Origin of the sequence: Nibribacter koreensis (genome assembly GCF_039541795.1) — a bacterium.
GTDB lineage: Bacteria > Bacteroidota > Bacteroidia > Cytophagales > Hymenobacteraceae > Nibribacter > Nibribacter koreensis.
The window spans coordinates 574,594-805,279 of the sequence record NZ_BAABGX010000001.1; the positions used below are offsets into that span (position 1 = coordinate 574,594).

198 protein-coding genes and 2 tRNA genes (2 of these 200 running past the window's edge) are annotated in these 230,686 nt (G+C 48.0%); 117 read left to right on the forward strand and 83 right to left on the reverse strand.

The genetic code is table 11. The features are described from left to right. The 3 genes from ABD880_RS02435 to dinB all read left to right on the forward strand — a co-directional run. Nucleotides 1-1,287, forward strand: partial view of a L,D-transpeptidase family protein gene (locus tag ABD880_RS02435; protein WP_345161967.1) — the 3' portion only. The gene continues 342 nt to the left of window position 1, outside the view; only the last 1,287 of its 1,629 coding nucleotides appear in the window; its start codon lies off the left edge, out of view; the stop codon is at nucleotides 1,285-1,287. 672 nt (nucleotides 1,288-1,959) lie between these two features. After that, nucleotides 1,960-2,403 (forward strand): helix-turn-helix domain-containing protein, encoded by a 444-nt coding sequence (locus ABD880_RS02440; RefSeq protein WP_345161969.1) that lies wholly within the window; start codon nucleotides 1,960-1,962, stop codon nucleotides 2,401-2,403. A 558-nt stretch (nucleotides 2,404-2,961) separates the two neighbouring features. After that, nucleotides 2,962-4,113, forward strand: coding sequence for a DNA polymerase IV (gene dinB, locus ABD880_RS02445; RefSeq protein ID WP_345161971.1), 1,152 nt, complete (start codon nucleotides 2,962-2,964; stop codon nucleotides 4,111-4,113). 251 nt (nucleotides 4,114-4,364) lie between these two features. Here dinB and ABD880_RS02450 read toward each other — a convergent pair whose 3' ends face one another. Next, a complete protein-coding gene (locus ABD880_RS02450) occupies nucleotides 4,365-4,535 on the reverse strand; it encodes a hypothetical protein (protein ID WP_345161973.1) in 171 nt (56 codons plus the stop codon). A gap of 112 nt (nucleotides 4,536-4,647) precedes the next feature. On the opposite strand from ABD880_RS02450, the gene ABD880_RS02455 reads away from it, so the two are divergent. Then, a complete protein-coding gene (locus ABD880_RS02455) occupies nucleotides 4,648-7,596 on the forward strand; it encodes a DNA polymerase III subunit alpha (protein WP_345161975.1) in 2,949 nt (982 codons plus the stop codon). Between the two features lie 342 nt (nucleotides 7,597-7,938). Here ABD880_RS02455 and ABD880_RS02460 read toward each other — a convergent pair whose 3' ends face one another. Beyond that, nucleotides 7,939-9,630: a potassium channel family protein gene (locus tag ABD880_RS02460; protein ID WP_345161977.1), complete on the reverse strand. Its 1,692-nt coding sequence runs from the start codon at nucleotides 9,628-9,630 to the stop codon at nucleotides 7,939-7,941. 125 nt (nucleotides 9,631-9,755) lie between these two features. Further along, the gene (locus ABD880_RS02465; protein WP_345161979.1) at nucleotides 9,756-11,180 is read right to left on the reverse strand and encodes an MATE family efflux transporter; all 1,425 of its coding nucleotides are present in this window, start codon (nucleotides 11,178-11,180) and stop codon (nucleotides 9,756-9,758) included. A 479-nt stretch (nucleotides 11,181-11,659) separates the two neighbouring features. On the opposite strand from ABD880_RS02465, the gene ABD880_RS02470 reads away from it, so the two are divergent. The 4 genes from ABD880_RS02470 to ABD880_RS02485 all read left to right on the forward strand — a co-directional run bounded on the left by ABD880_RS02470 (nucleotide 11,660) and on the right by ABD880_RS02485 (nucleotide 15,881). Beyond that, nucleotides 11,660-12,358 (forward strand): pseudouridine synthase, encoded by a 699-nt coding sequence (locus ABD880_RS02470; protein WP_345161980.1) that lies wholly within the window; start codon nucleotides 11,660-11,662, stop codon nucleotides 12,356-12,358. A 213-nt stretch (nucleotides 12,359-12,571) separates the two neighbouring features. Next, nucleotides 12,572-14,017 carry an alanine/glycine:cation symporter family protein gene (locus ABD880_RS02475; protein ID WP_345161982.1) on the forward strand — a complete coding sequence of 482 codons (1,446 nt, stop codon included), beginning with the start codon at nucleotides 12,572-12,574 and terminating at the stop codon, nucleotides 14,015-14,017. Nucleotides 14,018-14,481: 464 nt separating this feature from the next. Then, nucleotides 14,482-15,480, forward strand: a complete 999-nt coding sequence (locus ABD880_RS02480) for a synaptic vesicle VAT-1 family membrane protein (protein ID WP_345161984.1) — start codon at nucleotides 14,482-14,484, stop codon at nucleotides 15,478-15,480. A 209-nt stretch (nucleotides 15,481-15,689) separates the two neighbouring features. Continuing rightward, nucleotides 15,690-15,881, forward strand: a complete 192-nt coding sequence (locus ABD880_RS02485) for a hypothetical protein (RefSeq protein WP_345161986.1) — start codon at nucleotides 15,690-15,692, stop codon at nucleotides 15,879-15,881. Nucleotides 15,882-16,161: 280 nt separating this feature from the next. Here the strand turns inward: ABD880_RS02485 and ABD880_RS02490 are convergent, their stop codons facing one another. The 10 genes from ABD880_RS02490 to ABD880_RS02535 form a co-directional block, all read right to left on the reverse strand. After that, nucleotides 16,162-16,782, reverse strand: coding sequence for a porin family protein (locus ABD880_RS02490; protein ID WP_345161988.1), 621 nt, complete (start codon nucleotides 16,780-16,782; stop codon nucleotides 16,162-16,164). Between the two features lie 664 nt (nucleotides 16,783-17,446). Further along, a complete protein-coding gene (gene mnmE / locus ABD880_RS02495; RefSeq protein WP_345161990.1) occupies nucleotides 17,447-18,826 on the reverse strand; it encodes a tRNA uridine-5-carboxymethylaminomethyl(34) synthesis GTPase MnmE in 1,380 nt (459 codons plus the stop codon). 152 nt (nucleotides 18,827-18,978) lie between these two features. After that, a complete protein-coding gene (locus ABD880_RS02500; protein WP_345161992.1) occupies nucleotides 18,979-19,371 on the reverse strand; it encodes a thioredoxin family protein in 393 nt (130 codons plus the stop codon). A gap of 301 nt (nucleotides 19,372-19,672) precedes the next feature. Next, complete coding sequence (locus ABD880_RS02505; protein WP_345161994.1) at nucleotides 19,673-20,560, reverse strand: metal ABC transporter permease; 888 nt, start codon at nucleotides 20,558-20,560, stop codon at nucleotides 19,673-19,675. Beyond that, entirely contained in the window at nucleotides 20,557-21,849 is a 1,293-nt protein-coding gene (locus ABD880_RS02510; RefSeq protein WP_345161996.1) for a metal ABC transporter permease, read from the reverse strand. The genes ABD880_RS02505 and ABD880_RS02510 overlap by 4 nt, the downstream gene beginning before the upstream one ends. Further along, the gene (locus ABD880_RS02515; RefSeq protein WP_345161998.1) at nucleotides 21,846-22,649 is read right to left on the reverse strand and encodes a metal ABC transporter ATP-binding protein; all 804 of its coding nucleotides are present in this window, start codon (nucleotides 22,647-22,649) and stop codon (nucleotides 21,846-21,848) included. The genes ABD880_RS02510 and ABD880_RS02515 overlap by 4 nt, the downstream gene beginning before the upstream one ends. A gap of 172 nt (nucleotides 22,650-22,821) precedes the next feature. Further along, nucleotides 22,822-23,766 carry a metal ABC transporter solute-binding protein, Zn/Mn family gene (locus ABD880_RS02520; protein WP_345162000.1) on the reverse strand — a complete coding sequence of 315 codons (945 nt, stop codon included), beginning with the start codon at nucleotides 23,764-23,766 and terminating at the stop codon, nucleotides 22,822-22,824. A 22-nt stretch (nucleotides 23,767-23,788) separates the two neighbouring features. Further along, a complete protein-coding gene (locus ABD880_RS02525) occupies nucleotides 23,789-24,448 on the reverse strand; it encodes a metal-dependent transcriptional regulator (protein WP_345162001.1) in 660 nt (219 codons plus the stop codon). A 5-nt stretch (nucleotides 24,449-24,453) separates the two neighbouring features. Continuing rightward, nucleotides 24,454-25,464, reverse strand: a complete 1,011-nt coding sequence (locus ABD880_RS02530; RefSeq protein WP_345162003.1) for a 3-oxoacyl-ACP synthase III family protein — start codon at nucleotides 25,462-25,464, stop codon at nucleotides 24,454-24,456. A 67-nt stretch (nucleotides 25,465-25,531) separates the two neighbouring features. Continuing rightward, entirely contained in the window at nucleotides 25,532-26,668 is a 1,137-nt protein-coding gene (locus ABD880_RS02535) for a glycosyltransferase family protein (RefSeq protein WP_345162005.1), read from the reverse strand. Nucleotides 26,669-26,715: 47 nt separating this feature from the next. Between ABD880_RS02535 and ABD880_RS02540 the strand changes: the two genes are divergently transcribed. Then, on the forward strand, nucleotides 26,716-27,531 hold the full coding sequence (locus ABD880_RS02540; protein ID WP_345162007.1) for a 2,3,4,5-tetrahydropyridine-2,6-dicarboxylate N-succinyltransferase: 816 nt from the start codon (nucleotides 26,716-26,718) through the stop codon (nucleotides 27,529-27,531). A gap of 843 nt (nucleotides 27,532-28,374) precedes the next feature. Here ABD880_RS02540 and ABD880_RS02545 read toward each other — a convergent pair. Continuing rightward, nucleotides 28,375-29,262 carry a 3-hydroxyacyl-CoA dehydrogenase family protein gene (locus ABD880_RS02545; protein ID WP_345162009.1) on the reverse strand — a complete coding sequence of 296 codons (888 nt, stop codon included), beginning with the start codon at nucleotides 29,260-29,262 and terminating at the stop codon, nucleotides 28,375-28,377. A gap of 244 nt (nucleotides 29,263-29,506) precedes the next feature. Between ABD880_RS02545 and ABD880_RS02550 the strand changes: the two genes are divergently transcribed. After that, nucleotides 29,507-29,659, forward strand: coding sequence for a lmo0937 family membrane protein (locus ABD880_RS02550; RefSeq protein ID WP_231862235.1), 153 nt, complete (start codon nucleotides 29,507-29,509; stop codon nucleotides 29,657-29,659). A gap of 56 nt (nucleotides 29,660-29,715) precedes the next feature. Continuing rightward, nucleotides 29,716-29,865 (forward strand): lmo0937 family membrane protein, encoded by a 150-nt coding sequence (locus tag ABD880_RS02555; protein ID WP_345162011.1) that lies wholly within the window; start codon nucleotides 29,716-29,718, stop codon nucleotides 29,863-29,865. A gap of 95 nt (nucleotides 29,866-29,960) precedes the next feature. Here ABD880_RS02555 and ABD880_RS02560 read toward each other — a convergent pair whose 3' ends face one another. Next, nucleotides 29,961-31,589 carry an ABC-F family ATP-binding cassette domain-containing protein gene (locus ABD880_RS02560; RefSeq protein WP_345162013.1) on the reverse strand — a complete coding sequence of 543 codons (1,629 nt, stop codon included), beginning with the start codon at nucleotides 31,587-31,589 and terminating at the stop codon, nucleotides 29,961-29,963. A 308-nt stretch (nucleotides 31,590-31,897) separates the two neighbouring features. On the opposite strand from ABD880_RS02560, the gene ABD880_RS02565 reads away from it, so the two are divergent. Continuing rightward, the gene (locus tag ABD880_RS02565; protein ID WP_345162015.1) at nucleotides 31,898-32,365 is read left to right on the forward strand and encodes a DUF4199 domain-containing protein; all 468 of its coding nucleotides are present in this window, start codon (nucleotides 31,898-31,900) and stop codon (nucleotides 32,363-32,365) included. A gap of 413 nt (nucleotides 32,366-32,778) precedes the next feature. Further along, nucleotides 32,779-33,606, forward strand: a complete 828-nt coding sequence (locus ABD880_RS02570) for a hypothetical protein (RefSeq protein ID WP_345162017.1) — start codon at nucleotides 32,779-32,781, stop codon at nucleotides 33,604-33,606. 59 nt (nucleotides 33,607-33,665) lie between these two features. Here ABD880_RS02570 and bamE read toward each other — a convergent pair whose 3' ends face one another. Continuing rightward, on the reverse strand, nucleotides 33,666-33,920 hold the full coding sequence (bamE, locus tag ABD880_RS02575; protein ID WP_345162019.1) for an outer membrane protein assembly factor BamE domain-containing protein: 255 nt from the start codon (nucleotides 33,918-33,920) through the stop codon (nucleotides 33,666-33,668). 293 nt (nucleotides 33,921-34,213) lie between these two features. Here bamE and ABD880_RS02580 point away from each other — a divergent pair, with 293 nt between their 5' ends. After that, nucleotides 34,214-35,026: a murein L,D-transpeptidase catalytic domain family protein gene (locus tag ABD880_RS02580; RefSeq protein ID WP_345162021.1), complete on the forward strand. Its 813-nt coding sequence runs from the start codon at nucleotides 34,214-34,216 to the stop codon at nucleotides 35,024-35,026. 82 nt (nucleotides 35,027-35,108) lie between these two features. Here ABD880_RS02580 and ABD880_RS02585 read toward each other — a convergent pair whose 3' ends face one another. After that, the gene (locus tag ABD880_RS02585) at nucleotides 35,109-35,315 is read right to left on the reverse strand and encodes a hypothetical protein (protein ID WP_345162023.1); all 207 of its coding nucleotides are present in this window, start codon (nucleotides 35,313-35,315) and stop codon (nucleotides 35,109-35,111) included. A gap of 230 nt (nucleotides 35,316-35,545) precedes the next feature. Between ABD880_RS02585 and ABD880_RS02590 the strand changes: the two genes are divergently transcribed. Next, nucleotides 35,546-36,355, forward strand: coding sequence for a M48 family metalloprotease (locus ABD880_RS02590; protein WP_345162025.1), 810 nt, complete (start codon nucleotides 35,546-35,548; stop codon nucleotides 36,353-36,355). Between the two features lie 78 nt (nucleotides 36,356-36,433). Next, on the forward strand, nucleotides 36,434-37,333 hold the full coding sequence (locus ABD880_RS02595; RefSeq protein WP_345162027.1) for a diacylglycerol/lipid kinase family protein: 900 nt from the start codon (nucleotides 36,434-36,436) through the stop codon (nucleotides 37,331-37,333). Here the strand turns inward: ABD880_RS02595 and ABD880_RS02600 are convergent. Both ABD880_RS02600 and ABD880_RS02605 read right to left on the reverse strand, forming a co-directional pair. Continuing rightward, nucleotides 37,305-38,525, reverse strand: a complete 1,221-nt coding sequence (locus ABD880_RS02600; RefSeq protein WP_345162029.1) for a metallophosphoesterase — start codon at nucleotides 38,523-38,525, stop codon at nucleotides 37,305-37,307. The genes ABD880_RS02595 and ABD880_RS02600 overlap by 29 nt on opposite strands. A 46-nt stretch (nucleotides 38,526-38,571) precedes the next feature. Continuing rightward, complete coding sequence (locus tag ABD880_RS02605; RefSeq protein WP_345162031.1) at nucleotides 38,572-39,207, reverse strand: LON peptidase substrate-binding domain-containing protein; 636 nt, start codon at nucleotides 39,205-39,207, stop codon at nucleotides 38,572-38,574. 120 nt (nucleotides 39,208-39,327) lie between these two features. On the opposite strand from ABD880_RS02605, the gene mtgA reads away from it, so the two are divergent. Beyond that, complete coding sequence (gene mtgA / locus ABD880_RS02610) at nucleotides 39,328-40,068, forward strand: monofunctional biosynthetic peptidoglycan transglycosylase (RefSeq protein WP_345162034.1); 741 nt, start codon at nucleotides 39,328-39,330, stop codon at nucleotides 40,066-40,068. A gap of 71 nt (nucleotides 40,069-40,139) precedes the next feature. Beyond that, on the forward strand, nucleotides 40,140-40,517 hold the full coding sequence (locus ABD880_RS02615) for a YybH family protein (protein WP_345162036.1): 378 nt from the start codon (nucleotides 40,140-40,142) through the stop codon (nucleotides 40,515-40,517). 420 nt (nucleotides 40,518-40,937) lie between these two features. Here the strand turns inward: ABD880_RS02615 and ABD880_RS02620 are convergent, their stop codons facing one another. Further along, nucleotides 40,938-42,134, reverse strand: coding sequence for an App1 family protein phosphatidate phosphatase (locus tag ABD880_RS02620; protein ID WP_345162038.1), 1,197 nt, complete (start codon nucleotides 42,132-42,134; stop codon nucleotides 40,938-40,940). A 137-nt stretch (nucleotides 42,135-42,271) separates the two neighbouring features. Then, nucleotides 42,272-43,117, reverse strand: a complete 846-nt coding sequence (locus tag ABD880_RS02625; protein WP_345162040.1) for a M48 family metalloprotease — start codon at nucleotides 43,115-43,117, stop codon at nucleotides 42,272-42,274. Between the two features lie 177 nt (nucleotides 43,118-43,294). Here ABD880_RS02625 and ABD880_RS02630 point away from each other — a divergent pair, with 177 nt between their 5' ends. Both ABD880_RS02630 and ABD880_RS02635 read left to right on the forward strand, forming a co-directional pair. Then, nucleotides 43,295-44,383, forward strand: a complete 1,089-nt coding sequence (locus ABD880_RS02630; protein ID WP_345162042.1) for a DNA topoisomerase IB — start codon at nucleotides 43,295-43,297, stop codon at nucleotides 44,381-44,383. Nucleotides 44,384-44,487: 104 nt separating this feature from the next. Next, nucleotides 44,488-45,003 carry a GNAT family N-acetyltransferase gene (locus ABD880_RS02635; RefSeq protein ID WP_345162044.1) on the forward strand — a complete coding sequence of 172 codons (516 nt, stop codon included), beginning with the start codon at nucleotides 44,488-44,490 and terminating at the stop codon, nucleotides 45,001-45,003. 537 nt (nucleotides 45,004-45,540) lie between these two features. Here the strand turns inward: ABD880_RS02635 and ABD880_RS02640 are convergent. Beyond that, the gene (locus ABD880_RS02640; RefSeq protein WP_345162046.1) at nucleotides 45,541-47,133 is read right to left on the reverse strand and encodes a hypothetical protein; all 1,593 of its coding nucleotides are present in this window, start codon (nucleotides 47,131-47,133) and stop codon (nucleotides 45,541-45,543) included. Nucleotides 47,134-47,281: 148 nt separating this feature from the next. Here ABD880_RS02640 and ABD880_RS02645 point away from each other — a divergent pair, with 148 nt between their 5' ends. Then, nucleotides 47,282-48,871 carry a hypothetical protein gene (locus ABD880_RS02645; protein WP_345162048.1) on the forward strand — a complete coding sequence of 530 codons (1,590 nt, stop codon included), beginning with the start codon at nucleotides 47,282-47,284 and terminating at the stop codon, nucleotides 48,869-48,871. Nucleotides 48,872-48,922: 51 nt separating this feature from the next. On the opposite strand, the gene ABD880_RS02650 is transcribed toward ABD880_RS02645, so the two are convergent. The 3 genes from ABD880_RS02650 to ABD880_RS02660 form a co-directional block, all read right to left on the reverse strand. Further along, the gene (locus ABD880_RS02650) at nucleotides 48,923-50,320 is read right to left on the reverse strand and encodes an exonuclease domain-containing protein (protein WP_345162050.1); all 1,398 of its coding nucleotides are present in this window, start codon (nucleotides 50,318-50,320) and stop codon (nucleotides 48,923-48,925) included. A 167-nt stretch (nucleotides 50,321-50,487) separates the two neighbouring features. Beyond that, on the reverse strand, nucleotides 50,488-50,958 hold the full coding sequence (locus ABD880_RS02655) for a ferritin-like domain-containing protein (protein ID WP_345162052.1): 471 nt from the start codon (nucleotides 50,956-50,958) through the stop codon (nucleotides 50,488-50,490). 155 nt (nucleotides 50,959-51,113) lie between these two features. Further along, nucleotides 51,114-52,211, reverse strand: a complete 1,098-nt coding sequence (locus tag ABD880_RS02660; protein WP_345162053.1) for an AI-2E family transporter — start codon at nucleotides 52,209-52,211, stop codon at nucleotides 51,114-51,116. A gap of 332 nt (nucleotides 52,212-52,543) precedes the next feature. Here ABD880_RS02660 and ABD880_RS02665 point away from each other — a divergent pair, with 332 nt between their 5' ends. The 11 genes from ABD880_RS02665 (at nucleotide 52,544) to ABD880_RS02715 (ending at nucleotide 67,477) form a co-directional block, all read left to right on the forward strand. Continuing rightward, on the forward strand, nucleotides 52,544-54,415 hold the full coding sequence (locus ABD880_RS02665; RefSeq protein WP_345162055.1) for a DNA topoisomerase IV subunit B: 1,872 nt from the start codon (nucleotides 52,544-52,546) through the stop codon (nucleotides 54,413-54,415). Then, on the forward strand, nucleotides 54,408-57,155 hold the full coding sequence (locus ABD880_RS02670; RefSeq protein WP_345162058.1) for a DNA gyrase/topoisomerase IV subunit A: 2,748 nt from the start codon (nucleotides 54,408-54,410) through the stop codon (nucleotides 57,153-57,155). The genes ABD880_RS02665 and ABD880_RS02670 overlap by 8 nt, the downstream gene beginning before the upstream one ends. Nucleotides 57,156-57,216: 61 nt before the next feature. Further along, nucleotides 57,217-58,002, forward strand: coding sequence for a tetratricopeptide repeat protein (locus tag ABD880_RS02675; RefSeq protein WP_345162060.1), 786 nt, complete (start codon nucleotides 57,217-57,219; stop codon nucleotides 58,000-58,002). A 240-nt stretch (nucleotides 58,003-58,242) separates the two neighbouring features. Then, a complete protein-coding gene (locus ABD880_RS02680) occupies nucleotides 58,243-60,714 on the forward strand; it encodes a DUF5686 family protein (RefSeq protein ID WP_345162064.1) in 2,472 nt (823 codons plus the stop codon). A 100-nt stretch (nucleotides 60,715-60,814) separates the two neighbouring features. Next, nucleotides 60,815-61,885, forward strand: coding sequence for a tetratricopeptide repeat protein (locus tag ABD880_RS02685; RefSeq protein WP_345162066.1), 1,071 nt, complete (start codon nucleotides 60,815-60,817; stop codon nucleotides 61,883-61,885). A gap of 52 nt (nucleotides 61,886-61,937) precedes the next feature. Next, nucleotides 61,938-63,872 carry a threonine--tRNA ligase gene (gene thrS, locus ABD880_RS02690; RefSeq protein ID WP_345162068.1) on the forward strand — a complete coding sequence of 645 codons (1,935 nt, stop codon included), beginning with the start codon at nucleotides 61,938-61,940 and terminating at the stop codon, nucleotides 63,870-63,872. 107 nt (nucleotides 63,873-63,979) lie between these two features. After that, nucleotides 63,980-64,510 carry a translation initiation factor IF-3 gene (infC, locus tag ABD880_RS02695; protein WP_345162070.1) on the forward strand — a complete coding sequence of 177 codons (531 nt, stop codon included), beginning with the start codon at nucleotides 63,980-63,982 and terminating at the stop codon, nucleotides 64,508-64,510. Between the two features lie 20 nt (nucleotides 64,511-64,530). Then, entirely contained in the window at nucleotides 64,531-64,725 is a 195-nt protein-coding gene (gene rpmI, locus ABD880_RS02700; protein WP_048920338.1) for a 50S ribosomal protein L35, read from the forward strand. Between the two features lie 78 nt (nucleotides 64,726-64,803). After that, nucleotides 64,804-65,148, forward strand: coding sequence for a 50S ribosomal protein L20 (rplT, locus tag ABD880_RS02705; protein WP_160688594.1), 345 nt, complete (start codon nucleotides 64,804-64,806; stop codon nucleotides 65,146-65,148). A gap of 234 nt (nucleotides 65,149-65,382) precedes the next feature. After that, entirely contained in the window at nucleotides 65,383-66,876 is a 1,494-nt protein-coding gene (locus tag ABD880_RS02710) for a peptide MFS transporter (protein WP_345162083.1), read from the forward strand. Nucleotides 66,877-66,958: 82 nt separating this feature from the next. Then, the gene (locus ABD880_RS02715) at nucleotides 66,959-67,477 is read left to right on the forward strand and encodes a GreA/GreB family elongation factor (protein WP_345162085.1); all 519 of its coding nucleotides are present in this window, start codon (nucleotides 66,959-66,961) and stop codon (nucleotides 67,475-67,477) included. A 226-nt stretch (nucleotides 67,478-67,703) separates the two neighbouring features. Here the strand turns inward: ABD880_RS02715 and ABD880_RS02720 are convergent. Further along, nucleotides 67,704-67,777 (reverse strand) — tRNA-Met (locus ABD880_RS02720). A 127-nt stretch (nucleotides 67,778-67,904) separates the two neighbouring features. On the opposite strand from ABD880_RS02720, the gene ABD880_RS02725 reads away from it, so the two are divergent. The 8 genes from ABD880_RS02725 to bshB1 all read left to right on the forward strand — a co-directional run bounded on the left by ABD880_RS02725 (nucleotide 67,905) and on the right by bshB1 (nucleotide 76,632). Beyond that, on the forward strand, nucleotides 67,905-68,300 hold the full coding sequence (locus ABD880_RS02725) for an START-like domain-containing protein (protein ID WP_345162087.1): 396 nt from the start codon (nucleotides 67,905-67,907) through the stop codon (nucleotides 68,298-68,300). A gap of 100 nt (nucleotides 68,301-68,400) precedes the next feature. After that, entirely contained in the window at nucleotides 68,401-69,810 is a 1,410-nt protein-coding gene (locus ABD880_RS02730; RefSeq protein ID WP_345162089.1) for an LptF/LptG family permease, read from the forward strand. A gap of 108 nt (nucleotides 69,811-69,918) precedes the next feature. Beyond that, nucleotides 69,919-70,194 carry a 30S ribosomal protein S15 gene (gene rpsO / locus ABD880_RS02735; RefSeq protein ID WP_345162092.1) on the forward strand — a complete coding sequence of 92 codons (276 nt, stop codon included), beginning with the start codon at nucleotides 69,919-69,921 and terminating at the stop codon, nucleotides 70,192-70,194. 141 nt (nucleotides 70,195-70,335) lie between these two features. After that, complete coding sequence (gene pnp / locus ABD880_RS02740; protein WP_345162094.1) at nucleotides 70,336-72,486, forward strand: polyribonucleotide nucleotidyltransferase; 2,151 nt, start codon at nucleotides 70,336-70,338, stop codon at nucleotides 72,484-72,486. 199 nt (nucleotides 72,487-72,685) lie between these two features. Further along, on the forward strand, nucleotides 72,686-73,549 hold the full coding sequence (locus ABD880_RS02745; RefSeq protein ID WP_048920485.1) for a sigma-70 family RNA polymerase sigma factor: 864 nt from the start codon (nucleotides 72,686-72,688) through the stop codon (nucleotides 73,547-73,549). A gap of 237 nt (nucleotides 73,550-73,786) precedes the next feature. Continuing rightward, complete coding sequence (trxB, locus tag ABD880_RS02750) at nucleotides 73,787-74,731, forward strand: thioredoxin-disulfide reductase (RefSeq protein WP_345162103.1); 945 nt, start codon at nucleotides 73,787-73,789, stop codon at nucleotides 74,729-74,731. A gap of 132 nt (nucleotides 74,732-74,863) precedes the next feature. Continuing rightward, entirely contained in the window at nucleotides 74,864-75,889 is a 1,026-nt protein-coding gene (locus ABD880_RS02755) for a peptidoglycan DD-metalloendopeptidase family protein (protein ID WP_345162105.1), read from the forward strand. A gap of 14 nt (nucleotides 75,890-75,903) precedes the next feature. Beyond that, nucleotides 75,904-76,632, forward strand: a complete 729-nt coding sequence (gene bshB1, locus ABD880_RS02760; RefSeq protein ID WP_345162107.1) for a bacillithiol biosynthesis deacetylase BshB1 — start codon at nucleotides 75,904-75,906, stop codon at nucleotides 76,630-76,632. A gap of 93 nt (nucleotides 76,633-76,725) precedes the next feature. On the opposite strand, the gene accC is transcribed toward bshB1, so the two are convergent. Further along, nucleotides 76,726-78,240 (reverse strand): acetyl-CoA carboxylase biotin carboxylase subunit, encoded by a 1,515-nt coding sequence (gene accC, locus ABD880_RS02765; protein WP_345162109.1) that lies wholly within the window; start codon nucleotides 78,238-78,240, stop codon nucleotides 76,726-76,728. A gap of 209 nt (nucleotides 78,241-78,449) precedes the next feature. Here accC and ABD880_RS02770 point away from each other — a divergent pair, with 209 nt between their 5' ends. Both ABD880_RS02770 and ABD880_RS02775 read left to right on the forward strand, forming a co-directional pair. Next, the gene (locus ABD880_RS02770) at nucleotides 78,450-79,688 is read left to right on the forward strand and encodes an aminotransferase class I/II-fold pyridoxal phosphate-dependent enzyme (RefSeq protein ID WP_345162111.1); all 1,239 of its coding nucleotides are present in this window, start codon (nucleotides 78,450-78,452) and stop codon (nucleotides 79,686-79,688) included. A 111-nt stretch (nucleotides 79,689-79,799) separates the two neighbouring features. Continuing rightward, the gene (locus ABD880_RS02775) at nucleotides 79,800-79,991 is read left to right on the forward strand and encodes a histone H1 (RefSeq protein WP_345162113.1); all 192 of its coding nucleotides are present in this window, start codon (nucleotides 79,800-79,802) and stop codon (nucleotides 79,989-79,991) included. 81 nt (nucleotides 79,992-80,072) lie between these two features. Here the strand turns inward: ABD880_RS02775 and tyrS are convergent, their stop codons facing one another. Together tyrS and ABD880_RS02785 are read right to left on the reverse strand one after the other, a co-directional pair. Further along, nucleotides 80,073-81,377, reverse strand: coding sequence for a tyrosine--tRNA ligase (tyrS, locus tag ABD880_RS02780; RefSeq protein ID WP_345164108.1), 1,305 nt, complete (start codon nucleotides 81,375-81,377; stop codon nucleotides 80,073-80,075). Between the two features lie 142 nt (nucleotides 81,378-81,519). After that, entirely contained in the window at nucleotides 81,520-82,830 is a 1,311-nt protein-coding gene (locus ABD880_RS02785) for a MutS-related protein (protein WP_345162115.1), read from the reverse strand. Nucleotides 82,831-83,046: 216 nt separating this feature from the next. Between ABD880_RS02785 and holA the strand changes: the two genes are divergently transcribed. The 9 genes from holA to trmB all read left to right on the forward strand — a co-directional run bounded on the left by holA (nucleotide 83,047) and on the right by trmB (nucleotide 94,159). Further along, on the forward strand, nucleotides 83,047-84,099 hold the full coding sequence (gene holA, locus ABD880_RS02790) for a DNA polymerase III subunit delta (protein ID WP_345162117.1): 1,053 nt from the start codon (nucleotides 83,047-83,049) through the stop codon (nucleotides 84,097-84,099). 216 nt (nucleotides 84,100-84,315) lie between these two features. After that, the gene (locus ABD880_RS02795; RefSeq protein WP_345162119.1) at nucleotides 84,316-87,348 is read left to right on the forward strand and encodes a tetratricopeptide repeat protein; all 3,033 of its coding nucleotides are present in this window, start codon (nucleotides 84,316-84,318) and stop codon (nucleotides 87,346-87,348) included. Next, on the forward strand, nucleotides 87,345-89,018 hold the full coding sequence (locus ABD880_RS02800; protein WP_345162121.1) for a TonB-dependent receptor: 1,674 nt from the start codon (nucleotides 87,345-87,347) through the stop codon (nucleotides 89,016-89,018). The genes ABD880_RS02795 and ABD880_RS02800 overlap by 4 nt, the downstream gene beginning before the upstream one ends. A gap of 6 nt (nucleotides 89,019-89,024) precedes the next feature. Then, the gene (locus tag ABD880_RS02805) at nucleotides 89,025-90,227 is read left to right on the forward strand and encodes an HU domain-containing protein (RefSeq protein WP_345162123.1); all 1,203 of its coding nucleotides are present in this window, start codon (nucleotides 89,025-89,027) and stop codon (nucleotides 90,225-90,227) included. A 1-nt stretch (nucleotide 90,228) separates the two neighbouring features. Continuing rightward, nucleotides 90,229-90,939 carry a MotA/TolQ/ExbB proton channel family protein gene (locus tag ABD880_RS02810; RefSeq protein WP_345162125.1) on the forward strand — a complete coding sequence of 237 codons (711 nt, stop codon included), beginning with the start codon at nucleotides 90,229-90,231 and terminating at the stop codon, nucleotides 90,937-90,939. Further along, nucleotides 90,939-91,340, forward strand: a complete 402-nt coding sequence (locus ABD880_RS02815) for an ExbD/TolR family protein (protein ID WP_345162127.1) — start codon at nucleotides 90,939-90,941, stop codon at nucleotides 91,338-91,340. The genes ABD880_RS02810 and ABD880_RS02815 overlap by 1 nt, the downstream gene beginning before the upstream one ends. 6 nt (nucleotides 91,341-91,346) lie before the next feature. Further along, the gene (locus ABD880_RS02820; RefSeq protein ID WP_345162129.1) at nucleotides 91,347-92,189 is read left to right on the forward strand and encodes a hypothetical protein; all 843 of its coding nucleotides are present in this window, start codon (nucleotides 91,347-91,349) and stop codon (nucleotides 92,187-92,189) included. A 20-nt stretch (nucleotides 92,190-92,209) separates the two neighbouring features. Beyond that, nucleotides 92,210-93,499 carry a bifunctional folylpolyglutamate synthase/dihydrofolate synthase gene (locus ABD880_RS02825; protein WP_345162131.1) on the forward strand — a complete coding sequence of 430 codons (1,290 nt, stop codon included), beginning with the start codon at nucleotides 92,210-92,212 and terminating at the stop codon, nucleotides 93,497-93,499. A gap of 3 nt (nucleotides 93,500-93,502) precedes the next feature. Further along, nucleotides 93,503-94,159 carry a tRNA (guanosine(46)-N7)-methyltransferase TrmB gene (gene trmB, locus ABD880_RS02830; RefSeq protein WP_345162133.1) on the forward strand — a complete coding sequence of 219 codons (657 nt, stop codon included), beginning with the start codon at nucleotides 93,503-93,505 and terminating at the stop codon, nucleotides 94,157-94,159. 255 nt (nucleotides 94,160-94,414) lie between these two features. On the opposite strand, the gene ABD880_RS02835 is transcribed toward trmB, so the two are convergent. Then, on the reverse strand, nucleotides 94,415-95,035 hold the full coding sequence (locus ABD880_RS02835) for a phosphoribosylanthranilate isomerase (RefSeq protein ID WP_345162135.1): 621 nt from the start codon (nucleotides 95,033-95,035) through the stop codon (nucleotides 94,415-94,417). A 272-nt stretch (nucleotides 95,036-95,307) separates the two neighbouring features. Here ABD880_RS02835 and mnmA point away from each other — a divergent pair, with 272 nt between their 5' ends. The 4 genes from mnmA (at nucleotide 95,308) to ABD880_RS02855 (ending at nucleotide 100,412) form a co-directional block, all read left to right on the forward strand. Beyond that, the gene (mnmA, locus tag ABD880_RS02840; protein WP_345162137.1) at nucleotides 95,308-96,414 is read left to right on the forward strand and encodes a tRNA 2-thiouridine(34) synthase MnmA; all 1,107 of its coding nucleotides are present in this window, start codon (nucleotides 95,308-95,310) and stop codon (nucleotides 96,412-96,414) included. Between the two features lie 13 nt (nucleotides 96,415-96,427). Continuing rightward, nucleotides 96,428-97,180, forward strand: coding sequence for a hypothetical protein (locus ABD880_RS02845; RefSeq protein WP_345162139.1), 753 nt, complete (start codon nucleotides 96,428-96,430; stop codon nucleotides 97,178-97,180). Nucleotides 97,181-97,297: 117 nt separating this feature from the next. Then, nucleotides 97,298-97,954 (forward strand): ribulose-phosphate 3-epimerase, encoded by a 657-nt coding sequence (gene rpe / locus ABD880_RS02850; protein WP_345162141.1) that lies wholly within the window; start codon nucleotides 97,298-97,300, stop codon nucleotides 97,952-97,954. A 4-nt stretch (nucleotides 97,955-97,958) separates the two neighbouring features. Beyond that, nucleotides 97,959-100,412 (forward strand): TonB-dependent receptor, encoded by a 2,454-nt coding sequence (locus ABD880_RS02855; protein ID WP_345162143.1) that lies wholly within the window; start codon nucleotides 97,959-97,961, stop codon nucleotides 100,410-100,412. A 99-nt stretch (nucleotides 100,413-100,511) separates the two neighbouring features. Here ABD880_RS02855 and ABD880_RS02860 read toward each other — a convergent pair whose 3' ends face one another. Further along, nucleotides 100,512-101,381, reverse strand: a complete 870-nt coding sequence (locus tag ABD880_RS02860) for a DUF2911 domain-containing protein (protein ID WP_345162145.1) — start codon at nucleotides 101,379-101,381, stop codon at nucleotides 100,512-100,514. Between the two features lie 441 nt (nucleotides 101,382-101,822). On the opposite strand from ABD880_RS02860, the gene hisG reads away from it, so the two are divergent. The 8 genes from hisG (at nucleotide 101,823) to hisIE (ending at nucleotide 109,198) form a co-directional block, all read left to right on the forward strand. Next, on the forward strand, nucleotides 101,823-102,674 hold the full coding sequence (gene hisG / locus ABD880_RS02865) for an ATP phosphoribosyltransferase (protein WP_345162147.1): 852 nt from the start codon (nucleotides 101,823-101,825) through the stop codon (nucleotides 102,672-102,674). A 1-nt stretch (nucleotide 102,675) separates the two neighbouring features. Then, entirely contained in the window at nucleotides 102,676-103,956 is a 1,281-nt protein-coding gene (gene hisD / locus ABD880_RS02870) for a histidinol dehydrogenase (RefSeq protein ID WP_345162149.1), read from the forward strand. Nucleotides 103,957-104,006: 50 nt separating this feature from the next. Then, nucleotides 104,007-105,074: a histidinol-phosphate transaminase gene (gene hisC, locus ABD880_RS02875; protein WP_345162151.1), complete on the forward strand. Its 1,068-nt coding sequence runs from the start codon at nucleotides 104,007-104,009 to the stop codon at nucleotides 105,072-105,074. A 135-nt stretch (nucleotides 105,075-105,209) separates the two neighbouring features. After that, nucleotides 105,210-106,304: a bifunctional histidinol-phosphatase/imidazoleglycerol-phosphate dehydratase HisB gene (gene hisB, locus ABD880_RS02880; RefSeq protein WP_345162153.1), complete on the forward strand. Its 1,095-nt coding sequence runs from the start codon at nucleotides 105,210-105,212 to the stop codon at nucleotides 106,302-106,304. Continuing rightward, nucleotides 106,304-106,885 carry an imidazole glycerol phosphate synthase subunit HisH gene (gene hisH / locus ABD880_RS02885; protein ID WP_345162155.1) on the forward strand — a complete coding sequence of 194 codons (582 nt, stop codon included), beginning with the start codon at nucleotides 106,304-106,306 and terminating at the stop codon, nucleotides 106,883-106,885. Before hisB ends, hisH begins: the two co-directional genes overlap by 1 nt. Nucleotides 106,886-106,888: 3 nt before the next feature. Then, nucleotides 106,889-107,608: a 1-(5-phosphoribosyl)-5-[(5-phosphoribosylamino)methylideneamino]imidazole-4-carboxamide isomerase gene (gene hisA / locus ABD880_RS02890; RefSeq protein ID WP_345162157.1), complete on the forward strand. Its 720-nt coding sequence runs from the start codon at nucleotides 106,889-106,891 to the stop codon at nucleotides 107,606-107,608. A 103-nt stretch (nucleotides 107,609-107,711) separates the two neighbouring features. Beyond that, nucleotides 107,712-108,464, forward strand: a complete 753-nt coding sequence (gene hisF, locus ABD880_RS02895; protein ID WP_345162159.1) for an imidazole glycerol phosphate synthase subunit HisF — start codon at nucleotides 107,712-107,714, stop codon at nucleotides 108,462-108,464. 83 nt (nucleotides 108,465-108,547) lie between these two features. Continuing rightward, complete coding sequence (gene hisIE / locus ABD880_RS02900; RefSeq protein WP_345162161.1) at nucleotides 108,548-109,198, forward strand: bifunctional phosphoribosyl-AMP cyclohydrolase/phosphoribosyl-ATP diphosphatase HisIE; 651 nt, start codon at nucleotides 108,548-108,550, stop codon at nucleotides 109,196-109,198. Nucleotides 109,199-109,268: 70 nt separating this feature from the next. On the opposite strand, the gene ABD880_RS02905 is transcribed toward hisIE, so the two are convergent. Both ABD880_RS02905 and ABD880_RS02910 read right to left on the reverse strand, forming a co-directional pair. Further along, nucleotides 109,269-109,841: a TetR/AcrR family transcriptional regulator gene (locus ABD880_RS02905; RefSeq protein WP_345162162.1), complete on the reverse strand. Its 573-nt coding sequence runs from the start codon at nucleotides 109,839-109,841 to the stop codon at nucleotides 109,269-109,271. Nucleotides 109,842-109,962: 121 nt separating this feature from the next. Continuing rightward, nucleotides 109,963-110,673 (reverse strand): LytR/AlgR family response regulator transcription factor, encoded by a 711-nt coding sequence (locus ABD880_RS02910; RefSeq protein ID WP_345162164.1) that lies wholly within the window; start codon nucleotides 110,671-110,673, stop codon nucleotides 109,963-109,965. Between the two features lie 265 nt (nucleotides 110,674-110,938). Here ABD880_RS02910 and ABD880_RS02915 point away from each other — a divergent pair, with 265 nt between their 5' ends. The 5 genes from ABD880_RS02915 (at nucleotide 110,939) to ABD880_RS02935 (ending at nucleotide 115,595) form a co-directional block, all read left to right on the forward strand. Beyond that, on the forward strand, nucleotides 110,939-111,685 hold the full coding sequence (locus ABD880_RS02915) for a peptidase-C39 like family protein (RefSeq protein ID WP_345162166.1): 747 nt from the start codon (nucleotides 110,939-110,941) through the stop codon (nucleotides 111,683-111,685). A gap of 10 nt (nucleotides 111,686-111,695) precedes the next feature. Continuing rightward, on the forward strand, nucleotides 111,696-113,180 hold the full coding sequence (locus ABD880_RS02920) for a RimK family protein (protein ID WP_345162167.1): 1,485 nt from the start codon (nucleotides 111,696-111,698) through the stop codon (nucleotides 113,178-113,180). After that, the gene (locus ABD880_RS02925; protein WP_345162169.1) at nucleotides 113,167-114,408 is read left to right on the forward strand and encodes a carboxylate-amine ligase; all 1,242 of its coding nucleotides are present in this window, start codon (nucleotides 113,167-113,169) and stop codon (nucleotides 114,406-114,408) included. The genes ABD880_RS02920 and ABD880_RS02925 overlap by 14 nt, the downstream gene beginning before the upstream one ends. After that, on the forward strand, nucleotides 114,405-115,112 hold the full coding sequence (locus tag ABD880_RS02930) for an N-formylglutamate amidohydrolase (protein WP_345162171.1): 708 nt from the start codon (nucleotides 114,405-114,407) through the stop codon (nucleotides 115,110-115,112). The genes ABD880_RS02925 and ABD880_RS02930 overlap by 4 nt, the downstream gene beginning before the upstream one ends. A gap of 81 nt (nucleotides 115,113-115,193) precedes the next feature. After that, nucleotides 115,194-115,595, forward strand: coding sequence for a phage holin family protein (locus tag ABD880_RS02935; protein ID WP_345162172.1), 402 nt, complete (start codon nucleotides 115,194-115,196; stop codon nucleotides 115,593-115,595). Nucleotides 115,596-115,726: 131 nt separating this feature from the next. On the opposite strand, the gene ABD880_RS02940 is transcribed toward ABD880_RS02935, so the two are convergent. Further along, nucleotides 115,727-116,776 (reverse strand): nucleoid-associated protein, encoded by a 1,050-nt coding sequence (locus ABD880_RS02940; protein ID WP_345162174.1) that lies wholly within the window; start codon nucleotides 116,774-116,776, stop codon nucleotides 115,727-115,729. A gap of 340 nt (nucleotides 116,777-117,116) precedes the next feature. Between ABD880_RS02940 and ABD880_RS02945 the strand changes: the two genes are divergently transcribed. Next, nucleotides 117,117-117,791: a TIGR02117 family protein gene (locus tag ABD880_RS02945; RefSeq protein WP_345162176.1), complete on the forward strand. Its 675-nt coding sequence runs from the start codon at nucleotides 117,117-117,119 to the stop codon at nucleotides 117,789-117,791. Between the two features lie 826 nt (nucleotides 117,792-118,617). Here the strand turns inward: ABD880_RS02945 and ABD880_RS02950 are convergent. The 4 genes from ABD880_RS02950 to ABD880_RS02965 all read right to left on the reverse strand — a co-directional run bounded on the left by ABD880_RS02950 (nucleotide 118,618) and on the right by ABD880_RS02965 (nucleotide 123,322). Beyond that, the gene (locus tag ABD880_RS02950) at nucleotides 118,618-119,160 is read right to left on the reverse strand and encodes a DUF4136 domain-containing protein (protein WP_345162177.1); all 543 of its coding nucleotides are present in this window, start codon (nucleotides 119,158-119,160) and stop codon (nucleotides 118,618-118,620) included. Nucleotides 119,161-119,340: 180 nt separating this feature from the next. Further along, nucleotides 119,341-120,492: a tetratricopeptide repeat protein gene (locus ABD880_RS02955; protein WP_345162179.1), complete on the reverse strand. Its 1,152-nt coding sequence runs from the start codon at nucleotides 120,490-120,492 to the stop codon at nucleotides 119,341-119,343. Between the two features lie 69 nt (nucleotides 120,493-120,561). Beyond that, entirely contained in the window at nucleotides 120,562-123,102 is a 2,541-nt protein-coding gene (gene gyrA / locus ABD880_RS02960; RefSeq protein ID WP_345162181.1) for a DNA gyrase subunit A, read from the reverse strand. Nucleotides 123,103-123,172: 70 nt separating this feature from the next. Continuing rightward, nucleotides 123,173-123,322: a hypothetical protein gene (locus tag ABD880_RS02965; RefSeq protein ID WP_345162183.1), complete on the reverse strand. Its 150-nt coding sequence runs from the start codon at nucleotides 123,320-123,322 to the stop codon at nucleotides 123,173-123,175. Nucleotides 123,323-123,561: 239 nt separating this feature from the next. Here ABD880_RS02965 and ABD880_RS02970 point away from each other — a divergent pair, with 239 nt between their 5' ends. Next, nucleotides 123,562-124,308: a hypothetical protein gene (locus ABD880_RS02970; protein ID WP_345162185.1), complete on the forward strand. Its 747-nt coding sequence runs from the start codon at nucleotides 123,562-123,564 to the stop codon at nucleotides 124,306-124,308. A gap of 74 nt (nucleotides 124,309-124,382) precedes the next feature. On the opposite strand, the gene ABD880_RS02975 is transcribed toward ABD880_RS02970, so the two are convergent. Genes ABD880_RS02975 through ABD880_RS02985 form a run of 3 tightly spaced genes read right to left on the reverse strand, consistent with a single transcriptional unit; the run spans nucleotide 124,383 to nucleotide 128,442 of the window. Further along, complete coding sequence (locus ABD880_RS02975; protein ID WP_345162187.1) at nucleotides 124,383-126,050, reverse strand: M14 family metallopeptidase; 1,668 nt, start codon at nucleotides 126,048-126,050, stop codon at nucleotides 124,383-124,385. A gap of 4 nt (nucleotides 126,051-126,054) precedes the next feature. Beyond that, nucleotides 126,055-127,704 carry a M14 family metallopeptidase gene (locus ABD880_RS02980; RefSeq protein ID WP_345162189.1) on the reverse strand — a complete coding sequence of 550 codons (1,650 nt, stop codon included), beginning with the start codon at nucleotides 127,702-127,704 and terminating at the stop codon, nucleotides 126,055-126,057. A 57-nt stretch (nucleotides 127,705-127,761) separates the two neighbouring features. Further along, the gene (locus tag ABD880_RS02985) at nucleotides 127,762-128,442 is read right to left on the reverse strand and encodes an HD domain-containing protein (RefSeq protein ID WP_345162191.1); all 681 of its coding nucleotides are present in this window, start codon (nucleotides 128,440-128,442) and stop codon (nucleotides 127,762-127,764) included. Between the two features lie 238 nt (nucleotides 128,443-128,680). Between ABD880_RS02985 and ABD880_RS02990 the strand changes: the two genes are divergently transcribed. Beyond that, nucleotides 128,681-129,847 carry a BamA/TamA family outer membrane protein gene (locus ABD880_RS02990; protein WP_345162193.1) on the forward strand — a complete coding sequence of 389 codons (1,167 nt, stop codon included), beginning with the start codon at nucleotides 128,681-128,683 and terminating at the stop codon, nucleotides 129,845-129,847. Nucleotides 129,848-129,923: 76 nt separating this feature from the next. On the opposite strand, the gene ABD880_RS02995 is transcribed toward ABD880_RS02990, so the two are convergent. The 5 genes from ABD880_RS02995 to ABD880_RS03015 form a co-directional block, all read right to left on the reverse strand. Then, a complete protein-coding gene (locus ABD880_RS02995) occupies nucleotides 129,924-130,703 on the reverse strand; it encodes a S1/P1 nuclease (protein WP_345162195.1) in 780 nt (259 codons plus the stop codon). A gap of 85 nt (nucleotides 130,704-130,788) precedes the next feature. After that, nucleotides 130,789-131,094: a hypothetical protein gene (locus ABD880_RS03000; protein WP_345162197.1), complete on the reverse strand. Its 306-nt coding sequence runs from the start codon at nucleotides 131,092-131,094 to the stop codon at nucleotides 130,789-130,791. A gap of 73 nt (nucleotides 131,095-131,167) precedes the next feature. After that, nucleotides 131,168-131,240, reverse strand: a tRNA-Thr gene (locus ABD880_RS03005). Nucleotides 131,241-131,367: 127 nt separating this feature from the next. After that, complete coding sequence (locus ABD880_RS03010) at nucleotides 131,368-133,548, reverse strand: DUF349 domain-containing protein (RefSeq protein ID WP_345162199.1); 2,181 nt, start codon at nucleotides 133,546-133,548, stop codon at nucleotides 131,368-131,370. A gap of 22 nt (nucleotides 133,549-133,570) precedes the next feature. Continuing rightward, nucleotides 133,571-134,125 carry a YqgE/AlgH family protein gene (locus ABD880_RS03015; protein WP_345162201.1) on the reverse strand — a complete coding sequence of 185 codons (555 nt, stop codon included), beginning with the start codon at nucleotides 134,123-134,125 and terminating at the stop codon, nucleotides 133,571-133,573. Between the two features lie 189 nt (nucleotides 134,126-134,314). Here ABD880_RS03015 and pdxH point away from each other — a divergent pair, with 189 nt between their 5' ends. The 3 genes from pdxH to ABD880_RS03030 are packed head-to-tail and all read left to right on the forward strand — an operon-like array spanning nucleotide 134,315 to nucleotide 136,848. Then, nucleotides 134,315-134,968: a pyridoxamine 5'-phosphate oxidase gene (gene pdxH / locus ABD880_RS03020; RefSeq protein WP_345162203.1), complete on the forward strand. Its 654-nt coding sequence runs from the start codon at nucleotides 134,315-134,317 to the stop codon at nucleotides 134,966-134,968. 46 nt (nucleotides 134,969-135,014) lie between these two features. Continuing rightward, nucleotides 135,015-136,292 carry a DUF1015 domain-containing protein gene (locus ABD880_RS03025; RefSeq protein WP_345162205.1) on the forward strand — a complete coding sequence of 426 codons (1,278 nt, stop codon included), beginning with the start codon at nucleotides 135,015-135,017 and terminating at the stop codon, nucleotides 136,290-136,292. Beyond that, on the forward strand, nucleotides 136,279-136,848 hold the full coding sequence (locus ABD880_RS03030; protein WP_345162206.1) for a Maf family nucleotide pyrophosphatase: 570 nt from the start codon (nucleotides 136,279-136,281) through the stop codon (nucleotides 136,846-136,848). Before ABD880_RS03025 ends, ABD880_RS03030 begins: the two co-directional genes overlap by 14 nt. A gap of 182 nt (nucleotides 136,849-137,030) precedes the next feature. Here ABD880_RS03030 and ABD880_RS03035 read toward each other — a convergent pair whose 3' ends face one another. Genes ABD880_RS03035 through sdaAB form a run of 4 tightly spaced genes read right to left on the reverse strand, consistent with a single transcriptional unit; the run spans nucleotide 137,031 to nucleotide 141,580 of the window. Next, nucleotides 137,031-138,020 carry an NAD(P)H-dependent glycerol-3-phosphate dehydrogenase gene (locus ABD880_RS03035; protein ID WP_345162208.1) on the reverse strand — a complete coding sequence of 330 codons (990 nt, stop codon included), beginning with the start codon at nucleotides 138,018-138,020 and terminating at the stop codon, nucleotides 137,031-137,033. Between the two features lie 15 nt (nucleotides 138,021-138,035). Beyond that, the gene (locus ABD880_RS03040) at nucleotides 138,036-139,430 is read right to left on the reverse strand and encodes an efflux RND transporter periplasmic adaptor subunit (protein ID WP_345162210.1); all 1,395 of its coding nucleotides are present in this window, start codon (nucleotides 139,428-139,430) and stop codon (nucleotides 138,036-138,038) included. 7 nt (nucleotides 139,431-139,437) lie between these two features. Continuing rightward, nucleotides 139,438-140,898 (reverse strand): TolC family protein, encoded by a 1,461-nt coding sequence (locus tag ABD880_RS03045; RefSeq protein WP_345162212.1) that lies wholly within the window; start codon nucleotides 140,896-140,898, stop codon nucleotides 139,438-139,440. A gap of 1 nt (nucleotide 140,899) precedes the next feature. Further along, entirely contained in the window at nucleotides 140,900-141,580 is a 681-nt protein-coding gene (gene sdaAB, locus ABD880_RS03050) for an L-serine ammonia-lyase, iron-sulfur-dependent subunit beta (protein WP_345162214.1), read from the reverse strand. A gap of 215 nt (nucleotides 141,581-141,795) precedes the next feature. On the opposite strand from sdaAB, the gene ABD880_RS03055 reads away from it, so the two are divergent. From ABD880_RS03055 to ABD880_RS03070, 4 genes are all read left to right on the forward strand, one after another. Then, nucleotides 141,796-142,764 (forward strand): tryptophan 2,3-dioxygenase family protein, encoded by a 969-nt coding sequence (locus ABD880_RS03055; RefSeq protein ID WP_345162216.1) that lies wholly within the window; start codon nucleotides 141,796-141,798, stop codon nucleotides 142,762-142,764. Between the two features lie 442 nt (nucleotides 142,765-143,206). Then, complete coding sequence (locus ABD880_RS03060; protein ID WP_345162218.1) at nucleotides 143,207-144,790, forward strand: NAD(P)/FAD-dependent oxidoreductase; 1,584 nt, start codon at nucleotides 143,207-143,209, stop codon at nucleotides 144,788-144,790. 73 nt (nucleotides 144,791-144,863) lie between these two features. After that, on the forward strand, nucleotides 144,864-145,223 hold the full coding sequence (locus tag ABD880_RS03065; RefSeq protein ID WP_345162220.1) for a CoA-binding protein: 360 nt from the start codon (nucleotides 144,864-144,866) through the stop codon (nucleotides 145,221-145,223). Between the two features lie 189 nt (nucleotides 145,224-145,412). Then, nucleotides 145,413-146,849 (forward strand): hypothetical protein, encoded by a 1,437-nt coding sequence (locus ABD880_RS03070; RefSeq protein ID WP_345162222.1) that lies wholly within the window; start codon nucleotides 145,413-145,415, stop codon nucleotides 146,847-146,849. Between the two features lie 97 nt (nucleotides 146,850-146,946). Here ABD880_RS03070 and ABD880_RS03075 read toward each other — a convergent pair whose 3' ends face one another. Then, on the reverse strand, nucleotides 146,947-147,333 hold the full coding sequence (locus tag ABD880_RS03075; protein WP_345162224.1) for a rhodanese-like domain-containing protein: 387 nt from the start codon (nucleotides 147,331-147,333) through the stop codon (nucleotides 146,947-146,949). Between the two features lie 310 nt (nucleotides 147,334-147,643). On the opposite strand from ABD880_RS03075, the gene ABD880_RS03080 reads away from it, so the two are divergent. From ABD880_RS03080 to ABD880_RS03090, 3 genes are read left to right on the forward strand one after another with little or no spacing between them, the layout of a single operon-like run. After that, nucleotides 147,644-148,183: an RNA polymerase sigma factor gene (locus ABD880_RS03080; protein ID WP_345162226.1), complete on the forward strand. Its 540-nt coding sequence runs from the start codon at nucleotides 147,644-147,646 to the stop codon at nucleotides 148,181-148,183. 11 nt (nucleotides 148,184-148,194) lie between these two features. Then, nucleotides 148,195-149,043, forward strand: coding sequence for a hypothetical protein (locus ABD880_RS03085; RefSeq protein WP_345162228.1), 849 nt, complete (start codon nucleotides 148,195-148,197; stop codon nucleotides 149,041-149,043). Between the two features lie 12 nt (nucleotides 149,044-149,055). Continuing rightward, the gene (locus ABD880_RS03090) at nucleotides 149,056-150,174 is read left to right on the forward strand and encodes an outer membrane beta-barrel protein (protein WP_345162230.1); all 1,119 of its coding nucleotides are present in this window, start codon (nucleotides 149,056-149,058) and stop codon (nucleotides 150,172-150,174) included. Between the two features lie 158 nt (nucleotides 150,175-150,332). Here ABD880_RS03090 and ABD880_RS03095 read toward each other — a convergent pair whose 3' ends face one another. After that, a complete protein-coding gene (locus ABD880_RS03095; protein WP_345162232.1) occupies nucleotides 150,333-151,079 on the reverse strand; it encodes a TrmH family RNA methyltransferase in 747 nt (248 codons plus the stop codon). 52 nt (nucleotides 151,080-151,131) lie between these two features. On the opposite strand from ABD880_RS03095, the gene tamL reads away from it, so the two are divergent. Next, on the forward strand, nucleotides 151,132-153,564 hold the full coding sequence (tamL, locus tag ABD880_RS03100; RefSeq protein ID WP_345162234.1) for a translocation and assembly module lipoprotein TamL: 2,433 nt from the start codon (nucleotides 151,132-151,134) through the stop codon (nucleotides 153,562-153,564). Nucleotides 153,565-153,718: 154 nt separating this feature from the next. Here tamL and ABD880_RS03105 read toward each other — a convergent pair whose 3' ends face one another. Continuing rightward, the gene (locus tag ABD880_RS03105) at nucleotides 153,719-155,800 is read right to left on the reverse strand and encodes an alpha-ketoacid dehydrogenase subunit alpha/beta (protein ID WP_345162236.1); all 2,082 of its coding nucleotides are present in this window, start codon (nucleotides 155,798-155,800) and stop codon (nucleotides 153,719-153,721) included. A gap of 134 nt (nucleotides 155,801-155,934) precedes the next feature. Between ABD880_RS03105 and hemF the strand changes: the two genes are divergently transcribed. Beyond that, complete coding sequence (gene hemF, locus ABD880_RS03110) at nucleotides 155,935-156,840, forward strand: oxygen-dependent coproporphyrinogen oxidase (protein ID WP_345162238.1); 906 nt, start codon at nucleotides 155,935-155,937, stop codon at nucleotides 156,838-156,840. Then, a complete protein-coding gene (locus tag ABD880_RS03115; protein ID WP_345162240.1) occupies nucleotides 156,833-157,405 on the forward strand; it encodes a phosphatase PAP2 family protein in 573 nt (190 codons plus the stop codon). Before hemF ends, ABD880_RS03115 begins: the two co-directional genes overlap by 8 nt. 68 nt (nucleotides 157,406-157,473) lie before the next feature. Here the strand turns inward: ABD880_RS03115 and ABD880_RS03120 are convergent, their stop codons facing one another. Together ABD880_RS03120 and ABD880_RS03125 are read right to left on the reverse strand one after the other, a co-directional pair. Beyond that, nucleotides 157,474-158,061 carry a riboflavin synthase gene (locus tag ABD880_RS03120; protein WP_345162242.1) on the reverse strand — a complete coding sequence of 196 codons (588 nt, stop codon included), beginning with the start codon at nucleotides 158,059-158,061 and terminating at the stop codon, nucleotides 157,474-157,476. A gap of 92 nt (nucleotides 158,062-158,153) precedes the next feature. Then, on the reverse strand, nucleotides 158,154-159,560 hold the full coding sequence (locus tag ABD880_RS03125; RefSeq protein ID WP_345162244.1) for a sugar transferase: 1,407 nt from the start codon (nucleotides 159,558-159,560) through the stop codon (nucleotides 158,154-158,156). Nucleotides 159,561-159,730: 170 nt separating this feature from the next. Here ABD880_RS03125 and ABD880_RS03130 point away from each other — a divergent pair, with 170 nt between their 5' ends. The 3 genes from ABD880_RS03130 to ABD880_RS03140 all read left to right on the forward strand — a co-directional run bounded on the left by ABD880_RS03130 (nucleotide 159,731) and on the right by ABD880_RS03140 (nucleotide 161,627). Further along, nucleotides 159,731-160,381 (forward strand): protein-L-isoaspartate(D-aspartate) O-methyltransferase, encoded by a 651-nt coding sequence (locus ABD880_RS03130; RefSeq protein WP_345162246.1) that lies wholly within the window; start codon nucleotides 159,731-159,733, stop codon nucleotides 160,379-160,381. 80 nt (nucleotides 160,382-160,461) lie between these two features. After that, nucleotides 160,462-160,977, forward strand: coding sequence for an acyl-CoA thioesterase (locus tag ABD880_RS03135; protein ID WP_345162248.1), 516 nt, complete (start codon nucleotides 160,462-160,464; stop codon nucleotides 160,975-160,977). A 41-nt stretch (nucleotides 160,978-161,018) separates the two neighbouring features. Then, complete coding sequence (locus ABD880_RS03140) at nucleotides 161,019-161,627, forward strand: hypothetical protein (protein ID WP_345162250.1); 609 nt, start codon at nucleotides 161,019-161,021, stop codon at nucleotides 161,625-161,627. A 143-nt stretch (nucleotides 161,628-161,770) separates the two neighbouring features. On the opposite strand, the gene ABD880_RS03145 is transcribed toward ABD880_RS03140, so the two are convergent. The 3 genes from ABD880_RS03145 to alaS form a co-directional block, all read right to left on the reverse strand. Next, entirely contained in the window at nucleotides 161,771-162,895 is a 1,125-nt protein-coding gene (locus ABD880_RS03145) for a redoxin domain-containing protein (RefSeq protein ID WP_345162251.1), read from the reverse strand. Nucleotides 162,896-162,913: 18 nt separating this feature from the next. Next, complete coding sequence (gatB, locus tag ABD880_RS03150; protein ID WP_345162253.1) at nucleotides 162,914-164,371, reverse strand: Asp-tRNA(Asn)/Glu-tRNA(Gln) amidotransferase subunit GatB; 1,458 nt, start codon at nucleotides 164,369-164,371, stop codon at nucleotides 162,914-162,916. Between the two features lie 187 nt (nucleotides 164,372-164,558). Next, a complete protein-coding gene (alaS, locus tag ABD880_RS03155) occupies nucleotides 164,559-167,180 on the reverse strand; it encodes an alanine--tRNA ligase (protein WP_345162255.1) in 2,622 nt (873 codons plus the stop codon). Between the two features lie 218 nt (nucleotides 167,181-167,398). Between alaS and ABD880_RS03160 the strand changes: the two genes are divergently transcribed. The 3 genes from ABD880_RS03160 to ABD880_RS03170 all read left to right on the forward strand — a co-directional run bounded on the left by ABD880_RS03160 (nucleotide 167,399) and on the right by ABD880_RS03170 (nucleotide 169,927). Continuing rightward, the gene (locus ABD880_RS03160; protein WP_345162257.1) at nucleotides 167,399-167,737 is read left to right on the forward strand and encodes a MerR family transcriptional regulator; all 339 of its coding nucleotides are present in this window, start codon (nucleotides 167,399-167,401) and stop codon (nucleotides 167,735-167,737) included. A gap of 218 nt (nucleotides 167,738-167,955) precedes the next feature. Continuing rightward, nucleotides 167,956-169,101 (forward strand): DNA-processing protein DprA, encoded by a 1,146-nt coding sequence (gene dprA / locus ABD880_RS03165; protein WP_345162259.1) that lies wholly within the window; start codon nucleotides 167,956-167,958, stop codon nucleotides 169,099-169,101. Further along, nucleotides 169,088-169,927 (forward strand): aminotransferase class IV, encoded by an 840-nt coding sequence (locus ABD880_RS03170; RefSeq protein WP_345162261.1) that lies wholly within the window; start codon nucleotides 169,088-169,090, stop codon nucleotides 169,925-169,927. Before dprA ends, ABD880_RS03170 begins: the two co-directional genes overlap by 14 nt. 56 nt (nucleotides 169,928-169,983) lie before the next feature. Here the strand turns inward: ABD880_RS03170 and ABD880_RS03175 are convergent, their stop codons facing one another. From ABD880_RS03175 to ABD880_RS03195, 5 genes are all read right to left on the reverse strand, one after another. Next, a complete protein-coding gene (locus tag ABD880_RS03175) occupies nucleotides 169,984-171,183 on the reverse strand; it encodes a dipeptidase (protein WP_345162263.1) in 1,200 nt (399 codons plus the stop codon). Nucleotides 171,184-171,391: 208 nt separating this feature from the next. Then, complete coding sequence (locus tag ABD880_RS03180; protein WP_345162264.1) at nucleotides 171,392-172,594, reverse strand: threonine synthase; 1,203 nt, start codon at nucleotides 172,592-172,594, stop codon at nucleotides 171,392-171,394. Nucleotides 172,595-172,663: 69 nt separating this feature from the next. Next, a complete protein-coding gene (locus ABD880_RS03185) occupies nucleotides 172,664-173,569 on the reverse strand; it encodes a LysR substrate-binding domain-containing protein (protein WP_345162266.1) in 906 nt (301 codons plus the stop codon). A gap of 31 nt (nucleotides 173,570-173,600) precedes the next feature. After that, nucleotides 173,601-173,972 (reverse strand): cupin domain-containing protein, encoded by a 372-nt coding sequence (locus ABD880_RS03190; RefSeq protein WP_345162268.1) that lies wholly within the window; start codon nucleotides 173,970-173,972, stop codon nucleotides 173,601-173,603. 161 nt (nucleotides 173,973-174,133) lie between these two features. After that, the gene (locus ABD880_RS03195; RefSeq protein ID WP_345162270.1) at nucleotides 174,134-174,451 is read right to left on the reverse strand and encodes a hypothetical protein; all 318 of its coding nucleotides are present in this window, start codon (nucleotides 174,449-174,451) and stop codon (nucleotides 174,134-174,136) included. A gap of 327 nt (nucleotides 174,452-174,778) precedes the next feature. On the opposite strand from ABD880_RS03195, the gene ABD880_RS03200 reads away from it, so the two are divergent. Continuing rightward, complete coding sequence (locus tag ABD880_RS03200) at nucleotides 174,779-176,248, forward strand: nicotinate phosphoribosyltransferase (RefSeq protein ID WP_345162272.1); 1,470 nt, start codon at nucleotides 174,779-174,781, stop codon at nucleotides 176,246-176,248. Here ABD880_RS03200 and pncA read toward each other — a convergent pair. From pncA to ABD880_RS03230, 6 genes are all read right to left on the reverse strand, one after another. Then, nucleotides 176,245-176,856 (reverse strand): bifunctional nicotinamidase/pyrazinamidase, encoded by a 612-nt coding sequence (gene pncA / locus ABD880_RS03205; RefSeq protein WP_345162274.1) that lies wholly within the window; start codon nucleotides 176,854-176,856, stop codon nucleotides 176,245-176,247. The two genes, ABD880_RS03200 and pncA, sit on opposite strands and share 4 nt — an antisense overlap. Before the next feature lie 60 nt (nucleotides 176,857-176,916). Further along, on the reverse strand, nucleotides 176,917-177,414 hold the full coding sequence (locus tag ABD880_RS03210) for a GNAT family N-acetyltransferase (RefSeq protein WP_345162276.1): 498 nt from the start codon (nucleotides 177,412-177,414) through the stop codon (nucleotides 176,917-176,919). 46 nt (nucleotides 177,415-177,460) lie between these two features. Then, nucleotides 177,461-178,750, reverse strand: a complete 1,290-nt coding sequence (locus ABD880_RS03215; protein WP_345162278.1) for a cation:proton antiporter — start codon at nucleotides 178,748-178,750, stop codon at nucleotides 177,461-177,463. 333 nt (nucleotides 178,751-179,083) lie between these two features. Then, nucleotides 179,084-180,268 carry an MFS transporter gene (locus tag ABD880_RS03220; protein ID WP_345162280.1) on the reverse strand — a complete coding sequence of 395 codons (1,185 nt, stop codon included), beginning with the start codon at nucleotides 180,266-180,268 and terminating at the stop codon, nucleotides 179,084-179,086. 42 nt (nucleotides 180,269-180,310) lie between these two features. Further along, on the reverse strand, nucleotides 180,311-181,750 hold the full coding sequence (locus ABD880_RS03225) for a P-loop ATPase, Sll1717 family (RefSeq protein ID WP_345162282.1): 1,440 nt from the start codon (nucleotides 181,748-181,750) through the stop codon (nucleotides 180,311-180,313). Between the two features lie 56 nt (nucleotides 181,751-181,806). Next, complete coding sequence (locus ABD880_RS03230) at nucleotides 181,807-182,601, reverse strand: thymidylate synthase (protein WP_345162284.1); 795 nt, start codon at nucleotides 182,599-182,601, stop codon at nucleotides 181,807-181,809. A gap of 187 nt (nucleotides 182,602-182,788) precedes the next feature. Between ABD880_RS03230 and ABD880_RS03235 the strand changes: the two genes are divergently transcribed. The 5 genes from ABD880_RS03235 to ABD880_RS03255 all read left to right on the forward strand — a co-directional run bounded on the left by ABD880_RS03235 (nucleotide 182,789) and on the right by ABD880_RS03255 (nucleotide 189,421). Continuing rightward, nucleotides 182,789-184,588, forward strand: a complete 1,800-nt coding sequence (locus ABD880_RS03235) for a DUF885 domain-containing protein (protein ID WP_345162286.1) — start codon at nucleotides 182,789-182,791, stop codon at nucleotides 184,586-184,588. A gap of 957 nt (nucleotides 184,589-185,545) precedes the next feature. Then, nucleotides 185,546-186,421, forward strand: coding sequence for a hypothetical protein (locus ABD880_RS03240; RefSeq protein ID WP_345162288.1), 876 nt, complete (start codon nucleotides 185,546-185,548; stop codon nucleotides 186,419-186,421). Next, a complete protein-coding gene (locus tag ABD880_RS03245; protein ID WP_345162290.1) occupies nucleotides 186,418-186,783 on the forward strand; it encodes a hypothetical protein in 366 nt (121 codons plus the stop codon). Before ABD880_RS03240 ends, ABD880_RS03245 begins: the two co-directional genes overlap by 4 nt. Before the next feature lie 81 nt (nucleotides 186,784-186,864). Beyond that, entirely contained in the window at nucleotides 186,865-188,832 is a 1,968-nt protein-coding gene (locus ABD880_RS03250) for an AAA domain-containing protein (protein WP_345162291.1), read from the forward strand. A gap of 76 nt (nucleotides 188,833-188,908) precedes the next feature. After that, nucleotides 188,909-189,421: an FKBP-type peptidyl-prolyl cis-trans isomerase gene (locus tag ABD880_RS03255; RefSeq protein ID WP_345162293.1), complete on the forward strand. Its 513-nt coding sequence runs from the start codon at nucleotides 188,909-188,911 to the stop codon at nucleotides 189,419-189,421. A 153-nt stretch (nucleotides 189,422-189,574) separates the two neighbouring features. Here the strand turns inward: ABD880_RS03255 and ABD880_RS03260 are convergent, their stop codons facing one another. Beyond that, nucleotides 189,575-190,180 (reverse strand): acyl carrier protein phosphodiesterase, encoded by a 606-nt coding sequence (locus tag ABD880_RS03260; RefSeq protein WP_345162295.1) that lies wholly within the window; start codon nucleotides 190,178-190,180, stop codon nucleotides 189,575-189,577. 283 nt (nucleotides 190,181-190,463) lie between these two features. Between ABD880_RS03260 and ABD880_RS03265 the strand changes: the two genes are divergently transcribed. From ABD880_RS03265 to leuS, 3 genes are all read left to right on the forward strand, one after another. Next, complete coding sequence (locus ABD880_RS03265) at nucleotides 190,464-190,967, forward strand: pyridoxamine 5'-phosphate oxidase family protein (RefSeq protein ID WP_345162297.1); 504 nt, start codon at nucleotides 190,464-190,466, stop codon at nucleotides 190,965-190,967. Nucleotides 190,968-191,079: 112 nt separating this feature from the next. Beyond that, nucleotides 191,080-191,805 carry a spheroidene monooxygenase gene (locus tag ABD880_RS03270; RefSeq protein ID WP_345162299.1) on the forward strand — a complete coding sequence of 242 codons (726 nt, stop codon included), beginning with the start codon at nucleotides 191,080-191,082 and terminating at the stop codon, nucleotides 191,803-191,805. A gap of 432 nt (nucleotides 191,806-192,237) precedes the next feature. After that, nucleotides 192,238-195,012, forward strand: a complete 2,775-nt coding sequence (gene leuS, locus ABD880_RS03275; RefSeq protein WP_345162301.1) for a leucine--tRNA ligase — start codon at nucleotides 192,238-192,240, stop codon at nucleotides 195,010-195,012. 93 nt (nucleotides 195,013-195,105) lie between these two features. Here the strand turns inward: leuS and ABD880_RS03280 are convergent, their stop codons facing one another. Continuing rightward, nucleotides 195,106-195,783, reverse strand: a complete 678-nt coding sequence (locus tag ABD880_RS03280; RefSeq protein WP_345162303.1) for an energy transducer TonB — start codon at nucleotides 195,781-195,783, stop codon at nucleotides 195,106-195,108. Nucleotides 195,784-195,980: 197 nt separating this feature from the next. Between ABD880_RS03280 and ABD880_RS03285 the strand changes: the two genes are divergently transcribed. Continuing rightward, nucleotides 195,981-196,241 carry a hypothetical protein gene (locus ABD880_RS03285; protein ID WP_345162304.1) on the forward strand — a complete coding sequence of 87 codons (261 nt, stop codon included), beginning with the start codon at nucleotides 195,981-195,983 and terminating at the stop codon, nucleotides 196,239-196,241. Between the two features lie 49 nt (nucleotides 196,242-196,290). Here the strand turns inward: ABD880_RS03285 and ABD880_RS03290 are convergent, their stop codons facing one another. From ABD880_RS03290 to ABD880_RS03310, 5 genes are all read right to left on the reverse strand, one after another. After that, nucleotides 196,291-196,644, reverse strand: coding sequence for an MmcQ/YjbR family DNA-binding protein (locus ABD880_RS03290; protein ID WP_345162306.1), 354 nt, complete (start codon nucleotides 196,642-196,644; stop codon nucleotides 196,291-196,293). Between the two features lie 302 nt (nucleotides 196,645-196,946). Continuing rightward, nucleotides 196,947-197,117 (reverse strand): DUF6728 family protein, encoded by a 171-nt coding sequence (locus ABD880_RS03295; protein ID WP_197088651.1) that lies wholly within the window; start codon nucleotides 197,115-197,117, stop codon nucleotides 196,947-196,949. A 16-nt stretch (nucleotides 197,118-197,133) separates the two neighbouring features. Then, on the reverse strand, nucleotides 197,134-198,201 hold the full coding sequence (locus tag ABD880_RS03300; protein ID WP_345162313.1) for an acyltransferase: 1,068 nt from the start codon (nucleotides 198,199-198,201) through the stop codon (nucleotides 197,134-197,136). 12 nt (nucleotides 198,202-198,213) lie between these two features. Continuing rightward, on the reverse strand, nucleotides 198,214-200,196 hold the full coding sequence (gene ispG, locus ABD880_RS03305) for a (E)-4-hydroxy-3-methylbut-2-enyl-diphosphate synthase (RefSeq protein WP_345162315.1): 1,983 nt from the start codon (nucleotides 200,194-200,196) through the stop codon (nucleotides 198,214-198,216). A 99-nt stretch (nucleotides 200,197-200,295) separates the two neighbouring features. Further along, nucleotides 200,296-200,655, reverse strand: a complete 360-nt coding sequence (locus ABD880_RS03310) for a hypothetical protein (RefSeq protein WP_345162317.1) — start codon at nucleotides 200,653-200,655, stop codon at nucleotides 200,296-200,298. A gap of 124 nt (nucleotides 200,656-200,779) precedes the next feature. Here ABD880_RS03310 and ABD880_RS03315 point away from each other — a divergent pair, with 124 nt between their 5' ends. Continuing rightward, nucleotides 200,780-201,262, forward strand: coding sequence for a hypothetical protein (locus ABD880_RS03315; protein WP_345162319.1), 483 nt, complete (start codon nucleotides 200,780-200,782; stop codon nucleotides 201,260-201,262). 129 nt (nucleotides 201,263-201,391) lie between these two features. Here ABD880_RS03315 and ABD880_RS03320 read toward each other — a convergent pair whose 3' ends face one another. Further along, on the reverse strand, nucleotides 201,392-203,584 hold the full coding sequence (locus ABD880_RS03320) for a glutamine synthetase III family protein (RefSeq protein ID WP_345162321.1): 2,193 nt from the start codon (nucleotides 203,582-203,584) through the stop codon (nucleotides 201,392-201,394). 268 nt (nucleotides 203,585-203,852) lie between these two features. Between ABD880_RS03320 and ABD880_RS03325 the strand changes: the two genes are divergently transcribed. The 4 genes from ABD880_RS03325 to ABD880_RS03340 all read left to right on the forward strand — a co-directional run bounded on the left by ABD880_RS03325 (nucleotide 203,853) and on the right by ABD880_RS03340 (nucleotide 207,908). Then, complete coding sequence (locus ABD880_RS03325) at nucleotides 203,853-205,664, forward strand: LTA synthase family protein (protein WP_345162323.1); 1,812 nt, start codon at nucleotides 203,853-203,855, stop codon at nucleotides 205,662-205,664. A 102-nt stretch (nucleotides 205,665-205,766) separates the two neighbouring features. Then, the gene (gene mtaB / locus ABD880_RS03330) at nucleotides 205,767-207,086 is read left to right on the forward strand and encodes a tRNA (N(6)-L-threonylcarbamoyladenosine(37)-C(2))-methylthiotransferase MtaB (protein WP_345162325.1); all 1,320 of its coding nucleotides are present in this window, start codon (nucleotides 205,767-205,769) and stop codon (nucleotides 207,084-207,086) included. 140 nt (nucleotides 207,087-207,226) lie between these two features. Continuing rightward, on the forward strand, nucleotides 207,227-207,718 hold the full coding sequence (locus ABD880_RS03335) for a hypothetical protein (protein WP_345162327.1): 492 nt from the start codon (nucleotides 207,227-207,229) through the stop codon (nucleotides 207,716-207,718). Then, the gene (locus ABD880_RS03340) at nucleotides 207,708-207,908 is read left to right on the forward strand and encodes a helix-turn-helix transcriptional regulator (protein WP_345162329.1); all 201 of its coding nucleotides are present in this window, start codon (nucleotides 207,708-207,710) and stop codon (nucleotides 207,906-207,908) included. Before ABD880_RS03335 ends, ABD880_RS03340 begins: the two co-directional genes overlap by 11 nt. 105 nt (nucleotides 207,909-208,013) lie before the next feature. Here the strand turns inward: ABD880_RS03340 and ABD880_RS03345 are convergent, their stop codons facing one another. Beyond that, the gene (locus ABD880_RS03345; protein ID WP_345162331.1) at nucleotides 208,014-209,051 is read right to left on the reverse strand and encodes a bile acid:sodium symporter family protein; all 1,038 of its coding nucleotides are present in this window, start codon (nucleotides 209,049-209,051) and stop codon (nucleotides 208,014-208,016) included. A gap of 489 nt (nucleotides 209,052-209,540) precedes the next feature. Between ABD880_RS03345 and ABD880_RS03350 the strand changes: the two genes are divergently transcribed. The 4 genes from ABD880_RS03350 (at nucleotide 209,541) to ABD880_RS03365 (ending at nucleotide 215,721) form a co-directional block, all read left to right on the forward strand. After that, the gene (locus ABD880_RS03350) at nucleotides 209,541-211,976 is read left to right on the forward strand and encodes a TonB-dependent receptor domain-containing protein (protein ID WP_345162332.1); all 2,436 of its coding nucleotides are present in this window, start codon (nucleotides 209,541-209,543) and stop codon (nucleotides 211,974-211,976) included. Between the two features lie 296 nt (nucleotides 211,977-212,272). Then, entirely contained in the window at nucleotides 212,273-212,428 is a 156-nt protein-coding gene (locus ABD880_RS03355; RefSeq protein ID WP_345162334.1) for a hypothetical protein, read from the forward strand. A 71-nt stretch (nucleotides 212,429-212,499) separates the two neighbouring features. Next, nucleotides 212,500-214,926 (forward strand): outer membrane beta-barrel protein, encoded by a 2,427-nt coding sequence (locus ABD880_RS03360; RefSeq protein ID WP_345162336.1) that lies wholly within the window; start codon nucleotides 212,500-212,502, stop codon nucleotides 214,924-214,926. Between the two features lie 162 nt (nucleotides 214,927-215,088). Then, nucleotides 215,089-215,721 (forward strand): OmpH/Skp family outer membrane protein, encoded by a 633-nt coding sequence (locus ABD880_RS03365; protein ID WP_345162338.1) that lies wholly within the window; start codon nucleotides 215,089-215,091, stop codon nucleotides 215,719-215,721. Between the two features lie 180 nt (nucleotides 215,722-215,901). Here ABD880_RS03365 and ABD880_RS03370 read toward each other — a convergent pair whose 3' ends face one another. Continuing rightward, nucleotides 215,902-216,132 carry a PLDc N-terminal domain-containing protein gene (locus ABD880_RS03370; RefSeq protein ID WP_345162340.1) on the reverse strand — a complete coding sequence of 77 codons (231 nt, stop codon included), beginning with the start codon at nucleotides 216,130-216,132 and terminating at the stop codon, nucleotides 215,902-215,904. Between the two features lie 63 nt (nucleotides 216,133-216,195). Beyond that, entirely contained in the window at nucleotides 216,196-217,428 is a 1,233-nt protein-coding gene (locus ABD880_RS03375) for an ABC transporter permease (protein WP_345162342.1), read from the reverse strand. A 131-nt stretch (nucleotides 217,429-217,559) separates the two neighbouring features. Here ABD880_RS03375 and ABD880_RS03380 point away from each other — a divergent pair, with 131 nt between their 5' ends. After that, the gene (locus ABD880_RS03380; protein WP_345162344.1) at nucleotides 217,560-218,825 is read left to right on the forward strand and encodes an asparagine synthetase B; all 1,266 of its coding nucleotides are present in this window, start codon (nucleotides 217,560-217,562) and stop codon (nucleotides 218,823-218,825) included. A gap of 151 nt (nucleotides 218,826-218,976) precedes the next feature. Here ABD880_RS03380 and ABD880_RS03385 read toward each other — a convergent pair whose 3' ends face one another. The 3 genes from ABD880_RS03385 to lpxK all read right to left on the reverse strand — a co-directional run bounded on the left by ABD880_RS03385 (nucleotide 218,977) and on the right by lpxK (nucleotide 222,731). Beyond that, on the reverse strand, nucleotides 218,977-219,570 hold the full coding sequence (locus ABD880_RS03385) for a MiaE family protein (protein ID WP_345162346.1): 594 nt from the start codon (nucleotides 219,568-219,570) through the stop codon (nucleotides 218,977-218,979). Between the two features lie 171 nt (nucleotides 219,571-219,741). Continuing rightward, nucleotides 219,742-221,658: a putative porin gene (locus tag ABD880_RS03390; RefSeq protein WP_345162348.1), complete on the reverse strand. Its 1,917-nt coding sequence runs from the start codon at nucleotides 221,656-221,658 to the stop codon at nucleotides 219,742-219,744. An 8-nt stretch (nucleotides 221,659-221,666) separates the two neighbouring features. Beyond that, nucleotides 221,667-222,731 carry a tetraacyldisaccharide 4'-kinase gene (gene lpxK, locus ABD880_RS03395; RefSeq protein ID WP_345162350.1) on the reverse strand — a complete coding sequence of 355 codons (1,065 nt, stop codon included), beginning with the start codon at nucleotides 222,729-222,731 and terminating at the stop codon, nucleotides 221,667-221,669. A gap of 69 nt (nucleotides 222,732-222,800) precedes the next feature. On the opposite strand from lpxK, the gene ABD880_RS03400 reads away from it, so the two are divergent. The 7 genes from ABD880_RS03400 to ABD880_RS03430 all read left to right on the forward strand — a co-directional run. Next, the gene (locus tag ABD880_RS03400; RefSeq protein ID WP_345162352.1) at nucleotides 222,801-223,898 is read left to right on the forward strand and encodes a Nif3-like dinuclear metal center hexameric protein; all 1,098 of its coding nucleotides are present in this window, start codon (nucleotides 222,801-222,803) and stop codon (nucleotides 223,896-223,898) included. Between the two features lie 8 nt (nucleotides 223,899-223,906). After that, entirely contained in the window at nucleotides 223,907-224,644 is a 738-nt protein-coding gene (locus ABD880_RS03405; protein WP_345162354.1) for a zinc ribbon domain-containing protein, read from the forward strand. An 80-nt stretch (nucleotides 224,645-224,724) separates the two neighbouring features. Further along, a complete protein-coding gene (locus ABD880_RS03410; protein ID WP_345162356.1) occupies nucleotides 224,725-226,029 on the forward strand; it encodes an anthranilate synthase component I family protein in 1,305 nt (434 codons plus the stop codon). A gap of 89 nt (nucleotides 226,030-226,118) precedes the next feature. Continuing rightward, nucleotides 226,119-227,558: a tRNA (N6-isopentenyl adenosine(37)-C2)-methylthiotransferase MiaB gene (miaB, locus tag ABD880_RS03415; RefSeq protein WP_345162358.1), complete on the forward strand. Its 1,440-nt coding sequence runs from the start codon at nucleotides 226,119-226,121 to the stop codon at nucleotides 227,556-227,558. A gap of 101 nt (nucleotides 227,559-227,659) precedes the next feature. Continuing rightward, nucleotides 227,660-228,946, forward strand: coding sequence for a sigma-54 interaction domain-containing protein (locus ABD880_RS03420; RefSeq protein ID WP_345162360.1), 1,287 nt, complete (start codon nucleotides 227,660-227,662; stop codon nucleotides 228,944-228,946). Further along, entirely contained in the window at nucleotides 228,927-229,469 is a 543-nt protein-coding gene (locus ABD880_RS03425) for an LptE family protein (protein ID WP_345162362.1), read from the forward strand. The genes ABD880_RS03420 and ABD880_RS03425 overlap by 20 nt, the downstream gene beginning before the upstream one ends. Nucleotides 229,470-229,497: 28 nt before the next feature. Beyond that, on the forward strand, nucleotides 229,498-230,686 hold the 5' portion of the coding sequence (locus ABD880_RS03430; protein WP_345162364.1) for a hypothetical protein. Its footprint extends 953 nt past the window's final position; 1,189 of the gene's 2,142 nt are visible here — the first part of the coding sequence; its start codon is at nucleotides 229,498-229,500; its stop codon lies off the right edge, out of view.

Sequence of the window (230,686 nt, forward strand, 5' to 3'; positions counted from 1 at the left end):
GACTCTGCCAAGCATAAGATTCAGCAGGAGATAGACGTGGCTTTAACCGCTACCTATTTCAACTATGCCTCAGACTTTTACCGAGGCACCGTAAATCCCAAGGAAATGGACAACATTGAGTGGGAGGTAAAGAAGAACAAGATCAAGTTGCATAAGGCCCTGCAGACTATTTTGAAGGAGCGTGACAGCCGGTACCCGTATTATGAGTTTGAGGCTCTGCATACCGGGTATATACGTCTGCGTGATGCCCTTAAGAATTACCGTGCCATTAAGCAGCAAGGAGGATGGCCCAAGATTGAACTGACCACCAAGTCCATTAAACCCGGCGACTCTACCCAGGCGGTGCTAGCTTTGCGTCAACGCTTGCTAGGAAAAAGTGCGGCAGCGGTCGCCAACGCTACCACCTATGATCAGAACCTGGCCACTGCCGTGAAGAAGTTTCAGGTAAACCACGGCCTTAAGCCAGACGGCGTAGTGGGCGGCGAGACGCTTAAAAAGCTCAACGTGTCTGTAGACGAGCGCATTGACCAAATCATCATCAACATGGAGCGCTGGCGCTGGGTGCCTAAACGCTTTGAAGACAAGTACGTGTTCGTGAACATTCCAGAATACGTGATGCACGTGATGGAGAAAGACAAAGAAGTCCTGTCTATGAAGGTGGTAGTGGGCAAGGAGATGAACGCCACGCCGGTCTTCAGTGATAAGCTGGAGTACATTGTCTTCTACCCGTACTGGAACATCACCCCTGACATTTTAGCCGAAGAAATTGCCCCTGCCCAGGCCAAGAATCCCAACTACCTGGCCCGTAATGACATGGAAGTGGTGAAGGACATAGGCAACAACAAGGTAGAGATTCTGCCTGCCTCCTCAGTGGATTGGTACTCTATAGACAACAAGGCCAAGATCAGAGTGCGCCAGCGTCCTGGCAAGAAGAACCCGCTAGGCTACGTCAAGTTCATCTTCCCGAATGAGCACAACGTCTACCTGCATGACACGCCCGCAGACCATTTGTTCAACCAGACAGAGCGTGGGTTCAGCCATGGGTGCGTACGTATTGAGAAGCCCTTTGAATTTGCCCAGTACCTGTTAAAAGACCAGAAGCAATGGACGCCTTCTGCCATCAAGGCGGCCATGGTGGGTGGACAAGAAAAGTATGTGAATTTGTCTGCCAAAGTGCCCGTATATATGGTGTATTTTACCACCTGGGTAGATGACAACGGCGAGGTGCATTTTAGAGACGACGTGTACGGCCATGACCGTGATTTAGAGATGGCCTATTTTAGATAATAAGTATAAAAAAGGCAGCTTAATTTAGCTGCTATTCCCTCACTTAAGAGCCGGACTACTGCCTGTTATCAGGTAAGCGGTCCGGCTCTTTTTTTTATATCAAGTGCGTTGGGTACTCTTATAAATATGCAAAAGTGGCTGGGCTGAGTAGGGGCTTGGTCACTTGTCTATCTAAGGAAAAGCTGTAAACATACCGGCAAAGCGCGTCTTTTGCATGGGATAGGTTGTAGTGCCTTTTCTATTTAAGAAGACAAGATTAGACAGGGTAGGGTTAGAAGAGGTTGCTAGGAATTGTGCTATGGTTTGAGAAGGTGACAAATTGGCCTGGTGTCTTCAGTGGTATTTGGTCAGGCATCCTCTACTGCTAAATCCTTTGAGGATTTCCCCGTTCACCGCAAGGTTTCGGTTAAGGTGCTTTGATTCCTCCCAACAAACAGTTTACAAATGTAAAACAATTGTAAACTGTTTTGTAAATTGTAAACTGTGTTTAAAACTCCATCTAGCAATTAATGACGGCTGTGGTTTTAAGTATAAGTAAATAAGAGGGTTGGAGTGTTTGGGTGCAGTGAAGCTTTAATATGTCTTCCACAATGGCCTAGTACAAGCGCCGCGCTAGAGGTTTACAAATGCGCTGCTTCTCTGTAAGTGCCTATTATTTTAAACGTATTGTCTGTGACGGATCTCTTGCCTAGAATAAAAGAATTATTGACCTGGACAGGCGGTGGTCCTGCGGCCTTTGCAGATGCCATTGGTTTGTCGCGTCCGGTTATGAGCCATATTCTGGCAGGGAGAAATAAGCCCAGCCTAGAAGTAGTGCAAAAAATACTAGCCCGGTTCCCAGAGGTGCAAGCACACTGGCTTCTGTTAGGTAATGGTCAAATGCTAACATCTTTAGAAAATTCCGAGCAAGAAAATTTTGGACAGATAGTAAGCCCACCTGAGGCTTTATCTAAGATGTTTGCTGACACGGCGGGTGAAAGTGCAAAAACAATGGCTGCGGCATCTGAGCCAAAACAGGATGTGCAACCTGTTATCTCTGGCTCTCAAAAGAAGGTGAAACAGGTTCTGCTTATGTACGATGACGGTACTTTTGAAAGCATCAATTCACCAGATTAATTGTTGATTTTAGGGTTCCTTATTTCTAGTTTGAATCAACTCTTAGTAAGACGATATCTCTTTTTAGGATACCTCTGTACTACAAGAAATAACCAAATTCTGCTTGCTTTTTGATAAGCAAAAGTAAGCAGTAGTTGTGCGTTTATTTTCTCTCTGGTAGGATGTATAGCGCAGAATACTCTTATCAAGATCACTTCATTAATACACATTCACTTACTAGCCTTACCCAGCGTTTTTGACCTGTTTTCTGAAAATAAGGTCAAAATTAGCTGCGGGTTTAATAGTCTGCTATGGATTGATGTGCTTGGTTTTTCGTGCTTCCCCTTACTTTCAGCTTCTGTATGCGGTATGTATATTTCTATAACTGGTTGTCAGTGAGCAATATATTAAATATACTTATATAGGTACAAGACTATATTCTGTGGATAAATACTAACTATGTTAGTAAGTCTGTGTATAAATAGTTCTCATATATTTAGCTATTCTATATTTATCTCTCGTATTTGCTAACATAATTAGCCTTTTGTAGGCCGTGTGACATAGCTTTTCTGAGAGAATATGGTAGTAGCAGACAATAGAATCATTGCGCATTTAGACTTAGACACGTTTTTTGTTTCGGTGGAGCGTTTGCGTAACGCCCAGCTTAAGGACCAGCCTGTTATCATTGGCGGGCTCTCAGACAGGGGCGTGGTGGCCAGTTGCAGTTATGAGACGCGGTTTTACGGGGTGCACGCGGGCATGCCCATGCGCATGGCTAAGCAGCTTTGCTCTGAGGCCATCGTCCTGCGCGGCGACATGGAGGCCTACAGCAAATACTCCAATGACGTGACCAGCGTCATTGCCAGCCAGGCCCCGGTCTATGAGAAAGCATCCATTGACGAGCATTACCTAGATGTGAGCGGCATGGACAAGTTCTTCGGGACCTGGCAGTGGACTAATGAGTTACGGCAGACCATTATGAAAGAAACCGGACTGCCCATCTCCTTCGGGTTGTCAGTGAACAAGACGGTATCTAAGATTGCCACGGGCCAGGCCAAACCCAACGGCGCTTTGCAGGTGAGCAAGGAGCAGGTAAAACCGTTTTTGGCGCCGCTGTCCATCAAGAAGATTCCGGGAGTGGGGCAGAAGAATTACCAGCTACTGCGCAACATGGGCATTCCTACCATTGAGGTGTTGACCATGGTACCCGTAGAGATGATGCAGAAGGTGCTGGGTAAGGAGGGCGTGCACATCTGGGAGAAGGCCAATGGCATTGACCGCGCTCCCGTAGTGCCGTACACCGAGCAGAAGTCCATCAGCACGGAGAAGACCTTTGGGACGGATACCACCGACATGGAGTTCCTGAACAGTCTATTAGTCTCCATGACCGAAGGGCTGGCCTTTGACCTGCGTACCCAAGGCAAGCTGGCCGGGTGCATCACGGTCAAGATACGCTACGCCAACTTTGACACCCACACCCAGCAGATAGCCATTCCTTACAACGCCTCTGACCATATCCTTATTAGAAAAGCCAAGGAACTGTTCCAGAAGCTCTACAACCGCCGCCTGCTCATTAGGCTGTTGGGCGTGCGGCTGAGCAACCTGGTGCAGGGTTTCCAGCAGATAGACCTTTTTGAGGATACCGCAGAACTAACCAACCTCTACCAAGCCATGGACAAAATCAGGTTCCGGTACGGCGGTGAGGCCGTGAAGCGGGCGGTGGGAGTTTAATTCAATTAAGAATTAAGAATTAAGAATTAAGTCTCCCTGGACGCCAACCCTTTTCAAGCATTCTCTCATTCTATCAATCATTCAATCACTCAATATTTTGTCATCCTGAAAGGACCTTGTGGGCTAAAAGATGGGCAGAAGCTAAGCGCTAAACCCTTTTTTGGGCTGTTTTCTGGAAAAGAGGCTAAAAACGGTAAACGCCCTTCCGCAAGCTTTCAGCTTGTGGGTAGACCTGAGGCAAGTTTACAAACTTACGTTTCTTTCCAGTCTTTTACGCAAGTTGAAAACTTGCCTGCATGATAAGCTCCAAGCTGTAAGCTTGAAGCAGAAATAACAGGAGAACCGTTTTTGACCTGATTTCCAGAAAATAGGGCAAAAATGAGAAGGGTTGCTTTTTGCCATTGACTTTCTAATCCGCCCACAAGGTCCTTTCAGGATGACAAAAGGGGAGTATGCCATTACCTAACATACAATGTCATACTTCCCCAACGCTTCAACTCGTGCTACACGATACCTGCTACTTGATACCAGTTTATGCTAGCCTTCGTCCATTCCTATTATAGTCTGCGGTACGGCACCTTATCGCCGGAAGAGCTGGTCGCTGAGGCGAAGAAGAACGGCTACACGGCTTTGGCCTTGACCGACATCAACGCTACGTCTGGGGTATTTCCGTTTGTGCAGGCGTGCGTGGCCCAAGGGATTGAGCCGGTGGTGGGTATTGAGTTCAGGGTGGGCAATTGCTGGGTGTACACGGGTATTGCCCAAAACCAGGAAGGCTTTAGGGAGTTGAACGAGTTTCTGAGTGGCTACTTACTGCAGCATCAACAAGTGCCAGAAACACCACCGGCTTTCCAGCAGGTGGTCATCATTTATCCCTTTGCCCGCGCCAAGGAATCGGTGCAGCCGCTACGTGAGAATGAGTACGTGGGCGTACGTCCCCAAGAGCTGAACCAGCTACTGTTCTCAGACCTCCGGAAGAAGAAGAACGTGCGACTCATGCTCTACCCGCTCTTCACCTGCAAAAACCAGGAGGGCGAAGCCTTGCACCGGCACCTGCGGGCCATTGACCACAACATCCTACTCAGCCAGCTAGACCACAGCCACGGCCTTGCCCACGAGCCCTGCTTCCAAACGGTACATCATCTTCAAAAGCAGGTGAGCCACTATCCGGAACTACTCAACTGCAACGAGCAACTGGCAAAGGAGGCGGTCTTCTCCTTTGACTTTAAGAAGCGCCGCAACAAACTCTACTTCACCACCTGCGCGCAGGAGGACATCGTGTTATTGAAAAAACTGGCCCTGGACGGCGCTACCCGGCGCTACGGGGGTGGCAATAAAGTAGCCAGACAGCGGGTGCTGCATGAACTGGACATCATTGCGAAGCTGGAGTTTGGGGCGTACTTTCTCATCACCGAGGACGTCATCAGCTACGCCAAAAAACGCAATTTCTATCACATTGGGCGGGGGAGTGGGGCCAACAGCGTAGTGGCCTATTGCCTGGGCATCACGGACGTAGACCCCATTGAGCTGGATTTGTACTTTGAGCGCTTCCTCAACCCCAAACGCACAAGTCCGCCCGATTTTGACATTGACTTCAGTTGGGATGAGCGCGACGAGGTGCTGGACTACATCTTCAAGCGTTACGGCCGGGAGCATACCGCTTTAATGGGGGCCATGGTCACGTTTCAGCAGAGTTCCATTCTGCGTGAGCTGGGCAAAGTCTACGGCCTGCCTAAAACTGAGCTGGACGCGCTGGTAGAGCAGCCGCAGGCGCCCAGCAACGCCAATCATCTCACCAAGGAGATTTTTAGGTACGGCCAACTGCTGACAGACTTCCCCAATGTGCGCTCCATCCACGCCGGCGGCGTGCTCATTTCTGAGGACTCCATCTACAACTACACCGCCCTGGACATGCCGCCCAAGGGCCTGCCCACCGCGCAATGGGACATGTATGTAGCCGAGAGCATCGGGTTTGAGAAGCTGGACATCCTGAGCCAGCGGGGCATTGGGCACATCAAAGAGTGCGTGCAACTGGTGCAGCAGAACCGGGGCATCAAGGTAGACGCCCATGAGGTGGCTAAGTTCAAGCAGGATGAGAAGGTGAAGGAACAGCTCCGGTCCGGCGACACCATCGGGTGTTTTTACATTGAGAGTCCGGCTATGCGGGGTCTGCTCAAGAAACTGCGCTGTAATCATTATCTGTCTCTGGTGGCGGCAAGTTCCATCATCAGGCCGGGCGTGGCCAAGAGTGGGATGATGAAAGCCTACATTGAGCGCTTCCATCACCCCGAGAAAATCCAGCACCTGCACCCGGTCATGGCTGAACAGCTGGGTGAAACCTACGGCGTCATGGTCTACCAGGAGGACGTGCTCAAAGTCTGTCATCACTTTGCCGGGCTAGACCTGGCCGACGCCGATGTGCTGCGCCGGGGCATGAGCGGCAAGTACCGGTCCAAGGCCGAGTTCCAGAAGCTGGTAGACAAGTTCTTTGACAACTGCCGGGCCAAGGGCTATCCAGAACACATCACCAAAGAGGTCTGGCGGCAGGTGGAGTCCTTTGCGGGCTACTCGTTTTCCAAGGCGCACTCGGCGTCGTTTGCCGTAGAAAGCTACCAGAGCCTTTTCCTGAAGACGTATTATCCGCTGGAGTTCATGGTGGCCGTCATCAACAATTTCGGGGGCTTTTACCGGACGTGGGTATACGTGCAGCAGACCCAGAAAGCGGGCGGCACCCTGCACTTACCCTGCGTGAACCAAAGTACCTATTACACTTCCCTCTCTGGCACCGATGTCTTTCTGGGGCTGGTCCACATACAGAACCTGGAGCAGAAAGTGGCTTGTAAGATTGTAGCTGAGCGCGAGGAGAACGGGCCTTACACTTGCCTGGAGGAATTCATTCGGCGCACCCAAATCTCCCTGGAGCAGCTCCTGGTGCTCATCAGGATTCAGGCGCTTAGGTTTACCAACAAGGGCAAGAAGAACCTGCTCTGGGAAGCACACTTGCAACTAGGCCATAAAGTGAAAGCGCAGTCTACGGAGTTGCTGTTCCAGACGCCAACCAAGACATTTACCCTGCCCACCCTCACGCATACGGTCATAGAAGACGTGTATGACGAAATGGAACTGCTGGGGTTTCCGGTGACCTGCACGTACTTTGATCTGCTCAAAACCGCTGAACGCGGCGATGTGCCAGCTAGGGACCTGCGGGCTTTTGTAGAGCAGAAGGTGCGCATGATGGGCGTGCTGGTGGCCACCAAGTACGTGCGCACCGTGCGCGGCGACATCATGCAGTTTGGCACCTTCCTGGACGCCGCCGGTGATTTCTTTGACACTGTCCATTTTCCGCAGACCCTCAAAGCCTGGCCGTTCAAAGGCAACGGCGTCTACCTGCTTCTGGGTAAAGTAGTAGAGGAGTTTGAATTCCCCAGCATGGAGGTAGAGAAAATGGTCAAACTGCCCTTCCAGCAAGACCCTCGGTATTAGAATTAAGAATTTCCCCGAGTTAAACGACTCTCACCACATTTGTCATCCTAAAAGGATCTTGTGGGCGAACTATACAAGCAGTGACTATAATCGAACCGTCGTTTTCGGCCTGTTTTCTGAGAAACAGGCCGAAAACGCTACCTACATGCCTACATATTCTGCTTCAAGTCTGTGACTTGGAGCTTTCGTTCGGGCAAGTTAAAAACTTGAAGCAGAGACAAGGAAGGGCGTTTTTAGCCCGATTTCCAAGAAATAAGCCAAAAACGAGCTAGGTCTACAAAACCAACGAAGGTTAGATCTTGAAAGCAGACTCAAACCTATGGCAGAAGTGCTGAAAGCGAATTAGTCTGTGCCGTACATATTAAAGAAGGTGTTCTCTGCGTCAACGGTGCCAATGAGAATGATTTCTGCCTCTGGCGGAAGCACGTACGTGGGTTCTGGGTTGATCACCACGGAGCCCTCATGCCGAACGGCAATGATGGTACACCCGGTTTCCTGCCGGATGGAAGACTCAGCAATTGAGCGGCCCGCCAAGGATTCTGGCACCTTGACTTGGAGTAAATCAAGTCCTTCGGCTACCATGACAATGTCACTGCGCTTGAGTAGATTGAAGATGGTATTACTGCCCATGGAGGCGTAGGACATGACAAAATCGGCGCCGGCGCGGTGCATAGTAGGCAAGTTGCGTTGCAGGGTAGAGCGGGTGATGATCTGAATGTCGGGGCGCAGGCGGCGGCAGTAAATGGTCAGGTACACGTTCACGTCATCGTCATGGGTGGTGATGATCACGCAGGGCGCCTCGTCAATGCCGGCGGCTTTGAGAATCTCCAGATCTGCGGCGTTGCCAAGTATGTAATGCCGGTTGGGTTTTTGACGGTCGGCGGCTTTCTCAATGATGCGGTAGTCCAGCCCGCGCGCAGCCAGTGCCTCTCCCGTGGCCCGCCCCACGCGTCCGCCGCCAATGATGATGATGGGGGCAATGGTGTGCTGGGGAATAGTGTACTGCCTGTTATAATTCTTTAACTGTTCTTTAGAGCCGGCCAGCACCAACACGGTGTGGTCGGTGATGAGGGTTTCGGCCTGGGCTGCCTGAAACTTACCGCGCTCCCACACGCCTACCACGTTCACGCCTATTTTTTCACGCAGTTGTGTCTCTTTGATGGTCAAACCCACCAAGGGTGACCGGATTACGGTGGCTTCAGCAATCTGCAGACTCTTAAACTCGCCAATGACCAGGGCGCAGGCATCGCCGCCGCTGGCCCGCCTAGACAAGAAGTTGCCCATGGTTTCGCCTAACTGCAAGACGTGGTTGCTGCCGGCCAGCTCCAGAATGTCTACCGAGGCATGAAAATTACAGGTAGAGACAATGGGCACCTCACTGCTAATCTCGCGCACGGTAAAAGCCACGTTGGTATTGATCTCATCTGATGAGCTGGTGGCCACCATAGCCGCCTGTTTCACCCGTACCCGCTCATAGGTAACAGGATCATCCAAGTCGCCCAGCATGACTTTAATGCCCAGGGAATGCAGCCGGAGCCCCTCGGCAATGTCAGGTACCAGCACCACGTACTGGTAGCCAAACCGGTCCAGCTTCTTGATGAGCGCCTCAGTGACCGGGTCATGCTTGGTGAGCACAACGTGTCCCTTGGTGTTAAGAGGCAGCTCACGTGGCACTTGCGCATTTTCACGGGCCTTCATCCAGGGGGCGTAAAAGAAATTGATGAACGTAAACGGAAACAGGATGAGCAGAAAGACCATGCCCGTGCTGAGCACAATGATGGAGAAAAACCGCCCCATATCGCTATGAAAGGTGATGTCCCCGAAGCCCAGCGTAGACATGACCGTGAGCGTCCAGTACAAGCCGGTAATCCAGGAAAAAGTGCGGCCTTCGCGCAGCATCAGCAAATGGAAGATGACCGTGAAGAGCACTGTCAAGGCTACCAAGACCAGCATGAATTTGAAGAGCAGCTGAAGATTGCGGCGCTCTGGCCTATTCTTCAGGATGGCAAGCATTTGCGAGGGCAGAAACTTCATAGATACTAGCCTATACGAAAACCAGAACTTAGGTTATTTGAGGAGGCTGCCTCCCTGCCGTTTTTGGTCAGTTTTCTGGAAAACAGGCTAAAAACGGCTACAACTCTCTTCCTGATTGAGGAAGGCTACACCTTCACGGTCTTCCACTTACCGCGCTTGAACAGGTAAATGCTCACCAGGGTGATAAAGGTCTCGGCTACGGGTATGGCAATGAACACGCCCAAAGGGCCCAGCCCAAACGTCTTGGCCAGCAGATACGCCACCGGAATCTGGAACGCCCAAAAGCCGCCCAGATTTACCCAGGTAGGCGTCCAGGTATCACCAGCCCCGTTGAACGTGTTGATGAGCACCATGCCTATGCCATAAAAGATATAACCTACACTCATAATCCTGATGGCTTGCACCGCCACGGCCTGCACCTGCGCATCATTGGTGAAGAAGGCCACAAAGTAACCCGCACCCAATAAACTGATGGCCGTCACGAAGGCCATGAAGATGACGTTGTACTTGACGGTCTTCCAGACGGCCCGTTCGGCGCGGTCCACCTGTTGGGCGCCCAGGTTCTGGCCCACCAACGTAGCGGCGGCATTGCTCAAGCCCCAGGCTGGTAGGATGAAGAACATAAGGAGGCGCAGAGCGGTCTGGTACCCGGCAGAGCCGTGGTCGCCGCCGGTGGTGGCCACCAGCTGCGCCAGAAAAATCCAGCTGCAGGAGGCAATCACAAACTGCAGCACCGCCGGCGAGGCAATCTGCACCAAGGCCTTGATTTGTTCCTTGTCTGGTACAAAATGCGCCAGACGTACGCGCAAAGAACTGTTCCCATTGGTGAGGTGGTAAATCTGGTAAGCCACGCCCAGTCCTCTACCCAAGGTGGTAGCCATGGCCGCACCCGTCAAGCCAAACGCCGGGATGGGCCCAAAGCCGTTGATGAAGATAGGGCAGAGGATGATGTTGGCTACGTTGGCCACCCACAGACTTTTCATGGCAATGGCCGCGTTGCCTGCTCCCCTAAAAATACCGTTGATCAGGAACAGCAGCATGATGAAGAGACTGCTCCCCATCATAAGTTGCATGAACGGCGTACCCACCCAGGCCGCCTCTGAAGAAGCACCCATCAGCAAAAGGATGTTGGTAGCGTTGAGAACGCCTACCAAACTTAGCGCCAGGGTCACAACGCCGGCAATCAAGATGGCCTGCATGCCGGCCTTGGTGGCGGCTTCGGGGTTTTTCTCGCCTATGCGACGGGCCACCACGGCAGTGGCGGCCATGCTCATGCCTATGGCTAAAGAGTAAATGACGGTCAAGACAGACTCAGTGAGGCCCACGGTCTGGATGGCGTATGAACTGTTGTGCAGGTGGCCCACAAAATAGAGGTCTACCAGCGCGAAGACAGATTCCATGATCATCTCCAGCATCATGGGAATGGCCAACAGCACCACCGACCGCCGGATGCTACCCACGGTGTAATCCAGCTCTTCGCCGTTAAGAGATTGTTTTATGATAGACAGGAAAGAAGACAGCTTCCCCTGAGAGGTATTCACTTGTGACATGAGAAAATAGATTGTAGTAAACAGAGTTCACCTGTTACCAAACCAGAAAGGCCGGCAGATGAAAAAAAGAGGAAGGGAAGGTGCCCTTTACTGGATGCGGGCAGCTACTACAATCATATGCGTACGCTTAGCTGAAGTGCAAGTATATGGAATATTTTAAACAAGCAATAGGATTAAATGAGTTAAGTTTTTTGGAAGCGTGCAGGTGATGCCCGTATACTTATAAGATACAGCTCTTTATACCAGTCAATCTTTGTCTCTCTTTAGAGTCAAAGCCTGTTAGAAAAATAAGATACGTTGCATTTTTGGCTTGTTTTCTGGAAAATAGGCTAAAAACAAAGCTACCCTTAGTCATAAAGACAATTAGCGTAAACTAATCAGAGAATGGTCCTTTGTTGCCCCTGAAGGCTACTTAGGCATTCTTTCCTTTCCTTTATCTTTGCTGATGATTAACACAGCCACCTTCGCTTAAGCCCCAAATGAAAGCCTTCACTTCGTCTCTTCAGTATTTTGTGGTACAGAAAGGAAGGCTGTCCAATAAAGAGGCTGTACAAGCTATTTTATCTGGTAGGGTGCGGGTGAACGGGCAAAAAGGGCAGTTGCAACAAACTCTAGTGCCTGCAGATGAGGTAACGCTTGACAGCCAGGTATTAAAAGCATCCCAAGCATTCCTGTATCTAGCCTACTACAAACCAAGGGGCGTAGAATCTACCCTCAACCCATCTATAGACAACAACTTAGCCCAGGCGCTGGCTATCCAAGAGCGGGTGTTCCCCATTGGCAGATTAGACAAAGAGTCTGAAGGCCTCATGCTCCTCACCAACGACGGCCATCTTTACAGCCGCATTGCCAACGCAGACCAGCATCAGGAAAAGGAATACTTGGTGACGGTAGACAAGCCCCTCACGCCAGAAGCACTTGCCCACCTTGCCGGCGGCGTGGTGATCATGGGCCAGATGACAAGGCCTGCACAGGTGAACCAAGTAGAAGAGAAGACATTTTCCATTGTCCTCACGCAGGGCCTCAACCGCCAGATCAGGCGCATGTGCTTTAAGCTAGGGTATGAAGTGGAATGCTTGGTGCGGGTACGGATGGTGAATGTGGAGGTAGGTGACTTACAGCCTGGCCAGTGGCGGACGTTAGGGGAGAAGGAAGTTGGAGTTCTATATTCTGAATAGAAAAGGATTATTTAACTGAGGGAGGGTGGTTGTTTTTTGTTTAATTCCTGAAAAACAGGCCGAAAATGATGGGTGTGCGTTTGCTTAAAGTTTACGGCCCCTTCTTCAACTCCAGATTATTTTTCTTTTCTTTACTAAGCAAAGAACTGGCTTCTGGTCAAGAGGCTGTTTTTTACCTTGTCTTAGTCCTTATCATCTTCGCACATCCCGCACATGGAAGAGATCATCAGCAGTATCAACAACATTGTTTGGAGCAACGCTTTAATCATCCTGTGCCTGGGCACGGGCATTTACTTTTCGGTCATCACGCGGTTTCTGCAGGTGCGCTACTTAAGGGAAATGATCAGGTTGTTGTTCAACAATGCCTCTTCTGCCAAGGGAGTGAGTTCGTTTCAGGCGTTTTCCATAGCCATTGCGGGCCGGGTAGGCACGGGCAATATTGCCGGCGTGGCCACGGCCATTGCCATGGGTGGACCGGGTGCTGTTTTCTGGATGTGGACGATTGCCTTTCTGGGCAGCGCCTCGGCGTTTATTGAAGCCACGCTGGGTCAGATTTACAAGGAAGTAAAAGATGGGCAGTACCGCGGCGGGCCGGCCTTCTACATTGAAAAAGGGCTGGGCGTGAAATGGTACGCCGTAGTGTTTGCCGTGGCCACCATCATTAGCATGGTCTTTTTGTTGCCGGGCGTCCAAAGCAACAGCATTGCGCTGGGTATTACCAACGCATTTCCAATTCCACCTGCCGTGACGGGCGGGGTGGTGACGCTGGTGCTGGCCTTAATCATCTTTGGTGGCGTTAAGCGCATTGGCCGGGTTGCCGAGATCATTGTGCCCTTCATGGCAGGCGCCTACATCCTAATGGCGGTTATCATCATTGCCATGAACATAACAGAGGTGCCAGCCGTGCTGAGTTTGATTATCAAATCTGCCTTTAACCTAGAGTCTGCCTTTAGCGGGGTCTTTGGCATGGCCGTGGCCTGGGGCGTGAAGCGCGGCATCTACTCCAATGAGGCCGGACAAGGCACCGCACCGCACGCCGCCGCCGCCGCTGAGGTGAGCCACCCGGTCAAGCAGGGCTTGGTGCAGGCGTTTTCGGTGTACGTAGACACGCTGTTTGTTTGTACGGCCACGGCGTTCATGATTCTGTTTACGGGTCAGTACAACGTAGTCAATCCGGCCGGCGGATTTCTGGTGGAGAACATGCCTAACGTGCCCATTGGGTCTGAGTATACGCAACAAGCCGTGAACACGTATTTCCCAAGCTTGGGAGGCGGCTTTGTAGCCATCGCCTTGTTGCTCTTCGCGTTTACCACCATCATGGCCTATTACTACATAGCCGAGACCAACCTCAGCTACCTTATGAAGAAAGGTACCAGTAAATGGGCGCTTTGGGGCTTACGGGCAGCCATCTTAGTGGCCACGTTCCTAGGATCTATCAAAACCGCCGAGTCCGCCTGGGCCCTGGGGGACATTGGCGTGGGCATTATGGCCTGGCTCAACATTATAGCCATTCTGCTCTTGCAAAAACCGGCCATGAAAGCCTTGCGCGACTATCAAGAACAACGCAAAGCCGGCCTGGACCCGGTTTTTGACGCCCAGAAATTGGGCATTAAAAACGCCGAAGAATGGAAGCCCAAGCCTGAACTTCAAAAAGCATAAAATTTCACGCAGAGTCTAGTAATCCTTCCGTTTTTAGCTTGTTTTCCAGAAAACAAGCTAAAAACGGAAGGATTTTTATGTGAGAGCATTAAGCTATAATTGGTATTCTGACGGTAGTTAAGCCAAATGCCAAAGGCCTTAAATCAAGGCACATGTACATCACAGCCTTCTGTAAATTGCTAACTAACTTTTCAATTAAGAAGCGGCTGGGCGAAAAATCAATAAGGCAATGGTACTTACGAGGCGGTTGCGTCTGCATAGTGTAATCAGAATTCTGATTATGGGAAGTTAGCTTGCTTTGGTTCACGTGTTTTTCCTACCGTTTGGGTGTAGCTAAACTTAGGCTTAACTATTGAATCAGAAAGGTACCTAAGCCAGGTTTACCTTTTTTTAAGCCCTTCGTTTTAAGGTATTATTCACCATCTATCTTATACTCTAAAATGCCACTACGTCAGGTATTCCGTATGCCCAAGGCAGGGTCCATTAACCATTTGACGCTGCAAACCGAAGCTCTGGATAATCCGCAACCAGATGAAGTCTGTGTTCAGGTAAAGGCAATGGGCCTTAATTTTGCCGATGTCTTTGCCATGCAGGGGTTGTACAGTGCCACACCTGCCGGTTCTTTTATACCCGGCCTTGAATTTTCTGGCGAGGTGGTGTCTGTAGGAAGGTCAGTGACCAGTTGTAAAGTAGGGGACCGAGTGATGGGCGTAACTAGGTTTGGCGGCTATGTATCCTATATCAACATTAATGAGCAGTATGTGATCCCCATGCCCCAAGATTGGAGTTATGAGCAAGGCGCTGGTTTTCTGGTGCAAGGATTGACTGCCTACTATGCACTGTTGTCTTTGGGTAATATGCAAAAGGGGATGACCGTTCTTATTCACAGTGCCGCTGGTGGCGTAGGCCTTTTGGCCAACCAAATCTGTAAAAAGTACGGCGCCTATACCATAGGAACGGTGGGCCAGCCCAACAAAGTAGATTTCCTGCGGCAGGAAGAGAAATTTGATGCTGTGATTTTGCGCGGCAAGGATTTTGGCGCCCAGTTGCGGCAAACGTTAGCAGAGAGGCCCTTGAATCTAATTATGGAATGCATAGGAGGAGAAGTACTAGCCCAAGGCTGGAAAGCACTCGCGCCTATGGGCCGCATGGTGGTATACGGTAATGCCAGCTTTTCTAGTCATAGTGCCCAACCTAACTACCCGCGCCTATTCTGGAAGTATTTGCAACGGCCAAGAATAGATCCACTTAAACTGCCCACCGAAAACAAGTCCCTGATGGGCTTTAACCTTATCTACCTCTATGAGCAAACCGATCTCATGCACCAACTGTTGCGTGAGCTTCAGGCCTTGGATCTGGCACCTCAGCACATTGGACACGTGTACCCGCATCAAGACATGCAAAAAGCCATTCGTCTATTTCAGAGGGGCAAGACTGTAGGGAAGGTGGTAGTCACTTGGTAATACAACCTAAAATATTTTAGAAACCGGTGGTTATTACAGCAATTATCTAATCTAATTCCCACCGAATTTCAACAAGGTTATAAATTGGCAGTATTTTGGCTATTAGGTAGTTAGGAAGAATAAACTATGCGTCTTGCATACTAAATGGTACATTCTTTGAGTTATGTATGCTGTAGGCATTAGATTGCCTCCTTATTAGACAATATTTTATGGCCCCAAATAATAACAACTATACTCCCGTACTAGAAGAAAACCTCTGGACGCTGCAAGACCTTCCTGACACCCAAGTGGTTTTGGTAGAAGGCAGTGAAAACAAGGAAGAGAAACTGAGCTTTTTTTACGAAAAATTTAGCGCTACCCTGGATTTGACGGCTCCTGAAAACATCATTGAGAAAAACTGACTCTACTTTTGAAAGTATGTCCTAGCCATTTCCAATCTATTTTATTGGAAATGCCCTAAAATCAGTAATCCCTCCTGACTTAGAGAGTCAGGAGGGATTACTGATTTTAGGGCATTGAATTAACCTCTTGCCCCCGCCTTTGCAGAATTATACCAAAATAACAGCAAGGGAATAATCAAGAAATTTAAGTAAAACAAGATTCTGAAATTGCTAAAACTATAAATAAATAAAGAGGGACCTCATCCTGTGTGGTCCCCTTTTTATTTAACAGCAATTGTTATTATTTGAATTGGTAGAAAAATCCAAGTTGCCCTGCACGAGTTCGGGCGTGTTGGCCAGGATAAACATCTTTGGGGTAAATATTTGACAATCCCATGTTATATCTTACATCAATACCAAACCCAGAATTAGTTAAATAGCCAAGACCAAATGCCCAAGAAACATTGCCATTCTGAATGTCTGTTTTTCTTTTTTCATCATTGTCAGCATTTTCAAATTTTGTGCCGGTAAATAAGCCAAACTGTGGACCCGTTTCAATTCTAAAACCAGGACCAATCATGTATTGTACTAAAATAGGCAAATTCACAGAATTCAAATCCGTTTTACCCGTATACTTAGCAGATTCATATTTAGCTCCTTCCTTTGAGTACATTAATTCTGGTTGAATTGCCCAATTATCACTTAAATGAAAATGGGCTAACCCTCCTACATGAAAGCCAGGTCTAGGCGTAACGCCAGAATCTTCTACTCTTTTTTCGTCATTAATGCTGGTCCAATTAAACCCTGCCTTAAGACCAAAATTCACATTTTCTCCAAACTGAATGCTTTGAGCAGAAGATAAATGAGTTGAAAATGCACTAAGTGAGACTATGTTTAAAACTAGTAAAAATGCTTTCTTCATTTTTTGTTAATTACAAATTAAAAATAACTAGTGTAATATAGGTAAACAAATGCAATAACTAAGCTAATTACTAATTAGCTACGTAAACTCTAACCTTAGATTGATTTTAATAAAATCACTATTTCATATATTGTTAATTATTGCTCTTTATTTACTTGAGAATAATTAACATATTAAATTGTTTAGGTATTTATTCTTCAACCTAAAAAAATATTGATTCGCAAAATTAAATGTAAGTCGTATTCAAGGTTAGAGCCTACTTTCCATATATTCCGTTTTTCTATACAGTTAATGGCAAAAATAGTTTCAGAAGTCCAGCCTCTACTTCCTGCCTAACCCCACAAGAAGCCATTTTAAAAGCCTTAGCGGCGTTTAATCTGCTAGATTTTGGATTCGCCAAGCAGATTATTGGCTTAATCCAACCTGTCAAGTGCTTAGAAGTTAGGAATTAGTGTTTTATCCTATCCGTTGGCTTTTGTGAACACATGGGTGATTGAAACCTGGATGCTCAGAATTTATCTGTTATCAAAGGGAGGGTTTTTTTTTGAGAGGGTATTCTCAACCGTATCTTGAATAGAAGCTTCCCTACAATTTTCATTCATCTTGTCAATAAGCGAGATGAATGAAAATTGTAGGGAAGTTGTATAATGGGTAGCAGTAAACCTTACTTCCCGATGCAGAACTTAGTGAAAATATTGTCCAATAAATCATCGGTGGTAATGTCGCCTGTGATCTCACCTAAATAAAACAGGCACCGTCTGATGTCAGCGGCTAGCCAGTCACCAGTGAGGCCGGTGTCCAGGCCGTGCAATACTTCCTGCAAGGCCATAGCCGTCTTTTGCAGGCTTTGGAAATGGCGCAAATTGGTCACGATGGTACGGTCTCCGGTAAGGGCTTCATTGGCGTTCACCACCTGCAACAACGCTTCTTCTAATTCCTTTAAACCTGCTTTTGTGCCAGCTGATAAGTAAACCAAGTTTTCAAAATCAGTGAAGCGCTCCAATTGGTCTGGGGTGGCCAAGTCTTTTTTGTTGGCAATTAACAAATAGGGCACCTGCGGCAACTGAAGCGCCTCAATTTCTTCAGTTAATTCTTCTGGAGAGGTAGTCGTCACGTCAAATAAATATAATACCAGAGAGGCTTTCTGTAGCTGTTCTTTGGTGCGAGCCACGCCTATGGCCTCCACGGTGTCTTGGGTATCACGCAGGCCGGCGGTGTCTATGAACCTGAACCGGATGCCGCCTACCTGGGCTTCGTCCTCAATCACATCACGGGTGGTGCCGGGTATGTCTGAGACAATGGCCTTTTCTTCATTTAATAAGGCATTGAGCAGAGTAGACTTGCCTGCGTTGGGTTTGCCAGCAATGACAGTGGGTACGCCATTTTTGAGCACATTGCCCATCTCAAAGGACTTCAGCAAATCTGCTACCAATTGTTGCAACGTGGTGATAAGTCTGCGTAGGGCACTACGATCGGCAAACTCCACGTCTTCTTCGCTAAAGTCCAGTTCCAGTTCTACCATAGAGGCGAAATGAATGAGTTGTACCCGCAGGGCTTTGATCTCCTGTGAGAAACCTCCGCGCATCTGCTTCATGGCCACTTGGTGGGTGAGGGCAGAATCTGAGGCAATCAAATCGGCGACGGCCTCGGCTTGGGCCAGGTCAAACTGACCGTTTAAGAAGGCGCGTTTGGTAAATTCACCGGGCTCAGCAAGACGGGCACCCTTGCGCAAAAACAACTTAAGCAATTGCTCTGTAATGTAGGGTGATCCATGGCAGGATACTTCCACCACGTCTTCTTTGGTATAGGAAGCCGGCGCTTTGAACAGGGACACAACCACCTCATCTAGTATTCTGTCATCTTCCCTAATGGTCCCAAAATGCAAGGTGTGCGACGGCTGCTTATGCAGGTTTTTTCCTTTGAAAACATCATTGACAATGGCAATGGCCTCTGGACCAGACAAACGGATGATGGCAATAGCCCCGTGACCAGCCGCCGTGGCGAGTGCAATTATGGTATCTTGAGCGAGTGTAGTTGGTAGCAAAGCAGAAAGGTTCTAAAAGGAAATGCCGTTTTTAGCCTGTTTTCACAAAAATAGGCTAAAAACGGCACAAATGGATTAGGTAAGCGATAGTAGTTTGAATATCAGGGTGTTATGGATGGAGGTAGCGTTCTTAATACCGGTATTTTCAATGGTTAGTTGGCGGCCATGTGCGTGAGCAGTTGCATAAAGTCTTTGGCTGGGTAAAAGCCGGGCACCCGTTGCATGATTTCCTGTTTTTCATTCATGAATACCGTGGACGGGTAACTCATCTGGCCGTTTAAAAGCGACAGGGCTAGTTCATGCGCCTTGTATTGCTCTAGATATTTAAATGTTCTTCCATTTAGGGTGATGGGTTGGCGCTGTTCGGCGTTTAGTTTCACCACGTAGAATTCCCTGTTGAGCTTGGCTACCACGTCTGGGTCTTGGTACACCTGCTTGTCCATTTTCTTGCACCAGCCGCACCAGTCAGTGTATACGTCAATCACAATCTTTCTAGGCTTGGTTTTAGACTTTTCTAATGCCTGTTCTAGCGTAAGCCATTGCACTGTTGCAGGTGCGACATTTGTTGGAGTTAAATTAGAGGCAGGAGGGACAGATGGACCGGTTGCAAGCCAGGTGGTAAGCAAAAAATATAGAAGAAACATGAACTGAAGCGTTAGACCGTTTTTGACCTACTTTACAAAAAACAACCAGAAAACGGTTCCTTAAAAGGAGGTGTTTCTAGGGTAGCAGAGTTATATGTTTACAAAGGACAGAATCTGGGCTGCCTCCTTTGTTAATTTTGCCTGCATGGGGATATAAGTAGACGGTTGTAATTGGAAGAACCAGAAGGGGAGACAAAGGATTTTAGACTTCAGCCACTTTAGAAATTTTCCTATTCCTGGAAACCAACCCATGGGTAGGCGACAACACAAAGGCTAACAGAAACTCAACCCCAATGATGACCGAAATGGCCCCGGCTACCGACCCATTTAACCACAGGGCCAGGTAAAAACCAAAAATAGAAGCCACTACGCCTAGCACTGATGCTATAAAAAGCATCTTTTTGAGGTCATCGGTTAACAAATAAGCCGTAGCCGGAGGGCCAACCAGAAACGCCACCACCAGAATGGCGCCCACCGATTCAAACGCTGCCACCGTGGTTAAGGAAACCGCGCTCATGAGCAAGTAATACCACACCGAAGTTGAAACCCCAATAGCCACCGCGAAGGCAGGGTCAAAGGACGTCAAATACAGCTGGCGGTAAAAAGCCGTGACAAACGCCACAATCACCAGCAGTACGCCACCCATCAACCACACCGTCCTTGGCCCTAGATTTTGGCCCGCTTTGGTGAGCCAGATGTCCAGGGGTACGTAGGCAATCTCACCATACAACACGCAGTCCTGGTCCAGGTCTACCTTGCCGGCGTACACAGAAATTAGGATGATGCCCAAGGCAAACAGCCACGTAAAGGTTACGCCAATAGATGCATCTGATTGCACCCGTGCTTTTTTGTGCAGAAACTCAATCAAGAAGGTACAGGCCACGCCCAAGGCAGCAGCGCCCAGCAACATGGTCCATACTTCGCGGGTTCCGCTGAACAAGAAAGCCAGCACAATGCCCGGCAGTACAGCATGCGAAATAGCATCACCCACCATAGCCATGCGCCTAAGAATGAGAAAGCAACCCAGCAGGCTACAACAGATGGCCACCAGTGAGGCGGTCAAAATAATCCAGAATGCGTCCAGGTTCATGAGCTTTGCGGAATTTTGGTTTGATGCGGATCGGCGGTAGGGTAGTCTAATAATTCTTCCAGGCGCTTTTCTAGTTCTGGAGTGAGCACGTGCTCAATGGATTCGGCGTCTTCGTGCACGTGGTCAGAGGCTACTTGCAAATATTGGGTTAGGTACAGTTCCCAGAGTCTATGCAGGCGCACCACCCGTTGAGCCTCTTTCTTGCCGGCCTCTGTTAGCGCCCAGCCCTGCTTGCTTTTTTGAGTGAGACCTTGCCGGGATAGGGTTTTCAGCGCCGATTGCATTTTCAAAACCGGCAGTTGCCTGCGTTCTAAGATCTGATTTTTAGAATAGCTGTGCTGGTATTCGCCGGTGGGCTCTCCTAAGTGGAAAAGGGTCTTGAGGATGTTCTCGCGCATCATCTGCCGGCGCACGCGGCGCTGAGACAGATATCTGGCCAGCAGGCCTTTGTTAGGCGCCAGGATGAAGGAGAAAATGGCCAGCATGGACAAAAGCATCACAATCCAGGGGCCCGTAGGCATGGCCGGAGCCGTAAAGGACACGAAGGCGCCGGCGGCACCACAGACAGCACTCATCACGGCGGCAATAACGATCATGGCACCTAGTCTGTCTGTCCAGAAACGGGCCGCGGCGGCTGGGGTAATGAGCATAGCCGACATTAGCACCACGCCTACTGATTGTATACCCACCACCACCGCCAATACGGTAAGCGTGGTCAATAGCAATTCTAGTTTGCGCACCGGCAATCCAATGGTGCGGGCGTAAGCAATGTCAAAGGACAGTAGCTTAAATTCTTTGTACAACAGCACCACGCTCACCAAGAGCAAGACAGCCACGGCACCAAACGTATATAAATCCTGACCTACCAAGGCGGCGGCGCTCCCAAACAGGAATTTATCCAGGCCGCTCTGGTTCTCATTGCCCGAGTGCTGGATGGAAGTGAGCAATAACACGCCAATTCCAAAAAACACAGACAGCACCAGACCAATGGCGGTGTCTTCCTTGATTCTGCTCTTAGAGGTAATCAAATCTATGACTACTAGTGACAACCATCCAGTCAAGAAGGAACCTACCAACAAAACAACTGGATTCTTCTCGCCGGTTAAGATAAAGGCCAGGCAGACTCCCGGCAGCACCGCGTGGGCCACCGCGTCTCCTACCAGGGCGCGTTTTCTGAGCACTGTAAAGCACCCCACCACCGCTGAACTGGCCGCCAACAAAACAGAGCCAATGGTCACAAACCGAACATTGGCATCTTGCATGCTCAGAAATTCCCAGAGGGTATTCATTTCTTGACGGGTTTGGTTTCTCTAATGGGAAAGTTCTTCTTCTGGAGGAGCTCACTAACGTTGCTCAGTTCGGTTAGGCGGCCGCCGTAAGTTTTCTCTAACAGTTCAGGGGTGAGGGTTTCTGAGGTTGGGCCAGAGGCTACCAGGCGCATGTTGAGCAGGAGTACCCAGTCAAAATAGTCTTGTGCACTTTGCAGGTCATGGTGCACTACCACTACGGTTTTTCCGTCTTCGCGCATCTGGCGCAGCAGCTCAATGATGGCAGTCTCGGTGGCAATGTCCACCCCGGCAAAAGGCTCATCCATCAGGTATAAGTCGGCATTTTGAGCCAAGGCCCTAGCCAGAAATACCCGTTGCTGCTGCCCGCCCGAGAGTTGGGAGATTTGCCGGTTGGCGAAGTCCTGCATGCCCACTTTCTCCAATGCTTCCAAGGCTTGGGCTTTTTGCTTGGCACCGGGTCTGCTGAACAATCCCAACTTGCCATAGGTGCCCATCATAGCCACATCCAGGGCAGAGGCCGGAAAATCCCAGTCCACCGACTCGCGCTGCGGAACATAGCTCACCCGCTGGCGCACCTCGTCCATGGACTGGCCAAACAACTGCACGTATCCGCTGTTGAGCGGCAGCAAACCCATAATGGCCTTGATGAGCGTTGATTTTCCCGCTCCGTTTGGCCCAATGATCCCTATCAAGGCCTGTGAAGGAAGGGTCAAATCCACATCCCAAAGCACCGGCTTGCGCTGGTAACTCACCGTGAGGTCATGCACCTCCAGAACCGGGTCATTTACGTGTTGTATCATTTGGTTGGTAGTATCAGGTAGCTGGTAGCCAGACATAAGATTTAAGACACAGGACTTAAGATTTGATGTGTTTAGCTAACCTTCTTTATTTCGTTTTTAGCCTATTTTCCAAAAAACAGACTATAAACGGCATCAGGTATTCTATCAATCATTCACTCATTCAAACTCTCAATTACCGCAAGGCTTTAGAGATTTTCTGGACGTTGGCCTGCACCATGCCTATGTAAGTACCGGCTGGACTATCAGGACTTCCTAAAGCATCTGAGTACAACGTGCCACCTAGTTTTACAGGATGGCCTTTTTGCTTACAGCCTTCCAACACCGCCTCAATGGCTTTCTGCGAAACTGAGGTCTCCACGAAAATGGCTTTCACCTTTCGGTCTACAATGAACTTGACAAGGGAGGAGACATCCTGCAAACCAAACTCAGACACCGTTGAAATACCTTGCAGACCCCTTACCTCAATTTTATAGGCATCGCCAAAATACCCGAAGGCATCATGTGCCGTGATTAAGATGCGCTGCTGGGCCGGGATGGCGGCTATTTCCTTTTCGATCCATTGGTCCAGGCTATCCAGCTGGGCCAGGTAGCGCTGGGTGTTTTGTTGGTATTTCAGGGTGTTGGCACTGTCCAGTTGCTGGAGCTTCTGGGAGAGGTGCTCGGTTACTTGTCGCCAGAGCTGCACGTCAAACCAGATGTGCGGGTCATGACTGTCCTGGAACTCGGGGGGCGTGCGGAGCAGGCTTTCCGGCAATCCTTCGGCGGCGGCCCATACTGTCTTTTGACGCGCCAGCTTCTCCAGGACTTCGCCCATCTTACCTTCTAGGTGCAGGCCGTTGTAGATGATGACATCTGCCTCGCGCAGGGTTTGCAAATCGCCTAAGGCGGCCTTGTACAAGTGCGGGTCCACGCCCGGCCCCATCAAAGCGTCTACCACTGCGGCATCGCCTACAATATTAGCCACCGCATCAGCTAGAATACCGGTGGTGGTGACAATGTATTTCTTGCCCTGCTGGTGTGCTTTGGCGCCGTTGGTGTCTTTGGGATTACAGCCGGCGGCCAACAGAAGCAGGGACAGGCAAAGGACGTAGGTCAGGCGTTTTTTGGCTATTTTCATGGAATCAGCGCGAAAACGCAACTCAAGGGTTAATGACAAAAATCTTCTCCAGCACCTCTGAAGATAAAATCACGGACTTGTTCTTATCTATGCTTATCTCCAGGGAGTTATCATAGGCTATCTTGTCCAAAACTTGCAAGTGGGTGCCAATCTGGATGCCCACTTTGTTCAAGTATTGCAAGAAGGCCGGTTGGGCATCCTGCACACGACATACTACACCCGCCTGGTCTACTTCTAAGGTGCTCAACACCTGCTGCTTGGTCAACCTGAGCTCTCCATCTTCAGAAGGAATGGGATCACCGTGCGGGTCTACCTTGGGGTGGCCCAGGAAGGAGTCCAGACGCTGGATGAGCAGCTCAGACTTGACGTGCTCCATTTGCTCAGCTACGTCATGCACCTCGTCCCAAGTGAAGTTGAGTTTCTGCACCAGAAAAGTCTCCCATAACCGGTGCTTGCGGATGATTTTGAGGGCCACGCGCTGGCCGGTCTCAGTGAGCTGGGCGCCATGGTATTTTTCATACCGCACCAGTTCCTTGAGGTTAAGCTTGCGGAGCATGTCGCTGACGGAGGCTGGCTTGGTTTCCAGCATCTCCGCCAGCGCCGTAGTGCTCACGGCTTGGGCACCGCTGCCAGACAACTTGAAAATGGCTTTAATATAGTTTTCTTCGGCGGTACTGTACATAGTGTTTACCAGCGTATTAAGGCCGAAGCCCACGTAAATCCACTCCCGAAGGCGGCTAAACAGATCAAATCACCCTCCTTAATCTTGCCTTGCTCAAACGCCTCTGAAAAGGCAATGGGAATAGAGGCGGCGGTGGTGTTTCCGTATTTCTGAATGTTGCTCATCACCTTCTCCTCTGGCAAGCCCATCTTCTGCTGGATGAACTGCGTGATGCGCAGGTTGGCCTGGTGCGGCACCAACAAATCAATGTCGGTGGCCTGCAAGCCGTTTTGCGTCAGGGCCTCATTGATGACCTCAGGGAAGCGGGTTACGGCGTGCTTGAAAACCGTACTACCGTTCATGTAAGGATAAATGGTGCCTTCATCAATCATCTCGTGCGTGAGGCGCTGCGGCTTGTTGCTGCTTGGGTCGGTGGCGGCCAATTCCTCAGCAAACTCGCCCTGGGCGTGTAAGTGCGTGGAGAGTATGCCTTTCTCCAAGTTTTCTTCTGGTACTAATACCGCGGCACCGGCACCGTCTCCAAAAATCACAGACACTGCTCTGCCCCGCGTGGTGAAATCCAAGCCTGAGGATTGAATTTCTGAACCTACCACCAACACGTTGTTGTACATGCCGGTCTTGATAAACTGGTCGCCCACAGACAGGGCATATATAAAACCAGAGCACTGGTTTCTCACATCCAGCGCCGGCGTGGTAGTCATGCCTAGCTCGCGCTGCATCAACACGCCCGGTCCCGGAAAGAAATAATCTGGGCTCAGCGTCGCGAAGATGATCAAGTCAATGTCTTTGGCTTCTAAACCAGCGCGCTCCATGGCAATCTGGGCGGCCCGGGTGCCCATGTTGGCGGTGGTGTCCTTACCCGGCTCAAAGTAGCGGCGCTCATGAATCCCGGTTCTCTCCACAATCCAGGCATCTGAGGTGTCCATCAAGCCTTCCAGGTCGGTGTTTTTTACCACTTTCTCTGGCACATAATGGCCAACCCCGGCAATGCGCGAATTTCTTAATTGTTTAGTCATAGCTGTGCAAATATAAACGAGTTATTGAGATAAAAGTTTAGGTGTGTCTAAAAATAAAATTAGATAGCTAATATGCTTGCAATATTCCTTCCATAACTGAAAGGAGTTTTTTCTCTTCCTGCTCCCAGAAGACATTTTTTGGGAGGCCCAAAGGATAGTACGTGTCCTTTACTATTTCCTCTATCTGATTTTCTGACAAGGGGTTCTTGTAATCCAAACTTATTCCAGCCCGGGCGTCTTCTAAAATACCCTGCCACAAAGGATTGGTTTGCGCGATGACCACCAGACCGTTTGCCAAGTATTCATATAGTTTTGTTGGCACACAGTTCATGGTACTAGGATGCGGGCGATACGGCATGAGGGCAATGTGGCTCTTTCTCTCTTGTTCCAGAATCTGGGTATGAGGTACTAAAGCACTACCTCCAATTATTCTCACAAAGGCCAGTTCCTTGATTATGGCTTTCACTTTTTGCAGGAAAGCTTCTTCTGGTGCATAGCCAATGATGGTTAGAGTAGAGCAGGGGACAACCTTGTGAAACTGCTTTGCAAAAGAAATCGCCTCCAGGACGCCGTACAATTCTGAAATGGTGCCAGAATAAAGCAATTGAACAGGCTTCTCATCCTTTAGATTTACTGGAATATCCCTAAAGGAGTTAGTGGCAGGTTCAAGTGCTTTGAATTTGTTTTCAATGACGGTATAGCGGTTCCCTAAAAATGGCAACTCTGAAGCATAAGATGCCTCTGCCAACAGAAAATGGTCTATAGATTTTGAAGCCCTTGTCTCTACGGCTCTGATTACGCTCCCCAACAGATGGCCTAAAAAGGAGCCATACACCTGCTGGGTTTGTAAGTTCAACTGGTAGTTCTCCTGCACGTCATAGACCAATTTACCTCCGTGCTTCTTTTTATACCACCAGGCCATTGTTAAAAGCTCATGAGTGCAGACTATGACTACCTCGGGCTTCAGCTTTTTCAGTAATTTCCAGAACCGCCATTGTGCGGTTAGGCGTTGCCATGAAATTCTTTTAAATCTGAAGATGGGATGGAAGCTGATGGTGCTTGGTTCAGGCAAAGGTGCGTCAAACCCGGCAATGTGCATGTCAACCGCGCCTAGCTTGGTTAAGCTTTGGCCTAGTTTGGCGTACATGCGGGTGTCGTTCACCGGCTTTAGTAAAGAGGCCAGCAGAATTCGTCTTCTGAACATTCGCGTAATTTAATACTTTTGTAATCGATTTCTTTCACACATACCAAATGAACGATTTAAGAGAAATAATTGAGTCTACCTGGGAGAACCGGGAGCTCTTGAAGCAGGGCAACTCACAAGAAGCCATCAGAGCGGTGATTGAACTGTTGGATAAAGGCCAGATTAGAGTAGCCGAGCCAGTTACCGACGGGTGGCAGGTGAACGAGTGGGTGAAGAAGGCCGTCTTGATGTACTTCCCCATCCAGACCATGGAAACCATTGAGGCCGGCCCGTTTGAGTTTCATGATAAGATTCCCTTGAAGCGCAATTTTGCCGAGCAGGGCGTTCGCGTGGTACCTCATGCCTTGGCGCGTTACGGTTCTTATTTGGCCAAAGGCGTGATCTTGATGCCTTCTTATACCAACATTGGCGCTTACGTGGATGAAGGAACCATGGTAGACACCTGGGCTACGGTGGGTTCTTGCGCCCAAGTAGGCAAGCACGTGCACTTGAGCGGTGGCGTGGGCTTAGGCGGCGTTTTAGAGCCAGTACAGGCTGCTCCCGTGATCATTGAAGACGGTGCCTTTATTGGTAGCCGAAGCATCTTGGTAGAAGGATGTCGCATTGGCAAAGAAGCCGTGATTGGCGCCAACGTGTGTATTACCGGCAGCACCAAGATCATTGACGTAACCGGTTCTGAGCCGAAAGAATACAAAGGCTACGTGCCACCTCGCTCTGTAGTAATTCCAGGTTCTTACACCAAGCAGTTCGCGGCGGGTTCTTACCAGGTGCCGTGTGCCTTGATCATTGGCCAACGCAAAGAAAGCACCGATTTGAAGACGTCTTTGAACGATGCCTTGCGCGAAAACGAAGTAGCCGTTTAAGGGCAGTTTTCTAGGAAATAGGTTAAAAACGAAAGAGCGGGCAATTGTCCGCTCTTTCTGGTTTACAGCTCCGCTTTATAGTATAATCCATAATAATTAGCTTTGTATATTCTATTATAAGGGTGTTTTTGGGCTGTTTTCTAGAATATAGCCCAAAAACGGAAACGCTCCAGCTTAAGAAACCTCAGGGCGTCCGGCTAAATCCGCGAGCGGGTGCGGCAAGCACGTGTCAAAGCGCAAATTCTTGCTTGAGAGGACGAAGGGGGGATGCCCAACTATTTATAAGCTTCCATGCTAATTCAAAATGAGGGTATTAAATACATCAGGAGAAGAAGGCAACGCGTCAGAGACAAGGCATTACCTTATCTTTACCTCCATACTCATCTTTATCCTGCTATTTGGGGTTTGTAATCCCGAATTATTGAAAAGCGGATTTGTAATCCGCCTGACGGTAGACTGAGTAGTAAACCATGGTAGAGATTTACAAATCCCCATTTCCCTGTATCCGGATTACAAATCAGGAAGTGTTTAAAGTATAGTTTCGCGGTGCCCGAGAAAGAAGTCCGGAGACTTCCCCTCATCCCAAGTCACAAGTCTCCCGAAATCCTTCGGGATAAATTACGACTCGCGCCATCTATAATAACTATGTAGATAAAAGCCACTCTCCGTTGGGGAGGGGTTGGGGTAGGGCCATCTGAAGCGCCAACCCCCTCATCCTAACCTTCTCCCTCAGGGAGAAGGGACCTGGTCATGCCGTTTTTGGGCTTTTTTCTAGAAAATAGCCCAAAAACGAAAGAGCCGCTCTTCTATAAGAGCGGCTCTTTCGTTTTTAAAAATCAGAAATTACTTTTTAAAGGTATCTGCCACAATCAGGTCTTTGGTGCCGTGGGTGTAGCTGTAGAAGCCTTGTCCAGATTTAACGCCTTTGTGACCAGCCTGTACCATGTTTACCAACAGTGGGCAAGGGGCATATTTCGGGTTCCCGAAACCGTCATGCAACACGCGCAAAATAGAAAGGCATACGTCCAGGCCAATAAAGTCGGCTAGTTGCAAGGGTCCCATGGGGTGGGCCATGCCTAGTTTCATGATGGTGTCAATCTCTTCTACACCGGCTACGCCTTCAAACAAGGAATAGATGGCCTCATTGATCATCGGCATGAGGATGCGGTTGGCCACAAAACCTGGGTAGTCATTGGCTTCAGCCGGAATTTTACCCAACTGCTTAGACAAGTCTAAGATTTGAGTAGTTACAGCATCACTTGTAGAATAACCTCTGATCACCTCTACCAGCTTCATAACCGGCACCGGGTTCATAAAGTGCATGCCAATCACTTTGTCTGGACGCTGGGTCACCGATGCAATCTTAGTAATGGAAATAGAAGAAGTGTTGCTGGCCAGAATACACTCAGGCTTGGTAAAGGCGTCCAGGTTTCTGAAGATATCCAGTTTCAGGTCCACATTTTCTGTGGCGGCTTCTACTACCAGGTCAGCGTTCTGTACGCCGGCCTTCATGTCCGTAAAAGTAGTGATGCGGCCCAGGGTTTCACCTTTTTGGTCTTCAGTAAGGGTGCCTTTGGTTACCATGCGGTCCAGGTTCTTGCCAATGGTGGCCAGGGCGCGGGTTAAAGAATCCTGAGAAATATCAATAAGCGAAACTTGGAAGGAGTTCTGCGCAAAAACGTGGGCAATGCCATTGCCCATAGTGCCAGAACCAATAACGGCTATGTTCATATATGGTGGGTATAGGTAAGAATCTTGTTACAAAACTAAGATTTTTCTACGTGTGCCCAAGTCATTGATTTCCATATGGCCTACATCCGTTTTTTGCCTTAAAAAAAGACAAATTTTAAACATATTATATGCCTATATAAATCTTTTGGAATACTGTTGCGTACAAGCTAAAAATTCCATAAGGAAACATGTCGCGTGTAACCGGTGGAAGGAAACTAAACTAAAACCTAACACAACTAAAACTATGGGAAATCTATTGTATATCATCGCGGTAGTGCTGGTAATCATCTGGCTAATCGGATTCTTAGGATTCGGAGATCAAGTGGGTGGCATCATCCACATCTTGTTAGTAATTGCAGTGATTGCTGTGGTTCTTCGTTTGATACGCCGAGCCTAACGTTCTTACAATTGTTACATAGCGCTGGCTTGCCTAGCGCGTTAACTTGATGCATTATGGGAAATTTGCTGTATATCATTGCCGTCGTTTTGGTGATCCTCTGGCTCATTGGGTTCTTAGGATTTGGCGACTCAGTAGGCGGAATCATTCACGTACTGTTAGTCATTGCCATAGTGATGGTATTGCTAAGACTCATTAGGGGATAGCAGATAACCAAGCATGATAAAAACAAAGGGCGCCCTGTAAGGCGCCCTTTGTTTTTAAGCTATTTTCTGAAAATCAGGCCAAAAACGGCTAGCCTTTAGGCAATAGATTTCTCTTTGTACATTTTAGCTCTTAGTTCTTTGATGTCATTGTCTGTGAGGTATTCATCATAGCCCATGCGCTTGTCAATGATGCCGCTAGGCGTTAACTCAATGATGCGGTTGGCAATGGTGTCCACAAACTGCAAGTCATGAGAGCTAAACAGCAAAGAGCCTTGGAATTCTTTCAAGCCGTTGTTCAAAGCCGTGATAGACTCTAGGTCCAAGTGGTTGGTAGGCTCATCCAGGACCAGCATATTACCGCTTTGCAACATCATTCTAGATAACATACAACGCACTTTCTCGCCCCCAGACAAGACGCTGGCTTTCTTTAATGACTCTTCACCAGAGAACAACATGCGGCCCAAAAATCCTCTAATGAAGCTCTCATCTTTCTCTACTGAAAATTGGCGCAACCAGTCTACCAGGTTCAAATCTGTCTGGAAGAACTCGTTGTTGTCTTTAGGGAAGTAGGCCGTACTGATGGTGGTTCCCCACTTATATTCTCCTTTGTCTGGTGTGGCTTCTCCCATAATGATCCTGAAGAAGGTAGTAGCGGCTAGGTCATTGCGACTGATGACGGCAATCTTATCGTTCTTATCTACCATGAAGGAGACATTCTTAAACAAGATACCATCATCACTGCTAGCCGTCATGTCGTCCACCTGCAACAATTGGTTACCCGCTTCGCGCTCTTGCTTGAACTGGATGTATGGATACTTGCGGCTAGAAGGTTGAATGTCCTCCAGGGTTAGTTTCTCCAATAACTTAGCACGAGACGTGGCCTGCTTAGACTTGGAAGCGTTGGCGCTAAAGCGGGCAATGAAGGCCTGCAATTCTTTGCGTTTATCTTCTGTCTTGCGGTTGGCATCTGTGCGTTGCTTAGAAGCCAGCTGGCTGGACTCATACCAGAAGGAGTAGTTACCGGCGTATAATTTAATCTTACCGTAGTCAATGTCTGCCACGTGCGTACACACGGCATCCAAGAAGTGACGGTCGTGACTTACGACTATCACGGTGTTCTGGAAGTTGTCCAGGAAGTTTTCTAGCCACATGATAGACTCGGCGTCCAAGTGGTTGGTAGGCTCATCCAGCAACAGAATGTCTGGGTTACCGAACAAGGCCTGCGCCAGGAGCACGCGTATCTTCTCATTACCACCCAGGTCTTTCATGAGTGTGTAATGCATGTCTGGCTGAATGCCCAGACCGCTCAAGAGTTCACCTGCCTCATATTCGGCGTTCCAGCCTTCCATGTCGGCAAAGTCGGCTTCCAGTTCAGAGGCCCTGATACCGTCCTCTTCGGTGAAGTCTTCTTTCGCATAAATGGCATCCTTCTCGTTCATGATTTCATACAGGCGCTTGTGGCCCATGATCACGGTCTGCAACACCGGAAAATCATCATACTCATAGTGGTTCTGCTTTAGAACCGCCAAACGCATTTTAGAAGGAATGTCTACAGTGCCAGTGTTGGGATCAATCTCGCCAGAAAGGATTTTCAAGAAAGTGGACTTGCCGGCACCGTTGGCTCCAATTAGGCCGTAGCAGTTGCCCGGAGTGAATTTTATAGTAACGTCTTCAAAAAGAGTGCGCTTGCCGTATCTAAGACTAACGTTTGAGGTACTAATCATGCTATGTCTGTGTGCTTATATAGGATATGGGTGGCAAAATTACCAAAAGAAACCGGAATGACCGGCATTGCTCTCTCTTTTAAAGAGAAAGGTCTTTTTTACAGACAATCAATTGTTTAAATCAGTTCAGGGGAAAATGACCTAGTAGAGAACTAGCGGCAAGAGAGCGCTTAGTCCTTAAATTTTACCCAATAGCACAACAAGCACCTTTGGTATTAAGTATATGGTTCATCATATCTATAATACTTCTTGAAGAGGCAAACGGCACCTTCACCTAAACTAAGAACCAACCAAAATAAAACTAAGACATGGAACAACGTGGTACAACGGTGCAAAAAACCGGCACATATTATGGCTTCTTGACGGGGCTTGCCGCCATAGTGTATATTATCTTGATTAAGGTAATTGGGCAGATAGAAAATGTAGGCCTTCACTTTCTGGTGGGGGTGATTTTAGTGATAGGCGTAGTGCTGGCCATTAAACATCATAAGGCCGTCAAGCATGGCCACATCAATTACTTAGAAGGAATTGGCGTAGGGTTTTTGGTAGGCCTGGTAGCCGCCTTGATCTACACCATTTTCCATGTAATTTCTAATTTTGCCTTTGACAGCGCCTTCTCCTATCCATATATGGCAGACAATACCTACGGCGAACAACAAGGCATTTGGATTGTAGCGTTTATCTGGCTTTTGCTAGGGGTGGTGATCGGGGCCTTTGTAGGGTACATAGCCATGCAATTCTTTAAGAGACCAGACCACAAATTGTCAGACTCCTAAGATGCTATCCTGCCAAAGAGAAGCCCGTTCTACTAAGAGCGGGCTTTTTTTGTGTTTTACAGTGCCATAACCCAGGTTATTATACAACTAAAATTGAAAGATTAGTAGGGGTAAAGCCATGTGTGAGGTTCTTGATATGGTAGAATATAAACGAATTGTGTGCCGCTAAAGAATACTGTATACCTATTATTGAATATAAAAGCCTGATTACTAGAGGTGATATAGTGCTTGATAGACTGTTTGTAGTAAAATTATACTAGAAATAAGGATAGGAAGGAGAAGATATTAGTACAAATAGTGCAATCACAAAATTGTAAAATTCCTATAACTTTGATGAGTGGGTGGCGTTAAAGGATATATAAACAAACTGCAAGTTTTGTTTTCTCCAGTCTCTAACCTAAGCGTCAAATATCATGAAAAAGTTATTACTATCTGCCTTGTTTGTAGGAGCAATGTTTACTGCTCAGGCACAAACCAATTTAACCAGTACTGCTGCCACTACCAGAGCGGTACTTTCTATGACTGCCACTGAGATGGCCCGTCAAATGTATAATGACCTTAAATTGAACGAAGGCCAGTACATCAAAATCAAAGCCCTCAACCAAACCAGAATTGACCGCTACTCAGAAGTGGAGCGTATGTACTCCAATGACCAGCAGATGCGCGAAGCCAAGATAAAGGAGATTGATTCCCAATTGGATGAGGAGTTTGCTTCTATCTTGTCTCCAGAGCAGTTTACTGCCTATATTGAGATGGGCAGACGCCCCTCAGGCGCTGCTCCAGTCGAAGGAGCCACCAATTCAGGTGGACCAGTAGGCACTGCAGAAGTAAGCACTTCTACCACGTCTTCTACTAGCTCCAATGCTGGCACTGGTATTTATACAGACTCTACCACCAAAGGCAATGTCACCAAATACAAAAAAGGCGACATGGAGCAGAAAATGAAGCCAGGTGAGCAAAAAATAAAAGAAGGCGACCGTAAAGTGAAATCTGAAGAAGGCAAACTGAAGATTGAAGACGGTGACAACAAAACCAAGATTGAAGATGACAAAATGAAAATGGAGTCAGCTTCTGGTGAGATGAAGATTAAAGACGGGGTTGAAAAGCTGAAGACAGACTCTGTGCGCTATAAGTCATCTGCCAATGAAACCAAAATCAAGACAGCAGACGGTAAAACTAAGATTGAGCCGAACAAAATAAAGACTAAGACAGAAACTACTAAAAAGAAAGTGAAAAACTAACATTTGACGCTTGCCTAGAAAGCCGCTCTACTTGGAGCGGCCTTCTTTTTGCCCAAACATTAGTAGGCGTCATGCACCATGATCTCACGCACTTTGCCCAAGGCGTCAAAACGCACGGTAAGGGCTTTTTGATCTTTGCCTGCCATAGAGGCGTCCTTGCACTTAGGCCCAGGGGTAATGTAGTAGATGTATATTTTCTGACTGCGCTCCAACAGTTCCTCAGCGTCTGGTTTGCCAAACAATCCCCGTATCACATACTCTTTTCTGGTAAGTAGCTTCATCCTGAAATCTTCTACCTGTGGGGCTAGTTTCATGCGCTCTCCCTTACACCCGTTCAAGTCGTTTTTCCAGGTCTTGTCATCAAAATTAAATTCCTCTGCGCTAGAGGAACAGGCCGCCAAACTTAACGAGAAAAAAATCGCTATAAGTAATTGTTGGACAGTGCGTACCGTGATAGGGGCTCTCATAGAATCAGTAAGATTTTCAGTGTAAAACATTTTAGGACCAAGCCACTGGTAATGAAAGAAAACCGGTTTATCTTTGACCAAACGGAACAAAAGTAGGAAGCTAATTCGTTATAAAGTCGAAATTTGGAAAGAATTTAGATATGAATAGAATAATTCTTGCACTTGCGTCCCTGTCAATTTTGTCTTTCGTTTCTCCAGCTACCAGTGATCCTTCTAAGTATAGAAGCGTTCCTTCAGTAGCCACTCTGGCAGACGCCGCCCTGGTGTCTGATACAAAGAAAGGCAGCTCCATAGATAAGATTTTAGAAGACCTATATGATGATGCTGACTTGAAGAAGGCTGACCTTAGCTATGATGTTTTCAAGAGAGCGGCAGTAGGGTACTTTAATTTGAAGGACCTGGGCAAGTTGAATAAAAACAAAAACCTTTTGACCGTGATTGACTTCAATAAGCCTAGCCGCGAGAAGCGCCTATGGATTATTGACATGGACAAGAAGAAGGTTCTTTACCATAGCCTGGTAGCCCATGGCAGAGGTTCTGGAGATGACAGAGCTGTTAAGTTCTCTAATATTGAGAATTCGCACATGAGCAGCTTAGGTTTCTATGTAACTAAAAACACCTACACCGGCAAACATGGTCTTTCTTTGAAGATGGAGGGGGTTGACAGAAATTACAATACCAATGCCTACCAGCGGGCCATTGTGGTGCATGGAGCAGATTATGTGAGTGAGGCTTTTGTAAAGCAGCATGGTAGATTAGGCAGAAGCCACGGTTGCCCTGCCTTGCCTACAGACATTAACGCCAAGGTGGTCCAATTAATCAAAGATGGCACCTGCCTGTATATTGATGCCGCCCAAGCCAACTACCAGTCAGCTTACTTAAACCCAGACAACGCCATCAAGAGCTTTGAGTCTCAAATCATGAAAAGACAAGCAGAGATGCTAAGTAGATAAGAATAGCCACGCAAGGGCAAAAAAGAAGAGGCCGATTCAGTAATGAATCGGCCTCTTCTTTTTTATAAGGTAATAGATGTTTCTACGCGTGGTCTCTGGTGGCTTTTACCAGGCTAATGCCGGTAAAGAAGAAAATTAAGCCAACCACAAACGGCACCGCCGCAGAAAACTGGTTGACAGAGATATTTCCTACAGATCCTCCGCCCGCTAAAAAGGCATAAGCACCCCAAATCACGCCAACAATCCCTAGGATTGTCAAGATTGCGCCGAAAGTTCTTTTCAGGTTCATAGTTTCTTTGTTTAGTGAGAAGAAGCATGAATACTGCTTCTTTGGCTTCTTACGTATGTGCAATATAAATGATATAGAAAGTGAGCTATATCTGCAAAATATTTTGGTCAGAAGGCTTGCGGTAAATACGTAACCAACCTACAGAAAAGCCGTTCATTTTAAAAGTCGCATATTTCTGTTAGAATCACTAAGAATTCTAGTTAGACGTACCGACTTGAAAAGTTTATAAAATGAAAACCCCCTTGCGTTTCATCATAGGCATTTTGATTGCCGCCTTTTCCTTGGTTACCTATTGGTGCAATAGAGAATACAACCCTGTGACCGGTGAGACCCAGCACATAGACATGACCACAGAACAAGAGATTGCTCTTGGCTTGCAGGCCGCCCCAGAAATGGCGGCCCAATACGGTGGTTTGCACGGGGACCGTGAGGCAGCTGCCAGGATAAAGGAAATAGGGCAGCGTATTGTACAAAGCACCAAAGCCAAAGAGACGCCTTATCAGTTTGACTTTCATTTATTGGCAGATGAAAACACCATCAATGCGTTTGCCTTACCAGGCGGTCAGATTTTCATTACTGCAGGGCTTCTAAAGCAATTAAGCTCCGAAGGCCAGGTGGCAGGCGTATTAGGACATGAGATAGGTCATGTGGTTGCCAGGCATTCAGCTGAGCAGATGGCCAAATCTAAGTTGACGCAAGGACTTTCTGGCGCCGCAGCCATTGCCACTTATGACCCTAACAACCCTTCTAGCGCCAGTGGTGCGGCTGCGGCGGCCATGATTGGTAAGCTAATGAACCTGCGCTACGGACGTGAAGATGAGTTGGAGTCTGACCAGTTGGCGGTCAATTTTACGGCGCAGGCAGGGTATGATCCCAGGGCTATGATAGCCGTTATGCAGGTACTGTCTCAAGGAAGCGGCGGCAACAGAGGGCCAGAGTTCTTTCAAACCCACCCCAACCCAGAGAACCGCGTGGCTAGAATTGAGCAAGCCATAGCAGAACAGTTTAGCAACGGAGTGCCCTCAGGGCTTATTCAGTAAAAATATTTGTCGTTTTTGGCCTTGTTTCTGGAAAATAGACCAAAAACGAATTGACTCATATGTACTGCCATACTTAAAATGAAGAAAATATTATTTGTCGTCAACCCCATTTCTGGGGATATTGATAAGCTAGACATTGAAGAGAACTTGCGCACTTTTTGCCTGCAGCAAGAGATTACCGCCGAATTCTACAAGACGTCTGGGGAGCAGGATGAGGAGAAGTTAAAGGCCAAGATCCAGGCATTCCAGCCAGAGACGGTGGTGGCCGTGGGCGGCGATGGCACGGTTAGCTTGGTGGCTAAGCAAATCATCAAAACAGACGTGTCTTTGGGTATTATACCGCAAGGCTCTGGCAACGGCTTGTCTAAGGACCTGGACATTCCGCAGACCTTTGATGAGGCCATGCAGGTATTGGTAGAGAACAGGGTGAAAGCCATTGACACCTTAGACGTAAATGGGCAGATTTCCATCCATATCTGTGACATGGGGTTCAATGCCTTGGTGGTAAAGCGCTTTGATGAAGGCGAAACCCGGGGGCCAGGGGCGTATGCCTGGATAGCCATGCAGGAGTTCATGGGCTACACCACCAAGCGCTACACCATCAAATCAAAAGGGAAAGTCCTCTTTGACGGTGATGCCTTTATGGTTACCGTAACCAATGCCAAAGCGTTTGGGAGCAATGCTGCCATTAACCCCAATGGCATCATCAATGACGGATCCTTTGAAGTGTGCGTGATGGAGCCCTTTCCTAAAACCTCTAGCCTGGGAATCCTTTATCGCTTGTATACAGACTCTATTGATGATTCTGTGTACACGCAACGCTACAGTTGCCAGGAAGCCGTGATTGAAAACCATGACGAGGCGCAGGTACAGATAGACGGCGAGCCGATTGAGACAGTCAAAACGCTGTCTATCACCGTGCAGCCCAGAACCTTAAAGGTGTTGTTGCCTAGGCTCCCTGAACAACCAGAGGCTTAGCTTTGTAAATACATTTCTGGAAGGCTAGGATGGGCACCTCGTCATCTGTTAAGGACGGTTCCAGGACTCTTAGCCATACTTCACCGTTCTGATATTGGTCAAGCACCATAAAGCCTTTGTTCTCATGGGTAAATGTGGCGCGTCCGCCTTTGGCTACAAAGTTGGTTTTGCTGCCAGCTCCGCTAACGGCAAAATGGCTGCCTTTCACTTGAAAATACTGTAGGTTGTGGTCATGGCCTGCCACGTAAAAACTGCCGGGGTATTTGTGTAAGACTTTCAAAAACTTTTTCTTGAATCTTCTAAAAGGAGGATAGGACATGTCTTCGGCGGCGCCCACGTACTTGCGGTATAATTGATAGAGCGTACCTGAGATTGGCAAAGGAATCATGGCTCGCTTGTGCACAAACGTCAACGGAAACAACTGCTGCTTCACCGTAAAATTACCACCGTGCAAGGCGTTGCTGTATAAGGGATGATGACCGGCTATCACCACCATGCGGTGTTGGTTGGCGGCCAGGATTTCCTCCATTTGCTTATAAAAGTCGCTGGGCAGCTCAAGTGAACAGCCAAACTTGCTCCCTAATGGTCTAAAGCCCCGCTGCACCCACCACTGTGAATTGATGACCACCAGAAGCAGGTGCTCATTAAGTTCTCTGGTGACGGGTCCCAAGCACCCGTCCTTGGGTAGGTACGCTTCCTGGTCATTTAAATACTCCGTCACAAATTTTTGCTGCCGTAGCAAGTAGGAGTGGCCGTTCTTTCTGCCTTTGTTCCAGTCATGATTACCTCCTAGGTAAATGACCCGGGTGGGGTATTTAGCCAAAAGGGAAAGCTGGTCCGTCAACTTTTTAACGGCTTGTGCGTGGCGGTGGTGCTCTTGGGGTGGTAGGCCCACAGGATAAATGTTGTCCCCTAAGAAAACGGCAGTGCTGGCATGCTCTTTCACCTCCTTCAACCAAACCTCCAGCGTTTTAAGGACCGGGTCCTCTTGCGGCGTACCTGCATTGCCAATATCACCTACCAAGGCAATAGAGTGGATTTTCTCTTGTGCTGGGGGTGGTTGTTGAGTGCGCCAGCCAATATCTGCTAAAGTGTAGAATGGTTTTTTCCGGTACTTGCGCTCCCGTATAAAGGTCCATAGCAACCAAACCACAAAAGCCGTCACTAAAAAATATACTAGGTATTGGAGCATGGTGCTGGGCAGGGGAATATCTTACACAGTGTACTTGCAAGGGCTTTTAAAAGTTGGGCGGCAGGAGCTGTTTAAAATGCCCATTCAGTTTAACCCGCTCTTTTAGCTGCTCTGTTTCAAGGACAATGGGAACTATGACGGAGAGGTGGGCAAGAATCATCTCAAAGCGCTCTTGCTCTGTAGGGCAGATAAGTAGTTGGTACTCTTGCTCTATGGACATGCCAATGTGGTGGGCAATGTCAAAGGCTTTAAAATCCTTGGCCAGCGTGAGCATAAGTGACTGAATACCCAGGGCGTGGTACAATTTTTTAAGAAGCTCTTCAATTTTCTGGCGCTCAAGGGGCGCATCTTCTAAATGTAAGGGAACTTCCTCCACTTCGCCGCCGGCGTATAAGCGGCCGGGCATCTGTTTATGAAAGTGCTTAATCTTGAAAATACCCATGCCTCTGGTTTTGATGTCCATCTCGCCGCCCGGGTATTTTTTTTCAATGCTGAGGATTTTGATCTCAGTGCCGTATTCTGCCACGCCTTTCTCAAGGTACACGGGTATGCCAAAGGTGCTGTCATTGGCCTGGCACTCAGAGACCAGTTGGCGGTACCGGTGCTCAAAGATGTGCAGGTTCAATTTCTCACCCGGAAAGACCACGATGTTCAACGGAAACATAGGAAGAAATCTGCTCATGGCTGACTATTGAAGGTTTCTACGGTGGACTAATTTAGCAAGACGCCCTGCAAGCTCACACTAATTCTTTATTTTTGTCTATAAACCTATAGCGGAAACGCAATTTGGCGTACAGGTACCATGGCCAAAAACCAAAGCTCTTCTTCTTTTACGTGGGCAGACGCCCGGCGGCTTTTCTTTAAGTTGTGTATTACGCTGTTTCTGGTGTCTGTGCTGTGGGTGCTGGCCTATAGATGGATTGATCCGCCGGTGACCTTGCACATGCTCTCTAAGCGCTCTGAGCCCAGCCCCAAAAACCAAAAGACCGAGCAAATCCAGTACAAGTTTGTGGAACTGGAGGAAATGTCCATGCAATTACCGTTGGCCGTCATAGCCTCTGAGGACCAACTCTACCTCACGCACAGCGGCTTTGACTTTAAGGCCATCAGAAAGGCGTTTGAAACCAACATCTCCAGCAAGAAAACCGTGGGCGGCAGCACCATTAGTCAGCAGGTGGCCAAGAATGTGTTTCTTTGGCACGGACGAAGCTACCTGCGCAAGGCCGTGGAGATGTACTTTACCTTTTTAATTGAAGTACTTTGGGGCAAGGAGCGCATCATGGAAGTGTATTTAAACATAGCCGAAATGGGGGACCACGTCTTTGGCGTGCATGCTGCTTGTCAAAAGTTCTACAATACCACGCCAGACAAAGTAGGCCGGCAACAGGCAGCGCTCATTGCAGCCTCATTGCCTAATCCCATCAAATACTCGGTGGCAGACCCAAACGGGTATATGCTACGCAACCGGCGCCGCATAGTGCGCAACATGGGTCGGTTGGGAGGAACAGAATACGTTAAAAATTGGCTGCAATGGAAAAAATAACACGCGTTCCCTTTTTGATATTCTGGACAGGGCTAACTTTATGTTTTGGCCTGAGCTTCTGTGCCCCTAAAATGCCGGCTACCTCTGCGGTGCAACCAGAAATCAACCGCATCATGGATGAACAAAGCCAAGCCTGGAACCGAGGAGATTTAGAAGGCTTCATGGCGCACTATTGGCAATCTGACTCACTGGTCTTCATTGGCAAAAGCGGTCCCACCTACGGCTGGCAGAAAACCCTGGAGAACTATCAGAAAGGTTATCCCAACAAGGAGGCCATGGGGCAACTCCAGTTTACGCTACTTAAGACAGAGGTGATTAGCCATGACGCCCTCTTTGTAGTGGGCAAATGGCACCTTACCAGAACCATCGGCGACGTAGGCGGCCATTTTTCCCTGGTCTTCAGAAAAATCAACGGCCAATGGAAAATCGTAGCTGATCACTCCTCTTAAAAGAACTACGAATTACGATTTTTCTCCCTGGCTTCTAACATCTTTCACTCTTTCACTCATTCACTCATTCTCTCAATCATTCAATCACTCAATATTTTGTCATCCTGAAAGGATCTTGGTGGCAAGCTAGCCAGGCAATGGCTAAATGCATAAAACCGTTTTTGGCCTATTTTTCAGAAATCTGGCTAAAAACGGTTTTCTGCATTTCTTTGCTTCAAGCTGACCTATTGAAGCTAACCTGGCAGGTTGGTTTCAATTTGCGTGGTTAGAGGTCAAAAAGAGAGCAGGTTTCTATTTGCAAACTTGCTTCCTTAAAACCTACAATTGTGGGGAGCCTGTGAGGGTGGTTTAAAACAATACATCGTTTTTAGCCTGAATTCCTTAAAACAGACCAAAAACGACGTTTACCATTCCTAATTCCTAATTCCTACTCCCCCTGGTGTCTTTGCTGATGGGAGCGGGGGGTTGCGTAGTGGTGGTACCAGGGGCGTCACTGGTATCAATGTCTTTCTGCTCTTCTACTTTCTGTACCTCTTCCTGGTAGATGAGGCCTGTTTCTGCGGCGTGTTGGGCAGCGGTGGCTGTGTCTTTGACTAGAATCATATCTACCGTGCCTTTCAATTCCTCGGTGATTACGTTCACAATCTCTGCGCGGTCTGGCAATTCTACGTCACGTATGTACACGCAAATGATCCTTCCGGGGAATTCCTTGATCACTTCTTTATAGATGGGCGCGTCCTGCTGGCCGCTGTCACCAATCAATACAAAATTCAAGTGCGGGTAGGTGAGCAGGATGTTCTGGATTTCTTTGAATTTGTGGCTCATGTGGTCACTGCCAAAGAACTTGTTCTGCATCAGGCCAAAGTCACGCAACAACAAGGGTCCCGCGGGTATGTCATTGATGTCCAGAAAATCATGGAGCAGGTCATACATGTTCCAGGGGCTGCTGCTCACATAAAAGAAGGGGTTGTTGCGCTTTCCGTTTCTGCCCAGTTGCAAGGACCTGTAAAACGCAGACACGCCAGCAAAAGGAAGCCGGGAGCGGGCATTGTTCAGGAAGACGTGCTTGGACATCATCAGCACGTCTGTGGCTGAGGTAAGGACAATGGTGTCATCAATGTCTGAGATGACGCCGTACTCAGCGTCTGGCGGCGGTACCAGCACGTGGGCCTTCGCCTTGACGCCGGGCTCAAAAGAAGAGATGTCTGCAGCGTGCAGTTCCACTTCCATTTCGTGCCAGATATCCTCTAGTTCCAGCGGCGTAGAAGGTTCAATGTTTAAGACAAAGTAGCCTTCGCGGTCTGTGGAGATGGTATGCTCCTGCTCCTGAAAATTCACTTTGATGGTGGCGTCGCGCACCTCGTCACTCTCAAACCGACGGTACATGTTTTCCAGGTTCTTCCAGAGGGAGTCATTGTCTGCCGCCGAGGTGACGCCTTTGTTGGCCAACACGCGCCCTTTCAGGTACAAGCGGTTTACTGTGCCATAGCTTCTGTAAGGGACAATGTGCAAGGGTTTGTACAGATTTAAGCTGTTGCGCAGGCGCTGCATCATCAGGTCCAGAGAATCATCTGTTTTCTCTAAGTAACTACTAAGCTTTTTTTTCCAGTCTTGCATAGAGAGAGGCGTCATTATACGGTTGTAAGAAATACGGAGTAGGGCGGAGGAAGGATATTTTGACAATACGTCTGCATCAAGCTAGCTTCGTTTTTGGCCTGTTTTCCAGCTATCAGGCCAAAAACGAAGGGCAGGACTTACAACAAACCTAAGTCTTGCTTAAACTGATTGTAATTGGCTTTAGACTGCGGCGTGGTACTGCAACCCGCCTCCTGGGCCCGGGCCTGAATCTCTGCAATGCGGTTGTCTGGGTTGGGGTGGGTACTAATGAACTCGGGTACGTTGCCGGCCTGCGCCAGGGACTGCATCTTCTGGAAGAAACCGGCAGCGCCGTCACAGGCATAGTACTTAGTGGCTGCCAGGTATTTCACAGAATAGTCATCTGACTCGCGCTCATAATCCCGGCTGAACTTTAACCCCGCCAAACGTCCTGCCAACTGACCGGCAATCTGTTGCATCTCACCAGAACCTTCGTTTAAAATCAAAGAAAGTAGAAAGTTGATGCCATATTGTTTTTGCAGTTGCTTAACGGTATGGCGCTGGTCTGCGTGGGCAATCTCGTGGCCCAATACGCCGGCTAATTGGTCTTCGGTGTCCAGGTATTTAATGAGCCCCGTAAACACATAAATGTGACCCCCCGGCGTAGCGAAGGCGTTTAAGTTCTCTGGATCATTGATGATTTTTACGTCCCAGGCAAACTCGTCTTTATAGCTTACCGCACCAGATTCTAACAGCCTGGACACCATCTTATCTAAATGCGTGTACGCTCTTCTTACGCCGGCATTTGATGAATTGCGATCTAGCAGCTGCCCGTTGGCGCGGTAGGTAGAATCAATCTCACGGGACACCTGCGCGCCCAACTTTACGTCATTGTCAATGCCAAAGATGACGCGGTCGCCGTTTTTGTCTGATGAGCAACTGGCCACCAATAAGGAACCAGAGAGAAGACAGAAAGATGCAAGACGAAGAAAATTCTGGCGCATGATACTAGATTTTTATAGGATAGGATATAGGTTGTGCCCTATGTACGCAAAGAGGCCAAGAAAGATAAAGCATCCTGTTTCTGCCTGTTAGGAAGAGTGTCTCATTTTTGGGGTGTTTTCCAGAAAGCAGGCCAAAAACAATAGCCATAACTTTTACCGCCTAAGGTAGTTTAAGAGGTGACATTCTACTCCATTGCTATGACCAACTCCATGACTCCGGGTGCTTTGTATGCTGACGTGGCGGCTTCTGCCCAGCAGGCTGGCCTGCGCTATCTGCCAGACACCAAGGCCGGCATCTCTAGAAAAGTAAAGGGCAAGAAAACCGAGTTTTATTCTGCCAAAGGCGAGAAAATTACCGACGAGAAAACCCTGGCGCGAATACAGAAGCTGGTGATTCCGCCGGCCTGGACAGACGTCTGGATTTCGCCTTCGCCTAACGGGCACATCCAAGCCACGGGCCGGGACGCCAAAGGCCGCAAGCAGTACGTCTATCATCCAGAGTGGCAGCATTCCAGAAGCGTGAACAAGTTTGGCCGCATGATGGCCTTTGCCAAAGCATTGCCGGGTATTAGAGAGCAAGTAAAGAAAGACCTGCGCCTAAAGAAACTTGAAAAGCGTAAGATTCTGGCCGTGGTGGTAGAACTGCTGGACAACTCCTTCATCAGGATAGGGAACAAAACCTACGCCAAGGAAAACAAAAGCTTTGGGCTAACCACCTTGCGCGACCGGCACGCTACCATTAAAGGCGATAATCTAAAGCTGGAGTTTGTGGGTAAGAAAGGCATTAAGCATGAGATCAGCATTAAAGACCGCCGTCTAGCCCGCCTGGTCAAGCAGTGCCAGGACATACCGGGCCATGACTTGTTCCAGTACTATGACGAGGATGGCAACCGGCAGACCCTGGAATCTGGCGATGTCAACGAATACCTTAGGTCCTTGAGCGCAGAAGAGTTCACGGCCAAGGATTTCAGGACTTGGGGCGGCACCGTCACCATGGTAGAGTGCTTGGAGACCGTCATAGACCAACACCCCGAAATTGAAAAGGAGACCTCTGTGAAGGAGGCCGTCAAAATGGTGGCCAAGGAATTGGGCAACACGCCCACTGTCTGCAGCAAATACTACATCCATCCAGAAGTGGTCAACTTGTTCAAGCAAGACAAGCTGATTGATTATTTGCGCAAGCACAATGCTAAAAAGAAGAAAGAGAATCCTTATCTTACCCGTACCGAAGAGTTTGTCATGAAGATGCTCAAAGCAGTACAGTAGTGTCAGATTCTTTGGTGTCGTTTTTGGCTTGTTTTCTGTAAAACAGGTCAAAAACGCATTTGCACCACCTCCCCCATACTATTGCCTTTTTAAAAAGTACGGGTATGCCTCTGGTTGAAAATGAACGCCTTGCCTTAACGCCGCTCTCCAAAGAGCAGCTGCACTTGTATCTTTTAAACGATGGTTCCTTAGAAAGGCAACTGGGCGTGGGCTACTCACCCAAAGACATTAATCAAGACTTGCAAGACGGCCTGCAGCGTCATTTTTTGCCCCTGGTAGAAAAACACCCAGAAGATTTTTTCTACTACACGCTTTGGTCCATCGTCCTGAAGCTAGAGAACGTATTGGTGGGAGACATCTGCTTTAAAGGCGCCCCCGACGAAGAAGGCCAGGTTGAAATAGGGTATGGTACCTATGACCGCTACCAGAACAAAGGCATTATGAGTGAGGCCGTCCAACTTTTATTATCCTGGTGCCAAAGCCGCCCAGACATAAAAGCCGTCCTGGCAGAAACCGAAACCGGTAACACCGCCTCAGAAAAAATCCTGATAAAAAACGCCTTCACCCGCTACCATCACGGCCGCGACAACAGCTGGTGGAAGTTTTTAATTAGGAATTAGGAATTAGGAATTAGGAATTAGGAATTAGGAATTAGGAATTAGGCTCATTTTAGCCGTCAACTTTTCTAAGCACTCACTCAATAGCTAAATCTTTCAATCACTCATTAATTTGTCATCCTAGAAGTGACACATCCCGGGCTTGTGCCGTGAGATCTTGTGGGTTAACTAGTCAGGTACATGCTAAGCGCGAATCAAAAATTTTTGGCGTGTTTAACGGAAAACAGGCCAAAAACGCTTTCTCTTTTCCCTGCTTCAAGCTTGCAGCTTGGAGCTACTCATTCAGGCAAGTTTTCAACTTGCGTCTCTTGCTTTTGGGTTAACGCAAGTTTTTAAACTTGCTCCATTATACCCACAAGCTGAAGGCTGGCGGGAGAGATCTGTCGTTTTTGGCCTAATTCCCAGAAGACAGGCCAAAAACACTTTATCCTCTTTTGCTTCAAACCACAAGCTTGCGGTAGAGAGTTGTAGAATTTTTATACTTAAAGACCTGCCAAAAATACCCCAGCTATTAATTCTTAATTACTAATTATTAATTACTTAAAGCCCCTCGCGGTCAAAGGCATGGATGGAGACGTCTCTGGTTTTTTTGACCTTGGTTTCTTTGCCGCCTTCTACCTCAATGCCTATGCGGGTGTCATAGACCCTGGTTTTCTTGCTGGGGCCCTTCACCAAAGACTCGTCTTTCACTTCATCTTCGGCTACGCCGCCATAGATGTTGACCAAGATGCCTTTGTTGGCTTTGCCGATAAGGGTAAATTCATCTTTACCACCCAGGCCGTGTAAGGTGATGCTTTTGGTTTCTTCCGGAAGGAAAGTGCGCTCATAAGTAAGCACAGGCTTTTTGGTGTCCTCTGCAGGAACTTGGTAGACTTTTACGTTGGTGCGGCCGTCTTCCAGGCGTTCCACTACAAACTTTTCTTCCTGGTCCGTGCCGGGTACCAGTACGTGTTGGGCGTAGTGCGCGTATAGTTGTTGGGCAATCTGAGGCAGCTGGTCTCTTCTGGTTTTGAGTTTGGCGGCAATCTCCTGGCCTGTTAAGGTATAGACTGTCTTAGGGAAGGCAGTGACGGCCTTGTCAATGTCAGCGTCTGACAAGAGGTTTTGCAGTTGTTGAGCCTGGGCTTGCCATTGTTCCAGGGTTACTTCATTCAGGCATTGGTTGTCAATGAAATGGGCGTTCTGCAAATAGCCGGTAACAGAGTTGACGGTTGGCTTAAACGTCTTCATTTTGCTAAGGGGCGCCCAGCTTCTGCTGGCCAGCCAAGGCACAATACCGTCATTAAATTTAAAGAAGGCTTGGTCACGGTCTTTGGGTACGGGGGCGTAGGTGGTTTTGCCCTCTTTTTCATACACGGCCCATTGCCACTGGCCTTGGTGACGGTCCCAGTCGCCAATGAGAACATCAAATAAGCGGGCTTTGGCAAAAGCTTTCTGATCTGGCAGATGGCCGTGCTCGGTGAATCGTTTTTCCAGGAAGTCTTCAGAGTCCACTAAATCCTTGGCCTTCCCGAAGTACTGGGTCAGGGATTCTTCGCCGTCAAACTTTTCTTCCAGCAAGAAGACGCGGTCCCTAAAATCAGGGGTGTTTTCGCCTAGGCCTTTCACGCCTTTGGGTATGTACACGTAGCGCGGGTGGCTATGCGGAATCTTCGCTTTTATGGACAAGGCAGAAACCACCGCGGCGCCGTAGGGGAGGCCCGCTGAGGTCTGGTCTCTGAGAATATTGGTGAGAAACGTTTTACGCAGGCCCGGCGGCAACACTTCTGTGGGGTTTTTGTCTACTGAACGCAGCGCAAACTTTTTCCCTTCTTTGTCTAAAAGGGTAAGGCTGGTAGTTTGAAATCCGCCGCCTCTCTCATCTGCCTTGAGCCCGCCGTACATATTGTCTAAGTCTAAAACAGGCAGTGTGACAGGTTGGGCCCAAACCTTGCGGTAATGAGTTCCCCACCATAGACGGTGCCACCAGCCTTTGTCATATTGTTTACCGGCTACCACCAGGGCAGAGTCCCATTTGGCCCCTGGTTGCGTGACCACGTCACCCACCAGCGCCGTTTCCTGAAAATAGTTTTTCTTGGCACAGCCCATCATGAGCAGTCCCGCTACAAAAAAAGAAAGTAGGTATTTATGCATTCTAATAATATTCGCCAATGACTATACTTTTAGCTGAGGGGAAAGGTTGTCTATGCCGGAACAATGCAATCCTTGCAAGGTTTTAAAGTAGCAGCAAAGACTTGTAGGCAAAACCTGCAGAGAGGCTTTCTGGTATAAGTACGTATTCATGAAATACGCCCATACCTTGCACCCTCGCCGTCAATGGTCCCCCTTCCTGGGGCTCTTCCTTCTTTTAGCAACTGGGATTCTTTTCCCCACGCAAACCCACGCTCAAAATGATACCATGGTCACGGTGGCTGCCGGGCCGCAGTACCTTAAAAATCCTTTCCATAGGTTCTGGTGGGGCAGACACTATCGCAAAGTATGGGCAGAACCCGTACAGGTGCCCGTCATGCGCTTAGACCAGATGAGGGGCGGCTTGATTCCTTTAGAGCAGGGCGGAAGCTTCCAGACCAAGACTCTCAGACTGAAGGACAAGAGCGGCAATGAGTTTGTGCTGCGCTCAGTAGACAAGGACCCGGCCCGGGCCCTGCCAGACTTTTGGCGAAAAACCTTTGTGGCCAACCTAATGCGGGACCAGACCAGCGTAATTCATCCGTACGGGGCATTCCTAGTACCTGCCTTAGCAGATGCCGCCCACGTCTACCATACCAACCCGACTCTGGTCTATATTGCAGATGACCCCAAATTGGGCGAGTTTCAGGGAGCCTTCGCCAATCAGCTGGCGCTTTTGGAAGAGCGTCCGGACGGACCGTGGCCAGACCTGGAAAGCTTCGGGAATCCTAAGAAAGTGGCCAGCTCCAGAAAAGCGTTTGAACAGCTACTTAAAGACCCATCTTATCAGGTAGACGCCAGGCGCTACCTGCGGTCCAGGCTCTTTGATATGTGGTTGAGTGACTGGAGCCGGAGGGAAGACCAATGGCGCTGGGGCGTCCATGAGAAAGGCAACAAAACCACTTTTGAGCCCATTCCCAGAGACCGCGATCATGCCTTCTTCAAATTCAAGGACGGGGTGCTGACCTCGCTCATCAGTTTGTTTAAAGCCAACTATCAGAGTTTTGACAACACCATCAGCAACAACAATGTCAATGGCCTGACCAAAAGCTCCCGCAGAATGGACTCTTACTTTCTGGCTTACCTGAACGAGCAGGATTTTAAAGAAGTAGCGCAAGAACTGGAAGGTAGGCTGACAGACGCAGTCATTGACCAGGCCATAGCGCAGTGGCCTCCTCAGATCCAGGCCTTGTCTGCCCAAGAGTTTGCAGCCAAATTGAAAGCCAGGAGAGCAGATCTGCAGCCCGCGGCCAAAGCCTTTTACAAACTCATCAACAAAGAGGTCCTTCTACCCGGCACTGACGCGAAAGACGCCTTTCATGTGACCCTAGAAGAAAACGGAAACGTGACAGTGCAAGTGTTTGCCCAAGGCAAGAAAGACAGTCTGCAGTTGGTTCATCAAAAAACATATTATCCAAAAGAGACAAGCTCACTCTCCATTTTTGGGCTAGGCGAAAAAGATACCTTTCATTTAAAAGGCAAAGGAAAAAGCCTGATTAAGATAAGCCTTTACGGCGGCGAGGAAGAAGATGAACTGAAAGCAGACGACACCTGGAAACCCTCTGGTCAAAAAATCCTGGTGATGGATGAGGAAGATGGCAACCAATACCCTAACGTGAAAGGTGTAGACGTAAAAGAGTACGCACCCTTGGCTAAAGAATTTACGGGCAAAGGTTGGTTGTTACGGCACAGACTGCATTAGAAAGAATCACCGTTTTTGGCCTGTTTTCTGAAAAACAGGCCAAAAACGGGGTTAAAAAATCAAGACCTTGTCTGAATGCTTAGTACGTAGATAGCCACGCAAAATCTGCTGAGTGTCTTTGTTGTCATTGTAGCGTTTAATGACGTCCAAAAAGTCTTCCAGCGTAGAGGCACTAAATGATTCATCTATATACCCAAAACCACGGTAAGAGCCGTTTTCTACCACCACTACAGACTTTTCATCGGGCTGACGGCCTTTGCCAATTACTACAAAGTTGTCATGGTCATATTTGAAGGCGTCTAAGGCCTCCTGCACGCGCTTGTTGTACTCCTCGGGTGGTTCCAAGCCTATGCACGCGCCGTTGCACTGGTGTACCTGGTAATCAAAACAAGCCCCATTGGACTTGTATAAATCACACAGCTTTTGGCAGAGGTTGAACTTGGCCACCCGGCTAAACAGAAAGTTCTTGGCCTGAAACTGGTTGGCCAGCGTTATGACCGGGGCTTTCTCTGTCTTTGCCTTCTGGAAGGTCATGCGCAGGTAGCCGTTCTGGTCTGTGTAGGTGAAGATGCCAGAATGGTAGACGCTGCGGCGCTGGGCACGGTTATAAAAGGGCTTGCGCTTTTTTATCTCATCAGACTCAAACAATAAGGCCACCAACTCACTGCCCGTGCGCTCATAGGTAATGCTGGCAATGCGGTTCTTGAACTCAATGGACTTCTTGCTCTTAAAGTCTATGCTGAAATGCTGAATGATCCGTTTTCTGATGCTCTTGCTCTTGCCCACGTAGATGATCTCGCCGTGCTCATCATGAAAGTAATACACGCCTGCCTCTAAGGGCAGGGCATCTACCATTTCCCTGGAGATGTTAGGCGGCAGCAGAGACGTCTTAATTTCTTTGGTCAAAGATGAACCGCTGTCCAGCTTATCATCTTGGTCGGCGTCTACCTTGGCTTGGTCAATCTTAAGCAAACGGTCAAACAAGACAGCCGTAGCCTCTGCATCGCCAATGGCACGGTGACGCATTTGCAAGGGAATGTCAATGCTCTTGCAGAGTTTACCTAAGCTATAAGAGGGCAAGCCGGGCATTAGCTTTCTGCTCAGGCGTACCGTGCACAAGGTCTTGCGCTGGTAGTTAAAACCCAGGTCAGAGAACTCTTTCTTCAGGAAGGAATAGTCAAAGCGCACGTTGTGGGCTACAAAGACCTTCCCCTCGGTAATCTGTACAATGTCTTTGGCCACCTCATGAAACTTGGGCGCATCCCGTACCATCTCATCTGTAATGCCCGTGAGCTGTGAGATGAAGAAGGGGATGGGCCTGCCCGGGTTGATGAGCGTAGAATATTGGTCTACCACCTGGTTGCCGTCATGAATGAAAACAGCAATCTCTGTGATTCTGTCATCTGAAGGTTGGCTACCAGTGGTTTCTATGTCTATGATGGCGTACACGCAACAAGGCTTGGTGAAAGATAGCGGTCTTTCCGCTGGATATATAACCCCATATTAGGCAATATCGTTTCATCTTGATATTACCAGATTTTAACGAGAAAGCATAAAAAAAGCAGCCTTAAAGGCTGCTTTCTCTGTCTCAAAAAGAGACGTACTATATCCAAGTCTTAGATGCCATTTTTCAGGCTGGTGATAGTCTGTTTAGCCGTTTGAATCTCCTGCTGCTGTTTCTGGATGATGTTCTTCACATCCATAGGCAGGGCAGTGTCATTTAAAGCGTTGTTATAGGCTTTTAAGGCTGCCTCGTCGCCGTTCTCGCATTCGCTTAGAATGGCTTTACTGTCATGACCATTAATGGCAGACTTTAAGTTGATCCAGCCGCGGTGTACGGCGCCGGCTGCCTCCATGGCAATGCCTTCAACGGTGGTAGTGTTAGAGGTGCTGCCACCCAGTTGTTGGGCTTTGCTTTCTAATTCGCTTACAAAAGAGGCGCGCTGCTGCGCTAGTCTTTCCAGCTCTGATTTTACTCTTGGGTTGTCTACCGCACCGGCAGCAGTCTCATATCCTTTTCTACCGTCGCGGGCAGTTTCAACTAAATCATTTAAGGTGTCCAGGATTTTATCATTTGGGGTATTCATAGTTGTATTCTGTTTGGTAAAACATTCATATGCTCAAGAAAAAGGGAACCTGTTGATTCTCAGTTTCTGAGGCGTCTGTTCTTTTACTTGCCAGAATATAAATGGTTGCATTGTTTTTTGGCTATTTTAAAGAAAACAGGCCAAAAACGGAGGAGTTACTCCCTGCGTTTCCGCTTTAGCTTCTTGAGCAGTTTGAGTTCCCTGGGCTCGCGATGAATGTCGCCTAATAAAAAGGCAAAGGGCTTTAAGGGACTGTACTGGTCAAATAATACTTTTAGGATGGCTATTAAAGGAATGGAAAGAATCATGCCGGCCGCGCCCCAGATTTCGCCGCCCATTATCAAGGCAACGATGGCCGCAAACGGGTTAATGCTCACCTTAGAACCAACCACGTTAGGCGTTATGAAATTACCTTCCAGAAACTGCACAAACGCAAAAATGGCCACCACAATCAGCATATTGGTCACAGAACCGGTGTTGACCAATACATACAAGGCCGGCAGGGCAGCGCCCAGCATAATGCCTATGTAGGGAATGACCGTCAGCACCGCAGCAAAGGCCCCGAAGAAGATGGCGTATTCCACACCCATGATGAACAAGCCAATGGAGTTTAGGATGGCCACAATCACAATCACAATCACCAGCCCTGATATATAGCTCTGCACTACCAATTGAATGTTGTCTACGGTGGTGATGATGGTTTCTCTCTTGCTAACTGCAATGAACTGGAACACAAACTGGCGTAAGTGATCCCGGTAGTACAGCATACAAAACACATAAATGGGAATGAGGGTGATCACCGTCAAGGCGCCGGTGGTGAGGGAGATGGTGCTCCCTACAAAGGCGGTTCCGGTCTGGCTGACGTTGCCCAGTGCTTTCTCAATAAACTCAGAGCGATTGGTGGGCTTAATGCCAAACTTCTCAAACAAGAACAGCTGGATTTTGGAGATGAGGGCAGAGAGCTTGGCAGAAATGTCGTTCAGTTCGGCAGAGAAGTTGCCAATCTGCATGGAGAAGAAGTAAACCATCAAGCCAAGGATGAGGATGATAAGAATCAAACTTAGCAAGGTAGCCATCCCTCTGGGCATCTTTCTTTCTAAGCGCGCACTAATGGGTAACAGAAGCAAGGCAAACAATCCAGCAAAGCTTAATGGAATTAAGACTGACTTGAACGTCTGCATAAAATACAGCAGCAAAAACAGCCCCAACAAGATGACCGTGTATTTAAAATAAGAGGGTAGTTTTATTTCCATGGAGTGAGCAAAGAGAAGGAAATTGTTTGAGGCAGAAGTAATTTTATGTGAAATGCTAAAATTAATAGCTTAATGTTGCTAGGTCTTGAATGTTGTGCTAAAATTATGCTAAAAAAATAAGCATTCAATCCCTGTTTCAATGAACTGCAAAGCCCTATATTTGGTTACAAAAGGGAAACTATTCAGTTGCTTTGTCTAACCTGCTGTCTGCTTGTCCAGCCTATATATTAGTCATCCTTATGGATAATAAATATGGCTTGGGGCGCTAGGCATGGCAAAGTACACGCATTTTTTCATTTATTTTACCGAATTCTACTAAAAGCAATTGCCCCATGGCAGAACAGATTAACGTAAATTACAACGAGGATAGCATTAGATCCCTGGACTGGCGTGAACACATTCGGTTACGTCCGGGTATGTACATCGGTAAACTGGGTGACGGTTCTTCCCCTGACGATGGAATTTACATTCTTGTGAAAGAGGTGATTGACAACTCCATTGATGAGCACATGATGGGGTTTGGGCGCACCATTGAAGTAAAAATCTCTGACCATAAAGTGGTAGTGCGGGACTACGGTCGCGGTATTCCATTGGGTAAGGTGATTGACTGCGTGAGCAAGATCAACACCGGTGGTAAGTATGACAGCCGCGCCTTCCAAAAGTCGGTGGGTTTGAACGGGGTGGGTACCAAGGCCGTGAACGCCTTGTCCTCGCAGTTTAGAATCCAATCCGTGCGGGACGGTAAAACCAAGGTAGCTGAGTTTGAGCGCGGCGAGTTGGTGAACGATGAGGCCTTGCAGGACACTACCCAGCGCAACGGCACCACCACGGTCTTCGTGCCAGATGACACCATTTTCAAGAACTATCATTTCATACCTGAGTTTCTGGAGAACCAGATCTGGAACTATGTGTACCTCAACGCGGGCCTTACCATCCATTTCAATGGACAGAAATACCTGTCAGAGAATGGCTTGAAAGACCTGTTGGCCCGCAAGATTGATGAGGAAAGCATGCGCTATCCCATCATCTACTTGAAGGGAGATGACATTGAGTTTGCACTAACCCATGGAAATGACTACGGCGAAGAATACTATTCCTTCGTGAACGGTCAGTACACCACCCAGGGCGGTACGCACTTGGCGGCCTTTAGAGAAGCGGTGGTGAAAACCATTCGGGAATTCTACAAGAAAGATTATGACGCGACTGACATCAGAGGCTCAATTGTAGCGGCGGTTGCCATTAGAGTGCAGGAGCCGGTCTTTGAAAGCCAGACCAAGACCAAGCTGGGTTCCATCAATGTAGCACACGAAGGACCCACGGTCCGCAACTTCGTGAATGACTATGTAAAGGAGCACCTGGACAATTACCTGCACAAAAATCCCTTGGTGGCAGAATCACTGCGCAAACGCATTGAGCAAAGTGAGCGCGAACGCAAGGACATGGCGGGTATTAAAAAGCTTGCCAACCAACGCGCCAAGAAAGCCAATCTGCACAACAAGAAACTACGCGACTGCCGCTTCCACTTCGCCGAAGGTAAAGATGTGGAAAAGGAGACCTTGACCACCTTGTTTATCACAGAGGGGGATTCTGCCTCTGGTTCCATCACTAAATCCAGGAACGTTGAGCTGGAAGCGGTGTTCAGCTTACGCGGAAAGCCGTTGAACTGCTTCGGTCTTAAAAAGAAGGTGGTGTATGAGAATGAGGAGTTCAACCTCCTGCAACACGCCTTAAACATTGAAGAAGGATTGGAAGGTCTGCGCTATAATAGAGTAGTAGTCGCTACTGATGCCGACGTGGACGGCATGCACATTAGGCTGCTCTTGATGACCTTCTTCCTGCAGTTCTTCCCAGATTTGGTGAAGAACGGTCACCTATACATCTTGGAAACCCCATTGTTTAGAGTGCGCAACAAGAAGGAAACCATCTACTGCTACAATGAGCAGGAAAAGCAGAACGCCATCCGCAAACTAGGCAAGAATCCAGAGATTACCCGCTTTAAAGGATTGGGAGAGATCTCACCAGAGGAGTTTGGTAAGTTCATTGGGGACAACATCCGCCTGGAGCCGGTGATCATGGGTAAGACCGAGCAGAACATCCAGAAGATGCTGTCTTACTTTATGGGCAAGAACACGCCAGAACGCCAGCAGTTTATCATTGAGAATTTGAAGATTGAAAAAGATATAGTAGAGGAGGTTTATGCTTAACGAAGAATTGGAAAACGAGAACAACTTAGAACTGGGCACTGAACTGGAGGGCGACGAGGCCATCCATGACATTACCTCGGTTTCTGGTTTGTACGAGAACTGGTTTCTGGACTACGCCTCTTACGTAATCTTGGAGCGTGCCGTACCGGCGTTGGAGGATGGGTTCAAGCCCGTGCAGCGCCGCATAATGCACGCCATGAAAGAAATGGACGACGGTCGCTTTAACAAAGTGGCCAACGTGATAGGGCAGACCATGCAGTACCACCCGCACGGTGACGCTTCTATTGGTGATGCCATCGTGAACCTGGGTCAGAAAGACCTGCTCATAGAAACCCAGGGTAACTGGGGAGACGTGCGCACAGGTGACAGCGCGGCAGCGCCAAGGTACATTGAGGCGCGTCTCACCAAATTTGCGCTTGATGTAGTGTTCAATGCCCAGACTACGGAGTGGCAGTTGAGCTATGACGGTCGTAAGAATGAGCCGGTAACCTTGCCGGTGAAGTTCCCACTGTTGTTGGCGCAAGGGGTTGAAGGTATTGCGGTAGGTTTGTCTACCAAGATTATGCCGCACAACTTCAGGGAGTTGATTAAAGGCTCCATTGATGTGTTGAAAGGTCGTCAAACTACCTTGTTGCCAGATTTCCCGACGGGAGGCTTAGCTGACTTTACCAACTACAATGGCGGAGGAAGAGGCGGTAAAATCAGGTTGAGAGCTACCATTGAGAAGGTAGACAAGTCATTGCTGGTGATTAAGGATGTGCCGTATGGTACCACCACCACCGGCTTAATGGATTCTATCGTTAAGGCCAGCGAGAACAACAAGATCAAAATCAAGAAGGTAGTTGACAATACGGCCGCCGCGGTAGAGATTCAGGTGCATATACCACCGGGGATATCGCCTGACTTGACCATTGACGCGCTGTATGCCTTCACGGACTGTGAAGTTTCCATATCTCCTAATACCTGCGTCATCATTGAGGACAAGCCGCGCTTCTTGAACGTGGACGAGCTTCTGCGCATGTCTACCGTGAAAACCGTAAGGTTGCTGGAACGTGAGCTGGAGATTAGAATGGGCGAGTTGGAAGACAAATGGCACCAGTCTTCTCTTGAGAAAATTTTCATTGAGAACCGCATCTACCGTGACATTGAAGAATGTGAGACCTGGGAAGCGGTGTTGGAGGCCATTGACAAAGGCTTGGATCCATTCAAACCCATCTTACGCCGAGAGGTAACGCAAGAGGACATCATCCGCCTGACGGAGATTAAAATCAAGCGCATCTCTAAGTTTGACGCTTTCAAGGCAGATGAGTTCATTAAGAAGCTGGAGGACGAGATGGCTGAGGTGGCAGACAACCTTGCCAACCTGACCCGTTACGCCATCAGCTACTTTGAAGGTCTATTGGCTAAATACGGCAAAGGCAAAGAGCGCAAAACTCAGATTAGAACCTTTGACGTAGTGTCTGCCCAAAAGGTAGCCATTGCCAACCAGAAGCTGTACGTGAACCGCAAAGACGGCTTTGTGGGCTATGGCCTTAAAAAGGATGAGTTTGTCACTGACTGCTCAGACATGGACGACATCATAGCCATACGCAAAGACGGTAAGTTTGTGGTAACCAAGATTAGTGATAAGACCTTTGTGGGCAAGGACATCTTGTATACCGCCGTGTATAACAAGAATGATGAGCACATGGTCTACAACATGATCTATGTGGATGGTAAGACAGGCATAGCCTATGCCAAGCGCTTTGCCGTGACCTCCATTACCCGTGACAAGGAGTATGACCTGACCAAAGGCGAGAAGAACTCTAAGATCATCTACCTGACTGCCAACCCTAACTCTGAGTCAGAGTTGGTGAGCATTCAGTTACAACCGGCCAGCACCGCCCGCGTGAAGCAGTTTGACTTTGACTTTGCAGAGCTTTTGATTAAAGGCAAAGGCTCACAGGGCAATATTGTGACAAAATACCCCATCAAAAAGGTAACGCAGAAAGCGCTTGGTGAATCTACCCGTGGTGGACGCGAAATCTATTACGATGAGGTGATTGGCCGCTTGAACACAGAGAGTCGTGGTCGTTATTTGGGTAGCTTCAACACAGAGGACACCATTCTGGTCTTGTTCAAAGACGGTTCTTATGAATTAACGTCCTTTGATTTGACTAATCACTATGATGTGGCCAATATTGAAGCCATTCATAAGTTTTCGCCAGATCTGGTAGTGTCTGCGGTGTATACAGAAGGCGAGACCAAGGTGACCTATGTAAAACGCTTCTTAATTGAAACTACCACGGTGGGCAAGCGCTTCACGTTCATCAGTGAGTCTAAGGGTTCTAAGCTGTTGGCGGCCTCAGTGGCTGCAGAGCCTAAAGCAGAAATCAAATTCCAACGAGACAAGAAGTCTGAGAAGGAAAGTGAGATTCTGTTGCTGAGCGACTTCATTGATGTGAAGGGTTGGCGCGCCATGGGCAACAAGCTAAACTACTTTAAAGTGTTTGGGGTGACCATTGCCAAGGAGGAGAAGATAGAAACCTTGAAGCCTAAAAATGGTACTAAAGCAATAAAAGCTGTAAAGGTAGAGCCAAAACTAGTAGAGAAAATTACTACCGGCTATGAGTCTGGACAGGAAATTAGCTTAGATATTTTGCCTTCAAAACCTGTTAATGAGATATCCGTAGAAAGTGAACAAACCGAGGATATGCCGGCTACCCCTAAAAAAGAGAAAAGACAGTTGAATCTATTTTAGGAAATTTCAAAGAAAAGCCGTATATTACCCTTGAGTTGGACCCGCTATTTACTTGAGGATCATGACACACGTTGCACGGTACGTCTATTTGTTCACAATATGCATAAGCTTTCTGAGCCTGCCTGCCTTTGCCGGCGGTGTAGGCTCAGATCAGCTTTTGTGGGAGGCAAATCAACTGTTCAGAGAATTTAAGGACGCAGAGGCGTTAGAAAAATTTGAGCAGCTTATTAAAGAAGAACCCAATCATCAGGAAGCGCTTTGCAAAGCCACGGTGCTGAGCACCCGCATAGGTGGCAGATTTACAGATGACACCCGCAAAGGCCAGTACTTTGAAAAAGCCTTATCACTTTCTGCCAGGGCCGTTGGAGTAGACAGTACCAAAGCCGAAGCAAATTACGCCCGGGCGTTGGCCTTAGGGAGTATGTCACAGGTGAGCGGCATTAAGGACAGGTTAATTTACCTGGCAATCTCTAAGCGTTACATAGACAGAGCTTTGGCTATAGATGACAAGCATGCCGGTGCCTGGCACTTACAGGGGCGCTGGAGCTACAAGGTGGCCAACCTTACCTTTGCAGAGAAGGCGGCCAGTAAACTACTAGTAAGTTCTGGTGAGTTGCCCATTGCCTCTAATCAAGATGCGCTGAGTGCCATTACTAAAGCCATTGCATTAGAACCATCTAATCTGCTTTACTATTTTGACTTGGCCCGCGTGCAAAAAGACGTTGACCTAAAGAGTGAATGCATAGAAACCTTGCAAAAAGCCTTAGATCAAAAATTAGTCACCACAGAAGATTTAGAAATAAGCAGAAGATGCAAATTGCTTTTGCAACAGATGCTTAAAGTCTAGCACTAAATCATAACTACAACAGAAAAGGCTCCGTTATTCCGGGGCCTTTTCTGTTGGGGCCTTCCTGGCTCTAAATTAAAAGGGTGGACGGAGTAGGGGGAAAGGGTAATTGGCTGTCTAGCATTTAATAACGGGGCAAGGCCTTAATGTAAATTCTTTTTAATAGGCAGCTGCATTATTATTGATTACCTAGAAATAAAAAACTATATTTTCATATATTCGTTTTCCAAACCCTTATTTGTGAGAAAAAGCTTACTGCTCTTTTTACTTTTCATAAAGGCGTTGCATCTCTTTGCCCAAACCGTTCCCCTCTCTGGCAAAGTGGTAGACTCTGAAACCTTGAAACCCCTTGACTTTGTAACGGTTCAGCCGCACAAGGCCAAGGTTCCTGTGTTTACAGATGAGGCCGGTAACTATATTCTCAAACAGTACCAAGAGGGTGACAAGGTTTCCTTTACCTTACTAGGGTATGGCCAAGTCACCAAGACCGTAAAAGAACTAAAGCTTCAAGGCAACATTTCATTAATTCGCCAAAGCTTTACGCTGCAAGAGGTGGTCATTGGGCCTCAGGAAAACCCTGCTTTTAAGATTGTAAGAGCAGCCGCCCGCAAAAAAGAACAGTACCTACCTGAAAACCAGAAGGCCATGGAGTTTGAGACCTATTCTCTCATGAAGGGCAGCATTCTGGAGAGCGAGGCCAAAGATAAAAAACGCAAGTTCTCTAAGCGCTTCGCGCCTTACCTGGACAGCCTGATGGTAGGCAGTGACCAGAACAGGCTAGCATCCTTGCCCATCTTCCAGTCAGAGACGGTCAAGCACAACTATTTCATCAAGGATCCTAAAAAGAACAAGGAAGTCCTAAAGGCCAGCAAGGTAGTGGGCGTTGGCATAGAGAAAGAAGCCCAGATTGCCCAGTTGTTAAATGCGCAGGCTGAGCATTTCTCCTTCAACCAGAACTATGTGCGCATGTTTGACAAGGACTTTGTCAGTCCAATTGCCAGCGGCTGGGCAAACTACTATGACTATGACCTGGAAGACAGCGTAGAGACGGCCACTGGTAAAGTCTACAAGCTAAAAATCTTGCCCAAGCGCCCGCAAGATCTTACGTTTAGCGGCACCATGTGGATAGCAGACGGTACGTTTGCCCTGCGCCGCATAGAAGTTAAGATGAACCCTGCCGTTAAACTGAATTTCATCACAGATCTGCGCATTACACAGGTATGGGAGGACGGTGACCAAACCCTGTTGCCAATTTCAAGCAAAAGAAAGTTTCAGTTGTCTGGGTTACCGGGTACTGAGGTGAGGCTTTTTGTAGAATCTGCAACACATTATAGAAACCTGGTCCTCAATCAGCCTAAAGAAGCAGACTTCTTTGACAATACCCACGTCATGGGCGATTCTGTATTAAAGTATAAAGAGGATTTCTGGCTGGCGGCGCGCCCTGAGAGTTTTTCGCCCCAAGACCTGAAACGCGTAGAATCCATTGCCCAAATCAACAAGCTTCCCGAAATCCAAAGCACGGTCAAGCTGATACGCGTAATTGTAGAGGGGCACCTGCCCCTCAATGACAAACTGGAATGGGGTCCAATTTTTGGCACATACGTGTTTAATAACATAGAAGGCCACCGGTTCCAATTAGGAGCCAGGACCACAGAGGCTTTCCATAAGAACTGGATCTTAAACGGGTATGCAGGGTACGGGACAAGAGACAAGTCTCTCAAAGGCCTCATGAACATACGGTACGTGGCAGACCGGGAACGCTGGACGGAGTGGGGAGCCAGTTACCTCAATGACGTAGGCCCGGCGGCCATGGACCTGAACAATACTAGGGTCAACAGCTTATTCTATTCGGCGTTTAGATGGGGCGAAATGAATTTCCCATATAAGCAGGAACGCATGCAGTTGTGGGCAGAACGGGAGTGGGTGCAGTTCTTCTCCCAGCGCATCACCCTGCGTCATACCAAACACACGCCTGCCTTTTACTCATCACCTGTTTCTGAAGGACAATTTGAGCAGTTTGGCAAGTTTAGAACCACAGACGTCATCATCAACCTCCAGTACACCCCTAACCGCAAAACTCTCATCCGGCACTGGGATAAGATTGGCATTTCTAATTCAAATGCCCCGGTGATAGGGCTGGAGGTGTCACTGGGAATGGACGGGGTGCTCAACTCAGACATCAGTTACCAGCAGGTGGCGCTTTCGGTGGAGCAACGCATAAGAGCCGGGGTGCTAGGGTATGGCCGTTATTATTTTAGGGCAGAGAAAACATTTGGCCAGGTGCCATTGCCTTTGTTGCAGGTGCCGGTAGGCAATGAAACGCCTTTCTTTATTTTGCATGGTTACAACCTAATGCCGTTCTTTTCTTTTGCCAATGACCAAATGGTGTCCTTGCGTTATGACCATCACTTTGAGGGCGCCCTTTCGCTTACCAACCGCATTCCATTGCTCAAGAAAACCCGAGCTCGTCTGGTGGCTGGAGGGGCCATGATGATGGGTAGTTTATCTGAAAAGAACCAATCTAATACAATGGAGGGAGACCCCAATTTTGGCAACTTTAAGGGACTGGACAGAGACCCGTACGCAGAGGTGAATGTGGGCCTGAAGAACCTCTTCCAGTTGGTGCGGGTAGACTTGGTGCACCGCCTTACCTACAAGCAATTAGACATGCCGGCTTGGGGCGTGCGTATGTCCATCTCCGTAAATCCGTAGGGTCGTTTTTTGGCTGTTTTCCAGAAAATAGGCCAAAAACCAAAATCTGCTTCCTTAAATTTGTGTACCTTCACCTAGGTTTTATCACTTGAGTCCATTCATGCGCGGATTTTTCCAGCTACTTTTTCTTTTAGGTATTTTAGGAGTGACGGGCTGTAGCCAGGAGAAACGGCAGGAACGGATGTTCTCTCCCAAGCGCGTCAACAGTTCTACTTCCGTCCAGATCAATGAGATTACCAGAGCCATCAGTCAAGGCAATGAACAGCCAGAATGGTATGTAAAACGCGCCAAGCTCTACCTCTCCATCAACAAAGAATCACAAGCCTTAGCTGATTTGAACACCGCCTTAGAAGAAGATCCTTCCTTAGGCGAGGCTTATTTTCTTAAGGCCAAGATTCTGGTGGCCAGACAACAGTACCAGGAGTCCATGAAGCACATGATGCAGGCCAAGGAGTTCAATTACTACACACCAGAATCTGAAGCTATCTTAGCTGAGACCTATGTGGGCCTGAAGCAGTATGAACGGGCCTTGTCACATAGTAGCAAAGCAGTGCAGTTAAGCCCTGGCGAGGCCAAGTTTTACGTCTTGTTAGCCAAAGCCCAGTCGGGTACGGGAGATACGGTACGGGCAATTTCCAACTTAGGCAAGGCTTTACAACGAGATTCAGTCTCTCTTCCAGCTTACCGTGAACTGTCGGCTATCTACACGGCCCAGAAGCGGTTTGAGGAAGCCTATCCTATGGTAAACGCCGGCGTAAAGCAACAGCCTAAAGACGCGTTCTGGTGGAGACAACTTGGGCAGTACTTTATGGCGTATAGCCTAACAGATACGGCCATGGCCTGCTTTACACGGTCTGTTAATTTTGAGCCCAATCAACCCGCCGGATATCTGGGACTGGCGCAGGCCTGGTTTAAGAAGCGTCAATACAGCATTGCCTTAGAGAACCTGGTCAAGGCCCAGGAACTAGGGGCGCCCTTGAATGAGGAGAACCGGTTTCTGCTGGCCAGAAGCTATGAGTATACCGGGCTGCGCGAGTTGGCCAAGAGCCATTACGCTTTTTTAGCAAGAAAATATCCGCAAAACCCGCGTTATATGGTAGCTTTGCGAAAGTTGCAAACGCCTATAAGACGTCCAACTATAGATACGTTAAGCACAAATTCGGTTTTTTAGTTAATTTCACTAAAACAAGCTAAAAACGAAGAAGCATTTTCTTTTAGACCATATGATCAATATTACCTTACCAGACGGCTCTGTCCGTGAGTTTCAGGAAGGGGTGACTGGCATTGAGATAGCCGCCTCAATTAGTGAAGGGTTAGCCCGCAACGTACTGGCCGCCAAAGTGAACGGCCAAGTCTGGGATTTGACGCGTCCTATCACGCAAGACGCTGCCGTACAGCTGCTCACCTGGAACGATGATGAAGGTAAGTCTACCTACTGGCACTCCTCGGCCCACTTGCTAGCCGAGGCCATAGAAGCCTTGTACCCAGACGTGAAGTTTGGCATTGGGCCTCCTATTGAGAATGGTTTCTACTATGACATTGACCTAGGCGACAGAACCCTCTCCCAAGAGGAGTTTCCGGCCATTGAGCAGAAGATGCTGGAGCTGGCCCGCCAGAAAAGCGAGTTTGTGCGCCGCGAGGTAAGCAAAGAAGAAGCCGTGGCTTACTTCACGCAAAAAGATGATAAATATAAGCTGGACCTGCTGGAAGGTTTAGAGGATGGCACCATCACCTTCTACTCGCAAGGTAACTTTGTAGACCTTTGCCGTGGGCCGCACATTCCCAACACAGGTTTTATCAAAGCCGCTAAGCTTATGAACGTGGCCGGTGCCTACTGGCGCGGCGATGAGAAGAGCAAGCAGCTGACCCGCGTGTACGCCATCACGTTCCCTAAGCAGAAAGACCTAACCGAGTACCTGGAGCGTCTGGAAGAAGCCAAGCGCCGCGACCACCGCAAGCTGGGCAAAGAAATGGAGCTGTTTGCGTTCTCTGAGAAGGTAGGCATGGGCTTACCGTTGTGGTTGCCTAAAGGCACCATGCTGCGCGAGCGCCTGGAGAACTTCATGCGCAAGGCCCAGATGAGAGCGGGCTATCAGCCAGTGGTTACGCCGCATATTGGATCCAAAGAATTATATGTGACCTCTGGTCACTATGAGAAATACGGCGCAGACTCGTTCCAGCCCATCAAGACGCCTAATGAGAACGAGGAGTTCTTCTTAAAGCCCATGAACTGTCCGCACCATTGTGAGATCTACAAGACCCGTCCGCGGTCTTATAAAGAGCTCCCAGTGCGGCTAGCCGAGTTTGGAACCGTTTACCGCTACGAGCAAAGCGGGGAGTTACATGGTCTAACCAGAGTGAGAGGCTTTACCCAGGATGACGCACACATCTTCTGTCGTCCTGACCAGGTAAAGGAAGAATTCACCAAAGTAATTGACCTGGTGTTGTATGTATTCAAGGCCTTGGGCTTTGAGAACTATACCGCCCAGATCTCCTTGCGTGACCCAGAAAACAAAGCCAAGTACATTGGTTCTGATGATCTTTGGGAGAAAGCAGAGAGCGCCATCATAGAAGCCGCCACTGAAAAAGGCCTGCCCACGGTAACAGAACTAGGCGAAGCTGCGTTCTATGGACCTAAGCTGGACTTCATGGTGAAAGACGCCTTAGGCCGCAAGTGGCAGTTGGGAACCATTCAGGTAGACTACAACCTACCGGAGCGCTTCCAGTTGGAATACATAGGCGCTGATAATGAGAAGCACCGTCCAGTGATGATTCACCGGGCCCCGTTTGGTTCTTTGGAGCGTTTTGTGGCCGTATTGATTGAGCACTGCGCCGGTAATTTCCCGCTGTGGTTGAGCCCAGACCAAGTGGCCGTACTGCCAATCTCTGAGAAGTACCATGACTATGCCCAGAAGGTGTATGCCATCTTGCAAGACCAGGACATACGCGGTTACATTGACTCTCGTGATGAGAAGATTGGCCGTAAGATCAGAGACGCCGAAGTGAGCAAAGTACCATACATGATCATTGTAGGGGAGAAGGAGCAGGAGAATGAAATCATTGCCGTGCGTAAACATGGGTATGGTGACATGGGCAGCATGCGCGTAGACGCGTTTATTGAGAACTTTAGAGCGGTTCTGGCAGAAATGCTGAACTAAAAAGAAAAAATACTTTTATTTTACAGGGTAAAACGCGATATTCGCACCCTGATTGTGAAACCTTAAATTTAGGAGGTACAACTATTTCTACTAATAACAGACGCTACGTGCCACGTGGCAAGGTCGAAGAACCTTATCGGATCAATCAGCGCATCACCGGCGTACGCGACGTACGGGTGGTAGGTGAGAACGTAGAGCCAGGAGTCTATAGCATAGACCAGGCCCGCCGTTTCGCTACAGAGCAGAACCTTGACTTGGTGGAGATTTCGCCAAAGGCAGATCCACCGGTTTGTCGCATCATTGACTATTCTAAGTTCAAGTACGAACAGAAGAAGAAGCAACGCGAGATGAAAGCCAAAACCACCAAGGTGGTTATGAAGGAGATTCGTTTTGGTCCTAACACAGATGACCACGACTTTGAATTCAAACTAAAGCACGCCCGCCAGTTCCTGGCAGAAGGTGCCAAGGTAAAAGCGTACGTGCACTTTGTGGGCCGTACCATTGTCTTTAAAGAGCGCGGTGAATTACTTTTGCTTAAATTTGCGCAGGCGTTGGAAGACGTAGCCAAAGTTGAGCAGCTTCCAAAGCTAGAAGGAAAGAGAATGTTCTTGTTCCTGGGGCCTAAAGTGAAAAAATAATTACCCTTAAATACACCTAGATGCCTAAGATGAAAAGCAAATCAGGGGCTAAGAAGAGATTCACCCTGACAGGTACTGGCAAAGTAAAGCGTAAGCACGCCTACAAAAGCCACATCCTGACCAAGAAGACCACCAAGCAGAAGAGAAATCTGACTCACATTGGTTTAGTTAGCGAAGCTGACCAAGCGAACGTGAAGAGAATGCTTGCGTCTTAATTCAATTTAATTATTGTTTCAACGAGAACTGGTAACTAAGAATTAAACCGAAATCACCAGCCTCAAAAAAAATCAGAAATGCCTAGATCGGTAAACGTTGTGGCGGCCCGCCACAAAAGAAAAAGAATAATGAAAATGGCCAAAGGTTACTTTGGTCGTAGAAAAAACGTTTGGACAGTAGCCAAAAACGCAGTAGAGAAAGGTTTACTTTATGCCTACCGCGATAGAAAAGTTAAGAAGAGAGATTTCCGCGCATTGTGGATCCAGCGTATCAACGCAGCTGCTCGTATTAACGGCCTGTCTTACTCTCAATTAATGGGCGGTTTGAAAAAAGCCAACATCACCTTGAACCGTAAGGTTTTAGCTGACTTAGCTTTGAACCATCCAGAAGCCTTCAAAGGAATTGTTGCAAAGGTGAAATAGTCCTTTCTGACATATACATAAAAAAAAGCCCAGCTACTCAGCTGGGCTTTTTTTTATGCCCATATAACAAGGATTCTAAGAAATTTCCTTCGCCGTTTTTGGCCTGTTTCCTAGAAAATAGGCCAAAAACGATAGGCAAGGATAGCAATCGCCTTATATTTGTAGATACTGTCTCAAAACTTAAGTGGCATTCAAAAGCGTCAACAACACATCCCTATATTAACAAAACCACCCATGGATTTAACAAATTCTGTCCTGCCAGAGGAGCAACCTGCCAAAGGCCACCCCAAGCAACTGTACATGCTCTTCTTCGCCGAGATGTGGGAACGGTTCTCCTTCTATGGCATGAAAGCCCTTTTGCTGGCCTACATGGTCACTGAGCTAAAGTTTGACGAGCCCAAGGGTTATGCCATTTTAGGTTCTTACGCCGCGTTGGTCTACACCATGCCCATGTTTGGCGGCGTGATGGCAGATAGGTACTTGGGCTTTAGAAAAGCCGTTCTCTTTGGCGGCATCTTAATGACCATCGGGCATTTGGTGCTGGCCGTGCCAGAGGACTGGAGCTTCTTTTACGGCATGGCGTTCATCATCTGCGGGAACGGTTTCTTCAAGCCCAACATCTCCAGCTTGGTAGGGACGCTATACGCAGACAATGACCCAAGAAAAGACAGCGGCTTCTCCATCTTCTACATGGGCATTAATATTGGCGCGGCCTTAGGTGGTTTGTTGTGCGGGTACGTAGGGCAACAAATTAACTGGCACTACGGCTTCGGGTTGGCTGGCATTTTCATGATAGCAGGCCTGGTGGTTTTCTACCTGGGTAGTAAATCCTTGGGGCACCGGGGCTTGCCGCCTAGCCCGGAACAGTTAAAGCAAGGCGTGTTCTTAGGTATCAGCCGCGAGGTCATCATTTACTTGGTTGCCTTGGCCTTAATCCCTGTAATTGTGGCCTTGTTCAACAGATATGAGTTAATGGACTACATCATGTTCGGGTTGGGTGCGGTGGCCTTGTTCTACATTTTGTTTGTGGCTTTTCAGTTAGAGATGCTGGAGCGGAACAAGCTCTTCGCGGCTCTGGTCATGATCATCTTCTCGGCTATGTTCTGGGCTTTTTATGAGCAGAACGCCGGGTCGTTGAACCTCTTTGCCATGCGTAACGTGGACATGAGCGTAGGCGATGTGAACCTGCCAGCCTTGTCTGTGAACAACTTCCTGCCGCCCGCTTGGGTAATTGTGCTCAGCTTCTTCTTTGCCTGGCTTTGGCCGGCCTTGAACAGAAAGAATCTGGAGCCGTCCACGCCGCTTAAGTTTGCCTTCTCTTTTCTATTGCTGGGGATCGGGTTCTATTTGTTCTACTTTGCCTGCACCATGAATGAGGAAGTGGGCTTGATTCCTTTGTATGCGTTTGTGGCGGGCTATTTTTTCATCATTTGCGGCGAGATGTGCCTTTCACCCATCGGGCTTTCCATGGTGACCAAGTTGGCTCCGGCTAAAATGGTGGCCTTGATGATGGGCATCTGGTTTTTCGCCAGCGCCATTGGCGAGTTCCTGGCAGGTAAAATTGGCGCTTTGATGAGCGTACCGGCCAATGTGGTTGACAATCCCGTGTTGTCCTTGCCATACTATGCCACCATTCTCAACCAGATTGGCATTGGGTCCATAGCCATTGGCTTTCTGCTGGTTCTTTTAGTGCCTCTGCTTAACAAATGGATGGGCAATGTGAGGTAGCCTGATTACTTTTTTAAGATGTAGTTTAAGAGCGATTCAGGGGGAGGTTAACCTATCCTTGAATCGCTTCGTTGTTATGGGCATGAGCAGAGCATTTGCAAAAGAAGATGACGCGGTAGAAGCGCCTATTATTCCGGCCCGCGCCGCCTTGCCTCCGGGCGTCACCAATTATGTGACACCGCAGGGCCTGGCCCAACTACGCTTAGAGGCAGCTGAACTGGAAGCCGAACGCACCAAAATTGAAACCAGTCAGAGCGATGCATTAGAGCGGACTAGAAAATTGACTATCATAAAAGGAAAGATTCACCAATTAAATGAGCGTCTTGCCACCGCCAAATTGGTGGAGACAGAAGGTCAGCCCACAGACCAAGTGCGGTTTGGGGCCACGGTGACTTTAAAAACAGTTGAGGGAGGAAAGCCCGGATTCATCAGAAAGTTTACCATTGTGGGGGTAGATGAAGCCTCTATCACGGAAGGGAAGATTGCTTTTGTGGCCCCCATTGCCAAAGCAGTCCAAGGCGCCAAAAAAGATGATATAGTTACGCTTCACTTGGCCGGAAAAGAGGAAAAAGTACTAGTGGAGGCTATTACCTATGCTTAAAGGAACGATGACGATCATGGGTTCTAACTTATTTTATAGTAGCGTTTAATTGCTATCTATAATGTGCGTACAATACCTGTATAAACGAAGCGGCTCCTTTTCTTAGTCATAGAAAAGGAGCCGCTTCGTTTTTGGCTTATTTTCAAGAAAACAGGCCAAAAACGCCTGCCTTGGTCTTGTAAATTATTGGGCGTAAAAAAAGCTCCACTGGTAAGTGGAGCTTTTGTAGCGGGGAGCAGAATCGAACTGCCGACCTCAGGGTTATGAATCCTGCGCTCTAACCATCTGAGCTACCCCGCCGAATTATGGTGCAAATGTAGGCGAAAGATTATTAATGGTACAAACTTTTTAGTGTAAAATATTTTCTCTTATTTGACCCCACAAGCTACCTACCTATACTACACCCTTTTACGTTGGCTCTTTTTTTATGAGTAAAACTAAATTTATCAGAGAATACGCGTTGAATGCCTCGCCCAAGATGATTTACCCTTACCTGAGCACTGCTTCTGGGCTGGAGCAATGGTTCTGCCAGTCGGTAAATGTGATGGGGGACCGTATTTTTAACTTTATCTGGGACAACCAGGACCACCTAGCCGAGATGAGCAGCCACCGCACCAACCGGTCTGTGCGCTTTACATTTCTGGGACCCAACAGAATGACCACCGCAGACTCTGGCTACATTGAGTTTACCATTGACTCTAGTGAGCTTACCCAGGAACAATATCTACGCATCTTAGACTATACGGATGAAGGAGACGTTGAGCAGTTAGCGGAACTGTGGGACAACCTGGTGCAGAACCTGCGCGAGATCATTGGCGGCTAAGCGTGCGTTTTCGGCGTCTTTTTGTAATTTCGGCCACTTTTCCGGCGTCATGTTTGTTAACCGGCTTACTGCTGGCCCCGGATAGGAGTGCCCTTTTTACATGAAAAAATTAGACAAGCTTATACTTAAGTCCTTTATAGGGCCGTTTTTGCTCACGTTTGCCGTGGTAGAATTCATCTTTCTGCTACAGGTAATCTTAAAGTACCTGGATGACCTGGTGGGCAAGGACCTGGGCATTGCCGTGATAGGGGAGCTGCTTTTCTATTTCAGCATCAACCTGGCGCCAAACGCGTTCCCGTTGGCCATTCTGCTGTCCTCCCTCATGACCTTCGGGAACCTGGGGGAGCACATGGAACTGACGGCCATCAAGACATCCGGCATTTCTTTGGTGCGCGCGTTACGGCCCGTTTTTGTCTTTTCGGTACTGCTCACCATTGCGGCCTTCTTCTTTAACAATACCATTGTGCCCAAGGCCAACCTGCGGGCGTACAGCCTGATGTGGGACATCCGGCAGAAAAAGCCTTCTCTGGACATCAAGGAAGGGTCTTTTTACAACGGCTTGCCCAACCGTAGCATTAGGGTGGGCAAGAAGTTTGACGACGGGCAGACGCTAAAGGACATTATGATCTATGACCATAGCGGCGGCCAGGGAAATACCATCGTGGTGCTGGCAGACTCGGGTAAGATGTACACGCAGTACAATGACCAATACCTGGTGCTGGAGATGTTCAATGGCAAAACGTTTGTTGAGGACGTAAACAACCAGAGCACGGTCACCCAGAACGGGGGCTTCGCGCGGCAGGGGTTCACGGCCAACAAGATGGTGGTGAACCTGTCTTCTTTTCAACTGGACAGGAGCAACACCCAGCTGTTTGCCGAGAACAAGATGATGAAGAACATCACTCAGCTCAAGCAGGTGACAGATTCTTTAGAAAGCCAGCAGGGTAGGGAGCGTCAATTGCTGGCCCCCAATGTGCGTCCGTTCTACAACCACTTTCAAGTAGACAAGAAGGCAGACACGCTAAAGGCACTGGCCAATTACAGCAAGCCCTTGCCGCCCATTACCTTAGAAGACGTGCGCATGGCTTCTGGCTCTGCCCGCAACGTGAAAAGCTTTACCAGTAGTTACGCTTCCAGGCTCACCAGCATTGAGCGCGAGAAGAACAACTATGAGATAGAGATCTACAAGAAGTTTACCCAGGCGCTGGCCTGCTTTATCATGTTTTTGATTGGGGCGCCGTTGGGGGCCATCATTAGAAAAGGTGGTTTGGGTATGCCCGTAATCATCTCCATTGCCTTCTTCATCATCTACTATGTGCTGAGTATTCTAGGTGAGAAATGGGGCAGGGAAGGCGTAGCCCCAGTGCCATTGGGCATGTGGGCAGCCAACATGGTGCTGTTCCCGGTGGGTATTTTCTTCTTGATCCAGGCGCGCAATGACTCTAGCTTACTGGAGTTTGACCTCTGGCGGAAACTCACTTCAAGACTGCGCCGGGTAAAAACACTATAAATCATTGGGTTTATTCGGGAGAAAGATTTTACTGTTCCGGAATTTTATCTAACTTTGCGACTTATATTCGATACTGCGAAAAAAACGTAAGCCAAGTACTTTACACGCATGAAATTAACAACTGAAGCGAAACAAGAGATCTTCGAAAACAAAGGATTTGCCAAAACAGCTACTGACACTGGGTCACCTGAATCGCAAATCGCATTGTTTACTACTAGAATCAACCACCTAACGGACCACCTTAAGGTTCACAAGAAAGACTTCTCCACTCGTTTGGGGCTTTTGAAATTGGTTGGTAAGAGAAGAAGACTATTAAACTACCTGACCAAGACTGATATTGGACGTTACCGTGCAATCATTGCTGAGTTAGGCATTCGTAAATAACACCATAAGAAGGATTAGGGAATTCATTAACGGGATTCCCTAATCTTTTTTATTGCCCTTTGCTTTCCCGGCAAAACTTATTGACAGCGCCCCTGGCATAGCTAGCGGGTGCATTTTACATTGATGCATTAGATAAATCAGATGTCATACAACGCTATAAATAAAACTATCCGCATGGCCAACGGCCGTGACATTACTATTGAGACCGGTAAACTAGCCAAGCAGGCAGACGGTTCTGTAGTAGTAAGATGCGGTAACGCCATGCTATTGGCAACAGTGGTCTCTAACATTGGAGCCCGCGAAGGGGTAGACTTCCTTCCTCTATCTGTAGACTATCAAGAGAAATTCGCTTCTAGCGGTAAAATCCCGGGTGGTTTCTTGAAGAGAGAAGCTCGTCTTTCTGACTATGAGGTATTGATCAGCCGTCTGGTGGATCGTATCCTACGTCCTATGTTCCCAGAGGATTATCACTCTGAGACGCAGGTGATCATCAACTTGATTTCAGCTGATCCAGAAATCCTGCCTGACGCTTTGGCCGCTCTTGCCGCCTCTGCCGCCCTTTCTGTGTCTGACATTCCGTTCAACGGTCCTATCTCTGAAGTAAGAGTAGCTCGTATTGACGGTCAGTTCCAGATCAACCCTGTTCTTTCTGATTTAAGCCGCGCAGACATTGACCTGATAGTAGGTGGAACCGCAGACAGCGTAGCCATGGTAGAAGGTGAAATGAGCGAAGTGTCTGAAGAAGAGATGCTAGAGGCGATCAGAATTGCTCATGATGCCATCAAAATTCAGGTTGCCGTTCAGCTAGAACTAGCGCAAGAGGTTGGAAAACTAACCAAGCGCGAGTACAGCCATGAGACCAACGACCTTGAATTAAAGGAGTTGATCTACAAAGCGGTGTATGACCAAGCCTACGGCGTTGCCGCTTCTGGTAATAAAGTAAAGGCTGAGCGTAAGAACTCTTTCAAAGCCATTAAAGAAGCCTTTGTTGCTTCCCTTCCAGAAGACCATACGTATGACGCTACCCTGATTGGAAAATACTTCCATGACGCAGAGAAAGACGCCGTACGTAACGTGGTATTAAAAGAGCGTCGTCGTTTAGACGGTCGTGCTCTGGATGAGATCAGACCTATCTGGTCAGAGATCAACTACCTGCCATCTGCCCACGGTTCTGCCGTGTTTACTCGCGGTGAGACCCAATCTTTGACTACGGTTACCTTGGGTACCAAGATGGATGAGCAGATGATTGATGGTGCCATGTTCTCTGGCTACAACAAATTCATGTTGCACTATAACTTCCCTCCATTCTCTACCGGCGAGGCCAAGCCTATGCGCGGTACGGGACGTAGAGAAGTAGGACACGGTAATTTGGCCATGCGTTCTTTAAAGAAAGTGTTGCCGCCAGAAGACACCAACCCATATACCATTCGTATCGTTTCTGACATCCTGGAATCTAACGGTTCTTCTTCTATGGCTACCGTTTGCGCGGGTACACTAGCCTTGATGGATGCTGGTATCCAAATCAAAGCACCAGTTTCTGGTATCGCTATGGGATTGATCATGGATGAGACCACTGGTAACTTTGCCGTTCTTTCAGACATCTTAGGTGATGAAGATCACTTGGGTGACATGGACTTTAAAGTGACGGGTACTGCCAAAGGCATCACGGCTTGCCAAATGGACATCAAAGTGAAAGGTCTTTCTTTTGAGATCTTGGGCCAAGCCTTGTCTCAGGCCAGAAACGGTCGTCTGCACATCTTGGGCGAGATGAACAAAACCATCTCTCAACCAGCCGCTGACTTCAAGCCGCATGCGCCGCGTTCACAGAACATCATCATTGAGAAAGAATTCATTGGTGCGGTAATTGGACCAGGTGGTAAAGTGATTCAGCAGATCCAGCGTGACTCTGGTGCGGTTATCCAGATTGAAGAGAAGAATGACAAAGGCTACGTGAACGTGTTTGCCACCAATCAGGAGGCCATGCAGATGGCGGTCTCTAAGATCAAAGCCATTGTGGCAGTTCCAGAGGTAGGCGAAGTGTACACGGGTAAAGTTAAATCTATCCAGCCGTACGGTGCGTTTGTGGAATTCATGGCCGGTAAAGACGGTTTGCTACATATTTCTGAAGTGAAGTGGGAGCGTCTTGAAAGCATGGAAGGCATCCTGGAATTAGGCGAGGAAATCCAAGTGAAACTGGTGGACGTGGACCCTAAGACCGGCAAGTTCAAGCTTTCTAGAAAGGCGTTACTGCCTAAGCCAGAGAGAAATACAGAAGCTCCGCAAAATAACTAATTGATTTCATCCAGAACCCAACCATACGCGTTCTATTAAGTAGGACCGGGTGGTTGGGTTTTTGGGCTTCTTTCCAGAAAGTAGGCCAAAAACGGATGATTCAAGGCTATCTTGAGGACAAGAGAACTTTTGGAGCCTAGGAGGGTGTTATCTCACCAGCCTATATAACACAGAAATACACAGATAGAAATACACTCCAATGAGACAGCTGAAAATAAGCAAGCAGATTACCAACCGTGAGAGCCAGTCCCTGGATAAGTATCTTCAGGAAATTGGAAAGGTAGACTTGCTCACTCCGGATGAGGAGGTAACGCTTGCCCAGCGCATCAGAGAAGGTGACCAGTTCGCCCTCGAGAAATTAACCAAGGCCAACCTTCGCTTCGTAGTGTCGGTGGCCAAGCAATACCAGAACCAGGGCTTGTCTCTGGGTGATTTAATCAATGAAGGCAATCTTGGTTTGATCAAAGCCGCCAAGCGTTTTGATGAGACCCGTGGTTTCAAATTTATCTCTTACGCCGTTTGGTGGATCCGTCAGTCTATTTTGCAGGCCTTGGCTGAGCAGTCTAGAATTGTGCGTTTGCCATTGAACAGAGTAGGTTCTTTGAACAAAATCTCTAAATCCTTCTCAGAGCTGGAGCAGAAGTTTGAGCGGGAGCCGTCTCCAGAAGAAATCGCCGAAGTTCTAGAGTTGACTACTGCCGAGGTAGTGGATACGCTGAAGATCTCTGGTCGTCACGTGTCTGTAGATGCGCCGTTCGTGCAGGGTGAGGAAAACCGTCTGTTGGACGTACTGGAAAACGAAGACGAAGAGTCTCCGGACACTGGTTTGATGAACGATTCCTTGCGCAAAGAAGTACAACGCGCCCTTTCTACCTTGACCAAGCGCGAGGCAGACGTGATTACGCTATACTTTGGATTGAACGGGGAGCATTCTTTGACCTTAGAAGAGATTGGCGAAAAATTCAACTTGACCCGTGAGCGCGTGCGCCAAATCAAGGAGAAAGCCATTAGAAGACTGCGTCATACATCCCGTAGCAAAGCGTTGAAACCATATTTAGGATAAGCCTTTAGTACATCCTTAAAAAGCCTTGGCTCTTACCAGCCGAGGCTTTTTTTATTGCCTTCGGCGCAAAAACCTTACAGGAAATGAGAAAGTCGTTTTTAGCCTAATTCCTAGAAAATAAGCCAAAAACGAAAGGTTACTCCTTGTAAATTAAGTAGGTACACAGGTTAGAGGCTAGTAGCAGGGGAGGTCAAAGAATTTATTTGTAATATTGCACTCCCATTTTTTTTACCTGATATGGAAACCCAGAAGGAAAAAGTAAAGTGTTTGATCATAGGGTCTGGACCGGCGGGCTACACTGCCGCAATCTATGCCTCCAGAGCTGGCTTGAAACCCGTGATGTACCAAGGCTTGCAACCCGGCGGCCAGTTGACCATCACCAATGACGTGGAGAACTACCCAGGTTATCCAACCGGCATCAATGGTCCGCAGATGATGGAAGATTTCAAACAGCAGGCAGAACGCTTCGGGACAGATGTTAGATATGGTATTGCCACCTCGGTAGATTTTTCGGGCAAACCCCATAGAGTGACCATTGATGAGCAGACAGAGATAGAGGCAGACACGGTAATTTTGGCTACTGGCGCCTCAGCTAAATGGTTAGGCCTTGAGTCAGAAGCCAGACTGAATGGGAGCGGCGTTTCTGCCTGCGCCGTGTGCGACGGTTTCTTTTACCGCGGGCAAGAGGTGGCCATTGTAGGCGCCGGAGACACCGCCTGCGAGGAAGCCCACTACCTGTCTAACCTTTGCTCTAAAGTATACATGATTGTAAGACGTGACGAGATGCGCGCCTCTCAGATCATGCAGAACCGCGTCAAGAACACCCCTAACATTGAAATTCTGTGGAACAGTGTCACGGAAGAGATTTTAGGTGAGCACGCCGTGGAAGGTGCCAAAATCAAAAACACCGTCACCGGCGAGACGACAGAAATTAAAGTGACTGGCTTCTTTGTGGCCATTGGGCATGAGCCCAACTCCAAGATTTTTCAGCCTTACCTGGAGCATGATGAGAGTGGCTATTTAAAGACCATTCCGGGTACGTCAAAAACCAACGTAGACGGCGTATTTGCCTGCGGCGATGTGCAGGACAACGTGTACCGCCAAGCCGTGACGGCCGCCGGTACGGGCTGTATGGCGGCCCTGGACGCCGAGCGTTATTTGGCCTCTTTGGAAGATCATTAATTAGAAAGACAAGCCTCTGTTCTTGCGTGTGCAATAAAACAGGGGCTTGTTCAGTTTTAAGTCCGGATGCAGAAACTGCTCTGCCCCGGAGATGAAGAGAATTGAATGCTTTTAAGAAAAATACCTTTCTTCTTGTTACTAAGTCTTTGCACCCTGCTGGGGCAGCAGGCGGCCGTAGCCCAAAAAGGAGTTAAGAAGGACCTGTTCAAAGGCAAAGCGCCCAAGATCAAATACGTAAAGCCAGACACGACAGTCCTCATCAAGCATGAGGAGCTGCAGGACAATTCAGATAAGAAGAAAGCTGGGTTTAGCCCGGTGCGCAAGCTGTCCATTGTGAGCGAGGACACCAGTTCTTTGAACCTGGGAGAGCAGAGCATAGTGGAAATGTCTGAAGAGGTGCAGATGAACGACAGCGTCTGGGTGAAGATTGCCGGGTATTACGCCATTTGGGACACCCATAACATCAACCCCTACAGGAAAGACGGTCGCACGCTCAAAGAGACCGTTCCCATTAAACTGGTAGACCCAGAAAAGAACCACCATTACAAAATGCCGCTGGTAAAGACGCCGGTAACCTCAGACTTTGGGTTTAGAGGCTACCGTTGGCATTATGGCACCGACCTGGACCTGGACACCGGTGACTCTGTAAAAGCGGCGTTTGACGGCGTAGTGCGTATCTCTAAGTGGGACGGCGGCGGTTACGGAAACTATCTGGTAGTGCGCCACGTGAACGGGTTGGAGACCTTGTACGGTCACTTAAGCAAAGCTCTTGTAAAGCCGGGCCAACTAGTGAAAGCTGGACAGTTACTAGGCAAAGGTGGAAGCACCGGCCGGAGCTCTGGTCCTCACTTACACTATGAGGTACGCTATGAAGGCAACCCCATTGATCCAGAGGAAATCTACAACTTCCCGGATTATTTGCTTAAGGGCAATAACTTTGAAGTCACCTCGGCGCTGTTCAACTATTATAACAAGACCAAGCGTTCTTCTTCACAGCCTTCCAAAGCCAGGAGAACCGTGTACCATAAAGTAAGGAGCGGCGAAGTGCTGGGTTCAATTGCCCGTAAGTATGGCGTGCCCATTTCGCAAATAACGCGTCTGAACAGAATCTCCACCAGAACCACTTTGAAGGTAGGCCGTAGTCTACGCATAAAATAAGCAATTCCTCTTCTATGAAACTAGACTTGTTGGCGTTTGCCTCCCATCCAGATGACGCTGAGTTAGGGTGCGTGGGTACCATTCTGGCGCATAAGGCCCAAGGCAAAAAAGTGGGAGTCATAGACTTGACCCGCGGCGAGCTAGGCACCAGAGGAACCCCAGAGACCAGAGCGCAGGAATCTGCCGACGCTACCAGAATCTTAGGGTTGGATGCCCGCGAGAATTTAGGCCTGGCAGATGGTTTTTTTAGAAACGATGAGGAGAGCCAGCGCAAGGTCATTGCCATGGTGCGCAAGTACCGTCCAGAGATAGTTTTACTAAACGCCATTCATGACCGTCACCCAGACCATGGCCGCGGCAGTCAGTTGGTGTCTGAGGCTTGCTTTTATTCAGGCTTGCGGCAGGTGAAAACCCAAGATGAGGCAGGAGTGGAGCAGGAAGCATGGCGGCCTAAGGCGGTGTACCATTACATTCAGGACAGGCTCATCACGCCAGACCTCATTGTAGACGTGACGCCTTTTTGGGAGCAGAAGGTAGAAGCCATCAGAGCCTTCAAATCGCAGTTCTTCACCACGCCCAATCCAGAGGACAACGAGCCTGCCACCTATATCTCCAGCCCAGAGTTCATGCGGTTCATTGAGGCCAGAGCCTTGGAATTGGGCCATGCCATTGGCGTGACCTACGGCGAAGGCTTTACCAAAGAAAGACACTTAGGCGTAAAAAGCCTTTTTGATTTACTCTAATATATTCTCCTGAAAAGATAGAGCTCCGTTTTTGGCCTGTTTTACAGAAAACAGGCCAAAAACGGAGCTCTTTGCGTTGGTAATAGTACCTGACTATTTTAATCTATTCTTGCGCCAGTCAGACATGCCGCTACTAGCTTGAGCAGAAGCTTCAGTTGCTGTGGCCGTTTGCCCTGTCTTAGCCTGTCCAGAGAAGATAGCGGCCAAGACGGCGGCAATCTCTTCTTCCTCTGGATTTGATTTCGATTTCAGGACAGACGGATCTGTGAAGTAACGGTTGATGAACTTGGTGTCAAAGTTACCTGATCTAAACGCCTCATGCTCCATCACAAACTTACCGAACGGTAGGGTGGTTTCAATACCCGTGATCTGGTATTCGTCAATGGCCCTGATCATCTTCTCAATGGCTTCCTGGCGGTCTTTGCCATAGGTCACCAGCTTGGCGATCATGGGGTCATAGTAGATGGGAATCTCCATGCCTTCCTCAAAACCGTCGTCCACGCGCACGCCCAAACCCTGCGGACGCTTGTAGGTGGTCAAGGTTCCAATGTCTGGCAAGAAGTTGTTGGTAGGATCCTCGGCGTACACGCGCAGTTCCATGGCGTGGCCCGTAATGGTCAGGTCCTCCTGGGTGAAAGAAAGTGGTTCGCCCTGGGCTACTTTGATTTGTTCTTTTACCAAGTCAAGTCCTGTGATTTGTTCGGTTACCGGGTGTTCCACCTGCAGACGGGTGTTCATCTCCAGGAAGTAGAAGTTCAGGTTCTCATCTACCAAGAACTCCACGGTACCGGCACCCTTGTAGTTACAGGCCTTGGCTACGTTCACGGCACAGCGGCCCATCTCGGCACGCAATTTTGGGGTTAAGATGGCAGAAGGAGCTTCTTCAATCACTTTCTGGTGACGGCGCTGGATGGAGCATTCGCGCTCAAACAAATGCACAATGTTGCCATGAGTGTCACCTAATACTTGTATCTCTATGTGACGCGGCGAGCCGATGTATTTCTCAATGAACACAGAGCCGTCACCAAACGCAGAGGTTGCCTCACTTACTGCCATGGACATCTGCTGTTCAAACTCCTCTACGTTCTCCACCACGCGCATCCCTTTACCGCCGCCGCCGGCGCTGGCTTTGATCAAAATGGGGAATCCAATGCTGGTAGCAATGGTCTTGGCTTCTTCCACGTCCGTGATGGCCCCTTCGGTGCCCGGCACCATGGGAATGTTGTACGTGGCCACGGCGGCCTTGGCGGCCAGCTTACTGCCCATCAGGTCAATGGCTTCGGGTGATGGTCCAATGAAGATGATCCCCGCTTCCTCGGCCATTTTAGCGAAGCCCGCATTCTCAGAAAGGAACCCGTAGCCGGGGTGAATAGCATCTACGCCCAGATTTTTACAAACCTCTAAGATGACGTCCCCGCGCAGATAGGATTGATTGGAAGGGGGAGGACCTACGCAAACGGCCTCGTCGGCAAAACGCACGTGTAGGGCCTGGCGATCGGCCTCTGAGTAGATGGCAACGGTTTTAATGCCCATTTCCTTGGCAGAGCGCATGACGCGCAAAGCAATCTCGCCGCGGTTGGCCACTAATATTTTATTTATTTTTTTCATCGTCAAAAGTCCATTCAGTTTGATACTTCAAAGAAATGCCTTTCTGTGGTAAGATAAAAGCCATAAGATTAAATCATCTTGCAAAAGCCTGCTTTGCATTTGACCACAATCAATGTAAATTTGCAGGTCTTTATGCGCTAAACTGTGCCTTGACAATTACAGGACGGATTTCGTCTTGGTGATCTTCAACCGCCTTAATTTTATCTAAAGTGGATTTATTTGAAAAGTTATTAGCCAACCGCGGACCGCTTGGCAGCCATTCTCACTACGCTCATGGTTATTTCACGTTCCCTAAATTAGAAGGAGAGATTGCTCCCCGCATGACCTTTAGGGGCAAACAGGTGTTGACCTGGAGCTTGAATAACTATTTGGGCTTAGCCAACCACCCAGAAGTGCGCAAGGCAGACGCTGACGCCGCCGCTGAGTTTGGAATGGCCTTACCCATGGGCGCCCGCATCATGTCTGGTAACTCAAATAACCACGAGCGCTTAGAAAGCGAGCTAGCCGAGTTTGTGCAGAAGGAAGATGCTTTCTTGCTGAACTTTGGGTACCAAGGAGTAGTGTCAATCATTGATGCCTTAGTAGACCGCCATGACGTGATTGTGTATGACGCCGAGTCACACGCCTGTATCATTGACGGTGTGCGTCTGCACCAAGGCAAGCGTTTTGTGTACCAGCACAATGATATGGAAAGCTTAGAGAAGCAATTACAACGTGCCACTCGCTTAACGAATGAGTCAGGTGGGGCAATCCTCGTGATTTCTGAGGGTGTGTTTGGCATGAGCGGCAACCTAGGTGACCTCAAAGGCATTGTAGCCCTTAAAGAGAAATACAGTTTTAGATTGTTCATTGATGATGCCCACGGGTTTGGTACCATGGGTGAGACCGGTGCCGGCACTGGAGAGCACCTGGGCGTGCAGGACGGCATTGACATCTACTTCTCTACCTTTGCCAAGTCTATGGCCAGCATTGGCGCGTTTGTAGCCAGTAATGAAGATGTGATTACCTATCTGCGCTACAACATGCGCTCTCAGACCTATGCCAAGTCATTGCCTATGACACTGGTGGTGGGTGCCTTGAAGCGTTTAGAGTTATTGCGTTCTAAGCCTGAGTTAAAAGAAAACCTTTGGACCATTGTAAAGGCGTTGCAATCTGGTCTGCGTGAGAAAGGGTTCAATATTGGCACCACTACCTCACCTGTAACGCCTGTGTTGTTGAACGGTCAGATTCCGGACGCTACCGCCTTGACGTTGGACCTGCGTGAGAACTACAACATCTTCTGTTCTATTGTGGTGTACCCAGTGGTACCTAAGGACGTGATCATGTTACGCTTGATTCCTACGGCTGCGCACACTCTGGAGGACGTAGCGGAGACCATCGCTGCGTTTGAGGCCATCGCTTCTAAACTAGACAAGGGTCTTTACTCTAAAACTTCGGTTACGGCCTAGAAAAGCGGTTCTTTTCTGAAAAAGTGCCCTCAGTAATTTTTTTGCACCTTATTTTATAATTCCTATATTAGAGCCATAAAACGAATTGTTAAACCTTAAAAACAAGCTCTAATGAACAATTTTTCTAAAATTAAGGACCTAGTTCTGTCTCTAGAAGGTGACTTTGAGAAGTTCTATGACAAAAAGAATTCTGCTGCTGGTACGCGCGTAAGAAAAGGTATGCAGGATTTGAAAAACATGGCTCAGGACATCCGTAAGGAGGTTCAGGACATGAAGAACGCTGAAGGCGCTGACAAGAAATAAGTTGCTAACCAGCAATAAGTTATAAAAAAAGGCAGGTGTAAAAACCTGCCTTTTTTTATGCTTCAGCCATACGGCTTGTATCTATAGTGCTTTCACTAAATAGTAGTTCTTTTTACCCTTTTGCACCACCAGGTATTTGCCCTGTAACAGGTCTGAGGTGATGTTTTCGTCTGGTTTGGCCACCTTCTGGCGGTTAATGCTCACGCCGCCGTTCTGGATCATTTTCTTGGCCTCACCCTTAGACTCGAAAATCTGGTTTTGGGTCATTTCAGACAAGAAATCCACCGCCTGGGCGCCGTTGGCTAAATTTTCTTTAGAAATTTCTATCTGCGGTACACCCTCAAAAACGGCCATCAGGGTAGACTCTGGCAAACTGCGCAGGGTCTCCAAATCTCCTTTCCCAAATAGGATCTGGGAGGCTTCAACGGCTTGTTCATAGTCTTCAAGTGAGTGCACCGTGGTGGTCACTTCCTTGGCCAATGCCTTTTGCAAGACGCGTAGGTGCGGTGCTTGTGCGTGCTCTTCCACCAGCGCGGCAATCTCTTCCTGGGTTAGCAAGGTAAAGCGCTTAATCAGGTTCTCAGCCTCGTCGTCACCCACATTCAGCCAGAATTGGTAGAACTTGTATGGGCTGGTCATGTTGGGGTCTAGCCACACGTTGCCACTCTCAGACTTACCAAACTTGCTGCCGTCTGCCTTTGTCACCAAAGGCGTAGTAAGGGCGTAGGCTTTGCCGCCTTCCATGCGACGGATCAGTTCTGTGCCCGAGGTGATGTTCCCCCACTGGTCAGAGCCACCCATCTGTAGGCGCACGTTCTTGTGCTTGTACAGGTGCATGTAGTCATAGCCTTGCAAGAGCTGGTAAGAGAACTCGGTGAAAGAAAGACCTTCGGCGCCGTCTTCGCCTTCTTGGGCGGTGATGCGCTTCTTAACAGAGTCTTTCTTCATCATGTAGTTCACTGTGAGGTGCTTGCCCACATTACGCAGGAAATCCAGGAAGGAAAAATCTTTAAACCAGTCGTAGTTGTTGACCATCTCGGCAGCGTTGGGCACATCCCCGAAGTTCAGGAACTTCTCCAGCTGCTTCTTGATGCCATTCTGGTTGTCGCGCAGCACCTCCTCAGACAGGAGATTGCGCTCAGCTGACTTTCCAGACGGGTCCCCAATCATGCCCGTGGCACCGCCTACCAACGCGACAGGCTTGTGGCCGGCACGCTGCAGGTGCACCAACAGCATAATGGTGGCCAGGTTGCCTATGTGCAGGGAAGAGGCCGTAGGATCAAAGCCTATATAGGCCGTGGTCATCTCTTTCTGGAGTTGCTCTTCTGTGCCTGGCATGGTGTCCTGTAACATCCCGCGCCAGCGCAGTTCTTCAATCAAATTCATGTAGCTCATTTTTAACCTGGTCAAAGATACGTTACATCTTTTAATTTGACAGAAGCAAGTACAGGCAGGAGGGATGCTTGTCGTTTTTTGCCTGTTTTCCAGAAATCAGCCCGAAAACGAAAAATATCTTGGTAGTTAAGTTTTATAAGCGGTTTAAATTGGTGCCGTTTTCCTGAAGCAAATCATTCAAGCCAAGCTGGTCAAAAAGTATTCTGCCAATTTTTAGTTGCGAAGAGCCTGGCCTTAGTTGGTAGCTAAAGGTTGGGATTTCTTCCTGGACTTGGCAATCTAAGAAGAAAGGTTGCACTCCTCCTTTAGCTGGGCCACCCAGGTCAAGGTGGTTGATTACGTGTGAGGAAACCAGAAAGAAAGAACCTTTAAACTGGGTTAATCCTGATATCGTATTCAGAAGAAGGTCTTTTGCGTCTTCTGGGTTGGTGCCTTTGAACAGCTCGTCAAATACTGCAAAAGTGGGACTCTCTTTGGACTTGAGGATTACCTCTTTTACTGTTCTCAACTCATGCATAAAGTGACTGTAACCGTTGGTCAAATCATCTTTAGCATGGATTGAAATGGTTATGCAAGAGAAATAAGGAAGTGAACAATATGTGGCAGGCACGGCAGCGCCTATGTGGGCAAGGTACACGCAAAGTGCTATGCTTTTGAAGAAGGTAGACTTACCAGACATATTGGGTCCGGTCAACAGCATGACATTGTCCAAACCTGTTAGAGTAACAGAATTTTTGACAGGTTCTTTTAAGAAAGGATGGTAAAAGTCCTCCAACTTAAAATGCTCTGAATCAAAGATAGGAAAGACCAGGTCTAACTTCTTCATGCCTTTCGCCATAGAGAAATAGGCTTCAAATAGGAATAGGAATTCCCAGGCCTGGTTAAGGTCTCCTTGGCCATATTGGTGTAGGCGCTTCTCCAAGAGCAGAACATGCTTGTTGCTGAATTTGTCCTGCCTTAGTAGAAGCAAGAAAGTGGCCATGGCAGATTTCTCATACAAGGATTTAAAAAGGTTTACACCTTGCTGTAGCTCTATTGGAAGTTTAGAAGTGATTAATCGTGAAAAATACTTAGTGGTTAAATGTTCAAAGAGGAGGAGTAATTGAATCAATTTGGATCGTTTACTTGCTATTTCTATTTGCTTGGTTTTATATGTAAGTATATGAACTAATAGATTGGGACTTTTCTGTAGGTCTTGGTGGTGAAGGTTAGAACAGTATTCATATGCCTCTCTACAATCTATTACCTTAAAGTTAAAATCCTCCAGAACATCCCAGTGCGTATGCAAGGCTTTAAAAATTTCCTGCCGTTGCAAAACCTCTTCAAGGGTATTAGGGATTACAGAGAATAACTTTTTAAGTGTCTGATGACCTTTTTCAGTTATAGTGTAATCGAAAAGTGGTACAATCTTTTCTTCAATATCCAAGTCTTGAATGGTATACATAGGAGAGGCGCTTTAAATAGTATTTACGCTATGTATTCATAACTGCCCTACCCTTGAAATAGTATAAACCCTTTTTGACACATGTCGTTTTTGGCCTGTTTTCCAGAAAACAGGCCAAAAACGATCATAGCGTATTTTGTCTGCTGGCATAGTGGTTTGGTTTGCGGGCATGCGTAACTTTGGGTTCTTGTTTGACCAATCCTGTACCTTGCATCCATGGCGCTGACCGCTGACGATATCCTTAAACAACTCAAGAACCGCGAATTTGCACCTGTGTATTTTCTGCAGGGCGAAGAACCGTACTACATTGACCTCATCTCTGACTACATAGAGCAACATGCCTTGAATGAGATGGAGAAAGGCTTCAACCAAGTGGTGATGTATGGCAAAGACACAGACATCTCCAACGTGTTGTTGCAGGCCAAGCGGTTTCCCATGATGTCTGACCGGCAGGTTGTGATTGTCAAAGAAGCACAGAACCTGCAAAACCTGGAAGCTGATCCTGAGAAAGACCCGGCGGCCAAACAACTGGACGCCTACCTGGCCAACCCATTGCCATCTACCATCTTGGTGTTCTGTCACAAGCACAAAGTGCTGGACGGTCGTAAGCGCTTAAGCAAAGTATTAAGCAAACAGGCCGTTCTGCTTACTACTAAAAAGCTGTATGATAACCAGGTGCCGGGCTGGATTACCAGTTATCTCAAGTCCAAGAACCTGCAGGCCACGCCGCAGGCGGTCATGATGTTGGCAGAGTACATTGGCGCTGACTTATCCAGGCTCACAAATGAGATTGAGAAGCTCACCATCAACCTGAAGCCCGGCCAGACCATTGATGATGGCGTGGTACAGGAGAACATTGGCATTAGTAAGGAGTTCAACATTTTTGAGTTGCAGACGGCCATCATCAAGCAGGACGTACTCAAGGCCAACCGCATCTTAAATTACTTCGCATCCAACCCTAAGGACAATCCCTTGATTCCTAACCTGGTGCTGTTGTTTTCATTCTTCTCCAAGTTATTAACCTTGCACATGCTGCCGCAGGTGAACGAGCAGACGGTGGCCAAGAGCTTAGGTAACCGCGGCTTTTTGGCCAAGGAATATATGCTGGCCCTTAGAAATTACCCCTACAGAAGAGTATTGCAGATCATCAGCTTTTTAAGAAAGGCAGACTTGCAGAGCAAGGGCGTAGAAGGCGGCAGCCTGCCAGATGATGCCATTTTAAAAGAGCTGGTTTTCAAAATCATTCACCCGGTGCCTGTCATCAAGTAAATCCGTTTTTGGCCTCTTTTCCAGAAAACATGCCAAAAACGATATGTTAAAGTGCCTGCGGCAAATGCTAAAAACAGAAAACCGTCGTTGTAGAAACATCAAGGAAAAGGCTGAGCTTTGGGTCTGTTCCAAGCAATAATTTCCTATTTTTGAAGGAAAGGCTTTGGCGCCGCAGAGAATTTTCTGCCGGGCGGCCATTTTCTAATACACCACACTATGAAACTACCCCACAAGTTAGCTTTGGCCACGGCCTTGCTGGGAGGCGCTCATGCCGCTCAGGCACAGCAACCCCAGACATTCCGTTCTGAAGAGCGCTTTTACCAGGAAGGTCTGGAACTGTATGACCGGGAAAAGTTTGGTGCCGCCCAACAGGCGTTCGCAGAATACATACGGCTCATCAATGATCCTACCAGAACCGCAGACGCCCAGTACTATTACGCGGTTAGCGGCCTGCACCTGTTCCACCCAGACGCTGAGCAACTAGTTCTGCAGTTTGCCTCGCGCTATCCTGCCCACCCAAAGGCCGCCTCGGCGTTTTTTGAGCTGGGAACGTCCTTCTTTGATAAAAAGAGTTATGACAAGGCCATCCAGTATTTGGAGAAGGCACCCGCCGACAGGCTGGATGACGCGCAATTGAAAGAGGCTGAGTTCAAGCTGGGGTATTCCTATTTTGCCAAGAAGAATTTTGACAAGGCCAAGACCTTGTTTGATAGAAACAAGAAAGGCACGCATGCCTATTCCTTCGCGTCCAGTTACTATGCTGGTTACCTGGCCTATCGCAATGGAGACTATATTGGCGCCAAACTAGATTTAAAAGTAGCTGAACAGAGCGAGGATTACAGAACCATTGTGCCGTACATGCTCACAGAGGTGTTGTACAAAGAAGGCAATTTTGGCGAAGTGATTTCTTACGGTGAGAAATCCCTGAAGATGACGCCAAAGGTGCAGAACCCAGACGAGATTTCTCTGCTAGTGGGCGATGCCTATTTCCAGCGCAATGATTTTAAAACCGCGGCCCAGTACTTTAAAGGCTACGCCGAAGGAAAGAAAAACCTTGACAAGACGGTCCAGTATAAGATTGGCTTCGCGGATTACAAAAATGGCAACTTTAAAGGCGCCATCCAGAATTTAAAACCGGTGGCGTTCCAGTCTGACTCTTTGGGGCAGAATGCTTCTTACCATCTAGGGTTAAGCTACCTAAAGGATAACAACAAGCAATTTGCGTTAGGCGCCTTTGACCAGGCCCGCAAACTCAATATTGATAAGAATGTAAAGGAAGGCGCTACGGTAAAATACGCACAGCTGAACTATGAACTAGGCAATTTTTCTGAGGTGATCAATTCCTTGGCATCTTTCAACAAAGACTTCCCTAATTCTAAATCTGGCGACGAGGCAGATGACTTATTAAGCGAGGCCTATCTGAATTCCAGCAATTACTCAGAAGCCATTCAGCACATTGAAAGCCTACCCAAACGCAGTCACCGCATCAATGAAACCTACCAACGGGTAACCTATTACCAAGCAGTAAAGCTGTACAACGACCAGTTGTTCCAGCAGGCGGTGGCATTATTGGACAAGTCTCTGGGCTTTCCGTATGACAAGGAGATTCAGGCGGGCAGTAACTTCCTGAAGGGCGAGGCTTTCTCCATTGGGCAGCGCTGGCCGCAGGCCATCAACAGCTATGGGGCCGTTTTCCAGACGCCAAATTCTGGCCGTACCGAGTTTTATGTAAAGTCACGTTACGGCATTGGCTACGCGTACTACAACAACAAGGAATATGAGAAGGCCTTGACGCACTTTAAGGCCTACCTCAATGACAACTCAGTAAAAGCGGGCAACCCAAACTACGCGGACGCCATGTTGCGTCTGGCAGACTGCTACTACGTGACCAAGGATTATGGCAACGCGCTGGAGTGGTATGATAAGGCTTTGGCGGCCAAAACCCCAGACGCTGATTACGCGCTGTTCCAGAAAGGCGTGGTCTACAGCCTGACTAATCGCCGCGATGACGCCATTAAGAGTTTGCAGACGGTTATCAGATCTTATCCAAAATCACGCTACGCTGATGACGCCGTGTACCAGAAAGGGATTATTGATTTTGAGAACTCCAACTATGCGCCAGCCATTGCCAGTTTCAGTGACCTCATAGACAACAGACCCGGCAGTTCTCTGGTGCCGCATGCTTTACAGAAAAGAGGCGTGGCCAACATGAACCTGCGCAAAATGCCAGAGGCCATTGCTGACTTCAAACGCGTGATAGACCAGTACCCAACGCACCCTATTGCCAACAACGCCATTTACAGCTTGCAAGAGGCCTTAGGTGAAAGCAACCAAACCGAGCAACTGGATACCTATCTGACCAAATTCAAGGCAGCCAATCCAGAAAGCGATGCTCTAGAAAGCGTTGAGTTTGAAGCCGCCAAATCGCTTTACTTTAATGAGAAATACAAGCTGGCTATTCCAAAGTTTGAAGCTTTCTTGAAAGCTTATCCGGCTAGTTCCTCTGTGGCCAATGCCCGTTATTTTCTGGGTGATTCTTACTATAGAAACGGAGACAAGGCCAATGCCTTGCGTAGCTTGAAAGAGGTAGCCCTGGAAGGAAAATCTGAGTACCTGACCAAAGCCGTGCAACGCGTGGCAGACATGGAGTTTGAGGCCGGAAACTATGCTGAGGCGGCTAGCTTCTATTCAAGACTGAGAGACCTGGCGGTGAACAAGAAGGAGCAGGCCAACGCCTTAAAAGGATTGATGCAGAGCTTCTACTTCACCAATGACTTCAACAACACCATTCTCATTGCAGACGAGTTGATAGCCCGCGGCAATGCTACCTTGGACGCCTATAACTCAGCCTTGTTATTCAGAGGGAAAGCCAATTATGCGCAGGGACGTCTAGACCAGGCCATTAAGGAGTTCAGCACCGCGGCCACGTCTGCTACGGACGTAAACGGCGCCGAAGCGCATTACCTGCTCTCAGAAATCTATTTCAAACAGCAGAAATACAAAGAGGCTTTAGACCAGGCCTTCGCGTTTAGCAAGACCTTCGGGGATTATGAGAACCTGCTAGGCAAATCCTTCTTGCTGATTGCCGATGTGTACGTAGCCCAGAACGAAGTCTTCCAGGCCAAGGCTACCTTGAACTCCATCATTGAGAATTCACCAGACAAAGAGATTGTAGCAGCCGCCAAGGTGAAACTGGCCGAGCTGGAAAACAAGGTGAACACCCCATCTTCAAACGAATCAGAGCAATGAGATATACCACAGCGTTAGCAGGCATTTCGGCCCTGTTTTTATTCGGATTGGCTCCAGCCACCTCTCAGGCCCAGACGGGCTGGGGCGAAGGCGGGAAACTGGAGAATGCAGAAATTGTAGTAGAGAAGAACCGCACCCTGGAATTGCCCGAGGCCAACCGCAACTTTGAGAAATTCAGAATAGCGCCGCCTAAGTTGCAAGACCGTCAGGTGACGTACCGGTTCAATGAATACCGCCTGCCCGAGCATTTCATCAACCTTCCCATGCGGGTCTTGACCATCCGTCAGGAAGACTTGACTAAGTTGTATGGCAACTATGTGAAAGGCGGGATTGGCAACATTGGCACGGTCTATCTGCGCGGCTACTTCCATAATAAGCGCGACAACAATGCCTCTTATGGCGCAGAGGTAGGGCACGTTTCTTCAGGAGATGGTCCCATCCAAAACTCAAACGTGGCCAGTAGTTTTGTTCAGGCCCACGGCGAGATGTACAGCGGCCCGGTTACCTTGGGCGGACGCGTGAAATATGACCGTGACCAGAATAATTTCTACGGCTTTGACCGCTTTGTGGAAGTAGATAGAGACTCTGTAAAACAAGTATATAACCGCTTCTTGGTAGAGGGTCACTTGAATAACCTAACCGACTTAAACGCGCCTCTGCAGTTCAATGGTAAAGTAGGGTTAACCTATACGGCAGACAACTTCTCAGCAAAAGAGACCAATGTATATGGGATTGGAGGTCTTAACTATGAACTGGGCAAGGATTCCAAAATTGATGTAAAACTAGAAGCCGGGTACACCAACCTGAAAGACTCTATCTCCATGGGCCGCGGGTTCTTTAAAGTTCGTCCAGCCTACACCAAGCAGGTAGACAAGCTTGGGTTTGTTTTGGGGGCTACCATTGCCTATACCGGTGATACCATCAATGATGCGCGCCAGTTTAACATCTATCCAGCGGTTGAGGTAAACTACCAGGCCATTGAAAACAAGTTGGTTTTATTTGCCGGTGCCGGTGGAGACTTGCAACGCACCACCTTGTATAGCCTGAGCAAGGAAAACCCCTGGCTGAACCATAATGTGCAGGTGGCAGACGTCAGCAAAGGCCTTGAACTATACGCTGGGGTGACGGGTAACTTGGGCAAGAACGTACAGTTCACGGGTAAGCTGGCCCACCAAAGCTTTAGAAACCTGTATTTCTTCAACAACGCTGCTAAGGACTCTTCAAGGTTTGACGTGGTGTATGATGACGGCGTGACGCAGGTGTTCAATATTTACGGAGAGCTTTCTTACAACCAATCAGAGAAATTTAGAGTGGGGTTGAAGGCAGAAAATAACCAGTACACAACTGCCTCACTGGCAGAGGCCTTCCACAGACCAAGCACCATTTTGACGGCGTTTGGTTCGTATAATCTTTCTGATAAGATTCTCTTCAACACCGAACTTTATTATATTAGCAGTTCCTTTGGGCAAATTGCGCGTCCAGACGGCTCCATGGCTTTGCGTGAGACAGACTCCATCATGGACCTGAACATCAAAGCCGACTACCGTTTCTCACCAAGATTTTCTGCCTTCATAATGGGCAATAACCTGTTGAGCAACGAGTATGAGCGGTTTGTGAACTACAGAACCCAGGGAATTTCTGTGATAGGTGGCGTCACCTATTCATTTTAAGAGAATATGATTCAGCGGCACATAAAATCTTTGTTGTACACGTATGACTGCGTCATCATCCCAGAGTTTGGGGGCTTGATTACGCATTATACATCGGCTAAAATCCATCCGGTAAAACACACGTTTTCACCGCCCTCTAAGCGCATTGCCTTTAATGAACAGTTAAAGGTAAACGACGGCTTGTTGATCACCACGCTGGCACACCAACAGCAGTGGCCTATGGCAAAAGCACAGCAAACGGTGAATGAGTTTGTGCGGGACTTGAAGGAGCAACTTCAAACCAAACATCAGTTTGAGTTGAGCGAGGTAGGCATGTTTAGGTACAACGCTGAGCGCAAGCTGGTGTTTGAAAGCCTGGACCAGGAGAATTTTCTAGAGCACAGCTTCGGTTTGCCTGAGCTGGTATCAAAACCTATCCTGGGCAAAGACACCTTGTTATTGCGTGGCAAATTCCAAGACCATCCGGCCAAGGCAGAAGCAGGTTTAAAGCTGGGCAGCCGCTTGCGCAAACTATTAAACGTAGGCGCGGGTCTGGTAATTGGCGGCATTGCCATTTCTGGGGTGTATTTCTATTCTCTGCAGAATGACGTTGCGCTTAGCTCATTGAATCCCTTTGACATGATCTCGGCTTCTAAGGAAGTAGCAGTTGTGGCTCCCAAAGAAGTAGTGGTTGAAGAGAAATCTTCAGCCATGGATGCCTATGAGCAATCTTTGTTGGCGGCGCAAACTGAAGCTGATTCTGCAATGGTGGGTGAAGATGGTTTCACAGGTGCCACAGAAGAGCCTGTTTTAGCCCAGAATCCGGAAAATAGCCCAAAAACGGAAGTGTCTAAACCAGAAGTTGTTATAGTGCCTGAGGTGAAGGAAGAAGTGAAGAAAGTGTCGCCTGTTGTTCCGGAAAAATCTTTAGTGGCTGCCCCGAAAGTTGAAGCCAAGGCTGAAACGAAAGTTGCTAACACTACCACAATTAAAGGCAAGACAGACCGTTTCTATGTCATCATGGGGGCCTTCGCAGAGAATGAGTTTGCCCGCATGAATCAAAAGAGTCTCAGTAAGAAGGGATTCAATGCCAAAACAATTCTTCCCTCAAGAGAAAGCAGATGGCACCGTGTGTCTGTAGCAGACTTTGCCACCGAGGCAGAGGCACAGGCCGCCTTACCAACCTTACGCAAAGACGTAAGTCAAGAACTTTGGGTACTTAACTATTAACATGAACGTCCTATTCCTTCAAATCACCACGCCAGCCACCACCGCGGTTGCGGATACCACTGCCAATGCGGCGGCTGTTGCTACCCAAGAATCAGTATCCTTATTAGACTTAACCATGGCCGGCGGCTGGGCAATGTTCCCACTGGCGGCTTTGTCTTTGGTGGCCATTTATATTTTTGTGGAGCGTTTCCTCACCATAAAAAAGGCCTCGCGCAATCCCGCTGATTTTATTGGGCGGCTAAAAAGCTTAGTAATAGCCGGCGACATACAAGGGGCCCGTATGCTATGCGCTCAAACCAACACGCCCATTGCCCGCATGCTGGAGAAAGGAATCTCTAGAATTGGACAGCCTTTAAAAAGCATTGAAGCTTCTATTGAAAACGTTGGTAAGATTGAGATTGCCCGCTTAGAGAAAAACCTTTCTGGTTTGGCTACGGTAGCAGGAGCGGCCCCCATGTTGGGCTTCTTGGGTACCGTAACGGGTATGATTGCCGCCTTTATCGCCATTGCCCAGGCAGAAGGGTCCATTAGCCCTAAGTTGTTGTCTAGCGGTATCTATCAAGCTATGGTGACCACTGCCGCCGGGTTGATCATTGGTCTGCCTGCGTATGTGGCGTACAATTACCTGGTGTCAAAGATTGACAGCATCATCCATGACATGGAGTACAGCTCTATTGAGTTTATTGACCTCTTACAAGAGCCCCAAGCATAATGAATTTACGTTCCAAGAATAGAGTCAACCCAGAGTTTAACATGTCCTCTATGACGGACATTATCTTTCTGCTGTTGATCTTCTTTATGTTGACTTCCAATTTTGTGACGCCTTCTGGCTTGCCGGTTAACCTACCTACCAGCAAAGCCTCTGAAATTGTCATGCAAAAGATAAGCGTGACCATTACAAAAGATCTGCAGTATTCTATCAATGAACAAACTACCACCCTAGAAGCCTTGCCTGCCCAGTTAGAAGAGGCATTGGCGGGAACCGAACAGGGAGAGGGGGTTGTTGTTTTACATGTAGACAAATCCGTTCCGGTAGAGCATTTTGTGAAAGTGGCCGGCATTGCAAATAATTTGAAGGCTAAGGTATCTATTGCCTCACTTCCCTCTGAATAAAGTATCATGGTTGTCACCCAGGAAGAAGAAAAGAACAGAAAGATAGCAATGGGCGTGAGTGCAGCTGTGCACTTGATCCTCTTGCTGTTGCTGTTTTATATCATGGCTTGGCAGGCACCAGATCCGCCTTTAGACCAACTTGGGGGCATTGAAATTTCTTTTGGAACTACTGAGACGGGTAGTGGCGACACCCAGAGCAAGGCTTCACCCAATGAGTCTACCAACCCAGAAGACAGTGCTCCGGCCGCTGAGGCACCCAAAGCTGTTCCAACGCCACAAGCACAACCCAAGACGGCCGCTGCACCAGTAGAAAAGGTAGCCACCACCACGGCTGATGCTCCCGTGAGCGTGAAAGAGGAGAAGGTAGAACCTAAACCTGAACCTGTCAAGGAAGAGCCTAAAAAGGTAGATAACAGAGCGTTATTTCCAGGTAAGGCCAAAACAGGAACCGGTAACGGTACAGCCGGCACCAGCAACAATCCCACCGGCAATAACAACGGTGATGAAGGCACGGTAGGTGACAAAGGCCGTCCGGAAGGGCAATACCCTGGCAAGAAAACCGGTGCAGGCGGTAGCGGAGGCGGTCCTTTGAACATGCCGGGCTGGCGTTTTGACATTGAACCCCGCACCGACCCGTATGACAATGAGAGCGGCAAGGTGGTCTTTAGAGTACGCATTGACAAAGACGGCGAGATTACAGGCCTGGACGTGGTAGAAAGCAACGTAAGCCCGCAAGTGGTGAATTGGTACCGCAACGAAGTGCGTAAGACTTCTTTTAGCCGCATAAAAGGCAACGACAGCAACACTGGGGCCTCTGGCCTCATCACCTTCATTATTAGAGCAAATTAAATCATCATAAGCCTATCTTCGTGACCTACGAGCAAGCCTTAGAATACCTATACCAGCAGTTGCCGATGTTTCACCGCATCGGCAATTCTGCTTTTAAGAAGAGCCTGGATAACATTATCGCGCTCACCCAAGCCCTTGACAATCCGCAGGGACACTTTAAAACGGTGCACGTGGCGGGTACCAATGGTAAGGGAAGTTCTTCTTCCATGCTGGCGGCCATCTTGCAGGCAGCCGGTTACAAAACCGGCCTCTATACGTCTCCGCACCTTAAAGACTTCACGGAACGCATACGGGTGAACGGGGAGATGATCTCAACGGATAAGGTGACCCGTTTCACCGAGCAGCACCAAGGATTGTTTGAGCAGGTAAAACCTTCTTTCTTTGAGATGACGGTGGCCTTGGCCTTTGAGCACTTTAAAGAAGAACAGGTTGACATTGCCATTATTGAAGTGGGTTTGGGCGGAAGGCTGGATTCTACCAACATCATCACGCCGCTGGTTTCGCTTATTACCAACATTGGCCTGGATCACCAAAGCCTGCTGGGAAACACCCTGCAGGAAATAGCCAGTGAAAAGGCGGGCATTATTAAGCCAGGAGTTCCGGCAGTATTGAGTTTAACCCAAGAGTCAGTTTTAGCCCAATTCCTGGAAAAGAGCCAAAAAACGGGAAGCCCATTATTTTTTGCAGATCAAGAATATCGCGCAGAACCGAAGGGGCAGCAAGAGCACTTGGCTGTGTATGATGTCTATCAAGGCAATAACTTGCTCCTAAAGGACTTGGAATTGGCCTTGCTAGGCAAATACCAGCAGCAGAACCTGCCAGGTGTCTTAAAGACGATAGAGATCTTACAAACCAAAGGCTTTAATATTAACCAGGACCAAATAAGGGAAGGGTTAAAGCACCTGCAAACGCTTACCGGATTAAAAGGACGGTGGCAAATCCTTGGTCAGGAGCCATTGACTATCTGTGATACCGGGCATAACATTGACGGCATCCGGCAGGTGGTAGAACAATTGTGGGCACTTAGAAAACCTGTTCATTTTGTGTTTGGAGCAGTGAATGACAAAGACGTCTCCAGCATTCTCAGGCTGTTACCGGTTTCTTATAAGTATTATTTCTGTCAGGCGCAGATACCAAGGGCCTTGCCGGTGCAGGAACTCTGGGAAGAAGCGCAGTTTGCGGGCTTAAAAGGGAACACCTATCCTACGGTAGAAGATGCCATCTTGGCCGCCAAAGCGCATGCCTTGCCAGATGAGGTAATATTCATTGGCGGTAGTACCTTTGTAGTGGCAGAAATAGCCGAACTATAATTCATGGGTAGAGGAAAACTAGAGAAATTTGCCGTCAACGCCACCCGCGCCAATGTGGTGGAGCCCGGCAAAGAGAATTTTGAAAAACTGAAAGGCCGCTGGAACAGCGACTTCTTCTTAAAAGACCAACCGCTTATCTTAGAGGTGGGCTGTGGCAAAGGAGAGTATACCGTGGGCATGGCCCAACGGTACCCAGAGAAAAACTACCTTGGCATAGACATCAAGGGAAACCGCATCTGGAAGGGGAGTTCCTTGGCCATAGAGGCTGGCTTGTATAACGTTGGCTTCCTGCGGATATTCCTGGAAAACCTGGATCAGCACTTCGGGGAGCAGGAAGTGGATGAGATTTGGATTACCTTCCCAGATCCCCAGCCCCGCAAGCGCGACATCAAACGCCGTCTTACTTCACCAAGGTTTCTGGCCATGTACGAGCGCATTCTAAAGCCCGGAGGCAAGCTGCACTTAAAGACAGACAGCGATTTATTGTTTGAATATTCTTTAGAAGTGTTACAAGAACGCAATGCCTCTAACTTGTTGCACACCTTTGATTTATATCAATCAGATTTGCAGGAGCACACCATGGGGATCTATACCACTTTTGAGAAAAAATACCTGGACTTAGGCGTACCCATCAAGTACCTGCAATACACGGTTTCTTAATGTGTTAATTGAATTTGAAAATTTGAAGATGTGCAAATTTGAAAATTCAACCTTCTCAAATCGTTTTTAGCTTGTTTTGTAGAAAATAGGCCAAAAATAAAAAAGCGCTGACTTTGGTCAGCGCTTTTTTTCTATACATTAATATGGTATGATATTCTACTAGGACTGTGTATTCTGATAATTTTCAAATTTGCACATCTTCAAATTTTCAAATCAAAATAGCACATCAGGACATTAATCCATTAGCACAATAGCCTAGTCTTCTAGCTGCTCAAAAATCTCCTCTAATTCGTCAAAGTCCTTAAAGCCAGGTCTGATTTCTTGTCCGCCTTTCAAGGCAATGCCTGCGGGGTGTATTTTCTCTATAGCTTCTTTGGTGTTTTCTTTAGTAAGACCGAATCCAATTAGGACAGAGTATTTTGCTGAGAGGTCGCTCAATAAGCCATGGGTAGCAGAGTCAATAGAGGTAAGCTCCGTAGAGTCAATCAAGAAGTATTCCACATGGGGTTGATACAGCTCTAGAAACTGCAATAGGTTCTGCTCGTCAGTGTCCTTGTCTATCAAGACTCTTAGGATCACCGGTAATGGGATCTGCTCCAGTTCCTCAATAAGGAAGACGGTGTTTAGTTGCAGCATATCCAAAGGATACTTCTGCAACAGCGGCTGAATGTCTTCTACCGGCATTTCGTCAATTTCTCCTACCAGCTTTACGCCGGCCACCCAGCCAGATATTTCTTTAAAGGCCTCTGGAGAGGTATACGCGGGAGTGTTTTCTTCTACAGAGAAACCCAGCATTTCAACGCCCATACCAGCGCAATAGCGGGCATCGCTAAGGTTAGAGATTTGATTTACTAAAACTATTGTGCTGAGTGCCATGCGTTTTTATCGTGTTTTACTGGAAATAGACCAAAAATGAAGGGTTGTTAAACCAAATGTAATTCTTTGTATGGTTTTAACTATTCCAGAGGTAGAAAAAGTATCCCAACCGGGATATTTATGGAGTGAAGCGGGTAACTTTTTTGTTGGGACAAAAGTTAGGGGGTAGCTTTCCTGCACTTCAGGCAAGTAAGTCGGCAAGTGCCTGGTATTTTAGCTATATTTGCACATTGTTTCGGCAGGACTTTGAATCCTGTTTAAATTAAGAAGAAATGACTTCAAAAGGAAGAGTATTGGTCGCCATGAGTGGCGGCATTGACAGCTCAGTAGCGGCAGTTCTGTTGCACGAGCAAGGGTATGATGTGATAGGCATGACCATGAAGACATGGGACTATGCCAGCGCCGGCGGCAGTAAGAAGGAGACTGGCTGCTGCAGCCTGGATTCCATCAACGACGCCCGAGACATAGCGGTACAGCTAGGATTCCCGCATTACATCATTGACATTAGAGAAGAGTTTGGCGACTACGTCATCAACCACTTCACAGATGAATACATCGCCGGCCGCACGCCCAACCCCTGCGTTCTGTGCAACACCCACATTAAATGGGACGCGCTTTTGCGCCGCGCCGACAAGCTGGGCTGTGATTTCATAGCCACCGGCCACTACGCCAACATCCGGGAGGAGAACGGCCGCCATGTCATCTCCAAAGGCAAGGACCATAACAAAGACCAGTCATATGCGCTCTGGGGCATCTCACAAGAAAGCTTAAGCCGCACCATCTTCCCGCTGGGTCATTTGCACAAGACCGAAATCAGGCAGATGGCCATGGACCGCGGCTTTGAAGCCTTGGTGAAGAAAGCCGAGTCGTATGAAATCTGCTTTATCCCAGATAATGACTACCGCGGGTTCTTGAAGCGCCGCGTGCCTGGCTTAGAAGAGCAGGTAGCAGGCGGCGAGTTTGTATTGGAGGACGGCACTGTGGTAGGCAAGCATGAAGGATATCCTTTTTACACCATCGGGCAGCGGAAAGGCCTGGGTGTAGCGCTTGGATTCCCGGCGTTTGTAACCCGCATAGAGAAAGATACGAATAGGGTGATATTAGGCAACTATGAGCAGTTGGCCAAGAACGGCATGAACGTGGGCAAACTGAACATGGTTAAATATGAAAACCTGCACGGCCTGCCCACCGAGACGATTACCAAAGTGCGCTACAATGACCCAGGCACCGCCGCGGTGATTGAGCAAGTAGGTGATAAAATGCTGGTACAGTTCCATGCCGGTGTAAATGCCATAGCCCCAGGACAAGCCGCCGTCTTCTATGAAGGCGATGACGTAATTGGCGGCGGATGGATAGAAACCAGCTTTAACTTAGACTAACGTCTAGTAGTGTATGAAAAAACTTCTGTTTGCAATGGCTCTGGTAGCCAGTTTCCTAACTTCTTGTGGAGACGATGAGTTTGTCTTAGACCCTGCGGCTGTAGGAACGGCGTATTATCCTTTGGAGTTAGGTGCGTTTAAAATCTTCAATGTAGAGGAAAATACTTATCTAAATAATACTGCAGAAAGCAAAACATACCAGATAAGAGAGACTTTCAATGAGGTATTCAAAGATCAGACAGGTAAGGACTGGTATAGAGTAGAAATTAGCAGAAGAGAAACCGAGACTGATTCCTGGAGAATCATTGGCGTTAGAACTATTTCTAAAGATCCTGTCAACCAGAGTTCAGGCAGCTTACTTATTAAAGAGAACAATAGAACGGTAGTGGGTATGGTATTTCCTGTATTGGAAGGGAAAGCATGGAACCCTAATGCCTTTAACACAGGGTATTTTCCTAATCCAGACGATGAAAACCTTAGAGAAGAATTTAGCTATAAAAATGTTGGGAAACCATTTGAGGCTTCAGGTACAACTTTCCTTACAACCACCACTATTGTTAAATCAGATTTTGAAAACGTATTGGCAGAATCTAGGAGTTATGAAGTGGTCTCTGTAAACCAAGGACCTGTACATAGATATTACAAACTTCTCAACTTTTGTAATTCTAACTCTGAGAATTGCGATTATCAGGCAGATGAAGTCTACATAGTAGATGGCATAGAAAGAACAGAAACCATGATAAGCTCAGGTAAGGTTGACTTATAGCATCCATCATATATAAAAGCCCCGTCTATCTTCTGTTAGGCGGGGCTTTTCTGTTGTTTTCAATTGGTTTTTGGGCGTAGAAAGTGTTGTTTTGTAGAAGCTAACCCACTCTTGATTATGTCACATCTAATTGCCCCGTCGGTGCTTGCCGCCAACTTTGGTCACATGGACCATGATGTTCAAATGCTTAACCAGAGTACTGCAGATTGGATTCACATAGACGTGATGGATGGTCGGTTTGTGCCCAACATCTCGTTCGGTTTTCCGGTTTTGCAGGCCATTAAGGCAAAGGCTACCAAGACGCTAGATGTGCATTTGATGATTGAGTCGCCTGAATTGTACATTGAACAGTTTCAGAAAGCGGGAGCAGACATCATCACGGTGCATGAAGAAGCCTGCACGCATTTGCACCGTACCCTGCAGCAGATCAAAGACACTGGCGCCAAGGCGGGCGTGGCTTTGAATCCGCATACGCCAATCCAGGTACTGTCTGAGGTGATTGAGGACATTGACGTTGTGTGCCTGATGTCTGTGAACCCAGGTTTTGGTGGACAGAAGTTCATACAGCACACCTACCGCAAGATTGAGCAGCTCAAGGCCCTCATAGTGGAGAGAAACGCCAGCACGCTAATTGAAATTGACGGCGGCGTCAACTTAGACAATGCGCCCTTGTTGCTACGAGCAGGAGCAGACGTACTGGTAGCCGGAAGCTTTGTCTTTAATTCAAACAATCCTACCAACACCATTCTGGAACTTAAAAACCTGACCAGGTAGGTGCATGGGCAAGCGCTGGGGATGGTGCATTTGCTTTATGATCCTGAGCTTTCCGGCTTGGGCGCAGCAGGCATTTATCCAAGGCCAGGTAACCAATGCCCAACAACAGCCTTTGATTGGAGCCACGGTGGTGGTACAAAATGCTTCTGTTTCTGCTTTAACAGACGCGCAAGGCAAGTTTTCTCTAAAGGTGGAACCGGAGAAGGAGATCACGCTGCTTGTCACCTATATTGGCTTTCTGAAATTTGAAAAGGAGCTTACCCTGCTGCCCGGCGAGACCCGGTACCTAGGAATAGAACTTATCGCCAATTCTAAAGAGTTGCAAGAGGTAGAAGTACGCGCCAAATCTACCAATGAGACCCGCGAAGTTGTTAGCATCACCAAAATAGACCCGCGCCTCACTCAATCAATTCCAAGCCCTTTCCAGGAGTTTAATAAAATTCTCACCACCCTGCCCGGCGTGACCAGTAACAATGAGCTGTCTTCGGCTTACTCGGTTCGCGGTGGCACGTATGACGAGAACCTGGTCTATGTGAACGGCATGGAAGTGTATCGGCCTTTTCTTAATTTTTCTGGTCAGCAGGAGGGGTTGAGCTTTGTCAACCCAGACTTGGTAGAAGAAGTCACCTTTTCATCGGGTGGATGGCAACCCAAGTATGGGGATAAGCTTTCCTCGGTGCTAGACATTCAGTACCGCACTCCGCAAAAGTTTAAGGGTTCTGTATCTGGTAGCTTAACGGGAGGTTCTGTGCACGCAGAAGGAACCGCGTTTGACAAAAGACTGGGCTTTTTGGTGGGGGTACGGCATAAAAATGCGGGCTACGTGTTGAATAGCCTGGAGGTAGAAGGTGATTACCAGCCAGTCTTCACAGATGTGCAAACCTATCTAACCTATGATCTTTCTAAGGCCGGGCACAGAGCTACCGGCGCTGCCCCCATTACTCAACTGAGCTTACTAGCCAACATTGCCCAGAACGACTACCAGGTTAGACCAGAAACCCGGGAAACTACCTTTGGTACTCAAACCCAGGTGTTACGGCTACTGGTGGGCTATGACGGCCAGGAGCAGATGAAATACACCACCTGGCAGAGCGGGCTTAGGTTGCAACATGAGTTTTCTTCTGATGTCAAGGGCGAGCTCATCTATTCAACCTTGTACAGCCAGGAACGAGAGTACCGTGATTTAGAAGCTGGTTACCGCTTTTGTGACGTGATGCCCATGGCCAGCGTATCGCCGTTTAACAGGTGCGCCGGAGAACGGGGCGTGGGTTCCACATACAATTATTCCAGAAATAAATTGCGCGCCGCCATCCAAGCCCTGGAAGGAAAAGTAAACTGGCGCTTTATGCCGTCCCATACGCTTATGGCTGGCGTGAAGGCGGGACTTGAATCTATTGAGGATGGATTGCAGGAATACGGCTTTACAGACTCTGCTGATTACGTTTCTGACATCTCCACACTATCCATTGACCAAACCTTAAACTCTACCAGATGGCAAGGCTTTGTTCAAGATGAATGGGCCATTGACAGTTCGCAAACTCTGACGTATGGCGTCAGGTTGCATTACTGGTCTACCAACGCTCAGCTGTCCATCAGTCCCAGAGTCCAATACGCTGTACGATTTGCTTCTTTGCCAGACTGGTCTTTTAAAGCGGCAGCAGGGTCTTACGTGCAAGCCCCGTTGTACAGAGAATTAAGATTGGCTGATGGTACTTTGCAGAAGGAGGTAGAAAATCAGCAGGCCTGGCATTTTATTACCGGAACGGAATACCAGTTCCATAAATGGGGAAGACCCTTCAAGCTCACCACCGAAGCCTACGTGAAGTACATGCCGTCTGTCATTCCGTTTGAGCAGGAGAACATGCGGCTGCGCTATTTGCCCAATGTAAAATCCACGGCCTACGCTATTGGTGCTGATGTACGGTTGAACGGAGAGTTCATCAAAGGGGAGGAGTCTTGGTTTAGCGTGGGTTTTTTGAGCACCAAAGAAAACCTGGAAGGAGATTCTACAGAAGTGCGGGACCCCATAACCGGCAAGGTAGAGGCGGTAGAGGCCAAAGGATATATCAGGAGGCCCACGGACCAGCGTCTCAACTTCGGGGTGTTTTTTCAAGACCATTTGCCTAACAACCCCACCTGGAAGATGTACCTGAACCTGGCCTTTAGCACTGGCCTGCCCTTTGGACCTCCGGGTTTGTTAAACTACAGAAGCGCCTTCAATGGACCAGCCTATAGAAGAGTAGACATGGGGTTCTCCAAGCTGATTTCAGTGCGGGGCACCGGGGCATCTGGGTTCGGCTTAGAAAGCCTTTGGCTGAGTTTAGAGGTATTGAATCTAATCTCGGCGAACAACGTGGTTTCTTACAATTACGTGAAAGACACCAGCGGCATTACCTATGCCGTGCCCAATTACCTCACCGGCCGACTGGTGAATTTGAGGTTCATTGCCAGATTCTAAAATCAAAGCTATTAGACATAAAAACGAAAAGCCTGAGCGCGTTAGCTCAGGCTTTTCGTTTTTGGGCTGTTTTCTGTAAAATAGCCTAAAAACGGCTTATCAATTATCATGGAACCGCTTCTCTTTCCAAAGCACGGCGGCGTCCTCAATTTCTTGGGCGTAGGCGCGGTAGGTCTTCTCATCATTCTTGCCCAGCTTTTGGGCTTTCTTGTTTAGTTCCAGGGCCTCATCATACTCACTCTTCTGAGCAAGCAGCCTCGCCTTTAGATACGTGTTATAGAAATTCTCTTCAATGGCAATGGATTTGTTGATCCAGGCCAGCGCTAGCTCATGCTCTGTGTTTTGTTGCAAAAGATAATTTACCGCCTGTGATAAAACTGCCCAGTCATCTGGTTTAGCCACAGACAAAGAATCTTTGATGAGTTTAAGCGTTTGCGTGTGTACTTCTACGCGTATGGGAATGGCCAACTGCTTCTTCTCCCAGTTCAAAACTAGTCGGCCAAAGGTGGGCTGCACGTCATTAAAAGAATATTTAAGCGTCTCATGAAATTCACTCGCCTCTGGGCTAAAGGGCAGTCTGATTAAGTCTTGGCTTTGGTCATAGCCCTCTGTGCCCCAAAGACCCAGTTTTTTATTCAATACCAGGTACCAGTTGCTGGAGTCGGCTGGGAAAACAAACAGAGAATAGGTGCCGGCAGGAATGTTCTCCTGCAGAATGCGCACGTCGGTGGAAAAGGAAACCGTGGTGGCCTCATTGGCACCCGCCCGCCAAATCTGACCGTACGGAACCAGTTTGCCCCACACCTCACGCTTCTTCACGCCCGGTGCGCTGTAATTGACGGTGATCTCCGTGATGCCTATGGTATGCATCAATTTTACCTTGGGGCTAGCCTGAGGCAGTTTCAGCTTGGTTTGAGCACCCACCGTCAAGGCAAACAATAGAAAAAAACAGGTAAGAAATAATCTCATATGGTTACAGAAAGAAGCATTTACCGTATGCCAGCCTAGACAGAACGCCAGGCCAGCAGATTTACGTCATAAAAGCAGAGAAAAAATAATGCCATACCTGGTTCTATACTGACATCTTTTATAAATAGAGGCAGAACCAGCCGATTTGGTATTTTGGGAGCAGAAAGTTGAAAAAAATATTTGACTTTTCAATTTCCTTTTTACCTTTGAGCCAGCAATATGAACCGCACTACCCAAAATATCTTCCTTTCTTCTGCCGCGCCTGCGGTTCAGGGAGTGCATTGCCATCATTTCCATCATTCCTCTTAGGAGGAATCATAACATCATATCGCCCAATCTGGGGCTGGGCCCCGTGTATATCCAGTACTTGTAAAACAACAAGTCCAGCTGGTTGTTACCTTCATTGTTTCGTATCTACTCTTTTCCTATACCCATTTTTTCATGATCCGGTTAGCCATTCAAAAGTCCGGTCGCTTGTCAGACGACTCCCTCAAATTGATTCGTGAGTGCGGCATCTCCTTTATAAGTACTACGTCTAAACTCAAAACCGAAGCCACCAATTTCCCCCTAGAAATCTTATACCTACGCGATGATGACATTCCAGGCTACGTGGCAGACGGCGTGGCAGACATTGGCATTGTTGGACAAAACGTATTGGTGGAAGAGGGCTTACAGCAATTAACCGTAAAAGCTTTGGGCTTTAGCAAATGCCGTTTGTCTTTGGCCGTGTCTAAAGGAGATGCCTACGAGGACGTGACTACTCTCCAAGGGAAAAGCATTGCTACCTCTTACCCAAACCTGTTACGCGAGTTTTTGACGTCTAAAGGCGTGGAGGCCGACATTCATACTATTTCTGGATCTGTGGAGATTGCGCCTAGCATAGGCCTGGCAGATGCGGTGTGTGACATCGTCTCCTCAGGCTCTACCTTGATCAGCAACGGCCTGCGCGAGGTAGAAACCGTCTTCAAATCTGAAGCGGTGTTAATAGCCAACCAAAACCTGAATCCTGAGAAAAGCCGACTGCTCCAGCAACTTTTGTTCAGGATGGAGGCGGTACAAAAGGCCCAGAAGTCCAAGTACGTCGTTTTAAATGCACCTAACACTGCCATTCCGCAAATCAAAACGCTATTACCCGGCATTAAATCACCTACCATCATTCCATTGGCAGAGGAAGGTTGGAGCTCTTTGCATTCTGTAGTGAACGAAGATGATTTCTGGGACATCATTCAGAAATTGAAAGAGGCAGGCGCCGAAGGCATTCTGGTAGTTCCCATTGAAAAGATGATTGGCTAAAATGAAGACCTATCTATATCCTTCACCCGCAGAATGGGCTGCCTTGACCCAACGACCGGTCCAGAAACTGGACCAGCTGCGGGCCGGGGTTCAGCACACCTTTGACTTGGTCAAAGAACGCGGTGATGCCGCTTTGATTGAATTGGCCGCCAAGTTTGACAAAGCTGGTTTGCCAAGTGTGTGGGTGACCCAAGACGAAGTGGACCAAGCCATCCCGCAAGTTTCTCAGGAGCTGAAAGACGCCATTGAAGTGGCGTATGCCAACATCAGCAAGTTTCATGAAGCCCAGCGCGAGCCAGTGCAACAAATAGAAACCATGCCAGGCGTGACCTGCTACAGAAAGTCTGTGGGCATCCAGAAAGTGGGCTTGTACATTCCTGGCGGCACAGCACCTTTGTTCTCTACTTTGTTGATGCTGGGAATTCCTGCCCAAATAGCGGGCTGTAAGGAGATTGTGCTGGCCACGCCTCCTGGGGCAGACGGTTCTATCAATGCCACTATTCTGTATACCGCCAACCGCCTAGGCATAACCCGCATTTTGAAAGCAGGCGGCGCTCAAGCCATTGCCGCTTTGGCCTTCGGGACGGAGACAGTGCCGGCCGTGGACAAGATTTTTGGACCAGGCAACCAGTACGTCACCGCTGCCAAGCAGATGGTGACCCAGCTAGGCGTAGCCATTGACATGCCCGCCGGTCCCAGTGAGGTGCTAGTGATTGCAGATGAAACAGCAGATGCAGACTTTGTTGCCGCAGACTTACTTTCTCAGGCAGAACACGGCCCAGACTCGCAAGTCGTTTTTGTCACGAATTCTGAAAAACAGCTCAAAAACGTGCAAGAGGCGGTAGCCCGTCAGGTGGCAGAATTGCCTAGGCAAACGGTAGCAGAGCAAGCCTTGAACAATAGTTTGGGCGTGGTCTTTTCTACCTTGCAAGAAGCCATAGACTTCTCTAATCAATACGCTCCAGAGCACTTAATCCTTGCCGTGGACATTCCTGAAGTGTTGGCTGAACAAGTGACGCAGACCGGATCTGTCTTCATGGGGCACTTTAGCCCAGAGAGTGTAGGTGATTATGCCTCAGGGACAAACCATACGTTGCCTACCAACGGCTATGCCCGCAACTACAGCGGAGTTTCTCTGGATAGTTTCGTGAAGAAAATCACCTTCCAGCAACTATCTAAAGAAGGCTTGCAGCGCATTGGCCCGGCCGTAGAAATTATGGCCGAAGCCGAAGGACTGCACGCGCACAAGCATGCCGTTACGGTTCGACTAGCCAAGATTTGAAAATTAGAAGAGTAGCACATCAACACATTATTCAATTAGCACATTAACCAATGTTTTCCATAGAGAAGATTATCCGTCCGCACTTACTGGGCCTCAAGCCGTATTCTTCGGCGAGGGATGAGTTTGAGGGTGAGGCGAGCGTCTACCTGGACGCCAACGAGAACAACTTGGGTAGTTTGGCCGGCGGCGTAGACTACAACCGCTACCCAGACCCGTACCAGAAAACCATTAAAGAAAAACTGGCCAAGCTCAAAGGAGTGAAGTCCGAGCAAATCTTCATAGGCAACGGCTCTGATGAGGCCATAGACTTATTGGTGCGCTTAGTATGCGAACCCGGTCAGGATGAGGTTCTGTTGTTGCCGCCTACGTATGGCATGTATGAGGTGAGCGCCAACATACACAACGTTGGTATTCAGCGTGTGCCTTTAGATTCCCGTTTTCAGCCTGTTTTCGAGAAAATAGCCGAAAAACAAACAGAGCGAACCAAGATACTTTTCCTTTGCTCGCCTAATAACCCCACCGGCAATATCCTAGAACCTGCCACGGTAGAAAAACTCATCCAGTCTTTCAATGGCTTGGTAGTGGTAGATGAGGCGTATATTGATTTCACAGTTTCACCTAGCTGGAGTACCCGATTAGAGGAATTCCCGAACCTGGTGGTGTTGCAGACACTCTCCAAAGCGTGGGGCATGGCTGGCCTACGCTTGGGAATGGCCTTTGCCTCACCCCAAATCATCAGCCTCTTGAATAAAATCAAGCCGCCTTACAATGTGAACGTGGTAACGCAGGAATTAGTGAGCAACGCCCTGGACAAAACCGCCCAGCTCCATGACATGCTGGAGGTGATTGTACAGGAACGCACCCGCGTGATGGACCAATTTGAATCGCTTTCGCTCATTGAAAAGGTGTACCCGTCAGATGCCAACTTTGTCTTGGTACAGGTGCCCAACGCCAATGAGCTGTATGCTTACCTTTTAGAGCGCGGTGTGGTAGTGAGGAATCGCTCTACCCAGCCCGGTTGCGCCAATTGCCTTCGCATTACTATAGGCACGCCAGAAGAGAATGACCACTTACTAGATTCTTTAAAAGCCTACAGTGCTCAGGTAACCACCAAATAATTTCGTTTTTGGCCTGATTTTCATAAAACAGGCCAAAAACGATTATCAGAAATATGTCAGGCCTTTTTGCCTCTAATAAAAACAAAAATAGCATCATATTGCTACAAGCATCCTGATGCCAGAAAATAACCGCACATGAAAAAAGTCTTATTCATTGACCGCGACGGGACCATCCTGCTAGAACCACCCACCGATTATCAGGTAGATTCCTTTGAGAAGTTTGCCTTCTATCCAAAGGTTATCCGTAACCTTTATAAGATGTACACAGAGCTGGACTATGAGTTTGTGATGGTCACCAACCAGGACGGCCTTGGCACCGATTCTTACCCAGAGAATACCTTCTGGCCGTACCAGGACAAAATGCTGGAGATCCTGGAAGGAGAGGGCATCCAGTTTCAACACATCCACATTGACCGCAGTTTTGAGCACGAGAACAGTCCCAACCGCAAGCCGCGTTTGGGTATGTTGCAGCAGTATCTGTCCGGGGACTATGACCTGGCCAACTCCTATGTGATTGGGGATAGACTAACCGATGTGCAGATGGCTCAAAACCTGGGCGCCAAAAGTATTTTGTTGCAAGCAGATCAAAACCCAGACGCTACCTTTACCAGCACCGACTGGGATGATATTTACAACTTCTTGCGTCTGCCTGCCCGTAAAGCCACCATCCAGCGCAATACTAATGAGACCCAGATCAAAGTAGAGATTAACCTGGACGGCGAAGGCAAATCAGACATGCAAACCGGTTTAGGCTTCTTTGATCATATGCTGGACCAATTGGCCCGTCATTCTGGCGTAGACATGCGCATACACGTCAAAGGCGATTTGCACATTGATGAGCACCATACCATTGAAGACACGGCCCTGGCGTTAGGCGAAGCCTTTGCCCAAGCCATTGGGGACAAACGCGGCATTAGTCGGTATGGGTTTTTACTGCCCATGGATGACGCGCTGGTACACGCAGCCATTGACTTCTCAGGTAGACCATGGTTGGTGTGGGACGCCAAATTCAGCAGAGAGAAGATTGGCGATATGCCCACCGAGATGTTCATGCACTTCTTCAAGTCGTTCTCAGATACGTCTAAGTCTAACCTCAACATCAAGGCCGAAGGCGAAAACGAGCACCACAAGATAGAAGCCATTTACAAAGCCGTGGCCAAAGCCATTAAAATGGCCCTGGTGCGCGACGTGAACAAAATGGAAATCCCTAGCACCAAAGGCATTCTATAATGAAAACCGTTATTGTTGATTACAAGGCCGGCAACGTGCAGAGCGTGCTCTTCGCGCTGGAGCGGCTGGGTGTAAATGCTACGGTCACGTGTGACGCAGAAGAAATAAAGAGTGCGGACAAGGTGATTTTTCCGGGAGTGGGCGAGGCTTCCTCGGCTATGCGCGCACTTAAGGCACACAACCTGGATAAGCTGTTACCCACTTTGACGCAGCCTTTTTTGGGCGTTTGCCTGGGAATGCAATTGCTGTGCCAGCACTCAGAAGAGGGTGATACCGAGATGCTAGGTATTATTCCGGTCCCGGTTAAGCGCTTTAAGATTGACCTAAAGGTGCCGCACATGGGCTGGAACAACCTACATCATCTAAAGGGTGATTTATTCGCTGGCATACAAGAAGATGAGTATGCGTACTTCGTGCACAGCTTTTATGCGCCGGTCACAGAATTCACCATTGCCCAAAGTTCTTATCCTGAGCCGTTCAGTGCCGCCTTGCAGTACAAAAACTTCTACGCCGTTCAGTTTCATACCGAGAAAAGCGGTGCCCCGGGCGCGCATATTCTCCAAAACTTCTTAAACCTGTAAGCCATGGAAATCATTCCGGCCATTGACTTGATAGGCGGCCAGTGCGTGCGCCTCACCGAAGGCGATTTTGCCCAACAGACTACCTACCATTCAGACCCCGTAGAGGTAGCCAAAAAGTTTGAAGGCTTGGGATTGAAGAGACTACATCTGGTGGATCTGGACGGAGCCCGCGCCAAGGAACCAGTCAACCTGCCCATTCTGGCGCGCATTGCCCGTGAGACCCAACTGCACATTGACTACGGCGGAGGCCTGCAGAGTTTGGAGGCTGTACAACAGGCTTTTGATGCCGGCGCCCAGCAGATTACCGCCGGGAGCATTGCCGTGCGCGAGCCCAAGACGGTCCAGAAATGGCTGAAGGAGTTTGGAGCGGACCGCATCATAGTGGGCGCCGATTTCAAGGACAACCGCATTGCCATCAATGCCTGGGCAGAACAAAGCGATTTGACCTTGGAGTCATTTTTGGCCTCTTTTTCAGAAATGGGCGCAAAAACGTTTATCTGCACAGACGTGAGCAAAGACGGCAAACTGCAGGGCTCTTCCATAGAAATATATCAAAAGCTCATTGCGCAGTTTCCAACCTTGCAGTTCATTGCCAGCGGCGGCGTGACTACAATTGAAGAAGTCCGTCAGTTGCGCGAAGCCGGGTTGTACGGCGCCATCATCGGCAAAGCCATCTATGAAGGCACCATCACACTGGAAGACCTAGCCAAGGAAGTGGTTTAGGTAATTAATAATTGATAATCAATGATTAAGAATCTCAAGGTCACGAATGCTTAGGATGCAAAGGTCTTGTGTCTAAAGTCTTGTGTCTTGAATCTGAAAAAATATGTTAACTAAAAGAATTATTCCTTGTCTTGACATTAAGAATGGCCGCACTGTCAAAGGCGTTCGTTTTGAAGATATTAGGGATGCCGGGGACCCGGTGGAACTTGCCGCGCTATATGCTAAGCAGGGCGCTGATGAATTGGTGTTTCTAGACATCACGGCAACTAATGAAAAGCGGAAGACTTTACGTGAACTGGTGAGAGAGGTAGCGCGTCACATTGATATTCCGTTCACGGTGGGCGGTGGCATCAGCGCGATAGAAGATGTAGAGGTGCTTTTGCAAAACGGCGCCGACAAGGTATCCGTGAACTCCTCTGCCTTACAAAGACCAGAGTTGATCACGGAGCTGGCCAACCGCTTCGGGAGCCAGTGTGTGACGGTGGCCGTTGACACCAAACACACGCCAGAAGGCTGGAAGGTATTCAGCAAGGCAGGGACCGTTGACACGGGTCTATACGCTCTGGATTGGGCCAAAGAAGTAGTGGAGCGGGGAGCGGGTGAGATTTTGCTTACCTCCATGAGCAACGACGGCACCAAAGGCGGGTTTGCCCTAGACATTACCGGCGAGATTTCCAAAACCGTAGCGGTTCCCGTGATTGCCTCGGGCGGAGCTGGTACCATGCAACACTTTCTGGATGTGTTTGAAGCCGGCGCAGATGCCGCGTTGGCTGCCAGTATATTTCACTTCCAGGAGGTACCATTGCCTGAGCTTAAACAATTTTTGAAGCAAAATCACATAGATGTTAGATGCTAGTATCTAGACGCTAGATTTTAACTAAATGACTTCTTCATAAGGTGAGTCTAACATCTAATATCTAGCGTCTAAAATCTAAAAAAATGAATATAGACTTTAATAAAGGCGAAGGTTTAGTACCTGCCATCATTCAGAATGCCAATACCGGCAAGGTGTTGATGCTAGGCTACATGAACCAGGAGGCGTATGATCAGACACAAAAAACTGGGTTAGTCACCTTCTTTTCCCGTTCTAAAAAACGGCTTTGGACCAAAGGCGAAACCTCTGGCAATACCTTACAAGTGGTCAAAATGGAACTGGACTGCGACCAGGATACGCTTCTTGTATTGGTGAACCCCACCGGGCCTGCCTGTCACCGCAACACTGAGACCTGTTTTGACAAAGAAGGTGAAGCAGCTTCTTACCATTTACAAAGTTTCCAGAAGTTTACGCCTACAGAAAAGGCCCTGCAGTTTATTGCGCAGCTGGAGCAAACCATCAAAGAGCGTAGACAAACCCCCATTGAAGGGTCGTACACCAACTTTTTGTTTGATCGCGGCCTCAATAAAATAGCCCAGAAGGTAGGTGAAGAGGCGGTAGAAGTAGTGATTGATGCCGTAGCCGGCCAAACCGAGACCATGAAAGGTGAAGCCGCTGATTTGCTGTTTCATATACTAGTGCTCTTAGAAGCCTCTGGCTCATCCTTAGCTGAAGTGGTGGAAGTGCTTGAAAGCCGGCATAAGCCCCGCAAGTAACAACCTTTATTGCATCATAGACGCAATTTAGCTAGCCTGTTAGAGTCAGATTTGGTCTGGCCTTGACAGGCTAGTTTGCTTTTAAATGGTTCTTCAATTGCATCAGGTATCTGATTAAAACATCCTGCAAAGGGTAGTTAGGCTGTAGCAAATATTGCTGGGCAATTCCGTCTAAAGTGGCTACCAGAAGATGGGCTTCGGCGGAAGGAGAGGTGGAGCCTGCTTCGGCTAGGTGATGCGTGAGTGACTGTAATACCTTTTGGTTTTCTGCTTGTCCTTCTTGCTCCAGCGTCTTCACCACGTAAGACTGTAGCCTTAGGCTGCCATACAGTTTGCAAAAGTTCTGGTGCTGGTCCAGGGCCTTGAACGTGGATTTGATATGATGTTCCAGAAATTGAAGGCCTGTCAAATTCTCCTGCGTCTCAAACACCTCTAAATATACCCGGCGTCCTCTTGTTAAAATTTCGCGTAGCACTTCTTCTTTGCTTTTAAAGTAATTGTAGAGCAGCCCTAAGGAAATTCCTGCTTTCTCAGCTATCTGCCTGATGGAGGTACAGTCATATCCTTGTTCTGAGAATAGTTCTGTGGCGGCATCCAAAATATTCTGAAGGCTTATTTCTTTCTGTAATACGCGTTTACTCATAATGAATGAACAATTGTTCAATGTAAATAGCTGTTTTCTGATTGAATAGAAAAGCTCCCGTTTTTGGCCTGTTTTGTTAGAATCAGGCCAAAAACGGGAGCTAAGTCAATTACGCTATGGCTTAAAGCTTGTTAATGCGACCGTAGAATTTGCTTTGGTAAGAGCCGCCAATGGGAATGTATTTGTCTTGCATGAAGACAGAATCATCTTCTATCAACTCAATGCGCTTGAGGTTGATGATGAACGACCGGTGAATGCGCATGAACTGGTCTACCGGCAGCTTTTGGTCAATGGCACTCATGGTGGTGTAGACAATGTGTTTCTTGGTGTCTGTATTAATGACCACATAGTCTCCCCGAGCCTCAATAAAAGCTATGTTTTGCAAGTTCACCTTGATGATCTTGTTGTCCACTTTCACAAACAGCTCATCTGGTTGCACAGACGTAATGGTGCTGGACGCTTCTAACTTTTTAGTGGTATTGAGCACGGCCTGGGTAAACCGCGTAAAATCAACGGGCTTAAGAAGGTAGTCAGATACCTGCAGCTCAAAGGCCTGTATGGCAAAGTCTTTATGAGAGGTGATAAGGATTGTATGCGGTTTTTTGGGCAAGGTGCGCAGCAGTTCCAAACCAGACATCTCAGGCATCTCTACGTCCAGAAAAAGAATATCTACCCCATCATTGTTTAAGAGCCAAGCCAGACCTTCTCTACTAGAGCTAAAGCTTTTGACCAATTCAAGGGACGGGGTAGCCTGGATATGACGCTCCAAAATTAAACGGCTAAGGTCATCGTCGTCAATAACAATGGATCGGTAGGTAGTTTCTTTTTTCAAGATGTCAGGCGTTGGTGAATCATTGGTTACCCATTGGCAGGCGGTGACAAACTTTGTCTACTACAAGGAAAAAAGCTTTTGGTTTTTACGGTATAAAAATCAGTTTGTGATTTCCTGGTCTTTCAAATATAAGGCAAAGAATGCCAGCCTGTAAGCATAATCCCTATTAATTCTACGGTTTTATACGCAAAACTTCCTGCCCGCAGGGTACAACCCAGTTATTTAAACACGTATAACAGGCACTATCAACTATTAATCAATTTCTGTGCTACCGGTATCCCTTTTAAATAAGCTACAAATTTTAACCCAGCCAGATGATTCCACCTGCGGGCCTACCAGTCTCCATGCGGTCTATCAGTATTTTAAGGATGACGTCTCCCTGGAGGATGTCATTGCAGAAGTGTCTTTTTTAGAAGAAGGCGGAACGCTGGCCGTATTACTGGGCTCGCATGCCTTGCGCCGTGGGTACAAAGTGCATATCTATTCTTACAACCTGCATGTGTTTGACCCCACCTGGTTTAAGATGCCCAATGAGAAAATCATCCAGAACCTGCAGGAACAACTCTTATATAAGAAAGACGCCAAGCTACAACTGGCCACCCATGCCTACATTGAGTTCCTGAGCCTGGGCGGCGAACTGCGCTACAAAGACCTCACGCCAGATCTCCTAAACCAATATTTCTCCAAGGGCATTCCCATGCTGTCAGGACTAAGTGCCACCTACTTGTACAACTGCGCCCGGGAGAGAACCAATGAACGGGATGAGTCTGTATTTGATGATGTGCGCGGTGAACCCATGGGCCATTTTGTGGTACTGGCTGGTTTTGTAGACGACCAGGACAAGGAGCACGTGATTGTGGCAGACCCTTACCAGGAGAACCCGCTGTTCAGAAACAACTACTACAATGTGCCTATTTCACGCTTGATCAATGCCATTATGCTGGGCATTGTCACGTATGATGCCAACCTATTGGTAATACAACCTAAAGATTCAAATCCCCCTATAGCTTAATTCCTAATCCATGCGCAAACTTGTAGTAGTCAATAACCCAAAAGACTGGGACATTGACATTGAAGAGGTGGAAGTGATAGACGCGCAACGCTATCTGACAGACCCTACTTATATTGAAATGAAAAGTGCCCGGGTGTTCAACCTGTGCCGCTCCTATAAATACCAGAGCAGTGGCTATTATGTCTCTCTCTTGGCCGAAGCCAGAGGCCATAGGGCCATTCCCAATGTGACTACCATCCAGGACATGAAGTCCCAGACCATTGTGCGGGCCATCACAGATGAGATCAATGAGACCATTCAGAAAAGTCTGGCCAAGCTCAAGTCTAAGAATTTTACCTTAAGCATCTACTTCGGGCAGAACGTGGCCAAGCAGTATGAGAAGCTGAGCAAGCAGTTGCATGATCTGTTTCAGGCACCGCTGTTGCGCGCGCAGTTTGTGTACAACAAAGAATGGGTGCTGGAAAGCATTTCGCCCATTCCGGTGAACGAGGTGCCGGAGCACCATGAAAAGTACATGATGAAGTATGCTAAGGCATATTTTGCCCGCAATCGTTTTTCCAGCGCGCGCGTGAGCAAGAAAGTCTATGACCTGGCCATATTGGTAAACCCTGGAGAGAAAGACCCGCCCTCTAATGACAAGGCTCTGCAGAATTTCATTGACGCGGCGGGGGCCTTGGGCTTTTACACCGAGCTCATCACCAAAGAGGACTACCGCCGCCTTTCTGAGTTTGACGCCCTGTTCATAAGGGAAACCACCTCGGTGAACCACCACACTTATAGATTTGCGCGGCGTGCCCACGCAGATGGCCTGGTGGTGATTGATGACCCGGTGTCTATTCTGCGCTGTACCAACAAAGTGTACCTGGCGGAGCTTTTGACCAAGGCCAAGGTGAACATCCCCAAAACCATGATCATTCATAGGGACAACTGCGTCAAGGTGGTGGAAGAGCTGGGATTGCCCTGCGTGCTTAAAAAACCGGACAGCTCTTTCTCACAGGGCGTAGTCAAGGTTAAAACCGAGGAAGAACTGCAGGAGCAGCTAAAAGAAATGCTCTATGAGTCTGACTTGATCATTGGGCAGGAATTTAAACCCACCGACTTTGACTGGCGCATTGGCATCATGGACAAACAACCACTGTATGCCTGCAAATACTTCATGGCCAAAGACCATTGGCAGATTTATAACTGGGAAGGAAAGAAAAAAGACGTAGCCGGCGATTTTGAAACCGTCCCTTTTGCCGAGGTACCTTTCTTTGTCCTGCACACCGCCATGAAAGCGGCCAACCTTATTGGGGACGGCTTGTACGGCGTTGACTTGAAAGAAATTGACGGCAAAGCCTACATCATAGAGGTGAATGACAATCCTAACATTGACGCGGGTGTAGAAGATCAGATCCTGAAAAAGGATTTATACCTCACCATATTAAAGTCCATCAAGCGCCGCATTGAACTCCAGAAAAATATAGTGAACAACAATAACCATGAGTCTAGCTAAGAAAATAGGTTTGTTTGCCGGCTATGGCGTAGAGATGGAGTACATGATAGTGCACCGTGACTCCTTGCAGGTATTGCCCATCACAGACCAGGTCTTGCAAGCCGAGGCCGGTGAAATCACCTCTGACGTGGAGCGCGGAGACATGGCCTGGTCCAATGAATTGGTGTTGCACGTATTGGAATTGAAAACCAACGGTCCTGCCAAATCCTTAAGTGGGCTTCATCAAAAGTTTCATGGCGAGGTGAGACGCATCAATGACTTGCTAGCGCCCATGAACGCCATGCTGTTGCCAACGGGTGCGCATCCGTTCATGGACCCTTTCACGGAAACTAAGCTGTGGCCCCATGATTCTAGTGAGATTTATGAAGCCTACAATAAGGTCTTCAACTGCCAGGGCCATGGTTGGGCCAATCTGCAGAGCACGCACCTCAACCTGCCTTTTGCTAGTGATGATGAATTTGGAAGATTGCACGCTGCCATCCGGTTGATTCTGCCTTTAATTCCGGCCTTGTCGGCGGCATCTCCCTTGCTAGACGGGAAAGTTTCTGGATTGCTAGATACCAGGTTAGAGGTTTACAGAAAGAACCAGCAAAAGGTACCGCAAATAGCAGGAGATATGGTGCCAGAGGCAGTGTTCACGCAGGCAGACTATGACGCGCGCATTTTCCAGCCTATGTTCCAAGCTATTGCCCCTTTTGACCCAGACGGTATTCTGCAGGAAGAGTTCCTTAATTCCAGAGGCGCCATTGCACGGTTCAGCAGAGGGACCATCGAAATAAGGATTATTGACAACCAAGAATGCCCGCTGGCAGACATGGCCATTGTCACGTTGATCACCGAGGTCTTGAAAAAGTTAGTGGCAGAGGAGCCGAGCTCTTTTTCAAAACAGCAAGAGATAGACACCTCTAAACTATCCGCAGTTTTTGTCCAATGTCTGAAAAACGGCCGAAAAACGGAAGTGACGGACGCCGCTTACCTAGAGGCACTAGGACTACCTGCAACACCTGCAACCGTAGGTGACATTTGGAATGACTTATGGGCCCAGGTGAAAGGCAGCGATGCTTTTGATCCAGAAACCACTCAGGCCATCAACACCATCATAACCAGGGGAAACTTAGCAGAGCGTATGCTTTCTGTCTTAGGTAACACCCCTGGCTTAGAAGAAATTAAAACCCTTTACCGTGATTTAGCGAATTGCTTAAGTACTAACCAACTTTTCATTCCATGAGTCAGGACAAAAGGAAGGTACTCATTACGTGTGAACATGGCGGCAATGACGTGCCTCCAGAATTTAATGCTGCTTTTGACGGGGCCGAGGAAGCGCTTGCCTCGCACAGAGGGTATGACATTGGGGCACTGGACCTGTTTAAAGCCTTTGCTCAATCAAGTTCTGCTGATGCCTCCTTTTCAAGCACCACCAGTAGGTTGCTGGTAGAACTGAACAGGTCCCGCCATCATCCCAAGCTGTTCTCAGAATTTACCCACCCGCTCCCCGAAGAGGAGAAGCGCAAAATTGTGACCCATTACTACGCACCATACCGGGAGCAGGTAGAAGAGCAAATAAATGACTGGATACAGGGCGGCTTTCACGTGCTACACCTGTCTGTCCATAGCTTTACGCCGGTCTTGGACGGCGACAAACGCAAGGCAGACATAGGCCTGCTCTACAATCCCAGTCGTGAGCGGGAGCAATTGTTCGCGTCTAAATGGCGGCAGGAGATAAGCCGGTTAAACAGTGATTACAAGGTGCGGTACAACTACCCATACAAAGGCACCTCAGACGGCTTTGTCACGCTGTTAAGAAGAAAGCACGCCGCAGAAGAATACGCCGGTCTGGAGCTGGAAGTAAATCAGAAGTTTGCCATGGGCAACGCAGAAGAATGGAAGAACCTGCAAACGGTTTTGGTAAGCTCATTTGAAAAGTCGCTTTAACCTAATGCCGTAGAATAGAGTATAAGAGGCAAATTGGAATATAGTCCAATTGATATCCTGTTCTACCTAAAACATAAAACTATGAATTTTCTTCTTGATCTATTGGTAAGCGCCGGGGTGCTTTTGCTCATGGCCTACATCTTGCCGCAAGTAACCATTAAAAGCTTTTGGACCGCCCTTTGGGTTGCCATTTTGGTGGGTATCTTAAACGTATTGATTGGCTGGTTGCTTTCTTTTGTGCTCAACCTGTTCACCTTCTTCTTGCTAGAGTTTATTGTCAAGGTGATTGTGTCTGCCATTGTCATCAAGATAGCTGATAAATTGGTGCGCAACTTTGAGATCAAAGGCTTCTGGCCGGCTTTGGTGATTGCCTTGGCTTTGTCTGCGGCCAGCACCTTGGTCAACCGCTCAGATGAAGATGAGGTACGTGATGAAGAATATGGTTTTGTCCTGCCTGCGCAAGCAGAAGTATTGAAAGCCTAACTACTTTAAAGTAATAAACATAAAGGCCGTCCTTGCAAAAGGGCGGCCTTTATGTTTTATGCAAGGGTATGACAGGAGGGAACCTTGCTTCCGTTTTTGGCCTGTTTTCTGGAAAACAAGCCAGTAACGACTTAGCTTACTTCTTCCTCGTCAAAATATAGTTTATAGAATTTGCGGCCGTCTGCGTCTTCACCTTTCACAATCATGTCCTTGTTGCCGTGAATGTACACGTGAAAGTTCTTGTCTAGCTTAAGTACGCTTTTAAACACCCTGGACTGCTTCTTTACCGCCTGCGTAGAAATCCCGAAGCTGTCTTCAATCTCCACTTCATAATTCTGGCGGTACTCGCCGTCAAAATTGCGGAAGGACTCAATCAACTCTGGCTGCTGCCCGAAGACCTCGGTCTCAAACTCTTCTTTGTCAAAAGTCTCATGCTTGGTGAAATACTCGGCAGACTTGTTAAGAAGTAGGATCTGATCTGTTTTCTCTACTTCAAACTCCTCCGTGAGGCGCTCAGAGATAAACTCTTTGGTGAGGTTAAGGAAATGGCTGGTCTGATGGAATTCATTACTGATCTGGGTGAGGCCCAAGAAATTCTGGCGCCAGTATTGGGCTTCTTCGCCGCGGTTCTGGTTGTCAATGATGGCCACCACGTAGCCGTATTCTGGCTGGGTGTTAAAGATGATGCAGCCTTTGTCAAACTTGTTGCTGTCAATGCCCTCCAGGTAAGAGATGGTAAAATCGCGGTTTTTGCGCTGCACGTCAAAGTATCCGTTTTTTACCTCAGTCTTAAAGATGCCCACGGCCTCCACCACGCGCTCGTCAATCTCGCAGTTGATGAAGTGGGCAACGTACAATTCGCCGGGTTTTATCTTGGGGTGACTGGAGCTTTCAAACAAATGCCGGGCTATGCTTCTGGAGTTCTCATGAAAGTTGTCCTTGTCTGCGAAGATGTTGTCACAGTAGCTGTACACTTCATTGAACTTAAGTGAGGATGCGTGCGTGAACTTGAACCGCTCATGCGCTGTGGCAAACTTGGTCAGGAAGAACTTCTCTAATCTTTCGGTCAGGCCGTCGCCGGGGGCAAAAGGGTTTTCAGAAAGGGTAAGTTTTTGTTCAAGACCTTTGTTGCCCACATGGTGAACAGATAAACTGGTAAGCGAAGCGGTATCAAATTTCATCTGCTGATCTATATGGGTAAACGGTCTTAAACAGGATGGAGAGAAGACAAAAATACGGTTTCTTGCCTGAACTACGCCAAGTTTTTCTGGGAAGGTAAGGTTCTTACCAGCCAGCGTTTTTGACCTGTTTTCCAGAAAATAAACCAAAAACGGCCTTCTGAATTAATAATCTTGAATAAGAAGGAGGGAGGCCCTTATGTTAAACAACGGTATATGCCAATCTTGCCAGCATGCAGAGGGATTGCAGACAAGGTTGATCATAAATTATATTCAAGGTTTTGAATCTTTAATGAGGCGTTGGTAGTAAGGAAGATTACTTGTTTACGCTGTTCCAATAAAATTGAAATCTGCCTTGATGATTGCCGGTTACGTGTTTCTGTCCATCTGTGCGTTTGTACTAGTATATTTTTTGGTGGCCTTTATTTTGTCTAGATGGGGCGTGGACAAAGAGCCGCAAACCAGGCAGGAAGTGACCATGTACATCCTCACCAATGGCGTGCATACAGATCTGGTGGTGCCCGTAAAACATGAGCTTTTTGACTGGAACAAATTCATCAATTATCAGCATACCAAGGGCAAGGACAGCACCCATAATTGGGTGGCGTTTGGCTGGGGTGATAAAGGCTTTTATCTGGAAACGCCTACCTGGGCTGATCTAAAAGTAAGCACCGCGTTTAAAGCCGCCACCGGCTTAAGCAATTCGGCCATTCATGCTACGTTTTATAAAGACATGCAAGAATCTGCGGATTGCAAACGCATCCAAATCAGCGTGCAGCAATACAACCGTCTCATCAAATTCATCAAAACTAGGTTTGACCTGGACGCCAAAGGCAAGCCTATCCATATACAGACCAATGCCAACTACGGTCTTAATGATGCTTTCTACGAGGCCAAAGGCAGCTACAATCTCTTTTACACCTGCAACACCTGGGCCAACAACGGCCTCAAAGCCTCGGGCCAGAAAGCCAGCATCTGGACCCCGTTTTACCAAGGTATCTTTTACCAGTATCAGTAATTTCTCCTATGTATTCTTCTTAAGCCGTTTTTGGCTTAGTTTTGAGAAAACAGGCTGAAAACGGTTTATTTGTTTAAAGTGGGATTGAATGGAATTAAGAAAGGGTTATGTAACATTATCTAGTGAAACAACAGTCATTCAAAAGTTTATTTTTCCATTTGGTGGTTTCATTCTATGGATTGTTTGTAGCGCTTATGTTTTTCTTTATACAGACAAATTCACGACCGTTTTGCCAGTCATAATTTTTGCGTTGTTCATATTGGTATTAGCTTTTATTACTAATAAAAGGCTCTGGTATATTTACTATGATGAGAATAAGGTTTGACTAAAAAACTATAGATCTATCAAGGATGTGCCATTTTCTGAGATTATGGAAGTCAGAAAGGTTTCAAATACTTACTATGAAATAACTCTTGATGATGGATCATCATATTTATTTTTGCCGCCTTTTTATGAAAACCTAACTTCTTTTTCATCTGAGCTACCTAGCATACATGCATTCAGGAAACAGATTGGTCTACGAAATAGGATATGAATAATAAGAACGTAATACAGCGGTTGTATAAAATTTGAAATAATGATTCCTGCTTAACATATAATAAGCTATAGTGCTTTCAGTATTAGTTTAAAATGCGATAAGATAATAGTCTTATAATTTATATTATGTTAAGTAGTTTTTAGAAACTTACTCATCTCTTTACTATTCTGAGTTAAAACGCTGTTCACAGATTTAGCAGGTTAACGCTAAAGTATAAAACCGTTTTCGGCCTACTTTCTGGAGAATAGGCCGAAAACGGTTTTCTTAAGGCATGAGAATAATGCCACATCAATGAAGCTTTCTAAACAAGGCTTGGATACTTTGGAGGATGCCTCTTTGAATGTCCTCTGATTTCTTGGGTATGACAGTTTCTGCTTCTGCTTTCCATAGCAGTTTATTTTGAGCTGGGTCTATTATATGCATGGACAAAGTGCCTGCTTTGTATTTTCCAACGGGTACCTCCTTGCTCTTCCATTGATAGCGCCTTTGGCCTGTATACCTGGGTGGATCTGTGATGAAATTGGTTTGTCTGGTTTGGGTTTTGTCTTCTACCACCATCCCAAAGTTCACTAGTAAATCTGGATTAGTTTTATCTTGTCTTAAGCCCACTGCCATCATTTGTCTTAACACTTCGGCTTGCGCTAACTCTATCTGACGGTTGTACTCTGGTGGAGCATTTTGCAAAATGGAATCCTCTATGGAGAAGTCAAACGTTTTATACCTGGCTAATGAAAAGCCTGCCTCGGCTTCTGCATTCAATACCTTCACTGGTGAACAGGCTTCCCCTGCCACTAGAAGTACGGCCAACAAAATGACATATATGCTTTTCATGATCGTATACCTTATGTTAACTAAGACTTAGTATTGCTGTCCTGTATAACAATTATTCAAGCTGTTAGGATTCATTAGGGGCCTAACTATTGTAAGCAATTGGCTTAGGTGCATTTTAAAAAGCAGGAAAAACAAAAAAGGGAGCTTTAGGCTCCCTTTTTTGTTTGGTATGTGCTAGAATTACAAAGTCTCTAACAACGCATCCATGCGCTTGGCATCGGCTGGTCTGTCTAAAGCAGTGTACACTTTCAAGAGCGATTGAACGGTGGTGCGATCCTTTGGATTAGCTTTTAAAGCAGCTTCAAAGTAAGGCAAGGCAATGGCAAATTGCTTCTTGGCGTCATTTTGTAGCGCTTTTCCGTTTTTCTGGAACTCGGCCAAGGTCATTTTGTTGGCTCTGTTGTTTAAGTTAGCGCCTTTGTTGAAGTAATACACGCCCAAGTTGTACTGAGCATCAAAGTTAGCAGGGTCCAACTGAGCGGCTTTTTTATAGGCGGCTAAGGCTTCTTCTGGCTTTTTGGTGCGCTCTAACAAGTTTCCTTTCACGGTCAGCAAGTTAGCGTTGTTAGGGTCGGCGGCAATGGCGGCGTCTAGCTTGGCCATGGACTCCTGCTCCTTCCCTGCTTTCAAAAACAGGTCAAGCTCTTGCAACATGAACGTTCTGTTGTCTGGATATGCTTCTCTTGCCTTGGCAATGATATCCATGGTCTCTTTCTCGTTTTTGTCTACAGTTGACGAGATGTAAAGCAACTGATTGTACACGGCTGGTGAGGCTTGTTTCATGTCTACCAGTTTGTTATACATCTTCTTGGCAGACGCATAGTCTTCATTACCAGCGGCGGCGTAGGCTGCGTACAGATACGCCGTAGTGTCTTGAGGCTTGTAGCTAGCTGCTTCTACATACGCTTTGTAGGCTTCGTCAAACTTCTTGTTGTTGTAGTTGTCAACGCCCGCGTTCAAGGCATAAGCATACATGTTGCCCATCAAAATCTCCTTGCGCTTGTTGGCTTCTGCGGTGAACTCCTTCTTTTTGGTCTCTAAGGCAGGAACCTTCTCAAAAGCCTCATATGCTTCCTTGCTTGTCTGGGCTGGGTCAACAGTCTTGCCATAGATGGGGTGACCGGCCATGTCCATGTAAATTACACCTTTGTAATACCAGGCTTTGGCATTGTCCTTGGTTTTTTCATGCACCACGGCCTTGTCAATTTCAACTTTGGCTTTGTCAAGGGTACCTTTCTGGTGCAACATTACGGCAGAAGTAACTGCGGAAGTCTGCGCATTCGCAACTTGGAGGGAAACAACCGCCGCAGCTGTTAAAAGAAATTTTTTCATCTCTCTTGTTTTTTGGTTAATGTTTGTGCTTGTCTATTCTACTATTACAATTTATCATTCCCAGAGGGCCTAGTTTTCACTAAGCATCTCTGGGTCTGTCAAATCCTCTGGGTTAAGGGCTTCATCAATTGGTAATTCAGACTCGTTCAGGATTGCTTCTTCCTTGTCTTCAATCTCAATTTTAGCTACAGATGAAATCTCATCTCCTTCGTTAATCTTCAAGAGTCTTACGCCTTGTGACACACGACCAATCACTCTCAAATCTGCCACGCGCAATCTAATGGTGATGCCAGACTTGTTGATGATCATCAAATCATCTGTGTCAACCACTCCTTTGATAGAAACCAGATGACCAGTTTTCTCCGTTACGTTCAAGGTTTTAACACCTTTACCGCCACGGTTGGTGATTCTGTATTCTTCCAGTAAAGAGCGCTTGCCATAGCCTTTTTCAGAAACCACTAATAAGTTAGTGTCCAGGTTGTGTACACAAACCATACCAACTACTTTATCCTCGCTGTTGGCTAGGGAAATACCCCTCACCCCTGCCGCCGTACGGCCCATCACGCGCACTTTGTCCTCAGGGAATCTTACGGCTCTACCAGAACGCAGGGCGATGATAATGTCATTGGCGCCGTTGGTCAGCTGCACATCTAGCAGTCTATCACCTTCATTAATGGTGATCGCGTTGATACCGGTGGCTCTTGGTCTTGAATAGGCCTCAAGAGGCGTTTTCTTGATAGTGCCTTGCTCGGTGCAGAATACCAGGTAGTTATTTAAAACGTAATCTGGGTTCTTAAGACCGGCAATATTGATAACGGCTCTAACCTTGTCGTCTTTCTCAATGCTGATCAGGTTCTGGATGGCGCGGCCTTTGGTGGTCTTTCCTCCTTCTGGTACCTCGTATACCTTCACCCAGAACACGCGTCCAGACTCAGTGAAGATAAGCAGGTAGTTGTGCGTGCTGGCAATAAACAAGTGTTCTGTAAAGTCATCTTGCTTGCTGGTAGCCGCGCCTCTTGATCCTACCCCGCCTCTACTCTGGCTCCGGTATTCGGTTAAAGCAGTACGCTTGATATAGCCTTCATGCGAAATGGTAATTACCATGTTCTCATCTGGAATCATATCCTCCAAAGAGATGTCACTAGACACCATTTCAATGGCCGTGCGACGCTCATCTCCGTAACGCTCTCTAATCTCATTGAGCTCGTCTTTGATGATTTGCATGCGTAGGCCTTCATCGGCTAGAACTGAAGTCAAGTAATCAATCAGGGCTTTGATCTCCTCATATTCCTTCATGATCTTGTCACGCTCCAGACCAGTCAAACGCTGTAGACGCATGTCCAGAATGGCGCGGGCCTGAATGTCTGACAAGGCAAAACGCTCTATCAAACCGGCACGGGCAATTTCTGGGTCTCTGGAGCTTCTGATCAGGTTGATTACCTCATCCAGGTTATCCAAGGCTATGAGTAAACCTTCTAAGATGTGCGCACGCTTGCGGGCTTCCTCCAGTTCATATTCGGTTCTTCTGATCACTACCTCATGACGATGCTCTACAAAGTGAACAATCAGGTCCTTAAGGTTAAGCGTAATGGGTCTTCCGCCTACCAAGGCCACATTATTCACCCCAAAAGAGGATTGCAATTGCGTGTACTTGAAGAGGTTGTTTAAGACCACATTTGGAATAGCGTCTCTCTTAAGGTCATACACAATGCGCAGACCGTCACGGTCAGACTCATCGCGCAGATCAGAGATGCCTTCAATTTTTTTGTCATTGATGAGCGCGGCCGTCTTCTCAATCATGGACGCCTTGTTGACCATGTACGGAATCTCCGTCACCACAATCTGCTCCTTGCCCGTCTTAGTGGTTTCAAAATTTGCTTTGGCGCGTACTATGACACGACCACGACCGGTCTCAAACGCGTTTTTAACGCCGTCATACCCGTAGATGATGCCACCCGTCGGGAAGTCTGGGGCCGTCACGTATTTCATCAGGTCCGCGATGGTAATGTCACGGTCGTCAATGTAGGCCATGATGCCGTTAATCACCTCGGTGAGGTTATGCGGAGCCATGTTGGTAGCCATCCCCACGGCAATACCAGACGTCCCGTTTACCAAGAGGTTGGGGAATTTGGCTGGCATCACGCTCGGCTCCTTCAGGGAGTCGTCAAAGTTGGGAACAAAATTAACGGTGTTTTTCTCCAGGTCGGCGAGTAGCTCATCGGCAATCCTTTTCAGGCGGGCCTCCGTGTAACGCATGGCGGCAGGTGAGTCACCATCAATAGACCCGAAGTTGCCTTGACCGTCTACCAATGGATAGCGCAAAGACCAAGGCTGGGCCATGCGCACCATGGTGTCATACACAGACGTGTCACCATGCGGGTGGTACTTACCCAATACCTCACCAACAATCCTCGCTGATTTCTTATATGCTTTGTTATAGGAGACCCCTAGTTCAGACATTCCATAGAGCACCCGGCGGTGTACAGGCTTAAGGCCGTCTCTTACATCTGGAAGTGCCCTGGAAATGATAACGGACATTGAATAGTCAATATACGCACCGCGCATCTCGTCTTCAATGTTAATAGGGATAATCCGCTCGTTTTCTGCCATTTTACTTCAATAGAGCTTAAAAAATGCTGTTTTTATAAGCTTGCAATTTACTAAAAAAGATAGTGAAAAGCTAATCTTTGCGTTTCTTCTTAGACTTCTTTTTGGTCATCTCTTTCTGCACTTCCTTGGAGGGTTTGTCCAGTTTTTCTCCTATTCTTGGGTTCTGTTTTTTGTACCAGGGCATCCCCCTGAATTCCTGCTCTCCGTGCCGGTGAACCATACGCGTTTGGCAAGAGTTAATAGGGCAAGCCGCCTTGCAGGAAGTAAAAAGGGAAGCCGCTAAAAGCGCCATGAAAAACAAGGCTCTTGACATAAGATTTGATGAAATATTAATGGAGGTGTACATGGTGCTGCCGTTAGAAACAATATATTTACTCATACGCTCGCCAAAGGTAAGCGACAAGTTATCAATTCAATCTCTATCCTAGTTCTTATATCAACATTTAAACGTCTTTACCCATGTTTTATTCTTTCAAAAAACATTTCTTTAGCTTGGCATTCTTTGCCTTTATGGGCCATTTTTGTTTTGCGCAAAACACTGTTATTGGATTAGCTGCCCAAAATAATGTTAAAGCTGCTGCCAGCGGAAGCCTGTTTCAAACTTTTGATAACCGGTATGAAGGTGTGCGAGGCACTCCCTTTTTTATGGACGCTTGGTTGCCCGGAAGTATATTAATTAAGAAAAACAATTCTGGTGCAACAGAAGAATTTAAAAACCTAAAGTTAAAGTATGATGTACACGGCAATCAATTAGCAGCCGTTGTCTCTGAGACCAAAGACACTATTTTAATAAACGCTAATATCATTTCTTCTTTTAAGGTTGAAATACCTCCTTATACCAATCCGGTGGAATTTAGAACCTTTACTGCTGCCCGCTCTTTAGACGCTCAATTGGTAGATGTTTTCTTTGCTGTGTTACATGATGGACACAACAAACTATTGAAGAGTGTTACAAAGCGATTTGTAAAAGCTAATTTTAAAGGAGGATACAGTGCAGGAAATTCCTATGATGAATTGGTGGAAGAGGCTCAGTACTATTTACTAAATGACGACCGCATGGTTAAAACGAAGCTTACCCGCAAGGCATTGGTTGAGGCTTTGCCGGCGCAACAAGAAAAAATCAAAGCGTATATCACTTCTCAAAAATTGGCAATGAACTCAGAGGCAGACTTTATAAGTGTTTTGGCTCATTTGGATGCCTTATAAGATATGTATAGTACCAAAACAGAAAGGGGGCCATGGCCCCCTTTCTGTTTTTAGCATGTTTTCACAAAAAGAAGCTAAAAACGAATTTGCTGTACGCCTCCTTTTCTGCTATCAACTTCCAGAAGCATGGTGGGGCTGGTGGGTTTCACAATCCACTTTATCTCAATAGAAGAATTTATGGGGATGTTGGGTACTTCAATCCTATGGGGCGTTAGGTTAGCGCTTCCGGCCTTTGCTTGGTCATTTCCCTGCCAAGAACTTGCTAACACAACGGCGTCTTTTAAGGTAACATAGTCTGCTCTTTCTATTTTATGCAGGATGTCCTCTGGAGTATGCGTGGCCATTAGCCCTGAATTGTGGACGGTGGCAGTCACTTCTATTAAACCGTCTTTTAAAATGTTGCAGCTAATGTTCTGGATGGTCAACTGAGGTAATTGCAAGGCATTGAAGATGGTAGTTTGCGCAAATCTGTCCAGGTCTCTTTCTAAAGCCGTACCTTCTAAAACCTGTTTAAGGGATACCTGCAAACCACCTATTTCTAAAGGGCCCAACGTAGGATGCTCAAAGGGCGTCCAAGCATGATAAACCACAATCTTAGGGCTCAGTTTATTGCTTGCTTCACCAGGCAATGAATCACTTAGCGCTTGCTTCTCACTAGAGAATATTTGCACCGGAAAAGTTTGCAAACCTTTGGCATGCTTAAGCCAATTCAGCTTTTTGGATTGGAGAATAAAATCAACCCACTTTCCATCCTCTGTTTTATCTGAATCTGCCGCGAGTAGGCTATTTGCTGCTGGCCCTGCATGTAGATGTAGTAGGTCCTCCTCTAACTGGGTGTACTGCAGTTGCACAGCCGCTATGTTAGGTCGCTTATTGATGAACTCTTTTATGGCCCTGTTTTCTGGAATGGAAAACGGGTACGCGCTTGATGCGCTGGTAGCACCATACAATGGTTGCCATTGCCAGGACCAATCCAAATCAGTTGATTGGTAGCCAACTGGATCTTCATTCACCAACCCGTCTCTATCATTGTCAAACCCCTCATACCCTAACCATTCATATCTTGTAGCGTTTGTTTTAGGAGCTACCACCAATTTCAAGGGATTTAAAGAGTCTTGCGCAAAGCTGCCAGTCCTGGATGTACGGCGCATAAGGGTGATGACTCCGTCATTGGTTAAATCATCTGGGCCGTCTTCATCCATTTTACCATCGTGGTCATCATCCAAGGATGGTGTATAAGACTTAAAAGATGAAGGCCTTAGCGCGCTTTGCGCATCTGGAAAGCTGCTAGGAATTATGTAGATGATCTTTTGCTCTAAAAGCTTGCTAATCTTAACGTCAGTAGCATGATTTTTTAAAAGGTACCAAGCCAAATACAAGGCATGGTCTGCGCCTAGTTCAGGATCATGCAAAGTACTGCCCTCTACCAGAAAACCAGGCTTTAGGTGAACGTTATCTGTGTTAAAATTGGAGATGGTAAGTACCCATATACGCTTTCCTCTGGCAGACTCACCTATTGATTCCATTTCTACCAGACCAGGATATGCTCTTACTAGTTTTCGGCATTGTTCTGTGATGGCCTCATAGTCCTGCGTCTTGTCCCAGGCAAAGACTGCGTTTTCATTTACAGCTGTGCCCTCAACAGAAGCAGCAATCTGGACGGAATTAGTTTGTCCCAAACCCGACAGCGGGATGATGGCAGTGACAAAGGCAGAAACCAATAAGAGGCGTAATTTTTTCAAAGTCCTATTGTTTTAGCGCTATCTGTTTTGTCTGAGAGCCGGCCGTTGGGCTATTGACCTCCACCACTACGTACCCTGCTCCTTTTACCACCCACGTGACACTAATCTTTTCACCGCCCTTCAAAGACGTATAGCTAGTCACAGATTTACCCTGTACTATTGTTTGCCCTTCCTCTAGCTTCAAGGAAATCTTGATTTTCTGGACCCATTGTAGGTAATCGCCTACGGCGGCGTGGCTGGGTAGCTTGCCCGTGTTTTTTATGTCTGCGGTAATGCGGGTGTTATTGTCTTGGGTGCGCTCAGCTTTAAAATTGACTATTTGGAGCTTGGGCATCTGGTTTCCGTATTTGGCAAAGAATTGCAGGTGGCTTTTTGCCACCGCAGACAACAAATAAACCGGTGGGGTATTTTGGGCGTACGGAGCAAAGCCTCCTACCTCTACCTGCTTTCCCGGAAAGTCTGGATGGCTCACCGGTTGCCAATCAAGAAAAACACCTGGCATGTCGTTTAGCTTGGCCCACTCAAGAAAGCTTAGGTCTTGTAACTCCTGCTTGGAGCTGGAATCTGGGGCCTCAATACTTAGTTGGGGTATCCACCATCCTGGCGTGGAGTAACTGAACCTACCGTAATGAAGGTGCGCCCACTGCACCACGTCTCCTGGGCTTGGGTCTACTTTTTGAGCGCCAATGGTAGGAATAGATGCCTTGTATATATTTGCCACGGTGGCAGTGACGCTGTCATCCTTTACAGCGGCCTTTAATACGGCGCTGTTAGAGCTGATTTTCTCGTCAGAAGTTGGCCCATGAAGCAGAGTAGTAGCCGGACCAAACACAAAGACGGAATGTATATTGGGGGCCGTGACCATGAAGTCTGCGAACGCTTTGGTTTCTCGTTCAGACATGGGATGCTCACCTGTTTCGCGTTTAAAATCCTCAAAGGCGTAAGAGAAGTTCTTGTTGAAATTTACCCCGCCTTCCGCATCTTCATTGAACAAGCCGTCTTTGTCGTTGTCAATACCCTCTGTGTACACCTGGTGAGTCCCCTTCTCGCCTGCTGCCTTGTTGGCCCAGGTCATTACCCTAGCATCATGTTTTGATACCCGGTGTGTGCCTGATGAGTCTTGTACCCTGATCAAGGTGATCAATCCATCTCCGTTCAAGTCATCAAAAGGATCTTCAAAAATCCGACCGTCACGGTCGTCGTCCCGTGGTTGGGCATTGCCCGTTCTTTCCCAGCGCAATTTTTCATGATATTGCTCTGAGGCATCAGGATTGACGTTAGGCAGAATGTAAAAGGTCTTCTCAGAGAGGAGTTGGGCAGTAGAGTCATGGATGGTGGCAGAAAATAACATCTGCTCTGCCAGTTGCATGGCAAGCTCTGTAGTGGCCAGCTGCGTTGCGTGCACACCTGCCACTATGGCCACGGCAGGTTTGCCTGGGGCATTTTCTCTACCCAGGGTAATCAGCCAGATTTCTTTGTCTGTGGCGGTTTTGCCAATAGAAGTAACCGTGCAGAGCCTGCCATACTGCAAACTCATTTTCTTGAGACGGGCTGTTAATTGTTCATAGCTGTTATAATCCCTTTGTGCCAGGCTTATAGCAGGTAGCAGACTTATAAAGAGAAACAGGCAAAAAGCCTTAATTCTTGAACTCATGTAATAAAACTAGGCCAGAAATAAGCGTGGTACCGCCTCTGGCATGAAAGCAGTGCCTTATACGGATAAGAACGAAGAAGGTGGTGTTTCTTCACTGTGCCACTCGGCTAAAAATTGCTGGACAAAGGCCTGCATGTGGGCGTGCCTTTTCTCCGCCATCTTCTTACCGGCTTGGGTGTGCATCCTGTCTTTTAATAAAAACAGCTTCTCATAAAAATGGTTAAGGGTGGGCGCCTGGTTTTTCTTATAAGCCTCAAACGAGTCATGTAACGCTGGCAAGATGCCAGGATTGTACATCTCGCGGCCTTTGTGGCCCCCATAAGCAAAGGCCCGCCCTATGCCAATGGCCCCAATGGCGTCTAGCCGGTCAGCATCTTGAACCACCTTTCCTTCCAGGCTGCTGGGTGTGTTCTCCACGCCGGCGCCTTTGAAAGTGACTTCTTTCACAATGGCTGCTACTTCGGAGATTATTTCTTCTGGAGTGTTTAAAGAGCGCAACCAGGCCATGGCCGCCTGCGGTCCTGCCTCCTCATTGCCGTCATGGAACTTCCAGTCAGCTATGTCATGCAGCAAGGCACCCAGTTGTACAACGGTTAAGTTGGCGCCTTCTTGTTCGCCAATGGCCAAGGCGGTTTTCCATACCCTTCTAATATGCCACCAGTCATGACCAGACCCTTCGCCGGCAAAAAGCTTTTCTACATGCAGGGCCGTCGCCTCAATGAGTGCCTTGTCTTCCATCCCGGAAAATTAGCCATAAAATGCCAAATCTTCTCCCATCAAATAGGGCAAGGCGCTTATCAATGCGTTTTTAGCCTGTTTTCTGGAAATTAGGTCAAAAACGATTTGGATGCCAAGTAAACAGAATGCTCTAGAAATCTCAGTGCGAATCATGCCCCATTATTAAAGGCCAAATATTTTAACTTACGTATATAGAGCATTACTCATGAAAATCTAAAGGCTTACTACCACTACCTCCTTGAAAAAGACCTTACTCCTATTCCTGATCTTATGCATAGGCAAACAGGCGATGGCGCAAGAAACGCCCCCGCCCCTGCCCCCAGATTCTTTGCAAGTCGTTCATAAGGACACAGTCACCATCCTTAAGAAGGACACCGTGCAGACTTTGCAAGATGATACCCTCAAAGCCACTAAAAACAAATGGGATATCTTCCCTTTTGTTTACTACACCCCAGAAACCCAGTTCGCGTTTGGCCTGAAAGCCATCTATGTGCAAAAGTTTGCCGGAAGCACTGCCAAGGACCGCCCTACTTCATACCCGTTAACCCTCACGTATACCACGCAAAAGCAAATCATAGTAAACGCCAACGCAGACATTTGGAAGCAGCATAACGCTGTCCACATGCAGGGATGGTTGGGTTATTCCATTTACCCGTACTTTTTTTACGGTATAGGCAATGACACCCAAGAGGAGGCGGAAGAAGAATTTACCAGCAGAATTTTTGACGCCTATGCCCAATATGAAAAGAAGGTGTTTGGCAATGTGTATGTGGGCGGCAGGTATGAGTTCCGGAATGAGACTATTCCTACGGTCACTGAAGAAGGCGAATTGATAAAAGGCGAAATAGCGGGGAGTAAAGGCACCAGAGCCTCTGGCTTAGGGCCGGTCATGAGCTATGACACCAGAGACCACCTCTATTATCCTAGAAAAGGGGCTTTTCATCAAGTGTCTTACCTTTTATTCAACAAAGCCCTGGGCAGCGAATCTAACTTTAGCCGGTATAGATTGGACCTACGGAAATACATTGGAATTAAACGAAGCGTGCTTGCCGGTCAGGCATTCTACAACTTTACTACAGGCGACACTCCGTTTCAATACCTATCCTACCTGGGCGGTGGAAACGTATTGAGGGGTTTCTTAGAAGCCCGGTACCGGGACCGGCATGCCATGGTGTACCAGGTAGAATACCGCATGCCTTTGTTTAAGCGAATGGGTTTAGTGGGATTTGCCGCCACTGGCCAAGTAGTACACTCCTTAAAAGACTACTCCTTTAACGACCAGCACCTGGCAGCGGGGAGCGGACTACGCTATAGATTAAACCCAGAAGGCATGAATGTGCGCATGGACGTGGCCGTTTCTAAAGCTGGCAATTATGTTTATTTTTCTGTAAACGAGGCATTTTAAGCCTGTTTTTACAAAAAGAAGGGGAAAACAGAATGTTCTGTTTTCCCCTTCTTTTTGAGCGTGGATTGCTTAAACCTTAGCCGTAGATTTCGTTTAAAACACTGGCCAAACGCAGACCGGCTTGTAATAAGCACTTCTCAATGGTACTAAAGTTCTGATAAGCATATTTGTAGCCCAGTTTAAGGTCTGGCGGCAGATTGTACACCTGCGGGCGGTACACCATCATGCCATATGCCCAGTCTTTAATGGAGCCGGCCTGCCAAGATTTCATCTCGTCTTTGCTTGCGTCTCCTAAAAAATAGGCAAGTTCTGTGTAGCTTAGGTCTTTGCCGTCAATGATGTCGCTGTCCCATACGCGGTGCAGGTTAGAATTCTGCCCGAACCACTGCAAACGTACCGCGTTGCCGCCGTTGTCGTCTTTCCCGCCCACGTGCAGGGGCTGGTGTAGGTCTCCCAGCAAATGAACCAAGTATTTCAGGTATTCCTGTTCTTTTTCCTTGGATAGGTTTTTGGCTTTAAGTGCCGCAATCACATCCTCAAGTTTCATGATCAAGTCCCCTTTCGGGTTTTTGGTGGTTTGCTCATAGGTGGTGTTGTCTGGAATGGTAACCCAATGCCAGTCATGCGTATGGTTATAGGCCGTGTCTGATTTGATGTCATCCATCCAGGTAGAGACTTCGGCTAAGGAGTTGCCTTGCAGGGCCTGCATCACCTTTTTTCTAACCTTCTTCTTTAAGTGTTGCTCTGCAACCAAGCCTACCACACGGTGGCCGGTCTGTCCCCAGGCAAAGGCCTGGCCAATCATCAATGGAAGAAGAAAGGCAAGACAGATAAGTTTTTTATAAGTCAATTTCATGGAGATAAATGAGTGTGACGGATTAAAAGGCAAATATACAGAACTTATGAATGAGACCGGGCAAAGTAACGAAAAGCGCGTGTGGCTAATCCTCTTCTACCCAGCCTGTATAAGCGTTGGTAACCGTGTCATGAAACACTTTTAAGATTTTGTCTGTGGGCTGTTCTTCTTGCAAAATGGTGAATTCATAATACAATTGCCCGTCCTCCTGCTCATCATCATCAGAGGTGTTGCTTTTCTCTTCCAGCATGATGAGGTTGTCGCCGGTGAGCATGAGCGGGGCATGCACAAACACCTCAGGCGGTGACAAGTAGTGCGTGGTGTTGTACAGGATATAATCCGTGGCTTTTAACAGCTCAATGTTCCCTTTTACTACAATCTTATTTTTCATGGGTGCGGGATGAAGTGAAAAGCGATTAAAACAAAAAAGCACTTATACCTAGAAGATATAAGTGCTTTTATTGAGCCTCCTGCCGGGATCGAACCAGCGACCTACTGATTACAAGTCAGTTGCTCTACCAGCTGAGCTAAGGAGGCAATCCGTTATCAGCGCTGGTGTGTTGCTGATAACGATACAAAAGTAGTGGTCTAAACTATATTTGCAAAACCCCCTCCTACTTTTTTTTAGGGTTTTTACCAACCCCTTGAAAATCAAGAGAAAAATTTACGACCGTAACACCTTTAATTGGCCTTTCAAGTGCTGGATGCGGTTTTGGGCATCGTCAATCTTGGCCTGGTATTCTTCTCTTAGCTTCTCTGCGTTCTTAGAACGGGCAAAAAACTCAATGTTGGTTCTAAGGGTTGAGATGTCATTCTCTAAAGAGGTGATATCCCGGCGCAGGTGTTGTTCTTTCTGGTACAGCTTCTGGTCTCCGTCTGGGCTAGACTTTAACTGGGTTAACTGTAACTGGAACAACTGCTGCTCCCGTTCCTGGGCGCTCAATTCAGGTACTCGTTGCAGGTACTGGGCCAATAATTGGTTAAAGCGCTCTTCTACTTTACCATTGCGCTTGCCTTCTGTACCCAGGCTTTGCCACTCTTGGTTGATGCTGTTAAATTCTTCCATTGAACCTACCAAGGCCGGGTCTTCAATCTTGGTGGCCAGTTTTTCTATATACTCTAGCTTGGCCGCCGACATCTGGTTAAGTTGAGCCTCTTTGTGCTGGGACTCTAGGTGCAGACGGTCAAAAAACGCATTACAAGCTGACCGGAAGCGGTTCCAGATCTTGTCTGAGTATTTATCTGGCACACGGCCAATAGTCTTCCACTTTTTCTGCAACTGGATGAGCTTCTCCTTGGTTGAATCCCATTCCTCGCTGTTTTGCAAAGATTCGGCTTCTTCGCATAGGGCTACCTTTTGACGGTAGTTCTGCATCTTCTCCTCATCCAAAGCTTTAAAGAAGGTGTTCTTATGATGGAAGAAAGCTTTGTAACTGCTCCAGAAGGCTTTGTTTACTTCCTCGGCGTTTTCTTTCGGCACTAAACCAGCGGCATCCCAGCGTTCTTTCAACTGTTGGATCTGGTCGGTTTTGTCGCGCCAGTCATTGATGCGGTCAGACTTAAAGTTCTGGTACTGCTCAATCTCAGCAAGTAAGGCTCTTTTTTTCTCCAGGTTCTGCACCTCCACTTCGCGTCTGGACTCTAAGAAAGATTTCTTACGCTCATGCACTTTCTCTGAGGCTTGGATGAAACGGTTCCAGATTTGGTCGCGCACCTCATTAGGCACTGGTCCAATATGTTTCCATTCATCATGCAGGTTTCTCAATTCCTGCAAGGCCTTGTTGATGTTTTCTTCTCCGGCAAGGCTTTCGGCGCGCTCGCATAAGTGCGTTTTGGCGTCCAGGTTGCGCTTGCGGTCCAGCTCTTTCAGTTCAAAGAAGATGCTGCGGTTGTTGTAGTACATGTCCAGGAGGGCATGGTAGGAGTTCCAGAGTTGCTGGGCGTCTGCGTTGGGCACCTGGCCTATAGACTTCCACTCGTTCTGTAATTCTTTGATGGCCGTGCCACTGGTGTTGGTTTCTGAAGACTCCAGCAAAACGCGTAAGCGCTCCAGCAGGTCTTTCTTCTTTTGCAGGTTGACTACTTTCTGCTCTTCCTCATGGCGCTGCTCTCTTGCTCTGGCCTCACGGTAGCGCTGGATGGCCTGCTCTACTTCCTGGTGTTCTTTGGGCGCGTGATACTCAAAGTCATCTGCCGCTCCGCCTTCGCCTATAAACCGCTTGAGGGCATCTTGCCGCTCTTCATGAAAGCGCTGCTCATACTGGCGGTACACCTCAATCAACTGTCTTGATGATTTTTTAGGCTGCACCTCATTGGCCAGAGAGATGATCTTCTTTCTGATTTCTTCAATGGGCGCATGACTTAAGTCTTCATGCGCATGCAAATCTTCTTCCTCTAGGTGATGGTGAATGTCTTGCAGGTTATGGGCAGAAGGTTCTGAGGATGTTGCCTGTGCAGATACAGGGTCAGAGGTTGGAGCCTGGCCAGTGAAAGCCTCTGGAGTGGAAGTGGGCGTTTCTTCTTGAGGTGCAGAGGCTTCGGGTTGGAAGGGTTCTGGTGTAACCGGTTCTTCTGACGTCAGTACAGAGGATTGGCTCATTTCTGGCTCCACTTTAGGGGCTTCTGTCTCTGTGGCAGCCTCTGGCGTTGCCGCGGCAGACTGTTCCTCTTCTACAGGCGGCTCTTCTACCATGGTATGGCTGTCGGTGGCGTTAGAGGCCTGGGCCCGAGCATTAATGTCAGCTAGTCTCTCCTCAACAAGGCGCCGTTGCTCACTTGCCCGCTGCTCTGCAGTAGGTTCGGCAGAATTCTTTTGATGTTGGTTTTCCTGTTCTTGGTTCATCATACACGCGAGGCAAATGCCGTTTTTAGTTTAAATTAGGATCTGCAGGGTAGTTGGCATACATCTTATACTTTCCCCCCATTTGTTTTAAAATGTCTCTCCAAAGAGAATCTATATTCAAATTAAGCAATTTATTAACTGCCTTATTGGTTATAAACCAAACATTTTTGTCAATCTCTTCTTGTAACTGGTGGGGGCTCCAGCCTGAATAACCTACAAAGAATCTAATTTGTTCTTGGGATATTAATCCTAAATTAATTCTTCTTGTTAACTCTTCAAAGTTTCCGCCCCAAAATAATTCGGGTGAAATCTGTTTTGCCTCGGGTAAGTCCTGAATTTTATGGATATAATGTAATGTGTTAGGCTGCATAGGGCCGCCCACCGCTAAAGTAATGTCAAAAATTTCTCCGTTTATTTCTATTACGTCAGAGAGGTTTATATTGGATAGTTTGTTTAGTACCAAACCAACGGTGCCTTCTTTGTCATGCTGGCATACCAATACTACGCTCCTTTCAAAATTTGGATCTCCTAAAAAGGGCTCTGATACTAATATGCTGCCGTTTTGAATCTCTTTTGCCATAGTTTGCTAGCAAGGATTATCTGGGGTGTCTTTTTACTATACGTAAATGGCCGCTACTAGATAGATAAAATGCAGAATTCTATGAATCTAACAAGAAAGTGCTAGTATTTAAGAGTAGTCAGTCTACCCTCTTCAGGTACTTAAACCAAAAATTAATTCTCTACTTTTGGGCTGTAAATTTCTGAGCCCATGGAAAAGCCACTTTCATTAGCAGACATACGCAGTAACTACGCCAAACAGATTTTGAATGTGGAGGCCGTAGATGCAAATCCTTTACGCCAGTTTGACGCCTGGATGCAGGAAGCCCTGCAGGCCAAGGTAGAAGAGCCTACCGCTATGACCTTAAGCACGGCCTCTCTGCAAGGCAGACCCTCTGCCCGCATTGTGCTATTAAAGGCCATAGAGGACGGTGGCTTTGTTTTTTACACCAATTATGAAAGCCGTAAAGGGCAGCAGCTTGCAGAGAATCCCTTTGCCAGCCTTACCTTCTTCTGGCCTGCCTTGGAGCGCCAGGTGCGCGTAGAAGGAAAGGTAGTCAAAGTTGAGCCGACCACCTCAGATGCTTATTTTAATAGTAGGCCCAGGGGTAGCCAATTGGGCGCTTGGTCTTCTCCGCAAAGCCAAACCATTGAAAGCCGCAAAGTGCTGGAGGATTTGGAGCTTAAATACAGCCAGGAGTTTTCCCAGCAGGAAACCATTCCCAGACCCGCCCACTGGGGAGGATACAAACTTGTACCAGACAGGATTGAATTCTGGCAAGGCCGTCCCAATCGCCTGCACGACCGCTTACTCTATCATGCAGACGCAGCAGGTCAATGGACCATAGAACGCCTGGCGCCTTGATAAGGCGTTTTTTGCCTCTTTTCCATAAAATAGCTTAAAAACGCCCATGGCCGAGATTCTGCCTATTAAAGGCTTTAGATACAATTCTAGGTTGCCTTTCTCTATAGATGCGCTCACCTCTCCCCTGTTTGACGTAGTGTCCATCAAGCAGCGGCAGTCTTTGTACCGGAACGCCTATAACAGCATCCATTTGTCCGTGCCGCCTGGTCCAACGCCGGCAGAAAGCGCCAGGCGTACGGTGGAGCATTGGAAGCGCGCTCAAATCCTTTTACAGGATCCCTTGCCCGGCATCTACGTGTACTACCAATACTTTAGGTTGCCAGGATCAGACAAAGAGTACGTCCGGAAAGGGTTCATGTGCCATATAAAAGCCTATGCCTGGGAAGAAGGCGTAGTTTTGCGCCATGAGAATACCATTCCGGCGGCGGTCAATGATAGAATTGAGCTTTTGGAGCACACCAAGCTGCAAACCAGCGCCACCCATGGCTTATTTGCAGACCCAGACTTTACGCTGGAACAGTACATGGATGAGAGCATTACCTCTCCCTTGTATGAGTCTGAAGATTACCAGGGCGTGCGGGATGTCTTGTCAGTGATTCATGACGCGGCCGTCATTCAAAAGTTTGTGGACCATCTGCAGGATCAGCAGGTGTTGCTGGCAGACGGGCACCACCGCTATGAGGGTTCACTGGCCTACCGCAAGAAGATGCTGGCAGAAAATCCAGCCGCCACCGGGGATGAGGCCTTCAATTACCATCTCATGTACCTCACCAACGCAGACGCAGATGACCTGCGCATTCTGCCCACGCATAGGTTATTAGAGAGCCTTCCTGTTTCCAAAGAAAAATTCTTCACCAGCCTGGAGACTTATTTTACTGTAAAGCCCATAGAGGATTCTTATTCTCTGGCAGACGTGATAGTGGGCAAGAAATGGGCCTTTGGTTTGTATGTGGATGGACAGGCTTATAAGATTATCCTCATGCCCGAGGTGCATGAACAGCTCAACTGGCCCGTGCCGCAAGAAGTGAAAGACCTGGACTTGACGGTGCTCCATTACTTTGTGTTTGAACGGTTACTGGACATACCGCAAGAGGAACAGCGCGCCTATGCGGGTCTCTCCTATATCAGGAGCCTGGCTGAATGCCTGAACAAGGTGGATGGCGGGCAGGCACAGGTTGCCTTTATTACCAATGAAGTAAAAATGCAGGAGGTAAGAAAGGTGTGCGCGTCTGGCGCCGTCATGCCCCAAAAGTCTACCTTCTTTTACCCCAAAGTCATCTGTGGTTTCCTTTTTAGCTCAATAGAAGAAAATGAATTTAGATAAGACCATCATTCTGGCCTCCAACTCACCTAGAAGAAAAGAGCTCCTGACCAACCTGGGCATTCCGTTTCAGGTGCGCCTTAAAGAAGTAGATGAAACGTACTCGCCAGACCTGGTGAAAGCTGAGGTGGCTGAATACCTGGCTGCTCATAAAGCCACTGCTTACCAGGAAGACCTGCAACCCCATGAGGTGCTCATCACCGCAGACACTATCGTGTGCCTGGATGACAAGGTGCTCAACAAGCCGTATGACCACGCCGAAGCCACCCGGATGCTCCAGCATCTTTCTGGTCGTAGCCATGAAGTATACACCGGGGTCTGCCTGATGTCCTCAGAGAAAAGCCTGGTCTTTCATGACGTGACCACGGTTCACTTTAGGGATTTGACCAGGGATGAGATAGACTTTTACATCAACAACTACAAACCTTTTGACAAAGCCGGGAGCTATGGCGCTCAGGACTGGTTAGGCATGGTAGGCATTGAACGCATAGAGGGATCATACTTTAACGTGATGGGCTTACCCGTACACCGCTTGTATGAAGAGTTGCTAACGTTCTAATTAAAGATGTTTATCAACTAGTTGACATATAGAATATTATGTGCTAATACTTTAACTTAAGAATTAACTAATCAAATCCCGTTTTTGGTCTCTTTTCTGGAATAGAGGCCAAAAGCGAAAAGGCCCGCCTCTCAAGAGGCGGGCCTTTTCGTTTGTAGAAAACGTCTTTCCGTATCTGTTTTCTATTTGAATTTGTCTTTCAAGATCTCAATCTCAACGGTAGGCGAAATTTTCTCATACAAGATGTGGTAGACCGCCGTGGTGATGGGCATGTCTACGTTTAAGCGCTTATTGATCTCAAAGATGCTTTGCACAGCGTAATAGCCTTCAGCGACCATGTTCATCTCAACTTGCGCAGATTTTACCGTATACCCACGGCCAATCATATTCCCGAAGGTTCTGTTGCGGCTAAACTGAGAATAGGCCGTCACCAGCAAGTCTCCTAAATAGGCACTGCCGGTTAAGTCACGGTGCAAAGGCATAAGCGCATCAATGAACCGTTCAATCTCCTGCATGGAGTTAGACACCATCACCGCCTGGAAGTTGTCACCGTAGTTGAGCCCGTGGGCAATGCCACAGGCCAGGGCAATGATGTTCTTCATGACGGCGCAGTACTCAATACCGTCCATGTCATCTAATGGGTTGGCCTTCACGTAGCGGTTGCGCAACAAGGCACAGAACTGCTCGGCGCGGTTCATGTTCAATGACCCGATGGTCAGATAGGATTGTTTTTCTAAGGCAACCTCTTCGGCGTGGCAAGGGCCGGCAATCACGCACTGGTGGTCTGCCGGCACGTTGTATTTCTGCTCCAGGTACTGCGTAATGAGCAAGTTCTCCTTCGGGATCATGCCTTTGACGGCCGAAATAAGCGTCTTGCCCTTGAACACGTCTAGCGGTAAGTCTTTTAACGCCGTCTGCACAAAGGCCGCCGGAACCGCCAGAATCACCCAGTCTGCCCCTTCAATGGTTTCTAACAGATTAGAAGAGGGCTTAACATGATTTAAATCAAAGCGCACGCCGCTCAAGTAGCGCGGATTGTGGCCGTACTGTTGCAAATGGTGCACGTCGTCCTGGTTTCTAATCCACCAGCGTACATCTGATTTGTTTTCAGATAAAACTTTGACAAGAGCGGTGGCCCAACTACCGCCGCCCAATACTGCTATTCTTTCCAAGATCGCTAAACTGTGTTAATCAATTTCTTGTTCCTTAGACGGATCGTCTTTCAAGTCTTTGCTCAACGATTTCTCATCCTTCACGGTTACTTTGTCGCCGTTTTTCAATTGCTTAGACACCGCTCTGAACGGACCAGACACTACTTCCTGCCCCTGTTTTAAGCCAGAAAGGATTTGAATGTTATCAAAGTCGCTGATGCCCGTGGTCACTTTTACCATTTTCACGGTGCCTTTATCATGCACGAACACTACCTCGTCGGGTCTTTCCTCAGCGCGCGCAGGCTTGGTGGCTCCAGTGGTTTCCTCGGCTTTTTTATCAGCGGCTTTCTTAGCGTCCTTGTCTTCTTTAGAGCGCGTGGTCACTGCCGCTAATGGAACAGACAAAACGTTGTCCTGTTGGTCTGTGATGATGTCTACAGAAGCCGTCATGCCTGGTCTAAAAGGCGTACGGCCATTTTTCTGCACCAGGTCTTTGTAAGAGTCGTTCAGCATTCTGATGCGTACTTCAAACTCAGTCACGGCTTCTAAAGAAACGGCGTCTTTGGCGGTGTTGGCAATGGCCGTCACTATGCCTTTGAACTTGCGGTTAGAGCTGGTATAAGAATCTACCTCTACAATGGCTGAGTCACCTACGCGCACGCGCACAATGTCATTCTCATTCACGTTCACGCGTATTTCCATGTTGTTGAGGTTGGCAATGCGCATGATCTCTGTACCGGCCATTTGGGAGGTTCCTACCACGCGTTCGCCTTTCTCAATGTTCAATTTAGACACCGTGCCATTCACTGGTGAATAGATGGTGGTTTTGTTTAGGTTCTTTCTAGACTCCTCTAAGGAGGCTATAGAGCTCTGCACGGTAGATTCTGCCGCCCTTACGTTCTGGCGGGCTGCGTCTACTTCGGCACGGTTGGCTTCATATTGGGCGCGGCTGGCGTCAAACTCAGACTGAGAGATTACCTTCTGCTTAAACAGGGTGCTGTTACGCTCATAGGTTTGTTGAATGTTCTTGCTGTTCGCCAAGGCCTGGTTTAGTCGGGCTCTGGCCTGCGCCAGGTTGGCACGCTGGGTGTTTACAGAGGCAGACTGCATTTCTACCATGGACTGGTAGTTGTCAGGACGAATGCGCAACAACAGCTGGCCGGCTTTTACAGAGTCCCCTTCTTTTACATACAACTCAGTTATCTCACCAGAAACGTCTGGTGAAATCTTTACTTCTATTTCTGGCTGTACCTTGCCAGAGGCGCTCACTTTCTCCACGATGGTGGTAGGCTTCACCTTGTCCACCATCACTTCAATTCCTTCTTCCTTGCCTATCCAACCGTTCTTTTTGGCTACTAAAGCCCCTATCAACAGCAACACTACTAGGCCGCCTAAGATGTAGATTAGTTTGTTTGATTTACGTTTAGCCATGGTTGGGTTAGAGTGTAATGGTTTTTCCTTGGTAGAATTCTAAAATCTTCAGTTTGAAGGTATAGTCGTATTTGGCCTGAATGATGTCAGACTGGGCTTTCACTAGGTTGTTGCGGGCCACATTAAAGTCCACGTTATTGATCAAGCCGTTGTTTAATCTAATCTCTGCGTTTTTATAAGCCTGCTCAAACGCCTCTAACTGGCGCTTAGCAGATACAAACCGGCGCTGGGCACCCACGGCGTCTGTATAAGCCTGCATAATGGTCTGCTGCAAGTCATTTTTAGCTATGTCTGAATTGAGCTGGGCATTTTGTACCCCTATTCTGGAGAGCTGGACATTGTTGCGCACTCTAAAGCCATTTAAAATGGGGACGCTCAAATTCAACCCGATGTATTGTCCTACGTTGTCCTTGAACTGGTCAATGTAAGGATAGTCTGCCTGGTTATAGGCGGGGAAGAAGGCCGTCACTGGTTGGTTGGTGTTGCCGCCCACAAATCCAATGGTTTGCGACTCCATGCGCACACTAGACAAATCAATCAAAGAAGAACGGCTAGAGTACCGGGTGCTGATGCTACCTACCAGGCTAAGGCTTGGCAGGTAACCGCCTCTGGCAATCTCAACGCTTCTCATGGCGCTTTCTAATCTTATGTTGGCGCGCTTGATGTCTGGCATAACCTGCTCTGCCGTCTGGTACACTTCCTGCGGAGAGAAATTGATTACTGACTGGTCTGGGTCGGGTATGGCGGGAATGGCTATAGCAAAATTTGCCGGCGTTGCGTTCTGCAAGTTCAAAAGCTGAATCAAGCGTAGTTCTGCCAGTTCTATGTTGTTCTGGGCGGTGATGATGTTCAACTCATCACTGGCTACCTGGGCGTTTAAATCCAGGACATTGCTTTCTGGCACGCTGCCGGCCTTAAACAATTTCTGGGTTCTCTCAAGCTGGCTCTGGGTGAGCTTAACCCGCTCCTCGTTGGTTTTCAATAACTCCTGGTTAAAAAGCACCTGCATAAAGGCCAATACCACATTGAGAACCACGTCATTCTGAGCCTTCTGCTGGTCCAACTGACTGGCTTGTAAATCAAGTTTGTTGCGCTTGATGGTGTTGGTGTTCTGCAGCCCACTGAACAGGTTTACAGAGCCGTTGATGTTGGCGCCGCCGGTCCAGCTTTGCGTGTTTTGCAGTTCGTTACGAGCCGGATCCAGGAAGAAACCGTTGTTAAACCCATGTGAGGCACTCCCCGTGATGTTGGGCAATTGCTGCATGCGGGCTTGCTTCACGTCTACCGCTGTCTGCTCCACGGCCAAGCCGGCCTGGCGTATCTGCAAGTTGTTTTTTACTGCATGGTCAACTGACTGTTGCAGCGTCCAGACGGTTTCTGAGCCCACCGCAGTTTGCGCCTGCGCGTAAGAGTAAGATCCTATTACTAAGCCCAAGGTGGCCAGAACAGTAGAAGAGAAACTTCGCATGTTATAAATCAATGTTAGGGATGTAAATCACATTTTTAACCCAGTTCAGCTGCCGCAGATACTCCAGCGTGATGGGCCGTAGGCCAGAGTCCATTTCTATGAACTGCCGGGCCAATTCATTGCGGCCTTTTCTGGACACGTTCATGGTGGCAATGTTGCAGTCATCATGTGCAATGACGCTGGCAATGAAGGCAATGCTACCCGTTACGTCATCTGCGTCAATGATCAAGGTGTGCAGGTTAGCCGAGAAGTTAGAAGGAAACCCGTCCACCTCTACTATGCTGATCACCCCGCCGCCCCGGCTCTGCCCAATGACTTCGGCCTGGCGGCCGTCTGCGGTGGTCAGGTTGAGCTTGATGGTGTTGGGGTGCATGGTAGACGCGTTGCCCACAGACTTAAAGGTGTACTGCAAGCCTTCTTCCTTGGCGTGGTCAAAGGCGTCTTTGATGCGCGTATCATCTGTTTTATAATCCAACAGGCCAGCAACAATGGCTCGGTCACTGCCGTGGCCCTCATAGGTGCGGGCAAACGAGTTGTAAAAAGTAATGACTGCTTGGGTGGGCTTGGCTCCTAAAATCCTGATGGCGGCGCGGGCAATGCGCACCACTCCGGCCGTATGCGAGCTGGAGGGCCCAATCATCACGGGGCCGATCATGTCAAAAATGCTGCTTTTCTCTGCCATAGTTGTAATCTTCCTAATTCAAAGGTAAACAATCTGGCCACCTATTGGCAGAGAGTATCGTATTTTTTAGATATACTTTCAGGTAAAGACATAGCAAGGGACAGGTTTGCAAGGCCTGCTTTTCTAAAACTGACATTTGTCACCCTCACTCCCATATTCTTTTGCTTACTTTGTCGCAGGTTTTTACAGTTTCTTACACCCACTCTAAAAAATATATGGCAGATCCTATTTTCAAGCCTGAAGTTTTAGAAATGCTCAGCAAGCTGGAGCAGAAATACAAGCCTCTGGGCCAGGACCTGGCGTCTTACCTAGAGGGCCTCCTGCACGCAGACTTCCTTAATTACTGGGACTATATTCACTTGGACACCTTGCTAAGCCTGCAAAACCCAAGGACTAAGATTCCGGATGAGGAAATCTTCATCATGTACCATCAGATTACTGAGCTGTATTTTAAGCTATGCCTGCATGAGTACAAGCAAATAGCTAATGACCCCGCTCCCACGGCCACCATGCTCACCATGCGGGTGGGCCGCATAAACCGCTACTTTGAGAACCTGATTGACTCATTTGAGGTGATGGTGGAGGGCATGGACCAGAAGCAATTCTTACAGTTCAGGATGACGCTCATGCCGGCCAGTGGTTTTCAGAGTGTGCAGTACCGCATGATTGAGATCTGCTCCACAGACCTGCGCAACCTCACAGACAAAGCCAAAAGAGAGGCCTTGGGCTTACAGACCACGGATGAGGAAATGTTTGGCTGTATCTATTGGAAGGAAGGTGCCACCGAGGCTTCCTCAGGCGCCAAGACCTTAACCTTGCTGCAGTTTGAGGAGAAATACTCAGACCAGCTCATTGCCCACGCAAGAGAATATAAGGACAAGAACATCTTTGCCGTTTTTAACCGACTTACTTTAGAAGAGCAGCAGAACGAGAAGCTGATCAAGCACCTAAAAGAGCTGGACAGCAACGTGAACGTGAACTGGCCGCTCATGCACTACAAGTCTGCCGTGCGGTACCTGCAACGCGACCCAGACGTGATAGCGGCCACCGGCGGCACCAACTGGCAGAAGTACCTGCCTCCCAAATTCCAGAAGCGCATTTTCTACCCCAACATTTGGACCCAGGAAGAGATGGACAACTGGGGCAAAGGCTGGGTAAACAGCATCATTGGCGAAGTAGATTAATGTGCTAATTATTTAAAGTGCTGATGCGCTATTTTTATGCTGCTGATGTGCTATTTTTTTGATTTGGTTAAGCGGTTTTTTAGGCTTTTGTTTCAACCCATAATTAACCCTTGCCCTTGTTGGTGTTATCACCAACAAGCAAACTAGCCGTTGAATCACATAATGAGAATTTTGATAGAAGAAATAACCTTCATTTCATTGTTGGTGCCATCCTAATAATCAACCTGTTTCGCAAACATTTAATAAGAGCGAACCCTGTTAATTAGCATATTTATACATTAATGAAATTCGTTTTTGTCCTGTTTTCTGGGAAACAGGACAAAAACGAATTTTCTTTTTCTGGGGTCTGTTACGGTTTGGTGGTATCTTTGCAGAACCAAGGTAATGCGTGGAGCATTGCTTTTCTATAACACTTTAAGGCTAACTACCTTACCTGTCCTTTATGAAGAAAGAACTTGATGTGGTCCTGGCGCCAGAAGTGGCCTTTGACCCAACCTTGCTTGACCGCGAACTTCTCCAGCTTGCGGGTTTATCAGAATCATCTGTAGCTGAAGCCGCCTACATCCACAAGATCAAACGCTCCATTGATGCCCGCAGCCGCCAGGTGCAGGTAAAAATTCGGGCAGATGTGTACGCGCAGGTTCCAGATGTTTCTCAGCTCATTCCCACCCATTCTTACCCAGAACTAAAGCCAGACGCTAAGCGCGTTTTAATTGTAGGTGCGGGGCCGGCTGGTCTGTTTGCGGCTTTGCGTTGTATCCAACTGGGTTTAAAACCGGTAGTGCTGGAAAGAGGCAAAGATGTGCGTGCCCGAAGAAGAGATTTGGCCGCCATCAATAAAGAGCACATCGTTAACCCAGACTCTAACTATTGCTTCGGCGAAGGTGGGGCTGGTACTTACTCAGACGGAAAGCTCTACACGCGTTCTAAAAAGCGGGGTGATGTGCAGCGCGTCCTTCAGATTTTTGTCCAGCACGGAGCCACCCAGGATATACTCTTTGACGCCCATCCGCACATTGGCACTAATAAGCTTCCCGTTTTAATTGCACAATTAAGAGAAACCATCCTTAACGCCGGCGGCGAGATTCATTTTGATACCCGTGTTACAGACTTCATAGTAGAAGGCAAGCAGATGCGCGGCGTGCACACTGCCACTGGCAGCACATTTGAGGGCGAAGCCGTCATACTGGCCACCGGGCATTCGGCCCGTGACATCTATGAATTGCTACACGCCAAAAATATACTGATTGAAGCCAAGCCGTTTGCCATGGGCGTGCGTGTGGAGCACCAACAAAGCTTGATTGACGGCATCCAGTATCACTGCAACGGTGACCGCGGAAACTACTTGCCCGCAGCTAGTTATGCCCTAGTCCACCAAGTGGATTACAAAGGCCAGCAACGCGGGGTCTTTTCCTTCTGCATGTGTCCGGGTGGCTTCATCGTCCCATCGGCTACGGCTCCCGGCGAGGTAGTAGTGAACGGCATGTCTCCTAGCCGCCGCGACTCTAAGTTTGCCAACTCAGGGATTGTAGTCGCCATAAACCTGGAGGACATGGACTTGAAAAACCACGGGGCGTTGGCAGGACTAAGAATGCAACAAGCCATGGAACAGAATGCCTGCGCCGTGGCGGGCGGCACCCAGGTAGCACCTGCCCAACGGTTACAAGACTTCGTGAAAGGCAAGTTGTCTTCTTCTTTATTAGAGACATCGTACCAGCCGGGCTTGGCCAGCGTAGACATGCTAGACGTGTTGCCTCCCATGATTGGTCAGCGGTTGCGCGGAGGCTTTCAGGAGTTTGGGTATAAGATGCGCGGGTATCTGACCAACGAGGCCCAGATTGTAGGCGTGGAAAGCAGAACCTCGTCACCGGTGCGCATACCAAGAGACAAAGAGTCCTTGCAGCATCCTCAGATACAGAACCTGTTCCCCTGTGCCGAGGGCGCGGGCTATGCGGGTGGTATTGTGTCGGCGGCCATGGACGGGGAGCGCTGCGCAGAGCAGGTGGCTTTGTTGATTCAGCGCTAACCTAAGGCTTGGTTCTCAGTATAAGGAGCAAGGTCCGTTTTTGACCTGTTTTCTGGAAATTAAGCGAAAAACGATGAAAAAGACAGTGGTAATAGGCGCCTCAGACAATCCGTCAAGGTTTAGCTATAAGGCCGTGCATCAATTGAAGAGCTATGGCCATGAAGTGGTACCGGTGGGCATTAGACGCGGCGAAGTGGCCGGTCTGCCCATTGAGACAGACAAGCCGGGCATTAGTGAGGTAGACACGGTGACGTTGTACGTGGGACCCCAGAACCAGCCCAGCTGGTATGACTACATATTGTCTCTGCAGCCCAAGCGCATCATCTTCAACCCCGGCACCGAGAATTATGAGCTGGAGAAAAAAGCCAAGGAGCAGAACATACAGACCCTGCACGCCTGTACCTTGGTCATGCTGTCAGTGGGTAATTATTAAGGATACAATAGCGGTTCACAAGCCGCCTATCTTTTAAAGGGAGCGTTTTTAGCCTGTTTCTAAGAAAACAGGCCAAAAACGCTCCCTTCTTTTGTTTAAGTGCCTTATGGTCAAGGACTGCCTCGCGCCAGGATTTTGGAAAGGAATTCAGAATCCGTAACATTGCCGGTTTATCGTCCACCCTCTCCAATGAAACAATTACTTACCCTCCTTTACTGCTTGCTGGTCTCTACCCTTCTGCAGGCGCAATCATCCCGGCATTTGGTGTCTATTGACTTATACAACAAAGAGAACCGTGCCTATCTCAAAGGAGGCATTTCGCTCCCAGAGGTGGTGTTGCAGGGCATAGCCACCGGCAAATTGCAACCAGTCCAGATCAATTATGAGGAAGGGAACTTGGTAAATATTTCTCCGATAGATTTTTCTAAGCTGATGGAAAAGACCGTTGTCCCTTCTGATGAGTTGGTGGACATTGAAAAATTAAATGACACCCTGCCACCGGTGTTGACGGCTTATGATTTTCAATATGTGCTGTTGGATGACAGTCAATTTAAAGACAATGCTAAAAAGATAAATTACCTGGGCTTACGGTCGGCCGCGCCAGAGGATGTCAAGGTGCCGGTGGAGTTTTATGTGGCGTACAATGAGTTGAAACAGATACTAGACGCCCGGCAAGTGCTCTGGTACCAGAATGCCGGTGCGTTTACCTTGAATGAAAAGGTGGTGCATACCGCAGATGAGTACCTGGCCAGCATTATCAGTGATGCCACCTCAGAGGATGTTTACAACCAGTACTTTCAAGTAAAGAAAACCAAAAACGGCCGCCTTGCCACGCTACAGCAGTATGGGTCGGACTATGAACTGATAAAAGAAGCGCCGGTCTCAACTTATGCGGCTACTGGTAAGAAGGGAGAAGTGCTGTTCATGAGCCAGGCCTTGCAACGTGGCCAATACAAAGCACACCAAGACAAGGTAATACAAACCAAGCTTCCGGAAGCCCAGGCACTTAAATACCAGCCTGCTTATCCTAAAAAGTTTACGGTCTATCAAACAGAGGGCATTTACCTGGATCACCCTAAAAACGCGCATTTCTTTATACCAGAGCAGGAGCTACCCGTTTTGTTGTTAGAGGCTGCCAGAAATAGGCGCATAGCTGCCTACACCAATGATTCCCTCTCCATAAAAATGACGGTAGCAGATCTCTCAAAACAAATGCAGATGGAAACCACCGGGGTTATGATTCTGGAAGTAGGCGAAAAGCCTGAAGAATCTAATGACGCAGCGACGGTTGAAATGCTACCTACAGACCTCACGGTGCTGCAGATGGTGTGGCAAGTCAGCTTCAACCCGCAGGGAGAAATAGAAAGCAAAGTGCCTCATGCCCTTGGCTTGTTGGCGCCCGGTAAATTATCACCCACTGGCTTTGAGCAACAGGTTGCCTATTTCAGTTTCAAAGAGGTTTACGGCTTTCTAAAAGAGGATGAGAGGGCAAGGTATACGTCGCCTACCAAGGGCCATATGCTCAATGATCTGTTAAAAGAAAACTATACCTCGTTCTTACTTAAAACCTCCCACCTGAGCGTTGCCAGAAAAGAAAAGCAAAAGTACCCTCTGGTTATAAAGTAGACGCTGCTTTACTACAGTTAAAAATAGAAACCCGTTTTCGGCCTGTTTTCTAGAAAACAGGCCGAAAACGGGTTTCTTGTTAAAAAGTATATTAGGCTTACTTCTTGTCGTTGACGGGCAATCCGGCTTCTTTCAATGAGGTGAAGCCGCCAATGTTGTAGACCTTGGTAAAGCCGGCGTCGCGCATCTGTTGGGCCGCCTTGCCGCTTCGGTTGCCAGAGGCGCAGTACAGGTAATAGGTCTTGTCCTTGTCCCAGTCCTTAAACTCTTGCGTGAACTGACCACCGCTGAAATCTGAGTTAAGCGCCGTGTGCAAGTGACCGCTGGCAAATTCATCTGGCGTTCTTACATCCACCAATACGCCTTTTTCTTTTTGGGCCAGACTCTTATACTGGGACGGTGACAATAGCTCTGGTGTCTTGCCTTGGGCGCAGGCTCCTAAAAAGGTCACGCAGAAGGCCATTACAAGCAGGATAGATTTCATAATTTATATAGGTTAGTTACTATACTATAAATGATCAATTGCTAATTTAGCCAATAAATGAAACAGTAGCCGTTGTTTAGTACCCTATCTGTCATTCTTTCAGCCATCAGGTGTTCAACAATTTGTTTATTCAAAAAGATCAATATTTTTAATTGTATCGTAAAGAGCTAATAAATAACAGGTTATGGGCCTGTTATTTAAATTTATGCATGAATTTGTCTTTTTTTCCCTTCGGCAGGCAACCAGATTCCCGGTGGTTGCATCTTACTATCAAACAGGCACAACAACTATCGCTTAAACTATTACAACCGTGAACGAATTAGATCTGGTAAAGGCACTGCAGACCGGCGATGCAAAAGCCCAGCGCTTCTTGTACGAACGCTACGGCGGCCCCATGATGGGCGTCTGCCTGCGGTACCTGAAGAATGAAATGGATGCGGAGGAGGTCTTGATCAACGGGTTCATGAAAGTGTACCAACACGTAGACAGGTTTGAGCAGAAAGGTAGTTTTGAAGGCTGGGTACGCCGCATCATGGTCAATGAGGCTTTGCAGTACCTAAGAAAGAAAGAGCCTTTGCACCTGGCCATAGAGAAAGACCACCTGCACCTGGCCTCTGAGGATGCCGCCCCAGACAGTGACATGTCTGCTGAGGAATTGATGGAGATGCTGCATGACTTGCCAGCCGGGTACAGAGCGGTATTTAACTTGTATGCCATAGAAGGATACTCACATAAAGAGATTGCTGAGATGCTCAACATCAGTGAAGGCACCTCAAAATCACAGTTAAGCAAAGCCAGAGCCATGTTACAACGCATGCTGGCAGAACAAGGAATCACGATAGATATCTAACCTATACAGATATGAGCGCAGAAGATTTAGATAAACTGTTTAGAGACAAGCTCCAGAACAGACCCGTAGCCCCCGCCAATGACGTCTGGGAACGCATGCAGGCCCGCATGAACCCACCCGTTGTGCAGGAAGAGAAAAAGCCGGTCATGTGGTACTGGTCTGCCGCCGCGGCCATTGTGTTGTTGATTACGGTGAGCATCTGGATGCTGAGACCCGGCCAGCAAATCAACCAAGGGTCCGTGCCCATGGCGGTGCAAATAGAGAAAGCAATCCCTACTCAAACTTTACCTGAGACGGAAACCCCTCAGAATGAGGTAGAAAAAGAAGGAAATAAAATAATTGAAAAAATTCCTTCTACCCAGGCAACCGGCTCGCAGGCTCTTGCATCTATCAAAACAGAAGGCCGCACCGCAGAGAATACAACGCCCACCGGTCCTTCTAAGAAAAGTGAAGTTGCCCCTGGCAGAAAACAAGTAAAGATGAGAACTGAAGTAGCCCCAATTAAACTGACCACCCCAGAACCAGAGATGTTGGCCCAGGCCACCCCTCCTGCTTCTAAAACGGTTACTTCTTCCTCCTCTGCCTCCCTAGGTTCTGCAGAGCCCATGGAGATCATTGTAAAGCTAGACAACAACCAGGCTGAACCTACCAAGCTAGCGCAAGCCCAGGTAGAGCCAGCCCAAGACAAAGATTACAACAACGGTCGTAGCACCGGCAAGATGATGAAAGGCATCTTTAAACAAGTAAAAAATTTAAGCCAAGGCGAGAAAGTTGACCTCAAAGAACTGGGACTCAAACACTCCTATGCCTTGGAAACCACCATCGGAAACAAAAAAATATCTAAAACCATCACTCTCTAAAGTCCAATTACTATGAAACGTATGTACGCCCTGCTCTCGGCCATTATGATGGCTGCTGCAATCGCCTTGCCTTCTCGCGCCGAAACAAAAATGGCTTTCCAGCCTGTAGCGCAAGATACTTTGATCATGAAGCTCAAAAACAACTCCCAGGTGTTGGTAGTGGTGAAAGACCTCAAGGACCTGAAAAGTATAAAAGCCATGAACCTGGACTCCCTGGTGTCCCTGCTGGACAAACACACCACCGAGATTGAAAGAGCCGGCTCCTCTGCCAGTGACCAACCCGTGACCATCACCGTAGACGGTGGCAACAAGAATCAGGACGTCAATATTACCATCACGCAAGACACCAAAGACGGCCGTCAGGTCATCAAGAAAGAAATCAAGAACGTGAAGATTGACGTGAGTGTAGAAGGCGATGAAGATGAGTCTAAGTTGAAAGTGAACGTGGGCAAAGACGATGACGACGATGACGACGAGGAGAAAATCAAGATTCGTAATCCTAAGTCTGAATATGACTTCCAGATTGACCTGGGCGTAAGCGGCTGGGCCAACAGAAAGATTGACGGTGGCGCTGATGGCCTCAACGATGTAGAATTAGACCTGACCGGCTCACGCTTTGTTGCCCTTAACTCAAAATGGATGTACCGTCTTGGCAATGAGAACAGCCCATTACGTTTGCATACTGGTTTCACCTTTGACTTTCATAACTACATGTTTGAAGACAACCTGATGCTGGTAGACAACGGAGAGCTTGCGGCGTTTGTAAAGGCAGACCCTTTGTCTCTGGAGAAAAGCAAACTAGCCACTACCACTTTCACGGTTCCTTTAGAGCTGGCGCTTGACTTCAGAAACAGCAACGGCAAGTCAAACTTTAGAATTGGCGCTGGTGGATTTGCAGGATATATGATAGGCAGCCACACCAAGATCAAATACTCAAGAGACGGGGACACCAAGAAAGACAAAGTGAAAGATGATTTCTACCTGGAAGATTTCCAGTACGGTCTCTCTGGATTCATTGGAATTAGAAGCCTTGAGCTTTTTGCCAAGTACAACCTAAGTGACATGTTTGAGAACAACCGCGGCATGCAAGGAAACTCCTTTGCCATTGGTGCAAGAATCATGAGGTTCTAGTTTGAAGACGCAAGAAATAAGATTTTAAATGTTGGAAGGTAAAATAGGGAGCTCATGGCTCCCTATTTTATTTTACTTAAGCCCAAGCGTTTTTGGCTTGTTTTCCAGGAAATAGCCTAAAATCGGCTTCTGTCTTAGCACTTAGCTCATTGGGTGCCTTAGATATTTCTAAAGAAGTTGTCCAGCAGAATGGCGGTGGCGGTACCCACGTTCAAAGACTCTGCCCCACCGCGGCCGGGTATCTTGATAGGCTGTGTAACTAGGTTCATGATTTCTGGCCGTATGCCGTGGGCCTCGTTGCCCATGATTAAAACGCCTCTTGGGGCAAGGCTTAGTTTGTGCACGTTTTGTCCTTGCAAGGCCGCCCCATATACTGGAAAATCCTTAGGCCTAGCGCCCAGAAACTCCGCCAAGTTCACGTAATGAGGCGTGATTCTGGTAAAAGAGCCCATGGTGGCGTTGATAACCTTCTGGTTGTAAAAGTCAGCCGAGGTTTCTGAAAGGATAATGGAGGTTAACCCGTACCAGTCGGCTATCCTGATGATGGTGCCCAGGTTGCCTGGGTCGCGCACCTCGTCCAACGCTAAAACAAGCTCCTGCTCGTTCCATTGAAAAGATTGTGCAGGTTTCATCTTGGCCACGGCCAGGGCGGCGTTGTTGGTCTCCAGGCTTCCGGCCTTGGACAGCTCATCTTCAGTGACCTGCTCCACGGCAAAACCTTTCTTTAGAAGTGCGGTATGCTTCTGAAGGAATTTTTCTGTGGCATAAACAGCCTCTATCTCAAAATCAGAATGCAAAAGCTCGGTGACACTCTTTTCTCCTTCTACCGTGAAAGCTTGGTGTTGCCCTCTATATTTCTTTATTTGCAGTGACCTAATGTACTTCAAGTTCCCTTTCGAAATCATATCCTGTCTACGTTTGAAGCTACGATGTTACGTAATCGGGGCGGCATTCACAATGCTGTGCCTTTTGGCGGGCTGCTCTCCTACCCGTCACCTAGCCGAAAATGAGCGCCTGCTGCGCCGTATCAAGCTAGAGGGCGTGGAGCAGAATGACAAAGCCGCCATTGCCGCCCTGTACCGCCAGAAGCCCAATCGCCGCGTGTTGGGTGTGCCTTTGTACCTGCACCTCTACTATTTAGGCAAGCGCTTTTACAATCCAGACCGCATCCAGCGAGAGATTGAAGAAGAAACCACCGACTTTAATCGTAAAATAGCCAAGGCCGGCAGTGACTCTGTGCACGTAGACAAGTTGATTGAGCGCAAAGAAAACAAACTAGCCAAGCTCCAGAATAAAAAAGAAAACGGCAACTGGATGATGCGCACCGTGGGCGAGCCACCTGCCATCTTTGACTCGCTGCTGTTGGTAGAATCTGTAGACCAGGTTAAGATCTATTTAAACTCTAAAGGTTTTTTCAGGAGCTCTGTTAGTGCCAGCAAAGAGGAGAAAGACAAAAAGGTATTTGTGACCTTGCACATTAAAGAAGACGCTCCTTTTAAAGTTGTGCAGCATACTTATGCCATTCCAGATACGGCGGTTCTTTCCTTGGTTAACTCTGCGCAGACGGCCAGCCATATTAAACTGCAACAAAATTTTGACGAAGCCAATCTTATCCAGGAACGTTCCCGTCTTGAGGCTCTGTTAAAAAACAACGGATATTATGACTTCAGGCAGCAGTTTGTCACGTTTGAAGCTGATACCAGTTTTGAGGCGTACACGGTGCGCATGGTGACGCAGATAGCCAATCCATCAGACACCTCAGTGCATAAAGTCTATACCTTAAATAACATCTACTTTATCTCAGATGCCGGCGTGTCAAGGTTTGGCAGACAGCGGGACACTCTGTTGTTGAACAACGTCTACTACCTGGCCTACCGTCAGCGGTTTTCCCCTAAGATTTTAGACCGAAAGGTCATCATCAGGCCGGGTCAGAAGTATTCAAACGCCGTCACGCTAGACAACCAGCGGCTTTTGGCTAACCTGGACATGTTCAAGTACACCACCATCAACTACACCAAGTTAGCCGACACCATTTACACGCAAAGCCATGCAGGTAAATTGAATGCGGTCATCAATACCTCCCCGTTGCCCAGGTTCCAGGAGACCACCGAGGTGGGCGCTACGTTTACAGAGCGGGTGCCGGGACCGTATACCAGTCTGCGGTTTAGGGTCCGTAACTTCTTAGGCGGCGCAGAACTGCTGGACATTGGCGTGCGTGCCGGGGTTGAGGGGCAGCTGCAGATAAGTGATGGTACCGTGGGCCGAAGAACCGAGATCGGCACGGACCTGGGCCTAACCTTTCCGCAGTTTCTGGTGCCGTTTAACACCAATAAGATTCTAGCCAATTATAACCCCAGAACTAGAATCAGCACCGGCTACACCTACGTGGACCGCAATGAGTACACCCGCACCAACTTTAACGTGTCTCTGGACTATATCTGGCAGAAGCGCAACGTGCATCAGTTCAGCTTCTCGCCGGTTGACTTGAACATCATCAGCGTACCCAGAATACAGGAGAATTTTAGAGAGAGCTTGGTGAGTTTAGAGGCGCAGGGTTACCCGTTATTGCAAAGCTTTAATGACGCCTTTGTCTCTTCTATCCATTTTACCAGCCTGTACAACACCGCCAACTACAATCAGACCAACAACGCCAAGTTGGTCAGGCTTTTTGTAGAGTCAGGAGGCTTTCTTGGGCAGTACCTGGCCAAGAACTTTGAGAGCTTGAATACTTATAAGTTCATGAAGGGCAACTTTGACTACCGCCGGTACCATCCCCTGGGCAATAACATGATGTTTGTCTACCGTGGTAACCTAGGGATTGCCAAGCCCATGGGCGGCTCTCAGATTCTGCCGTATGACAAATTCTTCTTCGCGGGGGGACCGTCCAGCGTGCGCGCCTGGCTGCCCAGACGCTTGGGACCCGGCTCCAGCGCTAGCCTCAATACCACGGGTAACACCATCAACTACAACTTTGAGAAGCCCGGCGAAATCCTGATTGAGCTCAACTCTGAGTACCGGTTCAGGATGTTTAGGTTTGGAACTACCATGGTCAATGGAGCCGTGTTCTTAGATGCCGGTAACGTATGGCTCTTTAAAGAAGGGGCTACAACGCCAGGTGCCATCAACGGTGATCCAGAGGAGGGACTTGTGAGCCAGCCTGGCGCCAAGTTTGAGTTTAATAGATTCTACCAGGAGTTGGCCGTGGGCACCGGTTTTGGCGTGCGGTTAGACTTCGGGTTTGCTATCCTCCGCTTTGACATTGCCACCAAAGTATTTGATCCTGCCCGCCTCAAAGGTGACCGGTTTGTCTTAGGTGACTTTAACCCTAATAAAATCATAGGCAACAGCAACCAAACCACCTTTAACCTGGGCATTGGCTATCCGTTCTAAAAGACGCTAGTATCTAGATGTTAGATATTAGACTACTCTTTCAATAAATAAAAATTGCCCTTCATTTTTGGCCTGTTTTACAGAAAACAGGCCAAAAATGAAGGGCAATTCCAGTTTCAAGTCTAGCATCTAACATCTAGATACTAGCGTCTTTTTAATATTCTAAGAGCTCTGTCAGCGCGGCAAGCACTTTGTCTGCGTTAGGAAGCATCATCTTCTCCAGTTCCACATTCAGCGGGATGGCTGGTAGGTTTTCAGCGCCTAAGGTAAAGACCGGCGCGTCTAGTTTCTGGAAGCATTCTCTGGAAATGCGGCCCGCCAAGGACTCTGCGAAGGAATTCATCAGAGGCTCCTCGGTTAGCACCAATACTTTCCCATGACGTTGCACAGAGGCTACTACCGTTTCCCAATCCAGCGGGTTTAGAGTGCGCAAATCTACAATCTCCACAGAGCCTGGTAATTGTTTGCTGGCTGCCTTGGCCCAGTAAACCCCCATGCCATAGGTGATCACGGTGATGCTGTTTCCGTTGCGTTGTTGTTCTTCACTGGCAGACTGGACTATGTTGGCTTTGCCTAAAGGCAAGATGTAATCAGCGTCTGGCTCAATGGTTTTGGCGTCTTCGGTGCCGGGTACTTTAGACCAGTAGAGGCCTTTGTGCTCCAGCATCACCACGGGGTTAGGATCCAGGAAGGCTGCTTTCATGAGGCCTTTCATATCAGCGGCGTTGCTCGGGAATACTACCTTAATACCCCGTATGTTCAATAGCGTGGATTCAATACTGCCAGAGTGGTAAGGACCACCCCCGCCGTACGCGCCAATAGGCACTCTAATCAAAGACTGAATCGGGAATTTGCCCATGCTTAGGTAGCAACTCTTAGACAATTCTTCTACCAATTGGTTGATGCCCGGCCAGATATAATCCGCAAATTGGATCTCCACAATGGGCTTGGCGCCTACCGCCGACATACCTGCCGTAGACCCTACAATGTAAGCCTCTTGAATGGGCGTATTGAACACCCGGTTGTCGCCGTATTTCTTGGCCAAAAGCGCCGCTTCTCTGAACACGCCGCCTAGCTCGCCGCCCACGTCCTGGCCGTAGAACAAAGCCTCTGGGTACTGCTTTAAAATGTCATCTACGGCATGCAAGGCCGCATCTACCATGGTAGACTTCTCTGCGCCGTATGGGTTTCTATTGCCTTTCTCCTCAATGACCGGCGTGGGTGCGAACTCATGCAGGTTAAACGTGGCTGGGTCTGGGTTCTCAGCGGCCAGGGCCTGCTCATATTGGGCTTGCACGTCCTGCTGTACTTCTTGCACCATCTGCTCCAGATCGCTTTCAGTCATGCCTATCTCCAAAAGAAGGCTGCCCAGTTTAGGAAGCGGGTCTAGTAAGGAATGTTGCGTTAAATTATCGCCGCGGTACCATTCTCTTCTAACGCCAGAGGTGTGATGGCCCAGCAACGGACATTTGGCGTGCACCAGCACCGGACGGCGCTCCGTGCGCGCTATCCTAAAGGCTTCTTCCATCCCCAAAAAGGAATCTACAAAGTCGGCACCGTCTACGCGAAGACGCTCCATGCCTTTAAAGCCGGCAGCGTATTCATAGGCATCCATGGCCCGCATCTCAGTACCCGTTGCCGAAATTCCCCAGTCATTGTCCTGCACCAGGTAAATGATGGGCAGTTTTTTTAGGATCGCCATCTGGAAGGCCTCGGCCACTTCGCCTTCGGTCACGGAGCCGTCGCCTAGAGAGCAAAGCGCCACTCTGCCTTCTTCTACATCTTCCAAGCCTTGAGACTCCAGGTAAGAAATAGCGTGCGCCATGCCCGTAGCCGGAATGGCCTGCATGCCCGTGGCAGAACTTTGGTGCGGAATCACCGGGAAACCCTCGCGGCGCAGGGACGGATGCCCGTAATAGGTGCGCCCCCCACTGAAGGGATCATCACGCTTGGCCATCAATTGCAACATGAGCTCATAGGGCTGCATGCCCAAACCCAATAGAATAGACTCGTCTCGGTAATAGACAGACAGGAAATCTCTGGGCGTTAAATGACAAGCGGTCGCCAACTGGATAGCCTCATGACCCCGTGAGGTGCTATGAACGTATTTACTACAGATGGCTTTATTTTCTTCATACACATCGGCCATGGTTTTGGCGGTGAGCATGAGTCTATAGGCGTTTACTAGAATTTGTTGATCAACCTTCACAGAAAAATCTACAGGGGTGGACTCCATAAGCTAACATTTGTTTGCCATCCAAAGTACGAAATATAGGACATATTAGAAAATAGCCGAGGCCTCTATTCTGTAACTATGGAATATAGGCTACTTTTGCGGAATCAGGTCAAAAACGCCCACGCCCAAACGCTATGAAAGAAGACGTACAGAAATGGTTTAAGAATTTTCAGGAAAGGCTGTGTCAGAGCCTGGAGGCCTGTGACGGCATTGCCAAATTTCAGGAAGACATTTGGGACCGGCCGGGCGGCGGCGGCGGGGCGGCGCGCGTGATCCAGAACGGCGCGGTCTTTGAAAAAGGCGGCGTCAATTTCTCAGCTGTAGAAGGCGTTCTGCATGAGAAGGCGGCAAAGGCCCTTTTGATGCCAGATCCGCACTTCTTCGCCACGGGCGTGTCTGTGGTGATTCATCCTGAGAACCCGCACGTGCCTATCACGCACATGAACGTGCGCTACTTTGAGGCCGGCAACGGCGAGGCTTGGTTTGGCGGAGGCATTGACCTCACTCCCATTTATGTCTATGAAGAGCAGGGCCATTTTTTCCATCAGCAATTAAAAAACGCCTGTGACCGCTTTCATCTGGGGTATTATCCTGAGTTTAAGAAATGGGCGGATGACTATTTCTACATTCCGCATCGTGAGGAAACCCGGGGCATTGGCGGCATCTTCTTTGATCGCTTAACTCCTACTCAAGATATCTCTCTGGATGACCGCTTTGCGTTTGTGCAGGCTGTGGCAGATACGTTTGCGCCCACCTATACGCATCTGGTCAATATGAACCGTGAAAAACCGTACAGCCCACAGGAGAAAGAATGGCAACTAATCAGACGCGGCCGCTACGCCGAGTTTAATTTGGTGAATGACCGGGGCACCAAGTTTGGCCTGGAGACCAACGGCCGTACCGAATCCATCCTAATGAGCCTCCCTCCCCTGGCCAGCTGGCACTACAGCCACGCCCCTGCCCCCGGCACGCCCGAGGCGGCGTCTTTGGCATGCTTTACAAAAGGTATTGACTGGGTGAACATGCACTCCAATGGATAAGCTAAAATCTCTGGACCATAGCCTTTTCTTTGAGCTGAACAGCTGGCACTCGCCGTTCTGGGATACCGTCATGACGTTCATTAGCAACAAATACGTCTGGTTTCCTTTTTACGCCTTGCTCATCCTGCTGCTTATTTATTTTTACAAAAAGCGCGGAGCTTTGATGGTGCTGGCGTTGGCGGCCAGTGTGGGTTTGGCAGACTTTGTGTCTTCGGGGATTTTTAAGCCGTTTTTTGAGCGGTTGCGGCCCTGCCATGAGGGGGTGATTGGGATGACCGTGCGGGTGGTAGATGGCTGCGGCGGCCGTTACGGATTTGTCTCATCGCATGCGGCCAACTCTTTTGCCATTGCCGTTTTCTTATGCATGATTCTTCCGGCCCGGCAAAGATGGCTGAAGGTCTTGCTTCTGGTCTGGGCGTTTATGATCTCTTATAGCCGTATTTACTTGGGCGTACACTATCCTGGCGACATAACCGTAGGAGCCGCCATTGGTTGCTTGACCGCCTGGTTGGGCATTTATATTTACCGAACCATAGAAAAGCGCTACTCTTTCTGGACGACCTAACTGGTTCTACCCTTTTAAGAAAATCCGTTTTTGGCCTGTTTTCTCAAGAACAGGCCAAAAACGGATTTTTACTTTTGTAGCAGTCTGGCTACGTATTTGCCAATAATGTCAAACTCTAGATTGACTTTATCGCCGGTCTTCACTTTGCCTAAGTTGGTATGCTCAAAGGTATAGGGTATGATAGCCACCGAGAAGAAGTCCTCACCAGATTCCACCACTGTTAAACTGATGCCGTTTATGCAGATGGAGCCTTTTTCTACCGTGACGTTTCCGGCGGCCTGAGACGCATATTTAAACCTGAACAACCAACTGCCCTGCTGGTCCACTACCTCGGTGCATTCGCCAATCTGGTCTACGTGGCCTTGCACAATGTGCCCGTCAAACCGGCTATGCGCCAACAAGCAGCGCTCCAGGTTCACGACGTCACCCACCTTCCAGTCACCCAAGTTGGTCCTGGAAAGGGTTTCGTCAATGGCCGTGACGGTATAGTTAGCGCCTTCAATATTAACCACCGTCAGGCACACACCGTTGTGCGCCACGCTCTGGTCTATTTTCAATTCCTGGGTGAATGGGCACGTCAAGGTAAAATGCCGGTTGCTCTGCTCATCCCGGATGGCGACTACCGTTCCCAACGCTTCTATTATTCCTGTGAACATGGTGTTAGTGTGCTAATTATATAATGTGTTAATGTGCTATTTTAATATGCCATAGATAAATTAAATCATTAGCACATTATATAATTAGCACATTATTTCCCTCTTCCCTGCACAATGATTTTAATGGTGTACAACATCACCCTGAAGTCCATGGCCAACGACATGTTCTCTATGTAGAGAATGTCATACTTGAGCCTGCGCACCATTTCCTGTACGTTCTGGGCATAGCCAAACTTTACCTGACCCAAAGAGGTGATGCCGGGCCTAACGCGCTGCAGGTGACGGTAATGCGGGGCTTCTTGGGTAATCAAGTCTATAAAGTACTGTCGTTCAGGTCTGGGACCTACCAAGCTCATGTCTCCTTTTAAGACGTTGTAAAACTGGGGCAGTTCATCTAACCTAATCTTGCGCATAAATCGGCCAAACTTGGTGACACGCGGATCTAGGTCCGAAGACAAGGCTGGGCCCATTTTCTCGGCGTCCAAGTACATGCTTCTAAACTTGAAAATCTTAAACGGCTTGCCCTGCCAGCCAATCCGCTCCTGCGCAAAAAACACCGGTCCCGGGGACGATGCCTTCACTAGCAAAGCCACCAAGGCATACACCGGCAAAAAACAGATTAAGAACACCAATGAAACAGTGATATCAATGACCCGCTTTAAGATCTGCTGCCAGACCGGCATGATTTCCTGCTTCACTTCTATCAATGGCGTGCCAAACAGGTGATTCACTTTGACTGAACCCAACAATATCTGATACACGTCAGGCAGGATGCTAATGCGTACCTGCTCGCCTTCCAGGGAGCTTAAGATCTGCTCAATCAATTTATGCTCAGAGGGCTCAATGGCAATGACTACTTCCTCAATGTCATGGTCTTTGATTAACTGCGGTAAATCTTGAAACCCGCCCAGGCAGGTCACCTGCTCTGGGAAAGCATGTCCGTTTGAGGCATCACTCTGCACAAAGCCAATCACTTTTAGCCCCAGGTGCCAGTTGTGGTACCGTAGCTCATCATACACTTCGCGGGCGTTGGTGCTGGAGCCTACCACGAGTGTGTTAAAGTAGATGTCGCCGTTGGCCACCAATACTTTCAAGTGCTTGAGGGCAATCATCTTAAACACCACCGCCACCGCAAAATGAATCAGGAAATAAGTGGCAATGGTCTTGAAGTATAATTCATGCTGGGTGAGGACAGGGTCTTCAATCAGAAAAGCCAGGGATATGGCCAGGGCGCCGCCTAATGAAAAGGTGCCTAAATGGATGATCTCCTTAAACCTGGACTGCCTGAACACATTCCTATACCGGCCCAGTAAGGCATACAACACTACCCAGATGGTCCCAATGATCACAGATTTTTCTAGCAAAAACCAGGTAGTGTCCTGGCTAACATCCTGCAGTACATAGCTCCTGGACAGATAAAAGAGGATCCATGCCAGAAAGGCTGCCAAAAAATCGGCTAAGACCAGTTTGTAGGTATGGAGGGATCTGTTCAGGCGCATATGGTAGCTATGACGCTAATTTTTTAAGGCAAAAGGTGGAATATGACTACAAAGCTAACAGCAAAAACGTATTAAGAAGTAGTAAATTTTAAAAGCGGGTTCAAGGCGTTTAACTAATTTAGCGATTCGGCCAGAATATACTCCTCTGCTTTCATCTAAAGTACAAACGCATGCTGATTGATAGTTACCGACATAAGGGAATGCGCAAAAGCCTGGTGCGCACCGTGCAGGAAAAGGGAATTAAAGATGAGCGTGTCCTGCAGGCCTTGGAACAGGTGCCCCGTCATTACTTTTTTGACAAGGCTTTTCTTGAGCAGGCCTATCAGGACAAAGCCTTTCCAATTGGTGAAGGACAAACCATCTCCCAGCCCTATACCGTAGCATACCAGACGGAGTTGCTGCAAGTAAAACCCACCGACAAAGTACTGGAGATAGGCACCGGTTCTGGCTACCAATGCAGTATTTTATTGCAACTGACACCTACCGTGTTCACTATTGAATACAATGAGCCATTGTACCATAAAGCCCAGAAGCAGTTCGCGCTCATGGGCTTAAAGCCGCAAGCGTTTTTAGGCGATGGCTCTGAAGGACTCCCCCAACACGCCCCCTTTGACAAGATTCTGGTGACGGCAGGCGCTCCCGTCATCCCTAAGTCCCTGATCACGCAGTTGAAAATAGGCGGCATGCTGGTGATTCCCGTGGGCGATGCGGCCACCCAGAAAATGATGCGCATTACCCGGGTAGGCGAAGAAGAGTTTACCAAAGAAGAGTTTGACAACTTTAAATTTGTACCCCTGCTGGGCAAACAAGGTTGGCAGTAAGTAGACTGGCGGCGCTTTAAATTTAAGCGCTAGCTTTCAGGTCAGTCATGTATCTTTGCACGCGTAACCATATCTGTAGTATGCGCAAGCAAAAGACCGTCAAAGAATCTTACGTACGCATGACCGAGCTGGTCTTGCCCAACGATACCAACACCCTGCACAATCTTATGGGTGGCCGCATGATGCACTGGATGGACATTGTGTCTGCCATTGCCGCGCAAAAACACTCCAACCGCATTGTGGTAACTGCTTCTGTAGACAATGTTTCTTTTAGAGAGAGCATCAAGCTGGGCAACGTCATCACCCTAGAAGCGCAAGTAACACGGGCATTCAGTTCTTCCATGGAAGTACACATAACCGTTTGGGCCGAGGACATTCCTTCTGGCACCAAGGTAAAATCAAACGAAGCCTATTTCACGTTTGTGGCCGTTGACCAGTCCGGCAACCCCATTGACGTGCCAGAGGCCGTCCCGGAGACGGATGATGAAAAAGAGAAGTTTGCCGGGGCTTTGCGTCGTCGTCAGTTGCGCTTAATTCTAGGTGGCCGCATGAAACCAGACGATGCTACTGAGCTGAAGTCTCTTTTTGAGCAATAAGCCGTTTTTGCCCTATTTTCCAGAAAACAGCCTAAAACCGCATGACAGGCCAATCCATAGACCCGGCATTTTTGCAAGAGCTTTTCAAGCAGGACACGCTCTACCTAATTCCAGAGGAGCAAACCATAGAGGTGGCACCGCAAGTGGTAGTGCCTGTAATAAACGCACCCGCTCCTAAAATGCCTACCATTCCGGTAACGCCAAAATTAGAGAGCCCTGCTCCAGTAGTGGCAGCTGCTCAGGAAAAGGAGAATGTGTTAGAGGAAATGGCTTGGTACGGCGAAGCGGTGAAAGGCACCTATCTGCTGTTTGCTGTGGGGCAGGATGAGTTCAATCAAATGCCGCAGCATGTTTTCTTGAGCAAGGTATTGGCCGCGGTAGGATTGGCTACCAACCAAGTGAAATTCGGGAATTTCTTGACGGATGATATTCAAAACATAAAGGAACTGGCCCGGCAGCAGCAAGCCAAACAGATCCTGTTGTTTGGTGAAACGTTACCTGTTGAGAATCTCATGAAACTAGAGGCTTACAAGATGTACAAAGCAGATGAAACCCGCTTTGTGCGCGTGGATAGTCTGGCGCAAATTGAGAACAACACTGAGCTGAAGAAGAAGCTCTGGGACGTGCTGCAGAAGATATTCTTGCAATAGAAACAAGATTTAAGACGTTTGACTTTGCTTGTGATAATTGGTTCTGCTATACATTGACTATACAAAAAATCCCCTGCTGAACATCAGCAGGGGATTTTTCATTTTTAGCCTGTTTTCAGTAAACTAAGCCGAAAAGGGATTTCTTATTTCATCAGAGAGGCTAGCTTTTCTTCTAAGGCCGGTCCTCTCAGGTTTTTGGCAATGATTTTTCCTTCCTTGTCCAGCAAAATGGTCTGTGGAATGGCAGTGATACCGTACAAGGCGGCGGCAGAGCTCTCCCATCCTTTCAAGTCAGAGACATGCGGCCAGGTCAACTTGTCTACCTCAATGGCTTTTAACCATTTGGCTCTGTCCTGGTCCAAGCTCACCCCGAAGATCTCAAAGCCCTTGTCTTTGTAGATGTTGTACATGCGCACCACGTTGGGGTTCTCCTTGCGGCAAGGTCCGCACCAGCTGGCCCAGAAGTCAATCAACACATACTTGCCGCGCAAAGAAGACAAGGCCACCTCTGCCCCAGCCGGCGAGGCCAGTTTAATGTCTGGGGCCACACTGCCAATGGCGGTGGTGCGCATGCCAGACAAGCGGTCTTCTAAAGACTTGGTATAGCGCGAGTTTGGAAGCTTCTCTTTGAAGACGGTACTCATGCTGTCTACAAACGGAAACTCTTCTTCCAGATTTAAGATGTTGGTAGACGCATACACAGACACCACTGAGCCGGGATTGGCTTTAATCATCTGCTTCAGCTTGTCCTGGCTACCCTTCTGCACGGTCATGAATTCCTGCTGGATTTTTAGCATTTCAGCCTCTTGCCCAGCCTGGGCGGCGGCCTGGTAGCGCTCATTCAACTTAGTCACGCCTTCCTGCATGCCTTGCATGATGGTGTTCAACTGCTGAATCAACTCAGAGTCTGGGGAGCCCGTCACTTTGTAGGTGGTGGCAATCTTTCCAGAATCTGCGGTGACTTCAATGCTCTTGTTGTCCACCACCAGCATGATACCTTCCTTGTTCTCAAAACCCAGTTTATAGATAGCCGGCTCATTGACTCTGCCTTCCATCACAAACGTACCGTCCTGCTTAATTTCGGCGGTGTCTTTAGGACTGAACGACTGCTCTCCTAGTTCATCCAGGTAAACCTTGCCGGTGGTCATGTTGTTGATCTTGCCCGAAATGCGGTAGCTGTTTTCTGTGTCAACGGCTGTCACTCCTTTTTTCTGACAAGCGCCAAAGACCAACAAAGAGGCCGTGGCGAATATGAGTTGTTTCTTCATAGTTTACTAGAGGTAGTATTACTTATCTAGGCTCTCCTTCAATAACTTATTGGCTATCTTAGGGTCTGCTTTTCCTTTGGTCTGCTTCATCAAATCACCCATGAACATGCCTAGCAAAGAAGCTTTACCTGCTTTGTATTCGGCCACTTTTCCAGGGTTAGCTGCTAGCACGCTGTCAATAATGGCTTGCAACGCGCCCTCATCAGACTCCTGCACCAGGTTTTGTTCAGTAGCCACCTGCTTGGCGGTTTTCTCAGGGTTTTCCAGTAAGTACGGGAAAATCTGTTTGGCCGCTACCGTATGGCTTACTTTGTTGCTGTCAACCAATTCAATCAATTCGGCTAATTGCTCTGGCTTCAAGGGGAAGGCAGACATGTGCAGAGTCAACTCATTCAAGTAACTCTTCACGGGTCCGCTTATCCAGTTGGCCGCTGCCTTGTAGTTTTTAGTGTGTTGGCAAAGCGCGTCAAAGTACAAGGCAATCTCTTTGCTATCTACCAACACGTTGGCGTCATACTCAGACAAACCATATTGTTCCGTGAATCTGCTGTGCAATTCCTGCGGAAGCGCCGGCATGCTTTCCTTCACCGAATTCAGCCACTCATCCGAGATGATCACCGGTGGAAGGTCTGGCTCTGGGAAGTAGCGGTAATCGTTCATAGTCTCCTTGGAGCGCATGCCGGTGGTAGTACCGGTGTTTGCATCAAAGTTTCTGGTTTGGGAGTCAATGGTGCCGCCGTTCTCCAGAATTTCAATCTGACGCTCAATCTCAAACTCAATGGCGCGCTGCACGTTCCTAAAGGAGTTCATGTTCTTCACCTCTACCTTGGTGCCCCACTTGTCGGCGCCCTTCTTCATCACGGAGATGTTGGCATCACAACGCAGAGAACCTTCTTCCATGTTGCCGTCACAAATCTCTAAGTACTGCACCAGCTTCTTGATTTGGATCAGGTAGGCGTAGGCTTCCTCAGAGTCCCGGATGTCTGGCTCAGATACAATCTCAATCAACGGCGTACCGGCGCGGTTCAAGTCCACTAAGGTTTCAGTTTCACCGGCCAAGTGCATAGACTTACCAGCATCTTCTTCCATGTGAATGCGGGTGATGCCGATGCGCTTGTCTCCGCCGTCCTTGGTCTTGATGTCCATGTAGCCTTTGGTGCAGATTGGCCCTTTGTCCTGGGTTATCTGATAGCCTTTCGGAAGGTCTGGATAGAAGTAGTTCTTGCGGGCATACACGTTGTGGCGCTCAATCTCGCAGTTAGTGGCTACGCCCATTTTCATGGCCATCTCCACTACTTTCTTGTTCACGCGCGGCAAGGTGCCCGGGTGGCCCAAGGTAATAACACTCAGGTTCGTATTGGGCAGCATGCCGTATTCCGTAGAGTCCGCCGAATAGGCCTTGCTCTCGGTTAATAACTGCGCGTGTACCTCTAACCCGATGATGGCCTGGTACTGGGAACGGATGTCTTCGTTCATGTTTTTTCTATGTAGCACGTATTACGCAAACCACGCAACACGCTTTTGTTTTTGGTCTACTTTTTAGAAAACAGCCTAAAAACGACTTATGTTTTCTATTTAAAATTTCCTTTAAATGGAAGTATGGCAATCCATAGAATTTCGTTTCTAGCCTGATTTGGTGAAAACAGGTCAAAAACGATAACTACTAAGCCAGTAATGATTCAGCCTTGGCAAGTGCGGAATCTAAGCCAGCCACTTCCTTGCCACCGGCCGTAGCGTAGAAAGGTTGTCCGCCGCCGCCGCCTTTAATTTCCTTGGCCAGCTCTTTCACCATTTGCACGGCGTTCAAGCCCTTACTAGAAACCACTTCATCTGACAGCATAACAGCTAATTGAGGCTTTCCGTCTACGTTGGCGGCTAGCACTAGCACCAGGTTGTCTACCACTGAGCGCAGGTCGAAGGCCAGCTTCTTCAAGTAATCAGCGTTGCTCACGTCCACTTTAGCCGCCAAGAAGTTAACGCCGTTCACTTCGCGCACTTCAGAGGCGAGTTTCTCTTTCTGGGCCGTCACTTGCTTCAGTTCAAACGCTTCTAGTTGCTTGCGCAAAGTGGCATTTTCGTCTTGCAGTTTTTCAATAGCCTTTCCGAATTCCTTTTGCACACCCAAGATTTGCTTCACTTCCTCAAACTGCGTGATTTGCTCATCTACAAAGGCCTCGGCTACATCTGCTGTCACGGCTTCAATACGTCTTACACCCGCAGCAACTGAGCTTTCACTCACAATTTTGAAGAACCCGATATTACCCGTATTCTGCACGTGTATACCACCGCAAAGTTCTATGGAATAATCTCTGTTGAAGGTGATAACACGGACAAAGTCCCCGTATTTCTCTCCGAACAAAGCGGTAGCGCCCAGTTGCTTGGCTTCTTCAATAGGCACATTCCGGCGCTCGTCTTTCTCAATAGATTCCCTAATACGCTCGTTCACAATCTGCTCTACTTGCTTTAACTGCTCTTCTGTCACTTTGGTGAAATGAGAGAAGTCAAAACGCAACAGTTTATCGCTTACCAAGGAGCCTTTCTGGTTCACGTGGTCGCCCAGCACCTGCTTCAGCGCCGCGTGCAACAAGTGCGTAGCCGAGTGGTTCTTCTTAATGAGCGCACGGCGCTGGCTGTCTACTTTGGCCACCAGGGTTTCTTCCAGGTTCTTAGGCAGTTCCGTGGTGATATGGACAATCAGGTCGTTTTCTTTGACCGTGTTAATTACTTTCACCTTACCCGAGGCAGATTCCAGCACGCCCGTGTCTCCTACCTGCCCACCGCTTTCGGCATAGAAAGGGGTGCGGTCCAGCACTAGGTGGTATTCCTTTTTGTTTTTGGCCGTCACCTCGCGGTAGCGCACAATCTTCGCCTCCGTGGATTCTGCGTCATAGGCAATCCACTCGGTTTCGGTGTCTGGTTGTAGCATCACCCAGTCGCTTTGCTCGGTTTGCGCGGCGTTGCGAGAACGGTTCTTCTGCTGCTCCATCTCTACGGTGAAGCCCGCCTCGTCTATGGTCAGTCCGCTTTCCTTGGCAATCAGGGCCGTTAAATCCAGCGGGAACCCGAAGGTGTCATACAATTCAAAAGCGGTTTTGCCGTCAATGGTGTTGCCGTTGGCTTTGAAGGAATCCTGAAGAGCGTCCAGTCGCTTCAAGCCGTTCTCCAAGGTGCGTAAGAAGGCATTCTCTTCTTCCTCAATCACCCGCTGCACAAAGGCCTGCTGAGCCTTCAATTCTGGGAACACATTTGCCAGTTGGTCTGCCAACACCGGAACGATGGTGTTCAGGAACGGCTTCTTGAAGTTCAAGTAGGTAAAGGAATAGCGCACCGCACGCCGAAGGATGCGACGAATCACATACCCCGCTTTATTATTGCTAGGCAATTGACCATCTGCAATAGTAAAAGAGATGGCGCGAATGTGGTCGGCGATTACCCTGATGGCAATGTCTACCTTTTCGTTTTCGCCATAAACTACGCCGGCTTCCCGGGCAATGAACTGAATCATCGGCTGGAAAACGTCAGTGTCATAGTTAGAGCGCTTGCCCTGGATGGCCATGCACAAACGCTCGAAGCCCATGCCCGTATCTACGTGTTGCGCAGGGAGTTTCACCAAAGAGCTATCCGCCAATCGGTTGAACTCCATGAACACGTTGTTCCAGATTTCCACCACTTGCGGGTGGTCATTGTTCACCAGAGTCTTTCCATCTACCTGGGCCCGCTCCTCGTCTGTACGCAAGTCCACGTGAATCTCTGAGCAAGGACCGCAGGGACCGGTATCGCCCATCTCCCAGAAGTTGTCCTTCTTATTGCCCATCAAAATGCGGTCTTCGGCAATCATGGTCTTCCAGATGTCAAAGGCCTCCTGGTCCATTTGCAGGTTCTCAGAAGCGTCTCCCTGGAAAACAGAAACGTACAGCCGGTCTTTGGGCAGTTTGTACACCTCGGTGAGCAATTCCCATGACCATGTCAGCGCGTCTTGCTTGAAATAGTCGCCAAACGACCAGTTCCCCAGCATCTCAAACATGGTGTGGTGGTAGGTGTCATAGCCTACTTCTTCCAAGTCATTGTGCTTACCAGATACGCGCAGACATTTCTGGGTATCGGCTACGCGCGCATAGGGCGCCGGCTTGTTGCCCAGGAAATAATCTTTGAACGGAGCCATGCCTGAGTTGATGAACATCAAGGTAGGGTCGTCTTTCACCACAATGGGAGCCGAAGGCACAATCTGGTGGCCTTTGGAGGCGAAGAAATCTAGGAACTGCTGACGTATCTGAGCCGAGGTCATGTATTAAATAATAGCTTTGTAATACGAGGCGCAAAGTCTTGTAAATGCGAAAGAAAAAGCGAATTTTTGCCGTTTCAGTACGCACCGCCTCACCTGCAAAAGTAAGCTTTTTTACCAAAAACGGTGTTTTAGTTGAGAGTTAAAAGTTTAGAGTTATGAGTTAGCTCTTCCTCTTATGCACTCTTAACTCATAATTTTTAACTCTTAACTCCCAAAAAGTGCCTTACAAAGAACGCGACATAGAAAAACAATACTACAGCATTGGCGAAGTGGCCGCCATGTTTGAAGTAGCCCCGTCCTTGATCAGATTCTGGGAAACCGAATTTGACATCCTCAAACCTAAGAAGAACAAGAAAGGCAATCGTCTTTTCTCACCCAAAGACATTGAGAACCTGCGCTTTGTCTACCATTTAGTAAAGGAGCGCGGCTATACCATCCAGGGCGCCCGCGAAATGCTCAAAACCCGTGGCGTGCAGGCCCGCGAAAAGTTTGAAATGGTGCAAAGCTTGGAGAAAATCAAGGAGTTCTTAAACAGCATAAAAGCGCAACTGCCATAAGCCCTGCGGGCTAGTCCTGTGTTCTGAGTCACGAGTCCTGAGTAGCGAAAAGACTCATAATTCTAGACGCGCGATTCAGGATTAAAACCGTTTTTGGCTTATTTATAAGAAAACAGGCTAAAAACGAATTTGCTCCACTCAGGCGTTTTTGTTGTCAATCACATTAACTCAGGGCTCAAGACTCAGAACTCAGGACTCAGACTGTCGTACCCACATTCATGACTCAGGACTCGCGACTCAGAACTCAGGACTCTAAAGATTTACTGTACCAAGTGGCCCTGCCCTTGATACCCAGAATTGGCGGAGGGAATGCTCGTACCTTGGTACAGGCGCTGGGGAGTCCGGAAAACGTGTTTTCTGCCTCGTTTGACAGTCTGTCTAAGGTCAATCGTATTGGAGAGGTATTCGCCAAAAGTATTATCAGCTACAAAGCCTCTGCGCTAAGACAAGCCGAAGAAATTATTCTTCGAGCTGAGAAAGAGGAAGTCCAACTTTTATACTACACCAACCCCGCCTACCCAGACCGCTTGCGGGATCTGCCTGATGCTCCGCTCCTGCTGTATTACAAGGGTACCGCAAACTTGAATGCGCAAAAGGTCATCAGTATTGTAGGCACCCGCAAAAGCACCGACTATGGCCAGAAAGTAACGGAGCAATTGGTGCAAGATTTGGTGAAGCATGAAGCCTTGGTGGTGAGCGGACTGGCGTATGGCATTGACATCATTTCGCATAGAGCGGCCCTTAACGCAGGATTGCCCACTGTCGGCGTGATGGCCAATAGCCTGGAGACCATCTATCCCTATGCGCACACCCATGACGCTCGTAAAATGCTAGAGCACGGTGGTCTGCTTTCTGAGTTTCCCTTCGGGACTAAGCCAGATGCGCCGCGCTTTCCGTCCCGCAACCGCATCATTGCTGGCATGGCCGACTGCACTATTGTGGTGGAATCAACGGACAAAGGCGGCTCTTTAATTTCAGCAGATATTGCACACAGCTATGACCGGGAAGTGATGGCGGTTCCAGGGCCCATCACCTCAGAAACCTCTGAAGGCACCAACCAGTTGATTAAAAGTCTAAAAGCGGTGCCGTATACCAAATTCAAGGATCTTGAAGAGCTGTTAAACTGGGATAAGGCCCTGGCGTCTCCTGCCGTACCTAAAGCGCCGCCTAGGCGTGATTTTTCTGGCTTCCCGGAGAATGAGCAGTTGGTCCTAAAGCTTTTGCAGCACGCAGGCCCCACGCATATTGACATCCTCAGCCGCAACACGCAGTTTACCATGGGGCAGTTATCGTCGGTGCTGTTTACGCTGGAGATGAGCGGCCAGATAAAAGCCATGCCGGGTAAATTGTATGGCCTCCTTTAATTCTAATTACGTGTACATTACCTACAACGGCCAATTTCTGCAAGAAGCAGCCTTACAACTGCCTGTAACCAACCGTGCCTTTCAATACAACGATGGCTTTTTTGAGACCTTGGTGGTTGAGCAAGGCAAGGTGCGCTTTCTAGCAGAGCATTGGGAACGCATGCAGGAAGCCGCTTCTATATTGGGCTTAGAAGTACCCAAAGATTTAACCATTGACAAGTTAGAGGAAACAATACAAGCGTTGGTCTTGAAGAATGAGTGCGCGAGCCTAGCCAGAATAAAATTGAAGGTCTGGCGAACCGGAGAAGGCTTATACACCCCCCAGACAGACGCGGTGGATTGGCTGTTGACGGCTCACGGTATGGAGTCTCCTTCCTTGATAACAATGGCTGTTGGTATTTGCCAGACGGTTCAAACGCTCCTTTCCCGCTTTTCTACCTTTAAAGGCCCTAATTCTCTCTTGTACGTGATGGCCAGCCGAGAGAAAAAGAAAAGACAGCTAGAGGATTTGGTTTTGCTAACAGCTAGCGGTCATGTAGCTGAACTCACGTATTCTAATATCTTCTGGCTCAAGGACAACATCCTGTACACACCTTCTCTGGATACTGGTTGTCTGAATGGCGTCATGCGCCGCCACTTGCTAAAAAAGGCTGTAGGCAAATGGACAGTGAAAGAAGGCGTTTATGCGCCTCAAGCATTGCACCTCGCTGACCTAGTGTTTGCTTCTAATGTGATGGGATTACGGCCTATTGAAAGCATTGAAGGAAAACCGCTTACTCTGCAATTACCTCTACTGGAAGAAATGCGCGCGCTGGCTTTTGGATAAGATTAATCGTTTTAGGCTTGTTTAGCAGAAAACAGCCCAAAAACGGCGGTAGCTGATTACTTAGAAGCGACCGTAGTGCCAACTGAGTTTGCTTTCCAAATCCTGAGGAAGTTGCCGCCCAGAATCTTTTCAATGTCCTTCTTTTTGTAGGCTCTCTCTAAAAGCGCTTTGGTAATCAAAGGATAGGTAGACACGTCTTCTAACCCTGTAGGGGCAGAACTGATGCCGTCATAGTCTGAGCCCAGGCCCACATGGTCAATGCCGGCTACTTTCACTACGTGGTCTATATGGTCTATTAAAACAGAAATGGGCGGATTGAGGGTAGCCGTTTCTTTGGGGAATTGGCGGTACAATGCAGCCCTCAGCGCTGGTCCGGTAATTCCTTTTTCTTCCAAGGCTTTTATGTCGTTTTGATGCGCACCAATAAAGGATTTTACGCGCTGGTTATAGGTGCTGTCCAGAAACTCGGAGAAAAAATTGAGGTGCACCACGCCGCCGTTCTTAGCCAGGGCTTTGAGTTGGTCATCGGTTAGGTTTCTGGAATGCGGGCAAAGGGCGGCTGCGCAGCTGTGTGAGACCAGCACCGGTTTAGTGGAGGTTTGCAGCACGTCATAGAATGTCTTTTCACCCACATGAGACAAGTCTACAATCATGCCCACCTGGTTCATGCGCTGGACTATCTGCCTGCCAAAATCCGTGAGGCCTTTTCTGCCATTGCCTTTCACCTCATCTGCCGCCGATGATGCCCAGGTAGTGCTGTTGTTCCAGGTAAGCGTGAGGTAGCGCACGCCTCTCTGGTAAAAGTGGTTTACGTTCTCCAGTTTCTCCTCTAGCATGTGCCCGCCTTCAACGCCAGTGAGTGCCGCAATTCTGCCGGCTTTTATGGCCGCCTGCATTTGCTCTGGAGAATACACCACCTGCAGTTTGTCTGGGTTGCGTTTGGCTACTGCCTCAAGAGAATCTATCTGGGCGTTGGCAAAAGAGAAAGCGCGGCCTGGCCCGTAGGTCTCATCGCAGAAGACGGCAAACACTTGCAGGTCCATGCCTCCTTTCTTCAGGCGCGCTAAATCAGTATGGGCTTTTCCGGTCAAATCCTGGTCCATGGCCATCCCTTCCATGACCACCTGTGACAAGACGTCATTGTGGGTGTCTACTAGGATAGCCTTCTGGTGGATGCTCTGATACGAAGGCGCGCAGGAAGCCAGAAAACTTAAAGAAAGAGCCGTTATACAGAAACGCGACGTGCTTGAATACATACCAGAAAGGAAGGATGGAAAACCAAGGCAGTTTAGTTAAATAGCAGCAATCCGCCAAACGCCTCATTTGTAATCCACTTGTCGCATTTGCCCTTCCCTGGCAGAAGCGTTTTTGGGCTGTTTTCCAGAAAATAGCCCAAAAACGAAAGCGATGAAAGTTTTTTTATAAAAACAGCTCATCGCTTTACAACCATTTAGAAAAGAGCGGCTAGACTACCCAGCGGCCGTCCATGTTTTCCATGTATTTTTGGCCGTTGCCGGTGTTAAGTAAAAGGATTTGCTCATGGGCCTGCAACCACCCTTGCTTTAATAGTTTGCGGGCGGCAATCCAGGTGGCGGCGCCTTCGGGGGCTACAAACAGGCCTTCTTTCTGAGCCAGTTCGCGCACGCCTTCTATCATCTCTTCTTCAGTGATGGCCATGACGGTTCCGTCAGATTGTTCCAGTACTTCCAGCATCAAAGGTTCGCCCAAGGGTCTTGGTACGGCCAGGCCATTGGCCAAAGTAGGCAGGCCGTTGTAGTGTTGAGAGTTTTCCTGAAGCCCCAGATACGTATCTACCAGCGGTTTACAGTTTTGGGCTTGCACGGCCACCATGCGCGGCAGTTTTACATCTTCTGGCAGCCAGCCCAAGGCTTTCATTTCCTGGAAGGCCTTCCAGATTCCTATGAGCCCGGTTCCGCCGCCGGCTGGGTATAATATTACGTCGGGCAGAGACCAGTTAAGCTGTTCGGCAATCTCGTAGCCCATGGTCTTCTTGCCTTCCAGCCGGTAGGGTTCTTTGAGCGTAGAGACGTCCAGGTAGTCGCCGTGTTGGTTTAGGTGGCGTACGTGGGCGGCGCAGTCATGGATGAGACCGTCCAGCAAATGTACCTCGGCACCGTACCAATAGCATTCGTCCTTAAAGGCTTTGGGGGTATGACGGGGCATTACCACCACGGCGGGCAATCCAGCCTTGGCGCAGTAGGCGGCCATGGCCACGCCCGCGTTTCCGGCGGTGGGAATAATGCATTGCTCCACTCCCATCTCCAGTGCTTTAGAAATGGCCATGCTCAAGCCCCTGGCTTTGAATGAACCAGTGGGATTTTTGCCTTCGTCTTTCAAATGAAGGTTCTCAAAACCGTACAGGTTGCCCAAGGCTTTAAGAGAGAGCAAAGGAGTGAATCCTTCTCCCAGAGAGACTTTATTTTTCTCATCCAGCAGCGGCAACACCTCCTGGTAGCGCCACATGGTGCCTTCGCGGCCGTGTAGCCTATCTTTAGAAAAGCTTTCTTCTAAGTCATACCTGGCCAATAGCGGCATAGCACAGCACTCAGATACGCGTTGTAATACTTCAGGTGAATAATCTTTACCGCATTTTGAGCAGGAAAGCGTGGTGATGTGGCTTATGGAGGTGAGGGAATTAGAGGTCATACCATTTCAAATTTGCCTTGGCAAGTAGGGCAAAGGGTATGACCAAATCAAACAGCCTTTTGGTATAGCCTATTCCGTTTTGGAATATTGACGCCTCATAAACTGGATGAAGTTCTTGTAGGGGGCATTGTTCTCGGTGCCCTTGCGCTGAATAAAATTAAAAGTGCGGTGCACGTGCAGGTCTTTAATCTTCACTTCCACCAATTCGCCAGAGGCCAGTTCTTTCACCACCGCCTGCCGGGGTAAGAACGCCAAACAGGTGTCTACACGCACAAAATTCTTCAAGGCCTCAGTCCCGCCCAGCCGTACGCGTACGGGCAGTTGCGCCAGCTTGATGCCTTTCTGCACCAGCGCCTCTTCTAGAACCGCCAAGGTGCCAGAACCTGCCTCTCTAATGGCCAACGGAATGTTATAGAGGTCCTTCACCTCCAGGTTGTGCTTTTTGAGGGGATTACGGTGCGAACAGACTGCTATTACTTCATCTGTCAGGAACGGTGTGTAGGTGACCTGGCTTACCTTGTTGATGCCCTCAATAATGCCCAGGTCAATGTCATGGTCCAGCAAGGCTTTGAGGATGTTCTCACTGTTTCGGTTTTTGAGACTGAGCTGCACCTGCGGGTGCTGGGTAAGGTAAGCAGATAAGACCGGCGGCAGAATGTACAGGGAGATGGTAGTGCTGGCCCCTAAGACCAAGTTCACCTGAGGCTTGAAGTCCTCACTCAAAAGTGGTAGCTGATGGTGCAGGTCATTCTGGATCTGTTGGACGGCCTCCAGTTTTTCATAGAGGAGTTTACCGGCGGGCGTGAGGCTGATGGTATTGCCGTGGCGTTCAAACAGACCCGTCTTGTAGTACTCTTCCAGGGACTTAATCTGCTTACTGATGGCACTCTGGCTGATGTACAGAATCTGGCTGGCCTTGGTAAAGCTCAGTTGCCGGGCAACTTCAAAAAAGACCCTGTGTTTTTGGGAGATCACTGTTGGTTTCCTTTTATTAAAACGCTGGCTGCTAAATACGGTCCAAGGTGTGCCGGGTACGGTCGCTGTCGGGTAAGTTGCCGGTATTGACGGTGCCCGCCGGTTCAAACAACAAGACAGCGGCTTCTTTTTCTGCCACGGGCCGGTGCTCCACGCCCCTTGGCACAATCAGAAATTCGCCTTCCTTCACCAATACGTTCTTGTCTCTGAATTCCATGGTGAACTCGCCCTGCACTACCAGAAACAGCTCGTCTTCATGGTCATGGTGGTGCCAATCAAAAGCGCCTAAGAACTTAGCCAGTTTCACTTGTTGGCCGTTCAATTCGCCGGTTATCCTGGGGTTCCAATGGTCAGGGATGTGCGCAAACTTTTCAAGCAGGTTTACTTTTTCCATATAGAGCATATACAGTTGGTGAATGAAGGTACTGAAAAGTCAACTTCTTTAGACGGTGCAGGTACATAAGTTGTCAATAAAAAAGCCTTCGGCAGCGCCAAAGGCTTTTTAAAAGTAGTTTGGATAGGATGCATGGATGGCCTTGGTAGTTCTGCCATCTTTAGCCATGGTTAATGATTGAACAGCGTAGGTCTGTGTCTTTTTTGGCGCATGGCCTTAATTCTGTCTGTTAGTTCATACATGCCACCGTATTGGTTGGAGAAGCGGCCTGGAGTTCTAAGATAGGCTTCCATTCTGGAGACTCCTTTGGGCTTACTGGTCCCCACCAGGCGGTTCCAGTAAATGGCCACTAAACCGGCGGCACACGCAAAGCCCACAAACCCGATGACCCTGTACATGGCCACCTGGGTGTCAGAGGAAGAGAATGCCAACAGAAAGATGCCGGCAAAGAAGCCCAAGGCTAGTAAGGTTGGTAAATATTGTTTCATGACGGTAGTAGAAAGGGGGTTGGAAATTTAACTCTGTTCATTAGAAATTGGCGGTGATGGCCAAGCCGAGTATCGTATATTTTATATACGTTTTATAAAAGAAAAAGCCCAAGTTCAAGGCATTTATTTACAGAGAATTAGCCGTTTAGGTACTGTCTTGGAGATGGTAGAAAGTAGGTGTGTTTCATCTTAGAGGCAAGAGGATTTTCAGTAAGAAAATGCTTCAGAGAAGCCTATTGGCTACCAGGTTTTTCGGTGCTAAAAAGTATCTTGCTACCAATCTAGAGCATCAACGTATGCTTGCCTGAAAGAACCTTGTGCCCCGCTATGAAACTTACACAACGCTACCGCCCCTCACTTGCCCTCTTAACCGATATGTACCAGCTGACCATGGCCCAAGGGTATTGGAAACAGCAGCGGGCCGAGCAGGAAGCGGTCTTCCATCTGTACTTCCGGAAGAATCCTTTCAAGGGCGGGTACACCATTGCGGCGGGACTAGAAGATGCCATTGACCTGTTGCAAAATTTTAGGTTCACAGAAGAGGATACGGCTTTTTTAGCACAGGTAAAAGGCAGTACCCAGGAGCCCATGTTTGAGAAAGCCTTTCTGGACTATTTGCGGCAGTTAAAATTCACCTGCACGGTAGACGCCATACCAGAAGGGACGGCGGTGTTCCCCAATGAGCCCTTATTGCGCGTACAGGGACCCATCTTGCAGTGTCAGTTATTAGAGACGCCTCTGCTTACCATTCTCAATTTTCAGACGCTTATTGCCACCAAGGCGGCGCGCATGGTAGATGCCGCCAAAGGCGATGCCATCATAGAGTTTGGCATGCGGAGAGCGCAAGGGCCAGACGGAGCCTTATCTGGGACGCGGGCGGCGTTTGTGGGCGGCGTTGGGGCCACCTCTAACGTGTTGGCGGGCCAATTGTACAACATCCCGTTAAAAGGCACGCACGCGCACAGCTGGGTCATGTCTTTTGATGACGAAGAGGAAAGCTTTGCCACCTACGCCAGCGTTTTCCCAGATGATTCAGTGTTTCTGGTTGACACCTATAACACCCTGGAAGGCGTCAAAAAAGCCATTGCCGTAGGACAGAAAATGAGGGGAAACGGCCATGAGTTGAAAGGCATTCGGTTGGATTCTGGAGATTTGGCCTATCTGAGCATTGAAGCCCGAAAATTATTGGACGATGCCGGTTTTGAGAAGGTATCCATTGTAGCCAGCAATGACCTGGACGAATACCTGATTGAAAGCTTGAAACTACAAGGCGCCCGCATTGATACCTGGGGCATTGGCACCAAATTGATTACGGCCTATGACCAACCAGCCCTGGGCGGCGTGTATAAACTGGCGGCGCTTAAGAATGAAGAAGGGCATTGGGACTACAAAGTAAAACTCTCTGAGCAGCTCATTAAGGTCTCTACCCCGGGCATACTACAAGTGCGGCGCTTTTATGACAACGGCGTTCTGGTAGGCGACATGCTCTATTCAGAAGACCAGGGTATCTCAAGGCCTTCTACCATGGTGCACCCCAATGATCCCACCCAACACAAAAGCTTTAAAGAAAGCTGCACGCATGAAGACCTGCTGGTGCCCATCTTTAAAGATGGCCAACTGGCGTACACCTCTCCTAGTTTAAAAGACATTCAGACCCGTACTAAACAGCAGGTAGAAAGCCTGCATGAAACCTACCGCCGCTTATTAAATCCGCACATCTACAAAGTGGGTCTGGAACAGCAGCTGCACCAGAAAAAGATGGACGTGATTGTGGAACTCAGAAACCGCGCCGACTAAGCCAACAAACTGCTGCTTTGAATGACTTTTCCGCCTTTAGAAAGCAGGTCTTCTTTGGCGCGCTCAAATCCTTCTGAGCTAATGGCCCGCGTGGCATCTTCTATAAAATAAGTGGCAAAGCCTTCCTGCAAGGCATCCTTGGCCGTGAAGTACACGCAATAATCGGCGGCCAGGCCAGCTACGTAGACGTCAGTCACGCCTTTACCGCGCAGGTATTCGGCCAGCGCCGTTGACTTTAGATGGCCGTTGTCATAGAAGCCGCTGTATGAATCAATCTCGGGGTTGGTGCCTTTCCGGAAGATGGCTTCTACGCGGTGCATGTCCAAGGCTTCGGCAAATTCTGCACCGGGCGTTCCCTGAATACAATGATGCGGCCACAAGACCTGCTCCATACCATTGAGGGTAATGGTGTCAAACACTTTTTTGCCGGCATGCTGCCCCGCAAAGCTTTTATGATTGGCCGGATGCCAGTCTTGGGTAGCCACTACCAACTCAAACTTGGCTTGAAGATGGTTCACGATGGGCAGGATGGCATCACATTCGGGCACTGCCAAAGAACCGCCGGGCAGAAAATCATTCTGGATGTCAATGAGAAGTAAGGCTTTCATAGTTTCGTTTTTGGGCTGTTTTCTGGAAAAGAGGCCAAAAACAGCTGGTGACACGTTCTCTTATACTACTAAATCATAGCGCTGTTCTATGAGCGTCTTCCCGAAGTCTGCACTCTCCTTTTCCTGACTTAACTGAAACCCGTAGCTTTTGTAGAGGCTGGCGGCTTTGGTCAGTTCATGGGTAGTCCAGAGGTAGGATGTTTGATAACCGCACTCATGCAGAAAAGCCATGTACAGGTCCATCAGCTTTTTACCCAATCCCAGACCACGGAAGCCGGGCGTGATGATGAAGTAGCGCAACTGGGCTGCTTCTCCCCTGTCCATGAGCAATAGAAAGCCCACTATTTTGCCACCATGCTCTGCTACCCAAACGCGGTTTCTTTTATCATCATACTGCTGGTAAAACTCAGCCAGTCCCGCGGCTACGTAAGCTTCAAAGGCTATCCCGAAGTTATATTCCTGCTTATACAGCAAACCGTGCAGATAGGTGACATAGCCAATATCGCCGGGTTGCAAATACGTCCTGATGGTAATGTCTGCTAGGGTTATAGAGGCCATTTAGTTACAAGTAGGTAAAGATGGATATGCCTTCTCACGTTATAGATTAGTGCGCATTGGTTTGCCCATTCAGGTCCAGTTCTTCTTCTAATTCTTTAGAAGCCGGATGCAAGGCTTTCACCAGTTTACTCAGGGACAAGCCCTGCACAATGATAGAGAAAAGCACCACCATGTAAGTAAGCGACACCAGCAGGTTGCGTTCCATGGCCGCCGTCAAGGAAAGCGCCAAGGCAATGGAAATACCGCCGCGCAAGCCGCCCCAGGTCATGATGAGCAAGGTCTTAGCCGGGAACCGATGCTTGAACTTAAACAGCAAGGCTGGCACCATCAAGGATACCCAGCGCACTAGTAGCAGAAGTACAATGACCAGCAGGCCCACGTAAATGTAGGATCTGTGAAAGGGGACTAACACCAGTTCCAGGCCAATGAGCACAAACAGAATGGCGTTCATGATCTCATCCAGCATTTCCCAGAACTTGTGAATGTAGTCTGTCGTGATTTTGGACATAGCATACTCTACGCCTCTATTACCAATAAATAAGCCCGCCACTACCATGGCCAGCGGCCCCGAAAAATGGAACAAGGGCGCAATGGCTGAGCCACCCATCACCAGCGCCAAAGAGATGAGCACTTCGGTCTGGTAGTGGTCAATGGCTTTCATCATCTTGTAGCCCACATACCCCAACAGGACGCCTAGCAGAATACCGCCGCCCACTTCCTGCAAAAGCAACACGCCAATCTCTGAGGTGGTGACCTCGGCCATGCCTTCTTTGGCAATGCTCAGGATAGACAAGAACACAACTACGCCCACGCCGTCATTGAAGAGAGACTCGCCGGTGATGTTGGTCTCAACCTCTTCAGAGACGCCCGTCTTTTTAAGGATGGACAAGACCGCAATGGGATCTGTAGGTGATATCAAGGCACCAAACAAAAGGCAATGAATGTAGGCCACCTCCTGGTACAGAAATGGCAGGATATAGAATAAGATGGTACCAATGAGAAACGTAGAGATGAGCGTGCCCAGCGTGGCAAACGTGATGATGGGCAGCCGCGCCTGGTGCAGCTTCTTGATGTCTGTGTGCAAGGCCCCGGCAAAGAGCAAAAAGCCCAACATGATGTCCAGCAAGAACTCAGAGAAATCTACCTCTACCAGCACTTCGCGCAAGAAGTTGACCATCTCTGGCGCTACCGTCCCTGCCAGCAAGATGCCCAAGGATAAGATGAGCGCCAAGACCATTAAGCCAATGGTGGCTGGCAGTTTTATGAACCGTACGTTGATGAACGCCAGCACGGCAGAGAGCGCAATGATGATGGAGAAGAGTCTGAGTGATTCCACTGAATGAAGGTCTGGTATCTATAAAGTAATTATCCCTTAACGCGAATGCAGTAGAAGGGATAACCTGCTTAGGTAAGCGATACTACAGAAGGAAGGTGAAACTTCATAATGTAGGTTGGAGATTTCACTTACTTAAAGGCTTATTGATTTCTTAGAAAACTATTCCATTTTTAGCCTCAATTCCAGAAAACAGGTCAAAAACGACAATCTGGTTCTATGCACGGATTCTCCCCTTAAGGAGACAACCCGCAGATAGTAAAGGCAATCCGTTTTTGGCCACTTTTCCAGAAAATAGCCTAAAAACGACACTCATTCATCACTATTCATTAATCATTAATCATTATTCATTAATGGACGCATGGCCAACAGCCCCAACAACGGCCCGATGGCGAGGAACACAAACCAATATTTAGGGTCTATGCTGTTTTGAATGCTGCGCAGGAATTGGATGCTGACAATGGTGAGCGCGAAGCCCAGGCAATTGACAATGGTGAGCGCGGTGCCTTTCACGTGGGCCGGGGCGTTCTTGGCTACAAGCGTGGAGAACTGCGGAGAGTCCATAGGCCCGGCAAAGCCCCACACCAACAGCACCCCTAGAAAAACGGCAAACGGCAGGCCCACCAGCCACGGCGACAACAAACAGCAAACCATGGACACCGCCAAGGCTCCGAAGGCCGTCTTCGCGCTGCCTATGCGGCCAGAGAGATAGCCGCCTACCACGCAGGCCACGGCCCCAATGCCTATGATGGTAAAGGAAAGTAAGGGAATGTTGAGCTGAGCATCTGGATGCGCCTGAGCGTAAAAGGCTAGCAGAACTGGCACAAAGGCCCAGAAGGTGTACAGTTCCCACATGTGCCCGAAGTACCCAAACGCCGCCGACCTGAATGCTGCGTTCCGGAAGATTTGGAAGAAGGCTTTGAAATTGGGCTGGGTGCTCTTGGTTCTGTGCGGACCGTCTGGGACCAGCCAAAACAAGCTCAGCCCGCCCAGCACCGCCAAGCCCGACGTACCCCAGATGACGTAGCGCCAGTTCAGACCCTGGGTAAGGCTCTTGAGCAGATGCGGAAAGGCCGTGCCCAGCACCAGCGCCCCAACCAGAAACCCCAGCGCTTTTCCCAAGCCCTTCTGGTGGTAATCTGAGGCTATTTTCATGCCCACCGGATAAATACCCGCCAAACAAAAGCCCGTCAAAAACCGGGACAGCAACAGCGAGCTCAATCCACTGGCGCCCAACAAACTCAAATTACACCCCGCCCCTGCCAACGCGCACACCAGAAACACCTTTGAAGGCGAGAACCTATCTGAAATGGTGAACACCGCAAACACCAACGTGCCCAGAATAAACCCCAACTGCACCGCCGACGTGAGATGAGGCAAAGAACTAGCCTCCAACTGCAACAGCGGAATCAACTCAGGCAACACCGCATTGCCCGCAAACCAAAGAGAGGTGCAGGCAAATTGGGCTACAACGATGGTGGGGAGAACGTGATTCTGTTGAGAAATTTTAAAGCTTTTCAATAAAAAAATATTGTAAATTAATTACTGACGATTAATATTTCATTACAATTGAAGAGCCTTAAATAATCCTCTATGAATTACAATATTTTCAGTGCGATTAAATGTCATATTAGTGTGCATATATTTGAAATACAGAACTTCATGCCTTGATTTATGCTGGTTACCAATCACACTAAAATTAAACATTGTATCTAAGACATAATCTATATTTTTTTCCTTTATTGTGCCAGCTTTTAAATATTTATTGTATTCCTCTGTAAACTCTTGCAAGCTAAAGTTCCATTTTCTAATGTTTGCAAATATTTGGAAATAATCCTCTATTTCAGGTAAAACAGGAAAAACCTCATCAATTATTTCATCTCTTAAATAATTTGAAAAGGACCTATCAACGAACTTAATATTATTTTCTTTGATAAATTGAGAGTTTTTATTACAAGCTTCCTCAGCACAAGCTTGAATATATTGAATAAAATCACGAGGCCTTAATTGAGTGCTTCGTGCAATGAAATCAAATGAGTCTATCTTCTTTTCCTGTTTGTTTCCAAATCCTATCTTTTCTCTAAAAAAAACTTTTTCCCATGCTCTTTGGAAATCTAATGGGTTGTGATTTGAATTGAAATCCTTTGTTATCCTAAATGCTAAAAGGTCTTTTAATTTTTTCTCATTCCATTCAACTTCAATTTTGTAATCGCGCCATTTATTTTTGTCAGAATCTTTAACAAGTGAATAAATATCATCTCTTAAAAACACTACAGGTTTGATATGTTTATCACTATCAATAAAATTTGACTTTATATCCTGAACAGCTTTAAATAAACTTGTTACCAAAAAAATATATTGGTCTGAATTTTCATCATCTGTAATTACACGATAGTCTTCATCCAATTCATCGAAGACTATATAATATTCTGAATTATCGCAGTATTCAAAAATAATATCCTCAAGAATATTAACTTTCTCAATCCAAGGAATTGGATTATTTTTTTGCTCTTTAGAAAACTTAAAAGTTCCACCATTGCCTAAAACATTTGCTCCAAACTCAGCAGAAGTCCAGTTACTGATAGTTCTTGCTAAGGATTTTACAGAACTTTTTGGGTAAATTTTTTCTAATTCTCTTCTTACAGATAAATCAATGTTTTCATTTTGAACCATTAATTTACATATATTTGAATAAATTAAATATTTCCAAAGGGTGATATATTGGTTTGGTGCAGTATATTTTTGATTGTCTAAATGATATAGTTCATTAAAAGGGAAGTTTTTAAAACTCAATTTTGTTGAAAATATATTATGCTCATTCCTTTTTATTAAATATTCACATATGGCCGATTTCCCTGAGCCCTTTCTGCCAATTACATAGCACTTATTTTTTTTAATTATATTGTCAACTTCTGTAGAATAATAAAAATATTTTTCAGTGTCTTCCAATTTTGCTTCAAGTTTCCAATTTTCAGCAATACTATTTAAAGTAGAATTTTTCATTACAAAATTATTTTCCCCTAATTATTAATTTAAAACTATTATATAAAAATATCATTCTAAACCGCCACCGGCGCTTTAATCCCTGGCCACGGCTGGTAGTCTTCCAGCGTGAAATCCTCGAAGTCAAACCCGAAGATGTCTTTCACGGCGGGGTTCAGTTTCATTTTGGGCAATGGGCGGGGCTCACGGCTTAGCTGAAGTTCGGTTTGTTCCAGGTGGTTGGTGTATAGGTGCGTGTCACCGCCGGTCCAAATGAATTCGCCGGGTTCCAGGTCGCAGACTTGGGCCACCATCATGGTGAGGAGCGCATAAGAGGCAATGTTGAAGGGCACGCCCAAGAACACATCGGCAGAGCGCTGGTAGAGCTGGCAAGAAAGTTTGCCCTCGGCTACGTAGAACTGGAAGAACGCATGGCATGGCGGTAACTTCATATTGTTGACCTCGGCCACGTTCCAGGCACTCACAATGAGGCGTCTGGAGTCTGGGTTGTTCTTGATTTGATTGATGACCTGCGCAATCTGGTCAATGTGTCCGCCGTCTGGCGTGGGCCAGGACCGCCACTGCGAGCCGTATACCGGACCCAGGTCACCGTTGGCATCGGCCCACTCGTCCCAGATGCTCACGCCCCGCTCCTGCAACCACTTTACATTGGTTTCGCCCCGCAAAAACCACAGCAGTTCATAAATAATAGACTTGAGGTGCACCTTCTTGGTGGTTACCAGCGGGAAGCCCTCTTGCAGGTTAAACCGCATCTGGTAGCCAAACACACTAATAGTACCGGTGCCGGTACGGTCTTCTTTCTTCACGCCCTTGTCCAGAATATGGCGCATCAAGTCTAGGTAAGCCTGCATCTTTTATATTTAGAAAGTATGAATTAGAAATTAGAAATGGGTGGGTCCCATTGGAAGCTTGAAGATAGAGATTAATAGACATTCAGCTTTCAACATACTTGTACTTATTTCAAAAAAGTAGTGAGGCATGATCGGAATCCAAATAGTAACTATATTGATAGCTGAATTTTAACCTTCCCTAACCAACATGAAAAAAACCATGCTGGCTGGATTGTTGGCCTGCGGCCTGTTCGCGTGCCAGAAGTCCTCCAACCAAGACACCGAGGGCGGCTCCGCTGCCTCGGGCACCAGAACCAACCTCAACGGCCTGCTCAAATCCTACTGGGACACCAACAACCGCCTGTTCCCCCTGGACGCCACCGCCCAAGGCGACAACCGCTACAACCACCTGTTGCCAAATGAAAACACCCAGGCTTACCGCGACACCCTGCAGAACTTCTACCAGTCCTACCTGGACAGCTTGCAACAGTATAACCGCGAGAAGCTAACAGAGAACGACCGCATCAGCTATGACATCTTCCAATATGAGATGCAGACGCGCCTGGAGGGTCTTAAGCTCAACACCTGGATGATTCCGTTCCAGCAGTTCTGGGGCCTGCCCCTGACCATGGGCCAGTTGGGTTCGGGCACCGGCAACCAGCCGTTCAAAACAACCAAAGACTATGAGAATTGGCTGGGCCGCGTACAAGGCTTCACCGCCTGGGCAGACAGCGCCATCGGTAATTTCCGGTCGGGTATGGCGGCGGGCGTAGTCCTGCCCAAACCCTTGGTAGCCAAGATGATTCCGCAGTTAGAGGCCCTAGTGGTGGCAGACCCCACCAAGAGCTTGTTCTACTCGCCTATCCAGAACTTCCCGAAAGAAGTACCTGCCGCCGACAGAGCCCGCCTCACCGAGGCCTACAAAAAAGCCATCACCACCCAACTGGTGCCTACCTACCAGAAGCTGGCCACCTTCCTGCAGAAAGAGTACCTGCCCAAGGCCCGCACCACCACCGGCATAGCCGACGTGCCCGGCGGAAAGGACGTCTACAACTACTACGTCAAGTACTGGACCACCACAGACAAGACGCCCGACGAAATCTATGAGACCGGCAAGAAAGAAGTAGCCCGCATACGCGCGGAGATGGAGAAGGTTAAAAACCAGGTGGGCTTTAAAGGCGACATGAACGCCTTCTTCCAGCACCTCAAGTCTGACCCCAAGTTCATGCCCTACCAAAAACCCGAAGACGTGCTGAACGCCTTCCGAGCCATTCAATCCAGGATAGAGCCCAACCTGTCCAAAATGTTTGGCCGAACGCCTAAAACCCCGTTTGAAATCCGCCAGACCGAAGCCTTCAGAGCCGCCTCTGCCTCTGCCGAGTATAACCAAGGCTCTCCGGACGGCACCCGACCGGGCATTTTCTACGTGCCTATCCTGGACGCTACCAAGTTTGCTACCACCTCGGGCATGGAGTCCTTGTTCCTGCACGAAGCCATTCCTGGACACCACTACCAAATCTCCCTGCAACAGGAAAACCAAGACCTGCCAGATTTCAGAAGGTTTGCCTGGTACGGAGCCTATGGCGAAGGCTGGGCCCTGTACACCGAGTCCCTGGGCAAAGAGCTAGGCCTCTACCAAGACCCGTACCAGTACATGGGCGCGCTGGGTGATGAGATGCACCGCGCCATTAGACTGGTGGTAGACGTGGGCATGCACACCAAAGGTATGACCCGCGAGCAAGCCATCCAATACTTCCTGGACAACATGGCCATGTCTGAAGAAGGCGTCATTGCCGAAGTAGAGCGCTACATGGCCATTCCTGGCCAAGCGTTGTCTTACAAAATCGGCCAGCTCAAAATCAGAGAACTGCGCGCCAAGTACCAGCAACAACTCGGCTCCAACTTCTCCCTGGCCGCCTTCCACGACGAGTTCCTTAAAGACGGTGCCATGCCCTTGAAGATTGTAGAAAAGAAAATGGATGACTGGGCACAGAACCAAAAGCGATAGCTTTTGGAGTCCTGAGTTCTGAGTCTTGAGTCGCGAGTCTTTTTTAAATATAGAACCTGCCGCTTTCCTGTTGGAGAGCGGCAGGTTTGTTTTTGGCTTGTTTTGGGGAAAGTAGGCCAAAACGGTACTCGGCACAGACAATCGTAGGAACTACGCGCACTACTAGGTCTTTGAGCAGACGATAACTAGGCGAAGCTTTTATAAGAAGGATATGCGCCAGAGACAAGGCGGTGCCGTTGTCTCTACAGCTTTTGCAAAAAGGGTTCTGCAATGCGCTCCCCTCATCCTAACCTTCTCCCTCAGGGAGAAGGGATAATTTTACTGCCATTTTTGGGTTGTTTTCTGGTAAACAGGCAGAAAACGGCATCATTCTACCCCCCGCGCCAGCGCATGCAAACATTGCAACGCCTCACACCGCAGTCCGTCTGCCCTTGACCGAGGGCAAAGAGACTGGTCAGTTTAAGTCTCTTTGCCCGAGGGAAAAAGTAATGGTCTCTCACTTGCTAGTGGCGCAAGCTTACGATGGAACAGATAGCTTCTCACGGTGCGCTTTAATGAGCCCCCGCCCTGTCTGAGCGGTCAGCGAGTTCGGGGGCTCTTGATTCTTTTGGTTACTTTTCTCATCAAGGAGAAAAGTGACAAACGCGAGCAGAAAGTAAGAAAGATTTATTGCCTAAGACGGAGTTACGTAGCAAATGTGGAAAGTATAACCTGCTAGTGTAAACACCCCTCTTAGCTCCCCTCAAGAGGAGAATCTGCGTTTGGCCAAGCTAATTGACTCTAGACTCAGCATAAGCCAGTCATCCCCCTACCCCCTTCAAAGGGGGACTATTAGAATTCCAATCAAATCGAAAATCATTTTTGGCTTGATTTCTGAAAAACAAGCCAAAAACGACCGGCAGAAAAGTTACTTTTGTACGTTGTCTGTATTAAGCGATGAGAAGAACCGTGAATCCTATGAAAAAGCTTATTTCCTTTAGTTTAGCCCTTGGTTTATCGCTGCCTTTGTCCCTGGCGGCCCAAACCCTTTCGGCGCCTCCTGCCAGCACGCAAGAGACCAAATCGAAGGCTTCTAAGTCCATCGCCAACTCCACCGCGCCAAAACCACCCGTGCCACCTGCGGGAACCGCCAAAACGACCACGACAGCCAAAACCACCACTACCACTGCTGGGACATCAGGAACAACTGCCGCCAAAACGTCCACCACCGTGAAGGCCCCTGCTAAAACTACACCGCAGACCACCACTCCTGCCAAATCCAGTGAAGACACTCAGGACAAAGACAAAGCCCCAACACCGCCGCCAGCACCTTCCAAAGTACAACGCCTCATCACGGAGCGTGAGCAGTTGGTGCTTAAATACGATTACCTCAAAACGCAGGAGAACAGCTTCTGGGGCAACGCCTCAAAAGAAGACTTAATTGCCGTAGTAGAGGCCTTAAAAGCCATTCTTCAAAAAGACTCAGAGATTATCCTAGCGGTAGAACAAGAGAAAATGGAAGCGCGCAAAAACGCCGCCCAACGCACTGCTCAACTAGAAGCCGAAACCAAGAAACTCAACACCCAGGTGCAAGGCGACAAGCGCGTAGTCACGGACAACATCTATGAAATGAAGACCTCCTTGGTCTACGCCCAAAACCTGAACCGACGTTTATCCAAGCAAATCACGGACCTGCGCGAAGAACTGGAAACTGCTGAGGATGCTAAGTTTGAGCATGACGCCATTGCCTTAGGCTTTTTCATCTTGTCCCTGGGCTTGGTATTCTATGTCATTCGGCTTAAAAACCGGATTGGCAACTTACAACAGCACCAAGAGGAAGAGGTAGAAGCGTGAACCAAACGCTAGTAACGCTGGCCCAATACCTCACCTACGCCCAAGCCGTTGACCTGTACAATGACCTAATGGATATTGAGGTGGTAGCCTTGGTGAAAAGCTGTGGGCCACCCAGCCTCCCCTACGGCGCGGGTATCTATTATCAGTTATTGGTCAAGCAACAAGACTTTCTCCCAAGTCAAGCTGTTTTAGCTGAGTTTTCTCAAAAACAGGCCGAAAACGAAAGCCAGAGTTCTACGTGTCCTCATTGCAGCTCTCAGCAAGTAACCCTTAAAACCAACTTATCCTGGTGGCGCAAAATCATTTATGCCGGCACCACCGTATGGAAATGCCAAACCTGCCACAGGACGTATTTTACTTAATTTAGACACAAGACGTAAGACACAAGATTCAAGATATTTCTTGGTCTTATGTCTTACATCTTGCGTCTTGAGTCTTAACTAATGAACGACATTCTCAACGAATTACTGGACGTGAAGGCCCTGCTCAAACTGGAGCAGGAAGAAGACCGCAAGCAGTACCAGCTAAAGAACGCCCTCACCACCATTGCTGAGCGCAAGCGGCTAGGCATCTGCTGGTACCCCGTGCAGATTACCAAGCAGGAAGTGGGCTTCGGGAACAAGATGGTGGTGGAACTGGAGCGTTCCTCGGGCCGCGATCAATTGCACATGTTTCAGGCAGGCTCTTCGGCGTCTTTGTTTACCAACGGCGATGGCGGGGCCTTGAACGGCGTGGTGCTGGAAGTGAAACGCAACAAACTGCGTCTGGCCACCTCTAAAGAAGACCTCCCCGACTGGTTAGAGGAAGGCGGACGCCTGGGCATAGAACTCACCTTTGACGAGGTCAGCTATCGCGAGATGGACATTGCCCTCATGAAGGTGATGGAAGCCGAGAAAAGCCGACTGGCCCAGCTACGCGATATTTTATTGGGCAGTGAACCAGCCACGTTCAGAAGAGAGAAAGAAGTTGCGCCAATTGAGGTGTTGAATCCGTCGCAGAACGCGGCGGTCAAAAACATCATGCAGGCCGTAGACGTGGCCATCATCCACGGGCCTCCGGGCACCGGCAAAACCACCACCCTGGTGCAGGCCATCCTGGAAACGTTGAAAGCCGGTGAGCGCCGCTTATTGGTGACTGCGCCTAGCAACACCGCCGTTGATTTGCTCACCGAGAAGCTGGCCGAGCAAGGCGTGAACGTGATAAGAATCGGGAATCCATCCCGGGTGTCTGAGGTTTTGCTAGAGCACACCCTAGATGCGCAGGTCATGCACCACCGCGACTACCGCCAGCTCAAGAAACTGCGCAAGACCGCCGAGGAATACAAGGCCATGGGCAGTCAGTTCAAGCGCAACTTTGGCTGGGAGGAAAAAGAACAGCGCCGCCGCTACAAAGACGAAAGCAAAAAACTTCTCAATGAAGCCGAGGACGTGGAGCGCTACATCACCGAAGACTTGCTGGACCATGTGGAAGTGGTGACCTGTACCTTGGTGGGTTCGGCTAACCGCGTGATTCGGCATTTAAAGTATGATACCGTGTTCATTGATGAGGCCGCGCAAGCCCTGGAACCTGCCTGCTGGATTCCCATTACCCGCGCCAACCGAGTGGTACTAGCCGGTGACCACCACCAATTGCCGCCCACGGTTAAGTCTATGATTGCGGAGCGCAATGGTCTAGCCAAAACCCTATTTGAGAAGTGCATTGCGCGTCAGCCCGAAACTGCGGTCATGCTCACCACCCAGTACCGCATGCACCAGCACATCATGGGCTTCTCCAACACCCAGTTTTACAAAGGCGAATTGCAGGCCCATGAAAGCGTGGAAGCGGCTACCTTGCAAGAAGTGCATCCGCAGTTTGACCCAGGCTTGATTGTGGAGTTCATAGACACGGCAGGTTGCGGTTACAATGAGACCACCATCGCCGAAGGCAGCAGTACTGCCAACCCTGAGGAGGCTGATTTGCTCATCAAGCATTTGCTCAACCTCTTGACGCCCTATGAGCCCGCCGGCCTGAACGAGGAAGGCGAAGAGCGTCCCTTGAAGATTGGCATCATCTCGCCGTACCGCGCGCAAATCAATTACTTGAAAGACCAGGTAGAGCATGAACCCAAACTGCACCAACTGCAACAACGTAGGCAGCTGTCGGTTGGTACGGTTGACTCCTTCCAGGGACAGGAACGGGACATTATCTACATCTCCATGGTGCGCAGTAACCCAGAGGGTGAGATTGGCTTTCTGGCAGACATACGCCGTATGAACGTAGCCATGACCAGAGCCAAGAAAAAGATGGTGATTGTGGGTGACAGCGCCACTTTGGGCGAGCATCCTTTCTACCAGGAATTTTTAACCTACGCCGAAACCATTGGCGCCTACCGTAGTGCCTGGGAGCTATTGTCCCCCGACGAGGCGGAGTAAATCTTTTGGCTTCGGGATTTCGTTAGAGGCAAATACTTGTACCTTTACCCTTTCAATACACCAATAACCAATAGCTATGAAAATAGAAGAAAATAAAGTGGTGACGCTCACCTACGAACTTAAAGTTACCAACGAAGAAGGCGAGTCAACGCTAGTAGAAATTGCCGACGACGAGAACCCAATGGTGTTCTTGTATGGCGTGAGCGGATTGCCAGAGAAATTTGAGCAGGAATTGTCGGGCAAGGAGTCTGGCCAGGACTTCAAATTCACACTTTCTTCTGATGAAGGCTACGGTGACCTGGACGAGAGCGCAGTGGTGCCGGTTCCAAAGTCGGTGTTTGAGGTTGACGGCAAGATTGATGAGGAAATGGTGCAGGAAGGCAACTACATTCCTATGTCTGACAACGAAGGAAACCACATGCAAGGCCGCATTGTAAGCGTGCATGATGACCACGTGTTAATGGACTTTAATCACCCATTGGCTGGCATGGACATGCACTTTGAAGGAAAGATTGTAAGCGTGCGCGATGCGTCTCCAGAGGAGATTGCCCACGGCCACGTACACGGCGAAGGCGGACACCACCACTAGGATTAATTAAAATTGATAATTAATAATTAAGGATTGGAGTGAGTGAACGCTTCTTCAAAATTCAGATTATACTTATAAAAGAAGGCGGACCTGATTGGGTCCGCCTTCTTCGTTTTTGGGCTGTTTTTCTGGAAGTAGGCTAAAAACGATAACCTATGCATTAAGGTGTAAAGCATTAATTCGTTCTATTTCTTCCATCACGTACTTCTCCAAATCTGGGAAAAAGCGGTTGAATTCTTGGTGGTAGAAGTCATAGTTAAGCTGTAACTCCTCGCCGGCGGTTTCCATGTTAGATTCAAAGGTGGTGCGCCGGCTCAGGCCTTTTAAGGCTTTTGAGATTCCCCAAACCTGCGCATATGAAACCAGCCAGTTTTGATTGACCATGTACGGCAAAAAGGTCTGCACTTTGGGTGGTAGCCACTCTGGTCTGCTTTGGATGGCGGCGTAACTCTCTTCGGCAAAAACATCCAAAGGCACGGTACTAAACTGCTGGAAATTAGCGGCCAGAAAATGGTCATAGTATACGTCTGCCACTACGCCCGCGTATTTTTTGTACAAAGGCCGAAGACGCTCAATCGTTTCCTTTACCACGGCGTGGCTGTCGGTGAACTGGTCAATGAGGCGGTGGAGCTTGATTCCCTGTTGAATGCGCTCCGGGAACTGCAGAATCTGGGCGCCGCGCACGCCATCGGCTATAAAATTTCCGAACTTCAATTCAGGGTCATTGCCAGACAGGTACAGGTGGGCCAGGTAGTTCAAATGAATTAATAATTAATAATTAACAGGAAGACATCCCTCCTTACCCTATTTCAAGGTTTAAGTTTTCTTAATAAATGGAATGCCATGGATTGACAGCAATTTAATAATCTAGTGAGGACTGGTAAGCTGAAGTTCAAAGTAATAAAACCTAATAATCTCTGCTTAACCATAGCCATGGACAAATGTTTTGCCTCCCATTATTAATTATTAATTACCATTTCTTAATTAACCCATGGGGTGACTGGCCCGTATTCTAGTACAAAACCGAGAGACCTAACCTACTATGGAAAATCAAAAAAATAACCAACAAGGAGACATTAACACCTTATTAAAAAAAATAGAAGCCATTGACGTGGCTATGCTCAGCACGGTAGAGCCAGACGGCACCATTCGGTCGCGGCCTATGCGCCACATGAAGGCAGATGAGAATGCCAACATCTGGTTTTTGACTGGTTACGCCTCTGGCAAGACGCATGAGATTAAGAACGAAAGCCATGTGAACCTGAGCTACGCCGACCCTAGCAACAACCTGTATGTGTCCATCTCGGGCCACGCCACCGTGAACCGGGATCAGCAGAAGATTGACGAGCTTTGGAACCCTGCCATGAAAGCCTGGTTTCCCGAAGGCAAGGAAGACCCGAATATTGGCGTCCTGAAAATCAGTATAGACCAGGCCGAGTACTGGGACTCACCGAACAGCGCCGTGGTACATTTGTACGGCATGGCAAAAGCGATTCTAACCGGAGAGCCCGCCCACCCCGGCGAAAACAAAAAGATTAATTTGTAGTTGGTACAGGAAAAGGGAGTTAAGGCTCCCTTTTTTCTTGCCCTATGGTAGGGCTTTGGCCGAATCCCGTTTTTCGGCTACTTTTAAGAAAACAGGCCAAAAACGAAGTACCTTGTCATCCTCTGCCTCTCTTTCCCCTGCGCATACTACCTTGTCTCTCTTCGGCGTTAAACCCGGTCATTGGCGGTGGGGCCTGGCGCAGATGGCCACTTCACAATCAGCCTTGAGAAAAGTAAAAGGTCTCAACTTCTTCAAGCTCTTGGGCAGTGGGCAGGGCCGCGGCTTCAGCCTCAAGCCCAACTGGTACCGCTACGGCCTCATGGCCACCTGGGACTCTCCTGCAGCCGCACAGGACTTTCTGGAAGACCACCCGCTGTTGCAGGAATACCGGGAACACACCTTTGAACAATACCACCTGGGCTTACAACCCTTGCAGGCGCACGGCCTGTGGAGCGGCACAAATCCCTTCACCAAAGAAACCTATCCTTCCCCAGATAACGCGCCCATTGCCGTGCTCACCCGCGCCTCCATCAGGCTGACAAAAGCCATGGACTTCTGGAAACACGTGCCCCAGGCCAGCGCCAGTCTAGACGATGCCCAAGGCTTATTAGCCTCCATTGGCCTAGGCGAAGCGCCTTTAATCAGACAAGCTACCTTTAGCCTTTGGCAGAATGAGGCCGACATGAAAGCCTACGCCTACAGAACCGCTTCGCACAGGGACGTCATCACCAGAACCAGAACCCAAGGCTGGTATTCAGAAGAGCTGTTCGCTCGCTTTACGCCCATTAGTAGCCAAGGCACCTGGAACGGTATAGACCCTTTGGTGGGTTTGCTGTAGTTACTTTAGACACTTAGGGCCTTCGCACACTAATGGTCAATTCTCAACTGTCATCCTGAAAGGACCTTGTTTGCGAACTAGAAAAGCGTTTTCTAAACGCAGATTCTCCCCTTGAGGGGAGCGAAGAGGGGTGTTTACTTCAACAGATAATAATAGCAGAAGAGAGCAATGCGCTAGAGACAAGGCAATGCCTGGTCTCTACAATCAGCAAACCCATCCTCATCTAACCTTCTCCCTCAGGGAAGAGAAACAGCGAGACTTAGTTTTTGGCCTATTTTCCAGAAACTAGCCTAAAAACGATTGCTCATCTGGTCTCCGCTTGCCTAGAATTGGCCCTTCAGCCTTAACAGGAAATTCCTTACTTTTGCGCCTAGCCGCTTTCGGCGAAAGAAACCGAACAAACCTGCCTCACAGCAGAAAACACATACGCCCATGTCAGCAGAGTACGATTACAAATCCATAGAGCAGAAGTGGCAACGCTTCTGGAGCCAGAACAAGACCTTCAAGACGGAGATTGACACCAGCAAACCGAAGTTTTATTCTTTGGATATGTTCCCGTATCCTTCGGGGGCTGGTTTGCACGTAGGTCATCCGCTGGGGTATATCGCCTCTGACATTGTGAGCCGTTATAAGCGCCTGAAAGGCTTCAATGTGTTGCACCCCATGGGCTTCGATTCGTTTGGTTTGCCAGCGGAGCAGTATGCCATCCAGACGGGACAGCACCCGGCCGTGACAACCAAGCAGAACATTGAGCGCTACATTGAGCAGTTGAACAACCTGGGCTTCTCCTTTGACTGGGACCGCGAAGTGCGCACCTCAGACCCCAGCTACTACAAGTGGACCCAGTGGATTTTCATGCAACTCTTCAACAGCTGGTACAATAACGACACTAATAAAGCGGAACAGATTGAATCCTTGGTAGCCATTTTAGAGAAGCAGGGAAACATTCATGTGAATGCCGCTTGTGACGAGGATACTCCGCATGTGACCGCTGATGCCTGGGCCAGGTTGAATGAGAAAGAACAGCAAGATTTTCTATTGAAATACAGATTGACCTTCTTGTCTGAAGCCGTGGTCAATTGGTGTCCGCAGTTGGGCACTGTATTGGCCAACGACGAGGTAAAAGAAGGCGTTTCAGAGCGCGGTGGCTACCCCGTGGAACGCAAATTGATGAAGCAATGGATGATGCGCATCACAGCCTACGCTGAGCGCCTATTACAGGGTCTGGATACCATTGACTGGCCAGAGCCGGTGAAAGAGATGCAACGCAACTGGATTGGCAAGTCGGTGGGTGCCGAGCTGCGTTTTCAGGTAGACGGCCATGAGCACAAGCACATCACGGTGTTTACTACGCGCATTGACACCATCTTCGGGGCCAGCTTTGTAGTCTTGGCCCCAGAGCATGAGTTTGTGTCTGAGATTACTACTTCTGAGCAGCGCGCCGAAGTTGAGGAATACGTAGCCTGGGCCAAGAACCGCTCTGAGCGCGACCGCATGTCTGATGTGAAATCTGTGACGGGTACCTTCACCGGGGCCTATGCCATCAACCCTATCTCAGGGGAGAAAATCCCAGTATGGATTGCGGATTATGTACTGGCGGGTTATGGAACCGGTGCCGTCATGGCCGTTCCAGGCCACGATTCCCGTGACTATGCCTTCGCGAAGAAGTTTAACCTCCCTATTCCTGAGGTAGTGGCCGGTGGTGACCTTAGCAAGGAAGCCTTCGCCGCCAAGGAAGGAAAAATCATCAACTCAGATTTCCTGAACGGCCTGGAGGTGAAAGACGCCATCAAAGCTGGTATTCAGCGCACCGAGGAACTGGGCGTGGGCAAGGCCCGCATCAATTACCGCATGCGCGATGCCGTGTTTGGCCGCCAGCGCTATTGGGGAGAACCCGTTCCAGTGTATTACAAAGACGGAATCCCTGCCCTGCTGGAAGAAAGCGAGTTGCCATTAGTATTGCCAGAGGTAGACGCTTATTTGCCTACAGAGACCGGTGAGCCCCCGTTGGGCCGTGCCCAGGATTGGAAATACCGCGGCGAGTTTGAGTACGAGTTGAGCACCATGCCGGGTTGGGCGGGTTCTAGCTGGTACTGGTACCGCTACATGGACGCCCAGAATGACAAGGAATTTGCAAGTAAAGAAGCGATTGACTACTGGCAGAATGTGGACCTATATATTGGTGGTTCTGAGCACGCTACGGGCCACCTCCTCTATTCCCGCTTCTGGAACAAGTTCTTGTTTGACCTGGGTCTTGTAAACCAGGAAGAGCCCTTCAAAAAGCTTATCAACCAAGGCATGATTCAGGGTAGGTCTAACTTTGTGTACCGCATCAAAGACACCAACACCTTTGTCTCTTATGGCTTGAAAGACCAGCATGAGGTAACGGCCCTGCACGTGGACGTAAACATCGTGGAAAATGACGTGCTGGACCTAGAGCGATTCAAAGCCTGGCGTCCAGATTTTGCTGAGGCTGAATTCATCTTAGAAGATGGTAAATACGTGGTGGGCGTGGAGATTGAGAAGATGTCCAAATCCAAGCACAATGTGGTAAACCCAGACGTGCTGGTAGAGGAATACGGCGCTGACACCCTGCGCATGTATGAGATGTTCTTGGGGCCATTGGAGCAGTTCAAGCCTTGGAATACCAACGGCATGGACGGCGTGTACAAATTCCTGCGTCGATTCTGGAAGCTGTTCACCGATGAGCAAGGCAACTGGGCTGTGGCTGAGGAAGAAGCCACTCCTGCAGAGTTGAAAGCCCTGCACAAAACGCTTAAGAAAGTAGAAGAAGACATTGAGCGCTTCTCCTTCGGGACCAGCGTGAGCCAGTTTATGATCTGCGTGAATGAATTGACGGCTTTGAAAACGAAGAAACGCGCCATTCTGGAGCCTCTGACCATTGCCTTGGCTCCTTACGCGCCGCACATATCTGAAGAGCTTTGGAATCGTTTAGGACACAAGGAGAGTATCACCTACGCCACCTTCCCAGAGTGGAAAGAAGAGTACCTTACAGAAAGCACCTTTGACTACCCTATCTCCATCAATGGTAAGGTAAAATCAAAGCTAACCTTCGACCTGAAATTGTCTAAAGAAGACGTTGAGAAAGAGGTTTTGGCCTCTGATCAGGTTCAGAAACTGTTGGAAGGCAAGCCAGTGAAGAAGGTGATTGTGGTGCCTGGCAAGATTGTGAACGTTGTAGTTTAACGTTTTTGGGCTGTTTTCTGAAAAACAGCCCAAAAACGAATAAAAAGAGAGAGGCCGCTAATTTTAGCGGCCTCTCTCTTTTTATAACATGAATTATTGCTTTTTCTTAGGTGTCATAATATCATAAAACTGAATAGGTAGAATGTATCTTACGGGTACTTTTTTGCCCATTTGCGTACCTGGCTCAAACTCTAACAAGTTAACTAATCGAATTGCTTCTTGGTCTGATATTTTTGATAAGGATTTGAGTATCTGGATGTCTATTGGCTTACCGGTAGTGTCAATGATAAATGAAGTTACCACCCTACCATTGATTTTATCAGGGTTACGCAGGTTCTGTTGAATAATTCTCTGCAATCCCGCTTGGTCTCCATGCTTATAACGGGGCATTACTTCTGTTATAACTCCAAACGTGTACTGAGAAGAATCTTTTTTATCCTCGATTTTCAATGAGTTTATAGTCTGAGCAAACACAACGCCTTTAAATGCTGTCAGCCCCAATCCCACCATTGCCATAGCCACTACTTTCTTAAGCAAAGAATCATTCTTTATTGCAATGGGCTTTTGTACAACCACTTGATGAGTGTAGAACCGTCCACATACTTCACCCTTCACTTGCATGAGCTGCCTAATTTCTGCCTCTGTTTTATGTGTCAAATCAAAAACCGTTTTTTGACAGGTAGTACAGAATCTACCTTGTTGACAATTGGTCATGGCCTCCCAATTTTGGGGGCAGGAAAAAGCAAGCTGGATAGGTTGGATGGTTTCCATCTAGGATAAAAATGTTATTTCTCTTACTTGATGCATAAGCCATCCGGTTTCCATAAATGATGTAGAGGATGTGACCGCTTCTTAGTTATTTCTATCCATCATGGGGTCTAAGAAGTAAAACTTAAATGGATTCTGTAATTGACGCTTTTGTTGACGAAAGACTGTGCCGTCTCACTTAATTCATTAGTTTTAGTATTATGAAAAATCAATACAATATTCTATTCGGGTTGGCTATCTTAATTTCCTTAGGGGTTGGGTACGGCTATAATAAAAACAGATACTTTCTGGTTAAAACCGGCGAAGAAATCCCTAAGGTTATCTATGAGCAGTTGGAGGATAAAAATATGACGCTGGTGGAGTCCATCTTTAACCTGCAGGCAGGAGTAACCGCTGGCCTTGCTACCATTGGTGCAGGATTGGTACTCATGGGACTTACCAATAAAAGAAGCGCATATTAGGTATGAGAAGGCTTTAAATTACTAGTTTTCCCTTTATCTCATAGATTCTTTACAGGTCTAAGTTCTCTCTCATCTTTTTAGGCAGACCTTTGACTACCAGCTTATAAGAATGGTCTATGAGCTCAGCCAGCAAGCCCATCGGCAGAAATGCCTCAGGCATGACCGTGTTCCAGTGTTTCTTGTTCATGTGGTAGCCTGGTTGAATGGCAGGATATTGTTCCCGAAGCTCCTCTGCCCATTCAGGATCACATTTCAATGCCACGCCCCCAGCATAGTTTGAAAGGCTACAGAGCGCAAACATTTTACCTGCCACCTTAAACACCAGGGTGTCTTGGTCAAAAGGGAGCGTTTCTTCTACGTGAGGTTTGCTTAGGCAATAGTTCCTGAATTCTTCAATGTTCATGGCTCAAGTAACCCAATTCCTCCTTATCGCGCAAGCGTCATTCTGTCAAGAAAAGAATAAGTTCTTACTGCAATGGAGCTTTGAATAGTGGGTTAGTAAAAAGAAATTCCCTCATGCCAAGACTTTACCTTAAAAGCCTTGACATGAGGGAATGGATAAGATTGAAGATGGAATGGGAGGATTAAATATGGTATGTGTCTCTTTTCTGGTTCATACCCAAAATCCCTTAAAGGTAAATGGCACAACAAAAAAATATGACTTACTAAGAAAGACTCCCCCTTGCAAGTAAAAGGGCCAATTGCCTAATTAGTCATCCATTTAAAAACTAAATAGATAAAACCCACCAAAAACATAAGCATGGACACCTTATTGATGGTATGCATGGTACGTAGGTTAAAGTTGGTTTTGCGGTTGGGATCTTTCTTCCGGAAGAAATAGGTTGCCACTTCAGAGAAATCAAAAAGGCCTTTCATATTGTTAGAAGTTAATTTAAAAAAGATACTTACCAAATGGTAATTTGCTTAAGAGGTAGATAATAAAAAGAGAAACTGAAAAACAAATTATAGAATTAAGTCCAATTAGAATAAAATGGTGGCTAAAGTTATAAGAAATAGGTAAACTTTTAATAAAGGTTTTATTTAATACTAAAACATGGATAAAGTAAATACCGAAACAATATTTACTTACTCTTGAAGTATGTCTATTTACAGTTTCACCTAAAATGTTTGTCAAATATTTAATTATTATTATAGCTCCAAATGCTTTTAACAATAAATGAGCATTAAAGCTTTTATGTAAGGTTACATTTTCAAAACCCTCCATATTTAAAATAAAATATGTTCCAAATAAACTAATTAGGAACCCAAATAAATACAAAACCGTCCCTGCTTTAAATGATTTTTGTAAAATCCATTTAAATGCTATAACTGAAACTACTATATGGTAACTATAAATTATTGCATGAAATAAAAAGTTAAAAAGAATAGATGAAGGGTAGATTTGATTGTAAAATATATAGCAAATATTTAATAAAAGATAAAATAATGTAGCGTATAATAATGTTTTATTTTTATTTTTTTTGATAAAAAAACTCAGAATAGGAAAGAATATATATAAAATTAAAATAACATATACAAACCAAAAATGATAAGAATTGGTAGTGAACAGATTGAGTGTATTGTCTAAACCTTTGCTATAATCAAAAATATTATTTATAAATCCGTAAATAATATTCCAGAATAAAAAAGGAATGAAAATTCTTTTAAACCTGGCTATGTAAAACCCAGGTTTTTCAGATTTGTCAAATAGAAGTACCCCTGAAAGTATAATAAACAAAGGCAACCCCGATAAGAAAAAGGAGACAAAAAGGTTTCCGATCCACCACTCCGCTTTATTAAAACTGGTCAGTTCTCTCATTAATGGATTTGAAGCATGACCAATTATTACTGAAATGGTTGCAAAAACCCTTATGTTATTGAATAAATAATAATTAGAATTTAAATATTCCTCTTGTTGAATATTTGTTGTGCTTTGTGATTGAGAAATATTTTTTAACATGGTATCTACTACCTAGACTAAAGGCTCAATCCAATTGCCGTCTTCTTTAATCAATTCAATCAGCTCATCCACGGCTCTCTCTTCTGGCACTGATTTTTTAATGACCTGCTGGCCTCGATAAAGGGCAATCTTTCCTTTACCTACGCCTACATAGCCATAATCGGCATCAGCCATTTCGCCGGGGCCGTTGACTATGCAACCCATGATCCCAATCTTGACGCCTTTCAGGTGATCGGTGCGTTTTCTGATCATGGCAGTGGTTTCCTGGAGGTCAAACAGGGTTCTGCCGCAGCTGGGGCAACTGATGTATTCTGTTTTGCTCATGCGGGTCCGGGCCGCCTGTAATATCCCGAATGCCAGTTTATTCAGGCTGTCCAGGGTGTAGCCCCACTCATCTTTTTCACGGTGGCTTAGGTCTTGGGTACTCAGTAGCACTCCGTCTCCCAGTCCGTCAATTAAAAGACCTCCAATATCTGTAGCGGCATATAATTGCACTTGCTCATCGGTGAGGTCTTCATAAGAGCGTTTTATGATGACGGGCACCGGCTGACCTTGGTTCATGAGTCTGACAAAAGCTCTTCGTTGCTCTGGCATGGCATGTTCATTTTCCGTCTCAAGGATAAGAACAACGTCTGGCCGGTTGTGCAGGGATTCTACAAAATCCTGGGTTAATTGACCCAAGGAAGCTTGCACAAAGTTGAGTTGCGGATGCCAGGTGTCTGCCATTTCAAACTGCATGGCGGTGTATAAGGGGAAAAGGTCTTCCCTTTGTGGCACTTCCAGCCAGGCAGTATAATCCAATATCTCCTTTAAACCGTTGGGCAACATGAAGCCGATGGGCGTACTGCCGGTGTATACATAATCAGCGCCCTGGTCACTCATGTGGAATTTGTCCAGCACCGCAGAGTAGATATGGCCCACTGGACGCAGGTCCTCAAAGGTAATGTCAGGCACTCTGCTCAGATCGGAGATGACTCTAGGCACGTTGTGGCCGCCCAAATTGAGTACTTCGCGGGTTTCGCGACGGTGGTATTGAAATGGATTGTAGGGAAGCTTGGTGATGGGTTTGATGGGTATATGCCCTGCGCGCTCTGTATAGCGGTCAATGAGCATTTTAGCCACGGGAGCTTCCAGCTCAGGCGCTTCTGTGAGGGACACGCGTACGGTATCTCCCAGCCCGTCCTCTAGCAAAGTACCAATGCCCACCGCAGATTTCACACGACCGTCTTCGCCTTCCCCCGCTTCGGTTACACCTAAGTGCAATGGGTACGGCTGTAAGCCCTCTTCATGGAGTTTCTGCACCAGCAAGCGATAGGCTTGCACCATGACCTGGGTGTTGCTGGCCTTCATGGAAAGCACTACATCATAGTAATTCAAATCTTCACAGATGCGCAAAAACTCCAAGGCGCTTTCTACCATGCCAAGCGGCGTATCACCGTACCGGCTCAAGATGCGGTCAGACAAAGAGCCGTGGTTGGTGCCAATGCGCATAGCCGTGCCATGTTCTTTACAAATGTTCACCAAAGGCGTAAAGCGTTCCCGTATCCGGTCCAATTCTGCCTGATAGGTGGCGTCTGTGTATTCTATGACCTGGAACTTCTTCTTGTCAGCGTAATTGCCTGGGTTCACGCGTACCTTCTCTACTATCTTAGCGGCAAGTTCGGCGGCGTTGGGTGTAAAGTGAATGTCAGCAATCAAAGGCACCGTATAGCCTCTGGCCCGTAGTTCCTTCTTTATTTCGGCTAGGTTCTGGGCCTCTGTGACGCTAGGCGCGGTAATGCGCACATACTCACAACCTGCTTCTACCATTTTGATCACCTGCTCTACAGAACCCAGGGTATCCATGGTGTCTACGGTGGTCATGGACTGCACCCTAATGGGGTTGGTTCCCCCCATGGCCAGGTCGCCAATTTTTACTTCACGGGTGAGGCGTCTGGTATAGTCAGTCAGGCTGGGGCAATATATACCGCCCAGTGGTGAGGATGTTGCGTTCATAGTGGAGGTTGCGTCCATACACATTAACAACGCTGACAGTGGTATGTTCAGCGTAAGGTTTGTAAAATTAGCATCATTTTCTGAGACAGACGCTGTGATTTAAGACAAGTCCAGCGGGTGTATCTTACCGGGCCCTTCTGGATCCTCGGTTTCATCTAGTTTCTTAAGCTGGTCTTTAATCCCTTGCTGCATTTTGTCATCCTGAATGGCTGTCTTCTGATCCAGTTGATAAAAATCTAAAGGATACTTCTTGGCCAGTTCATGCAATTGGTACAAGTAGCTGTCAATCTTGTTAGATGCTTCTGTCACAAACTGAGGGGCACGCTCTACTTCTTCTACCAGACCCAACTTCAACGCCTCGGCGCGCCTAACCTCTTCCTGTATGTAGGGGGCTGGGTGTATGCCTCTTGTCATCTCATTTAACAACCGGGCTTTGAATTCATTAAAGTCTAATTCCATGCCTTTATACTATAAGATTGCTCCTTATAAATTCTACGCAAAAATCAGGGTTGGGTAGGGCTGCCTAAATAAACTAAAAAGACCTTCTAGCGTATACTAGGGCAATTCTATAAGCCATTCTTCCATGTCACTGCCTTTCCTAAAAAAAAGCCATACCCACGCTGCGCGCCTGTTGCACCAAGCAGGATTAACTGCCAGCCAGATTCCGCAGGCCATACAAGTAGCCCGTGACACAGTGGAAACGTGGGTAAACCGGGAGGTAGCCAAAGGCCATGCTGCTGAGGCCCTACAGGTATTAAAGGGACAAGTGCAAGGGAAAGGCCCCAAATTGTTGCTGGAGCAATTACGCGAGCTGCTTCTGGTGCGCCTAATGATCCATTTGGGTTTAAAAAGCGTTTTAGCTAGCTCCATTGCAGCCCTGCTCCTTCCCTTTATCTTAAAGCGGGTGCTGGATTCATTAGCCAGTAACCCAAATGTGAGTGGCTGGTGGGCTAACCTCAATGTTAAGCAGCATCTGCCTTCTACCCTTGAAATTAAATCTAAGATTGAGGCCGTCACTAATGCCATGAAGGGGAAAAGCCAACAAAAAGACATTCTAGCCACGTAGCAGCCATGTCATTTTTGGCCTGTTTTCTGGAAAACAGCCCAAAATCGGTTCTATTTTAATTTATAGATAAAAAAAGAGAGGCGTCTAAATTAGACGCCTCTCTTTTTTGTTTAAAATTTTAGATTGCTCTTAGTGTGAGAACATCATTTCTCTGTATTTAACCAATGGCCACTGCTCATCATCCACAATCAACTCTAGCTTGTCTACACTGCGTCTGATGACATCAAAGAAAGTAGTCACCTCGTCGCAATACCGGATAGAGCGGTCACGCGTGTCCTCAATCTTGTTGAGTTCCTTACGGCGCTCCACCATCTGGTCTACGTTAGCTTTAATGGTAGTCAAATGTCTGGAGATGGCTTTGATGGTATCTACCGTGGTCTGGGTATATTCTTCCTCTTCCAGGCCAATCTCTCTAAGGCCTTTGATGTTTTGCACCAATTTAGTCTGGTAAGCTACTGCCGTAGGGATTACGTGGTTCAAGGCTAGATCGCCCATCACTCTAGACTCAATCTGCACGCGCTTCAAGTAGTCTTCCAACAAGATGTCATGGCGGGCATGGATTTCGCGCTCATTAAAGATGCCGTGCTTGGTAAAGAGCGAGATGGCTTGCTCATCTACTAGTTTATCCAAGGCTTGCGGAGTGGTTCTGATGTTGCTTAAGCCTCTGCGCTCTGCCTCTTCTTCCCACTCTTTTGAGTAGCCGTTACCTTCAAACCTGATGGCCTTAGAAGAAATTACATACTCGCGCAATACATCAATTATGGCCACTTCTTTCTTTTTGCCTTGCTCCATTAAAGCGTCCACGCTGTTTTTGAAGTCAAGCAACTGGTCGGCTACAATGGCGTTCAAAACGGTCATGGCATTGGCGCAGTTAGCCGAAGAACCTACTGCTCTAAACTCAAACTTGTTACCCGTAAAGGCAAAGGGTGAGGTACGGTTGCGGTCTGTGTTGTCCAACAAGATTTCTGGGATCTTGTCAATGCCCAGCTTCATGTACACGTTGTCGCCTTTGTCTAATGGCAATTTGGCGGTACGCTCCAGCTCATCCAGCACTTCAGACAATTTAGTCCCGATGAACACAGACATGATGGCCGGCGGTGCCTCATTTGCCCCAAGACGGTGATCGTTGCTGGCCGACGCGATGCTGGCGCGCAACAAGTCAGCGTAGCGGTGCACTGCTTTAATAGTGGTGATAAAGAAGGTTAGGAACTGCAGGTTTTCTTTTGGTCTGCGACCAGGGCCTAACAGGTTCACACCCGTGTCTGTGCTCAAGGCCCAGTTGTTGTGCTTGCCGCTACCGTTTACGCCTTTGAACGGTTTCTCATGCAACAACACTTTAAAGTGGTGCTTCTCGGCTACGCGGTCCATGATGTCCATCAACAACTGGTTGTGGTCCACGGCTAGGTTAGCCTCTTCAAAGGTTGGCGCGCACTCAAACTGGTTAGGTGCCACCTCATTGTGACGGGTGCGCAACGGAATGCCTAATTTGTGGGCTTCCACTTCAAACTCTACCATAAAGGCGTGCACTCTTGACGGGATGGCACCAAAATAATGGTCTTCTAACTGCTGACCTTTAGCTGGAGCGTGACCAAACACCGTACGGCCGGTCATCACCAGGTCAGGGCGGGCGTCATACAGGGCGCGGTCTACCAAGAAGTATTCCTGCTCAATGCCTAAAGTGGTGGTCACGCGGGTTACGTCTTTATCAAAGTACTGGCAAACGTCCAAAGCGGCGCGCTCCACCAGGTCCAGGCTCTTTAAGAGTGGGGCTTTAAAGTCAAGGGCCTCACCGGTGTAAGACACAAAGATGGTTGGAATACACAAAGTGCGCGTATTCCCGTTCTCAATGATAAAGGCCGGAGAAGTTGGGTCCCAGGCGGTATAGCCACGAGCCTCAAAGGTATTTCTAATGCCACCGCTTGGGAAAGAAGAAGCATCTGGCTCTTGCTGTACCAACGCGTTTCCTTTAAAGGTCTCTAAGGCGCGTCCGTCTGAGCTGATGTCAAAGAAAGAGTCATGCTTCTCGGCGGTCTCTCCGGTCAAAGGCTGGAACCAGTGGGTATAATGGGTAGCTCCTTTGCTCATGGCCCAGGTGCGCATGGCGGCGGCCACGGCATCAGCCAGATTGCGGTCTACCTTGCTCCCAGTTTTAATAGCGAATTGTAAACGCTTGAAATAGTCACCTGACAAGTAAGAGCGCATGGCATCCGTACCAAACACATTACTACCATAGTATTCTGAAATCTTGTGGGCAGGAAGATCAACCTCTACTGCCTTCCGCTGATTCACTAACTCTAATGCTTTAAACCGAAGAATAGCCATGCTCTGTTTTCTATTTTTGAGTTGAACGCTGTAAAATTACAACTCAAAATCATTGACCCAAGAAAAAGGTTATATTTTTTAAGGGGTGTTTAGGAAAAAATATCATAAAAGTTTAAAACACCCCCTTTACGTGAAGGGGGTGTTTTAAGAAAATGATATTAAAATTGGGTTTATACCCCTCTTATTAGAACCTCTCACTTCTTTTATGAATTTCATTATCCAGTATATTTGCACTGTGAGACGAATCCTGTACAGAACCCTATCTTATTTGGCATTTTGGACCCTTCTTTTTCAAGTGGCCAGGGCTATTTTCTTAGTATACCATTCTGCCAAGACAGATACGCTCTCCTTTTTAGAAACTCTTAAGGTCTTTGGTTATGGGTTTAGGATGGACATCTCCTTTGCGGCTTACCTCAGCGTCCTGCCGTTTCTGCTTTTCTTGATGGAGGTGGCTTTCAGGAAAGCTATTTTGCTGAAAGTCATCAGAATCTACACCTATGTCTTAATACCCCTGGTGCTTCTTCTTACTACCATGGACCTTGAGTTGTATGCGGCCTGGGGTTTTAGGTTAGACACGACTCCCCTGCAATATTTGAACACGCCCGCCGAGATGATTGCCTCTGCCGGGGCAGCCCCTGTAGGCCTGTTGACCATCCAATACCTGATTTTTGCGGCGCTTGCTATTTGGGCCTTCAGAAGACTTAGCCATACCTGGGAAAGTAGCCCACACCATAGACAAAAGTTACTGCTTGAGCTGGGTGTAAGCTTGTTTTTGGTGGCACTGTTGATTTTGCCCATCAGGGGCGGCTGGCAACAGATTCCGTTGAACCAAAGCGACGTCTACTTCTCGCAGAACATGTTTGCCAACCATGCCGGTGTCAACGTGCCCTGGAACGTCATGCAGTCCCTGCTACGCAAAAGTTACAATACCAAGAACCCGTATGAGTACCTGGAAACAAAACAGGCTGAAGCGCTGGTGCAGGAAATCTATACCCCTAAAAGCGATTCCGTCCCTTCGCTCTTAAACGTGAAAAGACCCAACGTTCTCTTTATTATATTGGAGAGCTATACTGCTAAATTAATAGGCGCCTATGGCGGACCCTCGGAGGTGACTCCTAACCTGAATGCCTTGGCCAAGGAAGGAATTCTTTTTTCTAACATCTATGCCTCCGGCGATAGAAGTGAAAAAGGAATGGTGGCCTTGCTGAGTGGTTACCCCGTGCAGACGACCACTTCCATCATCAAAACCCCCAAGAAAACGGAGCGTCTGCCGCAGTTGGCGGCTGACCTAAAGAAGGAAGGCTACTTTACCAGTTATTATTATGGCGGCGAGTTGGCCTTCGCTAACATTAAATCCTTCTTGATTAATGGTGGCTATGACAAGCTGGTTGACAAAAGCGATTTCCCGAGCGAATCTTACAACTCAAAATGGGGCGCACATGACCATATCTTATTAGACCGGGTACAACAGGACTTAAAAACCATGAAGTCCCCGTTTTTAATGACAGTCTTCACCTTGAGCAGTCACGAGCCGTATGAAGTGCCCATGCCCGCCAAGTTTAAAGGCCAAGACGAGGAAACCCAGTTTAAAAATGCCTTCCATTACACAGACTGGGCGCTGGGCAGATTCTTTGAAGAGGCTAAAAAACAAGACTGGTGGCGAAATACCGTGGTAGTATTGGTGGCAGACCACGGCCACCTATTCCCGGGCCGGGATGCCAATGACGCGCCTAGCAAGTTCAAAATCCCGTTGATGATGGTAGGAGGCGCGTTGGCGGTAAAGGACACGGTCATTTCCTCCATCGGGTCGCAGACAGACATCGTTCCCACACTTTTACAACAAATGGGACTGCCCACGCACCATTACGCCTGGAGCAAGAATTTACTGGATGCCAAAACAACGCCCTTTGCGTTTTATGTGTTCAATGACGGGTTCGGGATGGTGACGCCAGACGGAGCCCTTACCTTTGACAACGTCTCTAAAAAGCCCATCCAGCGGGACAGCACCGTCACAGACAAGCAGGTAGAACAAGGCAAGGCCTACATGCAAACCAGCTTTGACGACTTCCTGAAAAAGTAAGCTGGGGAACCTTTCCTCCGTTTTTGGCCTGTTTCTATGAAAAGAGGCTAAAAACGGACATTGGGCATTTGCCCTGAATCTGCGTATCTTTGCCCCCTGATTATGAAAAAGGTAGCGTTTTATACACTGGGCTGTAAACTGAATTTTTCTGAGACCTCTACCCTGTCCAGAATCTTTCAGGAGCGCGGTTTTGAGAAGGTGGAGTTCACGGACACCCCAGATATATATGTCATTAACACCTGCTCTGTCACAGACAACGCAGACAAGAAATGCCGCAAGGTGGTTAAGGAAGCTCTCAAGCATTCGCCTAACGCCTTTGTCACCATTGTGGGTTGCTACGCCCAGCTTAAGCCTACCGAGATTTCTGAAATACCCGGCGTAGATGCCGTCTTAGGCGCCGCCGAAAAATTTCAGCTAGTGGACATTCTAGAAGGGTTTGTGAAAACGGGCAAGCCCCAAGTGCACGCCAGCCCGGTTTCTGAGGCCAATACCTTTGTGAACGCCTACTCGTTTGGGGATCGTACCCGTACGTTTTTGAAGGTGCAAGATGGTTGTGACTATTCCTGCACCTTTTGCACCATTCCGCAGGCCCGCGGCAAAAGTCGTAGCAACACCATTGAGAAGGTAGTGCAGGAGGCCAAGGAGATTGGAGATTCTGGCGTAAAGGAAATTGTCTTGACAGGCGTAAACACCGGCGACTTCGGGTTGCAGGAAGGCGTGCGCGTAGAGAACTTCTTCCAACTGGTGCAGGCTTTAGACCAGGTGGAGAACGTGAACCGCTTCCGGATCTCTTCCATTGAACCCAACCTTCTGAGCGAAGAGATCATCAACTTTGTAGCCAACTCCAACCGGTTTATGCCGCACTTTCACGTGCCATTGCAATCTGGGAGCAACAAGATTTTGAAACTGATGCGCCGCCGCTATTTGCGCGAGTTGTATGCCCAGCGCGTGGAATGGATCAAGACCGCCATGCCGCATGCCTGCATTGGCGTAGATGTGATTGTAGGCTTCCCGGGCGAAACTGAAGAGGATTTCCTGGAGACCTATAATTTCTTAAATGACCTTAACATCAGCTATCTGCACGTATTCCCCTATTCTGAACGTGCCAACACCTCTGCTATTGAGTTGCCAGGGGTAGTGCCTCAGAAGATTAGAAACCAACGCGCCGATATGCTGCGAATTCTTTCTGAGAAGAAAAAGCGCGCCTTCTATGAAAGTCAGATTGGCTATGAGGGCAAAGTTTTGTTTGAGGCAGACATCACCGATGGTTTCATGGAAGGCTTCACGGAGAACTATGTGCGCGTAGTAGCCAAGTACGACCCAGTGCTGGTGAATGAGGAGAAGCACGTGCGGCTCACCAACATCACCCCAGCCGGACTCATGGAAGCCGAGGAGACTTTTGCCGAGTTGTTAGCTCATTAAATTTAACTTAATACTAGAAAAGCCCCAGCCTTTCCTTAACAAGAGGAGCTGGGGCTTTTTTTATGCTTTAAAATAAAATGTAAAGTTTGCTTGACAATTGTAAAATATACTTTACATTTGTCAAGCAAACTTTACATCATATGAAAACACGTTATCTTTTCCCGCATCGGTTTAAGAAACTGGGCTGGATACTTCTAATCCCTTCCCTAGTCCTGGGCCTTCTCCTAACAAGCGAGATGATTTCTGCACCCTCTTGGCTTGACATGGATGTTTTTGCTTTATATGACCCTAAAATGCTAGGTGATGAAGAGGGAACGAAAGAAGTCTTTAAAATGAGAGAAACTAACCTGGCAGATGAAATCATTGCTTGTCTCCTGATAGTAAGCACCATCTTGGTAGCCTGTTCTGAGGTAAAAGAAGAAGATGAGTATATCGGCAAACTTCGGTTGGAGTCCCTGCTTTGGGCCACGTATGTAAACGCTGGCTTTCTAATCTTCTGCTTGTTCTTTATTTACGGCATTGGCTTTTACCAAGTCATGGTGTACAACTTGTTCACGCTCATGCTGCTGTTCTTGGTAAGGTTCCACCTGGTCTTGTATAAGGCGTCAAAACTATCCGCGTATGAAGAATAACGTGCGCAATGAACGGGTGGCCCTAAAACTAACCCAGGAGGATCTGGCCAAAAAGATTGGCGTTAGCCGGCAGACCATTAATGCCATGGAAAGCAATAAGTACATCCCGTCTACGGTGCTGGCCTTAAAAGTAGCGCAGGTATTAGGTAAGAAGGTAGAGGAGTTGTTCAGTTTAGATGAAACTGATTAGGTTGTAATAGCCATAACAAAGCTCAAACCCTATTATGGTTTGGGCTTTGTTAGGACTATCGTTTTTGGCCTCTTTTAGCCAAATCAAGCCAAAAACGGATTCCTTTTATGGTATTGCAGTTTCTACTACCTGCTGTCTGGAAAAGCGCTGGGCAAGGATGCTGGCTATGATTAACTGGAGCGCATGGTATAGCATAAGCGGTAGTAAGATGATGCCCAAGGAAGCCACCCCCGGAAAAATCACTTTAGACATGACCGTGCCATGCACCAATGATTTCTTAGAACCGCAGAAAACGGCCGTAATGGTATTCTCACGGGTAAAGCCCAACAGTTTGCTCAGCCCTTGCAACAAGGCAAACACCACAAAGAACAACGCCACCATAGACAGGCCCAGCAAACCCAGATGCCATGTGCTCAATGTGTCAAACAGATTCTGCGCGAAGGAGTCGCAAAAGGACGCATACACGATGAGCAGGATGATACTCTGGTCAAATAATTTAAGCCGGGCTTTGTGTTTTTCGGCCCATTGGCCAAACCTATGGTGAAGCAGAATCCCCAGCGTTACGGGTAAGACTACTTGTAACAGGAGCTTAAAAAAGATTTGGGTCAAATCCATGTCGCCGGCCGCACTGGTGCTCAGGAACAGGCTCATCCAGAAGGGTGTCATGAATACGCCAATCAAGCTAGAGATGCTGGCGTTGAAGATGGCGCTGGGAATATTTCCGCCGGCAATAGACACCATCACCACTGAGGAGGACACCGTAGACGGTAAGGCCGCTACATAGAAAATTCCCACCCAAAGCATTGGATTGTCAAAGGAGGGCAACAGCAGATAGGCCCCATATACTACCAACGGGAAAAGCAAAAACGTGCCTGCCTGCACGACAACATGCAAGCGCCAATCCTTCAGGCCGGCTTTCAGTTTGGTGGGACTCAACCGCAAGCCATAGAAAAAGAAAATAAGAGAAACGCCATACGTGGTGACCTGGCTAATAGGCAGAGGTCCATCTTCAGCGCCCAAGGCGGGATATAAGTAAGCCAAAAAAATGGCCGTTAAAATGCCTATCAGGAAGCCGTCAAGTCCTATTCTTTTTAAGAAACTGGTCTTGGGCGGTATAGGTGAAACAGGGGCAGGTTGATGCATACGCAAGTGTAAGAAAGGAAAATTCTCCTACGGCAAAGATGCAGAAACGTCTCTCCTGTTTCAATACTGCGCTCTTCTTTCAGGTTGTTTACCTAAAATTCTACCATGCGCAATTCCACCAGGAGCAATAACCGTTTTTAGCCTTATTTTCAGAAAACAGCCCAAAATCGGCAGGTAGCCTCTATCCTTTTCCGCTCAGTCTGTACTACGTCATCTTCCGTTCGTAACCGGTCAATGGTTGTTCAATTCTGAACAGCTAGTGAGATGCAGAAATTTTTAACATACTGTAAAACAAGGGTTTATAGTCTTAATATCTTTTTGGCAATACGTTTGTAAAGGCATGGACTAATGGCTGACTATGCCCAAACCATTAATAGGGCTAGCTAAAAAAAGTTTAAACCAACAGGCAACCAACCGGCACCTCGGGTCATCTATGGTATATCTGCGGCTAGCTACTAGGTGTATTCACGCTTTTCTTACTAAACTTCTATGAAAAACATTTTCTCCGTACTTTTTTCTTTTCTCTTTATCTGCCTACCCTTGCTTGGGGCGGGTCAGTCAAACGGCTTTTTAACGGGTACCATCAAAGATGAGAAAGGCGAGCCTCTTAGTTACGGGGCCGTCGCTCTGGTCAATAATGCTTCTGCGGCAGTCGTGAATGGTGCAGGTGTAGAGGTTGACGGTACTTTTAAGATGCCTGCTCCTGCCCCGGGTACTTACCACTTAAAGATCAGTGTAATGGGTTTTGCCACCCTAGAAACGCCTTCTTTCACGGTGACTAGCGGTTCTTTTAGCAAGGATTTTGGCACGTTGGTGGTTAAGGCAGATGCCAAGCAGTTGAATGAGGTTACCATTGAGGCCATGCGCCCCACCATTACCAACCACCCAGATAAAATGGTGGTGAGTGTTGAAGGAACGGCCATGGCCGCCGGAAGCACGGCGCTGGAGGTGCTGGCCAAGTCGCCGGGGGTTTGGATAGACCAGGAAGGCAACATTCAGTTAAATGGCAAAGCCGGGGTGAAGGTGATGTTAGACGGCAAATTAACCTACCTGTCTGGCAAACAACTGCAAACCATGTTGCAAAGCATGCCCGCCGACAACGTGAAGGATTTAGAGATCATCAGCAACCCTTCCTCCAGGTTTGACGCCGAAGGCAACTCGGGCATCATTAACATCAACTTAAAGAGAAACACCCAGACAGGCCTAAACGGGAGCATTTACACGGGCTACCAGTACAACAGCCTGCACGGCTACCAGGTAGGCGGAAACGTGAATTACAAAGAAAAGAACTGGAGCTCTTTTGCCAGCCTTGATTTTGCACGCCGGGTAAACCTAAGGACCAACACCATGTACCGGGAGTTTAGAGACGCTGAGCGGGCTACAATCTTTGACCAGGTGGGTGAAGAGGAAGGCATCCGGGACATTCCTTCTGTTCGGCTTGGGGCAGACGTGGACCTCTCACCTAAGCACAGCGTGGGTTTTGCCTATAACTGGACCAGCCTCACCTTTGACAACTTCTATAACACCAATACCTTTTTACTACAGCAGAACCAAGCCAACAGCCAGTACATAGAAGCACGCAACACCATAGACGGTCGGTATTACAACGGGACGCTTAACGGGCATTACCTTTACAAAGTTGATACCTTGGGCAGCACCCTGTCCGCAGACATTGACCACGTGACCATACTGGACCAAGACAACTCAAGGTTCTTTAACACCTACTCCCGGCTGGCGAGTGCGCAATCTTTCCAGCAAGAAAGCCTGGGCAGTGACAACCCCACCAGATACTCCATCTACGCGGCCAAGGCAGACTATACTAAGAAATTCTTAAACAAGAGCAAGCTGGAGGCCGGGGTAAAAGCCAGTTATGTAGAGTCTGATAACCAGCTCAAGTTTTATGCCCAACACGGTAACTGGAAAGCCAATGATGCGCAACGCAGTAACCACTTCATATACCAGGAAAACATTTTTGCCGGCTACCTGAATTACACCATGAATTTGGGTACCCATTGGAGCGTGCAGGCCGGGTTACGGGCTGAACAAACATTGTCAGAAGGACATTCTGTGACCTTGAATGAAACCACTCCAAAGGAGTATCTGGACTTCTTCCCGAGCGTGTTCTTGCAGCAGAAGGTCAATGACAACTACCAGATCACGTATAACTACAGTCGCCGCATTCAGCGACCTAATTATGACAGGCTCAATCCGTTTGTCTTCTACCTGGATCCTTTGACGTGGGCTCAGGGAAACCCTTACCTGCGGCCTCAGTACTCCAATTCGGTGCAGGTGTCCCAGACCTGGAAAAATACCTACATCCTAACATTGGGGTATTCAAAAACCACAGATTTTATAGCCGAGATTCCCATTCAACGCAATGAAACCAACACCACGGTGTTTGGACCAAGAAATGTGGATGATCATGACTCCTACTTCGGGACGGTGGTGGCCCCTGTGAAGGTGTCCAGCAAATGGGACATGAGCAACAACCTTACGGCAGGATACCAGGCCTTTTCAATTGTGATAGAGCAAGCAAGGCAGGAAAACAAGCAGTTTTACTACATGGTCAATTCCAACCACAACATTCAATTACCGGAAAAAATCAGAATGGAGCTGAATGCTGGTTACCAAGGCCCCAATGCGTACGGTCTCTATAAAATAGATCCCACCTGGTGGGTAGACGCCGCGGTCAAACGCTCTTTCTGGCAAGACAAGTTAGAAGCTTCCCTGGCAGTGACAGACATTTTCAGGTCCAGAAGGGTGATTGGTGCCGCTAACATTGGCGAGAACATAAATGGCTTTGACCAATACTTCGGGGCCCAGACCTTAAAGCTGAACCTAAGATACCGCTTTAACAAAGGCGAGAAGTTTGAAATGAAAAAACGCAACTCTAACCTGGATGAACTAAACAGAGCGGGCGGCTGATGACCTCCTCCCCACCATTGCTTATTAAGATGTTGGGCCTTGGTGGGGAGGAATGATTTAGAGCAACCCAGGTATACGTCATGGTACTTTGAAGGTATACCCTGGTTGTTAACTCCTATATTTCATTAAGTTATGATTCTGACTAAAAAAATGCGGTTGTAAAACCGTCCTTATAGGTGATAAACGCAGGTGCAAAAAAAATATTTCTGTTAAAAATGAAACAGTACCTTGCGTTACATAGTACCTTATAATATCTTTGTCCTATCAATATTACCAAAACACTTACTGCGCCTTCTATGAAAAAGAAATCCACCTCCAAAAAGTTAGCCACAGAAAGAGTGTATGAAGTTCTTTCTGCCACCAAGACCATCTTACTTTCCTCTCTCCTGCTAGCTTCTTCTGCGGCCTTGTGCTGGGGTTCAATCAAAGCAGTGGAACTGGTATGCCCGTAGGCTTTTTTTTTGCCTGTGTACCTTGTATTGCATAGTACTTTAAGTAATCTATATCCTTATTTCCTTAAAACATGAAAAAGCTAGTACTCCTCTTCTTTTCCCTGACTTTCCTGATGGCCGCCGGCCATCCCAGCAATGCCCAAACCGCCGGTTTTCTGACGGGCCATGTGGTAGACCACAAAGGCGAAGCCATGAGCTATGGTACCATTACTGTCCTAAAAGCTAGTGACGCCTCTTTGGTAACCGGCGCGGCGGTAGAAGTAACCGGTGATTTTAAAATGAAATGCCCCGCTCCTGGTACATATTTTTTACGGGTAAGCGCCATGGGGTACGCTACTACTGACTTGCCTGCGTTTGAGGTGACCAACTCAAGTTTTGGAAAGGACTTCGGGAAAATCACCTTACAGCAAGATGCCAAAGCCTTGAAGGAAGTGGTAGTGCAGAGCCTAAGACCCACAGTAGACGTGCAGGCCGACAAGATGGTGGTGAGCGTGGAGAACACGGCCATGGCTGTCGGCAATACGGCCTATGATGTCTTGTCCAAAAGCCCGGGCGTATGGATAGACCAGGACGGCAACATTCAGTTGAACGGCAAGGCCGGGGTTCAAGTGATGATAGACGGTAAGCTCACCTTTTTAAATGGCAAGCAGTTGCAGACCATGCTACAGGGTATGCCCGCAGAAAACTTGAAGAACCTGGAAATCATTGCCAACCCGTCGGCTAAGTTTGACGCAGAAGGCACTTCTGGCATCATTAATTTGAACTTGAAGAAGAACACCATGACCGGCCTGAATGGAAGCGTCTATGGCGGTTACCAATACAATACCAAGCACGGGTATAACGGTGGCGGAAACGTGAATTTAAAGCAGGACAAATGGAGTTCTTTCATTACCGCCGATGTGGCAGAGCGCCCCAGAAAAAGAACCTTTACCATGGATCGGGTCTTTAAACAACCAGAAGGTGAAGACACTCGCCTGTTCATGCAAGGAGGCGAAGACGGCGGTCAGTTTTCTAAATCGCTCAGAGCAGGATCAGATTATGATGTCACCAAAAATCATAGCATTGGAGGCACCTTGAACCTGGCTCTTAACAACACCAACACGGGCGTAAACACTAATACTTCCTTCGGGCCCAACTACAGCACTACCCTCACCCATGATGACAGCAAGTTCCACAACCTAAGTGGCAACCTGCATTACCTGGGCAAATTAGACTCAATGGGGACCACTTTGTCAGGAGATATTGACGTGGTGCGCATTTCAGACAAAAGCTTCGGGGATTTCCTGAACAAGAAATTTACCACCGGCAATACCACACCCACTGACCAGGAACTACTAGAGAACACTAACCCTACTTCTTATCAAATTTATGCCGCCAAAGTTGACTTTACCCATCCTCTGGCTTCTATAAAAGGCAAACTGGAGTTGGGTGCCAAAGCCAGCTACGTACAGTCAGATAATAAAATTGATTTCTATCAGGTAGAAGACGGTACGCGCACCCTGGACCTTGGCCGCACAGACCATTTCATCTATGATGAGAACATTTACGCCGGCTACGTAAACTTTAGCAGAAGCCTGGGTAGCAAATGGACCATGCAAACCGGTTTACGCGCCGAGTACACCGACTCTAAAGGACACTCCTTGCCTTATGCTAAGGTGACTCCTAGAACCTATCTGGATTTCTTCCCGAGCGTGTTCTTACAGCAGCGTGTCTCTGAGAATTACCAGATTAGCTACAACTACAGCCGTCGCATAAACCGTCCAAGATATGAACACCTAAATCCATTTGTGTTCTTTATTGATGACAACACCTATGCCAAAGGAAATCCGCAGTTAAAGCCCCAGTACACGCATTCCATCCAAGTGACGCAGACGTTTAAGAAAAGCTATAACCTAGTGATGGGATATGCGCATACCAAAGATGCCATCACAGAGGTGCCAGAGCCGTTCCCCGCCGAGAACAAGCTTATCTTTATGCAGCGCAACGTGCAAAGCAAGACTATGAACGCCACCTTGGTTATGCCGCTTACCGTTAACCAGAAATGGACCATTAATAACAATGCTACGCTTGCCTACCAGGAGTTTACCACGTTCATCAAAGAAGAGAACATTCAAAACAGCCGCCTGATGTTCATGGCGCAGAGTAACTCTAACATCTTGCTGCCGCAGAACTTTAAACTAGAGGTGACTGGCGGTTACCAGGGGGCGGGCGTGTTTAACGTGTACAGAACCAATCCATCCTGGTTTGTAGACTTGGGCCTAAAGCGCTCTTTCCTGAAAGACCAGCTGGACGTGACCTTGAACGTAACCGACCTCTTTAAAACACGCAGAATGCAAGGTTATTCAGATGTGCAGGGCAACACCAACACCATAGACATGTACCACTATAACCAAAGCGTGCGCCTGAACCTGCGCTACCGCTTTAACAAAGGTGAGAAGTTTGAGATGAAGCGCAGAAACACCAACCTGGACGAGCTAAACCGCGCCGGAGGTAATTAATTTTCTTCTTTTTAAACGCATCGTCCGTTTTTTGCCTATTTTCACGACAAAAGCATAAAAACGGAATCAAGAAAACCACAGATCCAGGTGTCTCCGTTATCATATTGAGGCATTTGATCTGTGGTTTTCAGTTTACACCACCACCTTTATTAACCTTTACAAGTGAACATTACTAAAAACCTTTTGACTGTTGCCGCCGCCGCTTTGTTGTTGGCCTCTTGCAAGAATGACTCTGCACCTGCAACCACTTCTGCCACCACTGCCACTACTACCACGGTAGACAAAACAGAAACCGGCGAAGAAACCGCTACTCCTACCGTAAAAGGCCCAGAGGTAGTCTATATCAACGCAGATTCACTGCTTAAGAACTACCAGCATTTTAAAGACGCCCAGGCGCGTTTAAAGACCAAGTCGCAACGCTTAGAGCAGGAGTTGCGTGGCAAGGCATCATCTTTCCAGAAAGAAGTGGGCCAGTACCAACAAGCCGGTCAGGGCATGACCAATGAGCAGCGCGCCGCCACAGAGCAACGCCTGGCCCAGAAAGAACAGCAGCTGCAAGCCCAGAACCAGAACGCCAGCAACCAACTGGCCAAGGAAGAAAACGAAGAAATGAAGAAGATCTACGACAAAGTAGAAGCCTATCTTAAAAAGCTAAGCGCCGAGAAAGGCTACAAAATGGTTCTTTCTTATACGCGGGGCAACAGTGCCATCTTGTACGGTGATGAGTCTCTAGACATTACCCAGGCCGTCTTGAAAGGCTTGAACGAAGAATACAAAGCCCCTGCTAAGAAATAAACTTATATGGTGCATAAAAAAAGCCTCACCCTAATCGGTGAGGCTTTTTTTATGCGGTTTAGTAATGATGTTTTATAGCTATTGGCATTGGCTAAAGTGTATTCTGGATAATTCTACAGATCATTTAAAAAGGTGTTTTTGGCTTATTTTCCTGAAAATAGGCTAAAAACGACGGCTAATTTATGAGTATCTTTTCAAGCGCTGGGCACGGCCAATAAACACATAGAGTATCCAGCCCAGAAAGGGTAAGAAGAAAACCAGCAACAGCCAGATGATTTTCTCTACATCGGTTTTAAAGTCACTCTTCAAGATATCAATCAGCGCCCATACCCATAATAGAAAGGGCACGATGGAAATTATCACAAGGGTCACAATACTTAAACCTACCAGCTCTCCAATGAATAGTAACATAGTGAATTAAAGGTAAAATGAAAGGTAAGATCAGTACACGCTGCTTAGGCGTAATGCTAAAGCCTACTCGTAGCGCAGAGATTCTATGGGATCAAGTTTTGAGGCCTTGTACGCAGGGTAATAGCCAGACACTAAGCCTACAGAGACGCAAATGGCCATGCCCACCATCATCCATAGCCACGGCACAAAGAACTCGCCTTGGCCAATGAGCATGGAAATACCGTTGCCCATCAACACGCCCAGGATGATTCCCGCCACGCCGCCTAAGAGGCAGATGACAATGGCCTCAATCAAGAACTGCGCTCTAATCTGCTTGATGGTAGCGCCCAAGGCTTTCCTAACCCCAATCTCGCGGGTACGCTCCGTTACGCTCACCATCATAATGTTCATGAGGCCAATGGAAGCCCCTAGCAAGGTAATAAAGCCTATCAAGAAGCCCCCCGTGCGTAAATAGCCTGTAATCTTATCCAAGGTCTGGGCGGCAGAGTCGCTGCGGCTAATCTCAAAAGAGTCGGCCTGCCCCAATTTGTCCTGACGTACTTTGCGCATGATGCCAGTGGCTTCTTCCATGGCGTAGGCCAGGCTGGTGCTCCCCAGAATGGCAGATTTAATGTTAAAGGTTAAGGCGCTCTGCGTTGGAATCTGGGTGGCTGCCTCTAGCGGAATGATGATGAGACGGTTGCTGCCGCCACCGCCCATGCCACTGCCTTCGCTCTTGATCTGGCCCACCACTTTAAAGCGTCTTCCCAGGGTGAGCAGGCTTTTGCCTTCGGGGTTCTGCTTGGGGAAGAGTTTCTCAGCCACCTCTTTGCCAATGATAGCCACAGGCGCGCCGCCTTCTAGTTCAATGGAAGAAAAAGGCCTTCCGCGCTCCAAATCATAGTTTTCATTGACCATGAAGTTCTCATCTCCGCCCACAATGGTGATGTTGGGATTGGTCTTGATGTTACCGGCTTTTACGGCAGCGTTCCAGGTAACGTAAGTAGAAAGGCTCACCCGGGCTTTCTCTGCCATGAGGCCTTTGTACTGTTTGGCCTGAAACTCGGTGATGGGAGGATACGGTTTGCTTTGACGGCCTCCCTGCCTGTTGTTGTCCTCTTTTTTCTCAATGTCAAAAGAATTGGCGCCCAGGTTGGCAAAGGTGTTGCTCACAGAATACTTGATGCCCTCAATAGCCGTTAGAATACCTACCAAAGACATGATACCAATGGAGACAATCAACGCGGTTAACACTGTCCTGAGCATGTTGCCCTGAATGGACTTGAAACCCTCTTTTGCGTTTTCTAACAGATTCATAGTTTGGTGAGGTTGTTGCTCTTTGGTTATTAGTCGTATAACCTGTTACTTTCTTACTGTTATAAAAGTACTAGTTTTCCTGTTTACAGCCTGTTTTTCTTAAATTTGTTTGAAACTTATTCTTGATCAAGATGTTGCGCCGCATACTATTACTTTTTTTGGGATGGTGCTTGACGGCTCAGGCTGGGTGGGCGTCCTACCTGCTCCTGCCCATGGACAACACGCAGAAGAATCACTTAAAAGCCTATGGCATTGCCTATTGGGCCTTGCAACGTCAGGTAGAGGTTGATTGGCTGCTCAATTACAAAGGCGGCGCTTTTGCGTTTAAACAGGCCCAGCAGCTAGAGAATGAATTGGTGGTGCGGGGCATCAGCTACCAGACCATATCTGATGCGCAGTATGGCCAGATTCTAACTGAGATTGCTGCCCAAGAGTCCAACATGGACGTCATGAAGCTAGAGAAGGCCCCCAAGATTGCGGTCTACTCCCCCAAGTCCAAACAACCTTGGGATGATGCCGTGACCCTGGTGCTTACCTATGCTGAAATACCGTATGACATTGTCTTTGACCCCGAGGTGTTGGAAGGCAAACTACCCACGTATGATTGGCTGCACCTGCACCATGAGGACTTTACCGGCCAGCAGGGAAAATTCTATGCTGCCTTTAGGAACGCGCCCTGGTACCAGGACCAGAAACGCGAAGCCGAAGCCATTGCCAAGCGCTTCGGGTTTAAGAAAGTGCCGGAGTTAAAAGGTGCCGTGGTACAGAAAATAAGGGACTTTACGGCGGGCGGCGGCTTCATGTTTGCCATGTGCTCGGCTACGGACACCTATGACATTTCTTTGGCGGCCTTTGGGGTGGACATCACAGAATCCATGTTTGACGGTGATCCCTCAGACCCTCAAGCCCAAAGTAAGCTCAACTTTGACAACACCTTTGCTTTCAAAGACTTTACCTTAATCAGGGACCCGTTCCAACCTGAGTTCTCCAACATTGACAACGGCCAGTTGGAACGCCAGCTGCGCGAGGACAACGACTACTTTCAGCTGTTCACCTACTCGGCTAAATGGGATCCTATTCCAACCATGCTCACCCAGAACCACGCCAAGACTATTAAAGGATTTATGGGCCTGACTACAGGTTTCAAGAAGCGCTTGATTAAGTCTGATGTAGTGGTGATGGGTGAAACCAAATCAATTGACGAGGCCCGCTATATTCACGGCACGTTTGGCAAAGGCACCTGGACCTTCTATGGCGGCCATGACCCCGAAGACTACCAGCATTTAGTTGAGGAAGAGCCTACGGACTTGTCTTTACACCCTAACTCTCCAGGCTATAGATTAATTCTCAACAACATCCTCTTCCCGGCGGCCAAAAAGAAGAAGCAGAAAACGTGATTCTCTATTGCTGATTGTCAATTGCATATTGCTACAAACTCAAAAAAGCGTTTTTAGCCTGTTTTCCGGAAAACAGGCTAAAAACGCTTTTTTGAGTTTGCACTCCTTTAATATTCTTAACAATCAACAATTGACAATCAGCAATAGAGTGTTAGTGCATCCTGTCAGGTCGATATTTCAGTTTGGAGATGATGTCAGATTCTATTTGGAGCAGTTCCTGGAAGCGGGCGTCTACTACTTCTTTGGGCATGTATTCCTTGGCTAGTTTCACGAAGCTTACGTAATGGGCTGCTTCAGAAACCATCAGTTCATAGTAGAACTTTTGTAGGCCCTCATCCTGGATATTCTTCCAAAGCAGTTTAAAGCGCTCACAGGATCTGGCTTCCACCAGGGCATTTACCAGGAGATGGTCCATCAGTTGACGCTCACGCTTGTCCCCTTTTCTAATGTGCTTGCTTAGCTCGGCTACATATTCATCGTTTCGGTTTCTGCCTAAGGTATAACCGCGTTTCTTGAGTTCTTCCAACACGCGCTCAAAGTGGCTCCATTCTTCGGCTACCAGGGCCGTCAGTTCCTCTACCAACTTGGTCTTGTCTGGATATTTGACAATCAATGAAATGGCAGAACTGGCCGCCTTCTGCTCACAGTAAGCATGGTCCACCAAGATTTCCTCAATGTTCATCTCGGCAATGTTTACCCAGCGTGGGTCTGTAGGAAGCTGAAGCTTTAAAATACTCTTGGCCACTTTATTAATGTGAAAATTTTAAAATGTGCTGATGTGAAAATTTAGATATTTAAAGAGGTGAAGATTTGAGAGTATCTATGCATAAATCGTTTTTGGCCTATTTTCTGGGAAATAAGCCAAAAACAAAAGATAAAACCATTTTCACATCTTCAAATTTCCACATCACAAAAATTAGTCATAGAAATTCCAGCGCAACCCAAAGACGAAACTGAATGGATTAGCCGTGTAAATGGGGGTGGTGAAATAGCCTTGCTCCCAGGCAGAGGTCACCGTGTTGAGGTGGCTGAGCTTCAGGAACAGGTTGACGGTTTTAATGTCTGCGTTTAAAAACAAATCCAATACAGGATATTGCGTTACCTTAAAATCATTCTGCAAATAAAACTGTTGCGTGACGGGCATGTAGGCATCTGCGTAATAACCAGAATGCCAGTTAGATTCTACACCTGCCTGCACGGTGATGGCATTCTTGAACATGGGGCCTTGGGCATACAATTTGCCGTTCCAATACCATTCTGGCATTCTTATGACCTTAGGGCCATTGATGCTGTTATAATGAACCGTATTGTCTAAGACCAAAAACTTCCAATGCACTCTATGCTGCAGGCTAGCCTGCACCAAGAAATTGGTTCTGTTGGTCTGGGCTGGCTCTGCCTGACGCCCGCTTAAAGAGTCCTGAAAGTACACATGGTTGTTTAAGATGGTGTACTGTGCCTGTGCCCGCAGGTAATTATTGAAAGCCGAAACTTCAATCTGCGCCTTGGTCTGGTCTGCGGTGGTGTTCTCAAAGCTATTGAACCAGTCAAAGTGATTGCTATAGTGTACGCGCTGCAACAAGGTAGGAGAATAAGAGGTACGGGTCTGGCTGAGGGTCAGCCATTTAAAGCGGGCCTGTGCCGTGAGCTTGTAATCGTTTCCGCCAATTTGCAGTTCACCGTCTGTGGTTACATAGATGTCATTCTTTAGCTTGAACTGAGCCTCGCCGCCTACAAAATTTTCAGCTATGTTTTGCGTTTGACCTACCTCTTGGTACGTGCGCGGTGAGGCGGCCAGCAAATTTCTGGAGGTAACCTGATACTGTCCGTCTCTTCTTTTAAGGTAGGCGCGGTACACAAAGTATTTGGTGGTGCCCATGACGCCAAACGTGTTTTCTACCTGCCTGTAAAGCGTTTGGTCCAGCGTCTCATTGGGGTCTAGTATAACTCTGGGATAAAATACCAGGTCACCGGCTTTTTCCTTAGTATTATAAGGGATTGCTTCGTCTGCATACCTGGTTTCTTGAGAGAGTCCGTCCAAGGTATGATACAACTGCAATCCCGACCCCAGTAGTTTGTACCATTGGGTGGCATGCAACGTGTGGCGGTTTTCCTTTGATGTTGCATTAGTTAACCAGACAGGCTCGCTTTTATAGTCAAACAGGCTGTCTTTAGGCTCATTGGTCACTGGTCTAATGCCGCCAGACTCAATTTGCTCATGCGTGGTCATGGCGTAATTAGCCATGATGCGGTAGCGGTCGTTTGGGCTATAGTAGTGGGTAAAAGCCTGCAGGCCGTAATGGTCCACCAGGTCATAATCCCTGGGATTGCCTATCTGACGCTTAGTGCCTATTCGCTCTAAACCCAATCCTACATTCCACCGGGCGTTTACATTACGCGTGTGTTTGGCCCTGAAGATCTGCTCCCCTAAAGACCCTTGATAATAATTTAAATACGTGAAGGGAGATTTGGTGTCATAGTATTCTACCTGTTCCGGATGAACGGCATAGATGTCAAAGGCGTTTCGGCCCGGACGGGTGCCCAAGGTTAGCGGCATGCGCCAGAATAAAGGCTGCGAAGCGGTACCTACGTTGCCCAAGTTCTGCTGCAAGCTGGAGTCATAATACCAGTGTCTGGAACTGTGCAGGTTGGTCAGGGAAGTGTCAATGGGCGTTGAGGCGTAATTGCCTTTAAAAATTTGTGCCTCATAGAGAACCCTGGTGGTCTTGGAGCCATAAATGGCCTTAGTAGAGTCGTCAATGATTTGAGCCTGTAAACTCAGGACAGAACTTCCCCATACCAGGGTGGCCGCAATAAATATTTTTCTAAAAGTCACGGTCAAAATTAAGAATTTATGTGGAACCCCTCACCTGTTAAAGCCTGCTGCATATACGCATCAAAAGAAGGTTCATGGGGCCAAAAGGCATTCACAATGGGCAAATAAAACAAGGGCATCTGGCCTAGGAGGTTTTTGACGGAAGGATGCTGCCATTTCACGGCGTCTTTCTGTGTCATCAAGATGGATACATTCTCCTTGTTAGGTTGCTGCGCCCAAAACTGGTAAATTTCTTTTATACGTTCTGGACTGTATTCTGCGTGGTCTGCCCCTTTAAAATGGTGTACAATTCCAAACCCTTGCCCTTGTAAATATTGGACCAGAGGCTGGGCGTTCACGATGCCCGTCACCAGAATCAGTTGCTTAGCCAGAGGAGAATCTTTGCCAAAGGCAATTGCCTGACCATACTGGATCTTGCTGTAAAATACGGGAACGCCTGCCCTAATGAACTCCTGAACCTTTGTGGTTATTGTTTGCTGCTGAAAGGTGGTCAGATTTTCTGGGCATTTAGTCACTACTATTGCATCTGCCCGTTTAGCGCCAGCCTTTGGTTCTCTCAATCTACCAGCTGGCAACAAGTAATCATTGGTAAACAAACGGCTGTAATCTGTGAGCAAAAGGTAAAAAGAGGCCTTAACGGCTCTATGCTGAAACGCATCATCTAATAGAATCAATTCTAAATCTGGAAATGCAGTTAATAGTCTTTGGATGCCTTCGGCGCGTTTTTCACAGACGGCCACTTTTACAAACGGCAGACTTTGCAGGTATTGAAACGGCTCATCGCCTAGGGTAAGCGCGGTGGCTTGGGCATCTCCAAGCACAAAGCCCTTGGTTTTTCGCTTGTACCCCCGGCTTAAGATGCCAATTTTCTTATTTTTGAAAAGCCGCGCCAGGTATTCCACCTGTGGAGTCTTGCCAGTGCCGCCCACCGTGAGGTTGCCCACGCAAATGACCGGTATGGGCGCTTGATATGACCTGGATAGATGGGCATCGTATAAATAATTGCGCACTACCACTACCAAGCCATACAGCCAGGAAAAAGGTATAAGGAGATATTGTAGAATGCGCGGCATTGAACCCATACAGGGCAAAAGTAACTGAAATTTACCTTTCTTTGCAGACAAAGGTCTCACCGCATTCTTATGACCCAGATCAAAGAAGTCATTCAAGTGCTGGAGCGCTATGCGCCTCCTGCCTATCAAGAGTCTTATGACAACGCCTCCCTCCAAATAGGCAACCCAGACATAGAAGTTACTGGTGTATTGGTGACGCTGGACTGCACCGAAGAGGTAGTGCAAGAAGCACTGGAAAGAAATTGCAATCTGATTGTGGCTCACCATCCGGTCATTTTCAAAGCCTTAAAAAGCCTTACAGGCAAGAACCCGGTAGAGCGCATACTGCTGAAAGCCCTGCAGCACAATATTGCCATCTATGCCTGCCATACCAACCTGGACCATGTGCACAATGGCGTCAATGCCAAGCTCTGCCAGAAACTGGGCATTATAAACCCTAGGATTTTGGCGCCTAAAACTCAACTGCTTACCAAGCTGGAAACCTACGTACCCCTAGAAGACACCCAGAAAGTGTTGGACGCGCTACACGCAGCGGGCGCCGGGCAAATTGGGGAGTATTCAGACTGCAGTTTCAGGATTACGGGGACTGGGCGTTTCACTCCGTCCGCCCAAGCCAATCCGCACATTGGCGAGCCTTGTAAAACCGAAGAAACTATTGAGAATAAAATAGAAGTTGTCTTCCCTAATTTTAAGCAGAACCAAATCATGCGGGCCTTGCTGCAAGCGCATCCATATGAAGAGGTCGCACACTACCTGGTAGCTTTGCAAAACGAGAACCAGGAAGTGGGTGCAGGCATGATAGGCGAACTAAAAGAAGCCATGACGCCAGAGGCCTTTGCCCAACATGTGAAAGAGTCACTGGAAATCACTACCTTTAAACATACTGCCTGGCCAAAAGAGCCCATCAAGCGTGTGGCAGTCTGCGGTGGAGCCGGTAGTTTTCTCATTAAAAATGCCAAACAAGCAGGTGCCCAGGTCTTCTTGACCGCCGACTTAAAGTACCACGAGTTTTTTGACGCGGGAACTCAAATGGCCCTAATAGATGTAGGTCATTATGAAAGCGAAGTTTATACGAAAGAGTTGTTCTATGATATATTAATAAAAACTTTTTCTAATTTTGCAGTCAATTTGTCCTATATCAATACAAATCCAGTCAGACACAGCTAATAATATACATGGAAAGTACTGTAGCAAGTAAGTTAGATGCACTCCTAAGACTTCAGAGCTTAGATTCTCAATTGGACGAAATTCTGCGTGTACGCGGTGACCTTCCTGAGGAAGTGAGAGACCTGGAGGATGAAATTGCCGGCTACCAGGTACGCGTAAGCAAGTTTGATGAAGAGATTGCTGACCTGGTTCAGAACATAGCCAACCGCAAGCAGGCTATCAAGGACGCAGAGAAACTCATTAAAAAGTATGAGGAGCAGCAGGAGAATGTGCGCAACAACCGCGAGTTTGACGCCATTACCAAAGAAGTAGAGCTTCAGAAACTGGAAATCCAGATTCAGGAGAAGAAAATAAGAGAGGCTAACTTCCAAATTGAGCAGAAGAACACTGACATTCAGGAGACCAAGTCTAAACTATCTGAGCGCCAGAAAGACCTTGACACCAAAAATGCAGAATTGCAGGTAATGGTACAAGAGAGCGAAGAAGACGAGCGTAAGTTGAACGCCGCCAAAGAAGAAGCCAAGCAGCACATTGAAGAGCGTCTTTTGATGGCCTACAACAGAATCAGAAAGAACGTGCGCAACGGTCTTGCAGTAGTGGCTGTGAAGCGTGATGCCTGTGGTGGTTGCTTTAACACGGTTCCTCCGCAACGTCAGTCAGACATTGCCTCTAAAAAGAAGATCATTGTTTGTGAACACTGCGGACGCGTGTTGGCAGACGTAGAACAAAAAGCAGTAGTAGCATAACACCTACCTTGCTTTAAAACAAAAAGAGGATGGCCTAGGTCATCCTCTTTTTGTTGCTATTAATTAGAACATTCTAGCTCATGCGCCAACTCAGCATCTCCTACCAAGACCTACCTGTTTCTGTTTTACAATGGAAACAGCAAGCCTTGGCGTGGGCGCATCAAGCACATGAGGTAATCGCTTATTATGAGCCTAACCAAATTCACTACCTGCACGGTGCCTTCCAGAACTTGCTGGGTGTTAGACGAAAGGCCCACGGTGCTTTTGAAGACGGGGTAGCACTGAGCTTGGGTGAACTACAAGCCTTGCTTGACCAAAAATCGCCTTTGCCCATTCTAGGTTACCTGACCTACGACCTCAAAAACCAAGTTGAAGACCTCCAAAGCCATAATCCTGATCATCTTGGTTTTCCGGAGCTGTATTTCTTTAAGCCGGATAGCTGGGTGGAATGGACAGAAAATGAGCTGCGTATTTCCTCCATCACAGAAGATCCAGCAGCTATTCTAGCATCCATTAACCAAACGCCGTTTTTGGCCTCTTTTCCAGAAAATAGCCTAAAAACGCAAGCGCGCGTTCAAAAGCAGGATTACTTGCAGACTGTAGAAAGCTTGAGAAACCATATTCTGGAAGGCGATGTCTATGAAGTCAACTACTGCCAGGAGTTCTTTGCCGAAAAGGCTTCCATAGACCTTTTAGCAACCTTCTGGCAATTAAATGCCGCCTCTCCTACTCCTTTTGCAGGGTTTATGAAATTGGAGCATCGCTATCTGCTATGTGCCAGTCCAGAGCGATTCCTAAAAAAAGAAGGCGACTTGCTCATCTCCCAGCCCATCAAAGGAACCATCATACGCGGTGCTACGCCAGAATTAGACCAAGCCAACAAACAAGCCTTAGCCTCAAGCCAAAAAGAGCAGGCTGAGAATATGATGATTGTAGACTTGGTGCGCAATGACCTGAACCGCATTGCCCAAACCGGCACGGTTAAGGTGGAAGAACTATTTGGTCTTTATCCTTTCCAGTATGTTTGGCAGATGATTTCTACCATAATAGGAAAGGTGGGCTCTTCCGTTTCTGTAATGGAGTTCCTGAAAGCCACTTTCCCGATGGGCAGCATGACGGGTGCTCCTAAGGTTAAGGCCCTAGAATTGATTGAGAAATACGAGAAGACCAAGCGCGGGCTATATTCGGGGAGCTTCGGGTACTTTTTACCCAACGGCGATTTTGATTTCAATGTGGTGATTAGAAGCCTACAGTACAATGCCCAGACTCAGTATCTATCCTTTGAAGTAGGTAGCGCCATCACCTATGACTCTGACCCTGAGCAGGAATACCAGGAGTGCCTTTTAAAAGCCGCCGCCATTACCCGGGTGCTGGAACAGAAGTAAACTTCCAGATGCTTCTCTCTATAAAAATCTACTGACATTCTGTCATCAACGCGCAGTTTTCAGTATCTTTGTCTTTTTACAAGTACGTTATGCACGCACCCATTCTGGACTTAGATTTTATAGATAGCCGCACCCCTGATGAAGCGGCGGCCGCTTCTTGTGACACCAAAGTGAGCGTAGACACCTTCACGGGTCGTTCGCGGAAACTCTACATTGAAAGCTACGGCTGCCAGATGAATTTCTCTGACAGCGAGATCGTCTCCTCTATCCTCTTTGAAGCCGGCTTTGATACCACCTCAGACGTGAAACAAGCGGATCTTGTCTTGCTGAACACCTGCTCCATCAGGGAGAAAGCCGAGACCACCGTGCGTCACCGCTTGCTGCAACTACAGCACATGAAGAAGAAGCGCCCCGGCATGATGGTGGGCGTGCTGGGTTGTATGGCCGAGCGCTTGAAGAAGAACCTGCTAGAAGAAGAGAAAATGGTGGACCTGGTAGTTGGTCCAGACGCCTATCGTGATCTTCCCTCCCTTATCAATGAAGTAGACAGCGGGCAAAAAGCGGTAAACGTCTTGTTGTCCCGTGAAGAAACCTACGCCGACATCAACCCCATCCGATTGAACAGTAACGGCGTGAGCGCTTTTGTTTCTATCATGCGTGGTTGTGACAATATGTGCTCTTTCTGCGTGGTACCCTTTACCCGTGGCCGTGAGCGCAGCCGTGATGCCCATTCTGTGGTGCGCGAAGCCGAAGAACTGGTAAAGAATGGTTACAAAGAAGTGACTTTGCTAGGCCAGAACGTGGACTCTTACAAATGGACTTCTGCAGATGGCGCTGAGCATGTGAACTTCGCTCAGTTATTAGAGCGTGTAGCCTTGATCAGTCCGGACCTGCGCGTGCGCTTTTCTACCTCCCACCCCAAAGACATTACAGATGAGGTGTTGTACACCATGAAAAAGTACGACAACATCTGCAAATACATTCACTTACCTGCTCAAAGCGGTAACTCCAGAATCCTGGACTTGATGAACCGCACCTACGACCGTAACTGGTACATTGACCGCGTAGACGCCATCCGCAGAATTCTAGGAGACGAGTGTGCCATCTCTACCGACATGATTTCTGGTTTCTGCACCGAGACCGAGGAGGAGCATAAAGACACGCTTACCTTGATTGATTACGTGCAGTATGACTACGCGTACATGTTCTTCTACTCTGAGCGCCCTGGTACACTGGCTGCGCGCAAGTTAGAAGATGACATTCCATTAGAAGTAAAGAAGCGCCGTCTGCAGGAAGTGATAGACCTGCAACGCAGTTATTCTCTTATTAGAAACGAGAAGACGGTAGGCACAGTACAGAAAGTGTTGCTAGAAGGCTTCTCTAAGCGCTCTCAAGAAATGCTGAGTGGCCGTGATGACAAGAACAGAATGGTCATCATTCCTAAAATGGATTTCAAAAAAGGCGACTACGTGAATGTCCTTATCACGGGATGTTCGGTGGGCACCCTGTTTGGCGAACCTATTCTATAATTTGAAAATTTGGAGATGGGGAAATTTGAAAATGAATTTCCTCACAAGCCTTAGCAAGGCATTTCCAAATCTTCACATTTTCAAATCTACACATCAAACGCATGCGCGAACAAGAGATTCAGTCTGTCAAGCAACGGTTTGGGATCATAGGCAACTCGCCTTTGCTCAACCACGCCATTCAGGTGGCGGTACAGGTGGCGCCTACAGACATGACCGTGCTAATCAACGGCGAAAGCGGTAGCGGAAAGGAATCCTTTTCTAAGATCATCCATCACTTGAGTCCCCGTAAACACGGCCAGTTTATTGCCATTAACTGCGGGGCCATTCCAGAAGGTACCATTGACTCTGAGCTGTTTGGCCATGAGAAAGGATCCTTTACTGGTGCCCAAGAAGCCCGAAAAGGCTATTTTGAGGTAACCAACGGCGGTACCATTTTCTTGGACGAGATTGGCGAAATGCCTTTGGGTACCCAGGCCCGCCTGTTGCGCGTGTTGGAGAATGGCGAGTTCATTAAAGTTGGTTCTTCTAAAGTACAGAAGACCGATGTGCGCGTAGTGGCCGCCACCAACGTGAACTTGATGCAGGCCGTAGAGCGCGGGCAGTTCAGGGAGGATTTGTACTACCGTTTGAACACCGTTCCCATCTCAGTGCCACCTTTGCGGGACCGCGGCGAGGACACGCATTTGCTTTTCAGGAAGTTTGCCAGTGACTTTGCAGAGCGCTACCATGTAAAGCCCATCACCTTGATGCCAGAGGCCGTGCAGGAATTGTTGCGCTACCGTTTTCCGGGGAACATTAGGCAATTGAAGAATATTGTGGAGCAAATTTCCGTTCTGGAATATGAGCGGGAGATCACGGCAGACACTTTACGCAAATACTTACCCAAGGAACAGGTAAATCAACTGCCTGCCTTGATGCCGCACGACCGACCAGCAGACGGGGCCACCAATTTCTCTGAGCGTGATTTGCTCTATAAAGTGCTCTTTGACATGCGCAAAGACATGAACGACCTCAAGCAATTAGTCTTTGACATTCTTTCGCACCAGCAAGAGGACTCAGAACTTTTAAAAGCCAACAGTCATCTGTTTGAAGAAGTCAGGCCGGTAGACAATTCAGCCCATTCCCCGGTCTATAGAGGCGCACCAGAGCGCCGCGACGGCTACGTAATTGACATGAATGAAGATGAGGATGACTACGAAGAAAAAGTAGAAGACATCACGCATGAAACCGAAGAAGAAAGCCTTTCTTTAGAACATAAAGAAAAGGAGATGATTTTGAAGGCGCTCAAAAAACACAACAACAAGCGCAAATACGCCGCCCGTGACTTAGGCATCTCTGAAAGGACCTTATACCGAAAACTGAAACAGTATGATATTGAAGATATGTAAGCAGGCCTCTGCCTGGACATTGGTGCTTTGCCTGACGCTTTTCTTAGGCGGTTGCTACTCATTTTCGGGTACTAATATTTCTCCTGAGGTTAAAACCATTTCTATTACTAACTTTAACAATGCCTCTGGTCAGGGCCCGGCAAGTTTGCAGCAGTGGGTGACAGAAGATTTTAGGGACTATTTCCAGAGAAACACCAACCTGCGCGTCCTTCCGCAAGGCGGCGACTTACAGATTGAGGGCCAGATCATGGGCTATTCTTTCAGTCCGGCGGCAATTCAACGCACAGACAGCCCCGCCAACCAGGGCGGATTAGATCAGGCGGGCGCTAACAGATTGACCATTACCGTGCAAGTTAGATATACAGATACAAAGAATCCGGCTAACAGCTTTGACCAAAGCTTTAACAGTTTCTTTGATTTCCCGGCTAACCAAGACATTAACCAGATTAACAGAAGTCAGATCAACCAGATCATGGATAGATTAATCTATAATGTGTTTACAAAAACCGTCGCTAACTGGTAACTTCGCACCCCAGCACCAACCCATACGCATGAATAAAGCGGCCTTTTTAAACATTATACGGCAAGTAGCGCCTATCCAGGACCAGGAAGTAGAAGACCTGGAAGAGTTGGTGGCGTCGTTCCCGTATTGCCAGACCGCTCATATTCTGTTGGCCAAGGCTGCGTATGACCGGGGCAGTATGCTCTCTACCCAAAAGCTACGCAGAGCGGCTGCTCATGCCTCTAACCGCCAGCTTTTGAAGCGTATTGTCTTTGCGCCTCCTATCCTCCATCCTACTGTTGAAGTCTTAGAAGAGGAGGCTCCTGCTGTTTTTGCTTCAATTCCTGAAAACGAGGCCAAAATCGCTTTTCCAGATGTAGCTCCTGAAGAAGGAATCTTGCAGGCCTTGGAGAACCTCACCGAGGAAGATCTGCTAGACACCGAGGTGGATATTCCTACAACAATTGAGGAGCCTACAGAGGCAGATGGTGCAAGGGAACAACCTATTGAAGACCCGTCTTCTGAGGATGACCAACAGGATGCACCTATAGAAGAGCCATCTATAGACATAGAAGACGCCTTCACCTTTGAGGAAGAACTTTCTGAGTCCGAAGATCTTCAATTAGAAGCGCACGTATCTTCTGAGCAGGAAGATGCTTATCTGGAAGAGACAGTCGCCGTGGATGAGGCCCTATCACCAACCTCATTAGAGGAGCCGGTTGAGGAGCCAGACCCTGAATTCCTGGAAGACTTACTGGTAAAAGAAGCGCCAACGCCTTCTGAAGACCTTGGTTATCATACGTCCGTTCATGGAAATGAACAGTTTGAGACAACCGAAATCCTGTCCGCATGGCAAGAAAATGATTCTGAGTTGAATAAGCCCATTGACGCAGAAGACGCCTTTGCGGGTATTGAAGAGGAAACATCGGGGCCAAACTTGGAGAATGCGCTTGCCAATGCATTAACAGCCGGCTCAGATGCGGTTTATGCAGAAGAGGCAAAGGCAGAAGATGATTTATCTGTTATCAGTCTGGAAGCAACCGAAGAGTTTGTTAAACCAGAAGCATCCTTAGCAAACAAGGAAGCCGTCTATGAAGCAGAAATAGAGGCCGACTTTATTACCAACGCGGTTCAGGAATTAACCTCTTCTAAAGTTTCTTATCAAAAACCTTTTGCAGCAGACGCTTTAGAGGTTGGTCAAGAAGAATATTCTGAGCCTGAGAGTATCTCTTCGTTTT

What these genes read in the sequence shown, in the direction of transcription:
- hemF (WP_345162238.1), top strand. Translation starts at nt 155,935, where the DNA reads ATGAAAGAAGACGTACAGAAATGGTTTAAGAATTTTCAGGAAAGGCTG.
- mtgA (WP_345162034.1), top strand. Translation starts at nt 39,328, where the DNA reads ATGGCCAAAAACCAAAGCTCTTCTTCTTTTACGTGGGCAGACGCCCGG.
- ABD880_RS02605 (WP_345162031.1), bottom strand. Translation starts at nt 39,207, where the DNA reads ATGAGCAGATTTCTTCCTATGTTTCCGTTGAACATCGTGGTCTTTCCG.
- gatB (WP_345162253.1), bottom strand. Translation starts at nt 164,371, where the DNA reads ATGAACGAAGACATCCGTTCCCAGTACCAGGCCATCATCGGGTTAGAG.
- ABD880_RS03065 (WP_345162220.1), top strand. Translation starts at nt 144,864, where the DNA reads ATGAAAAAGACAGTGGTAATAGGCGCCTCAGACAATCCGTCAAGGTTT.
- ABD880_RS02540 (WP_345162007.1), top strand. Translation starts at nt 26,716, where the DNA reads ATGAACGATTTAAGAGAAATAATTGAGTCTACCTGGGAGAACCGGGAG.
- ABD880_RS02715 (WP_345162085.1), top strand. Translation starts at nt 66,959, where the DNA reads ATGAGCAGAGCATTTGCAAAAGAAGATGACGCGGTAGAAGCGCCTATT.
- ABD880_RS03175 (WP_345162263.1), bottom strand. Translation starts at nt 171,183, where the DNA reads ATGTATTCAAGCACGTCGCGTTTCTGTATAACGGCTCTTTCTTTAAGT.
- ABD880_RS02520 (WP_345162000.1), bottom strand. Translation starts at nt 23,766, where the DNA reads ATGAAAATAGCCAAAAAACGCCTGACCTACGTCCTTTGCCTGTCCCTG.
- ABD880_RS02525 (WP_345162001.1), bottom strand. Translation starts at nt 24,448, where the DNA reads ATGTACAGTACCGCCGAAGAAAACTATATTAAAGCCATTTTCAAGTTG.
- ABD880_RS02635 (WP_345162044.1), top strand. Translation starts at nt 44,488, where the DNA reads ATGCCTCTGGTTGAAAATGAACGCCTTGCCTTAACGCCGCTCTCCAAA.
- mnmA (WP_345162137.1), top strand. Translation starts at nt 95,308, where the DNA reads ATGACTTCAAAAGGAAGAGTATTGGTCGCCATGAGTGGCGGCATTGAC.
- ABD880_RS03010 (WP_345162199.1), bottom strand. Translation starts at nt 133,548, where the DNA reads ATGATGAACCAAGAACAGGAAAACCAACATCAAAAGAATTCTGCCGAA.
- ABD880_RS02560 (WP_345162013.1), bottom strand. Translation starts at nt 31,589, where the DNA reads ATGATTAGTACCTCAAACGTTAGTCTTAGATACGGCAAGCGCACTCTT.
- ABD880_RS02855 (WP_345162143.1), top strand. Translation starts at nt 97,959, where the DNA reads ATGGGCAAGCGCTGGGGATGGTGCATTTGCTTTATGATCCTGAGCTTT.
- ABD880_RS02905 (WP_345162162.1), bottom strand. Translation starts at nt 109,841, where the DNA reads ATGAGTAAACGCGTATTACAGAAAGAAATAAGCCTTCAGAATATTTTG.
- ABD880_RS03240 (WP_345162288.1), top strand. Translation starts at nt 185,546, where the DNA reads ATGAAAAAGCTTATTTCCTTTAGTTTAGCCCTTGGTTTATCGCTGCCT.
- ABD880_RS02785 (WP_345162115.1), bottom strand. Translation starts at nt 82,830, where the DNA reads ATGTATACCATTCAAGACTTGGATATTGAAGAAAAGATTGTACCACTT.
- ABD880_RS02625 (WP_345162040.1), bottom strand. Translation starts at nt 43,117, where the DNA reads ATGCGCCAGAATTTTCTTCGTCTTGCATCTTTCTGTCTTCTCTCTGGT.
- ABD880_RS03380 (WP_345162344.1), top strand. Translation starts at nt 217,560, where the DNA reads ATGTTGCGCCGCATACTATTACTTTTTTTGGGATGGTGCTTGACGGCT.
- ABD880_RS02955 (WP_345162179.1), bottom strand. Translation starts at nt 120,492, where the DNA reads ATGAAAAAATTTCTTTTAACAGCTGCGGCGGTTGTTTCCCTCCAAGTT.
- ABD880_RS02590 (WP_345162025.1), top strand. Translation starts at nt 35,546, where the DNA reads ATGAAAACCCCCTTGCGTTTCATCATAGGCATTTTGATTGCCGCCTTT.
- ABD880_RS02600 (WP_345162029.1), bottom strand. Translation starts at nt 38,525, where the DNA reads ATGCTCCAATACCTAGTATATTTTTTAGTGACGGCTTTTGTGGTTTGG.
- ABD880_RS03130 (WP_345162246.1), top strand. Translation starts at nt 159,731, where the DNA reads ATGCTGATTGATAGTTACCGACATAAGGGAATGCGCAAAAGCCTGGTG.
- ABD880_RS03135 (WP_345162248.1), top strand. Translation starts at nt 160,462, where the DNA reads ATGCGCAAGCAAAAGACCGTCAAAGAATCTTACGTACGCATGACCGAG.
- ABD880_RS02545 (WP_345162009.1), bottom strand. Translation starts at nt 29,262, where the DNA reads ATGAACATAGCCGTTATTGGTTCTGGCACTATGGGCAATGGCATTGCC.
- ABD880_RS03075 (WP_345162224.1), bottom strand. Translation starts at nt 147,333, where the DNA reads ATGAAATCTATCCTGCTTGTAATGGCCTTCTGCGTGACCTTTTTAGGA.
- ABD880_RS02925 (WP_345162169.1), top strand. Translation starts at nt 113,167, where the DNA reads ATGAGTCTAGCTAAGAAAATAGGTTTGTTTGCCGGCTATGGCGTAGAG.
- dprA (WP_345162259.1), top strand. Translation starts at nt 167,956, where the DNA reads ATGACTCAGGACTCGCGACTCAGAACTCAGGACTCTAAAGATTTACTG.
- ABD880_RS02810 (WP_345162125.1), top strand. Translation starts at nt 90,229, where the DNA reads ATGAACGTCCTATTCCTTCAAATCACCACGCCAGCCACCACCGCGGTT.
- ABD880_RS02860 (WP_345162145.1), bottom strand. Translation starts at nt 101,381, where the DNA reads ATGAGATTATTTCTTACCTGTTTTTTTCTATTGTTTGCCTTGACGGTG.
- ABD880_RS03290 (WP_345162306.1), bottom strand. Translation starts at nt 196,644, where the DNA reads ATGAACATTGAAGAATTCAGGAACTATTGCCTAAGCAAACCTCACGTA.
- ABD880_RS02475 (WP_345161982.1), top strand. Translation starts at nt 12,572, where the DNA reads ATGGAAGAGATCATCAGCAGTATCAACAACATTGTTTGGAGCAACGCT.
- ABD880_RS02645 (WP_345162048.1), top strand. Translation starts at nt 47,282, where the DNA reads ATGAAATACGCCCATACCTTGCACCCTCGCCGTCAATGGTCCCCCTTC.
- tyrS (WP_345164108.1), bottom strand. Translation starts at nt 81,377, where the DNA reads ATGAATTTGATTGAAGAACTGCGCTGGCGCGGGATGTTACAGGACACC.
- ABD880_RS02480 (WP_345161984.1), top strand. Translation starts at nt 14,482, where the DNA reads ATGCCCAAGGCAGGGTCCATTAACCATTTGACGCTGCAAACCGAAGCT.
- ABD880_RS03250 (WP_345162291.1), top strand. Translation starts at nt 186,865, where the DNA reads ATGAACGACATTCTCAACGAATTACTGGACGTGAAGGCCCTGCTCAAA.
- ABD880_RS03360 (WP_345162336.1), top strand. Translation starts at nt 212,500, where the DNA reads ATGAAAAAGCTAGTACTCCTCTTCTTTTCCCTGACTTTCCTGATGGCC.
- ABD880_RS02710 (WP_345162083.1), top strand. Translation starts at nt 65,383, where the DNA reads ATGGATTTAACAAATTCTGTCCTGCCAGAGGAGCAACCTGCCAAAGGC.
- ABD880_RS02485 (WP_345161986.1), top strand. Translation starts at nt 15,690, where the DNA reads ATGGCCCCAAATAATAACAACTATACTCCCGTACTAGAAGAAAACCTC.
- ABD880_RS02490 (WP_345161988.1), bottom strand. Translation starts at nt 16,782, where the DNA reads ATGAAGAAAGCATTTTTACTAGTTTTAAACATAGTCTCACTTAGTGCA.
- ABD880_RS02530 (WP_345162003.1), bottom strand. Translation starts at nt 25,464, where the DNA reads ATGACTAAACAATTAAGAAATTCGCGCATTGCCGGGGTTGGCCATTAT.
- ABD880_RS02585 (WP_345162023.1), bottom strand. Translation starts at nt 35,315, where the DNA reads ATGAACCTGAAAAGAACTTTCGGCGCAATCTTGACAATCCTAGGGATT.
- bshB1 (WP_345162107.1), top strand. Translation starts at nt 75,904, where the DNA reads ATGAAACTAGACTTGTTGGCGTTTGCCTCCCATCCAGATGACGCTGAG.
- ABD880_RS02930 (WP_345162171.1), top strand. Translation starts at nt 114,405, where the DNA reads ATGAGTCAGGACAAAAGGAAGGTACTCATTACGTGTGAACATGGCGGC.
- ABD880_RS03235 (WP_345162286.1), top strand. Translation starts at nt 182,789, where the DNA reads ATGAAAAAAACCATGCTGGCTGGATTGTTGGCCTGCGGCCTGTTCGCG.
- ABD880_RS02460 (WP_345161977.1), bottom strand. Translation starts at nt 9,630, where the DNA reads ATGAAGTTTCTGCCCTCGCAAATGCTTGCCATCCTGAAGAATAGGCCA.
- ABD880_RS03045 (WP_345162212.1), bottom strand. Translation starts at nt 140,898, where the DNA reads ATGCGAAGTTTCTCTTCTACTGTTCTGGCCACCTTGGGCTTAGTAATA.
- ABD880_RS03095 (WP_345162232.1), bottom strand. Translation starts at nt 151,079, where the DNA reads ATGATTTCGAAAGGGAACTTGAAGTACATTAGGTCACTGCAAATAAAG.
- ABD880_RS03300 (WP_345162313.1), bottom strand. Translation starts at nt 198,201, where the DNA reads ATGTTAAAAAATATTTCTCAATCACAAAGCACAACAAATATTCAACAA.
- ABD880_RS02920 (WP_345162167.1), top strand. Translation starts at nt 111,696, where the DNA reads ATGCGCAAACTTGTAGTAGTCAATAACCCAAAAGACTGGGACATTGAC.
- ABD880_RS02800 (WP_345162121.1), top strand. Translation starts at nt 87,345, where the DNA reads ATGAGATATACCACAGCGTTAGCAGGCATTTCGGCCCTGTTTTTATTC.
- ABD880_RS02995 (WP_345162195.1), bottom strand. Translation starts at nt 130,703, where the DNA reads ATGAAATTGACTTATAAAAAACTTATCTGTCTTGCCTTTCTTCTTCCA.
- ABD880_RS02950 (WP_345162177.1), bottom strand. Translation starts at nt 119,160, where the DNA reads ATGAAAAGCATATATGTCATTTTGTTGGCCGTACTTCTAGTGGCAGGG.
- bamE (WP_345162019.1), bottom strand. Translation starts at nt 33,920, where the DNA reads ATGAAACTAGCCCCACAGGTAGAAGATTTCAGGATGAAGCTACTTACC.
- ABD880_RS02660 (WP_345162053.1), bottom strand. Translation starts at nt 52,211, where the DNA reads ATGGAAATAAAACTACCCTCTTATTTTAAATACACGGTCATCTTGTTG.
- ABD880_RS02580 (WP_345162021.1), top strand. Translation starts at nt 34,214, where the DNA reads ATGAATAGAATAATTCTTGCACTTGCGTCCCTGTCAATTTTGTCTTTC.
- ABD880_RS02815 (WP_345162127.1), top strand. Translation starts at nt 90,939, where the DNA reads ATGAATTTACGTTCCAAGAATAGAGTCAACCCAGAGTTTAACATGTCC.
- hisH (WP_345162155.1), top strand. Translation starts at nt 106,304, where the DNA reads ATGAAAACCGTTATTGTTGATTACAAGGCCGGCAACGTGCAGAGCGTG.
- hisG (WP_345162147.1), top strand. Translation starts at nt 101,823, where the DNA reads ATGATCCGGTTAGCCATTCAAAAGTCCGGTCGCTTGTCAGACGACTCC.
- ABD880_RS03200 (WP_345162272.1), top strand. Translation starts at nt 174,779, where the DNA reads ATGAAACTTACACAACGCTACCGCCCCTCACTTGCCCTCTTAACCGAT.
- ABD880_RS03310 (WP_345162317.1), bottom strand. Translation starts at nt 200,655, where the DNA reads ATGGAATTAGACTTTAATGAATTCAAAGCCCGGTTGTTAAATGAGATG.
- ABD880_RS02835 (WP_345162135.1), bottom strand. Translation starts at nt 95,035, where the DNA reads ATGGCACTCAGCACAATAGTTTTAGTAAATCAAATCTCTAACCTTAGC.
- pdxH (WP_345162203.1), top strand. Translation starts at nt 134,315, where the DNA reads ATGGAAAAGCCACTTTCATTAGCAGACATACGCAGTAACTACGCCAAA.
- ABD880_RS02805 (WP_345162123.1), top strand. Translation starts at nt 89,025, where the DNA reads ATGATTCAGCGGCACATAAAATCTTTGTTGTACACGTATGACTGCGTC.
- hisIE (WP_345162161.1), top strand. Translation starts at nt 108,548, where the DNA reads ATGAATATAGACTTTAATAAAGGCGAAGGTTTAGTACCTGCCATCATT.
- mtaB (WP_345162325.1), top strand. Translation starts at nt 205,767, where the DNA reads ATGAAAAAGGTAGCGTTTTATACACTGGGCTGTAAACTGAATTTTTCT.
- sdaAB (WP_345162214.1), bottom strand. Translation starts at nt 141,580, where the DNA reads ATGGCAGAGAAAAGCAGCATTTTTGACATGATCGGCCCCGTGATGATT.
- rpe (WP_345162141.1), top strand. Translation starts at nt 97,298, where the DNA reads ATGTCACATCTAATTGCCCCGTCGGTGCTTGCCGCCAACTTTGGTCAC.
- ABD880_RS03425 (WP_345162362.1), top strand. Translation starts at nt 228,927, where the DNA reads ATGATATTGAAGATATGTAAGCAGGCCTCTGCCTGGACATTGGTGCTT.
- ABD880_RS02550 (WP_231862235.1), top strand. Translation starts at nt 29,507, where the DNA reads ATGGGAAATCTATTGTATATCATCGCGGTAGTGCTGGTAATCATCTGG.
- ABD880_RS02465 (WP_345161979.1), bottom strand. Translation starts at nt 11,180, where the DNA reads ATGTCACAAGTGAATACCTCTCAGGGGAAGCTGTCTTCTTTCCTGTCT.
- ABD880_RS03170 (WP_345162261.1), top strand. Translation starts at nt 169,088, where the DNA reads ATGGCCTCCTTTAATTCTAATTACGTGTACATTACCTACAACGGCCAA.
- ABD880_RS02820 (WP_345162129.1), top strand. Translation starts at nt 91,347, where the DNA reads ATGGTTGTCACCCAGGAAGAAGAAAAGAACAGAAAGATAGCAATGGGC.
- ABD880_RS03320 (WP_345162321.1), bottom strand. Translation starts at nt 203,584, where the DNA reads ATGGCTATTCTTCGGTTTAAAGCATTAGAGTTAGTGAATCAGCGGAAG.
- ABD880_RS03345 (WP_345162331.1), bottom strand. Translation starts at nt 209,051, where the DNA reads ATGCATCAACCTGCCCCTGTTTCACCTATACCGCCCAAGACCAGTTTC.
- ABD880_RS02470 (WP_345161980.1), top strand. Translation starts at nt 11,660, where the DNA reads ATGAAAGCCTTCACTTCGTCTCTTCAGTATTTTGTGGTACAGAAAGGA.
- ABD880_RS03125 (WP_345162244.1), bottom strand. Translation starts at nt 159,560, where the DNA reads ATGCGCCTGAACAGATCCCTCCATACCTACAAACTGGTCTTAGCCGAT.
- ABD880_RS03210 (WP_345162276.1), bottom strand. Translation starts at nt 177,414, where the DNA reads ATGGCCTCTATAACCCTAGCAGACATTACCATCAGGACGTATTTGCAA.
- ABD880_RS02935 (WP_345162172.1), top strand. Translation starts at nt 115,194, where the DNA reads ATGAATTTTCTTCTTGATCTATTGGTAAGCGCCGGGGTGCTTTTGCTC.
- ABD880_RS03015 (WP_345162201.1), bottom strand. Translation starts at nt 134,125, where the DNA reads ATGGCAAAAGAGATTCAAAACGGCAGCATATTAGTATCAGAGCCCTTT.
- hisA (WP_345162157.1), top strand. Translation starts at nt 106,889, where the DNA reads ATGGAAATCATTCCGGCCATTGACTTGATAGGCGGCCAGTGCGTGCGC.
- ABD880_RS02665 (WP_345162055.1), top strand. Translation starts at nt 52,544, where the DNA reads ATGGCAGAACAGATTAACGTAAATTACAACGAGGATAGCATTAGATCC.
- ABD880_RS03355 (WP_345162334.1), top strand. Translation starts at nt 212,273, where the DNA reads ATGAAAAAGAAATCCACCTCCAAAAAGTTAGCCACAGAAAGAGTGTAT.
- hisF (WP_345162159.1), top strand. Translation starts at nt 107,712, where the DNA reads ATGTTAACTAAAAGAATTATTCCTTGTCTTGACATTAAGAATGGCCGC.
- ABD880_RS02725 (WP_345162087.1), top strand. Translation starts at nt 67,905, where the DNA reads ATGAGTAAAACTAAATTTATCAGAGAATACGCGTTGAATGCCTCGCCC.
- trmB (WP_345162133.1), top strand. Translation starts at nt 93,503, where the DNA reads ATGGGTAGAGGAAAACTAGAGAAATTTGCCGTCAACGCCACCCGCGCC.
- ABD880_RS02775 (WP_345162113.1), top strand. Translation starts at nt 79,800, where the DNA reads ATGAACAATTTTTCTAAAATTAAGGACCTAGTTCTGTCTCTAGAAGGT.
- ABD880_RS03255 (WP_345162293.1), top strand. Translation starts at nt 188,909, where the DNA reads ATGAAAATAGAAGAAAATAAAGTGGTGACGCTCACCTACGAACTTAAA.
- ABD880_RS03070 (WP_345162222.1), top strand. Translation starts at nt 145,413, where the DNA reads ATGAAACAATTACTTACCCTCCTTTACTGCTTGCTGGTCTCTACCCTT.
- ABD880_RS03030 (WP_345162206.1), top strand. Translation starts at nt 136,279, where the DNA reads ATGAATTTAGATAAGACCATCATTCTGGCCTCCAACTCACCTAGAAGA.
- ABD880_RS03180 (WP_345162264.1), bottom strand. Translation starts at nt 172,594, where the DNA reads ATGACCTCTAATTCCCTCACCTCCATAAGCCACATCACCACGCTTTCC.
- rpsO (WP_345162092.1), top strand. Translation starts at nt 69,919, where the DNA reads ATGAAATTAACAACTGAAGCGAAACAAGAGATCTTCGAAAACAAAGGA.
- ispG (WP_345162315.1), bottom strand. Translation starts at nt 200,196, where the DNA reads ATGAACGCAACATCCTCACCACTGGGCGGTATATATTGCCCCAGCCTG.
- alaS (WP_345162255.1), bottom strand. Translation starts at nt 167,180, where the DNA reads ATGACCTCGGCTCAGATACGTCAGCAGTTCCTAGATTTCTTCGCCTCC.
- ABD880_RS02685 (WP_345162066.1), top strand. Translation starts at nt 60,815, where the DNA reads ATGCGCGGATTTTTCCAGCTACTTTTTCTTTTAGGTATTTTAGGAGTG.
- ABD880_RS03350 (WP_345162332.1), top strand. Translation starts at nt 209,541, where the DNA reads ATGAAAAACATTTTCTCCGTACTTTTTTCTTTTCTCTTTATCTGCCTA.
- pncA (WP_345162274.1), bottom strand. Translation starts at nt 176,856, where the DNA reads ATGAAAGCCTTACTTCTCATTGACATCCAGAATGATTTTCTGCCCGGC.
- ABD880_RS03375 (WP_345162342.1), bottom strand. Translation starts at nt 217,428, where the DNA reads ATGAATCTGTTAGAAAACGCAAAAGAGGGTTTCAAGTCCATTCAGGGC.
- ABD880_RS02595 (WP_345162027.1), top strand. Translation starts at nt 36,434, where the DNA reads ATGAAGAAAATATTATTTGTCGTCAACCCCATTTCTGGGGATATTGAT.
- ABD880_RS03340 (WP_345162329.1), top strand. Translation starts at nt 207,708, where the DNA reads ATGAAGAATAACGTGCGCAATGAACGGGTGGCCCTAAAACTAACCCAG.
- rplT (WP_160688594.1), top strand. Translation starts at nt 64,804, where the DNA reads ATGCCTAGATCGGTAAACGTTGTGGCGGCCCGCCACAAAAGAAAAAGA.
- ABD880_RS02570 (WP_345162017.1), top strand. Translation starts at nt 32,779, where the DNA reads ATGAAAAAGTTATTACTATCTGCCTTGTTTGTAGGAGCAATGTTTACT.
- ABD880_RS02940 (WP_345162174.1), bottom strand. Translation starts at nt 116,776, where the DNA reads ATGAAATTTGATACCGCTTCGCTTACCAGTTTATCTGTTCACCATGTG.
- ABD880_RS02670 (WP_345162058.1), top strand. Translation starts at nt 54,408, where the DNA reads ATGCTTAACGAAGAATTGGAAAACGAGAACAACTTAGAACTGGGCACT.
- ABD880_RS03420 (WP_345162360.1), top strand. Translation starts at nt 227,660, where the DNA reads ATGCGCGAACAAGAGATTCAGTCTGTCAAGCAACGGTTTGGGATCATA.
- lpxK (WP_345162350.1), bottom strand. Translation starts at nt 222,731, where the DNA reads ATGCCGCGCATTCTACAATATCTCCTTATACCTTTTTCCTGGCTGTAT.
- ABD880_RS02845 (WP_345162139.1), top strand. Translation starts at nt 96,428, where the DNA reads ATGAAAAAACTTCTGTTTGCAATGGCTCTGGTAGCCAGTTTCCTAACT.
- ABD880_RS03285 (WP_345162304.1), top strand. Translation starts at nt 195,981, where the DNA reads ATGAAAAATCAATACAATATTCTATTCGGGTTGGCTATCTTAATTTCC.
- ABD880_RS02455 (WP_345161975.1), top strand. Translation starts at nt 4,648, where the DNA reads ATGCTAGCCTTCGTCCATTCCTATTATAGTCTGCGGTACGGCACCTTA.
- rpmI (WP_048920338.1), top strand. Translation starts at nt 64,531, where the DNA reads ATGCCTAAGATGAAAAGCAAATCAGGGGCTAAGAAGAGATTCACCCTG.
- ABD880_RS03335 (WP_345162327.1), top strand. Translation starts at nt 207,227, where the DNA reads ATGAAAACACGTTATCTTTTCCCGCATCGGTTTAAGAAACTGGGCTGG.
- ABD880_RS03120 (WP_345162242.1), bottom strand. Translation starts at nt 158,061, where the DNA reads ATGTTCACAGGAATAATAGAAGCGTTGGGAACGGTAGTCGCCATCCGG.
- ABD880_RS02535 (WP_345162005.1), bottom strand. Translation starts at nt 26,668, where the DNA reads ATGTTCAGAAGACGAATTCTGCTGGCCTCTTTACTAAAGCCGGTGAAC.
- ABD880_RS03370 (WP_345162340.1), bottom strand. Translation starts at nt 216,132, where the DNA reads ATGTTACTATTCATTGGAGAGCTGGTAGGTTTAAGTATTGTGACCCTT.
- ABD880_RS02565 (WP_345162015.1), top strand. Translation starts at nt 31,898, where the DNA reads ATGGAACAACGTGGTACAACGGTGCAAAAAACCGGCACATATTATGGC.
- trxB (WP_345162103.1), top strand. Translation starts at nt 73,787, where the DNA reads ATGGAAACCCAGAAGGAAAAAGTAAAGTGTTTGATCATAGGGTCTGGA.
- ABD880_RS03315 (WP_345162319.1), top strand. Translation starts at nt 200,780, where the DNA reads ATGTCACTGCCTTTCCTAAAAAAAAGCCATACCCACGCTGCGCGCCTG.
- dinB (WP_345161971.1), top strand. Translation starts at nt 2,962, where the DNA reads ATGGTAGTAGCAGACAATAGAATCATTGCGCATTTAGACTTAGACACG.
- ABD880_RS02655 (WP_345162052.1), bottom strand. Translation starts at nt 50,958, where the DNA reads ATGAATACCCCAAATGATAAAATCCTGGACACCTTAAATGATTTAGTT.
- ABD880_RS03190 (WP_345162268.1), bottom strand. Translation starts at nt 173,972, where the DNA reads ATGCTCTATATGGAAAAAGTAAACCTGCTTGAAAAGTTTGCGCACATC.
- ABD880_RS02985 (WP_345162191.1), bottom strand. Translation starts at nt 128,442, where the DNA reads ATGGAAGACAAGGCACTCATTGAGGCGACGGCCCTGCATGTAGAAAAG.
- thrS (WP_345162068.1), top strand. Translation starts at nt 61,938, where the DNA reads ATGATCAATATTACCTTACCAGACGGCTCTGTCCGTGAGTTTCAGGAA.
- ABD880_RS02795 (WP_345162119.1), top strand. Translation starts at nt 84,316, where the DNA reads ATGAAACTACCCCACAAGTTAGCTTTGGCCACGGCCTTGCTGGGAGGC.
- accC (WP_345162109.1), bottom strand. Translation starts at nt 78,240, where the DNA reads ATGAAAAAAATAAATAAAATATTAGTGGCCAACCGCGGCGAGATTGCT.
- hisC (WP_345162151.1), top strand. Translation starts at nt 104,007, where the DNA reads ATGTTTTCCATAGAGAAGATTATCCGTCCGCACTTACTGGGCCTCAAG.
- leuS (WP_345162301.1), top strand. Translation starts at nt 192,238, where the DNA reads ATGTCAGCAGAGTACGATTACAAATCCATAGAGCAGAAGTGGCAACGC.
- ABD880_RS03195 (WP_345162270.1), bottom strand. Translation starts at nt 174,451, where the DNA reads ATGAAACAATATTTACCAACCTTACTAGCCTTGGGCTTCTTTGCCGGC.
- holA (WP_345162117.1), top strand. Translation starts at nt 83,047, where the DNA reads ATGGCGCTGACCGCTGACGATATCCTTAAACAACTCAAGAACCGCGAA.
- ABD880_RS03025 (WP_345162205.1), top strand. Translation starts at nt 135,015, where the DNA reads ATGGCCGAGATTCTGCCTATTAAAGGCTTTAGATACAATTCTAGGTTG.
- ABD880_RS02505 (WP_345161994.1), bottom strand. Translation starts at nt 20,560, where the DNA reads ATGAACCTGGACGCATTCTGGATTATTTTGACCGCCTCACTGGTGGCC.
- tamL (WP_345162234.1), top strand. Translation starts at nt 151,132, where the DNA reads ATGCTGTGCCTTTTGGCGGGCTGCTCTCCTACCCGTCACCTAGCCGAA.
- ABD880_RS02980 (WP_345162189.1), bottom strand. Translation starts at nt 127,704, where the DNA reads ATGAGTTCAAGAATTAAGGCTTTTTGCCTGTTTCTCTTTATAAGTCTG.
- miaB (WP_345162358.1), top strand. Translation starts at nt 226,119, where the DNA reads ATGCACGCACCCATTCTGGACTTAGATTTTATAGATAGCCGCACCCCT.
- ABD880_RS03040 (WP_345162210.1), bottom strand. Translation starts at nt 139,430, where the DNA reads ATGGCTAAACGTAAATCAAACAAACTAATCTACATCTTAGGCGGCCTA.
- ABD880_RS03055 (WP_345162216.1), top strand. Translation starts at nt 141,796, where the DNA reads ATGGCAGATCCTATTTTCAAGCCTGAAGTTTTAGAAATGCTCAGCAAG.
- ABD880_RS03400 (WP_345162352.1), top strand. Translation starts at nt 222,801, where the DNA reads ATGACCCAGATCAAAGAAGTCATTCAAGTGCTGGAGCGCTATGCGCCT.
- ABD880_RS02970 (WP_345162185.1), top strand. Translation starts at nt 123,562, where the DNA reads ATGTTTTATTCTTTCAAAAAACATTTCTTTAGCTTGGCATTCTTTGCC.
- ABD880_RS02745 (WP_048920485.1), top strand. Translation starts at nt 72,686, where the DNA reads ATGAGACAGCTGAAAATAAGCAAGCAGATTACCAACCGTGAGAGCCAG.
- ABD880_RS02965 (WP_345162183.1), bottom strand. Translation starts at nt 123,322, where the DNA reads ATGGTTCACCGGCACGGAGAGCAGGAATTCAGGGGGATGCCCTGGTAC.
- ABD880_RS03000 (WP_345162197.1), bottom strand. Translation starts at nt 131,094, where the DNA reads ATGAAAAATAAGATTGTAGTAAAAGGGAACATTGAGCTGTTAAAAGCC.
- ABD880_RS02730 (WP_345162089.1), top strand. Translation starts at nt 68,401, where the DNA reads ATGAAAAAATTAGACAAGCTTATACTTAAGTCCTTTATAGGGCCGTTT.
- ABD880_RS02510 (WP_345161996.1), bottom strand. Translation starts at nt 21,849, where the DNA reads ATGAATACCCTCTGGGAATTTCTGAGCATGCAAGATGCCAATGTTCGG.
- ABD880_RS02555 (WP_345162011.1), top strand. Translation starts at nt 29,716, where the DNA reads ATGGGAAATTTGCTGTATATCATTGCCGTCGTTTTGGTGATCCTCTGG.
- ABD880_RS02515 (WP_345161998.1), bottom strand. Translation starts at nt 22,649, where the DNA reads ATGATACAACACGTAAATGACCCGGTTCTGGAGGTGCATGACCTCACG.
- hisD (WP_345162149.1), top strand. Translation starts at nt 102,676, where the DNA reads ATGAAGACCTATCTATATCCTTCACCCGCAGAATGGGCTGCCTTGACC.
- ABD880_RS03090 (WP_345162230.1), top strand. Translation starts at nt 149,056, where the DNA reads ATGAAACGTATGTACGCCCTGCTCTCGGCCATTATGATGGCTGCTGCA.
- ABD880_RS03145 (WP_345162251.1), bottom strand. Translation starts at nt 162,895, where the DNA reads ATGAAGAAACAACTCATATTCGCCACGGCCTCTTTGTTGGTCTTTGGC.
- pnp (WP_345162094.1), top strand. Translation starts at nt 70,336, where the DNA reads ATGTCATACAACGCTATAAATAAAACTATCCGCATGGCCAACGGCCGT.
- ABD880_RS02620 (WP_345162038.1), bottom strand. Translation starts at nt 42,134, where the DNA reads ATGCAAGACTGGAAAAAAAAGCTTAGTAGTTACTTAGAGAAAACAGAT.
- ABD880_RS03105 (WP_345162236.1), bottom strand. Translation starts at nt 155,800, where the DNA reads ATGGAGTCCACCCCTGTAGATTTTTCTGTGAAGGTTGATCAACAAATT.
- ABD880_RS03115 (WP_345162240.1), top strand. Translation starts at nt 156,833, where the DNA reads ATGGATAAGCTAAAATCTCTGGACCATAGCCTTTTCTTTGAGCTGAAC.
- ABD880_RS02640 (WP_345162046.1), bottom strand. Translation starts at nt 47,133, where the DNA reads ATGCATAAATACCTACTTTCTTTTTTTGTAGCGGGACTGCTCATGATG.
- ABD880_RS03405 (WP_345162354.1), top strand. Translation starts at nt 223,907, where the DNA reads ATGGAAAGTACTGTAGCAAGTAAGTTAGATGCACTCCTAAGACTTCAG.
- ABD880_RS03085 (WP_345162228.1), top strand. Translation starts at nt 148,195, where the DNA reads ATGAGCGCAGAAGATTTAGATAAACTGTTTAGAGACAAGCTCCAGAAC.
- ABD880_RS03295 (WP_197088651.1), bottom strand. Translation starts at nt 197,117, where the DNA reads ATGAAAGGCCTTTTTGATTTCTCTGAAGTGGCAACCTATTTCTTCCGG.
- ABD880_RS02675 (WP_345162060.1), top strand. Translation starts at nt 57,217, where the DNA reads ATGACACACGTTGCACGGTACGTCTATTTGTTCACAATATGCATAAGC.
- ABD880_RS02615 (WP_345162036.1), top strand. Translation starts at nt 40,140, where the DNA reads ATGCCGGCTACCTCTGCGGTGCAACCAGAAATCAACCGCATCATGGAT.
- ABD880_RS03225 (WP_345162282.1), bottom strand. Translation starts at nt 181,750, where the DNA reads ATGAAAAATTCTACTTTAAATAGTATTGCTGAAAATTGGAAACTTGAA.
- ABD880_RS03140 (WP_345162250.1), top strand. Translation starts at nt 161,019, where the DNA reads ATGACAGGCCAATCCATAGACCCGGCATTTTTGCAAGAGCTTTTCAAG.
- ABD880_RS03265 (WP_345162297.1), top strand. Translation starts at nt 190,464, where the DNA reads ATGGAAAATCAAAAAAATAACCAACAAGGAGACATTAACACCTTATTA.
- hisB (WP_345162153.1), top strand. Translation starts at nt 105,210, where the DNA reads ATGAAAAAAGTCTTATTCATTGACCGCGACGGGACCATCCTGCTAGAA.
- ABD880_RS03410 (WP_345162356.1), top strand. Translation starts at nt 224,725, where the DNA reads ATGCGCCAACTCAGCATCTCCTACCAAGACCTACCTGTTTCTGTTTTA.
- ABD880_RS03230 (WP_345162284.1), bottom strand. Translation starts at nt 182,601, where the DNA reads ATGCAGGCTTACCTAGACTTGATGCGCCATATTCTGGACAAGGGCGTG.
- ABD880_RS03280 (WP_345162303.1), bottom strand. Translation starts at nt 195,783, where the DNA reads ATGGAAACCATCCAACCTATCCAGCTTGCTTTTTCCTGCCCCCAAAAT.
- ABD880_RS03060 (WP_345162218.1), top strand. Translation starts at nt 143,207, where the DNA reads ATGAAGAAAGAACTTGATGTGGTCCTGGCGCCAGAAGTGGCCTTTGAC.
- gyrA (WP_345162181.1), bottom strand. Translation starts at nt 123,102, where the DNA reads ATGGCAGAAAACGAGCGGATTATCCCTATTAACATTGAAGACGAGATG.